216 protein-coding genes, 1 rRNA gene, 2 pseudogenes and 3 riboswitches (1 of these 222 cut by a window edge) are annotated in these 230686 nt (G+C 61.9%); of the genes and pseudogenes, 91 read left to right on the top strand and 128 right to left on the bottom strand.

Features of this window, described 5'->3' with window-relative positions:
* From ACFT1A_RS18945 to ACFT1A_RS18925, 5 genes are all read left to right on the top strand, one after another.
* A protein-coding gene (locus tag ACFT1A_RS18945; protein WP_003945811.1) for a metal ABC transporter permease crosses the window boundary here: on the top strand, positions 1-504 show its 3' portion. It extends 378 nt beyond the left edge of the window; only the last 504 of its 882 coding nucleotides appear in the window; its start codon lies off the left edge, out of view; its stop codon occupies positions 502-504.
* A 34-nt stretch (positions 505-538) separates the two neighbouring features.
* Entirely contained in the window at positions 539-1300 is a 762-nt protein-coding gene (locus ACFT1A_RS18940; protein WP_378448218.1) for a LamB/YcsF family protein, read from the top strand.
* A complete protein-coding gene (pxpB, locus tag ACFT1A_RS18935; RefSeq protein ID WP_378448217.1) occupies positions 1297-1911 on the top strand; it encodes a 5-oxoprolinase subunit PxpB in 615 nt (204 codons plus the stop codon). Before ACFT1A_RS18940 ends, pxpB begins: the two co-directional genes overlap by 4 nt.
* 57 nt (positions 1912-1968) lie before the next feature.
* On the top strand, positions 1969-2841 hold the full coding sequence (locus ACFT1A_RS18930; protein WP_378448216.1) for a biotin-dependent carboxyltransferase family protein: 873 nt from the start codon (positions 1969-1971) through the stop codon (positions 2839-2841).
* 77 nt (positions 2842-2918) lie between these two features.
* Entirely contained in the window at positions 2919-3596 is a 678-nt protein-coding gene (locus tag ACFT1A_RS18925) for an LpqN/LpqT family lipoprotein (RefSeq protein WP_378448215.1), read from the top strand.
* A gap of 88 nt (positions 3597-3684) precedes the next feature.
* Here ACFT1A_RS18925 and ACFT1A_RS18920 read toward each other — a convergent pair whose 3' ends face one another.
* Complete coding sequence (locus tag ACFT1A_RS18920; RefSeq protein WP_378448214.1) at positions 3685-4395, bottom strand: hypothetical protein; 711 nt, start codon at positions 4393-4395, stop codon at positions 3685-3687.
* A 309-nt stretch (positions 4396-4704) separates the two neighbouring features.
* Between ACFT1A_RS18920 and ACFT1A_RS18915 the strand changes: the two genes are divergently transcribed.
* Together ACFT1A_RS18915 and ACFT1A_RS18910 are read left to right on the top strand one after the other, a co-directional pair.
* Positions 4705-5427 carry a hypothetical protein gene (locus ACFT1A_RS18915; protein ID WP_378448213.1) on the top strand — a complete coding sequence of 241 codons (723 nt, stop codon included), beginning with the start codon at positions 4705-4707 and terminating at the stop codon, positions 5425-5427.
* A gap of 172 nt (positions 5428-5599) precedes the next feature.
* On the top strand, positions 5600-6397 hold the full coding sequence (locus ACFT1A_RS18910) for an AraC family transcriptional regulator (protein WP_031332820.1): 798 nt from the start codon (positions 5600-5602) through the stop codon (positions 6395-6397).
* Positions 6398-6434: 37 nt separating this feature from the next.
* Here ACFT1A_RS18910 and ACFT1A_RS18905 read toward each other — a convergent pair whose 3' ends face one another.
* Positions 6435-7424, bottom strand: coding sequence for an iron-siderophore ABC transporter substrate-binding protein (locus ACFT1A_RS18905; protein ID WP_378448212.1), 990 nt, complete (start codon positions 7422-7424; stop codon positions 6435-6437).
* Between the two features lie 199 nt (positions 7425-7623).
* Between ACFT1A_RS18905 and ACFT1A_RS18900 the strand changes: the two genes are divergently transcribed.
* Both ACFT1A_RS18900 and ACFT1A_RS18895 read left to right on the top strand, forming a co-directional pair.
* Positions 7624-9249: an ABC transporter transmembrane domain-containing protein gene (locus tag ACFT1A_RS18900; RefSeq protein WP_378448211.1), complete on the top strand. Its 1626-nt coding sequence runs from the start codon at positions 7624-7626 to the stop codon at positions 9247-9249.
* Positions 9246-11027 carry an ABC transporter ATP-binding protein gene (locus ACFT1A_RS18895; protein ID WP_378448210.1) on the top strand — a complete coding sequence of 594 codons (1782 nt, stop codon included), beginning with the start codon at positions 9246-9248 and terminating at the stop codon, positions 11025-11027. The genes ACFT1A_RS18900 and ACFT1A_RS18895 overlap by 4 nt, the downstream gene beginning before the upstream one ends.
* Before the next feature lie 33 nt (positions 11028-11060).
* On the opposite strand, the gene rlmB is transcribed toward ACFT1A_RS18895, so the two are convergent.
* Genes rlmB through carD form a run of 5 tightly spaced genes read right to left on the bottom strand, consistent with a single transcriptional unit; the run spans position 11061 to position 15133 of the window.
* A complete protein-coding gene (rlmB, locus tag ACFT1A_RS18890) occupies positions 11061-12038 on the bottom strand; it encodes a 23S rRNA (guanosine(2251)-2'-O)-methyltransferase RlmB (RefSeq protein ID WP_230816683.1) in 978 nt (325 codons plus the stop codon).
* Positions 12039-12040: 2 nt separating this feature from the next.
* A complete protein-coding gene (cysS, locus tag ACFT1A_RS18885; RefSeq protein WP_095970890.1) occupies positions 12041-13435 on the bottom strand; it encodes a cysteine--tRNA ligase in 1395 nt (464 codons plus the stop codon).
* Between the two features lie 11 nt (positions 13436-13446).
* A complete protein-coding gene (gene ispF / locus ACFT1A_RS18880; protein ID WP_095970889.1) occupies positions 13447-13923 on the bottom strand; it encodes a 2-C-methyl-D-erythritol 2,4-cyclodiphosphate synthase in 477 nt (158 codons plus the stop codon).
* Entirely contained in the window at positions 13924-14622 is a 699-nt protein-coding gene (gene ispD, locus ACFT1A_RS18875; RefSeq protein ID WP_378448209.1) for a 2-C-methyl-D-erythritol 4-phosphate cytidylyltransferase, read from the bottom strand.
* Positions 14623-14644: 22 nt separating this feature from the next.
* A complete protein-coding gene (gene carD, locus ACFT1A_RS18870; RefSeq protein ID WP_003945666.1) occupies positions 14645-15133 on the bottom strand; it encodes an RNA polymerase-binding transcription factor CarD in 489 nt (162 codons plus the stop codon).
* A gap of 265 nt (positions 15134-15398) precedes the next feature.
* On the opposite strand from carD, the gene ACFT1A_RS18865 reads away from it, so the two are divergent.
* Positions 15399-16034 (top strand): hypothetical protein, encoded by a 636-nt coding sequence (locus ACFT1A_RS18865; protein ID WP_378448208.1) that lies wholly within the window; start codon positions 15399-15401, stop codon positions 16032-16034.
* Positions 16035-16132: 98 nt separating this feature from the next.
* The gene (gene radA / locus ACFT1A_RS18860) at positions 16133-17566 is read left to right on the top strand and encodes a DNA repair protein RadA (RefSeq protein WP_378448207.1); all 1434 of its coding nucleotides are present in this window, start codon (positions 16133-16135) and stop codon (positions 17564-17566) included.
* 23 nt (positions 17567-17589) lie between these two features.
* On the opposite strand, the gene ACFT1A_RS18855 is transcribed toward radA, so the two are convergent.
* Positions 17590-18150 (bottom strand): PaaI family thioesterase, encoded by a 561-nt coding sequence (locus ACFT1A_RS18855; protein WP_378448206.1) that lies wholly within the window; start codon positions 18148-18150, stop codon positions 17590-17592.
* Positions 18151-18246: 96 nt separating this feature from the next.
* On the opposite strand from ACFT1A_RS18855, the gene disA reads away from it, so the two are divergent.
* Positions 18247-19332 carry a DNA integrity scanning diadenylate cyclase DisA gene (gene disA / locus ACFT1A_RS18850; protein ID WP_024487741.1) on the top strand — a complete coding sequence of 362 codons (1086 nt, stop codon included), beginning with the start codon at positions 18247-18249 and terminating at the stop codon, positions 19330-19332.
* A 25-nt stretch (positions 19333-19357) separates the two neighbouring features.
* Here the strand turns inward: disA and ACFT1A_RS18845 are convergent, their stop codons facing one another.
* On the bottom strand, positions 19358-20101 hold the full coding sequence (locus ACFT1A_RS18845) for a DUF4232 domain-containing protein (RefSeq protein WP_378448205.1): 744 nt from the start codon (positions 20099-20101) through the stop codon (positions 19358-19360).
* Positions 20102-20198: 97 nt separating this feature from the next.
* Positions 20199-20828: a carbonic anhydrase gene (locus ACFT1A_RS18840; RefSeq protein WP_317551648.1), complete on the bottom strand. Its 630-nt coding sequence runs from the start codon at positions 20826-20828 to the stop codon at positions 20199-20201.
* Positions 20829-21056: 228 nt separating this feature from the next.
* On the opposite strand from ACFT1A_RS18840, the gene ACFT1A_RS18835 reads away from it, so the two are divergent.
* From ACFT1A_RS18835 to ACFT1A_RS18790, 10 genes are all read left to right on the top strand, one after another.
* Positions 21057-21923, top strand: a complete 867-nt coding sequence (locus ACFT1A_RS18835) for an MlaE family ABC transporter permease (protein ID WP_378448204.1) — start codon at positions 21057-21059, stop codon at positions 21921-21923.
* Positions 21923-22768, top strand: a complete 846-nt coding sequence (locus tag ACFT1A_RS18830; RefSeq protein WP_378448203.1) for an MlaE family ABC transporter permease — start codon at positions 21923-21925, stop codon at positions 22766-22768. Before ACFT1A_RS18835 ends, ACFT1A_RS18830 begins: the two co-directional genes overlap by 1 nt.
* Positions 22765-23949, top strand: a complete 1185-nt coding sequence (locus ACFT1A_RS18825; RefSeq protein ID WP_378448202.1) for an MCE family protein — start codon at positions 22765-22767, stop codon at positions 23947-23949. The genes ACFT1A_RS18830 and ACFT1A_RS18825 overlap by 4 nt, the downstream gene beginning before the upstream one ends.
* Positions 23946-24956: an MCE family protein gene (locus ACFT1A_RS18820; RefSeq protein ID WP_378448201.1), complete on the top strand. Its 1011-nt coding sequence runs from the start codon at positions 23946-23948 to the stop codon at positions 24954-24956. Before ACFT1A_RS18825 ends, ACFT1A_RS18820 begins: the two co-directional genes overlap by 4 nt.
* Positions 24953-25945, top strand: coding sequence for an MCE family protein (locus ACFT1A_RS18815; RefSeq protein WP_378448200.1), 993 nt, complete (start codon positions 24953-24955; stop codon positions 25943-25945). Before ACFT1A_RS18820 ends, ACFT1A_RS18815 begins: the two co-directional genes overlap by 4 nt.
* Entirely contained in the window at positions 25942-27021 is a 1080-nt protein-coding gene (locus tag ACFT1A_RS18810) for an MCE family protein (RefSeq protein ID WP_378448199.1), read from the top strand. The genes ACFT1A_RS18815 and ACFT1A_RS18810 overlap by 4 nt, the downstream gene beginning before the upstream one ends.
* Positions 27021-28094, top strand: coding sequence for an MCE family protein (locus tag ACFT1A_RS18805; RefSeq protein ID WP_378448198.1), 1074 nt, complete (start codon positions 27021-27023; stop codon positions 28092-28094). Before ACFT1A_RS18810 ends, ACFT1A_RS18805 begins: the two co-directional genes overlap by 1 nt.
* Positions 28091-29341, top strand: coding sequence for an MlaD family protein (locus ACFT1A_RS18800; RefSeq protein WP_378448197.1), 1251 nt, complete (start codon positions 28091-28093; stop codon positions 29339-29341). Before ACFT1A_RS18805 ends, ACFT1A_RS18800 begins: the two co-directional genes overlap by 4 nt.
* Complete coding sequence (locus tag ACFT1A_RS18795; RefSeq protein ID WP_378448196.1) at positions 29338-29877, top strand: hypothetical protein; 540 nt, start codon at positions 29338-29340, stop codon at positions 29875-29877. The genes ACFT1A_RS18800 and ACFT1A_RS18795 overlap by 4 nt, the downstream gene beginning before the upstream one ends.
* Positions 29878-30058: 181 nt before the next feature.
* Complete coding sequence (locus tag ACFT1A_RS18790; protein ID WP_378448195.1) at positions 30059-30940, top strand: A/G-specific adenine glycosylase; 882 nt, start codon at positions 30059-30061, stop codon at positions 30938-30940.
* Here ACFT1A_RS18790 and ACFT1A_RS18785 read toward each other — a convergent pair.
* Both ACFT1A_RS18785 and ACFT1A_RS18780 read right to left on the bottom strand, forming a co-directional pair.
* Positions 30937-31953, bottom strand: coding sequence for a hypothetical protein (locus ACFT1A_RS18785; RefSeq protein ID WP_378448194.1), 1017 nt, complete (start codon positions 31951-31953; stop codon positions 30937-30939). The genes ACFT1A_RS18790 and ACFT1A_RS18785 overlap by 4 nt on opposite strands.
* Before the next feature lie 49 nt (positions 31954-32002).
* Complete coding sequence (locus tag ACFT1A_RS18780) at positions 32003-32911, bottom strand: hypothetical protein (protein WP_378448193.1); 909 nt, start codon at positions 32909-32911, stop codon at positions 32003-32005.
* Positions 32912-33135: 224 nt separating this feature from the next.
* On the opposite strand from ACFT1A_RS18780, the gene ACFT1A_RS18775 reads away from it, so the two are divergent.
* Both ACFT1A_RS18775 and ACFT1A_RS18770 read left to right on the top strand, forming a co-directional pair.
* The gene (locus tag ACFT1A_RS18775) at positions 33136-35826 is read left to right on the top strand and encodes a LuxR C-terminal-related transcriptional regulator (protein WP_378448192.1); all 2691 of its coding nucleotides are present in this window, start codon (positions 33136-33138) and stop codon (positions 35824-35826) included.
* A 38-nt stretch (positions 35827-35864) separates the two neighbouring features.
* Positions 35865-36290: an HIT domain-containing protein gene (locus ACFT1A_RS18770; protein WP_317827590.1), complete on the top strand. Its 426-nt coding sequence runs from the start codon at positions 35865-35867 to the stop codon at positions 36288-36290.
* Here ACFT1A_RS18770 and ACFT1A_RS18765 read toward each other — a convergent pair.
* Entirely contained in the window at positions 36275-37012 is a 738-nt protein-coding gene (locus ACFT1A_RS18765; protein ID WP_378448191.1) for an alpha/beta fold hydrolase, read from the bottom strand. The two genes, ACFT1A_RS18770 and ACFT1A_RS18765, sit on opposite strands and share 16 nt — an antisense overlap.
* Positions 37013-37057: 45 nt before the next feature.
* Between ACFT1A_RS18765 and mhuD the strand changes: the two genes are divergently transcribed.
* The 3 genes from mhuD to ACFT1A_RS18750 all read left to right on the top strand — a co-directional run bounded on the left by mhuD (position 37058) and on the right by ACFT1A_RS18750 (position 38580).
* On the top strand, positions 37058-37366 hold the full coding sequence (gene mhuD, locus ACFT1A_RS18760) for a mycobilin-forming heme oxygenase MhuD (RefSeq protein WP_007726927.1): 309 nt from the start codon (positions 37058-37060) through the stop codon (positions 37364-37366).
* Between the two features lie 88 nt (positions 37367-37454).
* Positions 37455-37594, top strand: a riboswitch (cobalamin riboswitch).
* Between the two features lie 24 nt (positions 37595-37618).
* Positions 37619-37813, top strand: coding sequence for a CbtB domain-containing protein (locus tag ACFT1A_RS18755; RefSeq protein ID WP_003945915.1), 195 nt, complete (start codon positions 37619-37621; stop codon positions 37811-37813).
* Entirely contained in the window at positions 37804-38580 is a 777-nt protein-coding gene (locus ACFT1A_RS18750) for a CbtA family protein (RefSeq protein WP_378448190.1), read from the top strand. Before ACFT1A_RS18755 ends, ACFT1A_RS18750 begins: the two co-directional genes overlap by 10 nt.
* Positions 38581-38637: 57 nt before the next feature.
* Here ACFT1A_RS18750 and ACFT1A_RS18745 read toward each other — a convergent pair whose 3' ends face one another.
* Positions 38638-40509 (bottom strand): NAD(P)-binding domain-containing protein, encoded by a 1872-nt coding sequence (locus tag ACFT1A_RS18745; protein WP_378448189.1) that lies wholly within the window; start codon positions 40507-40509, stop codon positions 38638-38640.
* A gap of 140 nt (positions 40510-40649) precedes the next feature.
* A complete protein-coding gene (locus tag ACFT1A_RS18740) occupies positions 40650-41795 on the bottom strand; it encodes a hypothetical protein (protein WP_378448188.1) in 1146 nt (381 codons plus the stop codon).
* A 220-nt stretch (positions 41796-42015) separates the two neighbouring features.
* Here ACFT1A_RS18740 and ACFT1A_RS18735 point away from each other — a divergent pair, with 220 nt between their 5' ends.
* Positions 42016-42795 carry an acetoin reductase gene (locus tag ACFT1A_RS18735; protein ID WP_378448187.1) on the top strand — a complete coding sequence of 260 codons (780 nt, stop codon included), beginning with the start codon at positions 42016-42018 and terminating at the stop codon, positions 42793-42795.
* A gap of 58 nt (positions 42796-42853) precedes the next feature.
* Complete coding sequence (locus ACFT1A_RS18730; RefSeq protein ID WP_378448274.1) at positions 42854-44122, top strand: GAF domain-containing protein; 1269 nt, start codon at positions 42854-42856, stop codon at positions 44120-44122.
* Here the strand turns inward: ACFT1A_RS18730 and ACFT1A_RS18725 are convergent.
* From ACFT1A_RS18725 to ACFT1A_RS18715, 3 genes are read right to left on the bottom strand one after another with little or no spacing between them, the layout of a single operon-like run.
* A complete protein-coding gene (locus tag ACFT1A_RS18725) occupies positions 44101-44745 on the bottom strand; it encodes a DsbA family protein (RefSeq protein ID WP_378448186.1) in 645 nt (214 codons plus the stop codon). The genes ACFT1A_RS18730 and ACFT1A_RS18725 overlap by 22 nt on opposite strands.
* 55 nt (positions 44746-44800) lie before the next feature.
* A complete protein-coding gene (locus ACFT1A_RS18720; RefSeq protein WP_378448185.1) occupies positions 44801-45454 on the bottom strand; it encodes a response regulator in 654 nt (217 codons plus the stop codon).
* A 48-nt stretch (positions 45455-45502) separates the two neighbouring features.
* Positions 45503-46858, bottom strand: coding sequence for a sensor histidine kinase (locus ACFT1A_RS18715; protein ID WP_378448184.1), 1356 nt, complete (start codon positions 46856-46858; stop codon positions 45503-45505).
* Positions 46859-46882: 24 nt separating this feature from the next.
* Here ACFT1A_RS18715 and ACFT1A_RS18710 point away from each other — a divergent pair, with 24 nt between their 5' ends.
* Both ACFT1A_RS18710 and ACFT1A_RS18705 read left to right on the top strand, forming a co-directional pair.
* Entirely contained in the window at positions 46883-47398 is a 516-nt protein-coding gene (locus ACFT1A_RS18710) for a DUF4352 domain-containing protein (protein ID WP_378448183.1), read from the top strand.
* Positions 47395-47877 carry a hypothetical protein gene (locus tag ACFT1A_RS18705; protein ID WP_378448182.1) on the top strand — a complete coding sequence of 161 codons (483 nt, stop codon included), beginning with the start codon at positions 47395-47397 and terminating at the stop codon, positions 47875-47877. Before ACFT1A_RS18710 ends, ACFT1A_RS18705 begins: the two co-directional genes overlap by 4 nt.
* On the opposite strand, the gene ACFT1A_RS18700 is transcribed toward ACFT1A_RS18705, so the two are convergent.
* Together ACFT1A_RS18700 and ACFT1A_RS18695 are read right to left on the bottom strand one after the other, a co-directional pair.
* Positions 47852-48286, bottom strand: a complete 435-nt coding sequence (locus ACFT1A_RS18700; protein WP_003945839.1) for an OsmC family protein — start codon at positions 48284-48286, stop codon at positions 47852-47854. The two genes, ACFT1A_RS18705 and ACFT1A_RS18700, sit on opposite strands and share 26 nt — an antisense overlap.
* Positions 48287-48384: 98 nt before the next feature.
* Positions 48385-49608 (bottom strand): TetR/AcrR family transcriptional regulator, encoded by a 1224-nt coding sequence (locus ACFT1A_RS18695; RefSeq protein ID WP_378448181.1) that lies wholly within the window; start codon positions 49606-49608, stop codon positions 48385-48387.
* Positions 49609-49949: 341 nt separating this feature from the next.
* On the opposite strand from ACFT1A_RS18695, the gene ACFT1A_RS18690 reads away from it, so the two are divergent.
* The 3 genes from ACFT1A_RS18690 to fadD5 all read left to right on the top strand — a co-directional run bounded on the left by ACFT1A_RS18690 (position 49950) and on the right by fadD5 (position 53400).
* Complete coding sequence (locus ACFT1A_RS18690) at positions 49950-50939, top strand: NAD(P)H-dependent flavin oxidoreductase (protein WP_378448180.1); 990 nt, start codon at positions 49950-49952, stop codon at positions 50937-50939.
* On the top strand, positions 50936-51715 hold the full coding sequence (locus ACFT1A_RS18685) for an enoyl-CoA hydratase (RefSeq protein ID WP_378448179.1): 780 nt from the start codon (positions 50936-50938) through the stop codon (positions 51713-51715). The genes ACFT1A_RS18690 and ACFT1A_RS18685 overlap by 4 nt, the downstream gene beginning before the upstream one ends.
* Positions 51716-51810: 95 nt before the next feature.
* A complete protein-coding gene (gene fadD5, locus ACFT1A_RS18680; RefSeq protein ID WP_378448178.1) occupies positions 51811-53400 on the top strand; it encodes a fatty-acid--CoA ligase FadD5 in 1590 nt (529 codons plus the stop codon).
* Between the two features lie 57 nt (positions 53401-53457).
* On the opposite strand, the gene ACFT1A_RS18675 is transcribed toward fadD5, so the two are convergent.
* The 5 genes from ACFT1A_RS18675 to ACFT1A_RS18655 all read right to left on the bottom strand — a co-directional run bounded on the left by ACFT1A_RS18675 (position 53458) and on the right by ACFT1A_RS18655 (position 59137).
* Entirely contained in the window at positions 53458-53937 is a 480-nt protein-coding gene (locus ACFT1A_RS18675) for a nucleoside deaminase (RefSeq protein WP_378448177.1), read from the bottom strand.
* 77 nt (positions 53938-54014) lie between these two features.
* Positions 54015-56558, bottom strand: a complete 2544-nt coding sequence (locus ACFT1A_RS18670) for an ATP-dependent Clp protease ATP-binding subunit (protein ID WP_003945604.1) — start codon at positions 56556-56558, stop codon at positions 54015-54017.
* 297 nt (positions 56559-56855) lie between these two features.
* Positions 56856-57725, bottom strand: a complete 870-nt coding sequence (locus ACFT1A_RS18665) for an esterase/lipase family protein (RefSeq protein ID WP_378448273.1) — start codon at positions 57723-57725, stop codon at positions 56856-56858.
* A 26-nt stretch (positions 57726-57751) separates the two neighbouring features.
* Positions 57752-58648 carry an esterase/lipase family protein gene (locus ACFT1A_RS18660; protein WP_378448272.1) on the bottom strand — a complete coding sequence of 299 codons (897 nt, stop codon included), beginning with the start codon at positions 58646-58648 and terminating at the stop codon, positions 57752-57754.
* 150 nt (positions 58649-58798) lie between these two features.
* Positions 58799-59137 carry an Lsr2 family protein gene (locus ACFT1A_RS18655; RefSeq protein ID WP_378448176.1) on the bottom strand — a complete coding sequence of 113 codons (339 nt, stop codon included), beginning with the start codon at positions 59135-59137 and terminating at the stop codon, positions 58799-58801.
* Between the two features lie 184 nt (positions 59138-59321).
* Between ACFT1A_RS18655 and ACFT1A_RS18650 the strand changes: the two genes are divergently transcribed.
* The 3 genes from ACFT1A_RS18650 to ACFT1A_RS18640 are packed head-to-tail and all read left to right on the top strand — an operon-like array spanning position 59322 to position 61721.
* Entirely contained in the window at positions 59322-60134 is an 813-nt protein-coding gene (locus tag ACFT1A_RS18650; RefSeq protein WP_378448175.1) for a hypothetical protein, read from the top strand.
* Positions 60127-61347, top strand: coding sequence for a hypothetical protein (locus ACFT1A_RS18645; protein ID WP_378448174.1), 1221 nt, complete (start codon positions 60127-60129; stop codon positions 61345-61347). Before ACFT1A_RS18650 ends, ACFT1A_RS18645 begins: the two co-directional genes overlap by 8 nt.
* Positions 61344-61721 (top strand): hypothetical protein, encoded by a 378-nt coding sequence (locus ACFT1A_RS18640; RefSeq protein ID WP_378448173.1) that lies wholly within the window; start codon positions 61344-61346, stop codon positions 61719-61721. Before ACFT1A_RS18645 ends, ACFT1A_RS18640 begins: the two co-directional genes overlap by 4 nt.
* Before the next feature lie 48 nt (positions 61722-61769).
* On the opposite strand, the gene lysS is transcribed toward ACFT1A_RS18640, so the two are convergent.
* The 3 genes from lysS to ACFT1A_RS18625 are packed head-to-tail and all read right to left on the bottom strand — an operon-like array spanning position 61770 to position 64626.
* Positions 61770-63281: a lysine--tRNA ligase gene (lysS, locus tag ACFT1A_RS18635; protein ID WP_003945834.1), complete on the bottom strand. Its 1512-nt coding sequence runs from the start codon at positions 63279-63281 to the stop codon at positions 61770-61772.
* An 11-nt stretch (positions 63282-63292) separates the two neighbouring features.
* Positions 63293-63796, bottom strand: coding sequence for a DUF1772 domain-containing protein (locus tag ACFT1A_RS18630; protein ID WP_378448172.1), 504 nt, complete (start codon positions 63794-63796; stop codon positions 63293-63295).
* Entirely contained in the window at positions 63793-64626 is an 834-nt protein-coding gene (locus ACFT1A_RS18625) for an NAD(P)H-binding protein (protein WP_378448171.1), read from the bottom strand. Before ACFT1A_RS18625 ends, ACFT1A_RS18630 begins: the two co-directional genes overlap by 4 nt.
* A gap of 80 nt (positions 64627-64706) precedes the next feature.
* On the opposite strand from ACFT1A_RS18625, the gene ACFT1A_RS18620 reads away from it, so the two are divergent.
* Entirely contained in the window at positions 64707-65666 is a 960-nt protein-coding gene (locus ACFT1A_RS18620) for an AraC family transcriptional regulator (protein WP_378448170.1), read from the top strand.
* 21 nt (positions 65667-65687) lie between these two features.
* Here ACFT1A_RS18620 and ACFT1A_RS18615 read toward each other — a convergent pair whose 3' ends face one another.
* From ACFT1A_RS18615 to ACFT1A_RS18550, 14 genes are all read right to left on the bottom strand, one after another.
* Positions 65688-66110, bottom strand: a complete 423-nt coding sequence (locus ACFT1A_RS18615) for a rhodanese-like domain-containing protein (protein WP_003945445.1) — start codon at positions 66108-66110, stop codon at positions 65688-65690.
* Complete coding sequence (locus ACFT1A_RS18610; RefSeq protein ID WP_378448271.1) at positions 66107-66667, bottom strand: cysteine dioxygenase; 561 nt, start codon at positions 66665-66667, stop codon at positions 66107-66109. Before ACFT1A_RS18610 ends, ACFT1A_RS18615 begins: the two co-directional genes overlap by 4 nt.
* A gap of 219 nt (positions 66668-66886) precedes the next feature.
* Positions 66887-67702: a type III pantothenate kinase gene (locus ACFT1A_RS18605; protein ID WP_230816726.1), complete on the bottom strand. Its 816-nt coding sequence runs from the start codon at positions 67700-67702 to the stop codon at positions 66887-66889.
* Between the two features lie 3 nt (positions 67703-67705).
* A complete protein-coding gene (panD, locus tag ACFT1A_RS18600) occupies positions 67706-68152 on the bottom strand; it encodes an aspartate 1-decarboxylase (RefSeq protein WP_003945761.1) in 447 nt (148 codons plus the stop codon).
* Between the two features lie 27 nt (positions 68153-68179).
* Positions 68180-69112 carry a pantoate--beta-alanine ligase gene (panC, locus tag ACFT1A_RS18595; protein WP_378448169.1) on the bottom strand — a complete coding sequence of 311 codons (933 nt, stop codon included), beginning with the start codon at positions 69110-69112 and terminating at the stop codon, positions 68180-68182.
* The gene (locus ACFT1A_RS18590; protein WP_378448168.1) at positions 69105-70046 is read right to left on the bottom strand and encodes a Rossmann-like and DUF2520 domain-containing protein; all 942 of its coding nucleotides are present in this window, start codon (positions 70044-70046) and stop codon (positions 69105-69107) included. Before ACFT1A_RS18590 ends, panC begins: the two co-directional genes overlap by 8 nt.
* A 110-nt stretch (positions 70047-70156) precedes the next feature.
* A complete protein-coding gene (locus tag ACFT1A_RS18585) occupies positions 70157-71257 on the bottom strand; it encodes a DUF6779 domain-containing protein (RefSeq protein WP_378448167.1) in 1101 nt (366 codons plus the stop codon).
* Between the two features lie 68 nt (positions 71258-71325).
* On the bottom strand, positions 71326-71793 hold the full coding sequence (locus ACFT1A_RS18580; protein WP_230816814.1) for a DUF3180 domain-containing protein: 468 nt from the start codon (positions 71791-71793) through the stop codon (positions 71326-71328).
* Between the two features lie 17 nt (positions 71794-71810).
* A complete protein-coding gene (gene folK / locus ACFT1A_RS18575; RefSeq protein ID WP_378448166.1) occupies positions 71811-72314 on the bottom strand; it encodes a 2-amino-4-hydroxy-6-hydroxymethyldihydropteridine diphosphokinase in 504 nt (167 codons plus the stop codon).
* On the bottom strand, positions 72311-72676 hold the full coding sequence (folB, locus tag ACFT1A_RS18570; protein ID WP_378448165.1) for a dihydroneopterin aldolase: 366 nt from the start codon (positions 72674-72676) through the stop codon (positions 72311-72313). Before folB ends, folK begins: the two co-directional genes overlap by 4 nt.
* Before the next feature lies 1 nt (position 72677).
* A complete protein-coding gene (folP, locus tag ACFT1A_RS18565) occupies positions 72678-73538 on the bottom strand; it encodes a dihydropteroate synthase (protein ID WP_378448270.1) in 861 nt (286 codons plus the stop codon).
* A 5-nt stretch (positions 73539-73543) separates the two neighbouring features.
* Entirely contained in the window at positions 73544-74161 is a 618-nt protein-coding gene (gene folE, locus ACFT1A_RS18560; RefSeq protein ID WP_019746783.1) for a GTP cyclohydrolase I FolE, read from the bottom strand.
* A gap of 59 nt (positions 74162-74220) precedes the next feature.
* On the bottom strand, positions 74221-76770 hold the full coding sequence (gene ftsH, locus ACFT1A_RS18555) for an ATP-dependent zinc metalloprotease FtsH (protein WP_378448164.1): 2550 nt from the start codon (positions 76768-76770) through the stop codon (positions 74221-74223).
* A 278-nt stretch (positions 76771-77048) separates the two neighbouring features.
* A complete protein-coding gene (locus ACFT1A_RS18550; RefSeq protein ID WP_378448163.1) occupies positions 77049-77696 on the bottom strand; it encodes a FadR/GntR family transcriptional regulator in 648 nt (215 codons plus the stop codon).
* A gap of 99 nt (positions 77697-77795) precedes the next feature.
* Here ACFT1A_RS18550 and ACFT1A_RS18545 point away from each other — a divergent pair, with 99 nt between their 5' ends.
* Together ACFT1A_RS18545 and ACFT1A_RS18540 are read left to right on the top strand one after the other, a co-directional pair.
* On the top strand, positions 77796-79136 hold the full coding sequence (locus ACFT1A_RS18545) for an SLC13 family permease (RefSeq protein ID WP_378448162.1): 1341 nt from the start codon (positions 77796-77798) through the stop codon (positions 79134-79136).
* Between the two features lie 28 nt (positions 79137-79164).
* A complete protein-coding gene (locus tag ACFT1A_RS18540; protein WP_378448161.1) occupies positions 79165-80574 on the top strand; it encodes an acyl-CoA synthetase in 1410 nt (469 codons plus the stop codon).
* 32 nt (positions 80575-80606) lie between these two features.
* Here the strand turns inward: ACFT1A_RS18540 and ACFT1A_RS18535 are convergent, their stop codons facing one another.
* From ACFT1A_RS18535 to dacB, 7 genes are all read right to left on the bottom strand, one after another.
* Positions 80607-83270: an RDD family protein gene (locus tag ACFT1A_RS18535; protein WP_378448160.1), complete on the bottom strand. Its 2664-nt coding sequence runs from the start codon at positions 83268-83270 to the stop codon at positions 80607-80609.
* A gap of 46 nt (positions 83271-83316) precedes the next feature.
* A complete protein-coding gene (locus ACFT1A_RS18530) occupies positions 83317-85626 on the bottom strand; it encodes a PQQ-binding-like beta-propeller repeat protein (protein WP_378448159.1) in 2310 nt (769 codons plus the stop codon).
* A 22-nt stretch (positions 85627-85648) separates the two neighbouring features.
* Entirely contained in the window at positions 85649-86317 is a 669-nt protein-coding gene (locus tag ACFT1A_RS18525; RefSeq protein WP_378448158.1) for a DUF4190 domain-containing protein, read from the bottom strand.
* A 122-nt stretch (positions 86318-86439) separates the two neighbouring features.
* Entirely contained in the window at positions 86440-86994 is a 555-nt protein-coding gene (gene hpt / locus ACFT1A_RS18520; RefSeq protein ID WP_019746778.1) for a hypoxanthine phosphoribosyltransferase, read from the bottom strand.
* A 3-nt stretch (positions 86995-86997) separates the two neighbouring features.
* Positions 86998-87975, bottom strand: coding sequence for a tRNA lysidine(34) synthetase TilS (gene tilS, locus ACFT1A_RS18515; protein WP_378448157.1), 978 nt, complete (start codon positions 87973-87975; stop codon positions 86998-87000).
* The gene (locus tag ACFT1A_RS18510) at positions 87976-89049 is read right to left on the bottom strand and encodes a zinc-dependent metalloprotease (RefSeq protein WP_378448269.1); all 1074 of its coding nucleotides are present in this window, start codon (positions 89047-89049) and stop codon (positions 87976-87978) included.
* Positions 89049-90458, bottom strand: coding sequence for a D-alanyl-D-alanine carboxypeptidase/D-alanyl-D-alanine-endopeptidase (dacB, locus tag ACFT1A_RS18505; protein WP_378448156.1), 1410 nt, complete (start codon positions 90456-90458; stop codon positions 89049-89051). Before dacB ends, ACFT1A_RS18510 begins: the two co-directional genes overlap by 1 nt.
* Before the next feature lie 103 nt (positions 90459-90561).
* On the opposite strand from dacB, the gene ACFT1A_RS18500 reads away from it, so the two are divergent.
* Positions 90562-91053, top strand: a complete 492-nt coding sequence (locus tag ACFT1A_RS18500) for an inorganic diphosphatase (RefSeq protein WP_003941181.1) — start codon at positions 90562-90564, stop codon at positions 91051-91053.
* Between the two features lie 89 nt (positions 91054-91142).
* Here ACFT1A_RS18500 and ACFT1A_RS18495 read toward each other — a convergent pair whose 3' ends face one another.
* The 3 genes from ACFT1A_RS18495 to ACFT1A_RS18485 all read right to left on the bottom strand — a co-directional run bounded on the left by ACFT1A_RS18495 (position 91143) and on the right by ACFT1A_RS18485 (position 93905).
* On the bottom strand, positions 91143-91973 hold the full coding sequence (locus ACFT1A_RS18495) for a crotonase/enoyl-CoA hydratase family protein (protein WP_378448155.1): 831 nt from the start codon (positions 91971-91973) through the stop codon (positions 91143-91145).
* Positions 91974-92035: 62 nt separating this feature from the next.
* Positions 92036-92242 (bottom strand): hypothetical protein, encoded by a 207-nt coding sequence (locus ACFT1A_RS18490; protein ID WP_378448154.1) that lies wholly within the window; start codon positions 92240-92242, stop codon positions 92036-92038.
* Between the two features lie 133 nt (positions 92243-92375).
* Positions 92376-93905 (bottom strand): LCP family protein, encoded by a 1530-nt coding sequence (locus tag ACFT1A_RS18485; RefSeq protein ID WP_378448153.1) that lies wholly within the window; start codon positions 93903-93905, stop codon positions 92376-92378.
* A gap of 188 nt (positions 93906-94093) precedes the next feature.
* Here ACFT1A_RS18485 and ACFT1A_RS18480 point away from each other — a divergent pair, with 188 nt between their 5' ends.
* Both ACFT1A_RS18480 and ACFT1A_RS18475 read left to right on the top strand, forming a co-directional pair.
* Positions 94094-94846 carry a polysaccharide deacetylase family protein gene (locus ACFT1A_RS18480; protein WP_378448268.1) on the top strand — a complete coding sequence of 251 codons (753 nt, stop codon included), beginning with the start codon at positions 94094-94096 and terminating at the stop codon, positions 94844-94846.
* 4 nt (positions 94847-94850) lie between these two features.
* Entirely contained in the window at positions 94851-96830 is a 1980-nt protein-coding gene (locus ACFT1A_RS18475; RefSeq protein ID WP_378448152.1) for an amino acid permease, read from the top strand.
* A 485-nt stretch (positions 96831-97315) separates the two neighbouring features.
* Here ACFT1A_RS18475 and ACFT1A_RS18470 read toward each other — a convergent pair whose 3' ends face one another.
* A complete protein-coding gene (locus ACFT1A_RS18470; RefSeq protein ID WP_378448151.1) occupies positions 97316-98197 on the bottom strand; it encodes an SDR family oxidoreductase in 882 nt (293 codons plus the stop codon).
* 154 nt (positions 98198-98351) lie between these two features.
* Between ACFT1A_RS18470 and ACFT1A_RS18465 the strand changes: the two genes are divergently transcribed.
* Positions 98352-98945 carry a TetR/AcrR family transcriptional regulator gene (locus tag ACFT1A_RS18465; protein ID WP_378448150.1) on the top strand — a complete coding sequence of 198 codons (594 nt, stop codon included), beginning with the start codon at positions 98352-98354 and terminating at the stop codon, positions 98943-98945.
* A gap of 93 nt (positions 98946-99038) precedes the next feature.
* Here the strand turns inward: ACFT1A_RS18465 and ACFT1A_RS18460 are convergent, their stop codons facing one another.
* The 4 genes from ACFT1A_RS18460 to ACFT1A_RS18445 form a co-directional block, all read right to left on the bottom strand.
* Entirely contained in the window at positions 99039-99242 is a 204-nt protein-coding gene (locus tag ACFT1A_RS18460; protein WP_378448149.1) for a hypothetical protein, read from the bottom strand.
* Between the two features lie 145 nt (positions 99243-99387).
* On the bottom strand, positions 99388-99936 hold the full coding sequence (locus ACFT1A_RS18455) for a transposase (protein WP_378448148.1): 549 nt from the start codon (positions 99934-99936) through the stop codon (positions 99388-99390).
* Positions 99937-99978: 42 nt separating this feature from the next.
* Positions 99979-100131 (bottom strand): transposase, encoded by a 153-nt coding sequence (locus ACFT1A_RS18450; protein ID WP_378448147.1) that lies wholly within the window; start codon positions 100129-100131, stop codon positions 99979-99981.
* A 441-nt stretch (positions 100132-100572) separates the two neighbouring features.
* A complete protein-coding gene (locus ACFT1A_RS18445; RefSeq protein ID WP_378448146.1) occupies positions 100573-101526 on the bottom strand; it encodes an aldo/keto reductase in 954 nt (317 codons plus the stop codon).
* Between the two features lie 151 nt (positions 101527-101677).
* Between ACFT1A_RS18445 and ACFT1A_RS18440 the strand changes: the two genes are divergently transcribed.
* From ACFT1A_RS18440 to ACFT1A_RS18430, 3 genes are all read left to right on the top strand, one after another.
* Positions 101678-102265 carry a TetR family transcriptional regulator gene (locus tag ACFT1A_RS18440; protein ID WP_378448145.1) on the top strand — a complete coding sequence of 196 codons (588 nt, stop codon included), beginning with the start codon at positions 101678-101680 and terminating at the stop codon, positions 102263-102265.
* A gap of 204 nt (positions 102266-102469) precedes the next feature.
* On the top strand, positions 102470-103099 hold the full coding sequence (locus ACFT1A_RS18435) for a TerD family protein (RefSeq protein ID WP_378448144.1): 630 nt from the start codon (positions 102470-102472) through the stop codon (positions 103097-103099).
* Between the two features lie 9 nt (positions 103100-103108).
* Positions 103109-104170, top strand: coding sequence for a DUF4236 domain-containing protein (locus ACFT1A_RS18430; RefSeq protein ID WP_378448143.1), 1062 nt, complete (start codon positions 103109-103111; stop codon positions 104168-104170).
* A gap of 1270 nt (positions 104171-105440) precedes the next feature.
* Here the strand turns inward: ACFT1A_RS18430 and ACFT1A_RS18425 are convergent.
* From ACFT1A_RS18425 to ACFT1A_RS18355, 15 genes are all read right to left on the bottom strand, one after another.
* Positions 105441-105884 carry a nuclear transport factor 2 family protein gene (locus ACFT1A_RS18425; RefSeq protein ID WP_378448142.1) on the bottom strand — a complete coding sequence of 148 codons (444 nt, stop codon included), beginning with the start codon at positions 105882-105884 and terminating at the stop codon, positions 105441-105443.
* A gap of 51 nt (positions 105885-105935) precedes the next feature.
* On the bottom strand, positions 105936-106718 hold the full coding sequence (locus tag ACFT1A_RS18420; protein ID WP_378448141.1) for a response regulator transcription factor: 783 nt from the start codon (positions 106716-106718) through the stop codon (positions 105936-105938).
* A gap of 33 nt (positions 106719-106751) precedes the next feature.
* Positions 106752-107204, bottom strand: a complete 453-nt coding sequence (locus ACFT1A_RS18415; protein ID WP_378448140.1) for a nuclear transport factor 2 family protein — start codon at positions 107202-107204, stop codon at positions 106752-106754.
* A gap of 1961 nt (positions 107205-109165) precedes the next feature.
* A complete protein-coding gene (locus ACFT1A_RS18410) occupies positions 109166-110632 on the bottom strand; it encodes a DHA2 family efflux MFS transporter permease subunit (RefSeq protein ID WP_378448139.1) in 1467 nt (488 codons plus the stop codon).
* A gap of 283 nt (positions 110633-110915) precedes the next feature.
* Positions 110916-111782, bottom strand: a complete 867-nt coding sequence (locus ACFT1A_RS18405; RefSeq protein WP_378448267.1) for an alpha/beta hydrolase — start codon at positions 111780-111782, stop codon at positions 110916-110918.
* Between the two features lie 239 nt (positions 111783-112021).
* Entirely contained in the window at positions 112022-113602 is a 1581-nt protein-coding gene (locus tag ACFT1A_RS18400; RefSeq protein ID WP_378448138.1) for an acyl-CoA carboxylase subunit beta, read from the bottom strand.
* Positions 113599-114540, bottom strand: a complete 942-nt coding sequence (locus ACFT1A_RS18395) for an aromatase/cyclase (RefSeq protein ID WP_378448137.1) — start codon at positions 114538-114540, stop codon at positions 113599-113601. Before ACFT1A_RS18395 ends, ACFT1A_RS18400 begins: the two co-directional genes overlap by 4 nt.
* A 35-nt stretch (positions 114541-114575) precedes the next feature.
* Positions 114576-115355, bottom strand: coding sequence for an SDR family NAD(P)-dependent oxidoreductase (locus ACFT1A_RS18390; RefSeq protein WP_378448136.1), 780 nt, complete (start codon positions 115353-115355; stop codon positions 114576-114578).
* Positions 115356-115385: 30 nt separating this feature from the next.
* Entirely contained in the window at positions 115386-115649 is a 264-nt protein-coding gene (locus ACFT1A_RS18385) for an acyl carrier protein (RefSeq protein WP_276117484.1), read from the bottom strand.
* A gap of 75 nt (positions 115650-115724) precedes the next feature.
* Positions 115725-116933 carry a ketosynthase chain-length factor gene (locus ACFT1A_RS18380; protein WP_378448135.1) on the bottom strand — a complete coding sequence of 403 codons (1209 nt, stop codon included), beginning with the start codon at positions 116931-116933 and terminating at the stop codon, positions 115725-115727.
* A 41-nt stretch (positions 116934-116974) separates the two neighbouring features.
* Complete coding sequence (locus ACFT1A_RS18375; RefSeq protein ID WP_378448134.1) at positions 116975-118204, bottom strand: beta-ketoacyl-[acyl-carrier-protein] synthase family protein; 1230 nt, start codon at positions 118202-118204, stop codon at positions 116975-116977.
* Between the two features lie 56 nt (positions 118205-118260).
* Positions 118261-120009, bottom strand: a complete 1749-nt coding sequence (locus ACFT1A_RS18370; protein ID WP_378448133.1) for an acetyl/propionyl/methylcrotonyl-CoA carboxylase subunit alpha — start codon at positions 120007-120009, stop codon at positions 118261-118263.
* 47 nt (positions 120010-120056) lie between these two features.
* Positions 120057-120251, bottom strand: coding sequence for a ferredoxin (locus ACFT1A_RS18365; protein ID WP_378448132.1), 195 nt, complete (start codon positions 120249-120251; stop codon positions 120057-120059).
* A gap of 7 nt (positions 120252-120258) precedes the next feature.
* The gene (locus tag ACFT1A_RS18360; RefSeq protein WP_378448131.1) at positions 120259-121470 is read right to left on the bottom strand and encodes a cytochrome P450; all 1212 of its coding nucleotides are present in this window, start codon (positions 121468-121470) and stop codon (positions 120259-120261) included.
* On the bottom strand, positions 121460-122173 hold the full coding sequence (locus tag ACFT1A_RS18355) for a TcmI family type II polyketide cyclase (protein ID WP_378448130.1): 714 nt from the start codon (positions 122171-122173) through the stop codon (positions 121460-121462). Before ACFT1A_RS18355 ends, ACFT1A_RS18360 begins: the two co-directional genes overlap by 11 nt.
* Positions 122174-122538: 365 nt before the next feature.
* Between ACFT1A_RS18355 and ACFT1A_RS18350 the strand changes: the two genes are divergently transcribed.
* Positions 122539-123138, top strand: coding sequence for a TetR/AcrR family transcriptional regulator (locus tag ACFT1A_RS18350; RefSeq protein ID WP_378448129.1), 600 nt, complete (start codon positions 122539-122541; stop codon positions 123136-123138).
* A 174-nt stretch (positions 123139-123312) separates the two neighbouring features.
* Here ACFT1A_RS18350 and ACFT1A_RS18345 read toward each other — a convergent pair whose 3' ends face one another.
* The 3 genes and pseudogenes from ACFT1A_RS18345 to ACFT1A_RS18335 all read right to left on the bottom strand — a co-directional run.
* Complete coding sequence (locus tag ACFT1A_RS18345) at positions 123313-123486, bottom strand: hypothetical protein (RefSeq protein WP_378448279.1); 174 nt, start codon at positions 123484-123486, stop codon at positions 123313-123315.
* 9 nt (positions 123487-123495) lie between these two features.
* The gene (locus ACFT1A_RS18340; protein WP_378448278.1) at positions 123496-123693 is read right to left on the bottom strand and encodes a hypothetical protein; all 198 of its coding nucleotides are present in this window, start codon (positions 123691-123693) and stop codon (positions 123496-123498) included.
* An 88-nt stretch (positions 123694-123781) separates the two neighbouring features.
* A pseudogene (locus ACFT1A_RS18335) lies at positions 123782-124144 on the bottom strand (sigma factor); the annotation flags it as partial.
* Between the two features lie 125 nt (positions 124145-124269).
* On the opposite strand from ACFT1A_RS18335, the gene ACFT1A_RS18330 reads away from it, so the two are divergent.
* From ACFT1A_RS18330 to ACFT1A_RS18310, 5 genes and pseudogenes are all read left to right on the top strand, one after another.
* Positions 124270-124590 carry a hypothetical protein gene (locus ACFT1A_RS18330; RefSeq protein WP_378448128.1) on the top strand — a complete coding sequence of 107 codons (321 nt, stop codon included), beginning with the start codon at positions 124270-124272 and terminating at the stop codon, positions 124588-124590.
* 26 nt (positions 124591-124616) lie between these two features.
* On the top strand, positions 124617-124811 hold the full coding sequence (locus ACFT1A_RS18325) for a DoxX family protein (RefSeq protein ID WP_378448127.1): 195 nt from the start codon (positions 124617-124619) through the stop codon (positions 124809-124811).
* Between the two features lie 3 nt (positions 124812-124814).
* Positions 124815-125069 carry a hypothetical protein gene (locus ACFT1A_RS18320; RefSeq protein ID WP_378448126.1) on the top strand — a complete coding sequence of 85 codons (255 nt, stop codon included), beginning with the start codon at positions 124815-124817 and terminating at the stop codon, positions 125067-125069.
* 121 nt (positions 125070-125190) lie between these two features.
* Positions 125191-125478 (top strand): annotated as a pseudogene (locus ACFT1A_RS18315) (DUF6301 family protein); the annotation flags it as partial.
* A gap of 10 nt (positions 125479-125488) precedes the next feature.
* Complete coding sequence (locus ACFT1A_RS18310) at positions 125489-125689, top strand: DUF6301 family protein (protein ID WP_378448266.1); 201 nt, start codon at positions 125489-125491, stop codon at positions 125687-125689.
* 500 nt (positions 125690-126189) lie between these two features.
* On the opposite strand, the gene ACFT1A_RS18305 is transcribed toward ACFT1A_RS18310, so the two are convergent.
* The 3 genes from ACFT1A_RS18305 to ACFT1A_RS18295 form a co-directional block, all read right to left on the bottom strand.
* On the bottom strand, positions 126190-127320 hold the full coding sequence (locus ACFT1A_RS18305) for a lipase family protein (protein WP_378448125.1): 1131 nt from the start codon (positions 127318-127320) through the stop codon (positions 126190-126192).
* Between the two features lie 435 nt (positions 127321-127755).
* Positions 127756-128406 (bottom strand): hypothetical protein, encoded by a 651-nt coding sequence (locus ACFT1A_RS18300; RefSeq protein WP_378448124.1) that lies wholly within the window; start codon positions 128404-128406, stop codon positions 127756-127758.
* Between the two features lie 270 nt (positions 128407-128676).
* Positions 128677-129009 carry a hypothetical protein gene (locus ACFT1A_RS18295; RefSeq protein WP_378448123.1) on the bottom strand — a complete coding sequence of 111 codons (333 nt, stop codon included), beginning with the start codon at positions 129007-129009 and terminating at the stop codon, positions 128677-128679.
* Between the two features lie 349 nt (positions 129010-129358).
* Between ACFT1A_RS18295 and ACFT1A_RS18290 the strand changes: the two genes are divergently transcribed.
* Positions 129359-129880: a 2-oxo-4-hydroxy-4-carboxy-5-ureidoimidazoline decarboxylase gene (locus tag ACFT1A_RS18290; RefSeq protein WP_378448122.1), complete on the top strand. Its 522-nt coding sequence runs from the start codon at positions 129359-129361 to the stop codon at positions 129878-129880.
* A 56-nt stretch (positions 129881-129936) separates the two neighbouring features.
* Here the strand turns inward: ACFT1A_RS18290 and ACFT1A_RS18285 are convergent, their stop codons facing one another.
* The 9 genes from ACFT1A_RS18285 to ACFT1A_RS18245 all read right to left on the bottom strand — a co-directional run bounded on the left by ACFT1A_RS18285 (position 129937) and on the right by ACFT1A_RS18245 (position 140190).
* The gene (locus tag ACFT1A_RS18285; RefSeq protein WP_003941110.1) at positions 129937-130392 is read right to left on the bottom strand and encodes a tellurite resistance TerB family protein; all 456 of its coding nucleotides are present in this window, start codon (positions 130390-130392) and stop codon (positions 129937-129939) included.
* A gap of 84 nt (positions 130393-130476) precedes the next feature.
* Positions 130477-132033, bottom strand: coding sequence for a TerD family protein (locus ACFT1A_RS18280; protein WP_378448121.1), 1557 nt, complete (start codon positions 132031-132033; stop codon positions 130477-130479).
* A gap of 40 nt (positions 132034-132073) precedes the next feature.
* Positions 132074-132967, bottom strand: coding sequence for an SGNH/GDSL hydrolase family protein (locus tag ACFT1A_RS18275; protein ID WP_378448120.1), 894 nt, complete (start codon positions 132965-132967; stop codon positions 132074-132076).
* 159 nt (positions 132968-133126) lie between these two features.
* Positions 133127-134521, bottom strand: coding sequence for a TerD family protein (locus ACFT1A_RS18270; RefSeq protein WP_019746739.1), 1395 nt, complete (start codon positions 134519-134521; stop codon positions 133127-133129).
* Positions 134522-134548: 27 nt separating this feature from the next.
* Positions 134549-135406 (bottom strand): HAD family hydrolase, encoded by an 858-nt coding sequence (locus tag ACFT1A_RS18265; RefSeq protein ID WP_378448119.1) that lies wholly within the window; start codon positions 135404-135406, stop codon positions 134549-134551.
* Positions 135403-136512 (bottom strand): cysteine protease StiP family protein, encoded by a 1110-nt coding sequence (locus tag ACFT1A_RS18260; protein WP_378448118.1) that lies wholly within the window; start codon positions 136510-136512, stop codon positions 135403-135405. Before ACFT1A_RS18260 ends, ACFT1A_RS18265 begins: the two co-directional genes overlap by 4 nt.
* The gene (locus tag ACFT1A_RS18255) at positions 136509-137798 is read right to left on the bottom strand and encodes a phosphoribosyltransferase family protein (protein WP_378448117.1); all 1290 of its coding nucleotides are present in this window, start codon (positions 137796-137798) and stop codon (positions 136509-136511) included. Before ACFT1A_RS18255 ends, ACFT1A_RS18260 begins: the two co-directional genes overlap by 4 nt.
* Positions 137795-138952, bottom strand: a complete 1158-nt coding sequence (locus tag ACFT1A_RS18250; protein WP_378448116.1) for an HpcH/HpaI aldolase/citrate lyase family protein — start codon at positions 138950-138952, stop codon at positions 137795-137797. The genes ACFT1A_RS18255 and ACFT1A_RS18250 overlap by 4 nt, the downstream gene beginning before the upstream one ends.
* 92 nt (positions 138953-139044) lie before the next feature.
* Positions 139045-140190 carry a hypothetical protein gene (locus ACFT1A_RS18245; protein ID WP_378448115.1) on the bottom strand — a complete coding sequence of 382 codons (1146 nt, stop codon included), beginning with the start codon at positions 140188-140190 and terminating at the stop codon, positions 139045-139047.
* Between the two features lie 243 nt (positions 140191-140433).
* On the opposite strand from ACFT1A_RS18245, the gene ACFT1A_RS18240 reads away from it, so the two are divergent.
* The 6 genes from ACFT1A_RS18240 (at position 140434) to ACFT1A_RS18215 (ending at position 146932) form a co-directional block, all read left to right on the top strand.
* Positions 140434-141009 carry a TerD family protein gene (locus ACFT1A_RS18240; protein WP_020906049.1) on the top strand — a complete coding sequence of 192 codons (576 nt, stop codon included), beginning with the start codon at positions 140434-140436 and terminating at the stop codon, positions 141007-141009.
* 137 nt (positions 141010-141146) lie between these two features.
* Positions 141147-142274 carry a DUF475 domain-containing protein gene (locus ACFT1A_RS18235; RefSeq protein WP_378448114.1) on the top strand — a complete coding sequence of 376 codons (1128 nt, stop codon included), beginning with the start codon at positions 141147-141149 and terminating at the stop codon, positions 142272-142274.
* 230 nt (positions 142275-142504) lie between these two features.
* Entirely contained in the window at positions 142505-144559 is a 2055-nt protein-coding gene (locus ACFT1A_RS18230) for a TerD family protein (protein WP_378448113.1), read from the top strand.
* A 2-nt stretch (positions 144560-144561) separates the two neighbouring features.
* Complete coding sequence (locus ACFT1A_RS18225) at positions 144562-145038, top strand: GNAT family N-acetyltransferase (protein ID WP_378448112.1); 477 nt, start codon at positions 144562-144564, stop codon at positions 145036-145038.
* A gap of 18 nt (positions 145039-145056) precedes the next feature.
* Positions 145057-145506 carry a GNAT family N-acetyltransferase gene (locus tag ACFT1A_RS18220; RefSeq protein ID WP_378448111.1) on the top strand — a complete coding sequence of 150 codons (450 nt, stop codon included), beginning with the start codon at positions 145057-145059 and terminating at the stop codon, positions 145504-145506.
* A 64-nt stretch (positions 145507-145570) separates the two neighbouring features.
* A complete protein-coding gene (locus tag ACFT1A_RS18215; protein ID WP_378448110.1) occupies positions 145571-146932 on the top strand; it encodes a lipase family protein in 1362 nt (453 codons plus the stop codon).
* A 13-nt stretch (positions 146933-146945) separates the two neighbouring features.
* Here the strand turns inward: ACFT1A_RS18215 and ACFT1A_RS18210 are convergent, their stop codons facing one another.
* The 3 genes from ACFT1A_RS18210 to ACFT1A_RS18200 form a co-directional block, all read right to left on the bottom strand.
* Positions 146946-147650, bottom strand: coding sequence for an MgtC/SapB family protein (locus tag ACFT1A_RS18210; protein WP_003941187.1), 705 nt, complete (start codon positions 147648-147650; stop codon positions 146946-146948).
* Positions 147651-147659: 9 nt separating this feature from the next.
* Complete coding sequence (mgtA, locus tag ACFT1A_RS18205) at positions 147660-150353, bottom strand: magnesium-translocating P-type ATPase (RefSeq protein ID WP_378448109.1); 2694 nt, start codon at positions 150351-150353, stop codon at positions 147660-147662.
* 345 nt (positions 150354-150698) lie between these two features.
* A riboswitch (M-box (ykoK) riboswitch) is annotated at positions 150699-150872 on the bottom strand.
* Positions 150873-150917: 45 nt separating this feature from the next.
* The gene (locus tag ACFT1A_RS18200; protein ID WP_378448108.1) at positions 150918-151559 is read right to left on the bottom strand and encodes a TetR family transcriptional regulator; all 642 of its coding nucleotides are present in this window, start codon (positions 151557-151559) and stop codon (positions 150918-150920) included.
* A 68-nt stretch (positions 151560-151627) separates the two neighbouring features.
* Between ACFT1A_RS18200 and ACFT1A_RS18195 the strand changes: the two genes are divergently transcribed.
* The 3 genes from ACFT1A_RS18195 to dszD all read left to right on the top strand — a co-directional run bounded on the left by ACFT1A_RS18195 (position 151628) and on the right by dszD (position 154007).
* Positions 151628-152731 (top strand): hypothetical protein, encoded by a 1104-nt coding sequence (locus tag ACFT1A_RS18195; protein WP_378448107.1) that lies wholly within the window; start codon positions 151628-151630, stop codon positions 152729-152731.
* Positions 152732-152746: 15 nt separating this feature from the next.
* Complete coding sequence (locus tag ACFT1A_RS18190; protein ID WP_003941167.1) at positions 152747-153220, top strand: YbaK/EbsC family protein; 474 nt, start codon at positions 152747-152749, stop codon at positions 153218-153220.
* Between the two features lie 208 nt (positions 153221-153428).
* Entirely contained in the window at positions 153429-154007 is a 579-nt protein-coding gene (dszD, locus tag ACFT1A_RS18185) for an NADH:FMN oxidoreductase DszD (protein WP_378448106.1), read from the top strand.
* Positions 154008-154059: 52 nt separating this feature from the next.
* Here dszD and ACFT1A_RS18180 read toward each other — a convergent pair whose 3' ends face one another.
* Entirely contained in the window at positions 154060-155505 is a 1446-nt protein-coding gene (locus ACFT1A_RS18180; RefSeq protein WP_378448105.1) for an NAD-dependent succinate-semialdehyde dehydrogenase, read from the bottom strand.
* Between the two features lies 1 nt (position 155506).
* A complete protein-coding gene (gene gabT, locus ACFT1A_RS18175; protein WP_378448104.1) occupies positions 155507-156871 on the bottom strand; it encodes a 4-aminobutyrate--2-oxoglutarate transaminase in 1365 nt (454 codons plus the stop codon).
* Positions 156872-156999: 128 nt separating this feature from the next.
* Here gabT and ACFT1A_RS18170 point away from each other — a divergent pair, with 128 nt between their 5' ends.
* On the top strand, positions 157000-158517 hold the full coding sequence (locus tag ACFT1A_RS18170; protein ID WP_378448103.1) for a PucR family transcriptional regulator: 1518 nt from the start codon (positions 157000-157002) through the stop codon (positions 158515-158517).
* On the opposite strand, the gene ACFT1A_RS18165 is transcribed toward ACFT1A_RS18170, so the two are convergent.
* The 4 genes from ACFT1A_RS18165 to ACFT1A_RS18150 all read right to left on the bottom strand — a co-directional run bounded on the left by ACFT1A_RS18165 (position 158494) and on the right by ACFT1A_RS18150 (position 165112).
* A complete protein-coding gene (locus ACFT1A_RS18165) occupies positions 158494-161685 on the bottom strand; it encodes an NAD-glutamate dehydrogenase domain-containing protein (protein ID WP_378448102.1) in 3192 nt (1063 codons plus the stop codon). The two genes, ACFT1A_RS18170 and ACFT1A_RS18165, sit on opposite strands and share 24 nt — an antisense overlap.
* Before the next feature lie 127 nt (positions 161686-161812).
* Positions 161813-163501, bottom strand: a complete 1689-nt coding sequence (locus ACFT1A_RS18160; RefSeq protein ID WP_378448101.1) for a flavin monoamine oxidase family protein — start codon at positions 163499-163501, stop codon at positions 161813-161815.
* Positions 163498-164343 (bottom strand): carbon-nitrogen hydrolase family protein, encoded by an 846-nt coding sequence (locus ACFT1A_RS18155; RefSeq protein ID WP_378448100.1) that lies wholly within the window; start codon positions 164341-164343, stop codon positions 163498-163500. The genes ACFT1A_RS18160 and ACFT1A_RS18155 overlap by 4 nt, the downstream gene beginning before the upstream one ends.
* A gap of 133 nt (positions 164344-164476) precedes the next feature.
* Positions 164477-165112: a helix-turn-helix domain-containing protein gene (locus ACFT1A_RS18150; protein ID WP_378448099.1), complete on the bottom strand. Its 636-nt coding sequence runs from the start codon at positions 165110-165112 to the stop codon at positions 164477-164479.
* Between the two features lie 146 nt (positions 165113-165258).
* On the opposite strand from ACFT1A_RS18150, the gene speB reads away from it, so the two are divergent.
* Positions 165259-166215 (top strand): agmatinase, encoded by a 957-nt coding sequence (speB, locus tag ACFT1A_RS18145; protein ID WP_003941134.1) that lies wholly within the window; start codon positions 165259-165261, stop codon positions 166213-166215.
* Here speB and ACFT1A_RS18140 read toward each other — a convergent pair.
* On the bottom strand, positions 166179-166853 hold the full coding sequence (locus tag ACFT1A_RS18140) for a class I SAM-dependent methyltransferase (RefSeq protein ID WP_378448098.1): 675 nt from the start codon (positions 166851-166853) through the stop codon (positions 166179-166181). The genes speB and ACFT1A_RS18140 overlap by 37 nt on opposite strands.
* A 322-nt stretch (positions 166854-167175) precedes the next feature.
* Here ACFT1A_RS18140 and ACFT1A_RS18135 point away from each other — a divergent pair, with 322 nt between their 5' ends.
* Positions 167176-168777 carry an ABC transporter substrate-binding protein gene (locus ACFT1A_RS18135; protein ID WP_378448097.1) on the top strand — a complete coding sequence of 534 codons (1602 nt, stop codon included), beginning with the start codon at positions 167176-167178 and terminating at the stop codon, positions 168775-168777.
* Between the two features lie 41 nt (positions 168778-168818).
* On the opposite strand, the gene ACFT1A_RS18130 is transcribed toward ACFT1A_RS18135, so the two are convergent.
* From ACFT1A_RS18130 to ACFT1A_RS18120, 3 genes are all read right to left on the bottom strand, one after another.
* Positions 168819-169199 (bottom strand): 6-carboxytetrahydropterin synthase, encoded by a 381-nt coding sequence (locus tag ACFT1A_RS18130; protein WP_378448096.1) that lies wholly within the window; start codon positions 169197-169199, stop codon positions 168819-168821.
* Positions 169200-169234: 35 nt separating this feature from the next.
* A complete protein-coding gene (locus tag ACFT1A_RS18125; RefSeq protein ID WP_378448095.1) occupies positions 169235-169588 on the bottom strand; it encodes a metal-sensitive transcriptional regulator in 354 nt (117 codons plus the stop codon).
* A gap of 198 nt (positions 169589-169786) precedes the next feature.
* The gene (locus ACFT1A_RS18120; protein ID WP_378448094.1) at positions 169787-170533 is read right to left on the bottom strand and encodes a hypothetical protein; all 747 of its coding nucleotides are present in this window, start codon (positions 170531-170533) and stop codon (positions 169787-169789) included.
* A gap of 311 nt (positions 170534-170844) precedes the next feature.
* Here ACFT1A_RS18120 and ACFT1A_RS18115 point away from each other — a divergent pair, with 311 nt between their 5' ends.
* The 3 genes from ACFT1A_RS18115 to ACFT1A_RS18105 all read left to right on the top strand — a co-directional run bounded on the left by ACFT1A_RS18115 (position 170845) and on the right by ACFT1A_RS18105 (position 174182).
* Positions 170845-172275 (top strand): MFS transporter, encoded by a 1431-nt coding sequence (locus ACFT1A_RS18115; protein WP_378448093.1) that lies wholly within the window; start codon positions 170845-170847, stop codon positions 172273-172275.
* Between the two features lie 73 nt (positions 172276-172348).
* On the top strand, positions 172349-172876 hold the full coding sequence (locus ACFT1A_RS18110) for a carboxymuconolactone decarboxylase family protein (protein ID WP_378448092.1): 528 nt from the start codon (positions 172349-172351) through the stop codon (positions 172874-172876).
* Positions 172860-174182 (top strand): MFS transporter, encoded by a 1323-nt coding sequence (locus ACFT1A_RS18105; RefSeq protein WP_378448091.1) that lies wholly within the window; start codon positions 172860-172862, stop codon positions 174180-174182. Before ACFT1A_RS18110 ends, ACFT1A_RS18105 begins: the two co-directional genes overlap by 17 nt.
* Positions 174183-174399: 217 nt before the next feature.
* Here ACFT1A_RS18105 and ACFT1A_RS18100 read toward each other — a convergent pair whose 3' ends face one another.
* Positions 174400-174552: a hypothetical protein gene (locus tag ACFT1A_RS18100; protein ID WP_378448277.1), complete on the bottom strand. Its 153-nt coding sequence runs from the start codon at positions 174550-174552 to the stop codon at positions 174400-174402.
* Here ACFT1A_RS18100 and ACFT1A_RS18095 point away from each other — a divergent pair.
* Positions 174485-175498, top strand: a complete 1014-nt coding sequence (locus ACFT1A_RS18095) for a site-specific integrase (RefSeq protein WP_378448090.1) — start codon at positions 174485-174487, stop codon at positions 175496-175498. The two genes, ACFT1A_RS18100 and ACFT1A_RS18095, sit on opposite strands and share 68 nt — an antisense overlap.
* A 227-nt stretch (positions 175499-175725) precedes the next feature.
* Here the strand turns inward: ACFT1A_RS18095 and ACFT1A_RS18090 are convergent, their stop codons facing one another.
* The 4 genes from ACFT1A_RS18090 to ACFT1A_RS18075 all read right to left on the bottom strand — a co-directional run bounded on the left by ACFT1A_RS18090 (position 175726) and on the right by ACFT1A_RS18075 (position 181182).
* Positions 175726-176451, bottom strand: coding sequence for a methyltransferase domain-containing protein (locus ACFT1A_RS18090; protein WP_378448265.1), 726 nt, complete (start codon positions 176449-176451; stop codon positions 175726-175728).
* A gap of 479 nt (positions 176452-176930) precedes the next feature.
* Entirely contained in the window at positions 176931-179321 is a 2391-nt protein-coding gene (locus ACFT1A_RS18085) for an FtsX-like permease family protein (protein WP_378448089.1), read from the bottom strand.
* Positions 179318-180100 (bottom strand): ABC transporter ATP-binding protein, encoded by a 783-nt coding sequence (locus tag ACFT1A_RS18080; RefSeq protein WP_378448088.1) that lies wholly within the window; start codon positions 180098-180100, stop codon positions 179318-179320. The genes ACFT1A_RS18085 and ACFT1A_RS18080 overlap by 4 nt, the downstream gene beginning before the upstream one ends.
* A gap of 398 nt (positions 180101-180498) precedes the next feature.
* The gene (locus tag ACFT1A_RS18075; protein WP_378448087.1) at positions 180499-181182 is read right to left on the bottom strand and encodes a DedA family protein; all 684 of its coding nucleotides are present in this window, start codon (positions 181180-181182) and stop codon (positions 180499-180501) included.
* Positions 181183-181355: 173 nt separating this feature from the next.
* On the opposite strand from ACFT1A_RS18075, the gene ACFT1A_RS18070 reads away from it, so the two are divergent.
* The 3 genes from ACFT1A_RS18070 to ACFT1A_RS18060 all read left to right on the top strand — a co-directional run bounded on the left by ACFT1A_RS18070 (position 181356) and on the right by ACFT1A_RS18060 (position 185031).
* Complete coding sequence (locus ACFT1A_RS18070; protein ID WP_378448086.1) at positions 181356-182576, top strand: sensor histidine kinase; 1221 nt, start codon at positions 181356-181358, stop codon at positions 182574-182576.
* Complete coding sequence (locus ACFT1A_RS18065; RefSeq protein ID WP_378448085.1) at positions 182567-183211, top strand: response regulator; 645 nt, start codon at positions 182567-182569, stop codon at positions 183209-183211. The genes ACFT1A_RS18070 and ACFT1A_RS18065 overlap by 10 nt, the downstream gene beginning before the upstream one ends.
* A gap of 884 nt (positions 183212-184095) precedes the next feature.
* Positions 184096-185031 (top strand): DMT family transporter, encoded by a 936-nt coding sequence (locus ACFT1A_RS18060; protein WP_378448084.1) that lies wholly within the window; start codon positions 184096-184098, stop codon positions 185029-185031.
* Between the two features lie 8 nt (positions 185032-185039).
* Here the strand turns inward: ACFT1A_RS18060 and ACFT1A_RS18055 are convergent, their stop codons facing one another.
* The gene (locus ACFT1A_RS18055; protein ID WP_378448083.1) at positions 185040-185714 is read right to left on the bottom strand and encodes a TetR/AcrR family transcriptional regulator; all 675 of its coding nucleotides are present in this window, start codon (positions 185712-185714) and stop codon (positions 185040-185042) included.
* Between the two features lie 157 nt (positions 185715-185871).
* Here ACFT1A_RS18055 and ACFT1A_RS18050 point away from each other — a divergent pair, with 157 nt between their 5' ends.
* Positions 185872-187374 (top strand): MFS transporter, encoded by a 1503-nt coding sequence (locus tag ACFT1A_RS18050; RefSeq protein WP_378448082.1) that lies wholly within the window; start codon positions 185872-185874, stop codon positions 187372-187374.
* 374 nt (positions 187375-187748) lie between these two features.
* Here the strand turns inward: ACFT1A_RS18050 and ACFT1A_RS18045 are convergent, their stop codons facing one another.
* From ACFT1A_RS18045 to ACFT1A_RS18015, 7 genes are all read right to left on the bottom strand, one after another.
* The gene (locus tag ACFT1A_RS18045) at positions 187749-189131 is read right to left on the bottom strand and encodes an L-serine ammonia-lyase (protein WP_378448081.1); all 1383 of its coding nucleotides are present in this window, start codon (positions 189129-189131) and stop codon (positions 187749-187751) included.
* A gap of 274 nt (positions 189132-189405) precedes the next feature.
* The gene (locus ACFT1A_RS18040; protein WP_378448080.1) at positions 189406-190488 is read right to left on the bottom strand and encodes an ABC transporter ATP-binding protein; all 1083 of its coding nucleotides are present in this window, start codon (positions 190486-190488) and stop codon (positions 189406-189408) included.
* 1 nt (position 190489) lies between these two features.
* Positions 190490-191569 (bottom strand): ester cyclase, encoded by a 1080-nt coding sequence (locus ACFT1A_RS18035; protein WP_378448079.1) that lies wholly within the window; start codon positions 191567-191569, stop codon positions 190490-190492.
* The gene (locus ACFT1A_RS18030) at positions 191569-192942 is read right to left on the bottom strand and encodes an ABC transporter substrate-binding protein (RefSeq protein ID WP_378448078.1); all 1374 of its coding nucleotides are present in this window, start codon (positions 192940-192942) and stop codon (positions 191569-191571) included. Before ACFT1A_RS18030 ends, ACFT1A_RS18035 begins: the two co-directional genes overlap by 1 nt.
* Positions 192939-193829, bottom strand: coding sequence for a carbohydrate ABC transporter permease (locus ACFT1A_RS18025; protein WP_378448077.1), 891 nt, complete (start codon positions 193827-193829; stop codon positions 192939-192941). Before ACFT1A_RS18025 ends, ACFT1A_RS18030 begins: the two co-directional genes overlap by 4 nt.
* Complete coding sequence (locus ACFT1A_RS18020) at positions 193826-194758, bottom strand: carbohydrate ABC transporter permease (RefSeq protein WP_378448076.1); 933 nt, start codon at positions 194756-194758, stop codon at positions 193826-193828. The genes ACFT1A_RS18025 and ACFT1A_RS18020 overlap by 4 nt, the downstream gene beginning before the upstream one ends.
* A gap of 370 nt (positions 194759-195128) precedes the next feature.
* A complete protein-coding gene (locus ACFT1A_RS18015; RefSeq protein WP_378448075.1) occupies positions 195129-196130 on the bottom strand; it encodes a LacI family DNA-binding transcriptional regulator in 1002 nt (333 codons plus the stop codon).
* A gap of 318 nt (positions 196131-196448) precedes the next feature.
* On the opposite strand from ACFT1A_RS18015, the gene ACFT1A_RS18010 reads away from it, so the two are divergent.
* From ACFT1A_RS18010 to ACFT1A_RS17990, 5 genes are read left to right on the top strand one after another with little or no spacing between them, the layout of a single operon-like run.
* Positions 196449-197591, top strand: coding sequence for a hypothetical protein (locus ACFT1A_RS18010; RefSeq protein WP_378448074.1), 1143 nt, complete (start codon positions 196449-196451; stop codon positions 197589-197591).
* Between the two features lies 1 nt (position 197592).
* Positions 197593-198303, top strand: coding sequence for an alpha/beta fold hydrolase (locus ACFT1A_RS18005; RefSeq protein ID WP_378448073.1), 711 nt, complete (start codon positions 197593-197595; stop codon positions 198301-198303).
* 2 nt (positions 198304-198305) lie between these two features.
* Positions 198306-199628: a histidinol dehydrogenase gene (hisD, locus tag ACFT1A_RS18000; RefSeq protein WP_378448072.1), complete on the top strand. Its 1323-nt coding sequence runs from the start codon at positions 198306-198308 to the stop codon at positions 199626-199628.
* Positions 199625-200389, top strand: coding sequence for an SDR family NAD(P)-dependent oxidoreductase (locus ACFT1A_RS17995; RefSeq protein ID WP_378448071.1), 765 nt, complete (start codon positions 199625-199627; stop codon positions 200387-200389). The genes hisD and ACFT1A_RS17995 overlap by 4 nt, the downstream gene beginning before the upstream one ends.
* Entirely contained in the window at positions 200386-201135 is a 750-nt protein-coding gene (locus ACFT1A_RS17990; RefSeq protein WP_378448070.1) for an HpcH/HpaI aldolase/citrate lyase family protein, read from the top strand. Before ACFT1A_RS17995 ends, ACFT1A_RS17990 begins: the two co-directional genes overlap by 4 nt.
* 121 nt (positions 201136-201256) lie before the next feature.
* On the opposite strand, the gene ACFT1A_RS17985 is transcribed toward ACFT1A_RS17990, so the two are convergent.
* Together ACFT1A_RS17985 and ACFT1A_RS17980 are read right to left on the bottom strand one after the other, a co-directional pair.
* Positions 201257-202864, bottom strand: a complete 1608-nt coding sequence (locus ACFT1A_RS17985; protein WP_378448069.1) for an ABC transporter substrate-binding protein — start codon at positions 202862-202864, stop codon at positions 201257-201259.
* A gap of 134 nt (positions 202865-202998) precedes the next feature.
* Complete coding sequence (locus ACFT1A_RS17980) at positions 202999-203577, bottom strand: CGNR zinc finger domain-containing protein (protein ID WP_378448068.1); 579 nt, start codon at positions 203575-203577, stop codon at positions 202999-203001.
* 63 nt (positions 203578-203640) lie between these two features.
* On the opposite strand from ACFT1A_RS17980, the gene ACFT1A_RS17975 reads away from it, so the two are divergent.
* Both ACFT1A_RS17975 and ACFT1A_RS17970 read left to right on the top strand, forming a co-directional pair.
* Positions 203641-204018, top strand: a complete 378-nt coding sequence (locus ACFT1A_RS17975) for a hypothetical protein (RefSeq protein WP_378448067.1) — start codon at positions 203641-203643, stop codon at positions 204016-204018.
* 92 nt (positions 204019-204110) lie between these two features.
* Entirely contained in the window at positions 204111-204455 is a 345-nt protein-coding gene (locus ACFT1A_RS17970; RefSeq protein WP_378448066.1) for a hypothetical protein, read from the top strand.
* On the opposite strand, the gene ACFT1A_RS17965 is transcribed toward ACFT1A_RS17970, so the two are convergent.
* Positions 204456-205667 (bottom strand): saccharopine dehydrogenase family protein, encoded by a 1212-nt coding sequence (locus ACFT1A_RS17965; protein WP_378448065.1) that lies wholly within the window; start codon positions 205665-205667, stop codon positions 204456-204458. It abuts the gene before it with no gap.
* Positions 205660-206658 carry an alpha/beta hydrolase family protein gene (locus tag ACFT1A_RS17960; RefSeq protein WP_378448064.1) on the bottom strand — a complete coding sequence of 333 codons (999 nt, stop codon included), beginning with the start codon at positions 206656-206658 and terminating at the stop codon, positions 205660-205662. The genes ACFT1A_RS17965 and ACFT1A_RS17960 overlap by 8 nt, the downstream gene beginning before the upstream one ends.
* A 143-nt stretch (positions 206659-206801) precedes the next feature.
* On the opposite strand from ACFT1A_RS17960, the gene ACFT1A_RS17955 reads away from it, so the two are divergent.
* Positions 206802-207680: a PaaX family transcriptional regulator C-terminal domain-containing protein gene (locus ACFT1A_RS17955; RefSeq protein ID WP_378448063.1), complete on the top strand. Its 879-nt coding sequence runs from the start codon at positions 206802-206804 to the stop codon at positions 207678-207680.
* Here the strand turns inward: ACFT1A_RS17955 and ACFT1A_RS17950 are convergent.
* From ACFT1A_RS17950 to ACFT1A_RS17940, 3 genes are all read right to left on the bottom strand, one after another.
* The gene (locus ACFT1A_RS17950) at positions 207659-208273 is read right to left on the bottom strand and encodes a hypothetical protein (RefSeq protein ID WP_378448062.1); all 615 of its coding nucleotides are present in this window, start codon (positions 208271-208273) and stop codon (positions 207659-207661) included. The two genes, ACFT1A_RS17955 and ACFT1A_RS17950, sit on opposite strands and share 22 nt — an antisense overlap.
* Before the next feature lie 210 nt (positions 208274-208483).
* Complete coding sequence (locus ACFT1A_RS17945) at positions 208484-209809, bottom strand: aminotransferase class V-fold PLP-dependent enzyme (protein WP_378448061.1); 1326 nt, start codon at positions 209807-209809, stop codon at positions 208484-208486.
* A 54-nt stretch (positions 209810-209863) separates the two neighbouring features.
* A riboswitch (SAM riboswitch) is annotated at positions 209864-209978 on the bottom strand.
* Between the two features lie 60 nt (positions 209979-210038).
* Positions 210039-210158: a helix-turn-helix domain-containing protein gene (locus tag ACFT1A_RS17940; protein WP_378448060.1), complete on the bottom strand. Its 120-nt coding sequence runs from the start codon at positions 210156-210158 to the stop codon at positions 210039-210041.
* 347 nt (positions 210159-210505) lie between these two features.
* Between ACFT1A_RS17940 and ACFT1A_RS17935 the strand changes: the two genes are divergently transcribed.
* On the top strand, positions 210506-210646 hold the full coding sequence (locus ACFT1A_RS17935) for a hypothetical protein (protein WP_003941170.1): 141 nt from the start codon (positions 210506-210508) through the stop codon (positions 210644-210646).
* On the opposite strand, the gene ACFT1A_RS17930 is transcribed toward ACFT1A_RS17935, so the two are convergent.
* On the bottom strand, positions 210634-210960 hold the full coding sequence (locus ACFT1A_RS17930) for a hypothetical protein (RefSeq protein ID WP_378448059.1): 327 nt from the start codon (positions 210958-210960) through the stop codon (positions 210634-210636). The two genes, ACFT1A_RS17935 and ACFT1A_RS17930, sit on opposite strands and share 13 nt — an antisense overlap.
* On the opposite strand from ACFT1A_RS17930, the gene ACFT1A_RS17925 reads away from it, so the two are divergent.
* The 6 genes from ACFT1A_RS17925 to ACFT1A_RS17900 all read left to right on the top strand — a co-directional run bounded on the left by ACFT1A_RS17925 (position 210950) and on the right by ACFT1A_RS17900 (position 221307).
* On the top strand, positions 210950-211423 hold the full coding sequence (locus ACFT1A_RS17925) for a hypothetical protein (RefSeq protein WP_378448058.1): 474 nt from the start codon (positions 210950-210952) through the stop codon (positions 211421-211423). The genes ACFT1A_RS17930 and ACFT1A_RS17925 overlap by 11 nt on opposite strands.
* A gap of 428 nt (positions 211424-211851) precedes the next feature.
* Entirely contained in the window at positions 211852-213705 is a 1854-nt protein-coding gene (locus tag ACFT1A_RS17920) for a BCCT family transporter (protein ID WP_378448057.1), read from the top strand.
* A 122-nt stretch (positions 213706-213827) separates the two neighbouring features.
* Entirely contained in the window at positions 213828-217721 is a 3894-nt protein-coding gene (locus ACFT1A_RS17915) for a Pls/PosA family non-ribosomal peptide synthetase (RefSeq protein WP_378448264.1), read from the top strand.
* Positions 217722-217732: 11 nt separating this feature from the next.
* Positions 217733-219034, top strand: a complete 1302-nt coding sequence (locus ACFT1A_RS17910; protein WP_378448263.1) for a M1 family metallopeptidase — start codon at positions 217733-217735, stop codon at positions 219032-219034.
* A 180-nt stretch (positions 219035-219214) separates the two neighbouring features.
* A complete protein-coding gene (locus ACFT1A_RS17905; protein WP_378448056.1) occupies positions 219215-219730 on the top strand; it encodes a hypothetical protein in 516 nt (171 codons plus the stop codon).
* An 11-nt stretch (positions 219731-219741) separates the two neighbouring features.
* The gene (locus ACFT1A_RS17900) at positions 219742-221307 is read left to right on the top strand and encodes an SPFH domain-containing protein (protein ID WP_378448055.1); all 1566 of its coding nucleotides are present in this window, start codon (positions 219742-219744) and stop codon (positions 221305-221307) included.
* A 47-nt stretch (positions 221308-221354) separates the two neighbouring features.
* Here the strand turns inward: ACFT1A_RS17900 and ACFT1A_RS17895 are convergent, their stop codons facing one another.
* Entirely contained in the window at positions 221355-222629 is a 1275-nt protein-coding gene (locus ACFT1A_RS17895) for an MFS transporter (protein WP_378448054.1), read from the bottom strand.
* Positions 222629-223273, bottom strand: a complete 645-nt coding sequence (locus ACFT1A_RS17890; protein ID WP_378448053.1) for a GntR family transcriptional regulator — start codon at positions 223271-223273, stop codon at positions 222629-222631. The genes ACFT1A_RS17895 and ACFT1A_RS17890 overlap by 1 nt, the downstream gene beginning before the upstream one ends.
* 175 nt (positions 223274-223448) lie before the next feature.
* On the opposite strand from ACFT1A_RS17890, the gene ACFT1A_RS17885 reads away from it, so the two are divergent.
* Positions 223449-224570, top strand: a complete 1122-nt coding sequence (locus tag ACFT1A_RS17885) for a GGDEF domain-containing protein (RefSeq protein ID WP_378448052.1) — start codon at positions 223449-223451, stop codon at positions 224568-224570.
* Between the two features lie 14 nt (positions 224571-224584).
* Here ACFT1A_RS17885 and ACFT1A_RS17880 read toward each other — a convergent pair whose 3' ends face one another.
* From ACFT1A_RS17880 to ACFT1A_RS17865, 4 genes are all read right to left on the bottom strand, one after another.
* Entirely contained in the window at positions 224585-225382 is a 798-nt protein-coding gene (locus tag ACFT1A_RS17880) for an SDR family NAD(P)-dependent oxidoreductase (RefSeq protein WP_378448051.1), read from the bottom strand.
* A gap of 78 nt (positions 225383-225460) precedes the next feature.
* On the bottom strand, positions 225461-226150 hold the full coding sequence (locus ACFT1A_RS17875) for a class F sortase (protein ID WP_378448050.1): 690 nt from the start codon (positions 226148-226150) through the stop codon (positions 225461-225463).
* Positions 226151-226279: 129 nt separating this feature from the next.
* On the bottom strand, positions 226280-227728 hold the full coding sequence (locus ACFT1A_RS17870; protein ID WP_378448049.1) for a hypothetical protein: 1449 nt from the start codon (positions 227726-227728) through the stop codon (positions 226280-226282).
* Positions 227729-228351: 623 nt separating this feature from the next.
* Positions 228352-228810: a carboxymuconolactone decarboxylase family protein gene (locus ACFT1A_RS17865; RefSeq protein ID WP_283307527.1), complete on the bottom strand. Its 459-nt coding sequence runs from the start codon at positions 228808-228810 to the stop codon at positions 228352-228354.
* Positions 228811-228859: 49 nt separating this feature from the next.
* Between ACFT1A_RS17865 and ACFT1A_RS17860 the strand changes: the two genes are divergently transcribed.
* Positions 228860-230251, top strand: a complete 1392-nt coding sequence (locus ACFT1A_RS17860; protein ID WP_378448048.1) for a PLP-dependent aminotransferase family protein — start codon at positions 228860-228862, stop codon at positions 230249-230251.
* Positions 230252-230593: 342 nt separating this feature from the next.
* Here ACFT1A_RS17860 and rrf read toward each other — a convergent pair.
* A 5S ribosomal RNA gene (gene rrf, locus ACFT1A_RS17855) occupies positions 230594-230686 on the bottom strand; the annotation flags it as partial.

The following is a 230686-nucleotide window of genomic DNA, read 5'->3' as shown; positions in this document are numbered from 1 at the left end:
GGTCGCACGGGAACCAGCTTCTCGTTGTTGGTCGGACAGATCGTGGCGCCGGGAAACAGCGGTCTCGAACTTCTGCTGCTGTGCGCGGTCATCGTGATCGGCACACTCGGATTCATCTACCGCCCTTTGCTCTTCGCGAGCACCGATCCCGAAGTTGCTGCAGCTCGCGGTGTTCCGGTTCGGGCACTGTCGATAGTGTTCGCGGTGTTGGTCGGAATCACCGCCGCGCTCGGCGTGCAGATCGTCGGCGCCCTGCTGGTGATGTCGCTGCTGATCACTCCCGCAGCGGCCGCCGCGTACGTCACGGCAAGCCCGCTCAAGGCCACGATTCTCTCCGTCGTGTTCGCCGAACTGGCAGCCGTCGGCGGCATCCTTCTCTCGCTGGCCCCCGGCGTTCCCGTCTCGAGTTTCGTCACCTCGGTCTCGTTCGTGATCTACCTGATATGCCGACTCTTCGGATCCGCACGTCGCAAGAATGCCGGACGGATTCCGGCGCACGCCTGAACACCGCGAGCCCATACCTACCTAGAATCGAAGTATGGGCTACAGCGTTGATCTGAACAGCGACCTCGGCGAGGGCTTCGGAGCCTGGACCCTGGGCGACGACGACGCGATGCTCGAACTTGTCACAAGCGCCAACATCGCCTGTGGATTCCACGCCGGCGACCCGACCACACTGTTGGCGACATGCGAATCCGCGGCCACCCGCGGCGTACGGATCGGCGCGCAAGTGGGGTACCGCGACCTCGCCGGTTTCGGCAGACGCTTCATCGACGTCTCTCCGAAGGACCTGACCGCCGACGTCATTTATCAAATAGGGGCACTCGACGGTTTGGCTCGTGTCGCCGGATCGCGGGTCACGTACGTCAAACCCCACGGCGCGCTCTACAACGCGATAGTTCATCACCGCCGGCAAGCGCGGGCTGTGGTCGCCGCTGTCGTCGCCTACGACAGTTCGCTACCAGTTCTCGGACTGCCGGGTTCGGTGTTTCTTGAGGAAGCTCGCGAGGCCGGACTCGACATCGTCGCCGAGGCTTTTGCCGATCGCGCGTACACGGCAGAAGGCACCCTGGTTCCCCGAACCGAACCAGGTGCGGTGCTGCACGACCCGACGCTGGTTGCAGAACGGGTTCGGCGAATGATCGTCGACGGCGAATTCGACGCAGTCGACGGGAGCACCCTCGAGATCACCGCAGCCTCGGTGTGTGTGCACGGTGACAGTCCGGCGGCCGTCGACATGGCCGCGGCGATCCGTGCACTCCTCGAATCCTCCGACGTCGAGATCACGCCGTTCACATGATCACGATCCTGCCCGCCGGTGAATCCGCAGTCCTCGTCGAGTACGACGAACTGCCGAACGTGTTGGGCAACTTCAGGGCCCTCGACGCCAGTCGGATCCCCGGGGTGATCGACTTGATTCCCGCGGCACGAACCATCTTGATCGAGTACGACAACACGATCACCGGTCACAATCTCGTGGAGAAATGGGTACGTGGGGCTGCACCGATCGAACTCACAGCAGACGAGATCGGGTCTGCCGTCGAAATTCCGGTCAGCTACGACGGCGCCGACCTTGCCGAAGTGGGCAAGCTGACCGGACTCGGGGTCGACGGTGTGATCGACGCTCACACGTCCGCGACCTGGACCGTCGCGTTCATCGGTTTCACCCCGGGTTTCGCGTACCTGACCAGCACCGAGACAAGGCTGGAGGTTCCACGTCGATCGGACCCGCGCAGGCAGGTCCCGGCCGGGGCAGTCGGATTGGCCGGCCCGTTCTCGGGCGTCTACCCGCGTAGTTCCCCGGGCGGCTGGCAGTTGATCGGAACCACGGAACTGTCGGTGTGGGATGCCGAACGCCGCCCGCCGGCGTTGCTTCTACCCGGCACCACGGTCACCTTTGTCCGTGCCTGAATTCGATGCCCGCATGATTTCGGTGTCTTCACCGCGTTGTTGCGAGACAATGGATTCATGGCCTGGCTCGAGGTAGTGCGTACCGGCCCGCTCGCCACAGTTCAAGACCGCGGGCGGACAGGCTACGGCGCCCTCGGGGTCGGCAGATCCGGGGCCGTCGACATGATCGCGCACGACAGCGCGAACAGACTTGTAGGCAACACTTTTCGAGCAGCAACCATCGAAGTCACCACTGGCGGTTTCGCTATGCGAGCCGTCGGATCGATGACGGTGGCAGTGACGGGCGCGCGGGTAGCGCTGACCGTCGACGGACAGCCGGTGCCTGACTACTCGAGCATGCACCTCGACGGTGGCAGTATTCTCGAATTAGGTTACAGTACAACTGGTTTGAGAACGTACATCTCCGCACGCGGTGGCATCGACGTCCCGCAGGTACTCGGCAGCAGATCCACCGACACGCTCTCCGGACTCGGGCCGCCGCCGCTCACCGTCGGCGATCACCTCCTCCTCGGGGCCGAGGAAGGGACGTGGCCCACCGAAGAGTTGATTCCACCGCCGGCCCCTCCACTCGGCGCAGTTCCACTCGAGATCACGCTCGGCCCACGAAATTCCTGGTTCACTGCCGCATCCGTTCAGGCACTCCTTCACACCACCTGGAAAGTCACCGAACACACCAACCGCGTCGGTGTCCGGTTACAGGGCCAAGGGCCTCTGCATCGCTCACGCACGGAGGAACTGCCGAGCGAAGGCGTCGTCGCGGGGTCCATCCAGGTGCCACCAGGCGGAGCGCCCGTCGTGTTTCTCGCCGACCATCCCGTGACCGGCGGATACCCCGTCATCGCCGTCGTCTCCGCCGCGGGGATTGCGTCGCTGGCACAGCTGCGGCCCGGCAGCACCATTACCTTCAAGGCCACTACTCGGCCGTCGTAGCGCTGATAGTCTCAGCCGCGCCAGCAACGCTGCCGGCGGCGCTCGGCCGTCGCCAGAACCTGAAGGACTGTCACACTATGAGCCCTAAGAGCAGCACACTTGCTCTCGGAATAGCGTCACTGATCACTGCTGCACTCGTCCTGTCGGGATGCAGCGGTTCGGAAAGCGGAGAGGCCGTCTCCAGCGAAACAACCACTTCCGAAAGTTCTGCATCCTCGCCGTCGGCCGCTGCCGCGACGCCGACCTTGCGGGACGGGACACCGTTCATCGGCGAGCGGACGACCATCGAGACCGGCAACGACCCCGAAGCGCCGAGCATCAGCGTCAGCCTCCCGCCGAGTTGGACCCAAGGCGAGAACATCCCCGCCGGGGTTACGGATGCGTTGTCCAGCAACAGCCGCGAACCTAGTGGCTTCATGCCGAACACCACCGTCACGGTCGAAAACCAAGGCACCGCAACAAAAGACGAGGTTCTTGCCGCCGCGCGTGAAACAATCGCCACTCTCGACGGGTGGACCGAGGTGAAGTACACCGAGATCGACGTCGACGGACAGCAGGGATTCCGCCTCTCCGGAACCTGGACCGCTCCAAACCTGGACGTTCCGCTCTACGCCGTCATGACAGTCGTCGCTTACCAAGCCGACGACAACTCGCCGGTCTACTTGGTCAGCTTCGCAAACCAGTTCACCGATACGACAAACATGCAGACGTCCAACCAGGTGGAGGAAATCAACACTTCCATCGAATTCGGCTGAGCACCTGATGGTTTGAACACCTGATCACCGAACAACAGCGGCGGGCCGAGACTTCGACAGTCTCGGCCCGCCGTTTCGCAACTCTCGACTAGCCGAACAAGCCGCTGAGGGAACCGAGGCCACCACTCAACGAGCCGAGTGATCCGCTTCCGCCACCGGTTCCGGGGTTCGTGCCGGGGTTGGTTCCGGGATCAGTGCCAGGATCAGTACCGGGGCCGGTCGGATCCGTTGACTGCACCACGATGGCGGGCCCCATTTCCGGGAAGCTTGCACTGGTTCCGGCCCCACCACCCATGAGCGTCGCGCCGACAGTCAACCCGCTGCCGTAGGTGCCCGGATCACACGTGACGACGTAGCTGGTCTTCATCGTTATCGGGTTCTTGCTGTTGTTGTACCAACCGTTACTGGTGAAGACCTTCGTGGTTGCGGTCGACTGGGAGACATTCGGGGTTTCCACAGTTTCCTTCATGACACCTCCCAAACCTGGGAGGCCACCCATCAATTTCGAAATCTTTGCCGAGCCCGGCACGAACTCGAGACAGCCGGCATGAATCTCGGTCAGCCGATTGACATACCCTTCGAGCCCGTTCTTGTTCGACACTGTCGTGTAGGTGATCGTGTCGCCGACCTTCGGGGACGCATTGTCCACGGTCCGAGTAAATGTGTAGGCACCAGACGTGGCAGTCTCGGCAGTCGCGACTCCAGCACCAAGGGCACTTGCACCCACAGCCAGAGCGATCGCCCCCAGCCCGACGCCGATAGTGGACAGATTCCGATTCCCGGATCCAACCTTCGTCACGAACAATCTCCGCTCTTCAGAGTTCCAGGACAACCGATTTCGTCGATTACTGAAACTTGTTACAACCCGACTCCCAACGTACGATACAGGCGACCTGGACACCCGCCCAGGTTTTCGACAAAATTGCCGACGATCAGTTATCGGCAGGCAACAGAGACGAGAAAAGGCTTCCCAATTCGGACTTTTCCGTAGATTCTGCCGAACTGACACATAGGCAAGCGTCCGATAGGTTTCAATGGTTACCGCGGCGCAACCTTTGAAGAGTTATCCCATCGCCGTCAGTGTGAACCCCCTCGAACGGAGATTTTCATGTCACGTTTTTCAATGCGTAAAACACTTACAGGAGTAGCAATCGCTGCGCTTGCAACCAGCGGACTTCTCATCAGCACCGGCGCTGCGCACGCAGATGCCGCGCACCCGAAGACCAACACGGTGACTTCGAACCAGGTCACGATCACCAAGAGCGTCGTAGGCGACGGAGAAGTGGCGCCTGGTGGAAAATTGACCGTCCGCACCACGGTTTCGGCCAACGGCCATCCGGACTTCTTCGTCAACAAGTTCGTCGACCGCTTTCCGGCCGGATACACCTACATCAAGGACAGCGCCTCGATCGATTCCTGGCACTTCCTCGGGCTGACCCAGAAAACCGAGAAGGTCTCCCCCACCGTCGACAATGCGGCGCACACCGTCACAATTCCCGATGCGGGTTGGAATGTCTCGATTACCGGCAGCAAGACGGTCACTTTCGAAGTGAGCTACCTGGTTCCGGCCAACGCACAGCCGGGAACTTACATCGAGCTCCCCAGTTCCATCGGCATCTCGCTGTGGGGCAGTGATCAGAACATCAGCGGCGTCTACGCCAAGATCCGCGCCAAGAACCCCGGCGAGGCAGCCGCATCGGGCTCGGCAGATCTGGGCTTCGGCTCTTCTGACGGCGAGGGCGGAACCGGTTCGGCCGGCTCCTCCATCCTGGACAACCCGGCCGGCTTCATCTCCGACATCATCAGCGGTGTCCTGGCCAACGGCAGCTGATCCGTCTGCTCCACCTGTAAACACTCCGTCGGGGAATGTGATCGAGGGTGGCATCGAGTCTCCGGACTCGGTGCCACCCGCGATCTTTTCTTGCAATTGCACTCCGTCGCGCCCTGCATCGGCACACCAAATAGGAAAGCATTACCTAAGTCATTCGCGGTATGATCCACCGATGAGTTCCACAGGATTTCCGTACTGGGCTGTGCCGGCAGGCCGGTACGTTCCGCTCCCTTTCTCCATGACCACGTCCACCATCGGGCGCGATCAGAAGCGTGCGTGGCGTGAGATCCGCCATCCCGAACACGAACTCCTCTGGGGCGCTTCCGGAGAGATGAGCGCCTACATCGACGACGTTCGTTGGCAGATCCCACCGACGGTCGGCATGTGGATTCCGGCCGGAACTCCACGCCGCATCACACTCGGCGCATCCACCGAGGCGCGCTTCACGTACTTCCGGCCCGAGTCGTTCCCCCACCCGTGGACAAAGCCCGCGATCATCGGCATCGACGACGTGGTCAAGACGATGCTCATCCACCTGCACCAGCGAAATATGCCGACCGAGGCTCGCTTGCGCGCCGAATCAGTAGTCTTCGACACGCTCGCGCCCATCGAGGCGGCCGATGTCGCAGTGCCGATGCCCGCTGATCCCCGGGCCCTTGCCGTTGCACGCCGCTTGATCGCCGACCCCGCCGATCAACGCGGGCTTGCCGATTGGGCCTATGTGGTCGGCGGAAGCCCCCGCACCCTGAGCCGTGTGTTCTCTCAGGGCACGGGGATGTCCTTCACCGAGTGGAGAATTCAAGTTCGCGTCCGCGCTGCGATGTCCTATCTCGCTGCGGGCGTTCCTGTTTCGACGGTCAGCCGCCGCGTCGGATACGAAACCCCCAGCGCCTTCACCAGCGTGTTCCGCAAGGTCACCGGGCGGACACCGAAGAACTACTACTCGGACGCGTGCGAATTGTCGGCCTAGCTTTCAGAACCAGCAGCTTGTCAGAATCATCAGCTGGTCAGAACCCGTTCATCTTCGAGACCAGTTCTGCGAAGGCATATTTGACGCTCAGCGACGTGGGTGAGGCCAGTGCCATGACTCGGGCCAGACCGAGCTGCTGAATCAGCCTGCCGTCCTTGACTGCCGGCAGGTCGGCAAACAACTTGTCTCCCATCAATCCGGGGAGCCCCTGACCGCTCGCGTCGTTGAGCACGATAACGTCCGCGTCCAGTTCGTTGTACTGTTCGCGCGATGCGGTGACAGAACCCTGCGTGTCGCCGCACAGCGCTGCGCTTCCGGCCGAATGCTTCAGTCCGAGCTGGGTCATCAGGATGACTCTGCCGTCGTCGGCGCAGTAATTGGTGAGGCCGTCGATGTTTCCCGAGAGGAAGGTCAAGGTCTTCCCCTTCAGATCCGGGGAGCTCGCAGCCAGGTCGGCAATGGATTCGTCGGTTTCCTTGATCAGCTCAGCCGCCCGCTTCGGTTGACCGAGTACTGAACCGATGGTCGACAACTGCTCCTGCCACGTAGTCGCCCATGCGGTCTCCTTGAACGGAATCGTGGGTGCGATCTGAGTCAGACGTGCATAGTCGTCTTCGGTGATTCCGGAGACCACCGCGATGATCACGTCCGGCTCCAATGCCAGGATCTGCTCGAACGGCACACCGGAAGTGCTGTCGAGCAACGTCGGTTCGGCATCGCCCAACAATTCTTCGTCCCACGGCAGGATTCCGCTCTCCAAGCCTGCCCCACTGAACGACTCCATGGCGACGGGCGTCTTACCCAGTGCAAGGACCGAATCCTGGCTGTTCCAACCGATGGTCACGATCCGCTGAGGTTCGGTCTCGATGGTGGTCGAGCCGTACGCGTGGTCGATGGTGGCCGGCAGCGCGCCGGTCTCGGCCAACTGCGTCGTATCCTCCGACGCTGTTGACTCGGTGCTGCTCTGGCAGCCTGCGAGCAGGGCAATCGCGGCCAACGCAGCCACTATTCGGGTAGTGCTTTTCATCTTCTGTCAGCTCTCTTCGCAAACGTACTTGTTTCGACCAGGCAGGTATATCGAGACCTGATCCCGGTAATGGGGTCTCGATGCTCCATCTGTCCGCTGCCGCGTAGCCCTTGGCATCTACGAGCACTTTCCGTACCGCCACCGGCTCTACCGTAGAACTGCACAACGAGTGTTCGGATCTGGGCGAGGAGTTTCACGAGTGTCAGCGCTGCCCGAAACTCGTACCGGTCCGATGGAGATGATCAGAACCGGATCGTTCTCCTCCGGGCGCGGCCCGCGACTGGTTGCAGCCGTCACCGGTCAGGCGTCGTACCAGGTCGCTCAAGCCCTCATTCCGGTGCTGATCGGCACCGTCGTCGATCGGGCAATCGGAAAGTCCGACAGCACAGCGCTTCTCGTGTGGCTGGCGGTACTGTGCGCTCTGTTCGTCGGACTCGCCCAGTCGTGGCGCATCGCAGTTCGCCTGAACACACAGGTCTTCGTCTACGGCGAACACGACCTACGACTGAACGCTGCCAGACGGGTACTCGATGCCAGGGGCATGCAAGCTCAGCGTTCGACGGGTGAAGTTCTCACCATCTCCACTTCGGACGCCTCGCACGTCTCGGGCTTCTCTTGGGTTGTCGCCGAGCAGGGCTCAGCTTTCGCAGGGCTTGCCGCGGCAGTGATTTCGCTTGCATTCGTATCGTGGCCGCTCGCACTGATCGTCGTCCTCATCACGGCTGCGCAGCTCGTATTCATCCACAAGATCAGCGGTCCACTGGACGAGCGTGTGTATGCAGAACAGAAGAAGGCAGCCGAGGCAGGCATGCTCGCAACTGATTTCACGCTCGGACTGCGAGTGCTCAAAGGCTTCGGAGCCGAGCCCACTGCTCTCTCCCGATATGTCCATGCCAGCCGGGAGTCGATGAAAGCAGCGATCCGGACGGTCAGGGCAATGTCCAGTCTGACCGCGCTCAACTCAGGAGTCTCCGCGTTGGTACTGGCGTCAGTCGCATTGGGTGCCGCGTGGATGGCGCATCAAGGCACGATCACCGTGGGTAACTTCGTCACCGTGGTCGGCCTGAGCAGAGTGATTGCCGGCCCGATGGAAACGCTGGGGTTCTTCGGTGCCGAACTCGCCGCCAAGCGGGGCTCCGCGCGCAGACTGTCCGAACTCCTGGCCGAACCGCACCTGATCGATTCGCTGCTCTCCACGGCCTCGGCCAACTCCGACAGAAGTGAAGACGCCCTGCTGATTTCGGCCGACAACGGAACCGTCGTCTCAGCTCGCCGCGGAGAAGTGGTGGGCGTGCGCGCTGACGATTCCGCTGACCGACTGGCACGACAACTCGCCTACCAGACCCCGCTCGTCCCCGACTGCTACTTCGTATTCGGCACCGATGCAACCGAACTCGGTCCGGACGGAGTTCGCGATCAGGTGTTCGTCTCCGCCCATGAAGGAACCGTGTTCACCGGCACCGTCTTCGACAATCTGGCTGCACCGAGCGTCGACTCGTCGGCAATGACGTCATCTGCACTCGACGACGTGTTGACGCATCTGCCCGACGGCCACCTCTCCGAGGTAGGTGAGCAAGGAAAGAAGCTCTCCGGGGGTCAACGCCAACGTCTTCTCCTCGCCCGTGCTCTCCATCAACCCCAGCCGATCCTGGTCCTCCACGAACCCACCACTTCCGTGGATTCTGTTACCGAACATCGAATTGCACACTCACTGAGAAACTTTCCCGACAAGGCCATTGTGGTGATCACCTCGAGTCCGACCTTGCTCCATTCGTGCGACCGCGTCGTGACGATCGACGACGCTCGGGACGGAGACTCGCTGTGACTGCCACCCTTCCGGATGCATCTACTGTTCCGGTTGCATCGGCCCTGCCGATCGCGTCGACCAAGCAGACCGTCCGCGCATTGATCGCACTGCTTCGGCCACGCAAGCGAGCGCTCGCACTCACGACCGTCGTACTTCTCTCCGCTACGGCCTGCGGCCTGTCCACCCCCGCGCTGCTCGGACTCATGGTCGATGCGGTCACGGAGGGCAAACCGTTTGTCTCACTTCTACGTATCACCGCGTTCATGCTCGGCGCAGCGGCCGCAGGAGTTGCGCTGACTTGGTGGAGCACACAGCTTCTCGCGAATGTCGCGCAGAACGTGCTGGCCGATCTTCGTGAGGACGTGTTCGCCGCTACGCTCGCGCAGCCGTCGTCGCTGGTCGAGGATGCCGGAACCGGCGATCTGATTTCCCGGGTCTCGGGTGACGTCGAAGCGGTCAACACCGTCATCGCGCGGGTGCTACCCGCAACGGTATCGGCCCTGTTCATGATTTCGCTGACGCTTGTCGGTGTGGGAGTGATCGACTGGCGCTTCACCCTGGCCATCGTTGCGGTCGCGCCGATCCACTATTTTGCTCTTCGTCATTTCCTCCGACGCTCCGGGCCCGTCTACCGACGCTCCCGCGCTGCGCAGGCCAGGCGGGGACAGCAGCTCATCGAAACTCTCGGCGGCGCAGGCACTGTCACTGCCCTACGGAGAACTGACGAGCACATCGGCCGAATCGCCGCGACCTCCGAGCATGCCATCAGCTTCGACATGCAGGCAGTTCGACTGCGTACCAACTTCTTCGCGCAACTGAACGGCGCCGAACTACTCGGATTGGCCGCCGTCCTGAGCGTCGGCTACTGGCTCGTGACCACGGGATCGGTGTCCATCGGCGCTGCTACCGCCGCCGCACTCTACTTCCACAGTCTGTTCAGCCCAATCGCGGTATTTCTCTCCAACATCGACGAATTGCAGGATGCTGGTGCCAGCCTGGCTCGCCTGATCGGTGTCACCGCGATGCCCGGGCGTCCTTCGACCATTCCTGCCCCGGCTCGGTCCGAACCCATCGGCGTCGAGGTGGACCGGGTTTCTTACTCGTACAACAACTCCACTCCGGTCATCGATTCGATCTCGATCGCCATCGCACCGGGGGAACGAATCGCCGTCGTCGGAAGCAGCGGCGCCGGAAAGACCACGCTCGCCAAACTGATTGCCGGCATCATTCCCGTCGGGGACGGGCAAATCACCGTCGACGGCACACCGATTGACGACCTGAGTGATGCCGAACTTCGGCACAAAGTCGTCCTGGTCAGTCAGGAAGTTCACGTGTTCGTCGGGACGATCGCCGACGATCTCCGGTTGTGCGCACCCGATTCGGACGATGCGAAGATCACCGAAGTCGTCGAAACGATGAAAGCTCAATGGATTCACGAGCTTCCGGAAGGGATCAAGACCCGAGTCGGCGCCGGCGGGTACCAATTGACTGCGGCTCAGGCACAGCACATAGCCCTCGTCCGACTGGCTCTGCTCGATCCTCCCGTCGTCATCCTCGACGAGGCCACTGCCGAAGCCGGAACCACCGCAGCAGGTCTACTCGATCAGGCGGCCGAGCTCGCGGTCAGCGGCAGGACTGCCGTGGTGATCGCGCACCGCCTGAGCCAAGCAGTCCGCGCCGATCGGATACTCGTCATGAGCGGTGGCCGCGTAGTCGAGAGCGGGACACATGACGAACTGATCGGCGCGGACGGTTCCTACGCTGCATTGTGGGAAGCCTGGTCGGTACGGAGCTAGATCCCGCCAGACTCACCTGCACGCTGTTACAACTCAGCTGCTACGACGCCTGCGGGCGATGTCCGCCAGGACAACTCCGGCGGCAACCGACGCGTTGAGCGACTCGACCGGACCGGCCATCGGAATCGAGAGGATCGCGTCGCAGTTCTCGCGGACGAGACGTGAAAGACCCTTGCCCTCGGAACCGACCACGATCACCACGGGACCGCTGCCGTCGAAATCGTCGAGAGTGGTGTCGCCGCCGGCGTCGAGACCGACAACCTGAACACCCTTCGACGCCCAGTCCTTGAGCGTGCGAGTGAGGTTGGTGGCCCGCGCAATCGGCAGACGAGCGGCAGCGCCGGCGCTGGTACGCCAAGCAACGGCACTCACGCTCGCGCTACGACGCTCCGGAATCACGACGCCGTGTCCACCGAAAGCTGCGACCGAGCGCACAACGGCGCCCAGGTTGCGGGGATCGGTGATGTTGTCCAGCGCGACGAGCAGCGGCGGCTCGGCGTGCTTACGTGCCTCGGACAGAAGATCGTCCGGGTGCGCGTAGCGGTACGGCGGAACCTGCAGAGCGATGCCCTGGTGAAGACCGTTGGCGCTGAGGCGATCCAGATCCGAGCGCGGCACCTCGAGGATGGAGATACCGGCGTCGGCAGCCCGCTGAACAGACTCCTTCAACCGGTCGTCGCTCTCGGTACCGACAGCCACCCACAGCGCCGTCGCCGGAACACCCGCGCGCAGGCACTCCACCACCGGGTTGCGACCGAGCACGGTCTCGGGACCGTCGAGAACCTTGCGGCCCGGACCCGGACGGCCACCGCGGCCCTGGTTCTGCTTCTCGTCGGCCCGGGCGGCGCGCGCTGCACGCTTCGCCGCGGGGTGCTTGGTGCGTGCCTCGGCGGGAGGCGTAGCACCGCGGCCGGCGAGACCACGCTTGTGCTGGCCACCGGAACCGGCAACCTGGCCCTTCTTGGTGCCGCCCTTACGGACTGCGCCGCGCCTGCTCGAGTTTCCAGCCATTGTTACTGCCCTGCCTTAAGGGACCATTCGGGTCCGTCGGGAGTATCGGTTACTTCGATACCCGCCTTGATGAGGCGATCGCGGACCTCGTCCGCCACCGCCCAGTTCTTTTCCGTACGTGCCTGCTGCCGACGATCGAGATCGGCCCGCACCAACACGTCCAAAGCTTCCATTGCCGTCTCGGTGTCGCCACCGGACTGCGTCCAATGCTCGTCGAGTGGGTCGACGCCCAGGATCGCGAGCATGGCCCGCACCTGGCCGGCAGCCACCCGAGCCGCGTCGAGATCACCGGCAGCAAGCGCGGAATTACCCTCGCTCGCCTTGCCGTGGATCTCGGCCAACGCGATCGGCACCGACAAGTCGTTGTCGAGAGCCGCCGCGAAACCTTCGGTCCACGTGCCGAGTTCGACCCCACCTGCGCGCTTGTGTGTGCGCAGGACAAACGACTCGAGCCCTTGGTAGGACTTCGCACTTTCGTCCAATGCCTCGTCGGAGTACTCGAGGTTGGAACGGTAGTGCGCACTACCGAGGTAATACCGAAGTTCTTGCGGGCGAACCTTCTTGAGCACGTTCGGCACCGAGAGAACATTGCCCAACGACTTGGACATCTTCTCGCCACTCATCGTGACCCAACCGTTGTGCAGCCAGTACTGAGCGAAATCGTCGCCGGCGCACTTGGCCTGAGCGATTTCGTTCTCGTGGTGAGGGAAGACGAGATCGCGTCCACCGCAATGTATGTCGAATGCCGCGCCGAGGTAGAACTCCGCCATGGCCGAGCACTCGAGGTGCCAGCCCGGACGGCCGGGTCCCCACGGTGTCGGCCACGAGGGCTCACCGGGCTTGACGGCCTTCCAGAGAGTGAAGTCGCGGGGATCGCGCTTTCCCTCGGCCGCACTCTCGCCCTGATGGACGTCGTCGAGTTTGTGACCGGACAGCGCGCCGTACTCGGGGTAGCTCTGTACGTCGAAGTAGACGTCACCGCCCGCCGCGTACGCGTGGCCGTTCTCGATCAGGCGTTCCATCATCTCGACCATCTGCGTCACGTGACCGGTGGCCCGCGGCTCGATGGACGGGGGAAGCACACCCAATTGGTCGTAAGCCCACGTGAACGAACGCTCGAACGTCGTCGCCCACTCCCACCAAGGTCGGCCGGCGTCGGCGGCCTTGTTGAGGATCTTGTCGTCGATGTCCGTCACGTTGCGCACGAAGGCAACGTCGTTGCCGTGCGCCAACAGCCAGCGTCGCAGCACGTCGAAAGCGACGCCGCTGCGAACGTGTCCGATGTGAGGGTCGCCCTGAACTGTCGCCCCACACAGGTACACCGATGCATGTCCGGGGGCCAACGGAACAAAATCCCGAAGGGCCCGCGTACCGGTGTCGTATAGGCGCAGGGTCACGACCAGCGATCTTACCTGTCGTGTTCGGTTGTCATGACCAACGCGGTGGCCATGGCGGCGATCCCCTCGCCGCGACCGGTCAAGCCGAGGCCGTCCGTGGTGGTCGCGGACACCGAAACAGGGGCGCCGAGGATGTCCGAGAGCACCCTCTGCGCCTCGTCGCGTCGCGGCCCGATCTTCGGGCGGTTACCGATGACCTGCACTGCTGCGTTGCCGACGGTGAACTGGTTCTCCTCGAGCAGTCGGCGAACCTCGGCCAACATTCGAGCGCCGCTCACGCCGTCCCATTCGGGCCTGCCGGTGCCGAAAACCGAACCGAGGTCACCGAGGCCCGCCGCGGAGAGCAACGCGTCACAGAGCGCGTGGACGGCGACGTCGCCGTCCGAATGCCCTGAGCACCCGTCTGCTTCCTCGAACAGCAACCCCGCCATCCAGCAAGGTCGGCCCACCTCGATGGGGTGGACATCCGTGCCGAGACCGACGCGCATCTAATTTCCGTTCCGTGAGTCCGCACTCAACTCTGTCTCCGAGATCAGGAGCGCCCGGGCAAGGACGAGGTCGAGTGGAGTGGTGATCTTGAAGGCGAGAGCGTCGCCGGGAATCGTCTGCACCGAAACACCGAGACGCTCGACCAGAGCGGCATCGTCGGTCGCGGCGACATCACCGGCGTCGTACGCACTCCGCAGGACGTCGGTGGAGAAGCCCTGAGGAGTTTGAACCGCACGCAACTCCGAACGAAGAGGCGTACCGGTGACTGCGCCGAGTACGTCGACCGACTTGATCGTGTCGGTAACCGGAAGTACCGGAATGACCGCGGAGCTGCCGGCCTGGAGAGTTTCGACGACACGTGCGATCAGCGCCGGCGGCGTCAATGCCCGCGCGGCGTCGTGCACGAGTACGAAATCCGCGTCTCCGGCAGCACTGAGGCCGGCTCGAACCGAATCGGTTCTTTCGGCGCCACCACCGACGACGTCGACGTCCGCTGCGCGGCCGAGGTCTGCCACGACGGATTCGACCAGCTCAGGCGGCACAATGACAACAACGCGGTCGATCGCTCCGGATTTCCGGAGTCCATCGACCGCGCGTGCAAGCATGGTGCACCCACCGAGTTCGACGAATGCCTTGGGCAATTTCTCGCCCAAACGCACTCCCCGACCTGCAGCAGGTACCAGGGCTACTACTGCCACTGTCAGCTTTGTTGTATTACCGTCAGGACGCGGCCGCGAGGACCTCGTCGAGAATGGTCTCTGCCTTCTCGGTGTCAGTGCCCTCGGCGAGCGCGAGCTCTCCGACAAGAATCTGACGAGCCTTGGCGAGCATGCGCTTCTCACCAGCGGAAAGTCCACGGTCCTGCTCACGACGCCACAGGTCACGAACAACTTCTGCAACCTTGTTCACGTCACCTGAGGCAAGCTTCTCGAGATTTGCCTTGTATCGACGAGACCAGTTGGTGGGCTCTTCGGTGTGCGGTGCTCGCAGAACCTGGAAAACCTTGTCGAGGCCTTCTTGGCCGACCACGTCACGAACTCCGACGTACTCTGCGTTGTCTGCAGGAACCCGAACTGTGAGATCGCCTTGAGCGACCTTCAGAACCAGGTACTCCTTCTGCTCACCCTTGATGGTGCGGGTTTCGATAGCTTCGATCAGCGCCGCACCGTGATGGGGGTATACGACGGTGTCTCCGACCTTGAAAATCATGTGTCCCGTGCCCCTTTCGATTCCACTAGTTTAACACGTGAAAGAACCGACCACTCATCAACTGTGCAGGTCAGGGGCATCCTTGCTCGAGCGTAGGGGTTGACAGGGCTTGTTGTACGTGCATTCAACTGGTCTGGAGCACCCCTGTGTAACCGACTGAAAGCCCACGCAGACAACCGTTGTGGCGACCCGACGGCCAGCCTTCGGGACCTTATCTACTACTCTGCCTAGTGGAGTGCGAACCTGACGCCGTGGAGGACAAATCGTGACTGCTATCCGTAAGCCGACTCGTCGAGTCGCTACCGCCATTGCACTGGCTGCAGGCGCAGCCATCGCGCTGTCCGCTTGCGGTTCCGGACAGGTGAGCCAGACCGCCGTCCAGCAGGCCGCCGTGAACGGCAACAGCGCCAACCTCGGTGAGATCGCACTGCGCAATGTGCACATCGCTTACCCCTCGTCCGAGGAATACAGCATCGAGCCGGGCGGCAACGCCGTGCTCGCCTTCACCATCGTGAACGACAGCGCCGAGACCACGGACAAGCTCGTCAGCATCACCACCGATTACGCAGCACGCGTCATCGCCGGTGAAGAGGTCGGCGGCTTGACGATCAAGCCGCAGACGTCACTGCAGGCCGGTCAGTTGCCCGCCGGCGAGGGCGCCGCAACCGAGGCCGAGACCCAGATCAAGAACAACGAAGAGAACGACGACGCTCCCGCTGCGCTCACTCTCGTCGTTCTGCAGGACATCAAGGCAGGCGTTCGCCCGGGCTTGACCGTCCCGATCACCTTCAAGTTCGAGAAGGCCGGTTCGGTCACCGTCGACGTGCCTGTCGATGCCGGCCCGCAGCTCGAGCGCAACGAGTCGGACAAGTCGCCTGACGTTGCAGAAGCTGGGCACTGAGCCCCGAATCACCAAGGCGCACACTGCGCCTCGCAGAACAATGTCAGCATTGCACTAGAGGCGGGGTCCATGTCGGACCCCGCCTCTAGTCTGTCCCGGTGGCCAAAGTGAAATCGAACTACCGATGCTCCGAATGCCAGTCGGTAGTGCCCAAATGGGTCGGTAGATGTCCGGACTGCGACTCGTGGGGCTCGATGACCGAGGTCGCCGTCGTGGCACCCGTCGCCAGTCGCGCCGGCGCTTCACTCGCGAAAGCGGGGTCAAGCGCCGTACTACCCACGACGCCGGCCACCCCGTTGACACAGATCGACAGCACCTCGACGCAGGCCAAGCCCACCGGAATCGGCGAGCTGGACCGCGTCCTCGGCGGTGGTGTCGTTCCGGGTTCCGTAGTTCTGCTCGCGGGAGAACCCGGTGTCGGGAAATCGACGCTACTTCTCGAGGTCGTCTACCGCTGGGCGATGCGCAGCGCGGATGATCGAGCGTTGTACGTCACGGGCGAGGAGTCTGCCGGTCAGGTTCGACTGCGGGCAGATCGCACCAACTCGGTCCACGAGCGGATGTACCTGGCAGCGGAATCCGATCTCGCGACCATCCTCGGCCACGTCGAGCAGGTCAAGCCAACTCTGGTCATCGTCGACTCTGTGCAGACCATGCTTGCCGCCGACGTCGACGGAGTCGTCGGCGGCGTGACTCAGGTCAAAGCCGTGACCAGCGCCCTGACCTCATTGGCCAAGGCAAGTGGAATCCCGGTGCTTCTGATCGGCCACGTCACCAAGGACGGCGCCGTCGCCGGTCCACGTTCGCTCGAGCATCTCGTGGACGTGGTCCTGCACTTCGAAGGTGACAAGCACTCCACCCTGCGCATGGTCCGTGGCGTCAAGAACAGGTTCGGCGCGGCCGACGAAGTGGGATGCTTCGAACTGAGCGAGCAGGGCATCAACGAGATCAGCGATCCGTCCGGCCTTTTCCTTCACCACCGTGAAGAGGCCGTGGAAGGTACTGCCGTCACCGTGATGATGGACGGTAAGCGTCCGCTGCTCGGTGAAGTTCAAGCACTCGTCGCCACCACACCCCTGCCGACACCTCGCCGTGCCGTCAGCGGACTGGACACCGCCCGTGTGGCTATGGTTCTGGCCGTGTTGGAGCGCCGCGTCGGAGTGTCGATCTCGAAGGCCGACGTCTACGCCGCGACCGTGGGTGGAATGCGGATGACCGAGCCGGGCGCAGATCTGGCTCTCGCCATCGCCGTCGCCTCTGCGGTGAAGGCCAAACCCGTTCCCAAGGGGCTCGTCATCCTCGGCGAGGTCGGACTCGCCGGGGAAGTTCGGCGAGTTGCCGGCGTGAACCGGCGCCTGATCGAAGCTGCCCGCTTGGGATTCACCAGCGCGATCGTGCCGGTCGATTCCGGCCCGAACATTCCCGGCATGCGGGTCAACGAAGTCGCGAATCTGGCCGAGGCGTTGGCTTACGCCGGATTGATGGGCGGCAAACAAGCCCCGTCTCGCCCCAAGCTCACGCCGGTGAAGTGACCGGCCTGCGGACGACTACCGCTTCAGACCGACGAGGTGCCGAACGGGGAAGTCGGTTCGCCGTCCACAAACTCCTTGGTCTTGGCGAAGTGTTCCGAGGTGATGGTCAGGAACAGTCCTCGGGACGTCCCCACTACCGCGTCCGGATCCGCTGTCGGGCCTTCGACGATGACCGCTTCCGCGCTGGTGTAGACCTTGCGACGCAAAACGCCGTCGATGCGAGCCCGAAACTCGAGCACCGATCCCAACGGGATCGGTCGGGCGAAGTCGATCTCGAGGTGCCCGGTCACCACCGGCGAGCCGAGAGCCATGCATGCCATGCCCTGAGCCTCGTCGAAGGCCGTCGACAAAATGCCGCCGTGAATAACTCCCGGACCGCCCTGATACTTCTTGGCGACCTCCAGACGGCCGGTCACTTCCAGCCCGTCACCGGCCCTGAAACTCATCGCCATTCCCGCAGGCTGGTCGTCGCCGCAGCCGAAGCATTTCGACCAGTGCTGAGGCAGCTTCTCGCCGGCGGCCGGAAAGAATTCGGTCGGCTCCGGGAGGGTCAGGTCGTCAGGCAGGGTCCAGGTACTACTCATGGATAGGTAATCTAAACGGGGATCAGTCCGGCACAGGCATCGGACCCGACCGAAGTGACATCGACCTCAGCAGGGAGTTTCTCAATGATCAGTGCGATGGCGGACACACAGTCGTCGTCGGCATTGCGAGAGACCATCGCCAGGTTGGCGCCGGGTACCGCGTTGCGAGACGGGCTCGAGCGCATTCTTCGCGGTCGTACCGGCGCTCTGATCGTCCTCGGATACGACGAAGAGATGGAAGCGCTGTGTGACGGCGGATTCAATCTCGACGTGGAGTTCGCCCCAACCCGATTGCGCGAGCTGTCGAAGATGGACGGCGCGGTTGTCCTCTCGACGGACGGCACACGCATCGTGCGCGCCAACGTCCAACTCGTTCCCGATCACAAGATTCCCACCGTCGAATCCGGCACCAGGCACCGTGCCGCCGAGCGCACGGCGATTCAAACCGGATATCCCGTGGTGTCGGTCAGTCAATCGATGTCGATCGTCAGTGTGTACGTCGGCGGTATCCGGCACGTCATCGACGGCTCGGCCACCATACTTTCGCGCGCCAACCAGGCCGTCGCGACGCTCGAACGATACAAAGCGCGCCTCGACGAAGTGACACGGCAACTGTCGGTCGTCGAAATCGAGGATTTCGTGACCCTGCGCGACGCGTTGACCGTCGTACAGCGACTCGAAATGGTTCGCCGTGTGTCGATCGAGATCGAGCAGGACGTCCTCGAGCTCGGCACCGACGGTCGCCAGCTGGCACTGCAGCTCGAAGAACTGGTCGGCGACAACGACATTGCACGTCAACTGATCGTTCGGGATTACCTTGCCGGCCCCGAACCCATCGGTACCGCGGCGATGGACAACGTCCTCGTCGCGCTCGATCGCGTCACCGACGCCGACCTACTCGATCTCACGACGCTTGCGCGTGTTCTCGGTTATCCGGGCACGATCGAAGCCCTCGACACCCCGATGACCCCTCGCGGATACCGCGTACTGATGCGTGTACCTCGATTGCAGTTCCATCAGATCCACCGGTTGGTCGGATCCTTCGGCACTCTCCAGTCGCTGCTGGCCGCTACGGCTGCCGATCTGCAGTCGGTCGAGGGCATCGGCGGGCTGTGGGCCCGTCACATCCGTGAGGGACTGTCCCGGCTCGCGGAGACGTCGATCACCGGATCGTTCAACTAGCCAACCGTTCGCCGCTCGCTCGCTCTCACGCGATGTTGAACGGCTCCGGGGAGCTTCGCAATGCGCCGAGCTGACCGACAACCGTGTACGCGCCTGCGCCCACCGGATTGCGCTCGGGGTTCTGCGCGGTCGCGCACTCGGGGTTCGACGTCGTGGCCGACCAGGCGACCTTGAACGCGGCTTGCTCACCCGGAGCGAGATTGCGCACGTCGGCAGCGGGCTGCGGGTAGCAGTCGACGTTGGACCACAGACGGGTCTTTCCGTCGATGCTGTAGACGAGCACCTGCTGAAGGCCGCCCGCCAGATCTCGATCACAGGGTGCCGACCCGATATTGGTGATGACGATCGTGAACGACGGCTCTTCGCCGGGAGCGAAGGTCGCCTTGTCTGCGGTTGCCTTGACTGCCAGCGACGAGTCGGCACACTGACCCGCCGGAACCGGGGCGCCGGTGGTCGACGAAGACGACGCCGATGTCGACGATCCCGAAGCTTGCGTGCCCGAACCGCCCGATCCACCGGCGGCGCCCCCACCCGAACCACCGTCACCGGCCGGCGCGTTGGATCCGGAAGGGTTGGGAGTGAACGAGACGTCTGTTGTCAGCGAGGAACTCGCAGCGGCCGAATCGGCCTCCGGGGTATCACTTCCACCGCCGAAGAGGGCGGACGCCGCCCAGATGATCAACGCCAGCGCAATAACGGCAGCACCGATGGCCAGCGCCCGGCGACGCCAGTAGATCTCAGGGGGCAGTGGTCCATTCGGTTCCAACACGGACTCAACGGTAGTTGGCGCAGGGTCGACTAACCGTCAGCTGAGGCGGCGTGTCGGTACCCATTGTCCGGTGCCAGGTGTCACTGCCCCGGAAGATCTATCCCTCGACGCTCTCGCCGATGTCGCCGACAGCGCCCTGAACTCGCATGTGACCGTCGGACAACGTGTACGTGACGCCGACGATCGCGCAGGCACCGTTGTCCACTTTGTCGGCGATGATCCGGGACCTCTGCATGATCAGCGAGCCGGTCTCCACGACGTGACGGCCTTCGAGTTCGTCGACGGTGGACAAGCCTTCGTTGCGGCCCATCAGGATGGACGGGGCAACACGCTCGACCACACTGCGGATGAATCCATCGGGAACTGCGCCCTTGTCCAGGGCGTCGAGCGTTGCCTTCACAGCACCGCAACCGTCGTGCCCGAGGACGACGATGAGCGGCACGTTGAGCACGTGAACGGCGTACTCGATCGAACCGAGAACCGAATCGTCGAGTACATGACCGGCCGTACGCACGACGAACATGTCGCCGAGGCCCTGGTCGAAGATGATCTCGGCGGCTACGCGCGAATCACCGCAACCGAACAGAACCGCTGTGGGGTGCTGCCCGTCGACGAGTTTCGCGCGATCGGCGATTCCCTGGCTGGGATGGATGGATGCGTCGTTGACAAATCGCTCGTTGCCTTCGCGAAGGGACTTCCAAGCGGAAATGGGGCTTGATCGTGGCATTCACTCATTGTGCACCCGCCGCATTTCGGACTCTCGCCGGGAAGGTTGCGTAGACGCAAACGAAAGTTCCGCGTCGACATTCACACCTTGTGATGAAGCATCCGAATTGGAACTTACTTCAGAGTCAGTTTACTGATACCGTCTCCGAACGTGACCTGGAGCACTTCGAGCATCCGAGTGTGACCGAAGAAACCCGACCAGAACGATTCGGCCGGAAAGGGGGATGACGTGAGCACCGAAATTGAAACCACCGGAGACGACCCCGAGGTCGGAACAATCGGGGACGCACCACCTGCCTCCCCTGCCAAGACGAATATGTTCTCGAACCTGCTCTCCGAGATCGGACTGCTGTTCACCTTCACCGTGCGCGTGTGCGTTGCTGCGGTCACGACCCTGCGACGCAGGCGCCTCGCCTGGCGTGAAGCACTCGACCAGATGTGGTTTCTCGCCCATGTCACCTCGGTCGCGTCGGCGTTGGTGATGATTCCCCTCGGTGTGGGAGTAGCACTGCAAATCGGTGCGCTGGCAGATCAAATCGGCGCGGGTGCGTACAGCGGTGCCGTCGTCGCGTTTCTCATCATCGGACAGGCCGGACCGCTGGTGTGCGCCCTGATCATCGCCGGCGTCGGCGGTTCCGCGATCTGCGCAGACCTGGGAGCGCGAACGATCCGCGAAGAAATCGACGCCCTCGAAGTGCTGGGTCTACCCGTGCTCGAACGCCTGGTCGTGCCCCGGATGATCGCGATCGCGATCGTCTGCCTCCTACTGAATTCGATAGTCCTCGTAATCGGTTTGGGCGCAAGCCTCTTCGTTCACGTCCTGATACTCGACGGCAACGCACAGAGCTTCCTCCGCAATCTCGTTCAATTCAGTCAACCCAGCGACTTCGTCGTCTCCGGCATCAAAGCCGTTGCCTTTGCTCTCATCTCGGGAATCGTGGCCTGCTACAAGGGCTTGACCGTCAAGCGTGGAGCCCAAGGCGTCGGCGATGCCGTCAACGAGACCGTGGTGCTCTCGTTTGTCCTCGTGTTCGTCGCCAACCTCGCGATCACCCAGTTCTACCCGCTGTTCGTCTCGGTGAAAGGCGCCTACTGATGCACCTTCCCATCGCAATTCGTGCCAAGCGGGTCAGTTCGCGAACCGTCGACGGGTTGAGTCGACTCGGCGATCAGTTCACCTTCCACGCGCGCGTGATCACCTCGATTCCGGCAACCCTGCAGCGCTACTGGCGTGAAGTGGCCCGTCTGGTCGCGCAGGTGGCATTCGGTTCGGGCACCCTGCTCGCCGGCGGCGGCAGCGTCGTCGTCATCTTCGCGATCTCGTTCTTCGCCGGTTCCCAGATCGGACTCGAGGGCTACCGCGGGCTCAACCTCGTCGGCCTCGCTCCACTGTCGGGGGTGATGTCCGCCATCGCGAACACTCGCGAGGTCGCACCGCTCGTTGCCGCAATCACCTTGGCAGCCAAAGTCGGAACCGGATTCACCGCGCAACTCGGCGCCATGCGGATCTCCGAGGAAATCGACGCACTCGAGGTCATGGCGATTCCCTCACTGCGGTATCTGGTCACCACCCGAATGATCGCGGCACTGATCGCGGTGGTCCCGCTGTACCTCGTCGGCCTGTTTGCCTCGTACATGGCAACGGCGCTTGCGGTGATCCGGGTCAAGGGACAGTCCGAGGGAACGTATGGGTACTACTTCAGTCTTTTCCTCTCCCCCAACGACATCTGGCTGTCACTGATAAAAGTGATGGTGTTCGCAGTCGTGGTGACCCTCGTGCACTGCTACTACGGTTACACCGCCACAGGTGGCCCCGAAGGCGTCGGACGAGCCGCCGGGCGAGCCTTGCGCACCAGCATCGTCTTCCTTGCTTTCACCGACGTCGCGATGACCATTGCGCTGTGGGGACTCAAGCCTCAAGTACCCGGGTTGACCGGATGATCGTCACGAACACCAGCCGAATCACGCTGGCACTGCGGGGTTTACTTGCCGTCGTCTTGCTGATCATCGCCTACGTCTTCCTGTTCAGCAGGGGAACGGACACGTTCGGTTCCACACCTCAGGTCAGCGCTGTCGTCCCCGCCGCCGCCGGTGCGCTGCGCGTCGGATCGTCTGTTCAGTACCGCGGCGTCGTAGTCGGAACGGTAGCCGACATCGAGCCGGGCACCACCGCGTCCACCGTCTCACTCGCAATCGACGAGGGTGCGTTCGAGGACATACCGTCGACGAGTCAGGTGAGGCTGATGCCCCGCAACATCTTCGGCGACTTCTTCGTAGACCTGATTCAACCCGACGGACTCTCCCGTGGCCCTGCTCTCGCGCCGGGTACGGAGTTGGTATCGGATCAGTCCGAGGTCGCGGTCCAGCTCTACCAATCGATCTCGCGGATCTACTCGCTCGTTTCTTCCCTCGACCCCGCCGACATCAACGTCGCGCTCACGGCAGTCTCGGACGCGATGAGCGGCAAGGGAACCCAGATCGGTGAATCTCTCGATTCAGTTCACCACGCCTTGGTCGGTGCGCAGCCCGTCATCGACGGGCTCGGTGACGACCTCGACGACATAGCCACCCTCGCCGACAGTCTCTCGTCGAGTGCGCCGGACATGCTCGCCGCATTCGAGAACTCCATCACCACATCCAAAACCGTCGTCGAGAAATCCGACGGATTGGCGGCGCTTCTGCGAGCCGGTACCAGCACGGGCTCTGCTGCCGCGACTGTGATCGGTGACAATCGTGACCGCATGATCACCGTGATCGACGACGCCGATTCCCTCACCGGCGCAATCACTTCACGACCCGACCACATCACAACCTTCTACACCGGCCTGCGCAATCTCACGATCAAGCTTCCGCCCGCGTTGACACACGGGCCATGGCTGAGCACCGACCTGCGGCTGTCCGTCACAGATCTGTATCCGTACGGCAAAACCGACTGCCCACAATACGACGCGGCCCGCGGCCCCAACTGCCCTGCCGCCGCTGCCGCGTTCGGTGGAACCGTCGGACCGGTCGGCAGTCCCGTCGAACAGTCTCTGATCGCAGCTCTCACCCAAGGCGGTACAGCGTTGGACACTCTGGTGGCCGGACCGGTACTTCGTGGCACGACGGTGGTGGGCGAATGAGCGTGAAGAAGTCTCTGATCAGATTCGGAGTGTTTGCCGCACTGTCGATTCTCGCCACCGTGATCGTGGTGAGCACCCTGATCAACCCCGTCTCCGGGCCGAGTTCGCAGTACCAGGCCGTCTTCGTCAATGCCTCCGGTCTGGTCACGGGCAGTGACGTACAGATCGCCGGGGTCCGAGTCGGGCGCGTCGAGAGCGTCGAGTTGGTGAACAATCAAGCCGTCGTCGGTTTCGAACTCGAATCCACACAACGCATTCCAACCGACGGTCGAGCGGTGGTGAGGTATGCGGATCTGTTGGGGGCACGAACGATTTCGATCGAATCAGACCCACACGAACGAGCAACCGGCAACTACCTCTCCCCCGGGGCCACCATTCCGGTGGAACGGACTCAGCCGGCGATCGACCTCACCGACATCCTCGGTGGCTTCCGTCCACTGTTCGACGCACTCGACCCCGCAGAAGTCAACGAGCTTGCCGGACACGTCGTGCAGGTATTCCAAGGACAAGGTTCCACCATCGAGAGCCTGCTCGAGCGCACCGTTGCCGTCACCGAGAACTTGACGTCCCGCGACGCGATCCTGGACCAGCTACTGACCAACCTCGACCGGGTACTGACCGTCACCACGACGAATCGACCCAACTTCGTCGAGATGATCACCACCCTCGACACACTGGTCGGCGGTTTGGCACAGGACCGCCAACAGATCTCGGCCGCAGTGGATTCCGCAGGCGCCCTGACCTCTTCCCTTCAGGACTTGGTCACGCGGGTCGAGCCTGACTTGGCGGGCACACTGACCTCCATCGATCAGTCGGCCCGCGCCGTCGTCGACAATCGCGACTCGCTCGCGACAGGTATCACCGCCTTCGATCAACTGTTCACTCAGTTGGGAATCGCAATGAGCTACGGCAGTTGGGCGAACATCTACATCTGCAACTTTCGACTCAGTGCGCTGGGTCAATCGGTGGCACTGGGTGGTCCCGAGCGCTCGGCGGTGTGTCGATGAACTGGCTCACCGTCAAGAACCCGGTCCGCAACGGAATCATCTGCATTCTCGTCGGAGTCGGAGTCGTTCTGGCCGCACTTGTTGTCCCTCAACTGATCTTGAAGGTCAAGACCAACGAGTACCACGCCGTATTTGCCAACGCCACCGGGTTGACGCGAGACGATCCGGTCAACGTCGCAGGAGTTCCGAGCGGGGTAGTCACGTCGTTGGCGGTCAGCGGCAACTCCGTTGACGTCACCTTCCGACTCGACGACGGCGTCACTCTCGGCGAAGACTCGCGTGCGGACATCAAGATCTCGACTCTGCTCGGCCGACGCTCGCTCGACATCACCCCGAACGGATCGCGCTCCTTGCCCGCAGGTTCGACCATCCCCATCACGAACACCAGTGTTCCGTTCACTCTCGACGACCTCGGACGCAGCGCACAATCCACGTCGGAAAACCTTGATCTGCAACAACTGCGAAACATGCTGACCGTGGTCTCCGACAACTCACCGAACGATCCCGAACTCATCCGCCGCTCACTCGAGGGAATCGACGCACTCTCCGGGGTCGTCAACGACAATGACAATGCACTGCGCTCCCTTCTCACCGGGGCGCAGCAGACCACGACAACCCTGATCGAGCAGAAGGACACTCTGCAAACCCTTCTGGGAAATGCAGATCTGGTGATGGCCACGATCGCCGACCGGCGAGACGTGTTGAATGCCCTTGTACAAGACCTGAATCAGTTGAGTACCACCATTGCCCAGTTCCTCGGTGACAACCAGGCTTTGGTCGACTCGGTCATGGGAGACATCCACGAGGTGACGGGAGTTCTGTCCGAGAACGAACAATCGCTGACCACGCTGCTCGACAACTTCGCGCCCAGCGTCCGCTACGTCACCAACGCGACCGGCAACGGCAACTGGCTCGATCTCAACTCACCCTCCACGCTCATCCCGGACAACTGGTTGTGCGTCGTAGGGCTTGTTCAGGGGTGCCGATGACCACGACCGTCAAGAAACTTGCTGCTCTGGCCGCAATAGTGATCTGCGCGATCGGCGCGATCCTGTTCGTCACGCGTGACGAGCACCGACTCACTCTCACTGCCGAATTCACTTCCACCGATGCCATCTTCACCGGCAACACGGTGACAATTCTGGGAGTTCCCAGCGGGAGAGTCGAGAGCGTCACACCGGACGGGCCCCGGGTACGGGTGACACTGAGCCTGCCACCGGGAACACGCGTGCCAGCCGACGCGCAGGCCTGGGTCCTCTCTCCTTCGGTCATCAGTGACCGCACGATCGAACTCGGCCCCGGCTACGAAGACGGTGAGTTCCTCACCAACGGCGCGGTGATCCCTCTCGAACGCACTCACTCTCCTCTGACGTGGGACCAGCTCACTGCTTCGGTGAACGAACTGACGGTCGCGCTCGGCCCTGGCGCCGACGGCGGTGGGATTGGTGACCTCATCGGAGAAGGCGCCCACGCGGTGGACGGCAACGGGCAAGCATTTCACGATGCCGTGCAGTCCATCTCACAGGCAAGTTCGGTGCTGGCGGGTGCAAGTCCTGACATCTCCGAGCTGGTGAGGAACCTGAACACCCTCGTGCAGTTGATCGCGGACAACCAGACCCAGGTCGATTCGCTGTCGAACTCGGTGACAGTGACCGCCCGCACGTTCAGCGAACAACGCGAAGACATCAGCGGGGCGCTCGATTCCCTGACCACATTGCTCGGACAGGTCTCGGCGCTACTCGCCGAACACGGCGAGAGGGTCACCGCCGACCTGGGTGCGCTCGCACAGTTGACCGGAGCAGTAGCGACCAAGCAGGACCAACTGCGCGAGATCATCGAAACGGCACCAACGGGATTCGAGAATGTCGCCAACCTCGTCACCGAAGACGGCAGAGCACGCGGCCGCTTGGACATCGCCACCGATCTCTCACAGTTCGACACGACACGAGCACTGTGCGAGAAGATGCCGATTCCACTGTGCACCGGGCCGGGAATCGTCAATCCCATCGAATTCCCTTCCGCAGGCAGTTCCGAGCTGGCACGCATCCTGGGTGGAGGCAACTGATGGCGTCGAACAGGTCCGTGGCGAGCATTGTTGTGGCACTTGCCATCGCAGCGCCCTTGACTGGCTGCAGTCTCAACTTCCAGCATCTCCCCCTCGGTCGCGGACTGCCAGGACAGTCGTACCCGTTGAACATGGAGTTCGACGACGCGTCACTACTTCCCGTCGGCGGCGAGGTACGGATCGGGCAGGCTGTCGTCGGCAAAGTCACCTCGATGAGCGCGGAAACCTTTGCCGCCGTCGTCCATACCGACATCGAGTCCGATATCGAACTACCCATCGGAACCCGCGCCCGAATCGAGCTGTCAACCCCGATCGGCGATGCATTCGTCAACCTCGAAGTTCCGGCCGATGCGACCGGCCCCGTCCTCGAACCAGGTTCCACCATCAAGCGATCGGAGACCGTGCGCGGGCCCGACGTCGCACAACTACTCGGCGCCGTCGGAACTCTGTTGAACGGCAGCGGGTTGGCGCAGGTCAAGAACATCGTCAGCGAGGCTGATCAGATTCTCGACGGCAGGGACGAGACGATCCGCGATCTGCTTGCGCGCCTTGACGCTTTTCTCGGAACACTCGAAAACCGAAAAGAATCGATCAACTCGGCCCTGGACTCACTGAATCGGCTCAGCGCCTTGATCGGTGACGAAAGCGCCACCATCGACGAAGGGTTGCGCGCACTGACCCCTGCCTTGGGTGTTGTCTCCGACCAACGACAACCACTGCTGGACCTTCTCGATGAGACCGACAGGCTCAGTACCGCAACCAATTCCGTCCTCGATCAATCGGCCGACCAGATTTCCGACATCACCGATCGACTCTCACCCATCCTCGACCAGTTCTCGGCGATGGGCCCGACACTGGGTGAGACGATGACCAACCTGGACAACGCGAGAGTGCTCCTCGAACGCGCCAGCCCCGGTGACTACGTGAACATCGACCTCGACGTCGATCTCGAGGGAACAGTGACCGGAGTGCTCAACGAGATCATTCCCGGTGCCGCACCGCCACTGCCGCCTCTGCCGGCCTCCGACCGGGAGCTGCCGATCACGACACCCCTGCAAGGAGGCGCGCGATGAAGAACCGAACCGTCTATTTCGAGATCGTGGCCTTCCTCCTCATCGCGGTGATCAGCACGACGTACGTACTCCGGCAAGTAGGTGCCGGAGATCCGTTCACCGGAACCTACTCGGTCACCGTCGAATTGGAGAACGCGGCCGGAATCGCACCAGGTTCGGAAGTGGCATACCGCGGAGTCACCGTCGGCGACGTCGAGTCGGTGCAGGTGGACTCCGCCCGGGACCTCGTCGTGATGACGTTGAGCATCGCCGCCGACCAACAGATCCCCAACGATTCGCATGCGGCCATCAGCCAGGACACCGCAGTTCCGGTACTGAAAGTTCAGTTGTCCTCGCAGACCGACGGCGGTCCCTACCTCGCCGAAGGTTCGGTGGTTCCGGCTGACCGCACGTCGATCCCGGTCGCGTTGGGAACCGTCATCGCGAATTTCAACGCTGCTGCCGACACCGTCGATCCGGCAGACCTGCGGACCCTCTCGCACGAACTCGGTGAGGGATTGAACGGATCGGGTCCGGATCTACAGGCTCTCGTCGACAACTTCGACGTACTCGCGCGCACTGTCCGAGCCGATCAACCGCAAGTCAACACACTCGTACAGAATTCGCGTTCACTCTTCGCCGCGAACGAAGACAACGTCGATGCTCTTCCCGAAGTTGCACTCACACTTCGCCAATTGACAGATCAGGTACGAAACTCCGATCCGCAACTGCGCACACTCCTCGATCGAAGCCCGAGCGTTCTCGACAATCAGATACTCCCTCTCATCGAGCAGAGCCGTGAACCGTTCAGTCTGCTGTTGGCCAATTCCCTCGTCTCCACCCAGATCGTCACCGCACGGATGCCCGCCGTCGACGCCCTGTTGGTGGTGGTCCCGAAAGGTTTCGAAAAGTTCGGAAGCATCGTCAAAGACGGACGCGCGCAACTTGATCTGATCACAGCACTCGGTCCGGTCTGCCTCTACGACACACCCCGGCGATCGGTACAGGACACCTCACCGACCACAATCGACAAGAACCAACACTGCACGGACCAGTCGGGTCGCATCCAGAACCGAGGTTCGCAGAACATCCCCACCGCAACCGGAGCAAACACTGGAACGATCGACGGGGTCGCGCAATACGATCCTGCCGTCGGCACAGTCGCGACCGGGGACGGAACATCGATTCGCCTGGGCCTCAACGGTGGTCAGAACACCGTTCTCGGTGACAACTCGTTTGCCGCACTACTAGTTCAAGGAACGCAATGACCGAGACAGCTGAACCCCAGACACTCGAGCCCCAAACACCCGCAATCGTCGACAAGCCCAAGCGGTTTCGCAAGCAGACCGTAGTGATCATTGCCGGCGTCCTGGTCCTCGTCGCTGCGCTCGGATGGGGTGCATTCGCGACCTGGCAGAAATCCGTCGACGACGACGCCCGCACCAGCGCACTGGAGAGCGGCCGGCAATTCGCCACCGACCTCGCGACCTACAACTTCGAGAACCTCGATCAGAATCTCTCCGTGGTGCGAGACAACTCCGTCGGAGAGTTCGCCGGCCAGTACGCCCAAGTGGCAGCCAACCTGCAGAACATGATCGTGCAGTACCAAGCGACCTCGTCCGCTCAGATCATCTCAGCCGGGCTGGCGAGCAGTGACCGCGACAACGCCGAAGTACTCGTTTTCCTCGATCAAACGATCACCAACACCAACTCCCCCGATCCGAGGATCGACCGCAACCGCATGCAACTCTCACTGGTGCGCGAAGACGGCGAGTGGAAACTGAGCAACGTGCAGTTGTTGTGATCGGGAGGTCTGCCATCAGCAAGCGGCCGTATCGGCACGCAGCAGTATCGGAACGCGGCCGTATCGGAACGCGGCCGTATCGGAACGCGGCCGTGTCGGCGCCTGCCGATAAAGTGGCCTCCACAAGTCGACGTGTCCTTCGTCGGCCGGGAGCGCAGGTTCGAGGAGTGTGTCGGTAGCGGTGGCAGTGGAATCTTCGGTGCTGCTGAAGTGGTACTCCGATACGGCCCGTGACCTGCCGTGGCGACGTGAAGGCGTCAGTGCCTGGCAGATCCTGATGAGCGAGATCATGCTCCAGCAGACTCCGGTGGTGCGCGTTGCGCCCATCTGGGAAGAGTGGGTGGAGCGCTGGCCGGTTCCGTCGGCGATGGCGGCGTCCAGTCAGGCAGAAGTGCTTCGCGCGTGGGGCAAACTCGGTTACCCACGGCGCGCGTTACGCCTCCACGAATGCGCCGGCGTCCTGGCCGCCGAGCACGGTGACGTGGTGCCGCAAGACGTCGACACCCTGCTCTCGCTGCCGGGAATCGGTTCGTACACCGCCCGCGCCGTGGCGTGCTTCGCGTACGGACAGCGAGTACCGGTAGTGGACACCAACGTACGACGCGTAGTTGCGCGGGCCGTCCATGGCAATGCGGAACCTGGCAATCCATCCAACACGCGCGACCTCGCCGACGTCGCGGCACTACTGCCGAGGACGCGAGAGCGCGCCGCCACCTACAGCGCAGCTCTCATGGAACTCGGCGCACTGATCTGCACGGCGCGCACACCGAACTGCGAGAACTGCCCGTTGCCGAACTGCGCCTGGGTCGCGTCGGGCAAGCCTGCACACACCGGACCGCCCAAGAAAGTGCAGAAGTTCGCCGGCACCGATCGCCAGGTACGTGGAAAATTGATGGCCGTTCTGCGCGAGAGTCACCGTCCGGTCGAACGCGCACAACTGGACATCGTCTGGCCGACCGATCCTGGTCAGCGTGACCGCGCGTTGCATTCCCTGCTGGTCGACGGACTGGTCGAGCAGACCGATGACGGCCTGTTTGCGCTGGCGGGCGAGGGTACGGCTTAACCGACTCGCATCGGGTCGCATGCTGCTGCGGGTTCTGCGGTCTGGGGTGGTGCGACTTCAGGATCCGAACGCCGAAGTGCAGCGGGAACGACGGGTACAACCGGCTCGCAGGGCGGAAGGGTCAGAATCGGTAGTGCAGCGCCTGGCGGTGGCCCGCTGGTCGAGGTCGCACGCTCGGCGCCGACGTTCGGGCTGTCAGTGGACACCGCGTGCGACCCGTCCGGAGAGAGGGCGATCAGCAATCCCGTCAGCATGAGCAGAAGCGGCAGCACTATTGCCGCTGCCCACCGGATCCTGTTGACGGGCTGAACAGCCACGCCAGGCCGAACTTCATTTCCCCTCGCGGCCGCTACCAGCGCAGCGCCGATCGCCAGTTGTGTGCGCTCGCTCAGAAACAGGAAGCCGAGCCCGGCCAGTTCGGCGGCTTCGGCGCAGGGCTGCCTGGCCTCTTCCTTCACCAGCATCGCGACGAGCATCTTCGGAACTGGGTCTTGTTCGGCGACGAGCAGATCCAAAGTCGCAGCAAATGTCGAGCTGTCTGCAAGCAACTCGACGGTGTCGTAGCGGTGAGCCGAGTCCACGACGCCGGTACTCGGATCAATGGCCGCGATCACAGTCTCACTGCCGTCCGGCCAGAATGCGAGGATCGGCGAAACACCGTTCAGTGCGTCCACGGTCCGTAGGTAGGCAAGGCGAGCGTCCAGACCGTTGACCAACTCGACTTTCTCGAAAGTACTGGAAGACAACAAATCCGGGACAAGTTCGCGCACGTCCGTACGCTCGCACATCACCCCGACGACGGTGGGGCACAGGTTCGAGCGCAGGGCTCGGCTGGTGGCGACCTCGGCGGCGGAGGCGAGCGCGCGTGCCGACGCCTGCGCAGAGGGAAGAGTCCCGTCCGCACCCCACGGGTGACGGAACTCGTCGATCGAGCCGAGTAGCGGAGTGTCGGCATCTACGAGAGCGGTTGAAATAGAACTGTTTTCGAATACAACGCCCAGGCTTTCACGCACTGGATCCTCCATTGACTGTTACGGGGGTCGAGATCACTGCGGAGCTGTATCAGAACGTCAGGCCACTGACCGCCATTGCGCCTGGTTCCAGCACGACGTCCACCGGCGCTCGGCCCTCGACCGTGACGCGATACCCACCCGGGAGAAGTCCGACAAACGAGAAGCGACCTTCGAACGGTTTCACCGTCCGCGCTATCGCGTGGCCGCATTGATCGATACCGTCGATCGCCACTGCTTCCGATATTCCGGACGTCACCAGACCTGAGATCTGCCCGTTCGCCGCAACCGTATCCATCTGGACCGTCTGACCCTCGACAGAGTTCCCTTGCGGATCACACACTCCGGAAGTAGTCGACAGCCGCACAGTGACGTCACCTGACCGCACGCGCACCGCACCACGATCTGCAGTGACCACTGCCGCGATTGGTAGTCCGTCGACATCTTCCCGGTTGCCCGCAGACATCGTCACAGTTCGCGTGAAGTATCGATCCGCACCCAGATCCCCCACCAGGCACAATAACCCGACCTCGTCGACGCCCGAGCCGTCTCCGCAATAGTCCGGCACGGACGGCAGAGTGAAGCCTCGGGGTACCGGAAGTTGCACCACCACGTCCGAGAGCGGTTTGTCTCGAACACCGATGTCGAAGACGTACGTCACCGGATCACCTTCTCGGACAATGCCGTTCGACGGTCCGGAATCGAGCCCCGGGCCGTCAGTGGGATCGAAGGGCGGTGCGCCGTCGATCGCCGTCAACTCGACGGTGAAGGGAGCGAACTCTCCTTCGGCTGCCAAACGAACATCCGACTGTGTCGGGAGCACGCCGAGCACAGCAGCACCGACCACCAGAGCTCCGGTCACTACAACTACGCCAATGCCTCGTAGTCCTCGGCGCCACGCCCTCGGCCGGAATCCGACCGTAGCGGCCTTCGGCCACACCTCTGACAGACGAGTTCTCACGACGCTCCTTCGATGTCTGACTCTCGGGCCCCTGGCGGGCACTCTCGGCCGCATTTGGCGAATCCCGAGCTACGTTCCATAGAAGTCGATCGAGGGACTCGAAAGCCAATGGTGAAGGCGTGATTGTGTGGGTGAACTCCTCTCACCCAGGGTGAAGTCCCGGGTGAATTGCCCGGGATGGCACGCTCTGGATTCGCACCAGCTACGCTCCTCCCTGTAGATAGATGGATCGAGACAATCCGCCCAAACTCTCCATTTACCGCGGGGCGCGCAAGGAGAAAGGGGCCGCGTTGATGTTCGGGACGGACGGCCACGACTGGGCAGCTATTCCCGAAAGACGCACGATTGCCGTGTCGATTCCCCGGCAGGCTCTGTTCGCGAAACTCGACCGCCGCGCCGCTCTGACCATCGTCCGTGCACCGAACGGCTACGGAAAATCGTCATTGATCGCGTCGTGGCTACGCGCCAATCTGGCCTCCGAACGAATTCTCGTGTGGGTCTCGGCGCCACCTCCTTCATCGACACTCGCAACCTTCTGGGCACTGGTCCTGGAGCGAATTCACGCCGCCGGGATAGCATTACCCGACGCCGGTGATCTCGCCGATCCTTTCACCGCGATCATCAAATCCTTGAACGATCTGCCCCGCCCCGTGCTGCTCGTTTTGATCAGGCCGGACCTGGTGCCGGAACCGGAATTGGACGATCAATTGATCGAACTCCTCACTCGCTGCCACAATCTTGACCTCGTAGTGACGCTCTCAGGCTTCGGCATGTTCTCCGAGCCGTACCTTCTCGACACAGATCATGAGGTTGTCAGCGCGGGCGAGTTGTTGTTCACGGCAGCCGATACCGCCCACCTACTGGAACAGACAGACGCCCAGACGGCTGCGGGTGATGCAGAGAGAATCACATCTTTGACCGGCGGGCTTCCCGCGCTGGTCCGCGCCGCCGTTGCCGCAGTCGAAGAGGCCCCAGGCGTCGACAACCGCCGGCCGGTAATCGAAAAGAACATCGCGCAGGCGATAGACGACTACGTGACTGGTTCCGTCCTCACCATCGCCGAGCGCGTGAAGCAACACGAGTTCCTGCTCGCGATCACCTTTGCTCGATCGATCACCGTCGACATCGCCGCAGTCCTGTTCAAGTCCCAGCACCACGATGCTGCAGAGACCGTTCGCCGAATTCGGGCGAGACTGGTGACACTGGAGACTGCCGGATTACTCTCGCGTGCAGAAAGCGAGGCCGACGAGACCTGGGAATTGTCGCCCGCGATTCGGCAATCATTAATCGCGCGCCACACCCGCGCTGGAATCGAACCGTCGCAACGTCTTTCATTCCTTGCCCACAATCGACTCGACGGCGGTCATCACGCGTCGGCGCTGGACTACGCGATCGAGGCACAGAATTGGACCCTGGCAGTAGACATCGTCGAACAACATTGGGTGACGATGATCGTGAGCAGCTTGGACACGGTTCGCTCTGCACTTCAACGGATTCCGGTGGAGGCAGCCGACAAACACTCCGCTGTCGAGGCCGGCCGCGCCTTGTTCACCATGCATCCGAGCAAGCGCGCGAGTGTCGTCGACTCGCTGCCCGAATCGCCCGCCGAACTGTGGAAACTCGGTGCCGAGGCAGGGGCGAAAGACGCCCTCAGCATCGGCTGCGTCCAATCGATCAGGCTCAGGATGGCGGGCGAGTACGGACTCGCGGCAGAGACCACCAGGCGCCTGGCTCACCTCAGTCGTAGTGCGCTGGAGAACAACCCGGAATCCGTCAGCGCACAGCTCCCCCTCATGCGACTTCAATGGGCGATCAATTTTCAATTGAGCGGCAGACTCACCGAATCCACGATCAAAGCGCGAATGGCATACCACGGTGCTCTGTCTCAGGGAGTCGACTTCATCGCTCGCAACTCTGCCGGCAGTGCCGCGCTGAATTGGGCGCTGGCAGGTGAGCCGCGACAGGCCACTCATTGGTTCGAGCTCGAGCAGAAGCATCCGGACCCCGGAGGTTGGCTCGAACCTGTGGTCAAGATCGCCGGCTTGACGGCACGGGCTCTCACCGCTCTCGACATGCTCGACTTCGATGACGCGCGTATCGCATTGACCGAACTCGGCGTTCCGTCCGACACCGAGGAGCTGTGGGCGTTCGTCGTCTATGCGCACAGCCAATTCGCCCTGACTCAGGGCACTGCATCTTCCGCTCTGTCGTTGCTCCACAATGCGATTGAAGCGCATCCCATCCAGTACACGGCCACGTCTTTCGCGCTCCCTTTGTTGCAATCCGCCGAGATCGATCTCCTGCTCGCGCTCGGCGAGGGAAACAAGGCAGCAGCACTGGCCAAGGATATTGCCGATCCTGCAGCCAACCCGTGGACGCTCGCGTCCGTGGCACGTTTACGCCAACGGATCGGCCAGAACGAAGCCGCCGTGGCGCTGTGCCACCAGTTCGACTGGTCTGGCGAATCCTATCCACGGGCACAGATGGAATCGCTTCTGGTGCAGGCGGTTGCACACTCCGAATTGGGTGAGCCACGCCTCGCCGCTCAGGAATGGTCCAGAGCGTGCAGTATCGCCGACCAAACCGGACTTCTGCGTTCGTTCGCGACCATCGCATCGACAGACGTCGAGAAACTCGAATCGATGGCGAAGTCGAATTCGCGAGCACTCGCCGAATTCGCGAAAATGCCTCGGGCTGAATTATTTCCGGAATTCGTGCACATCGTGGAGCTGACCGAACGCGAACAGAAGGTCCTCTCACTCCTGGCGATCGGAATGGGGTCGGCCGCGATGGCGGACAAACTGTACGTCTCCGTCAACACCGTCAAGACTCAACTACGCACTCTCTACAAGAAGCTCGACGTACACAATCGAAACGAAGCGATCACGAAGGCACGCCAACTGCGCCTGCTGTAGTCCCGGATCGGATCTGATTCGGACTACATTCTGTAGACATGAGCACCGATACCTGCGTCTTCTGCAAGATCGTCGCACTGACCGAGCCGGCGATTCTCGTTCACGAGAGCGAGACGACTCTCGCATTTCTCGACGCCCGACCGGTGAGTCGCGGACACACTCTCGTGGTCCCCAAACGTCATGCAGAAAATCTCGATGCTCTCGAAAGCCATGAGGGCGCAGAGATGTTCCGCGTCGGGACGCTCATCGCCGGCGCTCTACGGCGCTGCGACATCGCCGCAGACGGCGTCAACTTCCTGGTCAACGACGGTCGCGCCGCGGGCCAGACCGTGTTCCACTCGCACCTGCACGTCGTCCCCCGCCATCGCGGCGACAAGGCGAAGTTCGCTGCCGGACTTCTGGCCAGACGAGCCGTCGAACTGGAGCAGGTGGGCTCGTCGATCCGCAGTCAGCTCACCGTCTGAAGGAACTCCGTCACGACGTCGCGGTAACGCTGCGGTTGATCGTCGTGGACCAGGTGACCGGCGTCGGCAATACGTACGTACCGGGTTTGCGGCCGCTCGGCCATCTCTCGCATCTGTCCTTCTGGGGTGATGGTGAACTCCCCCTCGATCAGCAAGGTCGGTGCCTCGATCGCCTTCCACTGATCCCAGAAGTGCCGCGTGCCCCACTCCTCCGAGATGTCGCGGAAGGTCGACACGTCGCCGTGCAGGTACCACCCGTCGTCGCGCCGGTCGAAGGAATCGAGAAAGTACTGGCCGGCGACGGGGCCGAAGAATTCCTTCATCGCGTCCTCGGAAGCAAACGGTTGCGGCCACGCCGAAATCATCTGCGCCCAATCCGCTGCGGTGCGTCCGCGAAAGTCCGGGGCCATGTCTTCGAGGACCAGGGCGCTCACCTTCTCGGGATGCGCAGCGGCGAAGCACCACGCGTGCAGAGCCCCCATCGAATGACCGATCACGATCATCGGACCGTCGATGGAGGTAACCGCCGATGTCAGGTCCTCGACGAATGCCTCGGTAGTCAGTTCCGCCGGCGCCGGTCTGCCGTGACCGGCAGCGTCGAAGGTGTAGACGTGGCCGAACTCGCGGATCCACGGCACATGGCGACGCCACGTTCGGGAGCTGCCCATGAGGCCGTGCAACAACAGAATCGGTTGTCCCGTTCCACCTTCGTCATGCAACACGAGTGTCACGGTACGCGGTGAAGGTACGCGGGTAATGTCGCTTGCATGGCAGTCGTGAAGATCAATGCAATCGAGGTCCCCGAGGGCGCCGGCCCCGAACTGGAGAAGCGCTTCGCAGCACGCGCTCACGCAGTCGAGAACTCCCCGGGCTTCCTCGGATTCCAGCTCCTCCGCCCCACCGCCGGCGAGAGCCGCTACTTCGTGGTGACGCAGTGGGAGTCCGAGCAGGCGTTCGCCGACTGGCGTGACGGCCCCGCCCGCGAAGCACACTCCGGCGAACGCGCGAAGCCTGTCGCTTCGGGTGCGTCGTTGCTCGAATTCGAAGTTGTCCTGGACGTAGCCGCCAAGAGCTGATCGCGAGCGATTGTGCCCGCACGTGCGGGCACAATCGACGGTCATCTCGGGTTCACGCGTTGACACGGAGCAGGCGGTAGTGCAAAAGTTCGCTTGTAAACGCGATGGTCCGACAGGAATCCGGTGCAAGCCCGGAGCGGTCGCGCCACTGTAATTCGAGGTGAAGTGCCTTTTTCGGTACGACTATTTCGACAGCCAGACACTTCGGCCATCGCATGGACCTAGGGGACGCGAAAATCCCAGGAGGCTTCGATGGCTCTCGCCTATTCTCCCGATACGTCGATCGATTCGACTCGTCTTGCTTTCCTCGCCGCTGCAGTCGTTCTGTTCGCGATGCTGGCTCTCTACCTGGTCGGATTCGACCAGGGCGCGATCTCTCGCACCGGCATGTACATGCATGAATTGATGCACGACGGACGCCACTTGATGGGCCTGCCGTGCCACTAGTCGACAATTTCACGAAGCTTCTCATTCGTGGATTGTTGGCTGGTTTGATCGCGGGCATTCTTGCCGGCGGTGTTGCATTCGTGCTGGGTGAACCGCACGTCAACGCTGCCATTGCGATCGAAGAAGCCAACAGTGCTGCTGGAGAACATGCCGGCGAAACTGCTGGGCATTCGCACGGTGACGAAGAAGAACCACTGGTGAGCCGCGACGGGCAGCGCGCCGGGTTGTTCCTGGCCACAGCGCTCGCCGGACTCGCCCTCGGCGCGATCTTCTCGGTCGTCGCCAATTACGCGCGACGACTCACCGGAATGTCCGGGCCGTTGTTGGCGATCACCATCGCCGTCGGCGGTTGGCTGGCCATCGAGGCTGTGCCGTTCTTCAAGTACCCGGCCAACCCGCCGGCCGTCGGAGATCCGGACACCATCAACCAGCGGACACTGCTGTGGCTGGCCGCCGTGATTCTCGGACTGCTGTCCGTCACTGCGGCGGCCGCGGCGGCAAAGGCAGTTTCCGGACACGAGTTCCTCAGTGTGCGCATCGCTGCTCCGGTGGCTGCGTTCCTGGTGATCGTCGCGATCGGTTACGTCTCGCTTCCCGGCATCAACGAGGTGGGTGAGGATTTCCCGGCAACTCTGCTGTGGGAGTTCCGACTTTCCTCGCTCGCCACGCAGGCGACGCTATGGCTCGTACTCGGATTGGCATTTGCCTTCCTCACCGAGCGCGCGACCAAGAACGCCGACGTGGCAAAGAAGTACGCCCTTCGCTGAAACTGCTGTGCGCCTTTATTAACCTCCCGCGGTTAATAAAGGCGCACAGCAGTTTTTTCAGCTCAGATGATGCACTTCCTGCAGCCCGTACACCGGCGTCGGAATGCCCTCGTAGCGCGCCTTCAACTGCAGCGCGAGGTACAGCGAGTAGTGCCGCGACTGATGCAGATTGCCGCCGTGGAACCAGAGCGCTTCCTGCTGCGTCGGCTTCCACATGTTGCGCTGCTCGCCTTCCCACGGTCCCGGATCCTTGGTCGTGTTCGAGCCGAGGCCCCACACCTTTCCGACCTTGTCCGCGGTGTCCTGCCCGATCAGATCCGCCACCCAGCCGTTCATCGAGCCGTAGCCGGTCGCGTAGACCACCACGTCGGCGGGCAATTCCGTACCGTCTTCGAGGATCACGCTGTTCTCGGTCAGCTCACGAATGTTGCCGTGCGCGAGCTTGATGTCCCCGTTGGCAACCAGTTCGGCCGCACCGACGTCGATGTAGTAACCCGAGCCGCGTCGTAGGTACTTCATGAACAGGCCCGAACCGTCGTCGCCCCAGTCGTGCTCGAAGCCCGCCTTCTCGAGGCGATCGTAGAAGTCCTTGTCGCGCTCACGGATTGCGTCGTACACCGGGATCTGGAACTCGTGCATGATCCGGTACGGCAGCGAACCGAACGTGAGATCGGCCTTGTGCGTCGTCATGCCCGCAGCGAGGGCGCGCTCCGAATACAGATCGCCCAAGCCCAGATCCATCAGCGAATCCGACTTCACGATGTGCGTCGAGCTGCGCTGCACCATGGTGACGTCGATGCCGTTCTCCCACAGAGCGCCGCAGATGTCGTGCGAGGAATTGTTGGCCCCGATCACGACGACCTTCTTGCCCACGTACTGATCCGGTCCGGGGTGCTTGCTCGAGTGGTGCTGATCGCCGAGGAACTTGTCCTGGCCGGGGAACGTCGGAACGTTGGCCTTGCCGGACATACCGGTCGCCATCACCAACTGCTTGGGACGCAACGTCAGCTTCTCGCCGTTGCGGTCGACCTCGACGGTCCATTCCTGCGTCTTCTCGTCGAACGACGCGGAGGTGCAGGTCGTGGAACTCCAGTACGGAACCTCCATGACCTTGGTGTACATCTCGAGCCAGTCACCGATCTTGTCCTTGGGCGCGAACACCGGCCAGTTGTCGGGGAACGGCATGTAGGGCAGATGGTCGTACCAGACCGGATCGTGCAGGCACAGGGACTTGTAGCGTCCACGCCACTGATCGCCGGGTCGCTCGTGGCTGTCGATCACGATGGCCGGAACTCCGAGCTGACGCATCCGGGCGCCGAGCGCGATACCGCCCTGGCCGCCGCCGACGATCACGACGTACGGCTGTGTGGTGTAACCGAGTTCGCGGTCCTCGATCTCCTTCTGCTCAGCCCACGTGACGCGGTTCGGATCTGCACCGTGCTTCGCTCCCCGCGGCCGGCGAGTGCCCTTGCCTTCTTCGTGCCCCTTCAACTCCTGCAGCGACGTCAGCAGGGTCCAAGCGACATATTCCCCGGGTCGCTCCGCTCCTGCCCGCCGATCATCTCCCTTCAAACGAAGGTGCCCGTGCGCACGACCGGTTGCTGTCTCGAATTCGATCCAGGCCGACGTGACGCCGTCGGCTTCGTCGGGAGTCTCGGTGGTCCGAAATCCCGAAGGATCGGTGTCGTCGAGACGTTCGGAGAGCATGTCGGCGATCTGCTCGCGACCTTCGACGGTCTTGATGTTCCAGGTGAACGACACCAAGTCTCGCCAGAAGCTGTCGAGCGCGAACTTGCCTGCAATACGCTCGATGTCGCGAGCGGCGAGTGCCGACTCGAAGTCCGCCAGCCAGGCGTCGACGCGCTCCTGAGGTGTCACCGCCGTCAGCTTCACCTCGGGGGTGACTGCGGAATCGATGGTTTGCGTCATCACTTCTCCTTGTTTGTGAATGTGACACACAGCACATCTCATAAGTGGCCCCGGTCACAAGCGTTGCAGTCTGTTGCAATTCTTGGGCGCGGTACTGCCGCCCGATATCGGTTGCCCGCACCCTCGTGCGGGCAACCGGGTCACCCCTCGGCAGACTTCAGTTTCCCGAGTCCCAGCGACTGAAATCCCACGACGTAGAACAATGTCCACAGCACGGCCCAGTCCACGAAACCCAGTGCATTGCCGTGCAATCCGTCGACGACTGCCGGTTCGTGAAGGATGTGCTCTGCAGCAAAGCGGTAATAGAACAAGAAGGTCACCACCGCCAGCACAAACGTGAGCACTGCGCGGATCGCCAAGTTGACCCCGTCCGCAAAACCCGTCGGTTTGTTACCGAAGGCGTTGGCCCAGAAAATCATCCAGAAGGCCCAGCACACACCGAGCTGAGCCGGAAACTGATGGACCACGCCGCCCAACTCGGCAACGGCGTCGCTGCCCAACAGCGTCTTCACGACCGGCAGTGCCACGAAGTACAAGCCTGTTCCCAAGGCGAAGTTGCCGACAGTGGCTGCGAGTGCCGTCTTTCCGCCGCCGCCGAACAGTCTCCACGGCCAATTGTCGAGCGTCTGACCGGTCAGGATCACGACCACCACGACGCAGTAGAACCACCCGAGTACGGTGTCGACGGTCATCAACGGGTCGGTGGCAGAGAGCGACACGGACGGCAGGCCGAAGACGAAGTACAGCGCCAGCGTCGGAACGGCGACAAACGCGATCTCACACAATCCCACCAGCGGCTGCTTCATCCCCAGGGAAGTCCACGGCCAATGCTGCCAGTTCAGGACCACCATCACCCAGGTCCCGAAGCCGAAGAGCACGAACAACGCACCCGCGAAATAGCCGAGGCCGCCCTCACGATCGGCCGCGAAATCCGGGTACAAGCTCCCCAAGCCTTTTGCCAGGAGCCACGTCACCACGACGGCGAAGACCGCGGTCGCGACCATGATCGCCAGGCCCTTCGCCGGCTGCGGAAGTCGATCGAAGCCGGCGAACTCGCAGTTGAAGCCGATGAACACCACAAAGAGGATCGCCCAGAAAAGCGCCGCATTGAACGGCAAAGGGTAGAAATTCCACGGACTGGTGGTCGGATCGGCCAGAAGGTACCAACTCGCCACGGCCAGCACGAGAACGATCAGGAGGTTGGCGATCCCGAACCCGATCCAGCGGCGTGACGGCTGCCGACTCGGCGTCGCCGGTTCTGTGGGTGTGTCGACTGTAGCGGTCATGTTCCCTCTCCCAGATTGTCTCGCAAGATGATTCGCGAAGTGGTGGCGCAACTATGAAGCTGTTGCGCGGGGCACCGGGAGGGTTGCCGAGGGTTGCAAGCGATGTCCGATTTTCCGGAATTGCAACACAGTGCAACCCTTCCGCATTGTGGTCGCCGTCACATACAAATCACTCATCGGTTCCCAGGCAACCGGTTCACTGCTTACGAGGAGAAACTGCATGAGCATCACGGGCAAGGTAGTACTGGTCACCGGCGCCGGCCAAGGCATCGGACGCGGAATCGCACTCCGCCTCGCCCACGACGGCGCCGACATCGCATTGGTCGACCTCGACCAGACCAAGTTGGATGCGGTTGCCGACGAAATTCGACAGATCGGGCGTCGCACAACCACTTTTGTCGCCGACGTCAGCGATCGAGCGCAGGTCAACGCAGCCGTCGAACACGCACACCAGGAATTGGGCGGATTCGACGTCATCGTCAACAACGCGGGAATCGCTCTCGTCGGCCCGATCTCCGACGCGACGCCGGAAGAGGTCTCCAAGATCTGGAGCGTCAACGTCGACGGCGTCCTGTGGGGAATTCAGGCGGCAGCAGCAAAGTTCCAAGCACTGGGTCAGCGCGGAAAGATCATCAACGCGTCGTCCATCGCCGGCCACGACGGATTCGCCATGCTAGGTGTCTACAGCGCAACAAAATTCGCGGTCCGGGCACTCACACAGGCTGCGGCCAAGGAATACGCATCCGACGGAATCACCGTCAACGCGTACTGCCCCGGCGTTGTGGGAACCGACATGTGGGTGACGATCGACAAGAGATTCGCCGAACTGACCGGTGCGCCCGAGGGTGCCACCTACGAGAAGTTCGTCGGCGGAATTGCTCTGGGGCGCGCTGAAACCCCGGACGACGTAGCCGGTTTCGTCTCGTACCTTGCCGGGCCCGATTCCGACTACATGACCGGACAGGCCGGCTTGATCGACGGCGGCCTCGTCTACCGCTGAAGTGGTGTCTTCGCTGAAAACGGTGACTTCGCCGAAAAAGCGGTTGCCCGAGCCCGCGATGCCACCCGGCGAGGATCCTCGCGACTACGCGAGGACCCTCGCCGCGGTGTACGACGCGACGATGGCCGGAGACCGCGCACCGGCACGCCCCAGAGACGTGGTGCGCCAATCGTGGCAGCGCCTGCGTGAACTCGGTATCGACCCCGAGCACAACCGGGTCGAACCGTCCATGGACGTAGCCGAACTCGATCTCCGCCGCCGTGAGTCCGGACTGTACGACGTGCTCGACGACGTCACGCGTGGACTCGAATCGGTCACCGCAAGCGGCGAGAACATCATGGTCGTCGCGGATCTTCGTGGAACTGTGCTGTGGCGCAGCGGGTCCCATCGCGTACTGGATCAGGCTGCGCGGCTCGGGTTTGTCGAAGGCGCGAACTGGGCCGAGGACAGCGTCGGCACCAATGCCATCGGAACCGCATTGGTGTCACGGCAGGCGGTTCAGATCTTCTCGGCGGAACACTATGCGCGCAGCCATCATCCGTGGACCTGTGCGGGCGCACCCATCCGCGATCCGCGGGACGACCGTGTCATCGGCGTAGTCGACATCAGTGGCCCCGCCAAGACCGTCCACCCCACCACACTCGCTCTCGTCGACGCCGTCGCACGTCTTGCCCAATCACACCTGCGCGACAAGCATCGGGACAATCTCGATCAATTACGTTCTGTTGCAGGGCCGATGCTTGCACGGAGCGGATCACCTGCATTGGTGATCGATACGCATGGCTGGGTAGCGGCGGTCGACGCGCTACCCCATCGCTCGCGCGTGCTGCTCCCCGCAGCTTTGGCTCCCGGCAGGACGTGGTTCCCCGCCCTGGGCCTGTGCGAACTGGATCCGCTTCCCGGCGGGTGGCTGGTTCGGCCGATCACCACCGGCGAGAAGATCAGCGCGCCCACGGTGCATATCGATCTGCGCGATTCCGAGAACATGTCGGTGACCGTCACGTCGGGGTTGGGCGAATGGGCGTACTCCCCGACCCAGCGACATGCGGAGATTCTGTTCCTCCTCGGATCCGAGAGGCGCGGACTGACGGCATCTCGGTTGGCGCAGGATCTGTTCGGAGATCCGGCCCGCACGGTGACCGCGCGGGCCGAGATGTCGCGTCTGCGAAAGAACCTCGCCGGAGTTGTTGCGGCACAGCCGTACCGGTTCGTCGACGCAGCACAGGTCACGCTCTCCTGCCCCGACGACGGCGCACACCTGTTGCCGTTCTCGAACGCGCCGGCTGTTCGTGCCGCTCGCCTTACTCAGGCCGGTTCGGAGGCCTGAGTAAGCAACTGCAAGAACACCTCTTCGGGCTGCGCGCCGGATACCGCGACCGCACGGTTAGCAACGAAGAACGGAACACCGCTGACCTGGAGTTGGCGCGCCATGGACAGATCCTCGCGTACCGCCTCCGCGGCGGCATCGGAGTCGAGTTGCTCGCGCACGACATCGGCGTCGAGGCCAACGCTTACTGCCAGCTCGACCAGCACCTCACGGTCGTCGATCACCTTACCGTCGCTGAAGTGAGCCTTGAACAGCGCTTCGAGGAGTTCGTTCTGCCGCTCGCCCGCGAGATGCAGCAACCTGTGTGCATCAAAGGTGTTGGCGGCGATCACGGTTTCGAAGTCCAAGGTCAACCCGACCTCGGCTGCCGTCGCGCTGACCTGGGCGAACATCTGACGTACCTGATCAGGCGCCATACCCTTCATCTCGACCAGGGCGTCGAGTTCGGTGCGCCCTTCTCCCACCGGAGTCTCCGGAGCGAGCTGGTACGAACGCCAGATGACGTTGACGCGGTCCTTGTTCTCGAAACGATCCAGAGCCGAGAGGAACCTGGTCTTTCCGATGTAGCACCACGGACAAGCAACGTCCGACCACACTTCGATGGTCACGTCTTGGTCAATCACGATTTGATCAGTCACCGAAGGTGCAACAACAAACAGGGGCGGGATTAGTCCCGAGTCACGTGACCAGGCCACACCGGAACGCGATCAACGACGCACTCACCCGGTTGGGCACACCGAGCTTGGCGAACAGCGAAGAGATATGCGTCTTGACGGTGGTCTCACCGAGGTACAGCCGTTCCGCGATGACGCTGTTGGCCACGCCCGTCGCCAGGATTGTCAGCACTTCACGCTCACGCTCGGTGAGCGAAGCGAGCGGAGTCTGATCGGGTGCCTGCCGACGCGGCGACGAGGCCACGATGGCGCGTAGAGAATCGGAGCTGAACAACGAGTGGTCCGACGCCACCACCCGTACTGCCTGCTGGAACGCCTGCGGGGCCGCATCCTTGCTCAGGAAACTGTGCGCGCCCGCCTCGACTGCCTGCACAACCATGTCGTCGACATCGAAGGCAGTCATCGCGATGACCTTCGGCGGATTGCTCGTCGACATCAATTCTCGGGTGGCCGCCAAGCCGCCGACCCGTGCCATTTTCAGATCCATCAGCACCACGTGGGGACGAAAACGCGTGACCTTGGCTGCGACCTGATCGCCGTCCTCGGCCTCGGCAACCACCACGATGTCCGACGCTGCTTCCAGGATGTCCTTCATCCCGCGCCGAACCCAGGCGTCGTTGTCGACGATCAAAACTGTGATTCGCGAGTCAGCGTCCATAGTGCGCTCAGATTACCCAGAGCCCCCGACAGTTGGAGAGTAGGCGGGCTACGACGACCAGGGCACCCAGCAACTGACGAGAAAATCGTCCCCCAGCGCGCCTGCCTCGACCTTGCCGCCGATCTCCCGCGCCTGTTCGGCCAACCCGCGTAGACCTGACCGCGAACCGATGGACGTCATGGGCGCAAGCTCGCTGAGCTTGTTGCGTGCAAGGATACGAATTCCGTCGTGCGGCGACCCGGTCACCGAAATAACGAGTATCTGATCGCTCGCGTATTTCTGGACATTGGTCAGTGACTCCTGCACGACGCGATAACAGACGTGCCCCGCCAACATTCCGACATCACCCGGGAGCAACTCCGATTCGAGACGGCAGTGAATGCCCGCGGCGCGTGCACCGTTGACCAGATCGCCGATCGCGTCGATCCCCTGGTGCCCGCCGTGTTCGCGACGATCACCGCTTCCCCTGAGCACTCCGACGATTCCCTTCAATTCGTCCAAAGCCTCGTGCGCGGTGGTTCTGATCATCGCAGCGGTGTTGACGACCTTCTCTGGATTGTCTGCCGCGCTGACCTGCAACCCACCGGCGAACAACGAAATCCGGCTCAAACTGGCCGCGATCGTGTCGTGCATGTCGCGCGCGATCCGCGTTCGCTCTTCGGTGCGAATCATCTCGTCACGCATCACGTCTGTTTTCTCAGTGGCCAGATCCCGTACGTGCTCGGCCTCGACGAGCTCGGTTCTGGTCCGAATCAGGAGCGAGAGCGCCACGACGATGCCGACCATGACGGCCGCGACGAGCCACGGGATCCAGATGGCGACGTCGTATTGAACGACCGCCGAACCGTCCTTGGGTTTCGCGGTGCCCATCGTGAGAACGGAGTACTCACGATTTCGAAAAGCGTCGTAGGTCAACGAAATTCCGCACACGACGTAAACGGCTACCGCAGCGACCGCAAGCCTAGGCCCACGCGCGATACGGGCAACGGCGAACAACGCGATGAGTGCCGCCGTCGCATCTGTGGGGAAGAACAACGGGCCGACCAGCGTGATCGCCAGAACTACCCAGGGATATTGGTGGCGCCAGACAAGCGATACCCCGCCGGCCACGCCCAGGACGAACCCGATACCGACGAGCACCGGTGGCATGTTTCCCGACGAACCGGCGATGGTCACCGTCATGATCGAGCAGAAGATGCTGAACGCGACGGCGGCGGTAGTCCACACGCGTCGTCGCACAACAGTTCCTTTAGTGGTGATCACCGAGCAAGCGTATCGACCGCCACCGACGCCTCGAATCAGCCGAACGGGTGGACGAACAGTCAAGCTCCGACCGAAAGGATGAGGCGCCCCGATCTTTCGACTGAAGCGGTGAGCGGTCCCCACATCGTTGACTTGTGCCATACCAACTCTCGAAAGGCGCACATCATGCGATCACTCCGCACTCCCCTCGCCCTCCTCGCCGTCGGCGCAGCCCTGTTCGCCACCATCGCCTCGGGCGAGACCGACGAAGCGAAGAAGGTCGACGACAACGGTTCGTCCGCCGCACCTGCGGCTGCGTTCGGAATCGGCGACGTCGTCGAACTGGGCGACTGGCGCGTCCAGGTACACGGCGTTGTCGATCCTTACGTCTCGACCAATCAGTTCATCACCGCGGATCCCGGAAACCGCTACGTCGTCGTCGACACCGAGGTCACCAACAACAGTGACAAGCCGTCGACGGTCTCGTCGATGATGTGCTTCGAAATGCAGGACTCGGCAAACAAGTCGTACAACATCACGTTCACCGACAGCAGCACGTCGAGTGTCGACGGAGAACTTGCGCCGGGCGCTGCCAAGCGAGGCGAATTGGCGTACGAGGTCCCCGAAGCCGCCACCGGTCTGCGCCTTCAGTTCAAGTGCGATCTGTTCTCGTCCGGCTCGGCAACGATCAACCTGTCGTGAACCGTCCGGGCGATCTGCTGCTGAGTCCGTGGGCGCTGGTCTCGGTGGCCGTCATCTTGGTCAATGACCACGTACTCAAAGGAGCCTTCGGGAACACGATGACGGGCAAGCTGTCCGACGTCGCCGGCGTGTTCTTGTTTCCCCTGCTTCTTCTCTCGGTTCTCGAGGTGCTCAGGCGAAGCCTGGTGGGGCGAGCAGCGATCGCCTGGTCCATCACAGTCACGGGAATCGGCTTCGCCGCCGTGAAGGTGGTACCGCCGATCGGCGACGCGTACGAGTGGGTGATCGGGTTTCTCCGCCTGACCGCAGGAGGATTCCGCGGAGATCTCTTGCCGATCGTGGTCTTTCGCGATCCCTCGGATCTGTGGGTACTCCCGATACTGTTCGCGAGCTACCTGGTCGTCACACACCACCGCACTCGGGCGCCGGAGGGGGCGCCCGAGCACGAGATGGTCAGTCCAGGGCCGCGTCCAACGTGATGTCGACGCCGGTGAGTGCCTTGCTGATCGGGCAGGTTTCCTTGGCCGCCTGGGCAACCTTGGCAAAACCGTCGGCGTCGAGGCCGTCGACCTCGGCGCGAACGGTGAGCTTGATTCCGGTGAGCTTGAAGCCGACCGTGTCGGGGCCGAGTGACACGTCCGCGGTGATGTCGAGGCTCTGCGGGGTTCCGCCGGCCTCGGCGATCAGGGCCGACAACTGCATCGCGTAGCAGGACGAGTGTGCCGCGGCGATGAGTTCCTCGGGGCTGGTGGTTCCGCCGGCCTCCTCAGCTGCGCGCTTGGGGAACGACACGTCGAAGGTGGCGACGCCCGAGCTGGTGAGTTCCACCTGTCCCGATCCGGCCTCGAGGGTGCCGTTCCAGGCGGTGCGTGCGGTACGAGTTGGCATTGCTGTCCCTACTTCCGTCTTCACATGATTCGGTGAACGCCTTGCGATCACGAACCTACCCGCGATACGTGAAGTCACACCTACTGTTTCGGACTGCTCTACCCGAGGAGCGTCGCAGACAGCAGCTTCTCGACGCGCGCCTGCGCGGAGTTCTCCGAGGAAAAGTGCACGATTCGGCCGATGTCGAAGACCAGTCCGAGCGCCGCATGGACGAGGAACCGCGCTTGGACGATCGTCAACTCCGGCCGTGCCTCGACGCACAGGTGCGCCCACTCCTCGACATTGAGCCGCTGAATATTGCGCAACTCGGTCCGTGATCGATCCGGCAAGCTGCCGATCTCGGCAAAGTACACGGCCAACAGTTCGCTGGTCCCGAATGAAACCTCGACGTACATCTTCGCCAACGTCTCGACGGCCGCGAGAGGAGTCTCCGACTCCGCCAAGGCCGAACCCAACGTCATCGTCAGACGATCGGACGCCCGGTGGAAGGCCGCAGCAAGTAGGTCGGCCTTGCTCGCGAAGTGCCTGTACACGCTCGATGCGTTGATACCCGCCGCAGCACCGATCTCCTCGATACTCACGTCGTGATAGCCGCGCTGATAGAACAGTAGTACGGCTTCCTGAAGCAGCACTTCACGTTTCGACGTCCGGGCGAGGCCGGGTTTGCGTTCGGGCGCCACTTTCTTCGCGCCGCCAGCCTCACCAACGGGCAATTCGACGCCGATGACAGACCAGCATGCCGCAAGAATCAGCGCTTCGATCTGCTTGGCGGACAACGCCGATCGGTGTCCGGTGATACTGGCGATCACACTGAGCACGGCCGGTGCGATCAGCTCTACATCGGCCGGATCGAGTTCAGGACGCACTGCGGCAAGCGGTTCGGCGATCCGAAGATTGAGCGTGCGCATTCCCACCCTCAATTGCTCACGATCCTCGTCGACCAGGTAGCGCCCCTCCCAACGGTAGAGCCCTCCCCTGCGCCGATTCTCGATCGTTGCGCGGATGACACCCACCATCGTGGAGTTCAACTGCTCGCGTGGATCTTCGTTTCCGTGCACCGCTGGATCGCTGGCATCCAACAACGCCTGCGTCAGGTTGTTCACCGTGTAGACGAACAGCGCGTATTTCGTGGGGAAATGACGGTAGAGGGCGGGCCCGGAGATTCCGACCTTCGCTGCGATCTCGTCGATACCGACCGCGTGATAGCCACGTTCACTGAACGCCTCCGCGGCAGCGGCCGCGATTTGCGCCTTCCGATTCTTCGGACGCGTCCGTGGTGCAGGTTCACTGCCGCGCACGGAGACGCGTGTCTGTCCGGGCACCAAACCCTCCACTTCCGTTGCTTTCCACTTCTACTTCCTTCGTCCGCTGCACCGCTCTTTCACAGGCGCGAGTCCGAACGGATCATGGTAACCGTCACGAAAGTCGCAATTCGCGCCCGGTACAGCTTCACCCGAAACCCTACAACGCAGGTGTTGCGACGGACGGATTCCGCAAAAAGAGTCTTGACACCCGCTCTCACCCCGGTGTTATGTTAGTGACGATTCGCACAAACTTGCACGTAGTCCGCTGGCGGGCTCATTCCATGCTGCGTGGGGTTTTTCCTTGCCCCCAAGAGGGTTCGACGTCGATAGACCGACCGTAAGAAAGTAGTTGTGAGCACATGATTCGCACTCGCTTCACCGAGATGTTCGCCGTAGACCATCCCATCGTGCAGGGCGGCATGATGTGGGTAGGACGCGCAGAACTTGTTGCGGCCACGGCAAATTCCGGCGCCCTCGGATTCCTGACGGGCCTCACCCAGCCCACACCGGAAGACCTCGTCAAGGAAATTGCTCGCACTCGCGATCTCACCGACAAGCCATTCGGCGTCAATCTCACCATTCTGCCGTCGATCACACCGCCGCCGTACGCCGAATACCGCCAGGCGATCATCGAATCCGGGATCAAGATCGTCGAAACGGCCGGTTCCAGTCCGATCGATCACCTTCCGCATTTCAAGGACGCGGGCGTGAAGGTGATCCACAAGTGCACTGCAGTTCGTCACGCCGTCAAGGCCGAGAGACTGGGCGTCGACGCCGTCAGTATCGACGGTTTCGAATGCGCCGGGCACCCTGGCGAAGACGACATACCAGGGCTGATTCTGATTCCGGCTGCCACGCAGCAACTCACGATTCCCGTGATCGCTTCGGGCGGAATCGCAGATTCCCGTGGACTCGTCGCGGCGCTTGCGCTGGGCGCAGACGGCGTCAACATGGGAACTCGATTCATGTGCACCGTGGAATCGCCTGTAGCACAATCGGTTAAAGAACAGATAGTCGCCAATACCGAACGTGACACCAAGCTGATCTTCCGGACGCTTCACAACACCGCGCGCGTGGCCGCGAATGCGATCAGCGCCGAAGTCGTCGACATCGAGGCACGCGGCGGCGCGCAGTTCAGCGACATTCAACATCTGGTCGCCGGAGCACGCGGGCGCAAGGTCTTCGAAGACGGCGATCTCGATGCTGGCATCTGGTCGGCCGGCCAAAGCCAGGGATTGATCAACGACATCCCGACCGTCGCCGACATGATCGACCGCCTGGTCTCGGAGGCCGAACACATCATCACCTCACGGCTTTCCGGATTCGTGACGGCGGTGAGCGCGGCATGACCGCCACCGCCGAGGCGGGCTTCCGCTCCGAAATCACCGACGGTGTACTGCGATTGACTTTCGACCGCCCCAAGCGCATGAACGCGATCGATCTGCCCACAATGAACGCCTTCGCTGCCGCCGTCCAAGACGGCGGCGCAAACCCGGCAGTTCGTACCATCGTCATCACCGGCTCCGGTCGAGCATTCTGTACCGGCGCCGACCTCGCCGCAGCGGCCGTCAACCCCGCAGACCCGAAAGTCGTGATGGATGCGGCAACTTCTCTGATACGCGCCATCACCAGGGCCCCGGTCCCGGTGATCGCTGCGGTCAACGGCCCGGCCGCCGGCGTCGGTGTATCCATCGCTCTAGCCGCGGACCTGACGTACGCAGCATCGAGCGCCTACTTCCTTCTCTCGTTCGTCAACATCGGCCTGATGCCGGACGGCGGCGCCAGCGCGCTGGTACCGGCGGCGATCGGACGCGCCCGCGCGGCCGAGATGGCGTTGCTGGGCGAGCGGGTTTCCGCCGAGGATGCCGAGCGTTTCGGGCTCGTGTCCCGCACCCTCTCCGACGACGCGTTCGACGCACACATCCAGTCGATCGCCGATCGCACGTCGAAGGCTCCCCGACGCGCCCTCGAACTCACGAAGCGCGCACTCAATGCGGCGACACTGGACCGACTCGATGCTGCGCTGGAGCTCGAAAATACCGGTCAGGCAGAACTTCTCACCGGCGAGGACTTCAAAGAAGGCGCGATGGCGATGCTGCAGAAACGCGCACCGCACTTCAAGTAGTCACTGCGAATTTTCGTTAACAAAACCACTGTACGAATCGACGGCTCACTGTAGCCTGAGTCACACAATCCCCCACGCATGAGAGGAACCCATCGATGGCCTCCACCGATGCAGTCTCCGAGGCGCAGCGTTCACGCCGCACCAACTGGAACAATCAGATCGCCAGGCATGCGCAGATGATTCCCGATCGCACCGCGCTGCGATTCTTGGGCGATTCCATCACCTGGAGCACCCTCGAAGCACGCGTCGAGAAGCTGGCAGACGCCCTTGCCCGACGCGGCGTCAGCTTCGGCGACCGCGTGCTCATCTTGATGCTCAACCGTCCCGAATACCTCGAGGTCGTGCTCGCGACCAACGCACTGGGCGCGATCGCTGTCCCGGTGAACTTCCGTCTGACACCACCAGAGGTCGCTTACCTGGTAAACGACTCCGGCTCCAAAGTCATTGTCGCCGAAGGACCGTTGGCTCCGTTGGCCGGCGCCGCGCGCGCCGCGTCCGAGGGTATCGACATCTCCATCACCGTGGGCGCTACCGCCGAGGGCGACAGCCTGAACTACGAGGACCTGATCAGCGAAGAGGGTAAGGAGCACGCGTTCGTCGACATCCCGGACGACACCCCCGCTCTCATCATGTACACCTCGGGAACCACCGGTCGCCCCAAGGGCTCGGTGCTTTCCCACTCGAACCTGTCTTCGCAAGCATTGACCTGTATCAGAGCCTTCCACTTGTTCAGCGCCGATTCCATCGGCTTCTGCGCCTCGCCCATGTTCCACATCGCGGCCATTGGCTCCATCGCACCGAACCTGCAACTCGGCACGACAACGGTGATCCACCCGGTCGGCGCGTTCGACCCGGGCCAGCTACTCGACATTCTCGAAGCCGAGAAGGTCACCAGCTTGTTCCTCGTGCCCGTGCAATGGCAGGCCGTGTGCGCAGTGCAGAAGGCGCAACCTCGAGCACTGTCACTGAAGAACATCTCGTGGGGCGCCGCACCGTCGTCCGACACGATCTTGCGGGCAATGGCCGAAACCTTCCCCGACGCATTCAATGTCGCAGTCTTCGGTCAGACCGAGATGTCGCCCATCACTTGCGTTCTCGACGGCGAGGATGCAATTCGCAAGCTCGGATCCGTCGGTCGGGTCATCCCGACCATCTCGGCCAGGGTCGTCGACGAGAACATGGACGACGTGACACCCGGTGAGATCGGCGAAATCGTCTACCGCGGGCCCACGATGATGAGCGAGTACTGGAACAACCCCACCGCCACTGCTGACGCCTTCCACGGTGGGTGGTTCCACTCGGGCGATCTCGTTCGCGTCGACGACGAAGGCTTTGTCTACGTCGTGGATCGCAAGAAGGACATGATCATCTCCGGCGGAGAGAACATCTACTGCGCCGAGGTCGAAAACGTCCTCTACGAACACGAATTGATCATCGAAGCCGCCGTAGTCGGTCGCCCCGACGCCAAGTGGGGTGAGGTGCCGGTCGCGATCGTCGCGATGGCGCCAGGCTCAGCCGTGGACCTGACCATCGAGGAGCTGAGCATCTTCCTCAATGATCGGCTCGCGCGCTACAAGCACCCGAAGGACATCGTCGTCGTGGAAGCGCTGCCGCGAAATGCAAGCGGCAAGGTCGTCAAGGGTGAACTGCGAGAGAAGGTTCGAGCAGTCGACGCAGTTTCCTGACTCCACACGCAAACGGGCGGTACCTCCAGCGAGGTGCCGCCCGTTTGTGTGTGCCCGTCAAGCGCTCTGCGAATGCAACTTCCGATGCAGTTCTCGCACCTGCGGAACCAACTCCGGTACCGGGCCTTCGACCGGGATGTTCGGCGCAACCTCGTTGACGGACAAAGACTTCACCGGTGCCGGAGCCACACCCCACTCCGCGAGCCAGTCGCCCAGTTGGGCCGAAGAGCAGATGTAGACGATACGTCCCAGTCCCACCCATGCGTGCGCTGCCGAACACATCGCGCAGTGCTCGCCCGAGGTGAACACCGTTGCTGTGGAGCGCTCTTCCGGCGTCAGGTATTGAGCCGCCCACCGCGCCAGCTCGAACTCGGGGTGGCGGGTGTTGTCGCCGCCCGCAATCCGGTTTCGATCCTCCGCCAGAAAGGTCCCGTCGGCCGATACCAGGACGGAACCGAAAGGTTCGTCACCGGCATCCAATGCCTCCGAAGCCAATTCGACGCAACGGCGCAGATGACCCAGTTCGATGTCGTTCATGTGCACATCCTCTCCCGTGATGCACGAAACGGGCGGCACCGGTGAGGTGCCGCCCGTTCGTTACTTACTCTGCTGTACTACTCTGCTGCGCTTTCGCTTTCGCCGGCCTTGGTCAGCTCGATCGGCGGTGCGTCCGGCACGTCGATCGGCTTCTTGGTGGGCGTGAACGTGAACTTCGCGTCCTCGCCCGAGCCTTCGCCGTCCCAGTTCTCGACGTCGACGAGCACGATGTGACCCGGTCCGATCTCTCCGAAGAGGATCTTCTCGGACATCTGGTCCTCGATCTCACGCTGGATGGTACGACGCAGCGGTCGTGCACCCAGTACCGGATCGAATCCGCGCTTGGCCAGAAGCGACTTGGCCTTGTCGGTGACCTCCATGGCCATGTCCTTGTTCTTGAGAGCCGCCTCGACGCGAGCGAGCATCAGGTCGACCATCTGAACGATCTGCTCGTTCGTGAGCTGATGGAAGACGACGATGTCGTCGATACGGTTCAAGAACTCGGGGCGGAAGTGCTTCTTCAGCTCGTCGTGAACCTTGAGCTTCATGCGCTCGTAGTTCGACTCCGTGCCCGTTCCCGAGCTGAAGCCCAGGCCGACTGCCTTGGAGATGTCCGACGTACCGAGGTTGGACGTGAAGATCAGCACCGTGTTCTTGAAGTCGACGGTACGTCCCTGACCGTCGGTGAGACGGCCGTCCTCGAGCACCTGCAGGAGGGTGTTGTAGATCTCCTGGTGTGCCTTCTCGATCTCGTCGAACAGCACAACGCTGAACGGCTTGCGGCGAACCTTCTCGGTGAGCTGGCCGCCCTCTTCGTATCCGACGTACCCGGGAGGGGCACCAAACAGACGCGAAGCGGTGAAGCGGTCGTGGAACTCGCCCATGTCGATCTGGATCAGAGCGTCGTCGTCGCCGAACAGGAAGTTGGCGAGCGACTTCGCGAGCTCGGTCTTACCGACACCGGACGGGCCGGCGAAGATGAACGAGCCCGAGGGACGCTTGGGATCCTTCAGACCTGCACGCGTACGGCGGATCGCCTTCGAGACGGACTTGACTGCCTCTTCCTGGCCGATGATCCGCTTGTGCAGTTCCTCTTCCATGCGGAGCAGACGAGTGGTCTCCTCCTCGGTGAGCTTGAAGACGGGGATGCCGGTCCAGTTGCCCAGAACCTCGGCGATCTGCTCGTCGTCGACCTCGGCGATGACGTCCAGGTCGCCCGCACGCCACTGCTTCTCACGCTCGGCGCGCTGAGCGACGAGGGTCTTCTCCTTGTCACGCAGGTTCGCGGCCTTCTCGAAGTCCTGCGCGTCGATCGCGGACTCCTTCTCGCGACGCGCGTCGGCGATGCGATCGTCGAATTCGCGCAGGTCCGGCGGTGCAGTCATCCGACGGATGCGCATTCGTGCGCCCGCCTCGTCGATGAGGTCGATCGCCTTGTCCGGCAAGAAGCGGTCGTTGATGTAGCGATCGGCCAGCGTCGCCGCTGCCACGAGAGCACCGTCCGTGATGGACACACGGTGGTGAGCCTCGTAGCGGTCACGAAGACCCTTGAGGATCTCGATGGTGTGCTCGACGGTCGGTTCGCCCACCTGAACGGGCTGGAAACGACGCTCGAGAGCGGCATCCTTCTCGATGTACTTGCGGTACTCGTCGAGAGTGGTGGCACCGATGGTCTGCAGCTCACCGCGGGCAAGCTTGGGCTTGAGGATGGAGGCCGCATCGATAGCGCCCTCGGCCGCGCCCGCACCCACGAGAGTGTGCAGCTCGTCGATGAACAGGATGATGTCGCCGCGGGTGTTGATCTCCTTGAGAACCTTCTTCAGGCGCTCTTCGAAGTCACCGCGGTAACGACTGCCGGCCACGAGCGACCCGAGGTCGAGCGTGTACAGCTGCTTGTCCTTGAGGGTCTCGGGGACCTCACCGTTGACGATTGCCTGAGCCAGGCCCTCGACCACAGCGGTCTTACCGACACCGGGTTCACCGATGAGAACCGGGTTGTTCTTGGTACGACGCGAGAGAACCTGCATGACACGCTCGATTTCCTTCGAGCGGCCGATGACCGGGTCCAGCTTGCCTTCGAGGGCAGCTTGCGTCAGGTTGCGACCGAACTGGTCGAGCACGAGCGAGGTGGACGGCGTGCCGGCCTCTCCGCGGGTGCCACCGGTTTCGGTGGGCTCCTTGCCCTGGTAGCCCGACAGCAGCTGGATGACCTGCTGGCGGACGCGGTTGAGATCGGCACCGAGCTTGACCAGAACCTGGGCTGCTACGCCCTCACCCTCGCGGATGAGACCGAGCAGGATGTGCTCCGTACCGATGTAGTTGTGTCCGAGCTGCAGCGCTTCGCGCAGACTCAGCTCGAGGACTTTCTTGGCGCGCGGTGTGAAGGGGATGTGACCGGACGGAGCCTGCTGGCCCTGGCCGATGATCTCCTCGACCTGGCTGCGGACTCCCTCGAGGGAGATACCCAACGACTCCAACGACTTGGCTGCAACACCTTCGCCCTCGTGAATGAGGCCGAGAAGGATGTGCTCCGTGCCGATGTAGTTGTGGTTGAGCATCCTGGCTTCTTCTTGAGCCAGGACAACAACGCGCCGCGCGCGATCGGTGAACCTCTCGAACATCGCTCTCCCTCACACTCTCCGGCGGGCAGGTTCGAGACCGGATGTCTCGTCCCTGGTCGCCGCGTTTCGCTCCGGCACTACAGACTGATCGCCTCGCCGGTCAGCGGACTGACGTCCACGAATCGACAAAGGTTGCACGACCCCACTTATTACTCTAGAGGGCGCGAAGTCCACCTGCTGCTCCTCCACCCGATTGGCGGCGGAAGCCGGACTGCTTACCGTTCACAACGTCGCAGCTGAGGGAATCGTTTCCCGGTTCCTGTACGCCTGAAGCGAACAGCGATTTTCGACGCCTGATCAGCCGAATATCGGGAGTACCCGAGCGCACGGCACCTCACGCGGATTCGACGGATCCAGCGCGTTGAGCGTCAGAGTCGCTGTTCGCTGCGACGCCACCAGCGCGATGTGATCCGACAGGTCCTGCTCGCAACCGTCCTGAACAACTATGTTCGACGCGTTCGACGCGGCGAGTATTCCGCTGCTGTACGGAACGACCACTTGATCGAACCGAGTCACGATGTTGGTGTACTCGACGTCCTCGGAGTAGACGCCGGCGTCGCGCAGTTCGGTCACGAAGGTGGCGTTGTCGAAATCCGGTCCGCCGACGCCTTCCGGCGGGCCGACCTCCGAGCCGTCCCACAACGGAGCGATGGAGACGATCTTGGAAACCTTCTCGTCGCCGCCGAGGAACTTGGCGTAGTACGCACTGACCGTCGTCCCCTGAGAGTGTCCGATCAGGTCGACCGTCGAGGCACCCGTCGACGAGAGGACGTCGTCGACGAATGCCGACAGTTGCCCTGCGCTGTCTCCGAGTGGCGCCAGACCGCCGGCTGCGGAAATCGGCCACGGCTGGTCCGTTCGATTCCCGAATGTGAGCGCAAAAACGCAGTACCCCTCGTTGGCCAGTACGGGTGCGAGTACGCCCCAATTGGTCTGACGGTTGGCCGCCGTCCCGTGCACGAGGACTACCGGATCAGGATGAGCAGCGGAAGGCGTGCACGAGAAATCGTTGGTGCCGGGAGCCGATCCGCCCGGGTTGATCGCTTCGAGAGCGATTCCGCTGAAGAAACCCGACGGAACGGGGAGAGGTTCGTTCGCCGACGCAAGAGGCGCGGCGGTCGCAGCCACGGCCGCCGCCAGGAAGAGAGCGCCCACACATGTTCTGATCCCCACCGAAGGCCTCCACACCTTGCTCAACCCACGACGGGCAATACCGAGTTGCACGGTACCGGCCGCTGATGCGCGGGGTCGAGTGCATTGAGAGCAAAAGTCGCGGCGCGCAGCGATGCCGCGATGGCGAGGTGATCGGAGATGTCTTGCTCACAACCGTCCTGAACGACGATGTTGGTGGCGTTCGGCCCGGACTCGAGACCATTTGTATACGGCAGCACTAGTTCGTCGTAGCGAGTCGTGATGTTCGTGTAGTGAACGCCCGGCGCGTAAACGCCTCCCGCACGGAGATTTTCGATGAACTCCGAACCGGCCCCCATGTTCAGACACGCCTTGCAGATCGGGAATCCGGCCTGCGCTGCCTCGGATACCCCTAGTTCGCGAAGGCTGCGGCCGATACTTGCCTGCTCGTTTCCGAGGGTTCCCTTCCACAGCGATGCCACCGAGACGATGTTGTCCACTTTGTCAGCACCGCCGAGGAACTTCGCGTAGTACCCGTTGATGATCGTGCCTTGCGAATGGCCGATGAGATCCACCGACGTTGCGCCGGTAGCACCGAGAACTTGATCGACAAAATTTGACAATTGCGCTGCGCTGGAAGGAATTTCTTGCATTCCTCCGATGGCTGACAAGGGCCACGGCTGCTCGGGGAAGTTGCCGTACGTCAGCGCGAAGACGCAGTAGCCCTCGTTGGCGAGCAACGGCGCATAGGTGGCCCAGTTGGTCTGCCTGTTTCCACCCGTTCCGTGAACGAGCACAACCGGATTGGGATGTTCAGCAGTCGGTTTACACGAAAAGTCATTGGATCCGGGAGCAGAACCGCCAGGATTTCCCAACTCCTGAGGAACGCCGGCGAGGAAGGCATTGGGCACGGGCAATGGGGCCTGGGCCGATGCCACGGAGGTGAACCCGACGAGCATCAGAGCGCCGAGAACCACGCCCCCGAACAACCTGATTCTGCGCACGACCGACTCCTCTGCGAGAGATACGAACCGTGCAGACGCTAACAAACTAGAACGCGTTATCAATCCGTTTCGGGAAAATGCGTCCCAATCCATTCGCGATCCAATTCAGACGGCCTTTTCGTAGGCCCGGCGCACCTCGGTGGAAATGCGTCCCCGGGCCGAAATCTCGAAGCCCGCTCCCTTGGCCCATTCGCGGATGGCGGCACTCTGATCGCGGTCGGCAACCGGGCGCGATTTGGTCACCGCTCCGTTGACCGATTTGGCTGAATTCGACTTTCTTGCATGGGGAATCCACTTTTTCAACGCATCACGCAGTTCCGCGGCGTTGGCGGCGGTCAGATCGATTTCGTATGCAACTCCGTCGACGGAAAACTCGACAGTTTCGTCAGCGGGCGATTTCTTGTCCAGATCGTCAACCATCGTGACAACAACCTTTTTCACCACGACTATTCCTCCCCAGATCTTTCGATAAGCAGCGACAATAGCACCTGGACAAACGTCCTGTCTCGGCTGATCCGGATGATTGGGACTACTCACCACCGGGTATGCCGGTTGACTTGTCTTGCGACAAGGACAGTGCCGATACACTCTTTGCGACGCATCGGGGGATGCATCCAGAGGGGGAATCATGACAGAAGACGGCTCGAGAAAAGACCTCTACCGAGCGCTACTGCGAATCGGCGGAGCCATCGCCGGGCTCTACGCATTCTTTTCCATCATGGGACACATCAGCAACGCACACACCGACGAACTCCCACCAGCGGAATCACTCGCAACCGCACTCGCCCCACCCGTCAACACCACAAGCACAACGCCGCCCCCACCACTGCCACCGGGATTCCCATCACTGGATCGACCACCACCCAAAATCGAGGTCGAACCCGGCCAACCCCAACCCATAGCCACCAAATTCGGCCTCACATACGACATCCCGGCCGACTGGAAGAACGCCGCAACCTCAGTCGCTGGATGGAATACGAAATGGGGTCCGGTTACATTTGGTGCGCTCGGCCAGTACAGAAGAAACTATTGCTCGGCCGTTGATGGCAGCACCCTCGCCCTGACTGGGGCCACAGGGCGCAACGGCGTCGACATCGACACCGCAGCACAAGAATGGGTCCACAAAGCCGAGGCAATCTTCGCCGCCAAGAACGGCACTCGCGCCAGCATCGCTTACAGCGGACCCACGAATTTCACCATCTCCGGACGCCCTGCGATCCGATACACCGCAATCGCCACCAATATCTCGGCGGACAACGAATGCGATCCGCCCTCAGCACAATTCGATGTCGTCACCACACCCGGTTACTCCACAGCCGAGGTCATGGTCTTCCTTGTCCAGTCAGATCAGGGACTACCTGACACTCTCAACCAGAGCACGATCGACCAAATCATCGCAACAATACGAAAGTCCGAAACTCAGGCGACCGCGCATGGATGAATCCTTTACCGCCGATTCGAGCGAAATCGCCGGGCTGTCGAAACTTGCTACTCAGATCGGCGAGGACGCTGGCGTCGGCTGCCGCTTGGTATTGCACCACACCGCTCCGTTCGGAGATTTTGATGGCGAGTTGATGCGACTACTCTCAACGCCACTCCAGGCGTACACCGATGTCACCTACCGCCGCTATGCCAACTTGGCATCCGGTTGCGCTACTACCGGCATGCATCTCAATCGTGCTGCGTGGATGTACCACGATCAAGAGAAGCGAAACTACGATGCGCTGAACGCGCACAGTGAAATGTCAATTGTGGACATGTCGCCCTACAATTCCGAGAATCCAATACCTGGCCCCGCCGTGCCGTATGACAGTCCAGCAGAGTTCAAGCCGGCAAACGCCGTCGACTTTCCACCACCCCAGTCTGCGACCGACGACATCCGAAAGGTCATCGCAGAATCTGCGGGGTGGGTGGGAGACGTCGACAACGGATTCAAGATTGTGACCGGATGGAGCCCGCTGGAACGACTGATCGCACCGCTGAGCGGTAACTGGAACGAGCTCAAACGGATCGGCGACGCATACAAAACCGGCGGCGACGGCATCGAAAAATGCGGCTTGAATCTCGAAGACGGAACGAAGCGAGTCGGCGAGAGCTGGGACGGCCTGGCCGCCCAGTCGTTCGACGGATACTCACGCAAACTGTCGGAAGCGTTGAAATGGGAAGGCCCACACGGTCGCGTCGTCAAAGAGGTTCTGTACGTTCTCGCGGATCAGATCCGACGCGGTGTCGAATCAGCCCTTCGATTCTTGGAACGAAAACTCGATGATCAGGTTCAAATTACCGACGGGACATCGGCTATGAAATGGGTTCTTCGCCGAGTTCCGTATGCCGGACCATCCATCATCACGGTAGAACTGGTCAGCGCAGCATTCTCGACCGCACAGAAAGTTCAGGAAATTGTCGACGATATCCGAGTCCTGGTCGAATGTTTGAAGGAGTTCCTCGATCTCGTCACCTCACCATCCGGCAAGCTGAGCGAGATGTCCGAACGGTTACTCGCACCGGTCGTCGACACACTCGACGACGCGAATAAGAAGACCGAACTGGGCCTGTCGATCGCCGGTGTCGCGGATGCGGAGGGCGTGTTGAATACGCCGAAGACCGGCTACAACCCGGGGACCGGTCGCGATCCGTGGGCTGATGCCGTATGAAACCCGAGATACCTCCCGAGCTGCGCAGCAGCTACGACAAGATCATGAAAGCAGCGGCCGCGGTGGACGATGCAGCGATCAAGTTGGACCGGGTCACGGACGGGGACTGGGACTCCCGGATCGACGTCACCGACCACTTGCTGAACTTTCTAGCCGACAGACCCGAAGCCTCAGCCGAACTTCGCCACTATGCAGCAAGGGTGGCGGCAGGCGAATGTCGTTGGGAACAAATCGAATCCCAACTTCGAGCGCTCCCCGCTGAACTGGTCGAGCTGAAGAACTCACCCAGATTCATCTGGTTCTCCGCACCGCCGATATCTGACGGGGACGAAGACTACGAACCGTACCGAATCCCTTGGGAGCGTCCCAACTGAAAAAGGTTCGGCCGCAACATGTGCGGCCGAACCTTGATCGAAGTAAAGCTAGCGAGCGGACGGACGGACGATCGGGAAGAGGATCGTCTCGCGAATACCGAGGCCGGTCAAAGCCATCAGCAGTCGATCGATTCCCATGCCGGTGCCCGTTGTTGGCGGCATGCCCTGTTCCATCGCGGCGAGGAACTCCTCGTCCAGCACCATCGCTTCGTCATCGCCGGCCGACGCGAGGCGCGCCTGATCGACAAAGCGCTCACGCTGGATGACCGGGTCGACAAGTTCGGAGTAGCCGGTCGCCAACTCGAATCCGCGGATGTACAGGTCCCACTTCTCGGTGACACCCTTCTTGCTGCGGTGATCACGGGTCAGAGGCGACGTCTCGACCGGGAAGTCACGGACAAACGTCGGCACGTACAGCTGATCGCCGCACTGGTGCTCCCACAGCTCCTCGACGAGCTTGCCGTGGCCGTAACCCTTGTCCTTGGGAACCTCGAGGCCGACCTTCTCCGCCAAGGCGAGAAGCTCGTCGACCGTCGTATCCGGGGTGACCTCGGTACCGATGGCCGCCGACAACGACGGGTACATCTCGAGGACCTGCCACTCGCCACTGACGTCGTACTCGGAACCGTCGGCGAGGGTGAGGACCTGCGTGCCGAATGCTTCCTGCGCAACTTCCTGGACGAGTTCACGAATCATCTTCGCGGAATCGTCGTACGTGCCGTAAGCCTCGTACGTCTCGAGCATTGCGAACTCGGGCGAGTGGGTGGAGTCGACGCCCTCGTTGCGGAAGTTGCGATTGATCTCGAAGACCTTCTCGATACCGCCGACGACGCAACGCTTGAGGAACAGTTCCGGCGCGATACGCAGGTACAGGTCGATGTCGAGAGCGTTCGAATGCGTGACGAACGGACGAGCTGCCGCCCCGCCGTGCAGCGTCTGCAGCATCGGCGTCTCGACCTCGAGGAAGCCGCGGCTCTCGAGCGCATTGCGCAACGCACGGACAACAGCAACACGCTTGCGGGCGTTGTCACGAGCCTCGGGGCGAACGATCAGGTCTGCGTAGCGCTGACGCACCCGGGACTCTTCGCTCATCTCCTTGTGCGCAACCGGCAGGGGGCGAAGCGACTTGGATGCGATCTGCCAGGCGTCGGCCATCACGCTGAGCTCGCCGCGACGGGAGCTGATGACCTCACCGTGAATGAAGACGAAGTCGCCGAGGTCGACGTCGGACTTCCAGGCGGCCAATGCCTCTTCGCCGACGCCGGCGAGGCTGATCATGGCCTGCAGCTGGGTGCCGTCGCCTTCCTGCAGAGTCGCGAAGCACAGCTTGCCGGTGTTGCGCATGAAGATGACGCGGCCGACGACTCCGACCAGCACACCAGTCGCCGTGTCCGGCTCGAGTTCGGGGTACTCCGCGCGGATCTGCGCGAGCGTGTGGGTGCGATCGACCGAAACCGGGTACGCCTCCTGCCCCTGCGCCAGGATCCGTTCACGCTTCTCGCGCCGGATCCGGAGCTGCTCGGGGGTGTCGTCGACTGGCTGGGCTTCTACATCACTCACGGGGTACAAGACTACTGGGCCGTGTCCACCGCGTTTGTTGCTGGTAGCACCGCGGCCACCGCGAGCGCGATTCCCGACAGCACGTACAGCCCGACCCGGACGTGATTCCACATAGTCCAACCAGCCTCGTACGACGCCCATGCGGCTGCGTCGGTAGCGCTGACCGAGGCAAACGCGTCGTTGCGGGGGACGTGGTAGATCGCGGTCACCGCGAAGGACGCGAGCACCCCGACGCATCCGACAACGGCAATGACCCAGCCGTCCGGTCTGGAGATCGATGCCCAGATTCCAGCGGCGATCGCGGTGAGCGCCGATCCGACCAGCGGCAGCATCAACGCACTACGCGGCGCTTCGACGTTGATCGCCTGCATCGACGTGATCGCGGTATGTGCATCCAACGACCGCAGGGCGGGCATCACAAAGGAAGAGAAGGCAAACAACGCACCACCGGCGACGAGCGCGCCGAGTGCAGTCACGCCGACCAGTAGCTCCAGAATGATCTCGGACTTCTTCATGACCAAACCCCCATTCGAGCGGTCTCGGCGGCAAAGGTGGTGAAATCTCGAGCGGGTCGTCCCAGGACCTCTTCGACAACGCCGGTCACGCTTTGATTCCGTCCGTCGAGAACCTCGGCAAACAGGTACGTGAGTAACTCCAGGACGTCACTCGGGACGCCGACTTCCGCCATAGCGTCGGAAAATTGTTGGAGTCCAATTCTTTCGAATGTCACGGGACGGCCCGACGCCGTTGAAATCGCATCCACTGCCGCCGCGAAAGTGAGCAACTCAGGACCTGTCACCTCGAGGACTCGGCCGAGGAGATCGGTTCGAGTCAACGCGGCCACCGCGACATCGGCGAGATCGTCGACGTCGATGAAGGGCTCCCCCACCTCACCGACCGGAAGTGCCAGGTGGCCTTCCTGAATCGGATCGAGTAGATACCCCTCACTGAAGTTCTGGGCAAACCAACTGGCCCGCACCACGGCCCATTCCAGACCGCTGTCGGCCAGAACCTGTTCGGCTTTCTGCGCCGCCGGTTCACCCCGTCCGGACAGGAGCACTATGCGGCGAACCCCTTCGCGATCCGCGAGATTCGCAAACTCCTCGATGTGTGTGCTCGATCCCGGAACAGCCAGATCTGGCGCATACGTCACGTATGCCACTTCGGCGCCGGACACCGCGGGCCGCCACGTCGTCTGATCGTTCCATTCGAAACGCGTCCCGGATGTTCTCGACGCGATTCGGGTACGGATTCCCGCTGTCGTCAGCCTCTGCGCAACGCGCGCACCGGTCTTGCCGGTACCACCGATCACCACTGCCGACTGAATTTCACTTGTTGAGGTCATGTACTCATTCGACCGCGCGACGGGAATACGATCCATAGCTGAAGGTCGCAAAAACATACGCCAGCGTCTACCGTCGAATTATGGATGCATTGTCGATGATGCTGGCCGGGTCGCGGGCGGAAGGTGCATTTCTATTGCGCTCGTTGCTCGATCCACCGTGGTCACTACGTATCGAGGACCACGCACCCGTCACCGTGCTGATTCTGGTTCGCGGCAGCGCAGTCATCGTCTCCGACACCGGACAGACCGAGAATCTCGGAGCCGGCGACGTGGCACTTCTGAGAGGTTCTGATCCCTATACCGTCGCTGATCAACCCGGTACCCCGGTCCACGTACTCATCGACGAAGCGCAGAACTGCGCCGCGGTCGACGGCTCACCACTCGAGGACATGTCAGTGCTCGGGGTTCGCACATGGGGTAACTCTACGAGCGGCGAGACCGTCATGCTCACGGGCACATACCGTTTGGACTCCTACGTCAGCCGCCAGATCCTCGACAGCCTGACACCCGTCGCGGTCGTGCGACGCAGTATCGAAACCGAGCCGATGACAACGCTTCTGGAGCAACAGATCGCCTCCGACGGGCCAGGGCAGGAGGTGTTGTTGGACAGGCTCCTGGACCTGGTCCTGATCTCGGCGGTCCGAACGTGGTTCGCCGAGAACCCGGATCGATCACCGCGGTGGATCAAGGCATACGAAGATCGCGTCGTCGGGCATGCCTTGAGGCTCATACACAATCGGCCGGAACACTCCTGGACGGTCGCGAGTTTGGCTCAGGAAGCCGGCAGTTCGCGAGCAGCCTTTGCTCGCCGGTTCACCAACCTCATGGGAATCGGGCCGGTGGGATACCTGACCGAGTGGCGACTGTCCGTGGCGGCAGATCTACTCGCAGACCCGGCACGAACGGTGTCCTCGATCGCGCGAGAAGTGGGCTACTCGAGCCCCTTTGCCCTCACGACGGCCTTCACCCGCCACCACGGAGTGAGCCCGAAGATGTACCGCCAGACCCGCTGTGCGCCTTTATTAACCGCCCGCGGTTAATAAAGGCGCACAGCAAATACCTCAATGAGCGGAAACAGCCGCCAACTCGCGGGAGCAATGACGCACCCCGCTGAGCGCACCGAGCAGGCCGGCGGCCTTGATCGCCTGGTACCCGCCCACCAGATCGGTGGCCTTGTGCAGGCCGAGCTGCTGCAACGACGCTGCGGCGAGGCTCGAGGTGTAACCCTCCGAGCACACGATCACCCACTCGACGTCGTGGTCGGTGGCCAATGCGAGGTGTGCGCTGCTGGTGGGGTCGAGGCGCCATTCGAGCACGTTCCGCTCGATCGCGAGTGCGCCGGGGAGAGTTCCCTCGATGGCGCGCTGCGCCTGCGGACGAATGTCGACGAAGATTGCTCCGCGGTGAAAGGCCTCGGTGAGCTGGAAGACGTACATGCGATCGATCTGTGCGCGAGCGTCGTCGAGCATTTGGTCGATGGTCATTTGGTGCCCCCCTCGGGCAGGTCGGTCAGCTCGGTACGTGTGCGGCGAAGTGTCCGGTGGTCCGTCACTTCGTAGAAGGACATAGCCGTCAGCGGCGGCGAGTACGCGTGAACACTCAGAGTCGGTGCATCAGAGCTGATTTCGACCGGAGCACCGGGAGCATCCGTCGAACGTACGACATCGTGAACCCATCCGAGCGGGAACGAAGCCTGATCGCCGGCGTCGAGCTGGCGTTCCACCAGGGTGTCACCGGCCCAACGGAATTCGGTGAGCGAACCACTGAGGACGGTCAATGCGCCGAACGAGCCTGCGTGGTCGTGCAATTCGGTATTGCGTTCGGGTACCCAGCTGATGAGCCACACATCGACGTCGTCGTCCGCGTGCAAGCGGGTGGACCAACGGTCGAGCGTCGGGAAGGCGTCGGGGATGAGGTGATCGAAACGGCCGTCGAGCACGCCGTTTGCTCCCTCGTCGGTCAGTCGCAGCAAATCGGCCGGGCGAAGGCGGGTGGGCAACGAGGCTCCAATCGGGCGACGTCCGGAGGGCCCACGATTGATGCCACGACCTGCGGAAACAGCGCGGTCAACAGTAAGGGTTGGGGCCAAAACAGAGAGATCTGCAGAATATGTGGATAGCACGAGCTAGCTCCAAGGAGTGTGAATTGGTCAAGGCAGCGGTCAGCCTCGACAACACTCCTGAGCACCCATGCAGCGATTCACGAGCACCATTGTGGCATAACTTTCGTAATCGCGAAACTGCTGGGCCAAAACCATCGATCAGGCGACCGGTCGTCGACCGGATCCGCGACGCGCCTGATTGCGCTCGAAGACCAACCTCAGCCCTTCGAGGGTGAGGTCGCGTTCGAAGTGATCGATGGTGTCGGATTCGGGGATGATCAGCGGTGCACTGTCCCCGGTTGCGATCACGGAGACGTCGTCACCACCGAACTCGGGCAATTCGTCGCGTACGCGGTTGACCAGTCCGTCCACGAGGCCCGCAAAGCCGAATACCGCGCCGGACTGCATGCATTCGACGGTGTTCTTCCCGACCACCGAACGAGGACGCACCAATTCGACCTTGCGCAACGCAGCAGACTGCGACGCCAAGGCGTCGGTCGAGATCTCGAGCCCGGGCGCGATACAGCCGCCCAGGAACTCACCCTTGGCGGAAACGACGTCGACACAGGTCGACGTGCCGAAGTCCACGACGATGCACGGACCCTCGTAAAGATGGTGCGCGGCAAGGCTGTTGACGATACGGTCGGCTCCGACTTCTTTGGGGTTGTCCACCAGCAGCGGCACCCCGGTGCGCACGCCCGGCTCGACCACGACATGGGGAACATGCCCCCAGTACCGCTCGAGCATGACGCGGATCTCACGCAAGACGGACGGCACCGTCGACAACGCGGCGACACCGGCGATCTGATCGACATGAGTACCCAACAGCCCACGGAAGGTCAACGCCAACTCGTCGGCAGTCATCCGAGGGTCGGTTCGCATTCGCCAGTCCTGCAACAGCTTCGAATGCTCGCCAGTTCCGGAAAACAACCCGAGAACGATGTTGGTGTTCCGCACGTCGACCGTGAGCAGCATGGATTACACCAGACTGGATTCGCGCGAGGCCTCGAGTGTCGACAGCATGCGCGGGGTGATCAGACCCGAACCCTCCGGCGCGTGAGCCGGGTCGGAACCGAGCTCGATCTGCTTGTTGTCGGCATCGACGAACACGACGCGCGGGGAGTACTCCTTGACTTCTTGCTCGTTCATCACGCCGTAGGCGATGAGAATGACCAGGTCGCCGGGCTTGACCAAATGCGCTGCTGCACCGTTGATTCCGATGACACCCGTTCCGCGCTCACCGGCGATGACGTACGTCTCGAGACGCGCGCCGTTGTCGATGTCGACGATGCACACCTGTTCGCCTTCGAGGAGGTCGGCGGCGTCCATCAGATCCTGGTCGACGGTGACGGAGCCAACGTAATGCAGGTCGGCGTGAGTCACGGTGGCGCGGTGGATCTTCGACTTCATCATTGTGCGAAACATATCCAGGTCCTTACTCGTGAAAAGTGCTCAGTGAGACAGCAGGTCGTCGATGGCGTCGGCGGATGGATCGGTGTCACGCTCGAGGAAGCCGGTTCCCACGGCAACTCCGACATTGTCGATCAGACGGGTCGTTCCGAGCTTGGCGGCCACCAACAGTCGGCCGTCACCCCGCTCGGGAGCGGGGCCCAGATCGACGCCCCGAACCTCGAGGTAGTCGACCTCGATTTCCGGAACAGCTGCCAGGACAGCGCGTGCGGTTTCCAGAATTGCTTCCGCTCCCCCGGCCGCCGCGTGTGCACCGGCGATCAGAGCTGCGGACAGCGCGACCGCTGCGGCGCGCTGACTCTCGTCGAGGTAGCGATTGCGAGAGGACAACGCGAGGCCGTCGAACTCGCGGACCGTCGGAACTCCGATGATCTGTACGTCGAAGTTGAGATCCCACACCATCTGACGGATGAGCGTCAGCTGCTGATAGTCCTTCTCGCCGAAGTACGCGTGATTGGGTGCCGCGATCTGCAGCAGCTTCGCCACGACCGTCAGCATTCCCGCGAAGTGAGTGGGGCGTGCGCCGCCTTCGAGTTCGCTACCCAGCGGTCCGGGAACGATGGTGGTGCGCTGACCACGCGGGTACATCGTCTTGGCGCTCGGCGCGAACACCAATTCGACGCCCTCGGCGCGAAGCAGGTCGAGATCGGCATCGAGAGTGCGCGGATACGCGTCCAGATCTTCGCCGGCACCGAACTGCAGCGGGTTCACGAAGATGGAAACGATCACGACGGCGCCGGTGACCTTGGCCTGACGAACCAGTTCGATGTGGCCCGCGTGCAGCGCACCCATCGTCGGAACGAGCGCCACCTGACGCCCGACTCCACGCAGTGCCCGCGAGACGCGCCGAAGCTTGTCCGGATCGTGGTGCACCGTCAGTTCGCCGCGCTTGTATCCGCCCTGCAAATCACTCACGACGGTCACCTCCCGTTTCAGTCAAGATGTCGAACAATTCGGTGGGGGCGCCCACCCGCTGGGCCGATCGCAAGGACATCGCTCGATAGCCGGCAGCGAGCTCCGGATCCAGTTCTGTCAGTACGCGCAAATGTGTGTCGACGGCAGCGGCATCGCCGCGTGCCACCGGGCCGGTCAACGCCGAGGGACCGCGTCGTAGTGCGTTGTCCAGGGCGGCCGACAACAGCGGTTGCAGGACACGCTCGGCCACTCCACCCGGATCGCCGTCGATCAGCTGCTGACCGAGCAGCTCGTCACCCTGCAACGACGCTCGCAGCGCCTCGACAGCGTCGACAACGAGGGTGACCAGGTGATTACTGCCGTGAGCCAGTGCAGCGTGGTAGAGCGCGCGGTTCTCCTCGCGCACTCGGACCGGCTCGCCGCCGATCTCGAGGACGAGAGACTGCGCGATCGCGTATCCGATGTCGTCGCCGGCCGTGATTCCGAAGCACGCCGACGACAGCCGCGCAGTGTCCTCGTCGTGACCGGTGAACGTCATCGCCGGATGGATAGCCAAGGGCAGTGCGCCCAGTTCGGTCAGCGGAGCCAGGATCGCAATGCCGTTGGCGCCCGACGTGTGGGCGACGAGCGTGCCCGGCTTGACGGCTTTCGTGGCCGCGAGCCCCCGAACAAGATCAGCAAGCTGATCGTCCGGAACTGCGAGAATCAGCAGTTCGGAGCGAGCTGCGACGTCGGCAGCCGGAAGGATTTCGGTATCGGGAAGCCGCTTCACAGCGCGGGCGACCGAGGCACTGGAGACTGCGGAGCAAGCGCTGACAACATGACCGGCTCGCTCCAACGCGGCACCGACAGCTGTTCCGACCCGGCCTGCGGAGACAATTCCTACCGTCAATCGCGCAGGTGCAGGTCCATTAGTGATCCCGAAGGAAGTCACCGGATTCCTCTCGTTCGTTCCAGTCCCGCTCGGCGGGTACCAGACGTTCTGCGTCCGAGGATATCCTTCGCCCGAACCGTCATGCCATGGCCGGGCGAGTGATCTGCGACTCAGTCCTCTCGGCGACGGCGTCGACCGGAGCCCTCGGACGGGTTGGTCGAACTCAGATTTGCCATTATTTCGGCGACGGTCAATCCGTTGGAATGAGCACCACTCGCGGCATCCTCCGGGGCAGCGCGACGACGACGGCGCGGCTCTGCGTCGGACTCAGCGGCGGGTTCACGTTCTGTTTCCGCAACAATCTCGGGAACAACCTCGGGCACCTCTTCGACGACGGCGTCTTCGATGACGGCGTGTTCGATGTTCGGGGCCTGGGCGGGAGCCTTGATTTCTGGCTCGACCGGCTCCGAATCCTTCTCCACCGGAACATTTTTCACCGTTCGTGTCGGCGAGGAACTCACAGAGCTCACCGGAGAACTCTTCGGGGCCTGGTTCCGGGTCTGGTCCTGGGGCTTCTGCGTCTCCTGCGGCTTCTGCGTCGGTATGACGCGCGGCGCCACGAAGCTGCTGTCGCGCCACGACGTCTCGGCGAACACCACGGTTGTCTCGGCAGTCACCGGATCGTCGTTGGGCGAAGCCAACCCGCCGACGTTCGGTGCCGGTTGGCTGGGCCCGCTCTGGCCGGCGCCGGGAACGTACAGTCCCGACGGTGCCGGCTGGTACGCACCGTACGAACTACCGCCAAGTTCCGGTACTCGCGTCGAATCGGTCTTGAGCGCGGTCTGTTCGGGCAACAGTCCACCTTCGAAAAGCGCTTCGAGGTTCCGGCGCAGCGCGACCAATTCGGCGCGCAGCCCGGCCAGTTCCTCCGCGTCGGCGGTCACCTCACGGCGCACACGGCCTTCGACGCTCAGTTCGTACTCGCGTCGAGCGGAAATTTCACGTTCGAGCTGCAGTTCGTACACGGTCTGTAGATCGGCAACCTTGGCTTTGTCCAGTGCCGACTCACGCCGATACTTGGTCATGGCGATAGCGCCGAGGGTGGCTGCCCACAGAGCGACGACCAGTCCCACCCGAAGAAGCTGAACGCTGTTGCTGAAAATCAGGAACAGCGAAGCAATGACAGCAAGTGCCAGAAGAGCAGCAATGATCATCTGGCTCGCGCTGCGCTTGCTTCGGCGCGCAGACTTCGATCGACCAGAATTTGTCATGGTTGCCAGGGTACTTGCCGAGACCGGGGTCGCCACGTACCTCGGTGGGTGATTTGCCGACCAGGCTGTCAGTGCGCCGGCTCGTCAGGTGTATCTTCCGGCGTCTTGCAACAATGTTCGAGCCACAGAGCTGCCGCTACCAGCGCAATTGCGGCGCCCAACCCCACCCACGCGCCCGGCGTGTCGGAGGCCGCGGCCTGCAGAACCGAGCGCTGTGGGATGAGATACACCAGCACTCCAACCCAGACACCCACGGTAGCTGAACCGACCAAAGCGGATGCTTTTGCCAATGCCAGCGCGCGGGCCGCAGTGATCGGATGGAGTTGTCTGAGCCCGTCGCCGACCTGACGATTCTTGACGCGCGCACGAATGACAAAAGCGAAGACGGCTTCGGCAACGGCCACGAAGTACAGCGACGCTCCCGCATAAACAGGGATGGGCGGCATCGAACCGTAGAACACGCGAATCAGAATCCAGGTGGCCACGGCCGCAACCGCGGCCAGAACCGCGAGTTCACTGATCCGGGTCGGCTTCAAGCCCTTGTCTTGTTCGGTCACCGCGCAAGCACCACATCGGTAGTGCGAACACCTTCACGTTCGCTGCGATCGAGGCCGCCGAGAATTTCTGCCACCGACAACGTCCGACCATCGACGATCAGCGTCGCATCAGGCTCGACGTCCAGCCACGGAACGAGCACGAAGGCACGAAGATGAGCCCGGGGGTGCGGAAGTGTGAGTTCAGGATCGGAACTGACGACGCCTTCGCAGTCGACCACGTCCACGTCCAGGCTCCGGGGTCCCCAACGCTGTTCGCGCACCCGATCTGCGGCTTCCTCGAGAGCTTGCGAACGGCGAAGCCATTCAACGCTGTCGGCCTCGGGATCGTCGACCACCACCACCGCGTTGTAGAAATCCTGCTGCTCGACGCCACCCCACGGCGCCGTCGAGTAGACCGGTGAGACAGCAACGACGGCGCTGCCCAACCCGTCGACAACGGACTGCAGGTGAGCCACGCTGTCGCCGATGTTGGAACCGATCGACAGAACAGCGCGTGTCATGCCGACCTGGTCCGATGTGCGACGACGGCGACGTCCGCGAAGACCAGCGGAATCGGCGCCGACGGCTTGTGGACCACGACCTCGACGCTCTCGACTCGCGAATCCTTCATGACGCCGTCAGCGATCTCGGCAGCGACGGTCTCGATGAGATCGCGCGAAGGGCCGGCGACGATGGCTGCGGCGGCTTCCGCCAACTCACCGTAGTGCAGGGTCTGGGTCAGATCGTCCGACGCCGCGGCGGGCGCCAGGTCCATCCACACCGTGATGTCGATGAAGAAGTCCTGACCGTCACGCTTCTCGTGGTCGAACACTCCGTGATTGCCGCGAACCTTCAGCCCGCGCAATTCGATTCGGTCCCCCATGTCAGGCCCTTTCTCGTCCACGGTTCCAGGCGTCGACCACGGCAATTGCGTCGAGCGAGGCTTGTGCGTCGTGCACCCGAACTCCCCAGGCACCTTCGCGCGCTGCAAGGGCGGAGACCACGGCCGTCGCAGTCTCACGGCCGGCCGGCGGGCGCGGATTGCCTTCGGGATCGCTGAGCAGAGACCCGAGGAACCGCTTACGGGAAGCGCCGACCAGGACCGGGAATCCGAGTGCGTTGAACTCGGGCAAGGCCCGCAACAGAGCCCAGTTGTGGTCGGCGTTCTTCGCGAACCCGAGGCCGGGGTCGAGGATGATCGACGACGAATCAACGCCCGCCTTCAACGCCAGGTCGACCTGCGAAAGCAGTTCGTCACGGACGTCTCGGACCACGTCGTCGTAGTGATCGGCACTGCCACGATGGACGTAGTCGCGGGCCGAGCGCCAATGCATGAGGATCCAGGGCACTCCGGCGTCGGCAACCACGGACGCCATGTCGGGGTCCGCGCGACCGCCCGAGACGTCGTTGACGATCCCCGCACCCGCTTCGATCGCGGCCGCGGCGACAGAAGCACGCATCGTGTCGACGCTGACGCGGATTCCCGCAGCAACCAGTTCTTCGATCACCGGGGCAATACGATCGGCCTCGAGTTTCGGGTCCACTCGGGTGGCACCGGGACGCGTCGACTCACCGCCGATGTCGACGATGTCGACGCCAATGCGTTGCAGCTCTAGCCCACGAGAGATCGCCGCGTCACGATCGAGGAATTGGCCACCGTCGGAAAACGAATCGGCGGTGACGTTCAAAATCCCCATCACGACCATCCGGGCCGGATCGCTGTCTGCAACGGAAGCCGCGGACATCTCGCTCACTTACGAAGGATGAGGTCCAGCGCTTCGGACCGTGAGGCCGCGCTGGATTGCAGGAGCCCACGAACCGCAGACGTGGTCGTGCTGGCTCCGGGCTTGCGGATACCGCGCATCGCCATGCACAGATGCTCGGCTTCGATGACGACGATGGCTCCACGCGGGTCGAGCTTGCGCATCAAAGCATCTGCGATCTGACTGGTCAGGCGTTCTTGAACCTGCGGACGCTTGGCGTACAGGTCGACAACACGCGCCAGCTTCGACAAACCGGTGACCTTGCCGGACTTTCCCGGGATGTAGCCAACGTGGGCGACGCCGTGGAAGGACACCAGGTGGTGCTCGCACGTCGAGAACATCGGAATGTCTCGCACGAGCACCAATTCCTGGTGACCCTCGTCGAAAGTCGTGTTCAACGCGTCGTCGGGCTCGGAGTACAGACCCGCGAAGATCTCCTTGTACGAGCGCGCCACCCGGGCCGGCGTATCGAGCAGGCCTGGGCGCTCCGGATCTTCGCCGACCGCGATCAACAATTCCCGTACGGCAGCCTCTGCCCGCGCCTGATCGAACGGGCGGCCCGTTCCGAGCGACACCAGTTCACTGGCCACATCATTCACCGACAACCGAACTCTCCTCGAGAATTGTTCACAGGTCCCCCGCCGCAGAGCCTAGTGGCGCAAGGTCAGCGAGATCCGTCCGGTCCGTCCCAGCGAACGGTGCTCGGTCCCTCGTCCTCAGCCGAATGATGCGGCGGAGGAGTTTGCGGCTGTTCCGGTGCGGGGCTCTGCCACTGGTTTTCACCCGACGGGTTTCCCCGGTTCGGATCGGCGAAAGGTCCACTGTCCGGGTACTGCACCGGGTAGTCGGGCTGTGCGGGGTAACGGCGGCCGGGGTGCTGCTGCTCCGGGTACGCCTGCTGTCCCGGATGCGGCTGACCGTACTGCCCCTGATCGGGCTGGGGCTGACCGTGTTGGGGCTGACCGTACTGGCCCTGCTGCTGGTTCGGCGGGTTCGGATTCTGTCCACCGGTGTATCCACCCGACTGCTGTCCGGGGTACGTCGGCGACTGGTTCTCACGCGGAGGCCAACCCGGTGCCGACCATCCGGCGGGCGCTCCGTAGTCGGGTGTTCCCGGTTGCGGAGTCTGCTGCGGCGCACTCGGCTGCGGGTACGAAGGCTGCGCGTAGCCGTTCGAGGGTCCCTGGTTGCCGTTGTTGGGGAGACCACCGTTGTTGGGGGCACCGCTGTTGGGTGCGCCGGCCTTGACGAGAACTGGTGCGGCAGCGGGCTCCGGCCAGGTTTCGCCGCGCTCGATCGCGAGTTCACGCGGAGTTTTCACCGGCGGACGATCCGAAGGCGTGCGACCGCCGAAATCGTTGAAAGCCGTGATGCGCGGACGCTTTTCGACGCCGGCAAGGATCTTCTCGAGGTCCTTGCGAGTCAACGTCTCACGCTCGAGCAGTTCGGTAGCGATGAGGTCGAGCGCATCGCGGTACTCGTTGAGGATTGCCCACGCTTCGGTGTGCGCTGCCTCGATGAGGTTGCGCACCTCCTCGTCGATTTCACGAGCGATCTCGTGTGAGTAGTCGGACTGCACGCCCATCGAACGGCCGAGGAACGGATCCCCGCCCTCCTGGCCGTAGCGAACCGCGCCGAGCTTGGCACTCATGCCGTATTCGGTGACCATCGCGCGGGCGATCTTTGTCGCCATGTCGATATCGGACGACGCTCCCGTGGTGGGCTCGTGGAACACCAGCTCCTCGGCGGCGCGTCCACCCATTGCCATGACGAGACGCGCGATCATCTCGGAACGCGTCATCAAACCCTTGTCGTCCTCGGGCACGGTCATCGCGTGACCGCCGGTGCGACCGCGAGCGAGGATCGTGACCTTGTAGACCGGCTCGATGTCAGGCATTGCCCAAGCAGCGAGCGTGTGACCGCCCTCGTGGTAGGCCGTGATCTTCTTCTCGTGCTCGCTGATGATGCGACTCTTACGCCGCGGTCCACCGACAACACGGTCCACCGATTCCTCGAGCGAGGCTTCGGTGATGACGGTTCCGTTTTCGCGTGCGGTGAGCAGCGCAGCCTCGTTGATGACGTTGGCGAGATCGGCACCCGACATTCCGACGGTCCGCTTGGCGAGACCTTCGAGATCGGCGTTGGGATCGATCGGCTTGCCCTGCGAGTGCACGCGCAGGATCGCGCGGCGGCCGGCGAGGTCGGGGGCGCCGACCGGAATCTGGCGATCGAAGCGTCCCGGACGCAGCAGTGCGGGGTCCAGGATGTCGGGGCGGTTGGTTGCGGCGATCAAGATGATGCCGGTGCGGTCACCGAAGCCGTCCATCTCGACAAGCAACTGGTTGAGCGTCTGCTCGCGTTCGTCGTGTCCACCGCCCAGACCTGCGCCGCGCTGACGACCGACGGCGTCGATCTCGTCGACGAAGATGATGCAGGGGCTGTTCTGCTTGGCCTGCTCGAACATGTCGCGAACACGCGAAGCACCGACACCGACGAACATCTCGACGAAGTCCGAACCGGAGATGGTGAAGAACGGGACGCCGGCTTCGCCTGCGACAGCGCGAGCGAGCAGCGTCTTACCGGTTCCGGGAGGGCCGTACAGCAGGACGCCGCGCGGAATCTTGGCGCCGAGTGCCTGGTAGCGAGCCGGGTTCTGCAGGAAGTCCTTGATCTCGTACAGCTCTTCGACAGCCTCGTCCGCACCGGCGACGTCGGCGAACGTGGTTTTCGGCATGTCCTTGGTGAGCTGCTTGGCCTTCGATTTACCGAATCCCATGACTCCGCCGCGACCGCCGCCGCCCTGCATCCGGTTCATCACGAAGAAGAAGATGCCGAACAGAATGATCATCGGCAGCACGAACAGAAGGATCGACGTCAGCCAACTCTCCTGCGTGACCGAAGTGTTGAACTTGTCCGCACCGGCGCCTTCGACCTTGTCGAAGATCTGCTCGGACGCACTCGCGGGGTACTTCGCCAGGATCTGCGTCTTACCGTCGGTGGCGTCGTTGCCGTTCTTGAGCCACAGGCGAACCTGCTGCTCACGGTCGTCGATCTGCGCCGACGCAACGTTCTTGGCGTCGAGTTGGGAGATCGCGACCGACGTGTCGACGGTCTTGAAGTCGCGGGTGTCGTTGCTGAAGTAACTGAAGGCATAGATCACCAACAGCACGACGGCTACGAGTAGCACGTTACGGAACACAGTCTTACGGTTCATACAGGTCGGCCGATGTGGCCGGTCCTTTCGAGAGTGCGGGTCTGCCAGGTCGCCTTCCGGCTGCCAACCGGACACCTGCAGGTTACCGCGATCGGCCCCATCGATGCCCGCCAGCAGCCGTGCCGCTTGGTCGGAACGGTCGTCACTGTGTTCAACGTGCGTATTGCCGATCAGGTTCCCGGGCTACGCCGCAGCACAGTTTCCCGTGAGCGAACACGCTCATAGCGGTTATCGTGCGCTTTTCCGACGCTTTGTCGAGCTGGTTTGGCCGAGGCGCCTCAGACGGTCTCGGAGAGGATTCCCGCGACAGCGTCGGCGGCGCCCGATTGGTCACCGTCGATGATGCGGTGCGCGAGCTGATCGAGTCGCGCAGACAGCCGAGCCGACGACTCGGGCACGTCCGCCTGCTGGGCGATGGTGTCGTCGAGATCAGCCAACAAGCCACCTCCGGCAAGGTGCCTGACGCAACGCCACGTCTCGGCGAAGTTTCTCGCGGTCCCGTCGTCGGTCAGCATCGCGACCCGCAGCGCAGCGTTGGGATTCGACGCCGCCGCCCGAGCCAGGCCGGCCATGATTGCTTCCCGCGCCGCCGTCAGTTCGTCGACGGTTCGATCCTGCAACCGCACGCCCGAGGCCGTGGAGCGGCCAGCCTCGGGCGTCGGTGCTTCACGAATCACTGCGCCGTTGCCGTGCTGGATTTCGACTCGGCCCCGGATCTCGAGAGCAACGAGCGCCTGAGCCAGCGATGCGCGGCTCACGCCGAGTTCGGCAGCCAGGCTGCGTTCGGGAGGAAGCCGATCGCCGGGCGAAAGACCTTGAGCCTCGATGAAATTCGAAATGTGCTCGGCCAACTGCTCGTACAGACGCGGACGCTTCAATCGTCCGGGCAGGCCCGAGCGCGAGCCGGGCGATGACGTCGAATTCATGCCTCGGAGTGTACTTGACAAATGGAGCAGTGGCAGAGAGGCTAGGCCAATTCCAAGTGATGCAGACCACAAGCTGGTCGCGAACGGATTGAGAGTTCGATGGCAAATGTCATAGCCCTGTCAGTACTTGTCCTGGTGTTCGTCATATCCACCGTGAGGTCGGTGAACATGGGTGCGCTTGCCCTGGTGGCTGCCTTTGTCGTCGGAACACTGGTCTTCACCGTCGATACCAGCGAGATCCTCGACGGCTTCCCGGCCAGTCTCTTCGTCATCCTGGTCGGCGTCACCTATCTGTTCGCGCTGGCCAGAAACAACGGCACGGTCGACTGGATCATTCACGCGGCAGTTCGGGCGGTCAGAGGACGAGTGGCCCTCGTGCCGTGGGCGATGTTCGCGGTGTGCGCGGCCGTCACCGCCATGGGCGCGGTCAGTCCCGCTGCCGTCGCCATCATCGCGCCCGTGGCGATGGGCTTCGCCACCCGCTACCGAATCCACCCCATGCTGATGGGCTTCATGGTCGTCCAGGGCGCAACGGCGGGCAGCTTCTCCCCCATCGGAATCTTCGGCGTCATCACCAACGACGTCATGCGCCAGAACGGCCTCCCGTCGAGCCCGGCCTTGCTGTTCGTCTCGACCTTCGCGGCCGCGGCCGTTGTTGCTGCCATCGCGTACGCCTCGTTCGGCGGTCGCGCCTTGATTGCGCGCGGCGCCTCCGAGCGCGTGCTCGTCAACGCAGTCGGCAACGCGACTGGCGGCGGCGACACCATCACCGGTTCGGGTTCCGGTGACAGCTCGAAGGGTGGCGGCAAGTCCTCCGGTGGGACCGCTCCGCACGAGGGAGCACTCAATCTCGAGCGCCGACTCACCCTGCTCGGACTGGCGTCACTTGCTCTCGGCGCCTTGGTCTTCGACCTCGACGTCGGATTCACCGCACTGACCGTCGCGGTACTTCTCACCCTGATCTTCCCTGCCTCCGCCCGCGGCGCCGTCGACAAGATCAGCTGGGGCACCGTGCTCCTCATCGGCGGAATTGTCACGTACGTCGCTCTTCTGCAGAACCAGAACACCGTCCAGTGGCTCGGGGATTCGGTTGCACACGTCGGCATTCCACTGCTCGCGGCCTTCTTGATCTGCCTGATCGGCGCGATCGTATCGGCGTTTGCATCCACCACCGGAATCCTCGGAGCACTTATCCCCTTGGCTATTCCCTTCCTCATGACCGGTCAGGTCAATGCAACCGGCCTGGTCATCGCGCTGGCAATCTCCTCGTCTCTGGTCGATTGCAGTCCGTTCTCGACCAATGGCGCACTGGTGGTGGCGAACGCCGCTCCGGAAGAACGCGACGTGGTGTTCGGGCTGACGATGCGGTGGGGCATGACCATCATGGTGGTGACGCCGATTCTCGCCTGGTTGCTGTTCGTTGTTCCCTGGTCCGTCTGAATCTTCGCTCAAAGAAAGGGAACTCGCGATGAACAGCGAATCCACACTTCTGCGCTCCCTCGACCCTCGCACATTCGACGACCACGAGGCGGCGGTCAGTTTCGGCGAAGGCGCGACCCTCTCTCGCGCCGACCTGTTGGCCGCCGCCACCGCGGTCGCCGATCAAATACATGGTGCACAGCGAGTGGCAGTACAAGCCGCCGCCGGCCTCGAGACGGTGGTCGCCGTCACCGGCGCACTGATCGCCGGTGTGGCCGTGGTCCCGATCCCACCGGACTCCGGCCCGCTCGAGCGTCAGCACATCATCGCCGATTCCAAGGCCGAACTTGCACTCGGAGAGGGACCGTCGGATTCAAGCATCCCGTTGATTCCCATCGATATTCACGCGCGATCCGCGACGTCTTATCCCGAACCGAACGCGGCTGCTACCGCACTGATCATGTACACCTCGGGAACAACCGGAGCACCGAAAGGCGTCGTCCTCTCGCGAGCGGCGATCGCAGCAGATCTCGACGCACTTGCCCACGTGTGGGATTGGACTCCGGAGGACATACTCGTCCACGGGCTGCCCCTCTTCCACGTCCACGGACTGATCCTCGGGGTGCTGGGCGCGTTGCGCGTGGGCTCGCCGCTGATTCATACCGTCAGACCGACCCCGGATTCGTATGCGGCCGCGGGTGGCTCGTTGTACTTCGGTGTTCCGACCGTCTGGTCACGCGTGTGCGGTGATCCCTCGGCGGCGGCAGCATTGCGATCTGCGCGCTTGCTCGTGTCCGGCAGTGCACCACTTCCGGTTCCGTTGTTCGAGCGGATGAAATCGCTGACCGGGTTGGCTCCCGTCGAGCGCTACGGAATGAGTGAAACTCTCATCACCGTCAGCACAACGCACGACGGTGAACGCCGCCCGGGTTGGGTCGGGCACGCCGTTCCGGGAGTCAGGACGAGGTTGCGCGGTGAGAACGGTGAATTGTCGGCGCACGACGGTGTGCAGCTAGGTCAACTGGAAGTCGCGGGAGCCGTGCTCTTCGACGAGTACCTCGGGAACCCCTCGAAGACAGCGGAATCCATGACCGAGGACGGTTGGTTCCGCACCGGCGACATCGCGGTGATCGACGACAGCGGATTCCACCGCATCGTAGGTCGCGAGTCGGTCGACATGATCAAGTCCGGTGGATACCGCATCGGTGCCGGCGAGGTGGAACAGGCCCTTCTCGCATACCCGGGTGTTCGCGAGGCCGCCGTCGTCGGTGTGCCGGACGACGACCTCGGACAGCGCATAGTCGCCTTCATCGTCGGCGACGTATCGGACTGTGCAGTGGTTTCGGACTTCGTCGCCGAATCACTGTCGATCCACAAACGCCCTCGCCAGGTGTGTCTGGTCGACAGCTTGCCGCGCAACGCCATGGGCAAGGTGCAGAAGAAACTGCTGACGCCCTGAAGGCATGCGTGTTTCCCTCGAAGCGCGCTCACTCACTGTCTGGTGACCACGACGACGGCGTCAGCCATCCGATCGTGAAAACCGCGTACATCCGGTGCAGAGCTGATCGAGACGATGATCGCGATCGAAATACCCACTGTTACAACAGTACCCAGGATATTAGCGATACTGCCCAACGACATCGTGTTCAGCATGCCGACGAGCTCGTCACCACTACCGAGCATGGCCAACGCCGATACAGCCGATCCGAGGTACATGGGGATCACGAATGCATTCCGTTTGAAGGATTGCGCCAGGGTCGGGCGCGCACCTCCTACCGAGCGAACGCCTGTTCCGAGGGCGAGTTTGCCCAGGGTGACCCCGAATGCTGACTCTCCCCACACGAAGTACACGATCGAACCCATCCCGATCAGGAGGCCGATCAGACCCGAACTTGTCCGGTAGGCATCGAAGTCGAAACCGTTTCCGAGCGTCGCGGTGGAGATCATGCCGCCGACGACCGACACCACTGCGAGAATGGCAAAATCGATGAACCGCGCGGCAACTCGTATCCCGGCTCCGGCCGGCCGAAGACCACCAGGCCGGAGTGGAACGCCGGTCGGCGCATACCCCAGGTTCGGTTGCGGCACGGCCAGCGGCGGTGCAGCCAGTTGCACGGGGTCGCTACCGGAGCGGGATTCCGGTGTGTTCGAGGTGAAGGTCTCGGTCGCAGGTTCGGGTTCGGGTTCGGGTTCGGGTAGACCGAATTGCCCAGCAGCCCTTCGATCCAACGCCTCATCCACAGCAGGATCGCCCAGCGCTCCGAGCCACGTCACAAGATCGTCGTACGTCGACGGATTCGCGGCAATCACCGGCCGCAACTCCGGCGAACTCGACGCGATCTCGAACAGCACCGCCGCCGGGGTCCGCGGATCTCCAGCCTCGAGAGCACGCCCCGAAGGCTTCACCGTCGCAGGCACCGACACGGGCACGGGCACGGGTACGGGTTCAGGCTCGGGCTCAGGCTCAGGCTCAGGCTCAGGTAGACCGAATCGCCCAGCAGCCCTTCGATCCAACGCCTCATCCACAGCAGGATCACCCAGCGCTTCGAGCCACGTCACAAGATCGTCGTATGTCGACGGATTCGCGGCAATCGCCGGCCGCAACTCCGGCGAACTCGACGCGATCTCGAACAGCACCGCCGGCGGGGTCCGCGGATCCGCAGCCTCGAGAGCACGCCTCGAAGACTGAACGGGCTGTCCGACATTCGGTGCCGCGCCTGGAACGGTGGTAGCCGAAGCGAACAGTTGCACCCCCGCATACAGATTCCGAACCGCTGGTGAGACTGTGACAGCGAGAGCGACCACAACCACAAGCACCGCCATAGCGAAGTCGAATATCCATGCACTGTAATATATTTCGCCGTACATGGATGACTGCACCACCAGACGAGCAATCATCAGAACGAGCAGCGCGAGACAGACTCCGAGACCGACCTCGCGCGACGGGCGAGGATCGGACGAAGAATAACGAAGCGACAGCGCTCTGACTCCGACGACGGCAAGAATCCCGACGAGTATTGCGAGAACTGCGAGCACTAACGCATCTCCCCACAGCACGATACCGAATTGTGTTACTGCCATCGTTATTTGGTAGAAACCGACGCCGAAGCTCCACACCGCAATCAAAAGCATCCCGTTTCGCGCCGCTCCGAGCCAGATGTATCCGGGGTGCGTCCCGTCTCCGACGGACGCGACTTCGCACGGAATGAACGCAATTGCAGCTGCGGCAGTCAAAAAGGTAATGCCGTAGTACGGACTGGCTGTCACGGTGTGGAAGAGTTCGACACTTTCACCCTCGCTGATCGAGAGGAGTAGCCCCGCTGCCAGGAGCGCGATGCCGAGCGCGGCCACCGTTAGACGCCAGGACGCAAACCGTCTGGCGAGACCGACTGCCGCAACGCCCACCACGACGATCGGAACGGCGGACGACACGAAGAGAACGAACAGGCTCTCGAAAGTCTGTGGCCCGTCGTAATATCGGTAGCGACTGGCGAAGACCAAGATGTAGATCAGCGCGAGTAGCGCCGAGGCCACTGACGACCCCCAGGCCACAAACACAAGCGGCTTCACTAGCGCCAACCATCGCGGCGCGGTTCGAGGGTCGATGCGAATTTCGGCCGCTCGCGGTTGAGCTGCGAGCAAGGCACCGGCAAGACCGAACCACGCTCCAGCGCCGACCCCGTTGCCGGTGAAAATATTCGAACTCTCACTGAATCGGAACATTCCACGAATGACGTCGTAAGCGACAAGACCTACGACAGTGGCAATGAGGGGTCCGTTGGCCACCAGACGCAGCACCCGTATCTGCCCCACATTCCAATTCGGCCCGAGCATTCCGAGGCGCGCCACGTACGGTAGTGACAGCGACGCCAGCGACAGCAGTGACGGCAGAACCAGAAGCACGACAAGACCACTCGAACCGACGCGGGTTATCCCGACGGTGACACTCCACGGTAGGAAGAACGACACGAACAGCAGTACCGCGGCTGTGCCGTCGCGGGTGTAGTCCCCGATCCGAATATCCTCGAACGCAGATCGCGTCGGTGAATAGCTCTGGGGCGGTGGATAGCCCTGCGCCGACGGATAGATGCCCTGCGGCTGGGGCACACCGTTTGTCGACGGTTCACTGTGTTGACGCGAGTTGTCTGCGGTCATTCGTCAAGCTCCTCAGATGTGGGAAGTGCGCCGAACGGCTCAGGCCCTACCGCCGATATTTGGTGGTAACAGACGAGTCTCGGTCGTTGCTGACGATCTTGGCGAAGCATTGATCGTTGGCAATCCGCTTCGAATCGCACCACCCGTTGGCCGCATCTGCATCCGCAAACGTCAAGCCTGCGACAGTGATCCACCAACCACGGAGATCGAAGGTCCGCCATTCGTCACTCCACAGCAGTCGCACCTCCGGATACATGAGACGAAGTTCGAGATGCTGGCGCAGGATCTGGGCAGCAGTCCAATGCACCTGAGCGCCATTGATATCCGCTGCATCGAGTCCCACCCGCTTGGAGGAGATCTGAGCCACCCACCTGTTCGAGAGGTCACCGGCGACAAACGGACGATCGGCGTCGGCCTGAGCCCGGAGGGCGTCGAGGCTCGCAGATTCGACGTCGCCCGTTGTCGGCTGTGCGCTGCGTGTGGGTCGGATCGGCGTATTGGTGTCACTTCGCGATGCCGGCCCGGATGTCAGGTTGGTATCACTCGTCCCTTCGTCCTCACACTCGACGAGTTGAGCACCTGACGCTCTCGAATTGGTCAGACTCGAAGACTCACCGAGAGTGTTCGGCAGCCTCCAGAAACTGCCGAGGTCGTACAGGAACTCGCGTTGGATCGAGTTCGTCGTGTTCGTCCCATCCGTTCGGGGAAGATAGATCGGCGCATCGGAGAAGTCGAACACCGCCGATGCAACGCTCTGGCCGGTGTCGGTGATCGACACACGAAGCGCGTCGGTGGAGACGATGTCTCCGCCGGGACATGATGCTTTCATCTCCATTCGAACGACGAGACCCTCTGCCTGCGTGCGGTATTCAACCGGCTTCAGGGTCGGCGTCCGTCCGCATTTCGTGACGTACTCGTCGCTTCCGTCGACTTCAGGGACAGCGGGCAGTTTGCCTGGCGCTCCCGACGGTCCGCCGGTCGGTGGGTAGTAGACGAATTCGTCATTGGAGATCGAGGCGAGTCCGTTGTGTGCCTTCGACCATGACCAGTGGTTGGCGTGGGAATCGAGTGACCAACTGATGGAGCCGTCGTCGAGTTCGACGGCAACAACCCTGCCGTCGTTGGGATGGAGGAGAATTCGCTCACCGTCCGAGACCGAGTAAGCGAAGTAGTCACCGATCTTGGTCGACCACAACTGCTCCCCGGTGTCGATTCGGAAGGCCGAAAGTGTGTCCGAGTCGTTGCCCAGCACGATGTCGCCGACGATTCTGTGTAGCGAGAAGCGATCACCGCCGGTGACCGACCACAACTCGGTGCCGTCACTGATGTTGTACGCGCCATGCGAACCGATGTACGGACGAGAGTTCGATGCCGAGACAAGCCACGGTGATGCCGGTGCATCTTCGCCCACTCGAAATCTCTCGGCCCCGTCACGGTCGGACACGATGCTGGAATAACCGTCCGACGGAAATGGCATCTCGCAGAGGACGCCGGCAAATCCCTGACCTGGAAGAGCCTCGTAGCCACCGAGATTCGGATTCGAAAGCAGCGCGCCATCGACCGCGTTCAGCGCCGTCGATCCGATGCTCGAGTAATAGACGATGCCGTCCACGATCTCGAACGAATGCGAATCCCCGGATCCGACGCAGTCGGTTTCCTGTGGAGTTGTCGTTGTCCACGCCGCGTCGAGGTCGTTGGGGGTTCCGCGCGAAATCACTTGCCCGGACTGGTTGCCGCCCACGGTGAAGAGTGCCCCGTCGGAAACCTCGACCAGGGTGGCTGTATCTGTGTCGACACTCGAACGAATCGTCCCCGAGTCGAGTGAGAAGGAAACAACTCGAGCGGCTCCACCAAGGTTCCTGACGACACAAGGTAGAGCTGCATCGATCGCAGCGGTCGCACACGACACCGTGCCGGCGACCGGTGTTTGCCATCGAATGGATCCGCTTTCGGCGTCGACAGCAACGAGTTGGGATTGCTGACCCTGTTGTGGTCCGACCGTAGTGATCAGAGTCTGTCCCAACTCGATGAATCTTGCCGTTCCATAGCTCGCACCGAGCGAATCCGGCCACAGAAATCTTCCGCCAGGCAGAACTTCGTCAACGTCCAACGACCACCCTGGCGTCGGCCGAGTGGGGTAGGTGTTGACCAGCTGGCCTGCCACCGGTCCGTCGGTGTGTCCCGACCGGAGAATCGTGACAACGGTGACGGTGCCCGCGGCGAGGGCTGCGACGGCGGTAAGAGCCGCAACGGCAACAATCCATCCCCGGCCACGAGATCGAGTGGCCGGCGGATGCCCGGCAACCGGAGCCTGCATTGGCGGGGGCGGCGGGGGCGGCGGGGGCGGCAACGTCATCGGCTGTGACTCCCTCTGTCGATCATTCGTCCGCCAGGCAAAGCACTACGACCGGACTCTCTTTACGAACCCAATCGGCGGTGCACGCAGATGTGGACGAACCGCGGCTGACTACTCGGTGTGTGGCGCTGCTCGAGTTGCACGAGATCGGACTGACATACGTCTCGCTTGTCCCGTCGCCCTTGTCCGCCCCGAGCCTTCGGACGATGCAGTCACCCACCGAGGCATTGGCGATTACCGTCGCCGTGTCGCTTCCGCTGTACGTCGGCGCTACCGTCCTGGATGTGGTGGTCGGATACGTCGCACTCGACGATTCAGATGTGTAGTAGAGAGAAGAGGCGCTGTCGTAGTCGTCGAACGCACGGGTGAAGGCGTTGGCAATGAGAAACATCCACACGATCGACAGCACCAGAAGTGCGGTGAAGATGTAGCCGATCACCAGACCGGCGATTGCGAGTCCTCGCCCCTGCTCACCGTTTCGCTTGATCTGCGCCAGCGAAATGTGGCCGAGCACGATTCCGACCGGCGCCAGCACGAGCGCCCCAACCAGGGCTGCAATTGCGAAACCGTTGGTGGTCGGCGGTTGGTAAAGAACGCCTTGCGGTTGCGCATTCCAGTACTGCTGCTCGCTCTCGGGCGGCAGTGGTGGAGGAGGGGGCGGTGGCGGTGGCGGAGGGGGCGGAAGGGTCACCGAGAAGGCCGTCGATAGCGCATTCCGTGAATCTAGCGAGGCCTCACAGGCCTGTCTGTCGTCCGTTCGGAGGACTGATGCAGAGGGGCTGAAGTGTGAAGAGTGTTAACCGGCGAGCAGGCTCAGCCGCCGTAAACCTCGGGGTCCAGGGTGCCGATGTACGGCAGATCGCGGTACCGCTCGGCGTAGTCGAGGCCGTAACCGACGACGAACTCATTGGGGATGTCGAAGCCCACGTCGCGGACATCGACGTCGATCTTGACCGCGTCGGGCTTGCGGAGCAATGTGACGACCTCGAGCGAAGCGGGGTTACGCGTCTTGAGGTTGCGCATCAACCACGACAGCGTCAGACCGGAGTCGATGATGTCCTCGACGATCAGCACGTGGCGACCGGCAATGTCCTTGTCGAGGTCCTTGAGGATGCGGACGACGCCCGAAGACGAGGTCGAGGATCCGTAGGAGCTGACGGCCATGAATTCCATCTGCGACGGGATCGGCAGGGCGCGGGCGAAGTCGGTCATGAAGAAGACCGCTCCCTTGAGGACGCCGATCAGCAGGAGATCCCCTTCGGGGGCGCCTGCCGGGTAACGCTTGGCGATTTCCTCAGCCAGTTCCGCCGTTCGTGCACGGATCTGTTCTTCGGAGATCAGTACCGATGCGATGTCGCCCTCGTACACGCGTCAAACCCTTCGTCGGTCTTCGAATCCGAGGATCAGCCTGCCACGTCGCCGGGCCGCCACCAACCTCGCCTCCGGTGTTCCGCCGCCGATCGCGACGCCGCCTTGCCCCCGCCAGTCGGTCACCAGGGCGTCGACTGAGCGTAACTGTTTGTCCGTCAATGCTTTTGCGCCGCCCTGCAGCAGCCAGGCGCGCAGAGCGCGTCGACGGATTGCGGTGGGCGCTTCGGCAAGTGTGTCCACTTCCACTTCCCCGTCGACGACAACCCGTAGGAGTAGGGCCTCGGCGTACTCGTCGAGCGCCTCACCGTCCTCACGCAACTGCGTCGCGGTTCGGGCCAACGCTTCCGGAACTCCCCCGCCGAGAATTTCTTCGAGCAGCGGCAACGCCTCGTGCCGCAGACGTACGCGAGTGAACTCGGGATTGTTGTTGTGAGGGTCTTCCCACGGCGTGATTCCCAGGTCGACGCAGGCCGCCCTGGTCACCGATCGACGGATGCCGAGTAGCGGCCGTCCCCAGGGAGCGTCGAATGCCGTCATACCTTGAATCGATCGCCCACCGGACCCGCGGGAGAGTCCGAGCAGTACGGTCTCGGCCTGATCGTCGAGCGTGTGTCCGAGTAGAACCGGGAGGTCAGTTCTGGCGCCGCGCAGGGCGTTGTACCGAGCCTCACGCGCGGCGGCTTCGAGACTCCCACCATCGGCTACGTCGACGGTCAGGACCGTCGCGGTCCGGCAACCCAGCGCCAGCGCCTGGTCTGCGGCCGAGCGTGCGACGGCATCGGAACCGACTTGCAGGCGATGGTCCACGATCAATGCGTCGACCGATTCGGTTTCCGCCACGGCTGCTGCGGTGAGCGCCAGCGAATCGGCTCCCCCGGACAGGGCGACGACCACGCGGCGTCGTGGCTCATACGAAACCATCCAGGCCCGCACGGCCTGTCGCAGCGCGAGTAGAGCAGGAGTCTCAGGCAGCAGCATCTAGCCGAGAACGCGCTTCACCCACGCGTCGGGGTTGTCGATCTCGTCGAGCAACGGCAGGGTTTCCGGCCCGGTCCAGATGGTGTTGAACTGCTCCATGCCGACCTTGAGGACCACCGCGTCGACGAAGGCCTTGCCGCGTACGTACTGCGCCATCTTGGCGTCCATGCCGAGCAGCATCTTGATGATCCGCTGCACGGGGTTGGACTTGCGCTGCCGACGCTTGTCGAAGGCCGCGCGGATAGTTGACACCGACGGCACCACAGCGGGACCGACGGCGTCCATCACGTGGTCTGCATGCCCTTCGAGGAGGGTGCCGAGTACGAGCATCCGGTCCAGCGCGTCACGCTGGGGTTCTGCCTGCGAGGCACGCAGCAGTCCGATGATGCCGCCCGCCGTCGCACCGTCACTGGAGTCGGGTTCCTTCCGCGAGCGCAGCTCTGCAGCAAGGCGACCGACAACGTCGGTCATCGACTCGTCCACCGTCGCACCGAGCGTTTCGACGGATTCCTTCATGTAATCCGCGAGCCAGGGCGAGGACGAGAACTGGACCCGGTGCGTGACCTCGTGCAGGCAGACCCACAACCGGAAGTCGCTCGGGTTCAGCCGAAGGGACCGTTCGACGGAGACGATGTTCGGTGTGACCAGAAGCAGCGTGCCGTGCTCACCGGTGAACGGGTCGTACTGGCCGAGGATCGCCGAAGACAGGTACGCCAGCATTGCGCCGGCCTGCAGGCCCGCCGGCTTTCCGACGATGAGATTGCCACTGCCGTCGGGGTCGGCGCCCGTGAGATGCGCCATCGACCGCGAGGCTGCCGTGATCCACCCGGCCCGGTCCAACACGTCAGCGGCTGGGACCGGAAGACCGTCGGCCAAACCGGTCACTTCACGAACCGGCAGTTCTGCGCGCTTGGATGCTTCGGCGAGTTCTGCCGTCGCAGTCTCGGCCGTGTAGCGCGACATCGCGGGGCCGCCACGCGCCAGCTTTATCCCGGCTTTGGCGGCCAGACTCCAGTCGACGGCACCACCGAGCGGAGCCGAGGCTTCATCATCTTGTGGAGTCTTTTCGGCCACTATTGGCACCCGCAATTCCTCAATGCTCCGGCAATCGCGTCCAGGGCAGGACGGCTCACTTCTGGCGGCCGGTCATTGGACATCAGTGCGAAGGTGAGCACTCGCCCGTTCTGATCGACCACGAACCCTGACAACGCACTGGCCGTCGAGAGAGTTCCCGTCTTGGCCCGTACCCAACCCGCACCGGTTCGGTTTCCGGACGCGTAGCGGTCGGACAAACTTCCTGTTCCGCCGGCCACCGGAAGGTAGTCCAGCAGCGGACGCAGTTTCGGATCACCGTCACCGGCCGCAGCCGTCATGACCCGATCGAGTACCTGAGCAGGAATGAGATCGTCGACGGACAGCCCGCTGGAATCGTGCAACGAAACTCCGGTGTAGTCGAACCCGGCCGCCTGCAGGGTCTTGCCGGTCGCGTCGACTGCTCCGGTGAACGAGGCTTCGATTCCGGAGGCAATCGCGACCTCACGCCCGATGGTCTCGGCGAGCACGTTGTCGGAATGTTCCATCATCTGCAGCAACCGGTCGCTCAGCGGTGCCGACTGCACGGTCGCGATCGGCTTGGCACCGGCAGGCGCGGCGCCGAGACTCACGTTGGCGGGATCGACACCGAGCGCCTGAGCGAGAACCTTGCCCGCGTCCAACGCGGGAGTTTCCGAACGCGGTGACTCGTCTTGAGTGCCGTCGTACCGACCGCCTTCGATCATCACCGATTCGATCGGGGTGATGTAGCCCGCCGCGATGTCAGCAGGGAACCAGCCGGTGGCCATGTTGTCGCCCTTGAACAAGCTCGAGTCCACCACGACGCTGGTCACCGGCGTACCGGCAGCCTTGATCTGGTCGACGAGATCCGCGATGTGAGCGGCATTGGCGTAATACCCGCTCTGCCCCTTCGGCGTCGCGGTCAGCGTCGGGTCACCACCGCCGACCAGAACGACCTGCCCGGGGCTCGTTCCGGGAACCACCGTCGTGGACAGCCGGTGGTCGAGCGGCAACTTCAGTAGTGCCGCCGATGCGGTGAGCACCTTCGTCGTGGACGCGGGCGTCATCGGCGTCGACGGGTCTGCGCTCCACAGAATGTTTCCGGTGAGCGCATCGGCGACAACTCCAGTGAACTTCCCCAGATCCGGGTTTGCGACAGCCGCGCCGATCGCCGCTGCGATTCCCGACGCGCTCGGAATCGGTGCGTCCGTAGGGACGGGCACCACCTGGGGTGACGGTGTCACGAGCGCAGGCTGCGGCGACGTAGTCACGGTCGCACTGCCGGCAGTGTCGTTCGACGTACCGAGTTTCACGACGACAACTCCGGCGACGGCCAGTACAACCACTGCACCGACCGCCAGAAGGATGCGGAAGTTACGCCGTCGACTCTCTTCCAACGAGCCGATCTTCTTCTTTCCTTGGCCCGCCAACGCCCCTCCGTCTGTGCTCTGCCTACTGGGTGGTCAGGCAACCTTATCCTTGACCCGATATCCTTCCGACGAATCATTACCGACACGACAGCGAGGAATCGGCGTGGAGTTCGACGTCACCATCGAGATCCCCAAGGGTCAGCGCAACAAGTACGAGGTCGACCACGTAACCGGTCGCGTCAAACTCGATCGCTACCTCTACACAGCTTTCGGCTACCCGGCCGACTACGGCTTCATCGAAAACACCCTGGGTGAGGACGGCGATCCGCTCGACGCCATGGTCCTGCTCCCCGAGTCGGTCTTCCCCGGCGTCATCGTCGAGGCTCGCGCAGTCGCGATGTTCAAGATGGTCGACGAGGCCGGCGGAGACGACAAGGTCCTCTGCGTTCCGGCCGGTGACCCCCGCTGGGATCACATCCAGGATCTGGGTGACATCTCGCAGTTCGAGCTCGACGCGATCAAGCACTTCTTCGTCCACTACAAGGACTTGGAGCCGAACAAGCACGTCGAGGCAGCCAACTGGGTCGGCCGCGCCGAGGCAGAGGCCGAGATCGAGGCTTCGATCAAGCGTCTCGCCGCCAACGGCGGTCACTGAGCTCAAGTTCTCAGGCCTTACGAAAATCCCCGCACATCGGAAGATGCGCGGGGATTTTTTGTGCTGTTTTTTACTCGCCCTGGAAGTTCCTACTCACCCTGGAAGACCGGCGGGCGCTTTTGGAAGACGGCGGTGATGGCCTCGGTCAGATCCTGCGAAGGCAGGAACGCCGCGTTCCAGGCTGCGACGTAGCGAAGGCTGTCGTTCACGCTCGCGCTGCGGGTGTGATCGAGCACGTCCTTGATGCCGTGGACGACGAGCGGCGGGTTGAGGGCAATCTCCTTCGCAGTTTCGCGCGCCGCGGCCAGCACTGCGTCGGCATCTTCGAAAACGTCATTGACGAGACCGATCTTCTCGGCGCGCGCTGCGTCGATGTCCTTGCCGGTCAGAGCCAACTCACGCAGGTGTCCGTCGCCGATGATCGCGGGCAGACGCGCGAGGCTGCCCATGTCTGCGACGATCGCGACCTTGACCTCACGGATGCTGAACTTGGCGTCGGCGCTCGCGTAGCGGATGTCCGCTGCAGTGATGAGGTCGACGCCGCCGCCGATACACCAGCCCTGAACGGCTGCGACGACGGGCTTGCGGCAATCTGCGACGGCATTGATGCCCGACTGCATGCGCTTGATCATGTCGTGGAACTTGGTGCGCGGGCCTGCCTGAGCCTTGTCCGCGAGGACGGCACCAAATTCACCGCTCATCGCCGGCAGGTCCAGGCCGAACGAGAAGTGCTTGCCGGATCCGGCGATGACGATTGCGCGTACCTCGGGGTCGGCGTCGAGGTCGGCGAAGATTTCGGGGAGTTCACTCCAGAAATCCGGCCCCATCGCGTTGCCCTTGCTCGGCCCGATCAGCGTCACCTGGGCGATGTTGTCTTCGCGCTCGACGGTGAACGCATTCCAGCTCTTCTGTTCAGTCATTACTCAAGAGTAACTAAAGCTCGGGCTCAGCCGAAGACCCTGCCCTACCGAAGACGCTGCCTTCAGCTGAAGATTCCGGCCTCGTCAAGTACGAGCACTACGAGGGTGACGGCCATCAGGGCAAACATGATCAGCATCGCCATCCTCGCCGCCCGCTCACTGGTCGGCGGGAAAACGCGCTGGGCGGGATGCTCAGCCACGTACTCGGACAAGGACATGGTCCTGGCACGTGAGCGTGTCGGATTCTGTACCGCTGCTGTTGTAGCCATGTCGGTGATCCTTTCAACTACGCAATCTCAGTCAGGTACCCCAAAGGTGAAGTACCCGACTGAGTTCGACTTCTCCAATGTAGACCCGCAGACCAAAGAAGTCAGCGTGAGTTCGGTGCGAATTACCTGAGAGTTAGTCCACACAGGGGATACCGCCATTCGCGTCGGCTCGGATGGGTGATCCCTGCGCTCCCGTATCGGGAACGGTGCCGGCCGATACCGACGGACCGGGTTGCACCGGAGCGGCCGAGAACGCGGTCTGCGCATTGTCCTCACCGATCAGTACAGACACTGATTCGGCCGCTGCCTGCTCGTTCGACACCGCGACCACACCCAACTGCTCGGCCAGCGCCTCTGCGACGGCTTTGGCGCCGACCCCATAGCTGACCACCGACTTTGCCGTCGGAGCTGCGGTGCTCACCTCCCCGACCTCGACTCCCGACGCTTTCATCGCCGACGCCAACGCGGCACCCAACCCGTCCGTCGCGGTTCCGTTGCGGATGCCCACAACTTCGTTCCCGGTCGAGATCGCGGTGTCCATCGCAGGTGCAGATGCCGAGTCACCTCCCGCGAAGATCCTCGACACTTCACTACGCAGACGTGCCGGATCGACAGTGTTGACGTCCTGGCCGTCGACGGTCTCGTATCCCTCGATGGGCAGGGTGTAGAAGTCGATGTTCCCACCCGCGAGAGCGCTTGCCTGAGAAGCGAATCGGACGGGATCCATGGCGGAATCGATCACCACGTCCTTCTTCACCACGTCGGCCAGTGCCGTCATCTTCGGAATGTTGCCTATGACGCCGGAGCCCTTCAGATTGGCAATCACCGCACTGATGAATGCCTGCTGCCGGTGCGTGCGATCCAAGTCCCCGTTGTCCAGACCGTGGCGTTGACGGACAAACGAAAGCGCCTGTGACGCATCGAGAGTCTGGACCCCGGCCGGGAAGCTGGCGCCCGAGAAGGCATCCTGCACCGGATTGTTGAGGCACACCTGAACGGGGCCGATGGCCGAGACGACGTCGTAGAAGCCCATCAGGTTCACCTCGGCAAAGTGATCGATCGGAACCTTGAGCAGATTCTGCACGGTGGTCAGCGTCGAGCGCCTTCCGACTTCGCGTGCTTGTTGTTCTCGTGCAGCAGGATCCGTCACACCGTCTGCTACGAGTTTGGCGTCCGCATCAGCCTTCGCCATTCCGTAGGCTTCCTTGATCTTGGCCATTCCGTAGCCGGGTACCGCGACGTAATCGTCGCGTGGGATCGCCACCGCACTGGCCTTGCCACCGTCACCCGGAACATGGAGCAGGATAAGCGTGTTGGTGTTGTACCCACCCACATCGCTGTCCCCCGCGTGCAACTTGTCGGTGACGAACTCAGCCGGCAGATCGCTGCCGTCCATCGCCTTGCGACTGTCGAGCCCGATCAACAGGATGTTGGTATCCCCGTCGAGTGAACTACCGGCGTCGTCACCGAGGGCGGAGAGCGCGTCCGATCGATACAGCCCCGACGTCAGATCCGACTGCACGTACCAACCGATTCCGACGCCGACCAGAATCGTCGTCGACAGGGACGCGGCTGCCAGCCTGCGCCCCACCGAGAGCGTCGACCGCTGCGGTGGACGCCTACGTCTGTGCCTGGTTGCCGAGTGTCGAGGTCGCGGTTCCACGGCCGACACGCTATCCAGCGTTCCTGAGGAGAACCTGTCGATACCGGACAGGGCTGGTCATTGGCTGAAAAAACGCTGAGAATGAAGTCCGAATTGGGCGAATCTGCTCTAGGCTCCGCCCTGTGGACCGCCGACGCTTCCTCAGTGCCCTCGCAGCAGCAACTCTGACCGGAACCGCCGCGGTGACCATGGGAACCGCTTGTTCGTCACGTTCGGTCGGCACGGCTATCGCCGCAGCCGACGAACCAGCAGATGCCGTGCCCGGCGCGGAACTCCCGCCTGCGTTGTTGCCGCCTCCACCGCCGTCCGCGCGGGTGGCGCTGCCCGCCGGCGGATCTTTGACGGCGTTACCGGGCGGCGGGGATCTGTTCGCGCTGACGGTTGACGACGGGGCCAGTTCCGAAGTCGTCCGCCTCTACACACAGTTCGCAAAAGACACCGGCATCCGTTTGACGTACTTCGTCAACGGGCAATACAACTCGTGGACCGAAAACGCCGGACTCCTGAGGCCGCTGGTCGAGAGCGGGCAGATTCAGCTCGGCAATCACACCTTCTCGCACCCGGATCTGACGTCCGTGTCGAAGCAGCAGATCGCCGAGGAGCTGACGAAGAACGGGACTTTCCTGCGCAACACCTACAGCGTGGACGCGGCACCGTATTTTCGGCCGCCGTACGGAAGGCACAACGCGACAGTCGATTCCGTGGCCGCGAGTGTCGGATACACCATGCCCACCCTCTGGTACGGATCACTGTCGGATTCTTCGTTGATCACCGAGGAGTACATCCTGCAGATGGCGAACCAGTACTTCAATCCGGGGGCGATAGTGATCGGGCACCTCAATTACCTGCCCGTGACCCACGTGTATCCGCAACTGGTGGACATCATCCGGAGCCGGAACTTGCGAACGGTCACGCTCGACGATGTGTACCTGAAGCCGTGACGACGTGGTGACCGCCGCCGAAAACGGGGTCCCGGCCGAAAACACGGCTCCGTCTGTGAAACAACGCACCGAGGCCTGGCTGCTCGCGGACATCACCGAGGAACCCGCCGGACATCTGGGGCCACACCGGATGGCGCCGAAGAAGGAGAAGCGCCACCCGTGGTGGAAGGTGATGTGCCTGACGGGTGTCGATTACTTCTCCACTCTCGGTTACCAACCCGGTATCGCGGCACTGGCGGCCGGCACGTTGGCTCCGATCGCGACAGTCGTATTGATCCTGCTGACGCTGTTCGGTGCGCTGCCGGTCTACCGGCGTGTGGCTCGCGAGAGTCCGCACGGCGAGGGTTCGATCGCCATGCTCGAGAAGCTGCTACCCAAGTGGCGCGGCAAGATCTTCGTTCTCGTGCTTCTCGGCTTCGCGGCCACCGATTTCCTCATCACCATGACGCTCTCGGCCGCCGATGCGACGGCGCACCTCGTCGAGAATCCTTTTGCACCAACATTTCTCTCCGGACACACAGTCGCCGTCACCCTGGTTCTGCTCGCGCTACTCGCCGCGGTATTCCTCCGCGGATTCACCGAAGCAATCGGTATCGCGGTCGGATTGGTCGCCGTCTACCTCACATTGAACGTGGTGGTCATCTCCGTAGGTTTATGGCACATCGCGACCGCGCCGTCGTTGGTCACCGACTGGACGCGCGCCATGACCACCGAACACGGAAATCCCGCGATGATGATCCTGATCGCGCTGATCGTCTTCCCGAAGTTGGCGCTCGGCCTGTCCGGCTTCGAAACCGGGGTCGCGGTCATGCCGCAGATCAAGGGCGATCCGCACGACACCGAACAGAATCCACGTGGCCGCATCAAAGGTGCACGGAGCCTGCTCACCACAGCGGCGCTGATCATGAGCGGATTCCTGCTGACGTCGAGCCTGGTCACCACCATTCTGATCCCGGAGAACGAGTTCCAACCCGGAGGCGCTGCCAACGGTCGCGCGCTTGCATTCCTCGCACACGACTATCTGGGTGAGATCTTCGGAACCGTCTACGATCTCAGCACGATCCTGATCCTCTGGTTTGCCGGTGCGTCGGCGATGGCAGGGTTGCTCAACCTCGTCCCCAGGTATCTCCCCCGCTACGGCATGGCGCCGTCGTGGGCCCGCGCCGTGCGTCCGCTGGTCCTCGTGTTCAGCGTCATCGCCATCACCGTCACCATCTACTTCGATGCCGGTGTCGACGCTCAGAGTTCCGCGTACGCAACCGGCGTCCTCGTACTCATCTCGTCGGCGACCGTCGCCGTTGCCCTGTCTGCTCGCAAACACGGACAGCGAAAACTGTTCGTGGGGTTCAGTTTTGTCGCGGTGCTATTCGTATACACGACGATCGCGAACATCTTCGAACGCCCGGACGGTGTGAAAGTGGCGTCGTTCTTCATCGCCGCGATCATGGTGGTGTCCTTCCTTTCCCGGATCTCGCGAGCCTTCGAACTTCGCGCCACCTCTGTCGAATTCGACGAGACTGCGCTGCGATTCATCACCGAGGCAGCCGAGAAGGGCTATCTCGCTGTCGTGGCGCACGACGTCGACCGCCTCGACGAGGACGAGTATCGGCAGAAGGAATCGCAGCAGCGCGCCGAAAGCAACATCCCCGATGGCGAGTCGATCATCTTCATCGAGGTCAACGTCACGGACTCCTCCGAATTCAGCACCGACCTCCTCGTCCACGGGCGACAGCGCGGTGAGCACCGGATTCTGTGGGTCGACAGTCCTGCCGTCCCGAACACCATTGCGGCGGTTCTCCTGCGGACGAGGGACATCACCGGCGTGATTCCCGACGTCTACTTCGAGTGGACCGAGGGAAACCCGATCATGTACCTGCTCCGCTTCCTGTTCATCGGTGAGGGCGAAACCGCTCCGGTGACCCGTGAGGTCCTTCGCCGCGCCGAACCCGACCAGTCCCGCCGGCCACACGTCCACGTCGGTTGACGCGGCAAACGCGAGTAGAGGGTTGGTCCAGGCCATGCCCCAGGAAGATCGCACAGAAAGAAGTGCTGCGTGCCTATATTCAGGCGAAACTCGCGGATATCACATCTTGCGTGCGAGGCTCGCCCTGAAATCCATTGCGATGGTGCGGATCTATAGGACGATCGGCCCCCGCTGCACCCACACGTCGAAGCGACTGGCTAGCGCAGGTTCGATTCGTCTGTCACCAAGCGATAAAGGACGTATCCAGAAAACACTATTATGGAGACGACGCAGAGTACGAGCATGATGTCGAAGAAGATAGTCACGTTTCCCCTCATGGGTTCGACCGGGATCGATTCGTTTATCCCCGCGGAGTTTTCTCCGCGAAAATGTCCTGTCCCGCAGCTCCAATCGTGTGAAGGCGATAGCGCCTCACCACCCGAGGCACGGCTCAGCTCTACTCAGAGTGAGGGCTTGACAGTGTCATGCGCTGCGCGAAGGGTCACTTACGATTCCTGATCCGCTGACACGAGGTCGCGGAAGTAGTCGGAGAGACGGTGAGTGCCAGTCCGCTCGCCCACCGACTCACGTTGGAGCCCTTCGAGAAAGAATCGAGCCAGCGACGACGGGCGCGGCCCTAGGCGATCCGCGGTCCAGATGACAGGCCGGACGAATCCGGCAGGGACCGAGACCATTCGGGGTCGCTTGTCCACCGCAGCGAACGCCAAGTCCACGATGTCGCGATACCTGTAGATGTCCGGGCCACCGACATTCCACTCACCGGACTCGTCCCCGAGTCGGTCGACACAGAAGGCTGCGAGGTCGGCGCCGTGGATCGGGTTCAGTCGCGCAGTTCCGGCGCCGAGACCGAACGCAAGGCCGCGATGGGCCATGTCGAGGAACTCGGAAGCGTCCGAGAAGTATCCCGAGGGATTGACGATCTGCGAAGCCGCCTCGCTCCGCCGCAGCGCCTCCACGAATGCCGCCTTCGACCGCATCACCATCGAGGTGCCCTCGTGGACATGCATGACGTTGACAAACAGAAACGACGACACCGAGTCTTGCTCCGCCAACTGCAGCAGACGCAAGTTTGCTTGAAAATCGATGTCCCAGGGGTCAGCGTGTTGCCTCGTCACACCCAACGCTGAAACCACCCGGTGCACACCGTGACACAGACCTGGAATCGTACTGCGATCGCCGATATCTCCGATCACCCACTCGTCTACCAGGCCGCTTAGAGATGGAGCTCCGAACGCCCCCGAGCCCTCTGCCCGATCGCGTGAACGCACCAGCGCCCTCACCCGATAGCCGCGTTGATGGAGCTCACGCACCAGATACCTACCCATATACCCCGTCGCCCCGGCAACTAGTACGGTCTGCGCTTCCATGTGCACCCTTCCATTCATGTACTACGCGGTCCAAGAATACAGTACTGCGATGCGATGACTTCGACACGTCAGGGGAAGTCCTGTCGGCCCACCTGGACAATGGGAACGTCGGGTCACCTCGGATAGCCGGCGACAATGAGATGGAGGAAACGTGATGGCGCGTCCCGCACGACCGTTGGACCCTGCGCGCTCTCGCGCGCTACTCGATGCCGCCGGGGTCGCATTCGCAACACACGGTTTCGAGCGGGCCTCGCTCAACTCGATCCTGGCCGAGGCACGATTCCCGAAGAGCTCCTTCTACCACTACTTCGGGGACAAGACGACACTGTTCGAGCGCGCCGTGGAAGCCGGAATGGACGCGCTGCGCGCAGCGGTGATCCCACCGAACATCGACTCACTCGATCAGCACAGCTTCTGGCCGCAGATACGTGAACTCGGTGATCAACTCCAGATCGCCGCCACCTCGGACCCACGCACCCAGATTGTCGGACGCCTGCTTCACGCCGCCGACGTCCCGCCCTCACCCACGCTCGACGCTCTTCGCCACTCGATAACGAACTGGCTCACACACGCACTCGAAAGAGGCCGCGACCTCGGCCAGATTGACCTCGACACCCCCCTGGAGCTTCAAATACACCTGCTGATTGCCGTCCTCACGGAAGTCGACCGATGGGTGCTCGCCCACAACGCGAACACCGACTCCACGTCCGCGGCACTCCGCGTACTCGAACGCTTGCTCGTCGCGTGATCATGACTCCCGCACCGCCGCCGATGTGTTGCAACGACCAATGGAATCTTCCAACGGACTTGGGGGCCAAACCTTTTACCTACGGACTAGGGCTTATCCGAGATATTTGAGGTTGAACACCGAATCCAAAATGCCGAGAACCTCCTTTCTCCCGGCGGCGTCGTAGAAGATGTCGAACTTGTCCAGAATCGTCAACTCAGCCGTACCGTGGCGGGAAATGAACATCAGCGAAGTCAGGCCGTCGTGATTCGCGCAGCGATACTTGAGCCCGTTGGCCGTCGCGGTGTTGGCGAGCACCTTAGTTCCAGCTTCCCTGGTCCGGTTGTAGTCTCGCCGAGCAACAGGCCCGCATTGATGTTGAGTCGAGAAGTATTCGCCCCATAGAGAGATGCCACCACCACCACGTCTTCCTCGAGCCTCAGAACGTGTGTTTGAGAACCGGTCACGTTCGGGCGAGTCGGCGGGCCATGCGGACGATCACGGCGATGCGGACCATCGCTTCGTGGTGGTCGGGTCTGGTTTCGTAGTCGCGGACGCCGCGGCGGTGCTTGCTGATCCACGCGAAAGGTCCGCTCGACCACCCAGACGTGGGGGCGGACGTGGAATCCGGTACTGCCTGGTTTGCGATTGATCTGAATTCGCAGGGCGAGAACATGTTCCGCCCCAGGCGAGCAGCCGACCTGGGTAGCCACCGTCGGCCCCGACCAGCCGTATGGTGGAGAAACGCGACGCGCAGTGCGGCGAGTAGCCGGTGCGCGGCGTCGCGGTCCTGGATGGACGCGGCGGTGACCACGACACCGAGCGGCAGGCCGTTGGCATCCACGGCGATGTGTCGTTTGCGGCCGTTTGTTCTTTTCGCGCCGCCCCACCAGCGACTGGATCGGGGCGCCGTGTCGGCTGCGGGCACGGTCTGCGAGTCGATGACCGCAGCGGTCGGGCACCGGTCCGGCCCTTCTTGGGTGCGTGCCCGGTCTCGCAGCGTGTCATGCATGCGTTGCCACGCGCCTCCGCGCACCCAGCGAGCGAAGACCGCTTATACGGTCATCGGCGGCGGGTACTCCGCCGGTAGCTGCCGCCATGCGATACCACCCCGAAAAAGGCAAAAGATGGCATCCAGAATCATTCGGCGGCAATGCTTCTCGGGCCTTCCGTCGCGACCTGCCGAGTTGCCCGGCGGCGGCAGCAACGGTTCCAGGATCGCCCCACTGGGCGTCGGTCAGCGACGACGACGGATACACCGCGCAGCAATGTCCGCGCGACGGATGGGGCATGTCATGGATAGGTCGCCAGATCTCCCCGGGCGGCTCGGCGGAGGCGATCAGGAACTGCGCGGCCGCGCGGGCCCGGACCCGGTTTCGCTGAACGATGTGCGCGTCCGCCACCCGGATACGGTTGCCATCCCTGACGACTGCGAACCGGGCAGGCACGAACTCTGTTCCTGGACTGCAGGTCTCCAGCCCATGCGCCAACAGTCCACAGACGACGGTGCCGGACAACTGGGTGGCGCTCCAGGCGCTCAAGGACTTGCGGCCTGGGATGTACCGCCCGTTCTCGCACGTGAAGAACGCGGCCATGACGTCTCCTCCGTCTGCGACGGGGGTGTCGACGTGCCCGGGCCGGCTGTTTTCTACAGCCATGGCGAGGGGGTGCCGCGGCCGCCCTGTCCGCCGTTGGGGGCGATCGCGGCGATGCGCTCGAGGTCCTCGTCGGTCAGCGCAATGTCACCGGCGGCGATGTTCTGCGCGACGCGGTCGGGGTTGCGCGAGCCCGGAATCGGGACGATGTAGTCGCGTTGGGCAAGAGTCCAGGCCAGTGCCAGCTGCGAGACCGTCATGGCTTGGGCGTCGGCGAGTTCGGTGAGCTGGCCGACGATGCGTGCGTTGGCGTCGTAGTTGTCGGCATTCCACCAGGGCATGAGGGTGCGGAAGTCGGTTGGGTCGTAGTCGCGAGCTGGTTTCGCTGTGCCGGTGAGGAATCCACGTGCCAGGGGGGAATAGGCGACGAATCCGATGCCGAGCTCTTCCAGCAGAGGGAACAGGGGTTCGGCATCCTGAGCGAAGATCGAGTACTCGGTTTGCAGAGCCGAGATCGGGTGTACCGCATGAGCTTTGCGGATGTCTTCGGGCGGCGCTTCGGACAGGCCGAGGTATCTCACCTTGCCGGCGTCGACGAACTCGGCCATGGTGGCGACGACGTCCTCGATCGGTACCGTGGGGTCGACTCGGTGCTGATAGAGCAGATCGACACTGTCCACTCCCAGGTTGCGCAGGCTTGTCTCGACCACCTCGCGGATGTGCTCGGGGCGTGAGTCAGTCCCGAAGCGGGGGGTGAACCCGAACTTGGTGGCGATCACCACCTCGTCACGAAAAGGCGCCACCGCGCGGCCGAGGAGTTTCTCCCCCTCTCCCCAGTCGTACATCTCGGCGGTATCGAAGAATGTCACACCGAAATCGTGCGCACGGCGGATCGCTGCGACCGATTCGGTGTCGTCGCTGGCTCCGTACCCGACTACCGTGCCCATCGATCCGTAACCTACCGCCGAGACGGTCAGTCCTTGCGTTCCCAATGCCCTGTCCTGCATGTATTGCCCTCCACCGTCGCCAAACCAAACCGTTTGGTGTGATGCTAACTCCGAACCTCGAAAACGGCAAACCAACCGTTTGGTGTGATGCGAGGAAGGCGCTTCAGCATCTTGGCCAAACCAAATAGGGCGACTTGGTATGGTTTTCCGAGTGTCGTCCTCGTCTCGCATCGATTCGTCTCGTGACCGCATTGTCGAAGCGGCCACGGCCGAATTCGCGCGGTACGGGATCGCCGGTGCGCGCATCGATCGGATCGCGAAATCTGCCAAGACCAGCAAGGAACGGGTCTACGCCTACTTTCGCAGCAAAGAAGAGCTGTATCGCTTCGTCGCCGCCCGTGAGCTCGACGCGGTAGCCGAAGCGACGCAGTTGGATCCGGCCGATCTGCCCGGCTACGCAGGACGCGTTCACGATTATTTCGTCGCCAACCCCGACAACCGGCGCATAATGCGTTGGGGAGAGCTCGAATTCGTCGGTACCGACGACGCCGCCCGGGAGACGGCCCGGATCAAGACGGCGAAGCTCCGCCGCGCACAGCAGGACGGGCTGCTCGATCCCTCGTGGGACCCGCTCGACGTCCTCGTTTTCGTCAGCCAGCTCGCGTCGGCCTGGGCCGACCAGCCCGGTGTGCCTACTATCAAGAGTGTGCGCGATGAGTTCCTGGCGGACCGCCGCGCAGCCATCGTCGCCGCGGTCGAGCGGCTGTTCCCCGCCACGACGATCGCGGACCAACCGTGACAGTGGACTGACGACCTCCCTCGACGCCACACTTGGCCCAAATACCCTTGTCATCTCAACTGGCAATTGCTACCGGCACACCGTCGAGTCCACGGTCGCGATTCGCCCGCCCGCGCCAACTCGAAGCTTTCGCCGAACCGCACAACCGGCCAGAGATCCCGTCCTGATTTGATGTAGCTCAGCCGGTACAAGGGAGTGCAGCACGTGCAGTTGAGCAAAGGGCAGAACGCCCAACTCGATCAGGCCGAGGTCGTTGTGCGCTGCACATGGCACAAACGCCCCGCGATCGACGCCGACTTATCGGCGCTCCTGCTCACCCCCGACGGGAAGGTGCGCGGCGACTTCGATTTCGTGTTTTACAACCAGGCCGAGTCCAGAGACGATTCCACTCACCACGGAGGCAAACGTAGTGCCGGAACATCGGTGGAGGACCGCATCACAGTGGACCTGTACCGCCTCGATCAGGAGATCGAGCGCATCGTAATCGTCCTCAGTCTCGATGCGCCTACCCCGGCAACTCTCGCGGACCTGGGACAGGCAGACATCGCCGTCCATGGAGCAAGCGGTAGCGCACTCGCTACGTTCATTATCGACGACTGGAGCAGCGAAACTGCGGCCGTCACCGTCGAAATCTATCGCCGCGACCACCGCTGGAAGATCCGTGCCGTCGGTCAGGGCTACCACGACGGACTCGCCGGTCTGGCCCGCGATTTCGGTGTCACCGTCGACGACGCCGACGCCCCGACCTCCGAACCCGCTGCCCCACCCGTAGTCCACGGACCACCGCCCATCGACTGGTCCAACCCGCCCGTCCCCGCCGGATACGAACTGTAGGAGCCGATCATGGGTTTCAGATTCCGTAAAAGCATCCAGATCGTCCCCGGGGTTCGCGTCAACGTAAGCCGCAGCGGCATCGGGTACTCCGCAGGCGTCAAGGGCGCCCGGATCACCAAACACGCCAACGGCCGCGTCAGCCGAACCTTGTCGGTGCCCGGTACCGGGCTCTCGCATCAAACGTCGATCGGGGGCAACCGATCCCGATCGACGAGCACGTCCGTTCCTCGCCGCCGGACTCCCGCTGCCGAAGCGAGGCCTGTACGTCAACTCCTACCTCCACCGCCGGCGCCGGTGATGCCGCCTCCGCATGCGCCGGCCTGGGAGCGTGAACTGTTCCAGATCCTGCACTCACGGACGCCAGCCGACTACGTCGGCGTCGCTCAACGGCACGGGCACTTCGCCCCGAACGTGCGGATCCTCGCCGCAGCGTTGGAAGGCTTGCTGCACTTCGAATTTGCCGACACCAACCCTGACGCCGCCCACCGAGCACGTTCACTCCTCGGATGGGTCGTCGCCCAACACGTCAACCTGTCCGCTGATCCCTTCGTGCAGAGATATCTCCCTGAACGCAGGTGGCCGGTAGAAATAGTCCACGGCGTCACAGCTGCCCTGCGCATCAGCGACGACGTCCTCATCCTCGCCGCCGCCGAATTGCACCAAGGCGCCGGCGACCTCCCCGCCGCGATCTGGACAGTCGAATACGCGACCCCGACAGCTCACGCAGCACTCTCGCTGGCGGATCTCTACAGTTCCGCCGACCGGCACCAGGACGTTGTCGATCTGACCAACGGCATCACCAACGAGGACGACGCCACTGCGCTGCTGCTCGCACTGCGTGGGCGAGCATTCGCTCAGCTCGGATACAAGGAAGCTGCGCGCGAGAGCTTCAAAGAAGCATTGCGAGTCCGCTCCCGCGCCTCCGAAGTGCGCCACCGCGCTCTCCTCGAACGCGCCCAGGTCGATCTCTCCCAGAACCGGAAAGCAGCTGCGCGCAAGAGTATCGAAAAGGTCCTCGCCGAAGACCCCACCTACCCAGGGCTCCATGAAGCACTCGCAGCCCTGCCCTGACTACGTCCGTTGAGGCAGATGTCGTCGACGTTTTCGTTCCCCAACGCCGCGACTGTCTTCTTCATCGTGAATCCCCACCTCGACTGCGTTGGCCATTGCCCTCACAACGCAGAACGCGGGTTGAATAGATTCAACACAACCGATCAACAACACATCACAAACAGTTCGGTCGTCTTCACGTCCCACTGCACCCGGCCCAGCAAGGGAGACTCTGTGATGAAAACGTCCCAAGACCGGCCTGGCGCTGATCTGTGCCCTACAGGTCAGCGCCGATGCGAGTTGGGTAACGCCGAATTCGGTCTTTTCGATCTGGCGCTTGCACATTTCACCGGCGGATACCCGCGCGACCCCGACATCGACTCACGACCGGCACCCGGTCGCGGTGCGTCTCATATCCCCTCAACTACTGGTGGTGCACTACTACCGCTGTCGGTCCAACAAATCTCCACGTCTCTCGGGGCTGATTCATCGATCGTGACGAGATCATCGAGGACCATCATTCGAGCGCGGTCGAGATCTCGTTCCGTATGTCGTTGTGCACCTGCAATCTTCAATGTGGAGCTCGATCCCATTCTATCGGCGCCATCCACGCCACCATTGCCCTCGGCGATCACCGTCACGTGTATCGCTGCCACGGATGCCAGTCTGTCAGGTTCAACACAGGAGTCGGACGACGAAGCCGTCACCGCAGACGCACTAAGGCCGCCGACATTTGTCAGCGGGGCCTCGACGCATACCCTATCTGCGGTCAAACGGCTATCCCGCCAGACTCACCCCGACTGTCTCGATGGAACTGGTGACCTCACCCAACGATTTCTCTCAAGCACTGTGCGTCACCCACGTGTGGATTTAACCTTGCGAGGGTGTCGTGAAGCATTGGGTCGTCGACTGTTTCGAGTATCCGCCATGTTCGTACGCTCACCATCTTTAGCTCGATCGGAGGCGAAGTGGGACAGCGGCGCCTCCGGAAGTTTGGACAGGCCACACTCAGGGACGAATAAACCTGTCCGAGAGAGCGATCCGAGGAATCTTATGTTGGACGATATCGGTCCAACCTATGACAGCACTTCACCACTGAAATCCAGATTCGTTGCAGCGCAGTATATGTGGACTCCAGCACGACACAATAACTGGTATCGGCAAGACCTATTTGCGTTATGTCTGTGAGCTTGGGCCGACCGGACTACACCGCCGTCGCCGTCATACACTGCGCCGCCACAGCCGGCGAACCTTCACTGGCGTTCACTTCGTGTCACTTTCGCAATTTGTCCTATTCAAACATCTGTTGGTCATTCCCCGACTCCCATAACTTTGTAATAACGATGCGGGACAGCCACCAGGATCCATCATCTGCACGCTCGGCTTCAAATTTATAGCGGGCGCCGAAGTCATAATGCTCGGATGGTTTGCCTTTCTGTACATGGATCGCAACTAGGTTCGCGAGAATGGTTGCCCTGTTCCCCGTCACATCAGGTACTACATCTGTGTATAGATGCTGGGTAGCTCCCCATACGGGTTCGTCCCCCATCCTGACCAACTTCTCAACGCCGCGAATTACCATGCGCTCATCAATTTCCATGACCACTTCCTCGGAAAGCAAGGAATACAATCCGGTGTAGTCCCCACTGTCAACGGTGAACCCGAACCTGGAAATCAGCTCTCTTAGCGCATCCTTGTCGACAAGCGCCTCATGGTGTGCTGAACTACTGGTCATAATAGAAGCCCTTCGAGCGAGTTGACTTTCGCGGACACCGCAATCATGAATTTATAACGCTAATTTGAACCCGACTCCCCGGATCGTAACTATCGTGTCGGAACTTCCCAGCTTACTGCGGAGGCTACTAATATGTGTATCGACCGTGCGTCCCGACCACGATTCTTTCCACACTTCTTGCATGATATATTCGCGCGTCACCACCCCACCGAAAGAGCGGGCTAGGATCAACAGGAGATCAAACTCTTTTCTGGTAACGGAAATTACTCGTCCGTCCATGACCACATCGCGGGAGTACCGGTCAATATGAAGCGGTCCGCAGTCCACAACGCTATCGGAAGGTCGCGCCAGATCAGGGGTAACTCTACGCATTACCGCTTCAAGTCGCGCGATGAGCTCACGGCGGCCGTAGGGTTTCGTAATGTAGTCGTCGGCGCCGGCCTGTAGCGCCAACACGCAATCCAGTTCTGTGTCGCGCGATGTGACAACGACAATAGGGGTGTCACAAGAAGATCGAATTAGCCGACAGACCTCTAGACCGTCGAGGTCAGGAAGGTCCAGATCCAGAACTATAAGGTCCGCATCGTGATGAATGTCGACCCCGTCCGCACCCGATGTACTGGACCGAACGCTGTGGCCACTTCTGGTGAGCGCCTCAGCCATACACGTGCTGTGCTGTCTGTCGCCGTCAATGATAAGGACACTCCAGCGCCCAATAAGAATTTCACCGCGCCCTGAATCGCCGATACCCCCCGACCCTTCTCCGGCATCACGGCACTTCGCAACGGATAATACACACTCGGAAGTCACGACACGCCCCCCCCTTCCTGTCATGCACTCAAGGATTGCCTTACGATTTCTTGAACGCTAGTCTCGGGTCGGTATAACGATATCTGGTTTATTCGATTGCCATACCTGATCAAAAGTGAGGTGCGTCAAGCGCCACCCGTCGCGAGTGCGTGCAGCATTTCCGGTCATGTACGTACCAGAATAGTGGTTAGGACTTTTCAATATTTTGTCCACAGCCTTCGGTATATGCACTGATAGCAGATTAGCTCTGATGGACGCGCGCTCTGCCACGACTTCGACTATTGGATTCGTGACGATGTGATGAGTCGCCGCCCAGAGCCCTAAGGAAGACGTCTGAAACTTAACTAGTCCATCTAGCCCGCGATGACGACTGACCGGATAGACAATCTCGACGTCGACACTGAAAAGTGACCTAGCCCACTCCTCCGTGATTTCATCGTAATCTATTCCAAGCATGTACCGCTCGATAAGTTGCTGAACCTCGAAGACTGCCTCCTGGGCTACACTCATATCTTATATCTAGTGTAGGAAACTATCATTCGCAACCGAAATTCGGACAAAGTGACTAAGCTCACACGGTGTTGTAATCCCTTGAAGCGCAACACTTTTCGGGAATAGGAAACCAATAAATGCGCATGGCTGAGTGGACATTCTTTAAGAAAAGAATGCCTTAATTTGCGCTTCAGCGCGCTTTACTTTCGGGCCGTTCGAACAAAAACAGAATTCGGAGCAGGGTCGCGACCTTCTGCCGGCTACTCAAACTCGCCAGCGGCGACGGTGCACTAGACAGCACTACAGTAGGCGATGCCACCACAAGTATGCAAGTCGACCAAAAATCGACTCACTCCACAATTGCACTCACACCGGATTGGCGGGGCCATCGAGGCGATACTCAGGATGCCGACATAGCTCAGTCACTACACCATGGGTCACCGCGTAGAACATCTTCTGCCCCAGCCTGTTTAGCCGCACGATTTCCGGAGGCAGGGCCTCGGATTGAGGGGACTTCACATGACGTGTGGCCGGTGCAACGTCAGCAAAACTAGTGCCATCGTGCGCGCACAGGAAGTGGTGGACATCCAGATTCAGCGCTAGCGCGATCCCCACGACGTTACGAAAGCTGGGGTTACGTATACGTCCACACCGTATGTGTGAGACTGCGGCCGTACTGAGTGGATACCCAAGAAGAGTCGCACGACAGGCGATCGCCTTGTTCGTATACGTTCGCCCTTCGCGAGCCTCGACTCCCGCAATCAGCTCGTTCAGCCGATCGGCAAGTATCGGATCGCAAGCCGTGCGGGCGACAGGCGGTGTTTCCTGCTGCGAGTGATCCACAATCCCACTCCATTCCGGGCACTCACCCTGCCTCAGCAACATCAGTACCTAAAGTCGTATTGACTACAATTATATAGTAACTACACGTTTAGGCGTGCGCAAAGATCCGGAGAGGTAGCCTGCCGGTCATCGCCCCAAGATCTACGACTCTCTCAGGGGCACGCGATGCGTTCGAGGGGTTATTCGCCCCTTGCTGCCCGCTTGGGTCAGTGACGATTGCGCCTTCTTGGACTCTCGGTAGGCCCTGCGCGAGCGTCACTTGCCAGGTGGATACGGGAGTAGGCGTTGTGCCAGTTGAAGGTGCGGGTTGAATCGTTCGACTTTCCGTTGGTCCACGACCTGTACCGCCGACTCGTTTTTGCCTGACGCTGATGCCTAGGGTTGCGGCGAAGAGCACTGGGCGGCAACAGAGGCACTCAGCTGTCTGCGAGCACTTGTTTGACGACGAGCTAGGGAGAGCGAAGAGGACGTTGGCGCAGATCGAGGAACCGTGCGACGGTCTCTTGAGTTCGCCGCAGAGAATCTCCGTATACGCCAACTGGCTGTGATGATCCCGCCCGTGGTGCGCTAACGCCACGGGCCTTCTTTGTCTGCGGGCTACCTATCGTGTACTCGAGCATTCGACGTCCCACTACTGACGGGGCTACGGCCGAGATTCTTCATGGTGCCGTGGACCGGATCACCTGGCTCAGGGTGTTCGTAGCGGTGAGGTGCGACCGCCCAACCCATCTCCTGATCTACATGTCGCCACTGGGGCATCAAAGATCGTTCAGGACGGTATCGGGGGTCAGTCGTGGGTCGGCAGGGCCCGGCTACCCATCGGCGGGAAGCACAGGATGATGGTGTGACGCTCGAGCGGGCGTGATCGCCCCCGCGCCGCCCGCCCAGTGGTATCAACCATTTCTTCGCTGTCGTGCCGAACACTGGGATCGTTTGGCAGCGTGTCGGCGCGTCAGCCCTGATCCACGATCGCGCCGAAGCAAGATTCAATCGTGGGCTGCCAGTGTTGTTTCTCGGATGAATGTGATCAGTCGATGAACTAGTTCTGCGCGAGGCGGCAGTCTTGCACGAGGCCTGACCCGGGTCGGGCGCTGAGTGCACAGGATGTCGGCGCTGTATATCTAGCCGCCGCAACGCTATTTCACGGCGCCGGCTGGTTGTTTTGTTGTAGCGGGGCTCGACGTCTTCGCGCGCGGCAGCAGCATGGCCAAGACAACCGGCAGCACAGTGAATGCGATAGTCCACCAGAATGCTGTTCCGAATGCCTGTGCAGTGCCGAGATCAGTGCGCGGCGCGCTCGCCGTGGCGCGAGCAAGGATCACTGCTATGACTGTAGTTCCGAAAGGGGCGCCAATACGCTGAACAATATTGAATGCCGTGGTACCCCGGGCAAGTTGATCCTTTGGAAGGCCCATCATGGCAACAGCATTGAGGGAGGGCGTACTAGCTCCGATACCGACGCCGCGGACGAAGAGAGCGACAATCAATAGCCATGTCATATCGCGCAACTCGGGGAACGCGAAGGGCAGGGTTCCGATCGCCATCAGTATGAAGCCCGCGATGACTTTCGTACGGGCGGATATGTTCTTGGTCAGCTTTTTGCCCCCGACGATTAGTGCTGCCGCGCCGAGACCTTGGGGAACTAGGAACAAGCCTGCCTCGACGATCGAGGAACCATGGACGGCCTGAAAGTACAAGGGCAGCAGAAGCATACCGGCGAACATCGTGAACCCGGATAAGACGCTGAGTCCGTTGGCCACGCTGAAACCACGGTCCGAGTAGAGGCGGACGTCAATGAGGGCTCTGGTGCCGTCGTGTAGCGACCAGCCGATAAATCCGAGGATTCCGATGACACCGAACGCAAGCGGTACCCAAACATTGGCAGGCGCGAGGCCGTGGTCGGCGGTGATGTTGCTCAGTGCGTATACCAGGGCGGCCAGTGACGGCGCGAGTAGCACGAGTCCGACCACGTCGAGTGACCTTTTCTGTGTTGCCCGGTCCCGGGGCGGGAGTATGAGTTGAGCCAAAATTAGCCCCACTACACAGAAGGGGATATTTACGAGGAAAAGCCATCTCCAGTTGGCGCCTTGCACCAGCACGCCGCCGATCACAGGCCCTAGGATGGGCCCGACCTGCACGAGCAGTGAAAAGCTTCCCATCGCTGTCATTAGCCTGGCTGGGCCGGCGACCTGCGTCATGAGTGTCATCAGCACGGGGATGATCAGACCGGCGCCGAGGCCCTGGACAATTCGGAACACAATGAGAGAGTTAAGGTTCCACGCCAGCCCGCAGGCAATTGAACCGGCAAGGAAGGTCGAAAGAGCGATCATCCAGGTGGTGCGACCGCCGAGTCGATCGATCATCCACCCCGACAGCGGAACGATTGCGGCCATCGCCAGCAGAAAACCTGTGATCACCCATTGGGTGTGAGTAAGGCTTGCCCCGAACACCTGCGACAGGTGGTCCACAGCGACGTTGACGATCGTCGAGTCGAGGATGCTGGCGATTGCACCAATTCCTAGGGCCAGGATTGTCAGATTGAGGCTTCGACTACTTGCTTCTTGCGGTGCACTGGGTGCGGCTGTCTGAACGGTCGGGCCCATCAGTGGCCTCCTTCATTCTTGAGTGCGGCATCGCCCACAATCTTCATTCTTGAGTGCGGCATCACAGACAATATCCGTAGTGACTACAATAATGCAATAACTACAGAATTTTTCGCGAGATGCGTATCTCGATGGATTCCGCTCTTGGCATCGGGCTGACAAGGGTGCGACCGGCGAGGTCGTGCGCAGATTTTGACCCGCTGCCAGACAGGCAGGCCCGGCCTCAGAATGGTCGGATGGCCGCTCCTGAAGCGCGGGCCTGATAGTGGGTTTGGGGGTTTGGTCAGGCTGTAGCGCATTCATCAGCGAAGGCGAGCGCCTTGAGGTGATAAGCACGGGCGGACCACCCTAGGCTGATGTTGTGGCCGGCATGGCGATGGTGCTCGATTTCAACACGAGGAGAAGCAACGAGCAACTCACGTATCTCGCCGATTGCTCTCTCGTCATGCTGCCACCATCCCTCATGCTCGGCGAAGGTCATACGAACTGGAACACTAAGCCGCGCAGCGATATCGGGTAGCCTCATCGCCCAGCTCGCGGTCTCGTTCAGTTCTCGTGCAGGCGCGAGAGTGACGATTTCCTTGGACGTCGTGAAGGTGTGGGGTGGGTATAGGCGAAGCGGCCCCCAGTTGCGTTGCGGCGAGATAGCGGAGTATCCAGAATCGGCGAACCGGTATCCGCACCCCGATATCTCGATTCCCAACAGGTTCGGCACCAGCTGACGTGCACCCATCACCATCGCGATTTTGCCGCCGAAGGAGTGCGCGACGAGCACTATCCCCCGGCCTTTCGACCGGGACGACAAAAAGTGTTGTACGCCATCCGATATGACATCGGCCTGTTCGTCGATAAGTAGTCCGTCGCTGAATTGGATGGCCGACGCTCCATAGCCTGGGCGGTCGACGCAGAGGACGTTGTAACCCAACTGGGCGGCGAGTGCCATTAACGACTGCCCTGGCAACAAGAGTCCGTGGAAGTATCGCGCGGTCATCCCCGCCCCGTGAAGCGCGACGATAGTTGCGCGGGGCGGACCGGTCGGAGCAACGAACAAAGCGGAAAGTACGCCGGCACTGGTCTGCAGGTGTACACGCTCAACCTCCGCCTCAGATGATGAAACAACAATCCTCTCAGAGCCCGGGGATAGCGGCATGCCAGTGGCTGGGTCGGTAATTGTCATCGCGGATCGCCCACTTGGCGCCAAGTGACCGGCCGACTCACTTCTCCCGAACGCCAGCGGATTTGGCCGACTTCGGCGTACGGACTGCCGTCCGTCGCGGTGCGTACGCTGCGCCGGCGCGATATGACTGCAAACAGGGCAGCCGAGTCCTCAGGTGAGAGCTCGGCACCGATCTGTGAATATGGGCAAGCTGGCATCTCTTGAGGTCCCTTCTACTGCGGCGGGTTTCCGTGTTTACGGGCTGGGAGATCTGTATGTTTGGTACGCAACATGTTCAGGGCGCGGATCACCAGCGGCCGAGTCTCGCCAGGCTCAATGACATCGTCGACCAGCCCCCGTTCGGCGGAGTAGTACGGATGCATAAGGTCGGCGTGATATTGATCGACCAGGCGTTGGCGTTCGGCGGTTGAGTCCTTCGCCGCTGCAATCTGTTTGCGAAACACCACGTTCGCAGCGCCCTCCGCCCCCATCACGGCTATCTCGTTGGACGGCCATGCCAGGGCGACATCGGCGCCCACACTTCGAGAGTCCATCACGATGTAAGCGCCGCCATACGCCTTTCGTAGCACTACTGAAACCCTTGGCACCGTGGCATTGCAGTAGGCGTACAGCAACTTCGCGCCACGACGAATGATGCCGCCGTGCTCCTGGTCGACACCTGGAAGGAAACCAGGGACATCGACCAGAGTCACCAGCGGGATGTTGAAGGCATCGCACATCTGGACGAATCGGGCGGCCTTCTCGCTAGCGTCGATATTCAGTGCGCCGGCCAGCACCTGCGGTTGGTTGGCGACGAAGCCGACCACGTGTCCGTCCATACGGCCCAGAGCGACGACGATATTTGCCGCCCACTGTTCATGGATTTCCATGAACTCGCCGTTATCAACGATCTCGGAGAGCACAGCGCGTATGTCGTACGGAACAGACCCACTGTCCGGCACGAGCTCGGCGAGTCGTTCGCTGGTACGGTGCGGCGAATCGCCACTAGGAACGCGCGGTGACCGTTCACGATTGTTTTGGGGCAGCATCGCCAGCAGGAAGCGCACATCATCAAGTGCCGTCTGCTCATCTTCGTAGTCAAAGTGAGATACACCAGACTTGGTTGCGTGAATCGCGGCACCGCCCAACTCTTCGGCGGTTACGCTTTGGCCCGTCACAGCAGCAACTACATCGGGTCCGGTAATGAACATTTGCGAAGTATCCCGGACCATGAAGACGAAGTCAGTGAGCGCGGGGGAATACGCTGCGCCACCTGCACAGGGCCCCAGCATTACGCTGATCTGCGGTATCACTCCGGACGCCTTGGTGTTCCGGACGAAAATCCCGCCGTATCCGGCAAGGGCGGTGACGCCCTCTTGGATGCGGGCGCCGGCCCCGTCATTGAGAGAGACCAGAGGTGCGCCAGCAGAGATGGCCAGGTCCATAACCTTGTGAATTTTGGCGGCATGCGCCTCACCTAGTGCACCGCCAAAGATGCGGAAGTCATGGGCATAGACGAAGACAGTCCTGCCGTGCACAGTGCCCCAGCCTGCTACGACGCCGTCGGTATGTGGTCGCCGGGTCTCTAGTCCAAAACCCTGCGCTCTGTGACGGCGTAAACCCTCTAGTTCCGTAAATGATTCGGGATCTAAGAGCAAATCTATCCGCTCACGGGCGGTGAGCTTGCCCTTGCCGTGCTGGCGCTCAGTTGCTTCGGCATCACCATCTCGCACTACCTCCTTGAGTAGACGCAACTTCTCAAGCCTGCTGACGCCAGTGTCCGCTACCCCAGCCGGGGTGTTGGCAATAGTCATCGGTCCCCCTCCGCGTGAGCCTTGGCGTGGGCAAGCGTCGCAAGGCTGTTGGTACTCAAGGCGTGGTGGACATACTGCTTTGCGGTCTCGATGTCGGTGCCGACACCGAGCACATCTTCGATGGCTTGAGCCCTGATGACGGCAGTGTGCTGTGACGACGCGACGACCTCGTCTGCCTCTTGTTCAAATAGCCATACACCGGTATGCAGCTCCATCAGGGCAGGCAAAGTGCTTTGCTTGTAGGCAATCTTGCTGCGCGGCACAACGACCCGAAGCGACTTGGTCGTGTGAGTCGATCCGTCAGGACTACGCGTGTCCATTTCGAGTGACTGCACCCCCGGAGTCGGCTCACCAAGGCGCACGGTGACTACGTGGGGGAGCCGGTCGGGCCACAGATGTGCGTCGTTCACGAAGTCGAACACGTCGTCAACAGAGCCGCGAATCCGAACGGTGTCGACGAAAGTTATGGTCCGTGATGCGGCGAGCACGTCCCGCTCGATATTGAATTTGAGCGAAGCGAGTTCCGCGCGCGAGTTCGTGTCGACGGCCTCATCGATCCAGGCCAATGCACTCGTGTCGTCCGCAGTGTAGTCGTGAAGTAAGCGCACCCGCGACGAGCCGTTAGGCAGCGACTCAATGATCCAGCTCCCACCCATGGAGGCAATCGGACTCTGGCTGCGTTCTTGCCGGAAGTCAATCCGCGTATTGGCCGCGTCCAACACGCGCCGCGAGGTCCAGTTTTTGACATCGTCAACAGCCGTCGCCCAGATTTCGATCAGCTCCTCGTGATCTGACTTGGAGATGCGTTCTACGTGCAGGGTTGGTGGAAAAATCCTGGGCCAGTTGGTGACATCGGCGATGAGGGTGTAGATCTGTGCGGCTGGGGCGTCTATGTCGATCGCGTGCTCCGCGTGACGGCGCGTTAATTCTGCGGTCATGGCAGTCCTCTCGAAAATGGGATCAAAACTCAGGCTCAGAAGTTGCCCAGGCCTCCACAGACATTGAGGGCCTGCGATGTTATCGACGCAGCCGCGTCGGTCGCTAGGTAACCGACCAGGCCGGCGACCTCGTCGGCGGTGCTGTATCGACCGAGGGGTATTTTCGCTTCGAACTTCTCCAACACCTCGTTTTCGGTAATTTCGTAGAGGTTGGCGTAGTTTCTCCGAACCTGCTGTGCCATTGGCGTTTCCACGTAGCCGGGGCAGACCGCATTGACGGTAATTCCGGTGGGGGCAAGTTCGTTGCCGAGTGCCTTCGTGAAGCCGACGACACCGTGCTTCGACGCCGAATAGGGGGCGCCAAGGACGACGCCCTGTTTGCCTGCCGTTGACGCGATGTTGATGATGCGTCCCCACGACTTGTCCCGCATGCCACCAACATTGAGGACGGCATGGGTCAACCGGAATACGCCGTTGAGGTTGGTATCGATGACGTTGTCCCACACATCTTGGGAGAGGTCGGCAGTGACGCCTCCCCCGCTGATGCCGGCACTGTTCAGCAGAACGTCGACGGGGCCGAACGTAGCGACGGCGCTTGCAACGAAGTTGCGAACTGAATCCCCGTCACGGACGTCAACCTCATATCCGGCGACAGAATATCCTTTCTCGCACAGGTCCTTCACTGCCGAGGACACGTTCTCGGCAGTGCGCGCGCCAATATAGATTTTGGCACCTTGGGTGCCGAATAGTTCTGCGGCCGCTAGTCCAATACCACTAGTGCCACCGGCAATCAACACGACTTTCTCGTCGGTCATGGTTCCTCCGTGCTCGTCGATGGTTTCAGGTCAGGCGGCGGTGGTGTCCAAAGAGCGGACGAGATCGATGAACATTCTCGGCGTCAGGGCGTCGAGAAGCGCTGATTCATCGAGCGATACGCTGTACTCGCGCTCCACTCGTCCAGCAGTTTCCAGGATTGCCAGAGAGTCGTAGCCGAGCGCCTCGAACTCGGTGTCGAGAATGTCGTCGTTAAGGTCGACTGCGTCGTCGACGCCCGAGCCCTCGGTGAGAATGCGGCGAAGATCGTGAATTCCGAACTCGCTTGCGTTCATGGTTTTACCTCTTCATTCGTTGTGGGTGCCGGGACTGGCGCAAATAGGATGAATCGGGCTGTCGCCCAAAAACTCTCAGCGCGGCGCGGTAAGAACGACAGCAGAATTGAATCCCCGATAGCCTCGCGCTATGACGAGGGCGTTGTGCAACCGCGCTGCGCGTGGTTGGCACACGAGGTCAAGGCCGTAGGTATGGTCCGGCTCGACGTTGATCGTTGGCGGGATCGTGCTGTCACCGATCGCTAATAGTGCCGTTGCCACATCAAGTGGTCCGCCACCGGCGCAAAGGCGACCGTACGCTGCTTTGGGTGCAGTGACAGGTACGCGTCTTTTTCCGAAGATGTCAATGATGGCGTCGGCTTCCGCGCGGTCAAGTTCGGGGATGCCGGCCGCGTCGGCGAAGATGACGTCGATGTCGTCCGCCGCGACGTCAGCGTCGGTCAACGCGTTCGAGATCGCCCTGCGCAATCCATCCTTCCGTGGTGGGCCATCGCCCGGATCGAATGTCGCGCCGTAGCCGGAGACAACGCCATATACTTCACGACCGCGCTGGCGAGCGGAGTCTACTGATTCGAGGACGAACATCGATCCGCCTTCGCCCGGCACGTGTCCAGAGGCGTCTCGGTCGAAGGGAAGGTAGGCCCGGTCGGGATCGCCGCAGGTACTGAGCAGTCCGCTGGATTGGATACCGACCAGTCCCCAGGCGCAGAGCGTCGAGTCAACTGCACCGGTAAGCGCGGTCGTCGTCCCCTTTCGGATCTGCCTACGGGCTTGAGCTATGGCGTCGAGGCCTCCCGCCGCATCCGAGACGACTACGCCGCTGGGGCCTTTTAGGCCGTTGCGGATCGAAATCTGTCCGGTGTTAACCGCGTAGAACCACGCAAACGACTGGTAAGCGCTGACATACTGCCCGCCTTTACTCCATAACGCTTGGAGTTCACGCTCCGCAAATCCGAAACCGCCCGCGGAGCTGGCCGTAGAGACTCCGATGGTAAACGGATCGAGGGTGGACAGATCGAGATCAGCATCCTGCAAGGCCCAATCTGCTGCCACGAGCGATAGGCGAGTGACTCGATCGGTCTGCGGCTTGAGGCGGCCCGGCAGCAACTGCTCCGGGGCGAAGTCGCGAATTTCGCCGGCGAGGTGGTTCGGATACCGAGTGGTGTCGAAGGTTGTGATCGGGCCGATGCCGCTCTTCCCGATACGGGTCGATGCCCAGTAGTCATGTTTGCCGACCCCGGTGGGAGCCAACACCCCCAGACCAGTCACTCCCACCGCAGTCATCGTGTAACCGCCTTGTCAGGCGCGGCCAGAACCATTGCGCTTTAAAAGCCGCCGAAACCGCTACCCACCGTAAGCGCCACATCGACAACATGATCTCGTGCGGTTACGGGAACATAGTCCAGGTCACATAGTGGATCTGCAGTGTGCAGATTTGCGGTCGGCGGTACGACATTGTGTTTGATTGCCAAAGCGGTGGCGGCTATCTCGATCGACCCGATGGCCCCGAGCGAGTGTCCGACCATTGATTTTATTGAACTGATCGGGGTGCTGTATGCATGTTCGCCTAGGCTGCGTTTGAATGCAGCCGTCTCGTGGCGGTCATTTTGCTTGGTGCCAGACCCATGCGCATTGATGTAGTCAATGACGGTGCCGTCGAGTCTGGCTTCATCGAGAGCACCTGTAATGGCTTCGGCCATCTCCAGTCCGTCCGCACGCAGACCCGTCATATGGTAGGCGTTACTGCGAGTGGCATAGCCGGCAATCTCGGCATAAATTTGTGCTCCTCGGGCCTTCGCTGCCTCGTAGTCTTCGAGGACGAACATGGCCGATCCTTCGCCGAGAACGAAGCCGTTGCGGGTGTCGTCGAACGGCCGTGAGGCGGTCTCCGGCTCCTCGGTTTGTGGGGTGGTTGCCTTGATGGCGTCGAAGCAAGCCATCGTGATTGGAGAGATTGGAGCATCGGCCGCGCCCGCGATCATGACGTCAGCGGTACCTTCACGGATGAGGTCGACGGCGTAACCCACTGAGTCGAGGCCTGATGTGCAGCCAGCTGAGACAACGGTTGAGGGTCCTCGCGCGCCTGCAGAATCCGCTACCTCGGCGGCGAATGAACTGGGTACGAAGTAGTCGTAGAAGAACTGGTCGGCGTAGCGATGGTCGGCACAGTCGAGGGAACCGGAGTCGGTCTGAATGCGGTACTCCTGATCAAGCCGCGTGGTGGCGCCGACTGCACTGCCGACGGCAACCCCAATACGGAACGGGTCGATGGTGTCGACGTCGAGTCCGCTGTCGCGTAGGGCTCCACGTGCGGTTAACAGCGCGAATTGCGCTGCCCGATCCATCCGCCGCTCTTCTCGGGCGGATATGCCATATTCGGTGACTGATATGTCGATCTCAGCCGCGACCTGAGACCGAAACGGCGTGGGGTCGAAGAAGGAGATCCGACGCGTGGCAGTTCGTCCGGCCGTCAGTAACGACCAGAATTCGGCGGAACCAACACCGCCGGGTGCGAGCACCTCAAGTCCAGTAATGACTACACGTCGTCTGCTCATTATGTTCCTTCCCGTATTTGTCAGGCAAAACCAGGTAAAGGTGGAGATTCAGCGCATTAATCGCTGGGATCGATTCGGCAGAGCACGCTGCCTCCGCTAATCGTGCTGCCGGGGCGCACGTCCATTCCGGCAATCACGCCGGGGCGGTGAGCTTTTAGGGGTTGCTCCATTTTCATCGCCTCGATGACCGCAACGAGGTCACCTTCAGCGACTGTGTCACCATTTACGACAGCGACTTTGACGACTGTCCCGAGCATCGGTGCGATCAGCGCATCAGCCGATACTGCGCGCATTGTTGTTGATGATGACCGCGGACGACGTGCAGGCGCGCGTCGGTCGACCGAAGGACCCACGGGAATAGTGACCTCGACGCGTCTCCCGTTGACCTCGACGACCAGGGTTTCACTGTCGGGAGCGCTTCCGAGCGCCGTGGACAGTTGTTGGGGCGCAATTGTTTCGGTGAATTCGTCCTCGATCCACCGAGTGTGTACACGCATTGGTGCATTCACGAAGTCTGGTTCAGTGACGATGGCGCGGTGAAATGGGAGCACGGTCGGCACGCCGTCGACGGCGAACTCATGAAGCGCACGCCGCGCACGCCGTAGCGCAGTCGCTCGGTCTGGTCCAGAGACGATCAGCTTTGCCAGCAGCGAGTCCCAAGCAGCTCCCAGTTCGTCTCCGACGACGACGCCAGAGTCAATACGTACGCCAGGACCCGACGGTATGTCGAATCTCGTGATGCGCCCTGGTCCTGGCAGGAAACTGCGGCCAGGATCCTCAGCATTGATTCGGAACTCAAACGCATGTCCGTGCGGAGGGGGGTCGGTGTATCCAAGAGGTTCACCCTCCGCGATGCGTAGCTGCTCGTCGACTAGGTCGATGCCGGTGACCTCTTCGGTGACAGGATGTTCAACCTGTAGTCGAGTATTGACTTCCAGGAAGGACAGCGAGCCATCAGATCCGACAAGAAACTCGCAAGTGCCGGCCCCGACGTAACCAGCACGTCGAAGGATGGCTTTGGACGCTGTAGTGATGCGTTCGTTCTGCTCCGCGGTCAGGAACGGCGCCGGCGCCTCCTCAACAAGCTTCTGATGCCGACGTTGCAGCGAACAATCACGTGTGGAGACGACCACTACGTTGGAGTGTTCATCTGCTAAGCACTGAGTTTCGACATGGCGTGGCTTGTCGAGGTAGCGCTCTACGAAGCATTCGCCCCGTCCAAAGGCGGCAACCGCCTCGCGGCGAGCAGAGTCGAATAGCTCCGGGATGTCTCCAATTTCCCACGCCACCTTCAGCCCACGTCCTCCCCCGCCGAACGCTGCCTTAATCGCGACTGGAAGGCCGTGTGCATTCGCGAACGCCACAACGTCGTCGGCACACTCGACTGGATCGGCAGTACCAGGTACAAGTGGGGCACCCACTTCGGCAGCAATCTTGCGTGCGGCGACCTTGTCACCCAGCGCCCGGATTGCATTGGGCGATGGGCCGATCCACACAAGCCCCGCGTCGAGAACTGCCTGGGCAAAATCTGCGTTCTCCGAGAGGAAACCATAGCCTGGGTGGACTGAATCTGCCCCTGATGCGGCCGCGGCCTCAATGATCTTGTCGACAGCAAGATAGCTGTCGGACGGCGTAGAGCCGCCAAGTGAATATGCTTCATCGGCAAGCGTGACGTGGCGAGATGCACTGTCCGGCTTCGCGTAGATCGCGACCGATCGGATTCCGCGATCGCGGCACGTACGAATGATGCGTACTGCAATTTCTCCACGGTTCGCTATAAGAAGTTTCGTAATCTTGGACGACACTTGACGGCTCCATGAGAATGTTTAGCGCGAACGAACGGAATGTTCCCTTACTCGTATGCAAGCTTTAATGCCTGAGCCGGACATACGTAGGAGGCGCGTTCAGCAGAGTTCAATTTCCCTTCTCCAAGATTGGCATGGAGGATTTTTACGAGCCCATTTTCGTCCTGATCAAATAGGCTTGGGTCGGTGCGCACACATTGCCCCGCACCGATGCATACTCCGTGATCTGCGATGATCCTCATAGTCCCTTTACCACCTGACCGGGAGTTCGTAGAGTCCATATACCAGCGCATCGCTTTTGAATGAGAGCTGCGATTCGTCTACAGCCAACTCCAGGGAAGGGATTCTTCTGAATATAGTCTCGAAAACAATTTGAAGCTCCAACCGCCCAAGATTTTGACCAAGACATTGATGAGGCCCGTAGCCGAAGGCCACGTGATGCCTTGTGTCCCGGTTGATATTTATGTTCTCAGGATTCTCGAATGCTGCGGGGTCACGATTTGCAGAAAATGTTGATGCAATTACAGCTTCACCCTTCTTAACGAGAACGTCTCCGACCTGAACATCTGCGGTGGCTAAACGGTGCGCACCGAAGTCAGGAATCGTGTAAAACCGCAGCATCTCGTCGACAAAGGACGCGATCTTTTTGGGGCTCGATTTGATCTCACTAAGCATAGCGGGGTTAGACAGAGCGGTGTAGACGCCAAGGTTGATCATGTTCGCCGTCGTCTCGTGGCCGGCGAGCAATACGAGTAGCGCCAGGCTGGCGAGTTGAGGTCGGTCGATTTCACCGTCGTCGCGAAGTTGCAACTCGATCTGGCGGCTCAGCAAATCATCACCTGGGTTATCGAGCTTCTCTTCGATGAGCTTGTCCATGTAGTTTCTCAGTTTGACCGAGATGGCGATACGTCCCTGTTCATCGGTGGTCCGGCGCAGTAGTACGTCCGCCAGCTCCATGAAGTACTCATGACCCTCGTAGGGCATGCCCAGGATCTCTGACACGACCAAAGACGGAACCGGCAGCGAGAACGCCTGGTTGAGGTCAACGGGCTGTGGCAGGAGAAGCATGTCGTCGATAAATCCGTCGACGATTTCCTGTATGCGAGGTTTCATCGCGGCAACGCGTCGGACCGAGAATTCGCTGATCACTGGTCGCCGAGCAGCTGTGTGCTCGGCACCGTCCAGAATGATCATGAACGGTGCGTGCTTGGCGAGAGCAGCATTCTGCCCTGCGACAACAACGGGGAAGTCCTTATTCCGACGGTCGGAACTTAGGTTGGGGTTGGACATGACGGCTCGGACATCGTCGTAGCGAGTGACCAACCATGCCTTCCTTCCATCTGGCAGCACGACTGGGCTTACAGGTTCTTCGTCTCGCAACCGGGTGTATACCGGGGGGATGGCGTACGGGCATTCACGTTGAATCGGAAAACGAACCTCGTCGTGCGTGTCAGATGTCATTGAGAAGCTCCGTTTCCGTTATGGAAGGTTTCGTTGCTGCCCAGCGATAGAAGCGGGTCGCCATGGCGTCTGACGGCGAGCGCCATGTGTCCGGGTCGAAGACCTTGATATAGGGATTTAGGTCTTGACTTATCCGCACGAAGCGTGGGTCAGACTTCGCATCCTCGATACGCGACCCGCCGCGATGGTCATCGAAGTCTTGGATATGAAAATACAGCCCATCGAGCGAAAACAGCTGACGCCGACGCGTTCCCATAAGCTCGGGCAATTCTGTCGTTCGATCAAATTCTGAGAAAAGTCTCTCTACCGTCGAAATATCTTCGGCAGCGAGCCTGGCGACGATGATCGTGCTGTGCATCGCCGCCGGCAAGGCACCGGGTCTTCCCAGCCACTTATAGAACACTGATGCCGATGAATCCGCTGGAGAATTCCATGTTTCAGCATTCAGCGGGGTTACATATGGCGCCAGATCTGCTGCGAGTTGGCCCATCCTAGGATCCAACTTTACTGTCGCCAATGCCGATTCATCCGCGTCGTCTTCAAAGTCGTAGACGTGTACTTGAATATCGTTATAGATAAACAGTTGTCGACGGACCAATCCGATCGCGGCGGGAATTTCTGTTCCGTCGAATCCGGCGAAAATTTCTGCCACACGATTCACAGAGTCGGGTTTCATCCTGGATGCGGTCACCATCGTGCCCATATAAAGCGATCCTCTCGAAGCGTGAGCGGGTTATGACATAGAGCCGATATTGCTTACGCGTGCTCGTACACAGGAAAAGAGTCACATAGCGGCATCACAAGTATCTACACATGATGCGAAAATCTTTCAGGACGTGAAGCTAACCATGGCTGGTTCGCCTCACAACAGTGCAAAGTTCATGTCAAGATTTCCTGACGGAATGCTGTAAGTCCGATACGCGGGGCCTTCCGTTGCGGGGTCACGGCAGGTGTATGCGATTCTTTTGGCGCCAAATCGGAATAGTTACAAAAAAAGAGTCACTGTTTTAATGATCGTGTTGTATACTTGCAGTCGACTATCGTGTGGCGACTGGAGGAGTGTGCGTAATGACGGGGCTGCGCGAGAAGAAGAAGGCTCAGACCCGCAAACGCCTGGCCGACGCGGCGCTCTCACTGTTCTGCGAGCGAGGGTTCGACAACGTCACGGTCGCAGAGGTCGCGAGCTCAGTGGACGCTGCTGTCAGCACACTTTTCTCTTATTTTCCCAGCAAGGAGTCTCTGGTCTTCGACGAGGACGACAGCTACGAGCAGGCGCTGGTTACGGTCGTTCGCGAACGTGACCAAAACGCGTCAATTCTGGACGCGCTCGAGGGGTTCTTCCTCGCGGTACCCCACCGCGGCAGCGACGAGACCGCCGCGGCTTTTGTCGGTCTAGTGAATTCCACTCCAGCACTCCTGGACTACGCATCGAGGATGCAACGGCGGTGGGAAGCGTCTCTCGCCGCAGCCCTTGCCGACGCTGCCGGACTGCCACAGGGCGATATTTTGGCAACAGTCTTGGCACGGTACGTGCTAGACGCTGACTTCGTTGTCACCTACGGATCAGAACCGCGATCGACGTTAAGGACGATATTCGCCCGACTGCGAGAAGGTTGGTCGGATTTCGGAACGCCCGCCGAAGCATCAGCCATCCGCGTCGCTACTTAGCGCGATTCCTGGGGCACCTATTTTCGCATCCGCCGTACCCTTCGGTGCGGATGTTGCGACAAAGCTTGCAGGAGCGGCGGTTTCGCTCATCTGGCTGCCTCCCTGAGAGTCGGTGGAGTCGCTCTCCTGCCACCAGGTTCGAGTGCTTCTATCTTTCCGCAACCTCGAACAGGTCTATTCGCCACCCGCTGTTAGCAATGTGAGCGTCACGGCATCGATGTAGGAACGATCGGCCGTGATGTCGATCCGGTGAATCTGCCCGTTGAGGTCGAATGAAATGTTCATCAGAGCAAGTAGACGCCCGAACGGGGCGATAGCGACGCCAGGTTCGCCGTCGATGAGCACCACTGCTGCCTTCTACGCGCGCGTGGTGAACTGCCAAGTCTCGTCTGCAACCTCGGCGGCCCCACGGATGACTGTCGACGCTCCGGGCGCAACGAGAATTGGATCTACTGTTCGGATCACGTCCGGTGCAAGAAGTTCGAGCAACGCAGGGATATCGCTTCCGCGTGAGGCGGCGAGGAACACCTTCACGATCTTCGTGTGTTCCGCCACCTGTGAGGACGCAGGGGGCGGGTGCGGCGTGAATTTTGGTGCGGGCCCGGCTCGCCAGCTTCTTACTTGTCGCCGCAGTGCGATCCAAGATGTTCCCGATTTCGTCGAAGGGCATGGCGAACACGTCGTGCATCACGAATGCGACCCGCTCGGCCGGGGAGAGACGTACGAGGACGACCAGGAGTGCGCGACTGACAGACTCAGCGAGAGGCGCTTCCGCGTCCGGGCCGCTTGTTTCGCCTTCGGGAGGAAGAGCGTCGCCGACGAAGCTTTCTCGGCGCCGGTGACGCGCTTTGAGCGTATCGAGTGCTGTTCGCGTCGTGATTGTAGTAAGCCAGCCGGAGAGATTTGCGATCGCACTCGTATCCGATGAAGCAACCTTCAACCACGCGGCCTGGATTACGTCTTCCGCGTCGGGCATGGAGCCGACGACCTGGAAAGCCACGGACATCAGGTGCGGGCGGAGTGCGTCGAATCGTCGGGCGAGGGTCTCACTGTCCATGAGTCACCTTTCGGGAGCGGCAGTCGTCAAAGGGATGACTAAGTCCTTTGTCTACCGAAAGCGCATATCCCGATATGCGCACACTACAGATCGTCCGCTTCACTACCCACGACGAATACACAGCTTTCGCCGAGACGGAAATCCGCCGCGTATGCCATGCCGTCACCGCAGCCGCGCCAGAAGGCTTGCAGTACCTTGCAGTTCGGTCGGGCCGCGAATTCCTTCTGATGCTCAACCTTGCCTACCCGGCAGCAAATCCACTACTCGGCATCGAAACAGCAGCACACTTCCGCCGAGCACTCCCGAACTGGACATCCGACGGCGCAGCCCCGCAACCTTTCACAGTCATCGGGAACTACAACATGCTCGCACCAGCACAGGAAACCTCGAAATGACCGCACTTGCCACAGGGATCGTCCTCATGACTGCGCTCCTGAATGCAGGCTTCGGCATCGCCGACTACGCCCACGCGAAGTTCGTACTCGCCAACTGCGAGCAAGTCCGCGTACCACCGTCGTGGCTCCCGATGCTGGGCACAGCCAAGCTCGCAGGTGGTCTCGGGCTGACAATCGGCCTATTAGGCTGCCGACCGGTGGGGGTGCTCGCAGCGATCTGACTCGTGGCAGCAGGCGCGGAAAACGCGAACGAGATGGGCCCTTGGCAAGCGCTCACTCCGGATGAGCTTCTCGGGCGCGTGAATGCCGCCCGGCGTTCCGTCAACCGCACCATGGCCGCCCTCGGTGCCGTGACAGCAGGCCTGTTGGTCGGCGCGATCGGCGAACGCCCCACCCTGATCGGCGTCACCATCGTGTTCGCAATCGCGGCAGGCACACTGGCGTTCTCGCCGCTGCGACACTCGGCGCGGGATCTCTGACCTTGGCGTTCAGCGAAGCAGGTCTACCTCCGCGGCGGCCGAGTTCTTTGACAGCGTGCAATTCCTAGGCGCGTCCGTTCCAGGTGCAGGTCATATTGACACTCGCAGATAGCATCCACGCATGCACGTCGACATCGAGGGCGCCACCCGGATCGTCCGCCTCGCCGCAGAATTCGACTGGACCTGGGCCGTCGATGACCTGGAACCCTTCTGCGCACAGGCTGGATGGGAGGTCGTTGAATTGGATCAAACCGGCGCCTCGATTCGGACCGGCCTCCGTGTCGGTCGGCCCGAATCGATAATGTTCGGGCGTAACCGTTCGGTGCGCTACATCTCAATCTTCGTCTCGGACGTGGCAGATGACGCTACGCCCATGACAGTGGTGCGCCCGTTGCTGGTCGAAGGATTCACGAACCTCGATACGGCACTTACCGCACTGCTGGGGACAGCCACGAAGCGCCAAACCCGCACCAAAGGCAGCTCTCAGATGGGACCTTCCGAAAGCGGTCATTTCACTGAACCTAAGTGTCAGTGCAATCTACCTCGATTTGAAGAGTCCGGGATATCAGGCATGGATGGATGAGCCCGAGCCCGAGCCGGAGTACGAGGACGAGGACTAGCGATCGAGGCCATCTCCTGACCAGGTTCAGTCGAATTCTGTTGCCAGGAAGAATATTTCAGCTGTGACTGGATGGATCGATGCTGTCGACGGCCTCCGACCAGTCGAATTCTTCCTGAAGACCGGCGAGGTGGGGCGGTGCACACGTATGCGCGGATAGGGTGGCTGTAGCGATATTTCCGTGCTACACCTCCAGTCCGCTGAACCACACCCTGGCAGCCCGCTGGATTCAGCTTCCTGTGTACCCAAGCGATCCGTAACGTCGAAGTCAATCGCCTGGACGCTGTACGTGTCTAGATCCGCGGTCCCCCAGGACATGCGATATTGAGGTCAATGGTTATTGACTGTTCGGTGACGGTCCAACCTGCGGCGGGGGCAAGAGCCTCGACGCCACAGCTGCAACGCTCGGCTTCGGCAGATCCTCGGTCAGCCGCGCACTCCTGACGGTGCTGAGAAGATAAAAAGTGGGTCGGACAAGCTCTCACGAAACGCATGATTCACCTACGACTGGAAGAGATTCCGGACGAAGGAGAGGCTTTCGGGGAGCGCTGCCCGCATCGTCTCGATATGACCGGTCGGATATGTGCGGAATGTAACTGGTTGGCGGTTGGCGGCGAGTTCGGCCGCGAGTTTCAAAGCCAGCGGTGCCGGCACCATCTCGTCCGTCAGCCCCTGCCCGAGGAACACTGGCCGGTCGTACCCGGTCGTCGGGATCTCCAGCATGCCGCGAGCAGCAGCCAGCACCGCGGGATCGTCGAGGGGCCGGTTCACCAGATCGCCGATCGTGACGTCGCCGAGGTCCGATGCCATGTCCTGGTAGCAGTTGGTTTCGGCTCGGGCCAGGGCATCCGTGCCGCGTGATGTCAGGTAGCGATCGATGTCGAGATCGGGTCGCGCCGCCCGGAGTCCGGCCAAGAGGTACGAGACGAACACGGTGCTGCCGGTCAGCGGCAAGCGGGGAAAGTCCGGCCCCACGAGTGGTGCAAGGTTCTCCAGATTGGACGGCGCCCCGGTCGCGACCGCGCCACGGTAGTCCAATTCGGGTGCGTACCTTGTGGCGATCGCTGCCGTGACCATCGCGGCCTGCCCGCCCTGAGACTGTCCGAGTGCCGACCACCGCGGTGAGAGCGACGGTTCGACCGCACGCGCGGCACGCACCATGTCGATCACGCTGTGCGCCGCCGACGGTCCGTCCAGGTACGCGTGGATTCCCGGCGTGCCGAGCCCCACGTAGTCGGTCGCGACGATCGCGTAGCCCTGCGAGAGCCAGTTCGTGAGGTACGGACTGCCGACGGTCCCGGTCACGGTGGGAGCGCACTGGTCGGAAATACCTACAGTGCCGTGAGCCCACGAGATGACCGGCCAGCCGCCTTCGGGTGGATCGCCGGGGGGCAGGAAGAGCGCGCCTGTACTCAACGCGGGCTGGTTCAGCGGTCCCGTGGACCAGTACGTGAGCTTTGATGCGTTGGCGGCGCCGGGAATCCAGAAGGAGTGTGGCAGGGGAGTTGCCGCGGTCACTGCGCCCGGCGTCGTGATTGGCGACGGTTCCTGCGCGTGGACGGGCGCGGTCGAAACGGCCGCGGAGGCGAGCGCGATCACCATCAATGCTTGGCCGAGCCGTCGTCGGATCATCGCATCGCTCCCGGGGTTCGTCCGCGTGTACGCCGACTTCCATTCTGCGCGAACCGGCGGCGCCGGCGTACTGGTTCGACCATCTTCGGTTGCCGCTCCTGCAGTCGAGGGGCCAGCGGACCGTGCACGACGAAGAACTTACAGCCGAGGTCAGCCGTGCATACCGAGAACTATTCGGTCTACGGCGCGCACAAGGTGTGGCTGGAAATGCGTGGTGAGGGCAATGATGTGGCACGGTGCACGATTGATGGTTGTCTTCGGGCTCGAATGCGCACGAAGAGGCATGCCCAAGGGCTACCTCGAGCATGATCGGTCCGTCGACGTTGAGCCAGTGAGGTGGGGCTTTGATGTGAGGGTGCTCGAGGCTGCGGTTGGCGAGCGCTTCGCGGCGTTCGTGGCAGGGCAGGTGGTCGTCGACGTGCCGTCGATGTCGAGCTACCTACCGATTCGTTCGACGCGCCACGGGGGGACATCCCGCCGCGGCCTGACCTTGATCGCACGAAATTTGTATCCGTCCTGGTCGATGACCGGCTCCCATTCGAAGTCGACCTGCTCTCCGACTACGAGACCGCTGATCCCTCCGCCGATGCTGAAACTGTCGCCCGGCCGAGCGTTGATGACTTCGTCGGGGTGTAGGGCGCTGTAGAAGGTCCAACAACCGCCCGGAGTGTCCGCGGAGTCGATGACTCCCCAGCCTTCCTCACCATTCCACGTGGTGACGACGCCGATCGCTGGGGTGCCGATCGGGGGCGCGCTCGTATCGTCGAGGTCGGCGATGTCTAGGTCGGTGACCTCGTGAACGGTGCCGTCGGGATCGATATCCCAAGCCCTGAAACCGGGCGGTCCCGGCGGCGTGCGGTCCTCGCCGACTGGCCACGCCTGCACGGTGTGAAAGTCGTAACCGTCTGCCGGCTCGTCGAGTTGATTCCACTCGAACTCGACTTCCTGACCTTCGACCAAACCCGGGAACCCGTGGACCACTACAGATGTCCATGAAGTCCAGCTACCGCCCGGAGTGTCTGCGGAGTCGATCACGCCCTGCATACCCCCCACGTCCCAACTACGGACCACTCCTCGGCTCGTCATGACCTCAGTATGTCCAAGACCACGGTGGCTAATGAGCGGAACCCGAAAGCCTGTCCAGAACGGGCGGAACTGGGATAACGAATCGGTGGGGCACTTGATCACCTATGCGACCCGAGCCCGAAATTGTTTTCCCGCAACACTTCTGCACTTCTTGACGCGGTTCTTTTCGGGAAGTTCGAGGGGCGATCACGCTGGGTATAAGCATTTTTTCGATGCACGCGATCATCGAAAAATCCGAACGCGTGGACGACCAGGAAGACGAATAGACATTCACCAACAAAGGCCCGAGGCAGTGGCGAGCATGTTGACCACGACCAGTGTCGACGATACGACCGACAGTGTCGCGAGCACGGCCGCAGTCACGGTGCGGAGACGAAGCGCGCACACGACGAATGCCCCAGACCATACGGACAATGTCGCGATCACCAGCCATCCGCCACCAGCCATGTCCCGTTCCGCAGGTCCGTCACAGCTCGTGTCGATCGATCCCCACAGAACGAACAACACCAAGGCCGCCGCCACGAGCGTCCAGACCAATGCAAGGAACAACACGCCGATCTTCCGCCAGATGGTCACATCCTGAGCCTGCACGCGCAGCGACACCCGCGAATCCGTACAACTACTCAACGTCGACCGAAACAAAGTACGAAGGCGCCGGTGGCGATCGCGAGCGATCAGAGCGCCTTGGCTGGATGCGGGCCCGCCGGAGAATAGGTCAGTGATGATCCGGGTCTTTTCCGTCAAGGGGCTCCCGGTCTGGAGTCTCGCCGGTTGCCGCTCGTGGGTTCCTGCGTTGTGTGGGTCAGCTCGTTACGCCGCGTTAAGAACCTGAAAACTCGGTGAGCAAACCTTCCTTTCCCAGGTGAAGCGGCGGATTATCGAAGTGGCCGCGCATGTGGTTACCGTGCGGCATGTCGAGCGCGCCTGAAGGCACAACGGGCCGGGAGGTCACATGCTGCTACATCAATCGATCGGGTTGGAGCGCTTCAACGAACTACCGCGGCAGAAGGCGGTTCACGCACTGTTCGAGTGCTGCTGCTCGCTGACGTGGGCCGGATGGGTCAGCGACGGACGCCCGTTCGCCGACCATGCGGAGATCCTCTCGCGAGCCGAGGACGCGATTCTCAACCTCTCGGACGTCGACGTCGAACGCGCCCTGCAGTGCCATCCACCCGTCGGCGTGCGCAAGAACAGCGTGCCGTCCCACCTCGAGCAATGCTCGATCTGGGTTCCGGACGACGCCGTCATGGCTACCATCTATCGCGCCGGCGAGGAGTACGAGCGAAACTTCGGCTTCCGGTATCTGTGGTGTTCGCACGGCCATGACACCGACGACCTGCTCGAGAACATCGGCCAGCGCATGTCCAACGAACGGTCCGTCGAGCGCAAGGTCTGCGTCGACGAGCTCGCCAAGATCACGCGGACGAGGATCGAGCGCATGCTCGGGCCCGAGGACGGTTATCCCGAGTACTGAAAAGAAAAGCGGGTGCAGCGCTTTCGCGCCGCACCCGCTTTCATACCCTGAATCGATCAGAGATCGAATTCTGCCGGAGAGATTCCGACGGCAAAACACATGTCGCGTACGACGCCGCGCTCGTGCTCGTCGAAGTTGCCGTCCGCGCCGCCGATGATGATGCCGATCTGGATGACCGCGCGAGCCTGATCCTGCTTCGACTTGAGCTTGGCGATGGTCGCGGTTGCCTCGACCTTGCCGAACTCGTAGTCCGAGGACAGCTTGCTGCAGTACCAGTCGAACTGCTCACGAAGCTCGTCCGGCGGGAAGACCGCGAGCGATTCGTTGCTCATGATCAGCGCGGCGGTCTTCTGACGCTCCGACGGATCGATCGAACCGTCTGCGGCGGCGATCAACGCGCACATTGCCATGCTCGCGTTCTTGAATTCCTTGTTCTGGAACTGGCTGGTCTTTGTCTTGAGCTGGCCGTTCATCTCCTGAGCCTTAGCCTTCAACTGATCCCAGAATGCCATGAGTCTCCTCGAGTATTGCCGCCACACACCGCGCGTGGTCGTACCACCACTCTGCCTGTGCGCTCGGCAATCCGCCATCGGCCACTAGGTGCGGTCGAACACTGCCAGAATTCGTGACTCGGAGATCGGGTCGAGCACGTCCGGGGTGAAGTGCCATTGCGTGCGGGTCCACGGATCGTGAACCTCGGTCTGCCCTGCGGCCGAAAGATGTTGGCACCCCTCGGACAGTGCGGCGACGGATTCTTCCGCGAAGTTCGACTCATCCTCTCCGACAATCAGTATCGACAATCCGATTGCCGGTCCGCGTTCAGCGAGGAACATGATGGTCTGTGCGTCTTCGGCGGAGTATCCGTGCGGGAAATCGCTGAGAATCAACAGTCGCAGGGAACTCGGGCCATCTGCGACGCCACTCATTCGCGCGAGTTCGCCCATGTCGACGGCCTCGGCCAGTGCCCGCAAGCGCGCCGAGATCTCGGTGTGAGCGGTGATGACCGGGCCCGCGAGCATCGGTGCCAGTCGGTCGGTCAATGGTGTGAGCGAGCCGGTCAGATCGACGACGTCGAGTAGCGGCATCGGGCCTGCGGCCATGACTCGCACGGTGACGGCACTGATCAGACCGAGCGCTGCTTTGCTCGACGTACTGTCCACCCAGATCGGCCGACGCAGTGGCAGCGGGACACAGTAGGGAACGGTGAGCGTGCCGCGGTCCGGAGCCGAAAGCTCGCCAAGACGCATTCCGTCGCTGACGGCCGTGATCTGGGCCGGATCAGTTGTACCCGCCCACGACACCGACTTCCACGACGCCATCGACCGAGGGAGCACGCCGTCGATCACGCCGAGTTCGTGTGCAAGCTGGGAGCTGTCACGGGCGTGGTTGTCCCGCGCGAGTGAGACGAGGTCGTCGTGACGCTTCTGTGCGGCGTCGCGCGCCGCCACTCCCGCCGCCGAGTTCCGCAGCGACGGATCTGCGACGGCTGCGGTCAGATCCTCGTCCAACCGAGCCAGCGCGTACTCACTGCTGGAGACGAAGGAAGCGGCCGATCGCGAAGCGTCCTCGAAGATCATCCACGCACGCTCGAGGCCCCGGCCCACCTCCAACGGCTCCACCGCGGAATCCCACGCGGGCGCAGCTGTCGGGGCTTGTTGTGCCGGCTCGTCGTCCACCTCGACGCCGTGCACCGAGATCAGTTCCGCCAAACCACCCGCATAGCCCTGCCCGACGGCCCGGATCTTCCACGCACCGGACTTTCGATACAGCTCCCAGCAGATGACCGCTGTTTCGGTACCTGCGGTGGGGATCGCGAATTCGGCCAGGACCGAACCGGATTGATCGCTCAGGGTGGCGGAGAGCCCCGCCGTGCGAAAAACGCCCGCGGCCGTCGCTGCCGGATCCACGCTCACGATGCACAACACCGCTGCCGCATCGGGGTGAAGTCGATCGAGCTCCACCCGGATGCCACTCTCGTCGAGTTGCACTCCAGCGGTGGACGGTTGGTTGTAGAAAACGAAGTCAGCGGACGTCAATGCCCGCAGGTTCGCGTCCGCTACCAGCGCCGACACGTCGAACGGTGTCTGGCTCTCGGCTCGAAACGTCACCACGGGCGCCGGCAGCGGCGCGTTCTGTCCGGGAACAAAAGTCATACCCACAGCAGCGAACTATGCCATGACCCGGCTCTCTCGGTCAGCCTTGCAGGTCCGCCACCACTAGATCGGCCACCGCGGTCATCCCAGCGTCCGTGAAGTGCAAGCGCTGCGCCGACGACTCCGAGAACAGGCCTTCGAACCAACGTTGATCTGCACTCGCACACGCGTCGTGCCCGCCGGCGATGCTCGCCGCCGCAATGTCGACGGTACGAACACCGTGGGCGTGGGCGACCTCGTCGAACTTCGTGTTGTAGCGCGCGAAGTAGTCCATGAACCAGGCTGCGTCGGCGTCGGAGAACGGGATGTTCGGCCAGCATCCGCGAGAGGAAATCATGCCGCCCTCGCCGATCAGGTAGATGCGAGCGTTCGGCGCGCGCTGCGTGACCGCGGTCAGGATGCGATCCAATTCTCCGGCAGCCCGGTCGATTCCGGATTGGGCGACGGAATTCGCGAGCGGGTCGTATCGACATCCACGATCGGTTCCTGGTCCCGGAGCGACGCACAGGGGGCCGAGGAAGATGCTGTTGGAGTCGTTGCCGCCGATCGAGATGGTGATCAGGTCGGTGTCCGGGTGGACGGCGTCGAGTTGGACCGGCCAGTAGTTCGGAATCAGTTGCGGGGTGTCGATGATGTTCTCGGCGCGGGCCGCACTGCAGGAGACGTCGGCGAACTCGGCGACCTCGAGTGCCCGCGAGATCTTGCCCGCGAAGTTCTCGTACGAACGCGAACAGGCGTCGGGGTACATCGGTTCCAGCCTTGGGCCGGAGGCGCGGGAGTCACCGAGGGCGACGTACTTGATCCCGGTGCCGGATACACCTGACAGCGTTTCCGACTGCGGCACCGAAGCCTGCGCGATCCCGGTGCTCACGAGCGCCAGCACAACGCCTGCGACAGCCGCCGCCCGACCGAGACGTTTCCCTCGAATGATCATCTACTGTGCCAAGTCCTCTCGCGCACGGCCGCTCGACTGACGGCTCGACATGCCGCATGAGGTTAACGCACAGAAGGGACAACGATGTCCGGTTCGGCGGACGGCGATCGAAACCACCTACCGCCGAACCGGATTCGTCAGAACTTATGCAGTCTCGACTCAAGCAGTGAGGAAGCGACCCAGCTGCGGCGCAGCTTCTCCCGCGTGCTTGGCCTGGATACCTTCACCGATGGCCTGCAGCTTCCATTCACCGTTCGCGCGGTACACCTTGGCCATCACCATTCCGGTGAACGCCATGCCGCCCTGGAGCGTGTATCGGGCGAGCTCGGAGTTGGTGGTGCTGTCCACGAGACGGCAGAAAGCATTGGAGACCTGCTCGAACGTGTGTCCGCGGTACGAGGTCACGGTGAAGATCACCGTGGTCACGTGAGCCGGGACCCGCTGCAGGTCGACGAGCATGACCTCGTCGTCACCGTCTCCGTCGCCGGTCAGGTTGTCACCCATGTGACGGACGGAGCCGTCCTTGGACGTCAGCTGACCGTAGTAACAGACGTCGACGAGATTGCCGTCGGCGTAGAGGAGAGCAGAAGCGTCGAGGTCGACGTCGGCAGTACGGCTTCCGAACAGGCCGCTCTTCTTGATCGGATCCCAACCCAGACCCATCTGGATCATGGTGAGCGCGACGCCGCCCTCCTTGCGGAGCGTGACCTTCTGACCCTTGGTCAGGCTGACGGGGCGTCCCTTGACCAGGCTCACCTCGGGCTGCTGCGCCGGCGGCTGGTTCTGCACGGGAGGCGCCGGGGGTGCCTGGTTGTAAGTCGGCTGCTGGTTGTACGCAGGCTGCTGCGCCGGCGGGTAGGCCGGCGGCGTCGGTCCCTGGTTGTAGGCAGGCGGCTGGTTGTACGCGGGCGGGGCCGGCGGAACCGGCGGCGCGTTGTACGAAGGCTGCTGCTGCGGCGGCTGGTTGTATGCCGGCGGAGTAGGAGCGACGGACGAGGGCGGCGTGATCGGAGCCGGAGCCGCGACGGGAGTGGGCGGCGGCGGCGCGGGCGCATCGTCGACGGACACACCATGATCGGTGACCAGCGCGGCAAATCCACCCGCGTAACCCTGGCCGACAGCGCGCACCTTCCACGCGCCCTGGCGGCGGTACACCTCGAGTGCGATGACAATGGACTCGGTGGTGAGACCGTCGATCACGTACTCGTACAACACGTTCCCGGCCGCGTCGGAAACCCGAGCGGTCGGTGCAGCGCTGCGCCCGAAGTTCGACGAGGCGTCGTCGAGCGTGATGACGGCGCGAACCTGCTCGATATCGGCGGGTACGCCGGCGAGTGAGACTCGGAGTGAGGCAATGCCACCCGGGTTGGGCACCAACTGCACACCGGGTCCGGTGGGCTGGTTGAAGAAGACGAAGTCGGCGTCGGAACGAACTTTTCCGTTGCTCGTCACGAGGAGTGCAGACAGGTCAGCGGCTGCAGCCAACTGAACCGACACAACTACATCCGAGACGTCCAGCGGGCCGTTCTGCCCTTTGGCAAGCGATACAGACAACTAAATCCCCTTCATAGAGAGCGTGTATTACCCGAGCGCGGAAGAGAACCACCGCAAGATCTCCGCGCTCGCTGCGATACCGGACCTTTCTGTCACAGTAACGGTCGGCCGTTGCCAATTCAGTTCTTCCAGCTCACCGTGCCTCGGCCGGATCGCGAAATCGGAGTATTCGAGCATGTCCGCGTCCAACGCACCGTCACCAGCCGAGATCACGACGGCTGACTGATCCAGATCGCCCGACTCGACCAGCCTGCGGCGCACCTCTGCCAGCGCGCGTGACTTCGAGACCGCGTCGGGCATCGTGTAGATCTTGCGGCCTTGACGAGAGACGTTCCAGCCTCGTGCCACGCACCAGTGATTCCATTCGGTTTCGAAATCACTCGGCATCACGGCCAGATCGACGACCAGGTACGGAAACAGATCGTCGGCAACACGAATGGAGCTGACCCAGCTCGAGTCGATCCGCGATTCCAGTTCTGCATGAACCTGCGGCAACTCGGCGCCGGCTTTGCGAGTCGAACGGTCGATCTCGTTTCGCCATTCGAGATCGGCTTCGCCGTCTACGAGGATGTTTCCGCCGTTGCTCGTGATCGCGTACTTCCACGGTCCGCCGGGAAGGTCGATCCGCTGGAACTGTGCAATGGTCCTGGTGGTTGTCGGAATCACCGGAACCCGCGAGCTGAGCGCAGTCAGCAATTCGATCGATTCGACGCTCATGTGCGAGAGCGGACCGCCGTTGTAGTACTCGACGCACAGCGGGCTCGGTGCCGAATCCAGATCGGAGCCACTGGGATCACCGCCGATCGCGGCCTGTGAATAGATCATCGTGCGGTCCAGATCGGTGGCGATCAAGACCTGGGACGCCGCGGTGTCCACACGGCTCACGTGATGTCCTTGATCAGGCCGACACACGAGTAGGCGAGATCCGGGACGACCTCGACCGGGACCCCACGGGCCTGTGCCAACAACCGGATGTGTGCGTGCTCCGGGGCTTCGAGTTCGCGCACCAGAACCTTCCAGGGGAGCCGGCGCAGCAGCACCCTTGTTGTTTCTCCGACACCGGGTTTGACGAAGTTGACCGTCGAGATCCCGTATTCGGCCTGCACCTTCTCCACCGACTCCCAGCCGGCCCAGGTCGGCGTCCGATCGGAATCGAGCACTGCGGCCAGAGAATCCGCGACATCGGCACGGACGGAGTCGAACTCGGCCGAGACCACGTCGAGCAATCTGTTGGAGACGTCGACGTCGGCGAGGTCTGCGTAGAACTTGGCGCCGTGGAAATCGCCAGGCCCGATGAGGGTGTCGTTGAGGACAGTTCGTGAGACCAGCCCGGACACCGTCGAATTGAGGCACGCGGACGCGATCAGGAAGTCGTCGCGGGTTCCGTACGTTCGCACGCAGTGGCCGGGGTCTGCGAGAACAGCCAGATCGGAATCGAACTTCGCTCCGCCCGCCTCGTGGTACTCCGTCAACGCTGCGTCGAGTTCGCGGGCGATAGCGCCCTTACCGGTCCAGCCGTCGACGAAGACGACGTTCTCCGAGTCGTGATGGTGCGCAAGGTAATCAAGCGCGACGGAATCGATGCCCTTGCCGCGGACGATGGACACCGCGTAGTGCGGCAGCGTCAATCCGCGAGTCTGCTGCGCCCAGCGCCGCATCAGAATCCCGATCGGGGTCCCGGCCCGGGCAAGTGAGACCAACGTGATGTCACTCCCCCGCTCGGCCAGCACCAGGTCCATCACGGTCCCGACAGCGCGCGCCAGGCGAGGAGCGCTCTCGGCGAGCACCGTCTCGAACAGATCCCGGTATGCCTGATCGGGTTGGTACTCGATGGGAAGAGACTCGGCATAGTGAGCCTCACCCGACTGAATGCGCTTCTCGCGCACGGAAACATCTGCTTCGAGATCTACGTGCGAGAGATCCTTGAGCAGCCACTTCACTTCACCCGGCGCGTACGAACCGAAATCGGGTCCGACCAATGGTTCGTTCATGTCGACTCTCCTGCTCTGAAATCTCGCAGCGCCGACGGATCGGCCCCGCGAACGGTGGCGACCAGGACGTCGGTGCCGGAGTTTCGCAGCACTTCGACCACTCCGTCCATCGCCGTCAACCGATCGGTGTCGGCGGGCTCGTCGATGACCAGCAGCGCAAGGGCGTCGACCGCCGCGTCAGGCCACTGCGCGTTGTAGACGTATCGAGGCTCGTTCTCCCCCTGTTCCGGTGCCGGAAAGGTGAACCCGCGCCGCAGCGGGTATCCCGGCACGTCGACGACGTAGGCGGGTGAGCGAGTTGTGGTCTGGTACCGAACTGCTCGCCCAGCGCTTTCCAAGCCCGCTGCGATCCGCAATGGCAGGTACATCAACTCTTCGTGACCGATCACGATCACAGCACGCGACGGGTCGATCGATGACCCGAGGATGGACACCGCCGCCTCGACGGCGGACTCGAATGCCTCGGTGTCGCCGTCGAGAAAACCGTGCCGGCCACCGTCGGGGACATGTGCCGGCCACGGCAGATCCAGGCGGGACAGCGTGCCGCGTCGGTCACCGATCGGATTGAGGTCCGGAGCATCCAGAGCCGTGACACGCTCGGTCAGGCCGTCGGGCAGGACCGTCGAACCCGAAGCGAGAGAGACGTAATCGATCCGCACGCCCAACTCCGCGGCTGCCGCCTCACTGACGGCGCGGTGCTCCTCGGTTCTCATGTCCACCAACGAGGCCACGACGTAGCGGCTTCGTGGGCATTGACCATGCAGCGCCCGGATGGCGTCGATCGCGGTGGCGCCGGTGGAGATCTCGTCGTCGACGAGGACCAGCGGCAGGTCGTTCTCGAACAACTCGGCGGACGTGGGCTGCATCAAATGACTCGTGGCGTGCGAGTGCCCCTCCTCGAACCCGGCGAGCGTCGTAGCACCGGGTACGTCTCTGCGCGTGGAGTGCAGGTAGCAGTGAGCGTGCAGGCGAGCCGCGACGCAGTGACCCAAACCTGTTGCAGTTTCGGCAAACCCGAGGACGACGACGTCCACACCGTCACCGAGGGTGGTTCGCACCAAGTCCCCGAGGTCGTCGGCAGCACCGATGACCACGGACGGCTCGGTGGGCACGTGCTTACCCAGCACGGTGGACACCAGCAGGTGCGCGCGGCGCGGATTCCGTCGAAGACCCGGGATCACCAGATCGGGCACCGAATGCCCGAGTGACGAATCACCGTGAACGAGGTCCAAGCCGAATTCTGCTGTAGCCCAGGGAACATCCTTGGACTGGACAAGCTCTGTCATCGATCGACCAACGCCGTCAGCAACTCGACAAACGTGATCCCCTTGTTGGTCACACCGAACACGTGAGCGCGGAGCGCGGTCTGCCGCGCCCAATTGCGATGCGGCTTCATCTCGTTCATCTTGTTCCGGTAGCCGGAGGCCTGAACTCCACCGGCGTCGGCACCGAGAATGTCGAGGGCATCGTGGTATTCCTCGTGCGTGACCGCGGACAGTGCATTGACCGCGGCGACGTGCGACGGGTGGATGACCGTCTTGCCCTGGATTCCGTTGGCTCGGTCCAGCGCGATCTCACGGAGCAGACCGTCGAGGTCGCGGCTGACGAGATGCTGACGGAACCGGACGGCGTCGTGTTCCTCGAACGGGGTGGCGCGCAGCATCGGCCGGAACATGCGTTCGTGATCGGCGAAGTACTCCCACACCGGCCCGGTGATGACAAAACCCGAACCGTCGGCGCGGCCGAGATAGTTGACGATGTCGGCGATGACGTCGACCACCACGCGCACGTCGTAAATGGTCAGATCGCGGTCACGACGAATGCCGAAGGTGCTGCACATGTCGGTGGCGCCGATGCGGACGGCAAGGATTCGATCGCGGTGCTGCGCGAGAATCCCACTGATGGTGCGCAATTCGAGATCGCGCGTATCGCGGTGAACCAGCGCGGGTGATTCGAGCACCGGCATCGCGTAGAGATGCTTACCCAGCAGCTCGGATGCGTCCGCGACGGCGTCGAGGAACACGGGGCCGGACTCGCTGCCGAACTTCGGGATGACGAACCCGGTGAGGGCTGCACGACCCTCGGTCAACGATGCAGCGACCTTGTGGATGTCCGCGACTTCGCGGACCCGAACGAACAGCAGCATTCCGACGGCGTCGGTGGACGCGATCTTGTCGAGAGCTTCGACCGCGTTTGCTCGCGCCGATTCAACCTCGTGATCGGCGACAGCGTCCTCGAGATCGAGCACCATCGAGCTGACGCCCTCGGACGCACGCTTGGACACGACGTCGGCCAACCCGGCCCGAGTGGCGGGAACGTAGAGAGTTGCACCCAGCGCAATCGCAAGCAGATCCCTCTCGTCGGAATCCGCGAACGATCGAGGCGCATGCAGGAACAGTTGCTCCCGCACGTCGTCCTCGAGATGTTGAAAGTGCTGCATTTCTCTTCTCTCTGTAACCGCAATCAAGTCCATGAAACGACCCCCTGTGACAGCGCGTCGAGCAACTCCGATCCCCCGATCGGCCCGACCATTCAGTTTTTGCCGGCTCGCGCCCGCATCTTCTCGACAACTTCGGTGATGAACGTCGATACCGAGTCCAGCTGTAATACATACGACCAGTAGTCCGGATGAGTTCCCGACAGTGACGCACTCGCTCGCTCGATCCTTGCTAGTTGAGCATCGAGTACGGAGCCCCACTCCGCCACCAACCCTTGGTTAACAGCGAACATCTGGGCGTCTTTCAGTCGGAAACGAACCTCACGTTCCTTTTCGCTCGGATCTGCCCGAACTGCACGCAGCGTAGCGAGACGGTCCGTCACGGCATCGGCACACGCTTCGGCGTCGGCCAAGTGCACTCGGGCCTCAGCCATCAGAGCCAGTGCATGTTCGGGGTTACCCGCAGCCAGCGACTGCTTCGCTTCCTTGAGATCGATGTCGGCCTGATCGATATGCGCTCGGCTGCGACTGCTGTTGTCGACGAGGTCAGCGGAACTCGCGGCGTTGAACTCTCGGAGCAACGCCGAGTACGCCGGGTCGAGTCGGTCCACTCGCGTCCGCACTGCCGACAACCTGGTGGAGACGGAGGAAATCGTCATCTCCGCGCGGTGCTGCGTCGACGGGGCGTCTGCCAGTGCTTCCTCGAGCGCGGACACTGCTTCGCGAACACGCTCGGCCCGTGTGCGGACCGCGTCGGCGCGACCGGAGGAGCGCGCATTCTCGAGCGCCGTCATCGCGTCGTCGAGTTGCTCGGAGGCCGTCACCACCGACGGGTACTCGCGATAGCGCTGCTCGGTGGCGGCAAGTTTCTCGCGGGCTGCTTGGGCCTGAGTTCGCGCCTGCTGGCCGAGGACGGGGATGGCGGACATCGTGACCGTCGCCTGCTCGAGATGCGCGCGATTCCCGTTGTAGAAGGCGTCGACGCCCTGTGCCGCTTCGACGAGTTCGGCTACCGACTTCTCGAATGCGGCCCGAGCGCCGTTCGGGTTCTGGTGGAGTACCTGATCGTTGCCGTATCGCTCGGATGTGTCGAGGTAGTCCGACGCTGCCTGGTAGCACCGGTCACGAACGGGTTCCCACTCCGCGCGCAGCCCTCGTTCGGGAAAAAGCTCAGCGGAGGCGTCGACTGCTGCCGACGCAATGGTCTGCCGCTTGTCCATGTCGAGGAACGCCGAAACCATGGCCGTCTGCGCCTCCCGCGCACGACTGACCGACTCCCCCACTCTTGCCCCCCGATTGAAGCGTTCCGACCATCTTCCCACCACGATTGAATCCTACGGGTCCAGCACTTCGCTTCTCGGTTCGTAATTCTGCTGTTACGGCGAACACACCGGAACTGCGGTTAGGGTGGTGGAGGTAAACACACTCCCAAGACGACTTCGCGTCGTAGTGGGCCTTGTCTCTCCTCTTGAAAGGACCCCTGAATGGGCGTCAGCTTGACCAAAGGCGGCAATGTCTCTCTCACGAAGGAGGCCCCGAACCTGACTGCAGTGGTCGTCGGCCTGGGCTGGGACGCGCGTTCCACCACCGGAGCTGCTTTCGACCTCGACGCCAGCGCAATCGGCGCAGGCTCGAACAAGAAGGTCCTCTCCGACCAGCACTTCATCTTCTTCAACAACCTGCGTTCGCCCGACGGCTCGATCGAGCACAAGGGTGACAACACGGATGGCGAAGGCGAAGGCGACGACGAGCAGATCGACGTGAACCTCGCAGCGGTTCCCGCCGAGATCGAAAGCGTTGTCTTCCCCGTCTCGATCTACGACGCAGAGGCTCGCTCGCAGTCTTTCGGTCAGGTCCGCAACGCGTACATCCGCGTCGTCGACAAGGCGAACGGCAACGAGCTCGCTCGCTACGACCTCTCCGAGGACGCTTCCACCGAAACCGCCATGGTCTTCGGTGAGCTGTACCGCAACGGTGCAGAGTGGAAGTTCCGCGCAATCGGCCAGGGTTACGCATCCGGCCTGTCCGGCATCGCGCGCGATTACGGCGTCAACGTCTGATCTTCGCTCTCGACGAGCTGACTCGGGGAAGGTTCCGCAGTAGTCTGTGGAACCCTCCCCGTTTTCACGTTCGGATGCGGTGAGAGACCGCTTGCAGTAACCACTCTGCATTGACCAACTAGAAAGGGCCACGCTCCGTGGTACTGCGAATATTCGGTTTGTCCATCGCGATCTCCATCATCGCGATGATCGTCGCGTTCATCTACGGCGGACCAGAGGCACTGTTCCTCGTCATCATCCTGTCGATTCTGGAGATCTCGCTTTCCTTCGACAACGCCGTCATCAATGCGACCGTTCTGCGAAGAATGAGTGACTTCTGGCAGAAGATCTTCCTCACCATCGGCATCGTCATCGCCGTCTTCGGTATGCGTCTGGTGTTCCCGCTCGTGATCGTCTGGGCTGCTTCCGGGCTCGGACCCGTAGCTGCGCTCGACCTCGCGCTCAACCCGCCTGCCGACGACGCCGCGTACTTCGCCAACGGCGAGCCGAGCTACGAAACCATCCTCACCGACGCTCATCCGCAGATCGCCGCATTCGGTGGCATGTTCCTGCTGATGCTCTTCCTCGGCTTCATCTTCGAAGAGCGTGAGATCACCTGGCTGTCCTGGCTCGAGAAGCCCCTCGCTCGCATCGGCAAGCTCGATCAGCTCTCCGTCGTCGTGGCCGGCATCGTCCTGGTACTCAGTGGTTCCTTCCTCGCCGCTGACGACAAGGTTTCGACCGTCATGATCTCGGGCGTTCTGGGCATGATCACCTACATCGCGGTCAACGGATTGGGTGAACTGTTCAACTTGCCGGAAGAAGGCGAAGAAGGCGAAGAGGTGACCACCAAGTCCGGTGGTCCCACCGAATTCGCGAAGGCCACCGGCAAGGCCGGCTTCTTCCTGTTCCTCTACCTCGAGGTCCTCGACGCGTCCTTCTCCTTCGACGGCGTCATCGGCGCATTCGCCATCACGGCGGACCCGATCATCATCGCCCTCGGCCTTGGCTTCGTCGGCGCGATGTTCGTCCGTTCCATCACGGTCTTCCTGGTCCGCAAGGGCACGCTCTCCGATTACGTCTACCTCGAGCACGGTGCCCACTGGGCCATCGGCGCTCTGGCCGTCATCTTGATGGTGTCCATCGGCGTTCACATCAACGAGATCATCACCGGCCTCGTCGGTGTCTTCTTGATCGGCGCTGCTTTCATCAGCAGCCTCATTCGCAACAAGCGAATCGCGAAGGAAGATCCGAAGTTGGACGAGAACACTCCGGCAACTGTCTGACGTTCTTTCTCGAAACGCCCGCGACCCTTTTCGGTCGCGGGCGTTTTGTTTGCTATGCCTCAATTGAAACTTTCGGCATTCACAGCCGCGCGGCTAATGTTCAGCCGCGCGCCACATTCAGCCTGCGGCTGAACAATTGCCCTGCGGGTGCGAAACCGCACAAATTTTGAGCTACCCCTGCACAATCAGGAGGCGAAATCCGACTGTGCACAGCGATGAGGGGGAAATTCGTGGAAGATCAGTTTCTGTCCAAAGGCCAGAACATCGAGCTCCCCGACGAACTCGAACAGATCGACATCGTGATCACCTGGGACAACCCCGAATTCGGTGTCGACGCCTCGGCATTGCTTCTGGGTGCCGACGGAAAAGTCAGGTCCGACGCGGACTTCGTCTTTTACAACCAACAGGAATCTGCTGACGGCTCGGTTCGATACCTCGGCCGCCGCGAAGCCGAATCCGGCTCGCACGAGCGCCTCCTCGTACACCTCGCTACCGTGCCCGATCAGGTCGACGCGATCGCGTTGGTAGGCAGCGTCGACTCCGGTTCCTTCGGCGACCTCGGCAAACTTGCGCTCCAACTAGTTGATTCCGGCGGCTCTCCTATCGCCGAATACGTCACCGCCGACGCGTCCACCGAAACCGCATTCGTCTTCGGTCAGGTCTATCGGCGCAACGGGAAGTGGAAACTTCGTGCCATCGGCCAAGGTTGGGCTTCAGGACTCGCCGGGCTCGCCGAAGACTTCGGAGTCGACGTAAGCGAGGACGCCCCCAGCGAGGAGCCGGAGTCACCTGAGCTGGAGACGCCCCACCCGATATCGGAGCCAGAACCATCAGGCACCGGATCGTCAGGCACGGCACCGTCAGACATCGCACCGTCAGGCATAGCACCGTCAGACATCGAACTTACGACGCCGCCAAAGCCCGTACGACAACGAGGCGTTCGTACGGCGAAGCCCGTACCCAAGAAAGCCCCTCTACCCGAATTCAAGCACGCAGAGTCCGAGGCCTGGCAACGTGCACGACTCTTCTCGGTGATCGGCGTCGGAACCGGTGAGGAACAAGAACGACGCACCACGTCGGCGCTGGTCTCCACGATGCAGGCCGTTCCGCTGTTCGCCCGGGCGGTCTCGTCGCGCGTGGGTGCGCCGGCCGGCTCGTTCGAGGGATACGTCGAAGTTCCCTACGTCAAAGGTGAATCTCGGGTGATCCCGGATGCGGTGTGGCGCATCGCCCGCGGAAGCCGACTCTGGACCGGCTTGCTGGAGGCAAAGACTGGAGCAGGCACCCATACCCGAGAGCAGCTCGAAAACTATCTCGACGTCGCCAAGAAGAACAAGTACGACGTCGTGATCAGCCTGTCCAACGACTTGCCTGCCGGCGCCGGCGAACTACCGGTCGAGGTGGACAAGCGAAAGCTCACCAAAGTCGCGCTGCGGCATCTCTCCTGGGCAGAAGTCATCCACGAGGCGCGGATGGTGCTCTCGCACGGCGGAATCGACAACCCACTGCAGGGTTGGATTCTCAGCGAGTTTCTCCGGTATATCGAACATCCCAAGTCCGGGGCCGAGGAGTTCGTCGACATGGGTCGCCATTGGGTATCGATACGCGATTCCGTCAGCGCCGGGACTCTACGTTCTGGAGATCCGAAGGCAGCGGCCGTCGCTCAGTCGTGGATCGCGCTTGCACGGAATCTTGCGCTGCGGTTCACCGCTGATCTCGGTGTCGTCGTCAAACATGTGTTGCCCCGCCGGGTAGTCAACGACGCTGAAGCGCGTACCGCGCTGACAGTCAACGAATTGGCGAACGACGGCACCTTCAGCGCCACCCTCCGAATCCCCGACGCTGCCGGAGAATTACGGGTTACTGCTGATTTGAGAACCAACAAAGTGAGCTGCAGTACAACGGTTTCCGCTCCTGACGAAGGTACCGCGGGAAAACGGGTAACTTGGGCTTTGCGTCAATTGAAAAACGCACCCGAGGACTTGTTGGTCGAAGCGTTGTTCACCGGTCCTGCCTCGTCCACATGCGAGACTCTTACATCGGCTCGTGCAACACCTCGCCTACTGACGGACGGACAAGGCGGTCAACTCAGTTCGTTCGTACTGACGCAATCCTTCGCCCTTGGCAGCAAGCGTTCGGGCACTGCTGCGAGTTTCATCAGCAGCGTCACCAGTTCGGCTGAGATGTTCTACTCCGAAGTCGTTCAACCGCTGCGTGAATGGGTCCCCGCCGCCCCCAAGGCCTCCGACTTCCCCCGAGAAGAACAAGCCGACGACGAAGACTAGCCATGGACGAAATAGTCATAGACCGCGCAACCGATGAGGACGCCGCGGAAATCCTTGTTCTACAACGCTGTTGCTGGGTTTCGGAAGCAATCTCCAACAACAGCATGGACATTCCCCCACTCCACGAGGACCTTCCCACGGTCCGGGCCTGGGTTGAGGAGTCGACTGTCTGGACCGCACGACGCAGCGGCAGGCTCGTCGGGGCCGTTCGAGGCACAGCGGACGGAACTGCTTGGCAGATAGGCCGTCTCATGGTGGCACCGGACTTGGCGGGTAACGGCCTCGGCCGGCGCCTCCTGCAGCACGTGGAACAGAATGCTCCGGCGCACATCACCAGTTTCGGATTGTTCACCGGAAGTAAGAGCGTCCGGAACATTCGCTTGTACTCCCTGGCGGGTTACGTGCAGTTGCCGCCGGACCCCAACCACATCCCCGGAGTTGTCTACTTGTCGAAGCCGAACGTCGCGGTCTCCGACTGAACGGCGATACTGATTTGTGTGGTGAACATTCGCGTCGCAGCACAGACGGACTTGCCGTTCTTACGTGAGCATGACTCGCACGTCGCAGCCGAGGAACTCACGTCCGTGGTCCAACGCGGTCGGGTGCTCCTCGCTGAGCACAATGGCGAAGCGGTCGGGTGGCTGCGCTGGGGCTTGTTCTGGGACGAAATTCCGTTCATGAACATGCTGACCGTCCTGTCTTCTCACCGCAGCCAGGGCACCGGACGCGCCTTGGTCACATATTGGGAAAAACAGATGAACCATGCGGGATATTCGAGAGTTCTCACCTCCACCCTCTCCGACGAGTCAGCCCAGAACTTCTATCGCGCAATGGGATACATCGACGCCGGAGTCTTGTTACTCCCGGACGAATCCTCCGAGATCTTCCTGCGGCGAGACCTCGAGACTGTGCCCGATCTGCCCGATCCCCACATTACCCGCGAGTAATATATGGTGGTCGTCACACCGCGATCTCAGGGTGGGGCGTGGCACACCAACGTGGAGGACGAGTATGTCGTCAAGGGTCTTATCTCGCGCAGTTGTCGGAGTACTCGCGCTCGCACTGACAGGCGTCGGCGCACCGGTAGCGCTCGCGCAGCCAGCCCTTGCCAAGTCCCCCGATGACGGTTTCTACAGCTACGACGGCGCGGCACCCCTCTCGTCGTACGCCCCGGGTGCGGTCCTCGAGACTCGCACCGTGCCGTACACCGTGCTCAACGTCCCGACCCCGATACAGGCAGTGCAGGTTCTCTATCGCTCGACCGACGCCCTCGGTCAGCCGTCCGCCAACGTCACCTCGATCTTGCGCCCGGCCAACGCCCAACCGAACAAAGTTGTTTCGTACCAGTCCTTTTACGATTCGCTGAACCCCGACGACAGTCCGTCGCGGGCCATCGCGGGTAACACCCCGATCGGTGACTGGACTCCCAGCGGACGCAACTTCAACATCGGCGGAACCTTCACGAGCATCGAAGCGGCTCTGTTCGGGCCGCTCTTCGCACTGGGCTACACGATCGTCGTCCCGGACACCGAGGGCCCGGATGCGAACTTCGCTGCCGGACCCGAATACGGGATGATGACGCTCGACGCTCTGCGTGCCGCTCGCGATGTCCCGGAAACCGGAATAACCGACGACGCCGAGATCGCGCTGATGGGGTACTCCGGCGGAGCGATCGCCACCAACTGGGCTTCGATCCTCGCTCCCGCGTACGCACCGGAGATCAACGACAACTTGATCGGTGCCGCGCAGGGCGGCGTGCTGGTCAATCCGGCCAACAACCTTCGCTACGCGAGCGGAAGCATCGGGTGGGGCGGCGTTGTCGGCATGGCAGTTGTCGGCGTTGCGCGTTCGTACGACATCGATTTCGGGAAGTATCTCAGCGACCGTGGACGCGACGTCATGGCTCGACTCGAAGACGCGTCCATCGGCAATGTGCTGGCGCAATACCCCGGACTGACCTGGCAGGATCTGGTCAAACCCGAGTACGCCGATCCCAATACGGTTCCCGAGTACGTCGATGTCGTGAACAAGATCAACATGGGCACCGCGGCGACACCGACCATTCCGATGTTCATCGCGCAGGCAGCCAACGGCACCATCGAGGGCACCCAACCCGGCGGCCCCGGTGTCGGAGCAGGAGACGGCGTCATGATCACGGGCGATGTCCGCACCCTCGCACGCAAGTACTGCGACGCCGGCCTGGCGATTCAGTACGACCAGTACGACACCATCAGCCACTTCCTCGGCGCCATGCTCTGGCTCCCCGGTGCGCTCGCTTGGGTCGACGACCGATTGAACGGCAAGCCTGCACCGTCCAACTGCGCGAACATCGCACCGGGGAACTCTCTTGCGCCGCAGGAACATGCGCGCTAACTGACCGAGACATTTACTTCGATGGTTCCACCTCCCACCGAACGTGAGTCACCAACGGTTCCAGGCTCAAGCGGCTGACGGCGGATTCCAGGAGTCCGTCGTCACGCTCCGCGGCAGCCAGTTCGGCCACCACCCGCACGCGGTCGCTGTCCGGGATATCGAAGGACTGCACTGACCGCAGTTGAAACTCCGGCCTCGAAATGGACTGCACGGTAAGCCCTCTGATGTGAGCTTCGGCGTCACCGTGGCAAGTCACCTCGAAGGTGTAGTCCGCAGGCGGTTCCTCGCGTCCGGTGCGCGCAGGCTGGTGATCCATCATCCGGCCCAACGGCCTCAACAGCGTGTTCGCCAACATGATTGCACCGGCACCGAACACTGCGACCCAGTACATTCCGCCGCCGGCCAGTGCCCCGACGGCGGCCGTGGCCCACAGAGTTGCGGCGGTGTTCAGGCCGGTGACCGAGGCCCCCTGCTTCATGATCACTCCGGCGCCGAGAAAACCGATCCCGGAGACGATCTGCGCCGCGACGCGCGTCGGATCAGCGTCCGGCCCCTGAAACCCGTACGCGCCCATGATGACGAAGAGCGTCGCACCCAAGCTCACCAACGCGTTGGTTCGCAGACCCGCCATCCTTGCGCGCCATTGCCTTTCGATCCCGACGGCAGCGCCGAGGACGAGCCCGAGCGCAATCCGCACAAGGATGACGTGAATTTCCACGGTGAACTCCTAGAGCCAGGTCGCGAATCGACGGATGAACATTCCCTTGGCCACCTGCGTGACGATGCAGTATGCCGCGAGAGTGAGGACCAGCCACGGGAAGTAGTTCCACGGCAGTGAAACCAACCCGAGGGAATGACCCCAGGACGTGAACGGAAACACCAGCGCGAAGACGCAGGCGGCGCCCGTGCTGAGCAGTACCGGCAGCGATGCACGCGACTGGATGAACGGGATCTTGCGGGTGCGGATCATGTGAACGATCAGCGTCTGCGAAATCAATGACTCGATGAACCAACCAGATTGGAACAGAGCTGCATGCTCGGGAGAGTTGGCAGCGAACACGAACCACATCAGCGCAAACGTCGAGATGTCGAAGATCGAACTGATCGGGCCTATGAACACCATGAACCGGCGCAGGCTCTTGGTCTCCCACTTCCGCGGCTTCGCGAGGAAGTCGTCGTCGACGCGGTCCCACGGGATCGTGAGCATCGAGAGATCGTAGATCAGGTTCTGCAACAACAGAACTACGGGAATCATGGGGATGAACGGCAGCAAGGCGCTGGCGACGAGCACCGAGAAGACGTTCCCGAAATTCGACGACGCAGTCATCTTGATGTACTTCTGGATGTTTCCGAAGGTACGACGCCCTTCGATGACTCCTTGTTCGAGTACACCGAGGTCCTTCTCCAGCAAGATGATGTCCGCGGATTCGCGGGCGATATCCGCTGCGGTGTCGACGGAGATGCCGACGTCCGCCGCGCGCAGTGCGGGTGCGTCGTTGACACCGTCGCCGAGGAAGCCGACCGTGTGGCCGACTCGGCGCAGCGATTCGACAATGCGTGCCTTCTGCATCGGATCCGTCTTTGCGAAGACAGTTGTCCGTTGCACCAAATCGTCGAGGGCCTCGTCGCTCAACGCTTCGATCTCGGCGCCGGATACAACAGTTCCCACGTCGATACCGACTTTGCCGCAGACGGTTTCGGCCACCAGTTCGTTGTCACCCGTCACTACCTTGACGGCGACGCCATGGCTCGCGAGCGCTTCGATCGCCCCAGCCGCAGATTCCTTCGGCGGGTCGAGGAAGGCAAGCAACCCGACCAGGGTCATGCCTTCTTCGTCGGCAGTGGAGTATTCCCGTCGCTGCTCGTCGACAACGACCTTGGTCGCCACCGCAAGCACTCGCTTTCCCTGACCGTTCAGTTCCGCGACCAGTCGATCGACTCGGGCCAGCCAGCCTGGTGTCAGCTGGTGAGCTACTCCATCCAGCTCCACCGATTCACAGACCGAAAGGAGCTCTTCCACTGCGCCTTTCGTGACGATCAGATCACCGTCGCCGTGATCGACCACCACGGACAGGCGACGACGCTTGAAGTCGAAGGGAATCTCGTCCACCAACCCGTGCCGACGCGAGATCTCCTCGAGTACTTCAGGACCGGCAGCCTCGATAACTGCGTCGTCGAGAAGACTGCGCAGTCCGGTCTGATTCACGGAATTGATCGCTGCGAGCCGCAACACGTCCTCGGATTTACGTCCGGCAGTGTCCAGATGCTCACCGAGAACGATACGGTCCTCGGTCAGAGTTCCGGTCTTGTCCGTGCACAGAACGTCCATGGCGCCGAAGTTCTGAATCGCGTTGATCTGCTTGACGATCACCTTCTTGCGCGACATGTGCAGCGCGCCCTTGGCCAGATTCGCAGTCACGATGAGCGGCAACATTTCCGGTGTCAACCCCACCGCGGTTGCGACACCGAAGAGTAGTGCTTGGCTCCAGTCCTTGGTCAGTCCGTTGATGATGAACACCGCGGGGACCATGATCAGCATGAACTTGATCAGCAGGTAGCTGACGCTGCGCACTCCGACGTCGAAGCTGGTTTCGGGTCGCTTGGACGCCAATTGTGCTGTCATGGCACCGAAGTAGGTGCGCCTGCCGGTGTGAACCGCGACAGCGGTCCCGCTGCCCGACACGACGGAAGTACCCATGAATCCGATGTTCTCGGCTTCGAGCAGTCGATCGACGTCGATCCCCGAGGATGGTTCTGCAGACTTCTCGGCCGGCATCGATTCACCGCTGAGCATGGACTGATTGATCTGTAGATCCTTGGCCCGGATGATGCGGACATCGGCCGGGATCATGTCGCCGGCGGCAAGCTGGACTACATCACCTGGCAGTAGTTGCTCGATCGGAATCTCCGCCGTGACCACGGTGTTGTTGATCTTGCGGGTGGCCGCGACTGTTGTCGTCACCATTGCCTTGAGCGCCTCGGCGGCGCGGCTCGAGCGGTATTCCTGCCAGAACCTCAGGGACACACTGACAAAGATCATCAACCCGAGGGTGATGATGCCCTCGTAGGAAGGTCCGTCTTCCGGGTCCGCCCACACCACGTCGGTCGCGACCATGATCAGGGCGAGGAACACCAGGATCAGGATGAACGGGTTCTTGAACGCCCCCGCGAACTGCACGATTGCCGGGGTCGGGCGGTCGTGGCGGACGTCGTTGCGCCCGTATTGCCGGCGAAGATCGTCGATCTGATCGTCACGAAGCCCGTTGGTCGTCGTGGTCAGATCTGCGAGAACGGTGCGCGTGTCCGAGGTCGAGTAGTCGACCAATTCCTGTGCGCTTTCCTTTGCCAGGACTGTTGAATGTGTTTGTTGTGCACTGTTTCTCGTGGGCCGCGGCCGCAATGCGAGAACGGAAAATGACATGACGAATCTCCTCGGCTGCCCGAACGCATCAGACCATGTCAGTGCATCAGGGCAGCAGAATGCGCTGAACGACAATGGAAGTCGTCAGCGGACGCGGCAAAGCCGCGCAGATGAAACCGAGGGTGCAAAAAGGTCAGAGGCTGAGCGAAAGACCGGGGCGAGCACCGTCGGTAAGTACAGAAGGATGGGTCGGATATCGACTCGGCGGGTCGTCCACGATGGTCACCTCCTGAAAGTTCGGGGCGTCCGTTGACGCCACACGATTGCATGCGCACAGCACACGCCAGGAGAACCGAATATCGACGTACTCTCGCCTTCGCCGGAAGAAACCGGCATCAAGCTGCGAAAACACCTCCACGTCCGAGTTTTGGCACTGCACGACGTGTCCCGATCCAAACCGGGAAGCCACTTTGGATCACCCCTTAAGCCGGGGAGATCTGTCCTAACCTTGGGCGTCTCTCGACGTCGTGAGATCAGTGGCCTGTGTTCGTGCAGAAGCCTCACCTAACGAGGTACTGCACCCAGAGGGTAGTTCTCAAATCTGTTGCCTGTCAACCGAGCAACTCAGACGGCGGGCAATCCCGCCCGTGCGACGGCACCGGCGAAGAGTGCCGTCACAGCGGCGCCCATCACGCTCTGGTCAACTTCTTCCGGATCCACGGAGTGCTCGAGAACGAGCCCGGATATCAAGGCCATCAACGAGATTGCGGTGGTCCGCACATCGAAGGACTCGTCCACTCCCCACTCCCGGGCACGTTCGCCGATCAACTCCACGAGCTGACTGCGTAAGTGGCGACGCTCACGAAAGTACGCCTGAGCGATCTGCGGATCACGTCCGGCGAGGACTCCGAATTCGAGGACGAGCAGTGACCACCCCGGATCGTCGACCATCCACGTTGCAATGGCCTCACCACCTTTGCCCGCCGCATCCGCCGGGTTCATGCCGGCAATCTCGGCGAGTACGCGGCCGGCCAGTTCGAGAGACCGTTGCGCAAACAGTTCAGCGAACAGACCTTGTTTCGACTCGAAGTTGGAGTAGACAGCGCCCTTGGTGAAGCCCGCGCGGCGAGCAACTTCAGTGAGACGTGCAGCACTGAATCCGCGCTCGGCAAACTCTTCCGCTGCAGCGTCGAGCAGTCTTTGCCGCACCACGTCACGTCCGGGGCGGGTTACCGGAGTCCAGTCCGGTTGACGAGATTCAGTCACGATACCTAGAGTATTCAATACCTCGGGTATTGACAAGCTCTTTACTTTCGACAAGATCAGGACTCTTCGTGACCACTACGCATCCGGCACACGCCGCACCAGACAACAGCTCCACCCACGACGAACACCACCATGACAATCTGCTGGTGAAATACGGCGCACCCAAGGTGATGGCCGCGCTGTTCGTCGGTGTGCTTCTGCTGCAGATGGGCTTCATCCTCAGCTACGTCGCTGCCTTCCATCAGCCGACTCCGCGAGACATCGAAATCGCGGTCATCGCCGATCAGGGCACGCCCGACGGCATGGATCAGCAGATCGCCGACAAACTCAACGCCATCGACGGCAGCCCGCTCGACGCTCAGGTGGTCGACAGCACGGCGACCGCTCGCCGCATGATCAACGACCGCGAGATCCAGGGCGCCTTTGTCATCAACCCGGCCGGACCGGACACCCTGATCACCGCGAGCGCGGGCGGCAGTTCCATCGCGACGTCACTCGAAGCGGTGTTCACGAAGGTCGAGGCAACGCAGGACCGACAGTTCGTCGTCCGCGACGAGATCCCCGTCGGAGCGCACGACAACCGCGGCCTCTCCGGCTTCTACCTCTCGGTCGGCTGGGTCGTCGGCGGTTATCTCCTTGCGGCAGCCATCGGACTGTTCATCGGTGCGCCGAAGACGCTCCGACAGGCAAGCGCACACACGGGCGTGATCGCGATCTACTCGGTCATCTCGGGAGCCCTCGGCGCCCTCATCACCTCGCACGTACTCGGAACCTTCGCCGGCCACTGGTTCCCGCTCTGGATCCTGGGAACAGCCGTGGTGTTCGGCACCGCCATGTTCACACTCGGATTGCGCGCGGCCATCGGCGTTCTGGCAGTCCCGCTGGCTATCGCCGTCTTCGTGATCCTCGGCAATCCCAGTGCGGGAGGCGCATTCGGCTCCAACGTGATTCCCTCGTTCTACGCCGCAATCGGCCGATGGATCACACCCGGCGCCGGCACCGAGGGCGTCCGGAGCATCGTCTACTTCAACAACGTCGGCGTCGGTCAGCCTGCCCTGACGCTCTTCCTGTACGCGCTGATCGGTGCGGTCATGCTGTTCGGCTTCACGATCCGTCGTAACCGAAAGTCCACCGACACGACGCCGACTCCAGCTGTGGCGAACGCCGACTAGTCCTAGTCTGAACTCATGACGAGCCTCCTCCACCCCAACGCCTCGCACGTCGCCGAAACACTGATCTCGCGGGGTCACCACGGCGTCATCGTCACGCAGCCCGACGCCACGCACACCGCGGCCGAGGCAGCGGCGGCAGTTGGGGTGGAGGTAGGCGCGATCACCAAGTCACTGGTGTTCCTTCTCGACGACGATCCGGTCCTGCTGCTGGTCTCCGGCGCACATCAGGTCAACCTGAAGGCCACCGGCGAACGCCTCGAAGGCAAGCTCACGCGGGCGCCGCTGGAAATGGCGAAGTCCGCGACGGGCCAGCCGATCGGTGGGGTCGCTCCGCTCGGGCATCCCACCAATCTGCCCACGTACATCGATACCGCCCTCGAGCAGTACCCCGAATTGTGGGCAGCCGCCGGGCACCCCAACACGGTCTTTCGCACGACGTACTCCGAACTCCTCCGAATCACCGCCGGCCTCGCCGTCGACATGGACTGAAGCACTTCAGCCAACCCGGTCCGAAACCACTCAGACGTGCGTCCACCTATAGTTGGACGCACCATGTGCACTGCAACAAGGACCCCGGCCGGCAACCACTGGCGACGACGGCACGTAGATCTGTGCCGCACCGACGCATGTCTGTGTATGCCGAGCGCAGTCACCTCGACCACACCGCACACCTCGAGTTCCAGCCGGAGAGTTCCCGTTGTCTGACAAGCCGAATGCCGTTTCCAGCCACACCACCCCCGACGTCCCCGAAGTAGCGTCGACGCCCGAGTTGTCCACCGGTATCTGCGCCGGCGACTACCGCGCAGCGCTTCGCCGCCACCCCGCCGGTGTCACCGTCGTGACCCTCGATTCGGGTACCGGCCCGGTGGGTTTCACCGCCACCTCGTTCTCGTCCGTCTCCCTCGAGCCGCCGCTCGTCTCGTTCAACATCGCGGAGACGTCGTCGAGCATCAACGCACTCAAGGCAGCCGAGTCCTTGGTGATCCACCTTCTCGGCGAACATCAGCAACATCTGGCCCAGCGCTTTGCGCGTAGTGCCGATCAGCGTTTTGCAGACGAGTCGCTGTGGGCGGTACTCGACACCGGGGAACCGGTTCTGCACGGCACCCCCAGTTGGATGCGCGTCAAGGTCGACCAGCTGATCCCCGTCGGCGATCACACGCTGGTCATCGGACTTGTCACCCGAGTTCATGCCGAAGAGGACGACGAATCCGCTGCCGCACCCCTGCTCTACCACGAGGGCAAGTACTACCGCCCGACTCCGTTAGGTCAGTAGACAACTGTGCGCCTTTATTAACCGCCCGCGGTTAATAAAGGCGCACAGCAAGTTAGAGCGCTACGTACTTGGTATCGAGGTACTCGTCGATACCCTCGGTTCCGCCTTCACGACCGAAGCCCGATTCCTTGACGCCACCGAACGGTGCCGCAGCATCGGAGATCGCGCCGCGGTTGACGCCCACCATGCCGGTATCCAGCTTGGCCGAGACACGCATCGCACGGTCGATGTCGCGGGTGTAGAAGTACGCCACGAGACCGTATTCGGTGTTGTTCGCAGCCGCGATCGCCTCGTCTTCGGTGTCGAAACCGACCACTGCCGCAACGGGTCCGAAGATCTCTTCCTTCAGCAGGCGCGCATCGGCGGGCACCTGATCGAGGACCGTCGGGGTGAAGAAGAAGCCGGGGCCTTCGGGTGCCGATCCACCGGTGCGAACGCGAGCGCCCTTGGACACGGCGTCGTCGACGAGTCCGGTGACGGTTGCGAGTTGCTTGGTGTTGATCAGCGGGCCGATGTTGGTGCCCTCGGCGTCACCGGCGCCTACCTTCAGGGCCGCAACCTTGGCGGTGAACTTGTCGGTGAACTCCTCGCGCACCGAGTTGGCGACGTAGATGCGGTTGGCCGCGGTGCAGGCCTCGCCGCCGTTGCGCATCTTCGCGAGCATTGCGCCGTCGACAGCCGCGTCGATGTCGGCGTCGTCGAAGACGATGAACGGTGCATTGCCACCGAGTTCCATCGACGTGCGGAGCAGCTTGTCAGCAGCATTGCGCACCAACAGCTTTCCGACGCCCGTGGAGCCGGTGAACGTGACCTTGCGCAGACGCGCATCTTCCATCAACGGTCCGCTGATGGAAGCCGCGTCGGAGGTCGGGAGAATCGAGAGCACACCGTCGGGCAGACCCGCGTCGGCAAACACCTGGCCGAGAAGCTGCATGGTCAGCGGCGTGTCCTCGGCGGGCTTGACGATGATCGTGCAACCGGCAGCGAGCGCCGGTCCGATCTTGCGCGTGCCCATGGCGAGCGGGAAGTTCCACGGGGTGATCGCGAGGACCGGTCCAACGGCTTCCTTGGTGACCAGGATGCGGCCGTTGCCGGCCGGAGCCTGCGTGAAACGGCCACCGATGCGGACCGCTTCCTCGCTGAACCAGCGCAGGAATTCGCCGCCGTAGTTGACCTCACCGCGGCTCTCTGCCAACGACTTACCCATTTCCAAGGTCATCATCAGCGCGAAGTCCTCGGCGCGGGCGTGCAGCAATTCGAAGGCGGTGCGCAGGATCTCGCCGCGTACACGTGCCGGGGTAGCCGCCCAGTCTTCCTGCGCCGCAGCGGCGAGGTCGAGCGCGCGGATACCGTCGGCAGCGGTGGCGTCGGCTACCTGGGCGAGTTCCTCACCCGTTGCCGGGTTGTAGACCGCGAAGGTCTTCTCGGCCGGGACGAGCTTGCCGCCGAGCCAGAGACCCTGGGGTACCGAGTCGAGAAGATCCGAGACGTTGGACATGTCAGTTCCCCTGTGCTGCAGAGCGGATGGCGGTCTCGAGAACGGTCAACGCGTCGTCGAGCAGCTCCTCGGAGATGACCAGCGGCGGGAGCAGACGGATGACGTTGCCGTAGGTACCGCAGGTGAGGATCACGACGCCGGCAGCGAGGCACTCGGCGGCGATCTTCTTGGTGATGTCGGCGTCCGGCTCCTGCCCACCGGGCTTGACCAGCTCGATGGCGAGCATGGCGCCGCGACCGCGAACGTCACCGATGACGTCGAGTTCCTTTGCCAGTGCGTTCATTCGGCCGACGACGGTCGATTCGATGGTGCGCGCACGGCCGCAGAGGTCGAGCTCACGCATCTGATCGATGGATGCCAGTGCAGCGGCGCAGGCGACGGGGTTCCCGCCGTAGGTGCCACCGAGGCCGCCGGGGTGGACGGCGTCGATGAGCTCGGCGCGACCCGTGACAGCGGCGAGCGGCATGCCGCCGGCGATGCCCTTGGCGAGCGTGACCAGGTCGGGGACGATGCCCTCGTGATCGCTGGCGAACCAGGCGCCGGTACGAGCGAAGCCTGCCTGAACCTCGTCGGCGATGAAGACGACGCCGTTCTCCTTGGCCCACGCGACGAGCGTCGGGAGGAATCCTTCTGCGGGAACGATGAATCCGCCCTCGCCCTGAATGGGCTCGATGAGGATCGCGGCCGTGTTGGCGGCGCCGACCTGCTTCTCGATCATCGTGATGGCGCGCTGTGCGGCCTGCTCACCGGTGATCTTGGAGCCGTCGACATTGAGGCCCTCGCGGTACGGGTAGGACATCGGGACGCGGTAGACCTCGGGGGCGAACGGACCGAAGCCGCTCTTGTACGGCATGGACTTCGAGGTCAGCGCCATCGTGAGGTTGGTGCGGCCGTGGTACGCGTGGTCGAAGACGACGACTGCGTCGCGACCGGTCGCGTGACGGGCAATCTTGACGGCGTTCTCGACGGCTTCTGCGCCGGAGTTGAACAGCACGGAACGCTTCTCGTGGTCACCGGGGGTGAGTTCGGCGAGACGCTCGGCGACCTCGATGTAGCCCTCGTACGGAGCGACCATGAAACAGGTGTGGGTGAAGTGCGCGACCTGATCCTGAACTGCGGACACGACGGCCGGGTTGGAGGCGCCGACGCTGGTCACGGCAATACCGGCACCGAGGTCGATCAGCGAGTTGCCGTCGACGTCGACGATGACTCCACCGTCTGCGTCGGCGACGTAGACCGGGAGGGTGGATGCGACGCCTGCGCCGACGACCTTCTTACGACGTTCGGCGAGCGCAGCCGAGCGCGGGCCCGGGAACTCCGTGACGATGCGACGCTCCTGCGGAAGCCGGTATTCGATTGCACTCATGTGACCACCCTCTCGGTTGTGTATTGCATTCGAGTATGCGACGCGCGAAGCACCGCAAGCACTGCCGAAATGGATACCTGAAGCTGCAGGGCTACTCCATATCGGCAACGACAGCTAGCCTTGATCAGGTGACGGTTCCGATCTCGTGGCTCTTGCGCCAGAAACACCTCTCGCTGGCCCTGCTCACCGACCGAGCAGCCGCCACCCATCCCGTCACGTTTGCGCAGGCCACAGAGCTGACGGACCCCACACCGTGGCTCTCCGGCGGTGAGTTGGTGCTCACCACCGGGCTGGCACTGGTGGGCGCCGACGCCACCGACTACAGCGAGTACATCGACCGTCTGGCCGCCGCAGAAGTGTCGGCTCTGGGTTTCGGGACCGGCCTTTCCCATGAGAGTGTGCCCGCAGACCTGATTGCCGCCGCCCGCAGTCGCGGGCTCCCCCTGCTGGAAGTGCCGTTCACGACCCCCTTCGCGGCCGTCACGCGAGCGGTGATGACTCGCCTGAGCCAGCAGGAATACGAATCGGTATTGCGCGCGGCAGAAGTACAGACACGCATCACCCGAGTTGCACTGCGCGGTGGCGTGTCGGCGATCGTGCGTGAACTGGCTACCGCCACAAAAACTTCGGTGGCGTTTGTCGGAGATCGAATCACCGCGGTGCACCCGGCAAACCAGAAGTCGTTGATCACCGAGGTTCGCGCGGTCGCGGCCACCACCCGCGATCCCAACGCTCCGGCGTCGATCTCGCAGAGCACACCCGAACGGACGTTGACACTGTCCCCCGTCGGAGTCACCGACAGTTGGCACGGATACCTCGCCATGGCAGGCGCCGGGCCCCTGAGCAACATCGACAGAGTGCTGCTCGGGCACGCCGTCTCGTTGCTCACCCTCGAACTCGAGAAGCCGGTTCGGCTGCGGGCCGAGCGAACCCGACTCAATGCCATGGCTTTCGGGCTTCTGCTCGACGGCCGAATTCCCGAGGACGGCGTGCCGTCGTACCTGGACGAAGCAAGCGACACTCACGGCAACATTCGTGTCGTCCACGTTCGCGGATCCGGACTCGGACCCGTTCTCCGCGAACTCGACAACGCTCTCGCCCGGGCAGGCCGCCCGCTGTTCGCCCAATCCGAAGACGGCGCGCTGACCGTACTCCTTCGTGGAACCGACACCATCGACACAGCCAAAACGCTACTGGCGCAACTCTCCCCCACCGAGGCGAAAGCTGTGCGTGCCGGAATCAGCACCCCTCACCGCCTTCTCGATGCACCGCGCGCACTCGTTCAGGCCCGCGCCGCAGCCAACCTCACGACGGCCACGGCGCGAATTCTCGAGTTCGACGCTCTGAGCGGGTCGACAATTCTGGCGTCCGAGCCTGCCCGGGAGGCACTGATCGCCATGGCTGCGGACACCATCCCGGTGCTGACCGAACACGACCAGGCACACGGAACCGCACTGGCCGCGTCACTGCGCGCCTATCTCGAGGCGAACGGCCAATGGGAGTCGGCCGCAGCCGAACTCGGTGTTCACCGGCATACCCTCCGAGGTCGCATCGCACGCATCGAGGAACTGCTGCAATGCGACCTCGGGCAGGCCAGGGTCAGAGCTGAACTACTGCTCTCGCTACTCGCCTGGGAGGGCCGCTGAAGGCTCCGCAGCACACACCGAAGCGAAGCTGGACGCACCGCGAACGAGTAGTTCGAGTTCGGCGTCGACCGTGCAGAGCCGTGCTGTGTCCAGCGCTCCGCTGCGGCTCACACTCGACATCAAAGCCGTGAACCGGCGCACCGCTTGTGGATTGGCGGCGGTCCACAACTCGACTACGTCGGGAACACCTTCACCGAGCGCTCCGGACACGAGGTCCGCGAAACGCGCCGTCAACCTGGCATGGACGGCGGCGCTGCCCATGACCTCCCAATGCGAGGCACCGACTGCGACATCGACGCCACCGAGAACATCGCCCAGATCGAGAGCGCCGGCGAGTTCCCGGTAGATCGCCTCCGCGGCCGCGGCCGTCGTATTCTCCTGCAGTGCAATGTCCGCCAGGGCGAGCGCTCCGAAGGACGCCTCGATACGGTCGCTTGCCGACAAACCTTCGGTGAGCGCCCGCACCGGAGCGGCCCATCGATCGATGTCGGCGCGCGGGTTCACGGTGAACCGGCCTGCGGCACCCGGGCGGCGCAACACCCAGCTCATCTCGGATTCCAACAACTGCTGCAAGCGATCGAGAGCCTTCAACTGTCCGGTGGCACTGAGATCGGAGTTCAGGATTTCGCGGCGAAGGTCCTCTGTGCCAAGCACTTCGCTGACCACAGCGTAGGCCAGAGCCGCTTCCGGACTGTGGACTCCGAGGTGTTCCTCTAGCCGGAACAGAACGCCGGGTCCGACGCGGTTGACCAGTTCGTCGACCACCGAGGTGATGATGATGTCGCGGCCCAACCGGTGTGCGCTGACTGCGTCCGGTGCTGCCTCGACGACGGAGAGCGGAAAGTACTGAGGAAGGCGATCGGCGAAGATCTGATTCTCCGGGACGGTCGACGCCCCCAATTCCGCTGCCAATACGTTCTTCGACTGCGCCACCAGCACAGCAAGTTCCGGCCGAAGCAGACCCTGACCGGCACGCGCCCTGACCGCCAGAGCCTTGGCGTCCGGCAGTGATTCTTCGAGCCGCTTCATCGCGCCCGCCGAGACCAGGTTCTCGATCAACCGCTCGTGCTGATCGAGCAGAGCGGGAGCGCGGTGCTCGGCCAGGCTGATCGCGAGGGTCTGATCTTCACTGGCCTCGAGCACCGACGCGGCCACTTCGTCCTGAGCGGCCGCGAGCAGTTCATTGCGCGAGGTCGCATCCAACGCTGCGAGTGCGATCTTGATGTTGACCTCGCGGTCCGAGGTAGCCACGCCGGCCGCGTTGTCGATGAAGTCGGCGTTGATCCGGCCACCGCCGGCGGCATATTCGATGCGAGCGCGTTGGGTGAAACCGAGGTTGCCGCCCTCACCCACCACCGTCGCACGCAACTCGTCACCACTGACGCGAACTGCGTCGTTGGACGGATCGGCTGCGTCGACATTGCTTTCGGTCGACGCTTTCACGTAGGTACCGACGCCGCCGTTCCACAACAGGTCCACCGGAGCGCACAGGATCGCTCGGATCAGTTCCTGAGGGGTCAGCTTCTCCTCGTTGATGCCGAGGGCCTGACGCGCCTCGAGCGGAAGGCGGATCGACTTCGCGCTGCGCGGCCAGACGCCACCGCCAGGCGACATCACGGTGCGATCGAAGTCGTCCCAGGACGAGCGCGGCACGCTGAAGAGCCGAGCGCGCTCGGCGAACGTCGTCTCGGTGTCGGGGTTCGGGTCGATGAAGATGTGGCGGTGATCGAATGCCGCGACCAGACGGATCTTGTGCGAGAGCAACATTCCGTTGCCGAACACGTCGCCCGACATGTCACCGATGCCCGCGACGGTGAACGGATCGGTGTCGACGTCGAGGTCGCGCTCGGCGAAGTGGCGTCGTACCGCTACCCAGGCGCCGCGAGCGGTGATGCCCATCGCCTTGTGGTCGTACCCTGCCGAACCGCCGGAAGCAAAGGCGTCGCCGAGCCAGAAACCACGCTCGACGGCGATGCCGTTCGCGACGTCCGAGAACCGTGCGGTCCCCTTGTCTGCTGCCACGACGAGGTAGGAGTCTTCACCGTCGTACTCGATTACTTCGGCCGGATGTACTGCAGCGCCGTCGACGATGTTGTCCACCACGTCCAGCAAGCCGCGAATGAAGGTGCTGTACGACTCCTGTACCTGCGCCGGGGTCGGTGACGACGTGCCACGAACCACGAACGCGCCTTTGGCTCCCGAAGGAACGATCGGGGAATTCTTCACGCTCTGGGTCTTCATGAGGCTCAGGGCCTCGGTGCGGTAGTCCTCGTATCGATCCGACCAACGCAGGCCGCCACGGGCGACGGAGGAACTACGCAGATGAACGCCTTCGACATTGGGTGCGCTGACGTAGATCTCGCGGAAGGGAACGGTCTTCTGTGGGGTGGAGAGCAACTGCGAGTCGATCTTGAACGACGCGTACGGCAGCGGGTCGCCGGACTCACCACGCAGGTACCAGTTGGTGCGCAGAGTCGCCTGCAGGAACGAACGCACGCCGCGCAAGACGCGGTCCTCGTCGAGAGTGTCTGCACCGTCGACTGATTCGTCGATGGCCGATGCCGCGGTAGCCACGGCTGTCTCACGCGATCCTGCAACGGCGGGATCGAAACGCGCGGTGAAGAGTTCGATCGCCTGTCGCACGAAGAGTGGCTTCGCTGCCAACACTCCGACGATGTAGCTCTCGGACAACCCGATACGAGCCTGAGCGAGGAAACGGCACGCAGCGCGCAGCAACTCTGCGTCGCGCCACGTGATGTCTGCTCGTCCGATCAGACTGGAGAAGGCGTCCATTCGGGTCTGGCCGGCGATGACGGCTTCGAAGGCGTCCGCCATCTTCTCCAGCGCACCTCCGTCGAAAGTGCTCGGCTCGAAGGTGAAGTAGTGCGCCGAACCCAGAACGGTCGGAAGGGGGCGGTGCGTCGAAACTCGGAGTCCGAGGGATTCGAAGTTCTCGCACAGATCGGAGAGGGAGGGCTCTCCGGACGGCCACAGCACCACGCAGGTCAGGTCACCACTGCTCAGGTCGTCACTCTGCCGGAAGACGAGTCGCTGGCCCGCTGCTGCCAGTTCGGCGACCAGTTCGAGCGCCGGGTCACCGGGTCGATCACCGCCTGCCGGTCTCGATTCTGCAGCTGCGGTCTTGGTCGCCGATGATGTGCTCGCCATTGAACACCCTCCTGGAAATTATTGGATCCGAACACTTTCCAGTGTTGCGTGGATCACCGGAAAGAGGTCGTGCCCGATAGGAGTACCAACCCTCATCGGGCACGACATTTCGGCAGTTGCGGTGAGCTCAGTCGCCCAACCTGATCGGAGCGAGCTCCTCGAACACGTCGCCGGGTCCGGGATTCTCGGTAGGCGCAGCGCCGCCGAGATGGTTGACGACGCCCCACACCGCGTTGATCGCGGTCTGGATCGCGCCCTCGGCCCAGCCGGCAGTCCACGACACGTCGTCACCGGCGAGGAAGATGCCGCGATGACGCGGTTCGAGATCATTCTGCACGAAGTGAGAGAACAGGCGCTCCTGGTAGCGGTAGTGCCCCGGAAGGTTCGCCTTGAATGCACCCATGAAGTCGCGCTCGGTTTCCCATGAGAGCGTCACCGGACTCGAGATGATGTGGCTGCGGAAGTCCACGCCGGGGTAGATCTCTTCGAGAGAGCGCAGCATGATGTTCATGCGCTCGGTGGCGTCGAGCGCCAGAAGCTTCAGCGAATCGTCCGACCAGGTGTACGACAAACAGATCAGGCCAGGCTTGCCCTCGCCTTGATCGAGCAGGTACGTGCCGCGACTCATACGGTCCGTCAGTGTCATCGACACCGAATCACGGCCGGTCACGGGATCCTTGTCCTTCCAGAACGGGCGGTCGACGAGTACGAACACCTTGGTCGAACCCATGTAGTGAGTGCGCTCGATCGCAGTCCAGTGGTCGATCGGGAACAGATCGTCGTCACACCTGATGTTGTTGAGCAGCATCCAACTCTGCACTGTTACAACGGCACTCGCGTAGGTGCGAATGAATCCGTCGGAGTCCGTGACGGTGATGTTGCCGGGCTCGGTACGCCGGAGTTCGGTGACGCGGGGACGTGTCTTGCCGTCGTTGAGCGAAGCGACCGTCGTACCGGCAGGCCAATGCGCCATCTGCGCCGGGGCGCGGTTCCACAACCGCATCGGCAGCTGCTGCGATCCACCCACGATGCCGCGGTGGTCGTCGTCGGCGGCCGTGATGACCACACGAAGGATTTCGAGGATCGAGTTGGGGTAGTCGGTATCCCAACCACCCGTACCGAATCCGACCTGCCCGAATACTTCCCGCATGTGGAAGGACTTGAAATGCTTCGACGCGGCGAGGAATCCGTAGAAGGTCTGGTCGTCGTAGCGCACCACGAGGTCGTTCCAGATCCGCTTGATTTCTGCGGTGTCGCGGTCACGGATGGCCTGCTGCAACGGAATCAGATCCGCATGCTCTTCGAGAGTGCGCTGCCAGGCCTTTGCCACCTCGGTGTAGATCGGCGGCAGATCCTCGATAGCGTGCGCGTAGTGGCTCTCGCCCTTGAGGTCGATGACCGTGCTGGGCGTGACCTCGGCAAGAGGATTGGGGAACTCCTCGGTCTGCAGACCCAGTTCGTTCAGGTAGTGGAACAACGTCGTCGACGACGGTGGGAAACGCATTGCGCCCATCTCGGCGACTACTCCGGGGTGCCCGTCGAACTCGACCGACCGCATCCGGCCACCGATCTGATCGGCTTCGTAGACAATCGGTTTGAGGCCGATTTTGAGCAACTCGTAGGCCGCGATCATGCCGGAGAGGCCGCCACCGATCACGGCAACTTCGGTACCCAATGCCAGATCGGGCACCGAGCCGAGCCCCGCCGGGCTGGAGACGTAATCGTCGTACGGGAACGGGAAATCCGGCCCGAACATCGTGAGCGGCGGCTGCTTGCCGGGTTCCGAGGAACTGTCCGGAGCTACTGGGATGGTCATCTACGGTTCTCCTTGGAGACAGTTGTGACAGAACGGTCTGGATACAGATCGAGGCGTCGATCGTCGAGATGCGTATTGAGAGTGCGCGATTGCGCGACGGTGGCGGCAGCAAGATCCGCGAAGAGCAACTCCTGACCACCCCCGGCTCTCGCCAACTCGGCACCGTCGGGTGCGATGGCGCACGAGAGCCCGCAGTAGGTCAGGTCGGTTTCGGCACCGCAGCGATTGACGTAGGTGAGAAACATCTGACTTTCGTATGCGCGGGCCGGAACCACCTGCTGCGCAATGTGTTCGTACGGAGTCATCAAACCCGTCGGCACGATCAGCCATTCGGTTCCGGCGTCGGCGTGTGCCCGAACTGCTTCGGGAAATTCCACGTCGTAGCAGATCAACAATCCGCAGCGGATGCCCTCGAAATCGAACCCGACCACCAAGGTCTCACCTGGCCGGAAGTGCTCGCGATCGAGCGTGCCGAACAGGTGCGTCTTGCGGTAGTGCGCAAGCGAAGTGCCGTCGCTGCCCACCACCTGCACGCTGTTGTAGACATCTCCCCCGTCGAGTTCGGGGTAGCCGTAGACGACTGCGATGCCCGCGCTGCGAGCAATCGCGGCGACGGAATCGAAGATCGGGCCGTCGGCCGACTCCGCGCGCAGCGACACCAGTTCGCCGATGTCGTAGCCGGTTGCGGACATCTCCGGCGTCAGGAGGATCTTCGCACCGGACGCAGCAGCCTCACGGGCTGCCGTATCGATCGCAGCGAGGTTGAACTCCACCGACGCAAAGGTGTCCGGTGTGGTGAGCGGACCTTGAAACAGGCCAACTCGGACAGAATCGACATGCATGGTTCGCTCCTTCAGGAGTTCCGTGACGCCAATTTTCGACGGTGCGTGTGACGGGGACAACTACCAGCGTGACTGGTACCGCCAATCATGTCAACTCTTGTTTCCTAAGAATCAACATTCACACAATCGAGTCTCACGAAGACGGGGCGCGGGGCCCTTCCGGCAACGCCGGGTTCAGGACCCACAGAACCTTCGCCATAACCGCGCCTTCGGCCTGAAAGCTGTGATTGTGCGTAGGCGTGAACGTGAAGGAATCGCCCGCCTCGAGCACAACGTCCTCGGCGTCGACGGCCTCACCGTTCGGATCCGTCCGACCGCCCTCGAACGAGACCCGCAGTCCACCCTCGAGCACGTGTACGAAGTTCACGTCGATCGGCAGGCTGTAGAACTCCTGACCGCTTCCGCCGCCTGGCTCCAGTTCGCCGAGCAGCACCTGGATTCGACGCTCGTTGGTAGGCGTGAGCAGGTACTCCGTCATCTTTTCGCCACCGAAGCCGATTTGCGGCATGGCGTCGGCGCGGACTACTTCACCGGCGGACGCATTCTCGAACAGAGATCCGACGGGGATCTCGAGCACCGCGCACACCTTGATCAGGGTCGCCACCGACGCGTTGACGTGATCGCGCTCGAGTTTCGAGAGGTACCCCTTGGTCACACCGCATGCCTCGGCCAGGTCGTCGAGGGTCAATCGCTTCGACTGACGTGCCGCCTTGAGCCTCGCCCCGATGCGCGGACCGACCGGCTCCACCGCTTCCTTCGCCTTGGCCACTGAACCCACTCCTTCACGACCGCCGTGTCCCTTTCAGGAAACAGGGGTTGACAACCGAGCCTCTTGGGGAAACCATACTTGCTCAGAGAGCTACATCACTGAAGGGCGCCCGGTGTGCGCCGAATCGAGAGCAGGGACCTCTGCACATGGCTACCAACAACCCCGGATCGTTCATCGGACCCGTCGACGCCACGCGCGTCCCCCGCTACGCCGAGCCGACCACTTTTGCGCGTCTGCCGCGCCTGGACGAGGTCTCGCGCGCCGACGTGACGATTCTCGGCATTCCTTTCGATTCGGGTGTCAGTTACCGCCCCGGCGCTCGTTTCGGCCCGGGCCACATCCGCGCTGCATCGAAGCTGCTGCGTCCGTACAACCCGGCGCTCAAGGTCTCCCCGTTCGCCAACCAGCAGGTTGCCGATTTCGGCGACATCGGCGTCAACCCCTTCGACATCCAGGAAGCTCTCACGACGGTTCAATCCGCCGTCACCGACCTGCGTGCCGACGGTTCATCTGTGCTCACGCTCGGCGGCGACCACACCATCGCACTGCCGATCCTGCGCTCACTGGCCCGCGATCACGGCCCGATCGCCGTCCTGCACTTCGACGCTCACCTCGACACCTGGGACACCTACTTCGGTCAGCCCTTCACCCACGGCACCCCCTTCCGCCGCGCCAGCGAAGAGGGCCTGATCGACATGGAGCGCTCGCAGCACATCGGCATCCGCGGACCGCTCTACAGCGAGAAGGACCTCGAAGACGACCGCGTCCTCGGCTTCCAGGTGATCCGCAGTGACGACTACGAGGTCGACGGCGTCGCCAGCATCGTCGAGCGCATGCGCAAGCGCCTCGACGGTGGGCCGGTGTACGTCTCCGTCGACATCGACGTACTCGATCCCGCCCACGCTCCGGGTACCGGAACACCCGAAGCGGGCGGCATGACCTCACGCGAATTGTTGAACACACTGCGGGGGTTGGTGGGACTCAACGTGGTCGGCGCCGACATCGTCGAGGTAGCGCCGGCGTACGACCACGCCGAGATCACCGGTATCGCAGCGGCTCACGTCGCTTACGAGTTGCTGTCGGTACTCGCACTCAATCGCTGAAGCAGCACAACGGTATCCGTGGTGTGATGCATCTCGGGGTTCGCGGGAAGATCTCGTTCCCGCGACTCCGAGACCAGCACCTTCCACCCATCGGTGAACAGCGACTCCACATATTCAGGCGTATGGAGCATGGCCCGATGATGCTCGGTGGGCGACTCGTGGGGCGAGTGGCCCACGATCAGAAGATGCCCATCCGGCGCGACCAGATCACCGAGCGCCCGGAACAATTCCCCGCGTGCGGGTTCGAGCATGTGGAAGAACTGCGCAGACACCAGATCGAACGAACGACCCTGCGGATCCCACTTCGTCAGATCGGCTTCCAGCCATTCGATGTCGACGCCCTCGCCCTCGACGTGAGCCTGCGCGCGGCCGAGCGCAACCGACGAGATGTCGGTGCCGGTGACCTTCCACCCGCGACGCGCCAACCACAAAGCGTCGGCGCCTTCACCGCAACCGACGTCCAGTGCGGTGCCCGGTTCGAGGTCGGAGGCCTCGGCAATCAACTGCGGGTTGGGGTTTCCGCTCCAACGTGCTGGGCGTTCTTCGTACAGCGAGTTCCAGAATTGTGCGTCCGCCTTGGCGTACGGATTCTCGGTGGTATCGGAGTTTTCGTGGTGATTGTGGTGTTCGTGGCTCATTCATCCAGGATGAACATCTCCCGCAATCCACGCAACCATCTTTGCTGAAACAGCAATTTCTCTATCTAGACGCTCTGCCAACCTTCTCGCTTCGCGGCCGGTGGATTTCGATACTTCGCGAGGCATCCTTCGAAGCGCCCTCGACTCGCCGTGAGCCAAACTGGTTCATCACCCCGGTTCTCGTGAAATCGGACAAAAATCCACCCCTTTTTCGTGAAGATCGACCGAGATGCCCGTCACGTCCTACGCCAAGATTTAGCGGTCACACTCGACCGCGCCCTCTCGAACTTCGCTCGGGCCCTGGCTCCTTCACGGAGGCACAATGAAACACCGCTCTTATCCGGCACTTGCAACGGCCGCGGGGCTCGCACTCGTGTTGTCGGCTTGCAGCTCGGGAGGCACGTCCTCGGGCTCCGACGGCGGTGAACCTCTGACTGACGGAACCTTCCGTTATGCGCTGCAAGCCGATCCGGGTGCACTCAACCCGATCATGTCCGGCTCCGCGGCAACCGCGGACATCTCGAGGCTGGCCTACGACTCCTTGGTCTACCAGGATCCGGACACCAGTGAATTCAAACCGTGGTTGGCCGAGAAATGGGAAGAGACGCCGACCTCCGCGTCCTTCACCATTCGTGAAGGCGTGACCTGTACCGACGGGTCGACGCTGACCGCACAGACCGTCGCGAACAACATCAACTTCGTGGCCGATCCGGCCAATGGTTCACAACAACGCGGCACTACTGTCCCTGTAGGCGCTTCGGCGTCTGCCGATCCCTCCACCCGCACCATCACGGTCACCACACCGGCGCCGAGCCCGTTCCTCCTCCTCACCGTCAGTCGCCTCCCGATCATGTGCGACGCCGGACTCGCAGACCCGACCGCCTCGAACAAGAAGTCTCTCGGTTCCGGGATGTTCGAAGTCACCGAAGTCGCTGCCAACGACCACTACACGTTCGAGCGTCGTGACGGATACAACTGGGGCCCCGACGACACCACCTCCGACACACCGGGCGTCCCCAAGACAGTCGTCGCTGTCATGGCACCTAATGTCAGCACCGCCGCAAACCAGCTTCTCTCCGGCGAACTCAACGCATCTCCGATCGCCGGTCCGGACAAGGACCGGATCGAAGCCGCCAATTTCGCCTCGATCAATCGCCCAATGCCGTCCGGTCAGATGTATTTCAACCAGATCGCGAACAATCCCACCAGCGATCCCGCTGTTCGCAAAGCACTCATCCAGGGAGTCAATCTCGACGATCTGGCAGAAGTCATTACTGCCGGCCAGGGCACCCGCGCAACAAGCCTTGTCGGCGTAGAGCCCCGCGCCTGCGTGTACGACTCCGTCACCGGCAACATTCCTGACTACGACGTCAGCGCAGCGAAGGCAACCTTGGACGCGGCCGGCTGGACCGCCGGGTCGGACGGAAAACGAAGCAAAGACGGAAACCCGTTGACACTCCGCCTCTTCTACGCAGGAGGCGAAGAAGCTCGCAGCGCAGCAGCCGAACTCGCTCAATCTGCATGGTCGGATCTCGGCGCAAACGTCGAGGTAACGGGAGCCGACCAGACCAAAGTTGTCGACGTCATGCTCAGCGGCAAAGACAACAACCAGTGGGACATCGCATGGATCCAGATCAACAACTCGATTCCCAGCGGGTTCACCCCATTCTTCACCGGGCCGGCTCCGGCAGCAGGAAAGAACTTCTCTTCGATCAACAACCCCGCCTACGAAGCAGCCGTTGCCAAGGCCTCCGGCTTGACCGGCGACGCGGCTTGCGCAGAGTGGGCAGACGCCGAGTCGCAGATCACCAAGACGGTGTCCGCGGTGCCGTTTGCGAATACGAACATGAGCTTCTACTTCAACAAGGCTGGGCTCGCATTCGGTAAGTCCTTCATCGGTTCTGCACTGCGTCTCTACCAGTAGTCCGGTCGACGGAACGCTGTGCGGCAACGAGATACGTCAGATCACTGCGATCTGGCGTATCTTGTTGCCACGCCTATTGTCTCGTTGTCGAGTTCGACGTAGGTCAGCTGAGGAATGCTGGGCGCCAGTTCACCGAAAGCCCACTTCGCAACATTCTCGAATGACGGACGGAAATCGAAAATCTCCGGCCAGACACCGCTCGCCAATTGCTCGGCACACCGGTCGATCGCTTCGTCCAGAGCGTCCGTGTCGACAAACCATCCACGATCTCCGAGTTGGTCGTCCTCGAACGAGAACCCCGCTCGCATCGTCACCCGAAATCCCTCGGCAGGCATCAGCGGCGGCAACTTCTTTGCGTCCCGCACCGGTGCCGGAAGCCCTTGCCTCACAGCGAATGTACGACGGATCTCGACACTGAACATGCCCACCAAGGTATCAATGTTCGTCGAGCACAGTTCTACGAGCGGACCAATCGCGCAATCGCGTCGTTCGCTTCTTTGATCTTCGCGTCCGCCTCGGGACCACCGGCAACAGCGGCTTTGACGACGCAGTGGCCGATGTGGTCCTCGAGCAGGCCCATGGCCACCGCCTGGAGAGCCTTGGTCATCGCCGAGACCTGAGTGAGAATGTCGATGCAGTACTTGTCCTCGTCGACCATCCGTTGCAGGCCACGAGATTGACCTTCTATGCGACGCAGTCGCGCCAGGTAGTCGTTCTTGGCGGAGATGTAGCCGTGCGAATCGCTCGTGCAGCATGCATCACCAGTCGAATCACTGCCTGGAGCACTGCCAACTTCTGTCGCTTCCAACATTCGATATCCTCCTTTTCGTCAACGCGTGATGTCGCAACAGTTCTCGTTACCGGGGCGATGTGCGGATACTCTTCGACTTCCGTTGTCCTGCAGAGCAATCACTGCGCACATCGCCAGGCACTTCGCTACTGCACGAACAGATGGGTGCATGGCGATTGCCGATGCCCGTTTTCCCGTTGCTGCGAAACGCATTCGATCTCAGTGCCCGTGATGTGCGTGGTTCGCATGTTCGGACACAGGTGGGGTCGCATTGTCGGCCGTCAGCGTGAATTCCGCCGTACGCACCACTTCACCGTGTTTGAAGTCCAAGAACAACCGGTAGTCCTCAGCGCTCGGCATGTTGGCGTAGAAGGTGATTGCCGGACCAGCTGGCGTGACACCGTCACCGGGATGACCGTCCGGATGCACATGGAGATATGCGAGGTCGGAGGCACGCAACGCGACCAGATGCCCGTACGCGGCAAGGTAGGGCTGCAAGTCTGTGACCGGGATTCCGTCACGACTGACCGAGAGCGTGAGCTTCGATGTCTGGCCGGCATGGGCCGCGCCTTCGAGAGAGACTGTGTATCCGTCGACCGTCGTGGCGGCAGCAGCGGCAGGCAACGGCCGAGGTTCGTAGGGGCCGGCGACGCTGACGTCCGCACTCAGCGTGATTCCGTCACCGCCGGCCGGGGTGAAGTCGGCGAAGACTCGATAGTCTCCCGAATGAGCGAAATCGACTGACACATGCCAGTTTCCGTTCTCGTCCAATTCGGGATGCACGTGCTGGAACTCGGTCAGGTCCAGACCGACCACGATCAGATGCAACTGCTTGTCGTGGGTGTCCGTGTACTGAGTCAACGGAGTTCCCGCTGAATCCAGAATCCGGAATTGCAGAGGTACATTGCTGCCGACAGCCGCCTCCGACGTTGCCAATTCCAGTGTGTAGCCGTTGTCGCTGAACATCTTGCCCTCCCGAGCTTAGGTCGGCGGCACTTCCGTTGCCGTCTGCGTTGGGTTCTGCACTCTTCGAAATCGAACCTGTTGCAATTTGTACCATACCCCCCTAGGGTATGCAACGAACGACCGAAGGACTTTGAATTCACTCGAAGGAGATCCGATGCGCACCTACGTCGAGCGCCGGTCGAATGAGTTCCGAGAGCATCAATTCCCCACACATTCCATCGTCGCACTGCACCGATGTCGCAGCGGCTCGCTTACGACGTCCTCGGAACAAGCAAGCATCACCTATACCCCGTACAGGTAAGGAATTTAGAATGTCCACACAACCGCAATCCACACGTAAGTGGTGGGCGTTGGCGTTGATCGCCGCCGCTCAGTTCATGGTCATCATGGACACCTCGATCATCGGTGTCGCTCTCCCCCAGATGCAGAGCGATCTCGGCTTCTCCCAGGAAGGTCTCACCTGGGTCTTCAATGCATACGTCATCGCATTCGGCGGGCTACTCCTCCTCGGTGGGCGCCTGTCCGACCTGTTCGGCGCCCGCAGAGTGTTCACCGCTGGTTGGCTGATCCTGCTGATCGGTTCCGTTGTCGCCGGCGCCGCCGGTAACGTCGCCGTCGAACTTGCGGGCCGCGCAGTTCAGGGTGCCGGTGCCGCACTCATCGCACCGTCGGCGCTCACCTTGCTGATGATGCTGTTCGGCAGCACGCAGAAAGAGATGACCAAGGCGCTGTCCATCTACGGCGCTGCCGCCCCGGCAGGTGGTACGGCCGGCGTGTTCCTCGGCGGCGTCATCACCGAATACACCAGCTGGCCTTGGGTGTTCTACCTCAACATTCCCATCGCCGTCATCGCGCTGATCGCTACTCCCCTCCTGATGCCCAACGCACCGGCACGTACCGGGTCGATCGACTTCCTCGGCGCACTCGCTGTCACCGCAGGTCTTGCTGTCGGAGTCTTCGGCATCGTCAGAGCACCTGACGTCGGTTGGGGATCCGGGCAGACGTGGCTGGCGCTCGCCGTGTCGGCCGCTCTGTTGGGTGCATTCGTATTGATCCAGTCCAAGCGTCGGGAGCCTCTCGTGCGTCTGGGAATCTTCAAGGCGCCCAACCTCGGTGCCGCGAACATCGCTCAGCTCGTGCTCGGCGCCGCCTGGATACCGATGTGGTTCTTCCTGAACCTGTATCTGCAGCAAGTGCTTGGATACAGCGCCTTCCCCGCCGGTGCGGCTCTGCTGCCGATGACGATCTTCGTCATGCTCGGCATGGTCGTCGTGGCACCACGGGCCATGGCGCGCTTCGGCGCAAAAGCGATGATCGTCGCCGGATTGCTGGTCCTGGGAATAGGTTTGGGTTGGATGTCGTTGATCCGGCCCACCGGCAACTTCTGGGTAGACGTCCTGCCGGCCTCGCTGGTAGCTGCGGCCGGTATGACGCTGGCGTTCATTCCTTCACTGGGTACGGCGATTTCGGCCGCACGCCCAGAGGAGGGCGGATTGGCTTCCGGCATCGTCAACGTCAGTTACCAAGTCGGCTCGGCTGTCGGTCTCGCGGTGATGACCGCGATCGCAGCAGTGTTCGGCGCTGATCAACTCGGTGACCTGACCGAGCTGACGAACGGGTTCTCCGCAGTGTTCATCGGTGCAGCCGTCATCGCAGTGGTGGGCGCGGGAATCACCGCGGTAGTGATGCGCTCACCCAAAATCGAAGAGCCTCGAACCGTTAAGTCCACCGTCAATTCTTGACCAACTCCGGTAGTGGGTTCGGCGGGCGATCGTCCGCCGAACCCACCACCGTCGGAACCACTTAGGACTCCTCATGTCACGTCTTGCGCCTCTCACACCGGCCACCGCTGTCGGCACATCCAAAGACCTGCTCGCCGAGCTCGTCAACCGTCACGGACAGGTCGGCGACATGGTTGCGGCGATGGCTCATTCCCCCGCCGTGCTGGGTGGCTATCTGCAACTCAGCCGGGCAATGAAGCGAGCGAAGTTGAACCGCAAGATCAGCGAACGAATCTCGATCGCTGTACAGGTCCAGCAAGGTTGCGCTGTTTGCCTCGAAGCCCACGTCTCCGCCGCGTACGCCAACGGCGTCGAGGCGGACGAGATCGAGCGTGCCCGCGCGGGCACGTCGGCCGATCCCGCCATCGCGGCAATAATCGACCTCGGACTTCGCGTCTATCGGGAACCTGCCTCGATTTCCGACGAACACATCTCGGACCTTCGAGCGTACGGCTACGGTGATCGCGAGATCGCAGACGTAGTCGGAATCGTCGCCCTCAATGTCCTGACCGGAGCTTTCAATCTTGTCGCGGGAGTGAAACCAGATGAACCGGACCGCTAGGACCGCGCCAGAACGGAACAGCATGCGTCTGTTCTTGATTCGCGACTATCGCCTGCTCTTCAGCGCCCAGATCATCGCGCTGTTCGGCACTGGGTTGGCGACGGTTGCGTTGGGTCTACTCGCATACGAACTCGCCGGACCGAGCGCCGGGGCCGTGCTGGCCACCGCGCTGACTATCAAGATGTCCCTGTACGTCGTGATCGCTCCACTCGCAGCGGCGTACGTAGACCGGTTGCCGAGACGAGCTTTCCTCGTCGCGCTCGACGTCATTCGCGCAGCGGTAGTGATCGCCTTGCCCTTCGTCAGCGAGATCTGGCACATCTACGTGCTGGTAGGCGTTCTCCAGGCTGCGTCGGCAGCGTTCACTCCCACGTTCCAGGCGGTCATCCCGGACATCGTGACCGACGAGGCCGATTTCACCCGCGCGCTGTCGGCATCGCAGGTCGCTTACACGATGGAAAGTCTGCTCAGCCCTGTTCTTGCCGCAGTCGCGTTGTCCTTCATGACGTTCAACCTGTTGTTCGTCGCCACCTCCGTGGGCTTTGCCGTCTCGGCGCTGCTCGTGCTGGCCACCCGAATCCCCAACGCTCGTCCCAGTACTCACCGCAAGGCGTGGGATCGGATCGCGTCCGGAGTGCGGATCTTCGTGACCACACCGCGACTGCGCGGCATCATGGCCCTCAACCTCGTGGTGGCAGCAGCCGGCTCGATCGTGGTGGTCAATACCGTCAACTACGTTCGCGACGAGCTCGGTGGAACCCAATCCGACGTGGCCTGGATGCTTGCCGCATCGGGCACCGGCACGCTGGTGACCGCTCTGCTTCTTCCACGCATTCTCGACAGAACCGCTGAACGCATCGTGATGACAGCAGGTTCCGTCGTTCTGGTCTTCAGCGCCGGCGCGGCAGCATCCCTCGCCGTGGTCGGCGTATTCACGTGGATGCTCACTGCCGCAGTGTGGGCACTCATCGGCGCCGGGATGGCCATGATCGTCACACCGACCGGAAAGGTGCTTCGGCGCTCCGTCGACCCCGCAGGTATACCGGAGGTGTTCGCGGCCCAGTTCTCGCTGTCGCATCTCGCCTGGCTTGTCACCTATCCGATCGCCGGATGGGTCGGCACGAGCGCGGGATTTGCGGTCACCTGGAGCATCCTCGCAGCTCTTGCCGCAGCGGGAGCCGTTGCAGGATTTGTACTTTGGCCTCGGGAGACCGGTGCTGAATTGCCCGCACCCCCGACATACGAAACGACGCAAGGCGAATGCACCTTGGCAGCTACCCAGTGCGCTTGTGCTCGCACTGTCTGATGTCGAACCTTCACTAGGCGCTCTTCTTTTGCACGCAAGCGAACACCCCCGGCGGTCATTCACATCCGTGCAACGGTCAGTACATCTACGCGAACATCGATCAACTGGTCGAGGAAACGGCAATCCACGACGGCGAAATTTCCTTCGCGCTTACCGATCCGGCGATCTGGTACTGAAACATCTCCATCCTCCAGGAGTGGTGGCCTAGGTCGGTCGTTTACGCGTAAGGGCTAGTGAGCGCATCGTTCACCGGCCCTTCGCGCGTTTGACAGTTGCCTGGTTCAGGTGGCCGCACTTGGGTGATGGCGTCGGCGGTCACCAGCATGTCGATCTCGACGAGATTGGTTTCGGCGGCATCGGTGACGCGCACGGTCACTCCGGCCATTGAGCATCGTGCATTTTGTGCAAAGCTGTTGTTTTGCAGCGAGTTATCCGGACATGTAGAGCGCAGACGTTTTCACCCGATACTCACATGGTCGATCCGTGATGCTCCCCCACGCCTGAGCCGGAGCGCCCGGCCGATATCTGCTTTCACTGCTCTCGGCGGGTCGAACGTCCTGATCGTTGACGTTGCGCTACTGCGCGGAGAGGGCGATTTCGCCGGTCGACGACGGGATCTGTCATGGGGTTGTCGATGCAGATTTCGTTTTCAATTTGAGGCTTGCGCCTATCTGGCGTACCTCCGCGATACTGGACGGTCGCCGAACATCGCGCGCGCGTACGCGGAACGAATAGCTCAGTTCCTCACCCAGTGCGCCGCCAATCTCATGGATTGGAGAACGGTTGCAATCAAAGATCTTTCACGATTCTTGCGACCTTTGGTATCAGAGCCACTACCCGCCCGGAGCGTGAACTCGACTCGAGGACCGCGCTTTCGGCCCAGTCGCCCGGCGAACGCAACCATGACGTCGGTGAGCGAATTCCTGCGGTTCGCCGCGACTCGCGGGTGGATGGACGCGTCGGTGACGGATTGTTTGAGCAGGCCGCGGTTCCTCCGATATCGCGCACAGGGCCAGAGTTGGGGCGAAGACGAGCAATTCCGAACAGTGAATTCCCGGACACTAAGCTTGCCTGAGTCCGAAAGCCCCGTGCAACCGTTGAGCAGCAAGAAGATTACCAGTTTGCTGAAAAGTACAGTGCATCAACGAGATATGTTTCCGAATGCGGTACTCGATGAGACAGGTATGTGCAGCGGCGAAATGCTAGCGCTTCGCCGCGAAGAAATGCATCTTCCGTCCTCGAGCACACGGTTGGGTGTTCGGTGCAGGGCCCACATCCGCATGTCCGGCAACGCGTCACCGCGAACGGCGCGCTAGCGAAAAGCGGGTTCCCGAGGTCTATTCCGTCACGACCGGTTTGGTCGAGTTGCATGCCTCAAACCTGCATGAGCGCTCAGGGTTTCCGGATGCCGAGCGGTGCGATTTCGTGTCGGGGCTGGGTTCCCAACGTATTCGTCGTTTGTTCGCGGTCGGATGGGCTGCCCCCATCCGACCGCGAACAATCGGAAACGCTCACGTAGGGAAACTTGCTCACCGTTATGCGGTTACGACGTGGCAGTAGACAGGCCACGGCGGCACACCAACATGTGATCGGCGCCTCGCTGGAATGCGTAGTCGACCTTGACGGTGTGACCAACGATATTGCGAGTACGTAGGTCGGCGAGCAACTCAACGAGTCGGGGATAAGCCTCCGATGAGCCCACTTCCACCAGCGGAAAGATACGCACCTCTCCGGAGGTGACGCGCATCAGCTCGGTAATCGCGTCGACATGGAAAGTGTGGTCGAGGCGCTCGGCGTAACTGAACAGCAGGTGGGAGCTGAGTACCAGATCAAAGCTGGCATCAGCGAACGGCAACGACGGCAATCGGCCTGGGACATAGTGGTCAGGGTGTCGGCGAATATGAGCCGCGAACCGCTGGGCAGCGTGTTGCCTGACGCGCCGATGTTCGTCGGGATCGGCGAAGAACGTCCACTCGTACTGTTCCGCGTGTGCACGGACATAGTGATTCCCTCGATCCGCCTCGGATGTCGCAATGGCGGCAAGCTTCTTCGCACTGTTCTCGAAATAGGCTATATCGCAAGCAATTACATCACCGCCGAGGTTGCTTACTTCACTGGTGAACCCAGCGCCGCCGCCGGGGCAATCCAGGATCCGAAGAGATAGATCGTTGTCGGTCAGGGCGAACATCGCCCGGTACTCGCTGAGCGAGCGGGAACTGATCAGCAACTCGCCGATTCCGTTCACATGAGGGTCGTGGTCAAAGGTCATGGAATGGTCCTCTCGGTATGAGGCCACCTCACTGCGTGAACCGGGATGACTGCCGCAGAGGCGAGGATCGTCGGCCGCGCAATAGGCGGCCGAAAAGTGCACAGTTCAGGGCCGCTGGTTGAGCGGCCACCAGAGCTGCGCGTAGGTCATCACCGGCCAATTAGAGCACACGCCCCGCCAGTGCGTCTCGGACGCCCTAGGGCACGGCTGAACAACTTGCCTTACATACCTAAACACCCCTCAGCCACTCGACATCTCACTACACGCAGGTCAGGCGTGCGTCGAAATAGACGAAGAGCACGTCCGGGGCTGACCATTGAAAACCGGTGCCAGCGAGAACAACTCGAATTCACCGCAGAGGTCACCTCCATCAGCGACCACCGACCGGCAAACTAAGCCAACCGCGCTAGGGCGAAACCAGGCCATCGCAGCGCCGTTACAGCTTGCGGCCCTGTGGTGCAACGCATCACAGATGAGCGTCACTGGTTGCTCGCTGGCCGGCGCCGGGAGCTCACTACCGAAGCAGTCACTCCCATCATGCACACCATTCCCAGCGGCACCATCGAGGCCTGTACCCAGTCGAGGTGAACCCCCACTGGGCTTCCAGTGGTGTTCGACAGACCGGCTGCCATCTCATGCAGCGGCAAGAGCGTACAGAGTGCACCCAGCAGTACACCGCACGTGCCTGAGATGACGGCTTCGATGACGACCACACCGCTGATCTGGCGTTTGCTGGCACCGGAGCGTGCTAGCGTGCGCATCTGGGTCCGTCGATGCCGCATCGACATCGCGATGGTGATGGTGGCGGCGAGCACGGCGTAGCCGACAGCGACTGCGATGAAGGTCTTGACGTAGCGATTGAGCAGTGTCAGGTCCTTGTCGAAGCGGGTCGAGGACCAGGTAATCGCATCCGTAACACGGGTACCCGCGGGGGGTTCGGCGGTCGTCTGGGTAGGGGATGACCGCACGAACACCTCGTCCGCCACGGCAGAGGGGTCGTGCGAACGAAGGATGCCTTCAGAAAGGGTCACACCGGGACGTTCACCCCTAGGTTCGTCCACGATTGTCGTGATAGCCGGGTTAAGGGTCCTTCCGTCCGCCATCACCAAAGTGACGGTGTCGCCAGTGCGCCAGCCGTTCTCCTCGGCTAGATAGCGGGGCACCTCGAATCCAGTAGGGTCGGCCGCCCTCGGGAGTGCCGTGACTGGGAGCGCGACGGTTGATCCGAAAACAACGAGCCGGGCACGGCTAGATATCCCGACCTTGATGACATCGTATTTGTCGTATATCTGGGACACCTGATCCGCCGTTAGGTAATCCGCCTCGGAAACCAGCACTGATTGGCCCTGCATTTGGCCTGCGGTCTCTGCCGGATACGCGATTCGCATCGCGGGAATGAACCCACTGGTGAGGATGGCGAGAGCCGCCGCGATGATGGCCGGCGCAGCGATTGAGGCCGACCGGCGCGGGTTTGTGGTGACCTCGGCGCCGCCAACCATAAGCGGGGCGGACGGGCGCATTCGCCAGGGAAGCCACAGCAAGATTCGAGCGAGTCGAGGCACTATTACCGGTGCGAGACACGCGGCAGCGACGGCGGTCGTGAGAGCGATGACGATCGCCATCAACACCGAGTCCAGGCCCGGCACCGTGCGGCCGGCGACCACTTCGACTACGACGAGCGCGGCCAATGCGATTCCGCTGACAATTCGTAGCCACCCGGTAGTCTTGCGCGGCCGGGTCGACTCAGGTCGCATCGCGGCCAGCGGGCTCGCCCGCGAAGCGCTCACCGCCGAGATGGCGGCGCCGATCACGGCTACGGCGATACCTCCTAGGACCATTGTCAGGGCACCGAAGTAGTCGACCGTCATGACGAGCTGGGCGGGCAGGATCCCCCACGATCGCAACATCGCTGCCAGCGGCGCCGTCGCCAGCACCCCGGCCACCGTTCCTGCGACCGATCCCAACGTCCCCAGCAGCAAGGCTTCCAGCAGCACCACGCGGCGCAACTGCTTTGGCAGCGCTCCGGTTGCGCGGAGGAGACCGAATTCTTGCGTGCGCTCGTCGACCGCAAACTTCGAGGTGACCGCGACGACGAAGAGGCTCACCACCAACGATGCGAGGGCCAGCACCGTCAAAAACTGACTGCTCAGATAACGACTTTTCGCAACCGAGTCATCCTGCAGCGCACTACGATCGGTCACCACCTCACCACCGAACTCCGCCGCGACCGCCTTCACCGAGGCGGCTGCCGACGGCCCGTCGGCAACTTGCATACCGACAAGGTTGGCAGCAGGTGCCAACTGCTCGGCGGTAAGGTCGTCGAAGTAGACGCCGGGACCGTCGGTGGTGCCGACGACTTTCACCTCGGCATCGCGGTGTGCAGTCCGAAGACTGACCGTGTCGCCCACCGCGGCACCGAATTCCGGCCCAAGCACGACCTCCGACGCCTGCCGCGGTTCCGCACCGGAAGTCAGTCGGTAAGGAGCCAGCGACGCGCTCGACCACCCGTGGCCCGCGACCATCGGGTCCTCTCGCGGCAGTGCTCCGGTCGGCGTGACGATCTGCGCGAGGAAGCTGCGGTCTGCCACGACATCGGAGATGCCCGGTACCGAGCGGATTCGCTGCGTCAGCTGGGCGAGTTGGTCTCCGCCCCACGCGCTGCGGTCACCCGCTTGCCCCAGCACGTTCGTCGCTCGCTCACCGGCGACCACTAACGACGTCCCCTGTAGCCGTTCCGGCGGCTGTGGCCTTGCGGCAGTCATGACTTGCGTTGTGGCAGTGGTGATCAGAACGCCAACGAACACCGCTAGCAGTACGCCCAGCGCAGCCGTGATCCGGATCCGGAGGGATGCCATTGCCCATGTGATCATGCTGTGACCTCGGCCATCCGAGCAGCGATCTGGGCGGCGGTCCGGGTGTCGCCTGGGGCGCCCCGGCGATGCTGTAGGTCGTCGACCACCTTCCCGTCACGAAGAAACAGCACCCGATCGGCGAACGAGGCCGCGATCGGGTCGTGGGTCACCATCACCACGGTCTGCCCCTCACGATCGACGGCGCTGCGCAGTAGCTCCAAGACTGACAGTGAGCCGGCGGTATCCAGGGCGCCCGTGGGCTCGTCCGCGAACACCACCTCTGGTTCGGACACCAGGGCTCGAGCGACGGCGACTCGCTGCTGCTGGCCACCGGACAGCTGAGACGGCCGATGATGCATCCGATCCCCTAAACCGACCCTCGCCAGTCCTGCGGTGATGCGGGGACGGTCCGGCTCGAGACCGGCCAGCCGCAGAGGTAGCTCGAGATTCTGGATTGCCGTCAGCGAGTCGATAAGGTTGTAGGACTGAAAGACGAAGCCCACCTTGGACCGACGCAGGAGGGTCCGTGCCTGTTCGCTGAGCGAGCCGACCTCGACGTTGCCGATGAAGGTCTCCCCGCCGTCCAATCGGTCGAGCCCCGCGGCACACTGCAACAGCGTTGATTTGCCCGAGCCCGACGGGCCCATCACCGCGGTGAAGCTTCTGCGGTAGAAGTCGACACTGAGGTCGTTCAGTGCGTTGACGGTCTCGTCGCCCAGGTTGTACCGGCGGCGTGCGGCGCGCACGCGGACCGCAGGCTGCTCACGGGTGGTGGTCTGATTGATGCTGTTGTCCATGATCTCTAGCGAAGCGGACCGGTCGAGCCTCCGGTACGAGGAAAGTCGCACACCTCCATGGCGGTAAACCGCAGGGGTTGAACTGCAGTCGCGCCGTCCCTGATGCGCTGTCGAGATAATTCAACGACGGCCACGACCCGCGGCCCAGCCCAGTCTGGGCGACACCCAAGCTTGTGGAGGGATCACGGTGATGTACTTCTTCGGGACCTTGGCGAGATGGGTAGGCAAAATCCGCACTTGCAGTGCGCGATGACGGTCGAAGCGTCATCTCCCCGGCTACGTGCGCTCTGTCCCTGGCCGATCCCGATTGACGAATCTAGCTGAGCCGGCCGCCCCGTCGGCCGGCTCAGCCGGGGGGCGAGGGCTCGGTGCCGCGTTGGGTCACCACTCTGGCGTTGTCATAGTGCTCGGTGTCCGGAACGATCGGTTCTCCCGGCCTGGCGGCGGGCCCACAACCGCATGCCCACGAATACGACGAAAGCAATCACGACCGAAACAATGACGATCTTCTGCACGATTCCGGCATACCCCTCTACGCGGTGCCAGTTCTCGCCGAGCTGATATCCCGCGGTGACGAACACGGTGTTCCAGATCAGACTGCCGATTGTTGTAAGTACAAGAAATTTCGCCATCCCCATTCGCTCTATTCCCGCCGGCAAGGATATGAAGCTACGAAACAGCGGGACCATGCGGCCAAGGAACACTGCCTTTGAGCCGTGCCTGGCGAACCACGCCTCCGACCGGTCAAAATCGCTGGCCGTGAGCAGCGGGATCCGCACCACCAGTGCCCGCGTGCACTCCCGCCCGATGAGTGCGCCGACCGCATAGACGATGACCGCGCCCAGGACCGAGCCGAGCGTCGTCCAGAACAGTGCGGCACCGTAGGAGAACACTCCCTGGCTGGCCGAGAACCCGGCCAGCGGCAGAACGAGTTCGCTCGGGATTGGCGGAAATAGGTTGTCGGCACCGACGACGAGGGCCGCGCCGGGGCCGCCGAGCGCGTCCATGATGTCGACCGCCCAACCGGCCAGTCCATCGAGTGGCTCGGCCTCTGCAGCCGCAGCGAACAATAAATCGGACATGCCAATCTCCTATTAGTTGGTGACGTCTCTCGTCAGGAAGGTTGCTGAGAACGTTAGGAGCTTCCCGAATGGGCGACATCGAGGAAAGCCGTCGACCTTTACAGACCTTCCTCGTGAAAGCCTTGTGGTTTACCGCAATACCCGTGGCCACAAGCTCGGCATATGCTGCTTGCGTGCTGAGGAACCATGTCGTGTACCCACCCGACCTGGCGGATCGGATTGCTGTCAGCTCACTACTTCGGAGATGGCTAATCGCCCTCGCTGGGGTTCTACTCGGTAGCGTCACCGCGATCTCTGCCCTCTTGTACATCGTGGTGGCCCTACTCGCCCTCGCGTTGGCGCGCGTCCTCGGCCGGCGGGGAGAACTACTGCGAACCGCAGTCGATGAAAGCGCCCAAGCGTTGACCGCGATCGAGATCCGGCGGATCACCCGCTTCCACGGTCAACTTCAGACGGACGTGCTGACCCCTCGCCACTGCCGCTGGTTTCTCGGAGTGCGGTGGACGATTGGACTACTCGGAATCGGCGTGGTCCTCCTTCTGACGCTCTGTCTCGTCGTAGCTGGATCGATGGTCTCGGCATGGGTCCTAGATGGCGGCTGGGGCCTGATCGAGAACTCCGACCGGGTCGACGGTCGGCTCGTTGCGGGAGCCGCGCTGCCCGGAATCCTCTTGATCTTCGTAGCGGTTGTCGGGGTGGGAGGGGTTGGATCGCTCGATCGCTGGTTCGTCATCCGAGCACTCGGAAGGCAGTCCGACCGGTTGCTGCACCAGCGGGTGGCTGAACTAACGAGTAGCCGAGATCACGTCGTCGATGCCATCAACGACGAACGCCGCCGGATCGAGCGCGACCTGCACGACGGAGTACAGCAGCAATTGGTTGCTTTAGGGATGCTCATCGGCCGGGCCCGCCGCGCCGAGAAGCCCGACAAGCTGCAAGAACTCCTTGCCCAAGCCCATGTCACATCCCAGGAGGCGATCAGCGAGCTGCGCGAGGTGGCCAACCGGGTGTACCCGATTGCGCTCGATCACGACGGTCTACACGCGGCGGTCGAGACGATGGCCCAGCGGGCGAGCGTTCCAGTCCGGATCACATACGAACTGACAGAGAGGTTGCGACCCGCCGTGGAGACGGTGGTCTATTTCGTCATCTCGGAGGCAGTGACCAACGCAGCCAAGCACGCCTTCCCTCGACTCGTCGAGGTCACCGTCACCAACCAGAGGTTCGACCGCGCGCTCGCAACCATCACCGACGACGGACCTGGTGGGGCCGATCCGGGTGGCACCGGATTATCCGGACTGGCCCGCCGCGTCGCGGCCGTGGACGGCACCCTGACCGTGCACAGCCCGGTCGGCGGCCCGACAGTCGTGACGGCGAGTGTCCCATGCGGGTGATGGTCGCCGAGGACTCGACGCTGCTGCGCGAGGGTCTGGTCCGCATGCTCATCGACGAAGGCCACGAAGTAATCGCATCCGTGGGAGACGCCGACGCGCTCCTCGGGGCCGTGGAACACGATCGTCCGGACATTGTCGTCACCGACGTCCGAATGCCTCCGGATCACAGCGACGAGGGGATGCGGGCGGCGCTGACCATTCGTGGTCGATGGCCGGAGGTAGCGGTACTCGTACTCTCCCAGCACGTCGAAAACCGGTACGCAGCTGAGCTGATTAGCGGATCCGAAGGGAAGGTCGGCTATCTGTTGAAGGACCGCGTCGCCCAGGTCGACGAGTTCTTGGACGCCTTGAACAGGGTTGCCAACGGCGGAACCGCCTTCGACCCAGAGGTTGTGCGACAGCTGTTGTCACGCACGACCCGATCGAATCCCCTCGACCGACTCACTCCGCGCGAGCACGATGTTCTCGAGCTAATGGCCCAGGGGCTCACAAACGCGCGAATATCAGCCGATCTGCACATTTCTGTGAGCTCCGCGGAGAAGCATATAAACGCAATTTTCGATAAGCTCGGTTTAGCGAACTCCTCCGGTCTGAGCAGACGCGTGGTGGCGGTGGTGACCTACCTGCGCACCTGACCGCGGCCTATTCTCGCTTTTCTGGTCCGAAGACGTCTCGGCACGAGACCGGTTGCGGGACGGGGACTGGAAGTGCGCAGAATGTGCCGAGTCATTGATCTTCGCGGCCAGTCCCCCGACACTGGGTTCACCAAGACGATCGAACTCAATCCTATTGCGCTGCAACTGCGGCGGTTCAGCACCCGGACACCGGATCGCTGGAGATTACCGGATCGCCAACGTCGCTGGCTCACCGAGCCGATGTGACTCGACCTTGCCCGAATCCCGACAGTGCTCACCACAGGCGGAAACAGTGGTGGTCGCAGACATCGCCTGCACCACCACTTTTCGCTCAGCTCACATCGGCGTACTTCCTAGGATTTGCGTCGAATCGAGGACCACACCCCTTGCAGCAGAACCAGTACCGATTGCCTTCGAAGTCACGGAAGAGGCCTTCCGCTTCTGCACGCGCCTTCTCGATCACACTGCCGGGCATGACCCGACATTCGACGAGTTCACTACTCCCAGAGTTGAGTAGGTCTTTCCCGCCGGTCGGCATCGCCGTACCGACAGTGCCTGCAGCGCCATTGGCGTCAGTCTTCGGGGTATTGCCACAGCCACAGCTGCTCATTGGGATTCCTGTTCTCTTGGGGGACGGAGGCTAGCCGGGAAGCCAGCCTCACACGTTCATCAATATACCCCCTATAGGTATATTAGATTGAGCACGAAGGTGCGTGCGGCCAGCACCTCGCCACATAAACCATTGCAGGAAAGCAAATTAGCCGTCAAATAGTCTCCGATCACCTGCATCAACAGGACACAACAACCAGAGTACCTACTAGGGGTATAGGGTAGGTCGAGGCATTGACCATCCAGGTCCGCAAGGTCTTTGACGAAGAGGCTCGATGAAGAATCGGAAAGCAATCGGCAGTAGCCGATTCGCCGTAGTTGGAGCTTTGCTGTTGGTCGGCACGCTCTGGGGGAGCTCGTTTCCCCTGGTTGCCGTGGCTGCTCCAACCTTCGGCGCCGTCGGCACGACGCATGCCCGCTTCATAGTCGCAGCGCTGGTTCTCGCACTGATAACGGCCTCCAGCAGATCGACCTGGCGCGCAGTCGGTCACCGGTTTCCCCCATTCCTACTGTTGGCAGCCCTCAACGTCGCTGGACCCCTGACGCTTGTCGCAACTGCGATCGTCGGACTCAACTCGTCGACGGCGTCGATCCTGAATGCCACGACACCGATGTTCACGGTCTTCGTCGCAGCCTTCTGGCTTCGGCAAAAGATCACGTGGCGAAAAATCTCGGGTGTTGCGATCGGCATTGCCGGTGTCTCGGTGCTCGTCGGCGGGATTCCGTCAGCGCTCGACAGTCGCGCAATGCTGGCCGTCGGCGCGTCGTTGACTGCGGCGCTGCTGTACGCCGTCGGAGGTGTCTACGCACGAAAGTCGTTCCAGGACACTCCACCAATGACACTGGCCCTCGGCCAACAACTTGCCGCGGTTGCCCTCTTGGTGCCCGTGTCCGCCGTCGCTCCCCCACCGGGGCCCATAACCGTCGGTCCACTCATCGCCGTGGCAGCCTTGGGACTGGGGGCTACCGCCGGTGGCTACCTGGTCTACTTCTGGATCATTCGTCAGGCGGGCCCAGTCGCGGCATCGGCCGTCACTCTTTTGGTGCCGATTTCGGCATCAGCGATCGGAGTGCTGTGGTTGAACGAGCCTGTCACGTTCACGCTCGTCAGCGGGCTCGTCATCATTCTTGCGGGAGTCGGCCTGCTCCTGGATCTTCCACCGGCACAAGATCCATTGGGTTCCGCCGGAACGGGTGGACAGCGCGGATGAGCGGCCAGTCAGCGGCTGATCGGGGCAGTCCAAAGACCCACCAATGCGTCGACGAGGTCGGTCGTGAAGTCCTCCCACGATGTGACCTCGTCCTGCCCCTCTTCGGCAAGCGCGCGCTCACGTTCGGCGAACATGTGCACGATCGCATTGCGTCCGATGTCCGCGCGAGCGCGTCGAACACTCATCGGCATGTCAGTGAGACAGGCTGATAGTCCGCGAAGCGTCTCCTGCAGGGTGGGCGAGGCCAGAACCTCGTCGTAGACGATTTTCCGCAGGACTGGATCGGTGAGAATCTGCGCACTGAACCGCGCGTACCAGGTCGGGCCACCCATTTCGGCATAGTAATCGGTCGACGCCCGCACCAGACACGAAATCCAGTCTCGAACGTCCTTCGACCCTTCAACCTCCCGTAGCAGTTCGCCGCGCTTCTTCTCGATCTGTCGGGAGTGCTTGTTCACGATCGCGCGGACCAGATCGGTCTTGGTGCCGAAGTGATATCCGACGGCCGCATTGTTGCCCTGACCTGCCGCTTCGCTCACCTGACGGTTCGAGACCGCAAAGACTCCGTGTTCGGCATACAGCTGCTCGGCGACGGCGAGAATGCGGTCTCGGGTTGCAGCAGAGCGCGCGGAATTTGCCGCGACGCCGGCTTCGGTCGACACATCCTCAGTCCTCGTAGTCATGGACACCATCATCCTCGACTGTCGGAAGCTGCTCGGCACCGGAGATGTTCGTCACGATCGGAGGCGCACCCTTCCGTTAAGTCAGTCACTTGATTTAAGTTTAGTTCAATCAACTGACTTAAACCACTATTCGTCTTCCTCCGATGGAGTTACAGCAATGTCGTCAAACACTTCTCCGCCACCGACAACGCCGCCACAGACAACGAAGTCGCCAGCCACCACCGCAGTGGTGGCTGTTCTGGCGTTTTCCGGCATCGTCGTCTCGCTCATGCAGACGCTGGTCATCCCGATCATCCCGCACCTGCCGGAGTACTTGAACGCTCCCGCGTCCGATACCGCGTGGGCGGTGACCGCCACCCTGCTCGCCGCTGCCGTCGCCGTCCCCACCATGGGCCGCTTGGGCGACATGTTCGGCAAACGCCGACTACTCCTGATCAGCATGGCGCTGTTGGTGACCGGTTCGGTGGTCGGAGCACTCAGCTCGAGTGTGATCCCCCTCGTTGCCGGCCGAATCCTCCAGGGTCTTGCGGCCGGCGTCATCCCGCTGGGTATCAGCGTGATGCGCGACGTACTTCCGCCCAAGAAGCTCGCCGGCGCCGTTGCGATGATGAGCGCTTCGCTGGGAGTCGGTGGCGCGCTGGGGCTTCCGATCGCGGCCCTGATCGCGGAATACGCGGACTGGCACGTTCTGTTCTGGGCGTCTGCAGTCCTCGGTGCACTTGCGGCCGGACTTGTTGTCGTCCTGGTCCCCGAATCGACGGTTCGCACGGGTGGCACGTTCGACTTCGGCGGAGCAATCTCGCTATCAGCTGCCCTCATCGCTCTACTACTTGCCATTTCCAAGGGTGGCGACTGGGGATGGACAAGCACGCTCACGCTTTCGCTGTTCGCTGCCTCGATCGTCATATTCGGATTCTGGGCATGGTGGGAACTACGCACCCCCAAGCCACTGGTGGATCTACGCGTATCCATCCGCCGCCAGGTGCTCTTCACCAACCTCGCATCCATCGTGTTCGGATTCGCGATGTTCGCCGCCAGCATGGTCTTTCCCCAAGTAGTCCAGTTGCCTGAGGTAACCGGTTACGGCCTCGGCGGTTCGATGCTCACCGCAGGTCTGGTCATGGCTCCCTCCGGCATCGTCATGATGCTCATCTCTCCTCTGTCCTCACGCATCACCAATTCGCACGGCCCCAAGGTGACGCTCATGCTCGGCGCCGTTGTGGTCGCAATCGGTTACGGCATCGGCATTTTCGCCATGCACTCCATCTGGGAACTGATCGTGATCGCAGTGATCATCGGTGCAGGTACCGGTATGGCCTACGGTGCGATGCCCGCCCTCATCATGGGGGCGGTTCCTCCGTCCGAGACCGGTGCAGCCAACAGCTTCAACACCCTGATGCGCTCCCTCGGTACATCATTCGCCAGCGCTATCGCCGGTGTCGTCATCGCCCAGATGACCATGTCCATCGGTGGGGCAACGCTGCCGTCGGAGAACGCTTTCCGCGTAGTCATGGCTCTCGCTGCCGGATCCGCCGTCATCGCACTTGTCCTGGCAGGCTTCCTCCCTCGGTTCAACAGCACCAACTCCCGCAAGGAGATTGGTAGCCCGCACACCGATACGTCCCTTACTTCCTCGAAGGAATCCGTCCCGACACGCTGAACCAGCGCCCAATACACACAGCGCAATACCCACAGCCCGGCCCCGGCGGAGTCCAACTCCGTCGGGGCCGACGCGTTTCACACATTTTGCTGTTGATACACCTGCGGACGACAGTTTCGTGACATGCTCCGTTGAGATGGGTGCTCGTTCGATACTCGGGGAAAGGATGCCGCGATCGCCGCTCCTCGTGCTGACGTCGCCCTTGCCGTCGCCGCTGCTGCCGTCCTGGGCATAGGCGTCGGTGTCCTTCTTGCCGATGTCGTCGCCGGTCTGGCTGCAGGTGCGGGTGCCGCAGTGGTATTTCGGTTTGCACTTCGGATGATCAATACCCGAAAGTGAGCCGAATTTCGATCGACATACCGAGTGTTTAGAGGTCAACACTCGACAATGTTCACCGGCACGTTGACAGCAAGGCCACCCATCGACGTTTCCTTGTATTTCGAGTTCATGTCGACACCTGTCGTCCGCATCGTCTCGATCACCTGGTCCAGGCTTACGCGGTGTGTCCCATTTCCGCGCAATGCCATTCGAGCCGCACTGATCGCTCTTCCTGCCGAGATTGCGTTGCGTTCGATGCACGGTATCTGCACCAAACCCCCTATCGGGTCACACGTCAGCCCTAGGCTGTGTTCCATCGCGATCTCTGCCGCGTTCTCCACATGTTTCGGACTGCCGCCGAGTATTTCGGCCAGACCGGCGGCAGCCATCGATGCCGCGGAGCCCACCTCACCTTGGCAACCGACTTCTGCACCGGAAATCGAGGCTCGTTCTTTGTAGAGCGAACCGATGGCGCCTGCCACTAGTAGAAATCGGATAGTCGCATTGTCCTGGTCCGCTTGACCTGCTCGGGTGTAATGCAAGGCGTAGTGCAGGACGGCTGGGATGATCCCTGCGGCACCATTGGTGGGAGCCGTCACGATTCTGCCTCCGGAGGCGTTCTCCTCGTTGACTGCCAGAGCAACCAGATTGACCCAGTCCTCAGCGAATGCGGGGTCACGCTCGCGGTCTTCCACAAGAAGGCGGTGGTACCAGTCACGAGCGCGGCGGCGCACGCCGAGATCGCCCGGGAGGTAGCCGTCTCGGCCGATTCCACGGTGCCAGCATTCGACCATGACGTCGCGTATGTGCAAAAGCCGCTCTCGAACCTCCATATCCGAGCGCAGTGTTCGTTCGTGCCCGAGCATCACGTCGCTGATCGAGAGTGAATAGCGTTCGGTGAGCTCGAGAAGCTCTTGCGCGGAACCAAACGACAAGGAATGTTGATCACGACGCGTAGACGACTCCGAATCATTCTCTGCGACAACGAAACCACCACCGACCGAGTAATAGGTCCGACTGTGGACCTCTTGGCCGCGTGCGGCGACTGCTGTGAATGTCAACGCATTGGGATGAACATCCAGAATAGTCAAGGGGCGAAGCACCATATCGTCTTCCGAGAGCGATATGTCTATCGTTCCCCCGAGGCGGATTCTGCCAGTGGAGCGTGCTTGGGTGAGCCGTGCTTCCATCTCCTTGGGCTCAATACTCTCGGGGCGACATCCCTCGAGTCCGAGGAGAATGGCAGACAGCGTTCCGTGCCCGGCGCCCGTAGCCGCAAGCGATCCATACAGATCTACCTGTATTTCAGCGACATCATCGAGAACGGCGACTGCGTCCAGGTCGTCGACAAACATACTTGCCGCTCGCATAGGTCCGACGGTATGCGAACTCGACGGCCCGATGCCGATCGAAAAGAGCTCGAACACACTGATAGTCATTCGCCTGTGAACCTGTACAAGGCAAAGATATGCCTGGCTTCGTCGCTCGTGGTCTGACTTCGACGTCTCCGCGAACTGCGCCCAACCATGGGCTGTGATATTCGGCCGGCACGGGAAGTCAGGTCATACATGGCAGTTGTCATACGTCCTCATCTCGCGTGTATCGACTCTCAGGTGAAACCCGGTCCCGACAGCTGATCCAAACCGGTTGGGTCTTCGAAAGGATTGTCCGACGCCCCTCATAGCGTCGGACAATCCTCCATCGGCAATCGGTTCAGGCGGCCAATCGCGCACCACTGCTCGGATGGAACAGGTGTACCTCGGCGTTGTTTCGCACGCCTACCCGCACTGTTTGCCCCAGTTTCGGCGGAGTGCGCCCGTCCACTCGCACGTTCACCCGTTGTGTCCCAGTCGAACCGGAAACGGTGCCGTAGACGTATGCGTCCGCACCCAATTCCTCAACTAGCTCGACTGTGAGTTCGAACCCCTCGTCGGCAACGCCAACGAGGTGCAGTGTTTCCGGACGAATTCCGAATGTCACTTCGCTGAGCCCAGACGACGCTGACCGTGCGATCGGCACGACAAGATCACCGAGCTGAACGCCACCCCCGGCTACGGCCAGGGTCGCGAGATTCATGCCGGGCGAGCCTATGAATGCGGCAACGAAGGCATTGGACGGACGTTCGTAGAGCTCTCGCGGGCTGGCAACCTGTTGCAGGATACCGTCTTTGAGTACCGCGACCCGATGTCCCATGGTCATTGCCTCGACCTGATCGTGAGTGACGTAGACAGTGGTGGTGCCGAGTCGCTGTTGCAGCGCAGCGATGTTGGCGCGGGTTTCGACGCGAAGTTTCGCATCGAGGTTGGACAGTGGTTCGTCCATCAAGAACACAGAAGGATCTCGAACGATAGCTCGCCCCATGGCAACTCGTTGACGTTGACCACCTGAAAGGGCTTTCGGCTTGCGATCGAGGTACGGGCTGAGATCGAGCAGGCGTGCAGCTTCGGCAACCTTTTCCTTCACCACGTCCTTGGGCTCGCCGCGCAATTTGAGCGCGAATCCCATGTTGTCAGCGACCGTCATGTGTGGGTACAGCGCGTACGACTGGAACACCATGGCGATGTCACGGTCCTTCGGTGCAACCATTGTCACATCACGATCCCCGATGGAGATTCCGCCTTCGTCGATGTCCTCCAGGCCCGCCAACATTCGCAGGGCCGTGGTCTTGCCCGACCCGGACGGGCCTACCAGCACCAGAAATTCGCCGTCCGTGATCTCGAGGTTCAGCTGATCTACTGCGGCGATCTCGGTACCCGGGTATCGACGAGTAGCGCTGTCGTAGCTCACTGTGGCCATGTCATGCCCTTCCTGAAATGACGACCGGCTCGTCGCCGCGCGCGTGGACGATCTGGGTGAGAGTTGAGAGTTCGTCGTAGATACGCCATTCCGTCGTAATCTTGCCGTCGCGGAAGAGGAACTGTGACGATCCAAGTACCTGCACTGGCGAGCCTGTCGGCCGTCCGTACGCAGGCACCCCTGTGTACGTTCCCGTGAGCCACCACACAACCGCAACGCGGAGACCACCGTGGTGCTCGGAGTAGTTCGCGGCGATGTCCCGGACGTGGATACGTGCATCCGGGAACGGAGCGAGCATGTCGATGATCGACGACTGGAAATTGGCCTGCCTGCTGAGTGTGCGGTTGCGGGTGGTGTGGCACAGCACATCTCGCGGGACGTATTGCCCGATCCGATCGAAGTTGCGCTGATTCCATACCTCCTCGATCATTTCGAGGACGAAATCGCATTCGCCCCGGAACAGATCCGGGCGTGGGCCGGAGTCTCCGCCGGTGAGGACGTCCACCGAGCCGGAAAGCGTCGCCGACCCGGTGAATTCACTGAACGCGAGGTCCCGAGCTACCGCCGCCGGATCGAGACCCAGATCGCTAATCACTGCGAATTCGTCGCGCACCACCCATTCTTCTTCCATCACTCCGCGCCGGTACAGGCAGTTCGCGATCGTTTTGGCAGAGTATCGCCGTCCTGAGGGCGGACCATAGGTGGACAGCGAGGTATCGGTGCCACTGCTGAAGATCCGATGAGAACTCAAAAACGCGTCGTCACCGCGTGCTTCCCAGACGACGTCTTCTGCCTGCCCGACGCGATCGGGGAAGCCGCTGATCTTGGTCAGCGTGCTCCGAACGACAGGTTCGACGCCGATCCCGGTGCCGTAGGCGCCGTGCACTATCGAATCGGGTGCGTAGTTTTCTCGAATCAGGCCGACTCCGCGCTCCACCCAAATTCGGTCCGTCCACTCGACGATGAACTCTTCCGGGTCTGCGTATGGTTTGTAGGCAATTTCGTTCAGCACTGCTTTGGCCTGTTCGGTCTGATCAGGGTTCATCAATTCGCTTCCTTGGTAGTGTTTTTCGCTGGCCATCAGTCGAGCTTCTTGATTTCGTCTGCAGCTGATTCGAGAGTGCTCTGCACGTCCGCACCGTTCGCCATTTCATTGACGGCGACTGCCAGAATGTCCATGATTCGGGGCCAATCCAGATTCATCGGGATCGCGCGAGCGGACTGAAGTACTTCGTACTGGATCTCCGGCAAATCCTTGTTGGCCGCGTTGACTTCCGGATCGAGCATGTTCGAATTGTGAACGGTGATTCCGGTAGTAGTGGCGGGGTCATCTTTATCCAGGGCCACAGCGCGCTCGGTAGATGCGCTGGTCATCCACTTGACGTATTCCCAAGCAGCTCCCTGATTCTTCGACGTGTTGAGCACTCCCGTCAACCAGGTGTAGGCGTAACTCGACGGAGTCTTGCCAGCGAAAGCCGGCAGCGCCGCTACGCCTACATTGCCCTCGAGTTCCGGTGCAGCCTTGCTTGTGTTCGTGAAGTCATCGAGATGCCACGACCAGGACATGACGGTGGCAGCATTTCCTTTGAGGAAGGCCGTTGTCGCATCGGTTTCACCCCAGTTCGTGGACGCCGGTGGCGTATATCCCTGGCGGACCGATTCGATGTACTTCTCCGTGGTGGACACGGCTTGCGACGAAGTGAAGGTCGGATTGCCGTCCCCGTCGAACAGTTCCGCCCCGTTGCTCCACAGCATCGTCAACCACGTGTACAGATTCTGTCCACTGTTACGGCTGAACTGCCCGGCCAACGGATACTTGTCGGTCTTGCTCTTGATGAGCGCGAGCTGCTGGTAATACTCGTCCCAGGTTTTCGGCGCTTCGAGACCAAGCTGATCGTAGATATCTTTGCGGTAGAACAAGTTATACGAGAAACCACGCAGGGGAAGGCCCATCGTCTGCCCATCGGTTCCTGCAGCGGCGGCTTCCCTGAAGGGACCTGAGAAGTCGTCGAGTGTGATTCCGTCCTTCGCCATTACCTCGTCCAGCGGCTGCACACCTACCTTCAGGGACGGACCCCAGGCATCCGGCCAGATCAGCATGTCGTACGTGCCCCCGCCGATTGCGCTTTCGGCGACAATCTTCTGCAGGAAGGTTGCGTAAGGAACATTCGACGATTCGACCGTGATTCCAGTGAGTTCGGTGAATTCGGCGGTGCGTGCCTTCAGCGAGGCGAACTGAGGGGAAGAAGCACAACATGTCAGGAATCGAATGGTGGTGCCGTCGTAAGGTTTTCCCTCCAAGAGTCCGAACTCATCGACCGAGCCATCTTTTACCTGCGACATGAAATCCTCGGTGGTCGGCCCGGAGCCACAGGCAGAGACGATCACCGCGAGTGTCAGGGCGATAGCGGCCGGAATCAGTCTTCGACCACGGCGACTGAACATTGATCTCATTTCACTGCTCCTAGCGTCATACCCTGCGCAAAGTGCTTCCGAACCAAAGTTGCGAGAACAATCATCGGGACCATGACAAGCAAGCCGGCAGCGGCCATCGGGCCCCACTGGATCCCTTCTGGTCGTTCGAGCGAGATCAATGACACCGGCAGAGTGATCGCGTCGGTGCGCGCCAAGAACGTAGGAAAGAGAAATTCGTTCCAGGACAACAGAAAAGCGAAGACGACACCAACGAATATTCCCGGTGCAGCGAGCGGTGTGATCACTCGCCACAAGAGTCTGAGCTGACCGCAACCATCCAAACGAGCTGCCTCCTCCACCTCAATGGGAAGCCCATCGACGAAACCCTTCAACAACCAGGTGTTGTAAGGAACGACAATGGCGAGGTTGGCGACGATCAGAGCCAGTTTCGTATCGAGCAACCCCAAGTCACGGAACATAGTCAGGAAGGGAAGCGCGATCGCGACACCGGGAATGAATTGGGTGATGACGATGGCCAACAGAATCGGCTTGTTACCAGGGAAACGATAGCGGGAGAACCCGTATGCGGCCAACAAGGCAAGCGGAACCGAGAGCACCGTCGTCACGACTGCAATGACAATGCTGTTGTACATCGGGTGGACGAGATTGTTTGCCCCGAAAAGAATCTCGCGGAAACTGGCAAGAGAGGGGCGGAAGATGATCGAGGTGCTGAAGACCTCGCGTTCCGGCTTGAACGCGGTCAAGGCCAGCCAGAGAATAGGGAACATCACGAAAAAGAGAATTGCCAACGTCGTCAATGTTCGCAGGACGTCGAAAACACGTTGAGTCGTGCTCTTCGGCCGACGACGTCGCTTGGTCGTGGACGATCGAGAGAGCGTGTTCGCGCGTTCAAGAATGTCAGTCATTTCGAATCCTGCCTTCCCATGAGCATCAGGTACACAGCGGCAAGTGCACCGAGAACGACGACGAGAATCCAGGACACTGCCGATGCGTAGCCGATGTCCAGAAAGGTGAAACCTTGTGAATAGGCGAAGAAATTGAGCGTCTCGGTAGCTCGACCTGGACCGCCGCCTGTGGTGGTAACCACCTGATCGAACATCTTGACCGAGAACACCGCCTTGAGAAACACCACGATCAAAATCAGAGGCCGCAGCAGTGGGAAACTGATCTTCCAGAACTCTTGCCAGGCATTGGTTCCGTCAACTCGCGCGGCATCGCGAATCTCGGGTGAAATCGAACCCAGCCCACCGAGGAACATCAGGGCAATCAGCGGCGCCCATCCCCAGATCTCACTGCCCGCGATCACCATCAGCGCCCAGAACGGATCACCTAACCAGTTGATCGAATCCGTGAACGGTGCAACGGCTTTGATCATCTTGTCGTATACGCCGTAGTCGGGGTTGAACATGAAGCGCCACGAGTATCCCTTCAAAGCCGGTGCAACGGCGAACGGAAGGATGAGCAGTGCCTTGGTCATCCCCGACAGCCATGTCGTGCGGTTGAGCACCAGCGCGATGGCAAGACCCAAACCTACCGAGGCGACCACCGATACGATCGTGAATATCAGCGTCACCCATACGGAATTGTGAAAATTACTGTCAGACAGCGCCTTCGCGTACTGATCCAGTCCGACGAACTGTTGCGGTTCACGGGTCTCGTTGACCCGCCAGTGCCGAAAGCTGTTGATCAGCGCTACCGCAAGAGGATAGAACGTCGTCAGGGCCACTGCGATCAAGGCCGGAGCGAGGTGCGCGTACGGGACGCCGAGTCGACGCCATGCCGAGTGGCGATTCACCGGCCTTCCCGTTTTGCGGTCGATCGTCACGGTGCTCATTTCTGCGCTCGAATTCCGAGGGGACAGGATCGGTCACTGTCCCCTGATTCGGAGTGGGCCGGGGGGACTCGGGTGGTCACTCGGAACTCCTTCTTAGAAGGTGTGGGCTGGGACGAGAGGCGATCACCGAATGTAACGCAGCTCTCAATGAGTTCAGAGTGTATGCGTATGTATAGCTTCAGAACAAGGGCCGAAGCAATGAAATTTCGCTCAGCGACACAGCCCTGACCCACTCAGGACGGAACCAACTTGCTCGACTTACTGGGGATAGAGGCAATTATCGAGCGTTGCGCGGTCGAAACTTCAGCTACGACTAGGTGATGTGACCCAACCAACGAACAGCACTGGGATATACGTATGCACGTACGCTTCAGAAAGTCGGCGCTCCGAGAGTCGAACGCTCGATCAAATGCGGCTCCAGCACGACCCTCCGCGGCGAGCTGTCGACCCCACCACGAAGCCGCTCAACTAACAACTGAGCGGCGGCAGCTGCCATCTTGTCGAGGTCGTGGCCGATAGTCGTAAGCCGAAATACTTCCCAGGCCGCCATGGGAATGTCATCGAAACCGATCAGGCTTACTTCGTCGGGAATCCGAACACCCTTGGCCAGTGCGGCGTTGACAGCTCCAATGGCCACCACATCGTTTCCGCAGAACACGGCCGTGGGCGGCTCCGGTAGAGCCAAGAGTTCTGTCATCGCTTGATAGCCCGTTTTGAATTCGAAAGGACCATGCCGCGTGAGATCGGGGACAAGCCCGATACCAGCATCCGCCAGCGCCAACCGAAAGCCCATTTCACGATCACGACCAGTGCTGGTTTCGAGAGGACCGAAGATGCCGGCTATCCGCCGGTGCCCTAGGGCAGTGAGCTTGGTTGCCGCTATGCGCCCGCCCAACTGATTGTCAACCACAGCAGCATCGCCCAACCCCTGGCCGCTCTCCCGATTGAGGAACACGAATGGAATCCGACGACGATTGAGTTCGGTAGGCAGTTCGGAGCCCACATTACTGGTCAGCAACACCAGTCCGTCCACCGAACCATCCACTAGCTGCTCGATGGAAATCTGGCTGTCCGAGCGCTCGGTGAAGACCATCATCCGATAGCCATGCTTCTCGAGGGTGTCATGCAATGGTCCGATCAAATGCGGATAGAACGGATTTGTCAGATCACTGACCACGATCCCCACACGCTTGGTTGTACGCGTCACGAGACTGCGTCCCGCCTCGCTTGGTACGTAGCCGAGCGCTGCGACCGCACTTTCCACCCGCATCCGGGTTTCTGTTGCAACCCGTGGGTCTCCACGAAGAGCTCGGGAGACCGTCGGCTGCGACACCCCGGCCAGTCGTGCAACATCGCGACTGGTGATCGCCATTGCTTCCTCATTCCTCAACCACTCGGCAGAGCCGAGAATCCGCACTATGTATACGGATCATAGGCGGTCAACTGACACACACGGACCCGATGTCGGGCTGCATGCGTTTCAATCGAAAAGAAGTTCTCCGAACAGGGACGATGTCGAGAAATTGCCGTAATTTCCCAGAAAAGCGACCCAGGGCATTGACACAACAACCCATCGTCGGCCTACTATGCATACGTATAAATGCGTAGCTTCCAATCGCGCCGAATCATCAGCACGACGGTCGGAAGCCTCCTATCCACGACAGTCCCACGAAGCCAATTGAGAGGTCCCATGTCGTCCGACGTAACTGTCACCACCGAGGAACTGGCCCGGCGCACCATCCGCCAGAATGACTTCGTCTCCTGTAACCAAGCGTTCATCGATTGCCGCACTCCCGGTTCGGACCAGAAGAAGAACTACTCCATGATCGGCCGAGGGGTCACCCAGAGTTCCGGCCAGGTTGTGAATCTCCGTGAACCTCATGGCTTTCAAATCGGTGGCGCGGCCATGCCCAACGGCGTGACCAACAATCTGCACCTGCATTTCACCGCCGAGGTGTTTCTCTGCTTCCGCGGAGAGTATTTACTCCGATGGGGCGCCGACGGCACAGAGGGCGAAACACTGCTTCGCGAAGGCGACATTGCATCGATCCCGACCTGGATATTCCGCGGATTCACCAATGTCGGACCCGACGACGGAATCCTCTTCACGGCCCTCGGCATGGACAACACCGGCGGTATCATCTGGGGCCCAACTGTTCTCGAAGAGGCAAAGGGACACGGACTGTATCTCAGTGCCGAAAATACGTTGATCGACACCATCGCCGGTGACGAGCTCCGCGAGGACACACCATTGATGGAGCCGATCAGCGCCGAACAGATTGCCGGCCTGCGCAGCTTCAGTGTCGAGAAAATGGCTTCCCGGATCGCGACCGCAGAAAACATAGAGTGGTCCGATCGAGCACTGTTGGACTCTCGGATCGCCGGCGGCGGTGCGGAACTCGGTCTTGTCATCGGCTTCGGAATGACCGAGGATCTTGATCAGGAACCTCGAATCTACAACCCACACGGCCACAACATCGCTTGGCTGAGAGCACGACCGCAACAAGGTATTTCACTGCATCGCCACAATGAGAACCAGGTGCTGATGGTGAAAGACGGTCGATGGGAAGTGACCGTCAATCGTGGCCCGGACTCCCGCACCGTGACCCTCGAATCCTGGGACATACTCTCCATCCCCCGTGGCGCGTTCCGATCCATCCGTAACGTCGGAGAATCGACGGGGTTGATGTTAGTGGTCAACAGCGGCGACGGTCGAGTACGTCTGGAATGGGACGAGGAAGTGGTCAAGGCCGCAGCAGATGCCGGGGACGCCCTGGACCACAATGGCTACGTGGCACCATACGCATTGGTCCCACGCAAACTTGGAACCTGAATTGAAAACTCTGCCAGTCGTTCTCGTCCCGGGAATGCTCTGCGACGCTGACCTCTGGACAGAGATCAGGTCTGGACTGGATGCGCACACCGTCATCCCGTCGATCGATGCCACGACAATCGGCGCAATGGCTGAGCAGGTCCTCGCCTCCGCCGAAGGACCGTTTGTCCTCACTGGGTTGAGCCTCGGAGCGATCGTCGGGTTCGAGGTACTCCGAATTGCACCCGAGCGGGTGACAGGGTTCTGCGCCTTGTCGACCAATGCCGGAGCACCGACAATCATTCAGCATCGGACCTGGAACCGCATGGCAGCTCAATGCACCAGCGGCGACTTCGAGCAAATCGTGCGCGACATCCTGCCGACGATGTTCGCCGACGAAACACCCCTACCGAGCTTGGCCGACAGATTCACCGCCATGGCTGCACGGGTCGGCCCGGTCGTTCTACAGCGGCAACTTGCCGCTCAATGCACGCGTGTTGACGCATTACCCGAATTGCGAAATGTCACTTGCCCCACTCTGGTTGTCTCAGCAACGCGGGACCACCTGTGTCCCGACTATTTTCACCGAGACATTGCCGACGCTGTCCCCCGCTCACGCCTCGAACACCTACACGGAGCCGGCCATCTCAGCCCCTGGGAGCAGCCGGCAGAAATCGCTCGAATGATCAATAGCTGGCTTCCCGCCACCTCTGAATCCATCACCCAGGAGTAGACATGCCCCAAGTTCTGAAGAACCCCGTCCCCGCCGAGTCCGTACGACGCGATCGAACAGAAGTAAGCGAGCGAGTGTCCTCGATCCTCGACGACATCCGGACCAACGGCGATGCAGCCGTGCGCAAATGGTCCACGGAGTTCGACAAGTGGAGCCCAGAGTCTTTCCGCCTGTCGGCAGCGCGCATCGAAGAGATCATCGCGGGTGTTCCTGACCAGGTCATCGAGGACATCAAGTTCGTTCAGCACCAAGTGCGTACATTTGCACAGCATCAGCGAGACTCACTGACTGATTTCGAGATCGAGACTCTTCCCGGAGTTCATCTCGGCCAGAGGCACATTCCGATCAACCGCATCGGCGCATATGTCCCGGGTGGACGCTACCCACTGACTGCTTCCGCACATATGACCATTGTGACGGCGAAGGTCGCGGGCGTACCCAGCGTCGCCGCCTGCACACCACCTATCCGCGGCGAGATACCCGCCGCTACTGTCGCAGCGATGCATCTCGCCGGAGCCGACGAAATCTATCTACTCGGTGGTGTCCAGGCGATCGGCGCGCTTGCCTGTGGAACCGAAACAGTCAACCGCGTCGATCTTCTGGCAGGTCCAGGCAATGCCTATGTAGCTGAAGCCAAACGTCAACTCTTCGGCGAGGTCGGGATCGACCTCTTTGCAGGGCCCACCGAGATCCTGATCATTGCGGACGAATACGCCGATCCGTTCGTCGTTGCGGTCGACCTGCTCTCACAAGCCGAGCACGGTCCGGACTCCCCCGCAGTCTTGATCACCACCTCGGAAGAACTGGGGCGCAAAGTCATGAAGCACATCGACGACATTCTTCCGGACATGCCTACCAAAGACTTCGCCGAACCTGCATGGCGCAACCACGGTGAAGTAATCGTCGTTGATTCACTTGTCGACGCTTACGCACTCGCGGATTCCTACGCGAGCGAACACGTAGAGGTCCTCACCGAGAATCCTCGCGAAGCCTTGGCGACGATGAGCAACTACGGTGGTCTCTTCCTCGGCGAAGGTACTTGCGTCTCTTACGGCGACAAGGTGATCGGCACGAACCATGTTCTCCCTACTCGTGGTTCAGCGCGATACACAGGTGGCCTCTGGGTTGGCAAGTACCTCAAGACGGTGACGTACTCCGAAGTGACCGACAAGGCGTCCAGCGCACAGTTAGGTGAGGTTTGCGGGCGCGCATCGCGCGTAGAACTGTTCGAGGGTCACGCTCGCTCAGGTGACGTTCGCGCCGCCAAATACGGGTCTGCGGAACTGGGCTGGAGCAACCACCGCACGGCCGGCAGTTCCCGGTGAACCAGTACGTCAGTGGCCGTACGGCGCTGGTCACTGGAGGCGGTAGTGGCCTCGGGGCGGCCATTACGGCCGAACTGGTGAAGAACGGTGCACGAGTGATCGTCGTAGGCCGCAGCCGCCACAAACTCGACTTGGTCGCCGCGGCCAACGGAGAAGCCGTTCGGGTCGAGACATGCGATGTTGCACAAGCGTTTTCTGCCGATGAACTCGCGGAAAAGCTCGCCGATGAGGACGTATCGATCCTGATCAACAACGCCGGCGTACCGGGTCCAGTCGCTCCGTTGACTGGAATTGCCACCTACGATTGGGACGACGTATTCGCTGTCAACGTGCGCGGCGTATTTCTCATGTGCCGCGCCTTCCTGCCTGGAATGATCGAAGCCGGGCGAGGGGACATCATCAACATCGCCTCCGTCTCGGGGAAACGTCCACTCACAGGCAGAACCCCGTACTGCGCGTCGAAAATGGCAGTAATCGGTTTGACCACCACCCTCGCAACCGAAGTCGGCCCTTTGGGCGTAAACGTCAACTCACTCTCTCCGGGGCCGGTGGACAGTGCGAGGATGCACCGCAACTTCACCCTTGAAGCCGCCCGGACAGGCGGAACCTACGAGGAAGCAGAACGGGCGTTCGTATCTCGGTCAGCTCTCGGCCGAATGGTCAGCGAGGAGGAGGTAGCGACAGCCGTCACTGCGATGCTCTCAATGCCGGGCCTATGCGCAGCCGATATAGATCTCTCCGCCGGAATGGTGGCCCGATGAGGGCGAAATTGCGCTCTGGCGAGCAGCTTCTCGGTGTCCTGGTCCGGATGCCCTCGGAGGAGCTGGTCGAAATGGCCGGGGTCGCCGGTATGGATTACGTGTTCATCGACTGTGAACACGGCCCCGCGGATCTAATTGCCTTGAGACAGCACGTCACTGCAGCAGAACTGCACGGCATGGATGTTCTGGTGCGCGTCGGGCAAAACGAGCCGGCGCTGATCCAGCGGGTTCTCGACCACGGCGCAACGGGAATTGTCGTACCGCACGTCGACAGCGCGGAACAGGCTCGCGCGGTGGTTCAGCAAGCCCGGTACGCCCCGGTCGGCGACCGAGGCTTCGCCACGTATGGGCGGGCCGGACGTTTCGGTCAGGTATCAGCTCGCGAACACTTGCAGGCAGATGCCGACCGAACCGTGGTAGTCGTGATGATCGAGTCCCACACCGGCTGCGCCAACGCCGAAGAGATAATGGCAGTTCCTGGGATCGACGGCGTTATGGGTGGCCCCGCCGATCTCGCGTTGTCGTTCGGTGTCGACGGTCCGTCCGATATCCGCGTATTACAAGCACTGTCCACCTTGCACAATCAAGCCGCGACCGCAGACCAGAAGCGAATGGAGATCGTTTCAAGTGCGGAACAGGCACGGCACTCATTCGCAGCGGGGGCACATCTCGTTGTCGTCAACCTGACTCATGTGCTGATGAAGACTTTCGACGAGCTGGTCAGTGTTGGCAGAAGCTCGCCTTAACTCCGCGCCGATCCGCGCAGCAACCGAAGAATTCTCCTCCTCCGCATTGGCGATCCCGTTCGGACTGCGGATATGGGCACCAACTGGCGAGATCAGTCGGTGCCCATATATCAGTTACGGTCTACTGCAGGACCCGTATCGCCGAACCCGGGAGGATTCCGCTCGACGGCGGGTAGATCGACGTTGCGCCGTTGAAGAACATGTGAGCGGGAGTCGTAGACACCGGAAGCAGGTCGATGTCGTTGAACAATGCCCGCTCACTTTCCTCCCAGACCTTGCAGGACTCGTCACCGGGCAGAAGCGAAGCCTGAGTAGACAATTCGATGTACTTCTTGTTGTCGAGCGAAGCGAAGTTCACTCCTTCGGGCTTCGGCGGGCCAGTGAAATACTTGGCAAAGATACTCGGTGTGTCACTGCCCAGCGTCAAACCGATGGAGACATCCCACGACGACAGGTCAGTGGTGCTGAACGTGTTGGCAATGACGAAGCTGTAATCGCCGCCGGTCAGTTTAACCTTGGCGCCCAGCCCTTCCCATTGTGTCGCTACGTATTCCGCGGCGGCAGAGTTCGTATCGCGTGCATTGTTGAAAATCACGTTGAGGGTAAGCGGTCGCCCGTCCTTTGTCAGGACACCGTCGGGACCCGCCTTCCAACCTGCGTCGGACAGCGTTTTCGTTGCTGCATCGACGTCGAAATCGGGGATCGTCCCTTCGACACTGTTGTAGTCGCAGGCAAGGGGTTCCGAAACCGCGAGGGCGCGTGCGCGGGTTCCTTTACCGCCGGTGGTGATCTCGGTGTAGTCGTCCAGGTCTACTGCCTGCACGAGGGCCTGCCGTACAGCACGGTCTGCCGTGGGTAGGGCCGCGAAATGATTGAAGATGAACTCGCCGGACAACGTGGTGTAGGTCTTCGAATCCAGACCCGCGGCCAAGACTCGTTCCTCGTCCGAACCGGTGACCGCTGCGGCATTCACTCCGCCGGTGAGAACAAGATTCGCCGTCGTACTGGGATCGGTGACAATCTTGATCGTCACGGTCTTCGGCACCCCGAGAGTGTCGGACGTGGTCTCGCCGTTCGGACTCCAGGTGTAACCGTCGCGGCGTTCCATCGTGATGTGATCGTTGGGAACAACCTCGGTGACCTTGAACAGGCCCGTTCCGTTACTACTCGAACGGATGCTGGCCGGGTCTTCGAGCGTCGCAGCACACGGAAGCCGCAACGCGCCGATTCGAGAGAGCAGGAAGGGCGCTGGCTCGGCGGTAGTCACCGTTAGTTCGTCACCGTCCGCTGAGGCCGAAGTTGACATCGGCACAGTGGATCCGCGTAGCGGTGAGGCGTTTTCAGGATCCATGACCCAGTTGATGTCATCGGCCGCGGTCTGTGCGGTAAAGGATGTGCCGTCGGCACAAGTGATGCCCTTCTTGAGCACGAACTTCAGCGTGTTCCCTTCTTCACTCCAGCTCTCCGCCAGATAGGGACGCACAGTGCGTGTTTGCGCGTCGATGTCGATCAACGAATCGTACGAGTACGCGTTCACGATCTGAGTCGACGTAAGGTTGGTGATCAGAGGGTGCAGATTTCCGGGATCGGCGTTGATGACAGTCGTGAAACTGCCGTCCTTTGCATACTCACCGACTGAACCTTCGGGACTGGATGCGCTGCCACACCCGGCCAGGGTGAAAACGCCAACGCTGATAACTGCTGTCGCGGAGACAGAACGGGCTTTCATACGAGCCGCCATCTACTAGGAGTTGCCATGGCGACAATCGTGCGGGACTGACGTGGTCTGTATCTCGTTGAAGTTCCCCATACAGTCGGCCGTACTCTGTTCGATTGTCACTATCGGCCGGGCGAGCGCAGAGGCTAGGTGCGACGCTGCCGTTGACGGTGATTCGCGACGTTGATTCGGTTGCCGCACAACGCCGGCATGCAGTATCGGCGTCGCCCTCCCCTGCTCGTATCGACAAAAACCCCGTTGCACGTCGGCGATGCGCACGGGCGGAATCGTTCGTACCCCAATGTGCGCAGAGTCCCCAGCAACGAGTAGCCGATCAACAACGTGAGTTCGCCCGCGAGATCGATTGTGTTGTCCAGTACTGCATTCCACCGATAGTCGTTCTGGGAATCCAGCGTGAGTCGAACGTGATGCGGGACGGCCTGCAGGAGTTGATGAGTGCGATCGACTAGTTCGCCGGCAGTCGGAGCATCGAGAACCGAACGAATTTCCTCTCTGAGCCCCTGAACGTCCGCAAGTTCACCGCTGGTCGGCCGGCGCCCGTTGCGGAGTGCGTCCGGCGAGAGTCCGTGTTCACTCAGTAGATCCTGAAGCGTCTGGGAGTCCGGCAACGCGTCACCGGCCTCCACCCACACTCGGGGTGAGGTGTTGACCAGGTCCGTCGCAAACGACGCACCGGATACGTAATCGTCTAAAACTACTTGCATCCCTTACCTCCCTGCCTTACCGTAATTGAATAACCTAACTTTACACCTTACGGAGGCGGCGGGATGAAACACTGCGCAGACCACGGACTGTCCGAGATACTCCTCGACACCCACAACCGATTGCGCCGCGCCGGCACCGTAGCGTCGGGGACACCCGTCGTTGCAGCCGATCTCTACTGGTCGATCGGAGCGCTCGCCCAATGCCTGATCGCGATGGACGAGGTCATTTCACAACTGGGAATCAACGCCCGAAAGCAGTTGCGGGCCGGAAAGTTCGATGTCGAGAGCGGACCGTTCGAAGGACAACCCGACGCTGCCCTGCTCACCGCAGTTCTTGCGCTCGCCCGAGCATCGAGCAGTTGTGAACCAGTTCAGACGGCAATCGGCAATGCCCAGATCGCGGTGAGCGATCTCGTCGTCTCAAGGCCCACCAGCGCTTGACGCCCGCGCTCGCAGCCTGCCCCAATAGAGACTGTATGGTTGGTTTTCAGAAGCCATCGAGAGCATCGACCAGCAGGAACCGGGTTATCACTGTGAGTGCAGGAACATCGACAATCTACGAGGACCGAACCGTCCGGATCGACGAAAAGGGCGTAACGATCCGCCACTACTACTTCCCGTTTGTCAGTAAGTTCGTCCCGTACTCGCAGATCGAATCCGTCGACCTCGGGGTCATGTCGTGGCTGAGCGGACGCCTACGAATCTGGGGAACAACAGATTTCAGCTCGTGGTACAGCCTGGATCTTTCACGTCCGTGGAAGGAGACTGCGGTGGTACTCACCCTCACCGGCCGTGGAGCACCCTCGTTCAGTCCCAAAGACGCAGACCGAGTCGACGCCGAAATCCGCAGTCGCATCGGATCGCACGCCGCGAACTGACTAGCGGAACTCGGATTCGACGGTAACGATCTCCCTCCAATCGGTTCGATCGAACAATCGCGCCAGCGCTGTGAACAGAACTTCCGGATCGATGACACTCTCAGGTGAGTGCACACCGACCCGATCCGAAATCGTTCCGTCGGCCAGCCGGGATACAACCTGAGCAAGGCCCAGCGCCAAAGGGATTCCAGTCGCACGGGCCATGTCCGACAGCAACTCCGACACCGGTGAATCATCTGCAATCCGGGCCACGACTCGCATCGCTCTTCCGTCGAATGTTCCTGTCGCCGAGGCGAAGAACAACGGCAGGGATCCGTGGCCGGCACGCGTGAGCATTCGAGGTGTAGCGCGGATCATCCGCCGGAGCGAGGGCTTGCCCAATTCTTCAGCGGCCGCGTCGAGATCGATTATCCCCTTGTCGATATCCGCACGGAGGACGTCGAGAAACGCCACAGTTTCCGGTGTGATCACCATGAGATCAGCCGAATGGCCTGAGGGACTGAAGGTCCGATGAAACATCACCGGCTCCGGATGCCCGACCACGTAGGCGTTTCCGCGGCGTCCGCCGGGCAGTTCCAGTGCGATGGAACGCAGCGGTGCTTCTGTGACGATCCGTCCCTCACGAACCACCGGAACCTTGCCGCTGATCTGCTGCATCCAATGAACGGCAGCGGCACTGACGGCATTTACCGACTCGTCCTCGCCCTCGACATCAACCGGCCAGGCTGTGTACAGGTCGTCAATCACGTCCAATCGCGAGACTGCCATCGCGGCCAGGAGGTTACTCATCCCGGGACTTGCGCCCATGCCGACTACCGCACAGATTCCGGCTTCCCTGGCGGCACAGTCCAATTCCAGCATGTCGACGGCCGGCTCCCAGTCGTCGCAGATGTCGAGATAGTGAGTCCCGGTCTCGATCGCTGCCTGGAGAATACCGACGCCGAAACGGAAGAACGGGCCGACCGTATTGACGACCACGTCTGCGCCGTCAAGCAATTCGCGTAGCGAGCGACTGTCCGTGACGTCGATACTGCGGGAGTCGACTTCCGCTGATGCCTGAGCCAGTTCAACTGAAAGTCGCTCCGCAGCGTCTACATCGCGATCGGCAACTACGACTGTGCCGATTCCCGGCAATGCTGCAGCCAGACGAACTGCGACCGACCCCATGGCGCCGGCACCACCCAGAGCAACGACTGTGATTCCGTCAGCCATGAATTCCCTCCAAAAATGCACTCTGATCTGCTAGATACCCGGGGGCGAAGATAGAACGGGGAGCAAGGACGGCCACCAGAGCGGACCTCACTTCCGAGTCTTCGAGATCCTTGTCCACGATCGAATGCGTAGCGTCGGGGTATTTCTCGACCACCAATTGCCCTGGTGTGTCGAGTAATTCGCGATACACCCTTTCGGTGTCTGCCACGTCGACGTTGACGTCTTGTCCGCCGACAATCAAGAGCACCGGAACCTTCACGGTTTCGAGATCGGCTCGCGCATCCGAGAGGTAGTTCTTTCGGATGAAGTTCCACCGGTCCTCGGTGAGACCGTCGGCCTCGCCGGAGGCCACCAGATCATCAAACGATGCATCACGTGCCAACTGATCCAAGTTCTTCGCGCGGTCGACCCGCGCTTTCTCGAACTCTTCGGCCGACGCATTCCTCTCGGAAAGCTCTGCACGGGTATTGAATTCACCTTGTTGGAGCCAGTTGATCGCCGGGCCCACGGCAATGACGAATGCGACGTCCGGGTCGAGGTTCACCACCTTGGGCATCACCCACCCTGCCTGGCTGGCACCCCACAGACCGATCCGAGAGCGATCGATATCCGAACGCCCCCGCGCCCACTCGATTGCCGCTTCCGTCTCCGCCGCCCGGTCGTCCATGCTCTGATCGAGCCAATTGCCCGGCGCCCCGTTGACCCCCGGCTTGTCCCAGGAGAGTGACGCGTACCCAGCCTGTGCAAACGCCTCCCAGACCGGCCGGTAGAACGTCTCGTGTGTTGCATCGACGGGTCCGTCTCCGTGGACGAAAACTACGAGCCCGAAGGGACCGTCACCGTGCTCGGGCAGTGCAAGGACGCCCTGGAGTGGCACCGATCCCCCGGTGATCGTCACTTTTTCCTCACGGATGTCATAGGTGTTCTGGTACAGCGTCCAGCCCACAAGTCCAACGATCAGGACAACGACCACCGCCAGGGAAGTAGCCACCCACCTGCGCAAACGAGGGTTACTCTTCCCTTCGCTCATCGATTTCACTGCCATCTTCCCGCCTTAACGTACGAATGTGAAACGATCGTATCGACTTCGATAGTACAGTTGTGAGCGAAGATGTCGAGTAGCGAGGAAAGGACATGGCAATGACCGACAGGGACGTCGATGTACCCACGAGAATTTTGATCGAGGGACTACTGCGCACAGACGGAACTGTCGACGGGCACACCCTCTATGCCACCGCCGACGCCCTCGGCAAAACAGATCAACAGGTCAGGCTGTGCATCAAGCGTTTGGTCGCCGAGGGAAAGTTCACTCAGGAGGGACGCGGGCGGCAGGCCACGCTACGAGCAACGCCGAAAGCCATGCGGGAGATGGAGCCCGACGTCGAATTCGTCCGGCTGGCCTATCAACAAGATCGCACCACTGCGACACCGTGGGACGGATATTGGCATCTGGTCGGATTCGCAATTCCGGAGTCGTCACGGAAAGCACGAGATGCGCTGCGCACCAGGGTCGTTTACCTCGGCGGCGCGCTCGTCCAAGGCGGTCTGTACGTCTCGCCGCACGCCTGGGAACCGTACGTTCTCGATGCGGCCGCCGAACTCGACGTCGAGCAGCACCTGTCCTCGCTCACCACTCGTGATCTGAAAGTGGGCACGCTCGAAGAACCGGTGAAGATTGCCGCGCAGTTGTGGCCACTGGACGAGATCGCAGCCGGATACGAACGGCTGCTCGACGTAGCGAACGCACGCCTGCACTTACTGCAGAACATCCCAGACGCCGATGCCGTCACGATGACCATCGAGCTCGCGGCGGAGTTCACGCGAGCCATGGAACCGGATCCGCTGCTGCCACCGGAACTACTGCCCACCAACTGGATCGGCAAGCGGGCGCGCTCCGTCACGGCACAGTGCTGGACGCTGCTGGCACAGGTGGACGGCGCCGACAAATTACCGTCGCTGTTCCACCTGTACGCAGATGCAATCGGCGGCGATCAGGACGCGAGCGTACGCTGACGGGGCGGCAGTCCGAAACGGCCGAGAACCTCGTCGACTGCGGTGGACGGTGTCACCAAGCCGCGATCATGGAGCCACGGAATGGTGCTGTCCACCAGGTGCTCGAGAGTGCGGGGCAATGCGAGAGGCAGCAACGTCACACCGTCGGCAACTTCGGCAGCTCGGATATCGGCGATCAAACTACCGAGACCGGAAGGTGTTCCGACGTAGTGAAGCGAAACGGGAACCCGCGGCGCAGTCAACGCGCTGTCCAACTGTGCAAGCTCTTTACGAGCGGAGCGAGCTTCCGGCGCGATCAGAATCTCGAGATCGACCAGTACGGCGACGCTGTCGGGATCGCGTCCTTCTTCGGCGACAGCCGCACGGATCCGTGCGCGTTCGAGCTGCGCCTCACGCAGGTCTGCAGCCCGAATCCGAACCACATTGGTAGGGAATGAAGCCAAATCGAGAACCCTGTCGCTCTCGGTGAGGTCCACCCAGTAGTCGCCGCCGATGATCGGCAGGTTTCCGGGTGCGCCCTCAGCGGCCGGATGGTGACCGGATCCGGTCAACTCGACCGCTACGTGCAGAGAATGCGAAGCGAGTGAAGACATGTGTGACCTCCGAAAATCAGAAAAGTGTGATGTGAGCGAGACGAATCGTCAGCTCGAACACATTCCTGACGAGGTGCGGCACAGATCTACATGGCGACGGCACCACTGACCGAGAGTGATGCTCACTCTCGAAGGGGTGGCGGGAAAATCCGCTGGTGCCATGGCTGCCATGCTAGTTGTCCGTTCGAGTTTTCGGGGACCGAGCTCAGCTCAGACGCACTCGGCTGCGCCGGCATTGTCGTCTGCGGCTCCGAGGAAGGGGCGGGTCTCGGGCACGGGGTTCCACGCACCGGCAGTCTTCGCGTACTTCCAATCACGCTGATTCGAAACCAGGATGTTCACGGCGTCGACCAACCGGGTCACGTCGTCCGAGCTGCTACCGAGGCCGAGGCTGGCACGAACCGCGCCGCCGGAGAGGCCGAGGCGTGCGAGCACCGGATGTGCGCAGAAGCGCCCGTCGCGAACTCCGATGCCGTGTTCTGCAGACAGGAATGCGGCGATCTCGCCCGCTTCGAATCCGTCGACGGTGAAAGTCACGATTCCGACGGCGTCGGGTGCGTCGTTCCACAGCCGCACCAACGAGACTCCCTCGATGGCAGACAGGCCGTCGGTGAGCTGGGCGGTGAGTGCCTTCTCGTGCTCGGCGATGACGTCGAAGTCCAGGGCGTGCAGGGTTTCGCAGGCGGTCGCGATGGCTGCCGCACCGAGCACGTTGGGGGAACCCGCCTCGTGGCGTGCGGGCGCGCAAGCCCACTCGGTGGATTCGATGGTCACCTCACGCACGGCGCCGCCGCCGGCGAGGTACGGCTGAGCCTCGTCGAGCCAGTCACGGCGGCCGACGAGAACGCCGGCGCCGAAGGGTGCGTAGAGCTTGTGGCCCGAGAACGCTACGTAGTCGACGCCGCATTCCTGCAGGTCGATGCGACGGTGGGGAGCCAACTGAGCAGCGTCGACGAGGATGCGCGCGCCGCAACGGTGAGCGATGTCAGCCAAGCGTGCAATCGGCAGGATCTCGCCGGTCACGTTGGAGGCGCCGGTGATTGCGAGCAGTGCGGCAGGCTTGGTGCACAGTTCACCGATCAGACGCTCGATGGTCTCTTCGATGGTGTCCGCGGCGGTGACGATACGAGCGTCGTTCCACGGCAACAGGTTTGCGTGATGCTCGGCGTCGAGGACAACGGTGCTACCGGGGACGCACTGGGCAAGCAGGTTCAGCGAATCAGTGGTGTTTCGGGTGAAGACGACAACCTGATCGTCGGCACAGTTCACGAAACGAGCAACGGATTCACGAGCGTTCTCGTAGGTGAGGGTGGAGATACGGGACGCGTAGCCGGCACCGCGGTGGACGCTGGCGTACGTGGGCAACAACTCGGCGATACGGTCGGTGACCTGGGCCAATGCCGGCGCACTCGCGGCGTAGTCGAAGTTGGCGTAAGAGCATTCGCCGCCCTGAACCAGCGGAACCTGCAGGTCAGCACCCGAAACCTTGGCGATCGGAGCGGTGCGGCAGGTGTCGGCACTCAATACAGCAGTCATCGAAGACAATCCTCACGTTCAAGGACTCATTCGTTCGGGTGATGGCCCCGGAAGAGTCCGCGCTTGCCGCATTCGTTTTCGAACGCAGCCGGGTCGTCACCCGGAGCACCCCACCGCGGAGGAGGGTTGCCGACCAGCAAGCCGGGGCTGAACACTGGTACTCGTGACCTGGCAACGAGGATGGCAGGAACTTCCCGTGCTTGTCAAGACGAAGCTGCGAAGGCCGTCTTCACGGCGCGATCGTTCGGCAGGCGAGGTGAAGTGCAAGCCTGGTTTCCGGATCGGCCAGATCCACCGAGAGAAGGCGCTGAGTTCGATCGATCCGACTCGATATGGTGTTGCGGTGCAAGCCTATTCGGTTTTTCGGGGTAAGTCAGAGACGATTCTTCGCCGAAGTACGTCAAGAGGGCCTCGAGCAACTCTCCATTCGCATCGCGTAGCGGCGCGAGCAGCGGGCCGCGGCAGCGGGCTGAAACGTGTCGGTTCGCGTCCACGCCAGCAGTAACTGCGCCTACCCGAGGCGGTCCACGTGCAGGAAACCGTTGTCATCCGCCGCCCCCGGAGATCTCAGTTGACTGACGTTTGCTGCATCGAAACTGCCATCACATCTGCTCCTCCTTCGAGTTCGCTTGTAACAAAACAACTCCCGCGACCGAAAATGTCGGTGAACCACAACAGCGAAGGGAAGTAACGACTATGGGATCAGCAGACGTAATGGCCTGGCTCGCCGAGGGTTACCTCGCCGGCGATCCGATTCGCTATCCGCTCTACGTCGGATCGATGTTCCTGGCAATGCCGTTCCAGTTGATCGGCGTAATTCTGGGTCACCCCTTCTGAATCGTGACATCGGGCCAGGGCGGTCGACGTAGAACGGCCAATGTTGCGATCACCGCGGCCGCCAACCCGATGAACTCCCCCATCAACGCTGCTCTGGTGTGATCGACAGCCGGTGACCACGACGGCTCACCCTCGTGGATCGAGAACACTCCGACCGGCACCGGTATCGGGTCGCCGCGCCAACGCCGATGCAGACGAGAAACCGTGATGATTGTCGTTCCGTCGCTGGTCTGGTGCGGTTCACCGAAGATCGTCGAGGTCCCTGATTCCGCTCGTGCTCGCTCCGCCGCATCACGAATCTCCATGGTCCCCATCGTCGCACCGAAACAGCAGCGTCGCACCGAAACAGCAGCACTGTGCGAGTATCGATCGATGGCCGAATGGTGGAATCCGAGCAGGCGCGTCGAGCGATGGTGGCAGACGATCGTGCTGGCCTGGCTTCTCGTCTTCTTCGGCCCTAGCACCGTCGACAAGGTCATCACAGAACCCACAGCTTGGAATTGGACATTGCTCGCGATCTGGCTTTTCGCAACGGTCGGGTCTGCTTACTACGCCGTCCAAGCCTGGCGAAACAGGAACAAACCTCAGTCGGTGTGGTGGGAAGGGACAACTGCGCCCTCCGAGATACCCGCCGACGACGTCCGTAGCGCACTCGCGTCGACAGACGACCGCATTCCGGCAATCAAGGCACTACGCGAACTACATCCGGGCTTGGGCCTGAAGGATGCGATGGATCTGATCGACGCCCAGCGGGGAGAACGTGGCCCGCAACACTGATAGTTGCGACCATCACAATCACAGTTAGGTATCGAGACCTCACCTCCACGATCGAGCGCGCACGCCAGGAGTTAACCACCTGACAGACAGGCTGTTTCGCCGAGTTTGACAAATACGATCAATCGGTGAGCGTCGACCCGACCGGTTCAACTCACCGTACCAATCGTATTCGTCGTTCAGCATTCCACTGTTTACCCAATGACACTATTGCCCAACGATTTACAACAGGTGCAACGGCATTCAGTGGGAATTTTCGCGACAGTGCAGCATCTTTCGTCCAGTTGAGTTGACCGAAACTTGACGTTACGTTGAATTTCAAAGCAATAGCCCGGTCTTGACCTGCGATGGTGTGAGCGCAACGCCCACCTACGCGTGACACGTGGCTGCCCGTATGGGCGCTGTGAATGCCTGAACGTTCGAGGAGTGGAATGACTGCGGTCAAAACTGCGTGGCGTGAACTACGGAAACCCGTGTTCATCCCCGCGTCGATAGTGATCTTTGCCCTGATCGCCTTTGCCGTGATCTATGCGGGAACCGCTGCGGATGCTTTCGAAACTCTCAACAACGTGATCAGCGACGGCGTCGGCTGGTGGTACATCCTCTCGGCCACCGGTTTCGTCATTTTTGCGCTGTACTGCGGAATCAGCCGCATCGGCAACATTCGGTTGGGCCGCGACGACGAGCAACCCGAGTTCGGCATGCTCTCGTGGTTCGCGATGCTCTTCAGCGCCGGCATGGGCATCGGTCTCGTGTTCTACGGAGTGGCAGAACCCCTTTCGCACTACGTGACCCCTCCCGTCGCCGGGCAGATCGCGGGATCCACTGATGCCGCAGCCAATCAAGCGATGGAACTGACACTGTTCCACTGGGGCCTGCATGCATGGGCGATCTACGTCGTCGTCGGCCTGGGTCTGGCGTACATGACTTATCGCAAGGGTCGCCCGCTCTCGATCCGTTGGCTGCTCGAGCCACTGCTCGGACGCGCTCGCATCGAGGGAAAGATCGGCCATGCCATCGACGTCGTCGCCATCGTCGGCACGTTGTTCGGCGTCGCGACATCACTGGGCTTCGGTGTCCAGCAGATCTCAGCCGGCCTCGACTACCTCGGCTGGGTGGAGACCGACAACTGGTTGGTCATCACCATCATCGTCATCGTGACGGGTATGGCCACCTTCTCGGTCGTCTCCGGCGTCACCAAGGGCCTCAAGTGGCTCTCCAACATCAACATGATGCTCGCTGCAGCACTGGCCCTGTTCGTCCTGATTCTGGGACCGACGCTGTTCCTGATGCAGTCGTGGGTGCAGAACCTCGGCGGATACGTCCAGGCCTTGCCCGAACTGATGCTGCGCACGTCCCCGTTCGCCGAAGACGGCTGGCAGGGCGCCTGGACCATCTTCTACTGGGGCTGGTGGATGAGCTGGGCACCGTTCGTCGGCATGTTCATCGCGCGCATCTCACGTGGCCGCACCATCCGCGAATTCGTCTTCGGTGTGCTGCTGGCCCCGACGCTGGTCGGGTCGCTGTGGTTCACGATCTTCGGTAACTCCGGCATTCTGCGTCAGCGCAACGAGGGCACGATGCTCGACGCATCCGGCGCAGTCGACACCAACACGTCACTGTTCACGCTTCTGGACGGACTTCCGCTCGGAACGATTTCGAGTGTCCTCGCGATCGTCGTGATCGTGTTCTTCTTCGTCACGTCCGCCGATTCCGGCTCGATCGTCATCGACATCCTCGCGACGGGTGGCAGCCTGGAAACTTCCAAGATCACCCGCGTCTACTGGACGTTCCTCTCCGGTGCTGCCGCCGCGGTTCTCCTCATCGTGGGTGGCAGCGGATCGCTCACGGCGCTGCAGACCGTTGCCATCGCCACTGCCGTGCCGTTCTCGGTCATCATGGTGCTGGCATGCTTGTCGATGCTGAAGGCGTTCCGGTACGAGGTCGCTTCGGCACCGCGCTACCTGCGGGTTTCGACAAATACGTCGGCGTCGACCGACGTTCCGCAACCCACCGAGAAACGGCTCCGCGATCTGAAGATCTCGTCCACCTTCGCCGGGCTCACCGCGTCGCAAAGCGGGATCACGACGGAACCCTCCGACGCCCACATGCTCGTCGCGGTGCACGAAGTTCCCGCCCATGCGGTCAACATCGACCCGGATACCGGCGCTGTCGACTTCTCCGAGGATTCGAAGGTCGTCGATCCGTTGGGCGGAGAGGTGTTCGACACACCCGAGTTCGCCGACTCGGCAGAAGGCCACGCCCAAGCTGCCAGTACGGACTGACCGGCACGTTCGGCATGTTGCATTAGGCATATCTGTTCACCAACTCGCAAACTTGTCATGAGACTTTCAACTCGACAGTTCGCAGGACTCTAAGTTTCGTGAGTAGAACAGGACCAACGGGTTTGCCACTCCAGTCGCAGTCGGAGACGGAACAATCTTTCGGGATACCGTCCGTATTCCTACGGTCGGCGCATGCACCTGCGCCGCGCACGCTCATCGACATCGTGCGGGCCTCAGCCGAGGCCAACCCGGAAGCACCTGCCATCGACGACGGCGACACCACACTGTCGTACTCGGAGTTGCTCGACGAGATCGAGCTCGGTGCGCGCTGGCTCGGTGATGCCGGCGTCGGCGCAGGTGACCGCGTCGGAATCAGGATGCCGTCTGGTTCACGTTCGCTGTACGTCGCGATCCTGTCGATCCTCGCGGCGGGCGCCGCCTACGTGCCCGTCGACGCCGACGATCCGGAAGAGCGCGCCGAATTGGTCTTCGGCGAGGCGCAGGTAGCGGCGATCATCACCGGCGACGGTATCCAGCCAGGGACGGCGCCGAAGCGACTCGAACATCCACCGGTTCGCGAGCCCGAACCCGACGACGACGCCTGGATCATCTTCACCTCCGGATCCACCGGCACCCCCAAGGGCGTCGCGGTCACCCATCTCAACGCCGCGGCGTTCGTCGACGCCGAGGCGCGCATGTTCCTCCAGGACGAGCCCATCGGGCCGGGCGACCGCGTCCTCGCGGGACTCTCCGTGGCATTCGACGCGTCCTGCGAGGAGATGTGGCTTGCATGGCGTCACGGCGCCTGCCTCGTCCCGGCACCTCGTTCGCTGGTCCGCAGCGGTATGGACCTCGGCCCGTGGCTGGTCTCGCGAGACGTCAGCATCGTCTCCACGGTGCCGACGCTTGCGTCTCTGTGGCCGGCCGAAGCTCTCGAAGCCGTTCGACTCCTGATCTTCGGCGGCGAAGCCTGCCCACCCGAACTGGCCGAGCGCCTCGCCGTCGAGGGCCGTGAGGTCTGGAACACCTACGGCCCCACCGAGGCGACCGTCGTGGCCTGCGGCGCGCTGATGGACGGCAAGAGCCCCGTCAGTATCGGCCTCCCCCTCGACGGCTGGGACCTTGCCGTCGTCGACGCCCAGAGCAATCCCGTCGCGGTCGGTGAGGTCGGCGAGCTGGTGATCGGCGGAGTCGGCCTGGCCCGCTACCTCGATCCCGCGAAGGACGCCGAGAAGTACGCGTCGATGCCCTCGCTCGGGTGGGAACGCGCGTACCGCAGCGGCGACCTGGTCCGGCTCGAAACCACCGGTCTGATGTTCCAGGGCCGCGCGGACGATCAGGTCAAGCTCGGCGGCAGGCGCATCGAACTCGGTGAAGTCGACAACGCTTTGCAGAACCTGCCGGGCGTCAGCGGCGCTGCCGCAGCCGTGAAGAAAACGGCGGCCGGCAATCAAATCCTCGTCGGATACATCGCGAGCACGGATCCCGACTTCGATCTCAAAGCCGCTCACGCTTTGCTCAGCGAACAGCTGCCGGCAGCCCTCGTGCCGCGTCTGGCATTGATGGACGAACTTCCGACGCGCACGTCAGGCAAGGTCGACCGCAATGCCCTGCCGTGGCCGTTGCCCGGAGCCGGCGAGGACGCCGGGGCCGCATTGGGACTCGACGGCACCGCTGCCTGGGTTGCCGGCCTGTGGGGATCGATCCTGGGCGCCCAGATCACCGGACTCGACGACGACTTCTTCGAAGTGGGCGGTGGGTCCCTCTCCGCTGCTCAGCTGGTAACCGCCCTGCGCGAGCGGTTCCCCGAAGTGACCGTCGCACAGCTCTACGATCATCCACGGTTGGGATCCCTCGCCGAATATCTCGACGAATTGGCACCCACCGAAACTGTGGAGCCGCGCATCGTCACTCCGACGCCGTTGAAAACGCAGCTGGCGCAGATCGCCGTCACCGTTCCGCTCACGACGCTCACCGGACTGCAATGGGTGACGTGGCTGGCGATCGCGAACAACGTCCTCGGCTGGTTCGTCGACGTGAGCTGGGCCCCCACTGTCTCGTGGTGGTGGATCCTGTTGGCGTTCATCGTGTTCATCACGCCGATCGGGCGCATGACCATCGCTGTCGTCGGAACGCGACTGCTCCTCCGCAAGCTGGAACCAGGCACATACCCGCGAGGAGGTAGTGAGCATCTGCGCCTGTGGATAGCGCTGCGACTCACCGAAGCCAGTGGCGCAGCCAATCTTTCGGGTGCACCGTGGATGCTGTACTACGCACGCGCCCTCGGTGCCGACATCGGCAGCGGCGTCGATCTCCACACACTTCCCCCCATCACCGGCATGCTCGAACTCGGTGACGGCTGCTCCGTCGAACCCGAAGTCGACCTCTCCGGTCATTGGATCGACGGCGACGTCATTCACATCGGCGAGATCAAGATCGGTGACGGCGCCTCCGTCGGTTCACGCTCGACGCTTCTGCCCGGCGCACGTATCGGTCGCGACGCCGTCGTCGAACCCGGATCGGCGGTGTTCGGCCGCGTCAAAGCGAACCAGCAGTGGGCCGGATCCCCGGCGGTCAAGATCGGCAAAGCAAATCACCCATGGCCGTCCGAACATCCCAAGCGCGCGCCTGGCTGGGTTCCGGTCTACGGCGTCACCTCGATCTTCCTGGCCGGCATGCCTATCTTTGCGTTGATGGCCGGAATCGCTCTGATCGGCTGGTGGGTTCGAGACACCGAGACTCTCGGGAACGCAGTACTTCAGTCGATGGTCATTCTCCCATTGGCGACTGTCTTGTCCCTGCTCGTCTTTGCTCTCGTCACGCTGGTTGCCGTTCGTCTTCTCTCGATCGGGATGACCCCCGGCTACCACCCGGTCCGCAGCCGCGTCGGCTGGCAGGTGTGGGCGACCGAACGACTGCTCGACTCCGCCAGGACCTTCCTCTTCCCCCTCTACGCCAGCCTGCTGACGCCGGGGTGGCTCCGTCTCCTGGGTGCCAAGATCGGCAAGAACGTCGAAGCATCCACGGTGCTCCTGCTCCCCAAGTTCACGACGGTCGCCGACGGTGCATTCCTCGCCGACGACACCATGGTCGCGAGCTACGGCCTCGGCGGCGGCTGGATGCACATCGAACAGGCAAAGATCGGCAAGCGCGCGTTCCTCGGAAACTCCGGTATGACCGCACCCGGTCGACGCGTCCCGAAGAACGGTCTGGTGGCCGTCCTGTCCGCTACACCGTCCAAGGCGAAGTCCGGATCATCCTGGCTCGGCAGTCCACCGGTACGTCTGCGGCGGGCTGCCGGGGACACCGACGCTGCCCGGACGTTCAATCCGCCGATGCGCCTCAAGATCGCCCGCGGAGTGGTCGAAACCTGCCGTCTGATCCCGGTCATGGTGACGTTCGGTATCGGCCTCGGCGTTCTGTTCGCACTCGAAGCGATGGTCGTCGCAGTCGGATACTGGTTCGCGGCGCTGTTGAGCGGCGTAGTCCTGCTCGTCGCCGGCGCGGTTGCAGGCGCGATCACCATCGCGGCAAAGTGGATCGTCGTGGGACGCATCACCAAGGTCGAGCATCCGCTGTGGAGTTCGTTCGTCTGGCGCAATGAAGTGGCCGACGCGTTTGTCGAGACCGTCGCCGCACCGTGGTTCGCCCGCGCGGCGACTGGTACTGCCGTACTGAACATCTTCCTGCGTGGTCTCGGGGCGAAAATCGGCAAGGGCGTTTGGTGTGAGTCGTACTGGCTACCCGAGGCAGATCTTGTGACTTTGGGCGACGGGGCGACGGTGGAACGGGGGTGCGTCGTGCAAACTCATCTCTTCCATGATCGGATCATGTCCATGGATACCGTCACTCTGGGAGCAGGAGCAACACTGGGACCGCATTGTGTCGCGCTACCCGCAGCCGGCATCGGCGCGGGAGCGACAGTCGGGCCTGCATCTCTGGTGATGCGAGGTGACACCGTTCCGCCTTCCACACGCTGGCAGGGCAACCCGATTGCACCGTGGGCGGCCTCGTGAAGCCGAACCGCATGCTCGAGGAGCCGCTCGATCCGTACCTGCCGCACAACGGCAACCGCGGTTACCGCGTGTCTCGGTACGAACTGGAACTGACGTACAAGGTCTTCAGTAACCGTCTCGCGGGCAAAGCCGTCATCACCGCAGTCACCACCGAGAGCCGATCCAAGTTCAGCTTCGACCTCGCGCAGAACTTGCAGGTGTCCAAGGTGTCCGTGAACGGTGCGCGCGGCACCAAGTACGCGCACCAGAACAACAAGCTGGTCGTCACACCGTCCACCAAGATTCCCGCTGGCGGTGCGCTGTCGGTCACCATCGCGTACAACGGCAATCCCGAGCCGATCAAGAGCCTGTGGGGCGAGGTCGGCTGGGAGGAACTCGACGAAGGAATACTGGTCGCAAGTCAGCCCAACGGCGCTGCATCCTGGTTCCCCTGCGACGACCATCCGATTTCCAAAGCGTCGTACCGCATTTCGATCACCACCGATTCACCGTTCTACGCCCTCGCCAACGGCAAGCTGATCCGCAAGCAGACCCGCGCGAGTCAGACCACGTGGGTCTACGAGCAGACCGAACCGATGGCAACCTATCTGGCCACCATTCAGATCGGCCAGTACGAGCACCGGCAGGTGAGCGCCGGTCCGGTGCCGGTCTTCGCCGTTCACCCCCCGCGGCTGCGCGCAGCGTTCGACATCGATTTCGGTCGTCAGCCGCAGATGTTGGAAGTCTTCGGAAAACTGTTCGGGCCGTACCCTTTTGCCGACTACACGGCTGTGGTCACCGACGACGAACTCGAAATCCCCATCGAAGCGCAGGGTCTCTCGATCTTCGGAGCCAACCACTGCACGGGCAGGCGCGGTTCCGAACGTCTTGTCGCGCACGAGCTTGCCCACCAGTGGTTCGGCAACAGCCTCACTCTCGGACAATGGTGCGACATCTGGCTGCACGAAGGCTTTGCCTGTTATGCGGAGTGGATCTGGTCCGAGAATTCCGGCGGCCCGTCCTCCGATCAACTGGCCGCCAACGCCTACCAGGGACTCCGGCGCAAACCTCAGTTCTTGATCATCGGCAATCCTGGGCCTGCCCACATGTTCGACGATCGAATCTACAAGCGGGGTGCGTTGACTCTGCACGCCCTGCGCGGCGTCCTCGGAGACGAGAAGTTCTTCGAACTGATCCGTCAGTGGACCACGAAGCATCGGCACAGCACGGTCAGCACCGAGCAATTCACCGATCTCGCTTCACGTTTCACCGACACTCCGCTGCGCCCTCTCTGGGATGCATGGCTCAATCAACGCTCGTTGCCTCATCTCTGACGCTTTCCTACTGCCCCACCACCACACAGCCGTACCCCCACACAGCAGTGTCACCACGCCGAAACATTCCGAATGCGCCGATTAGCTTTGTCTTACCTTTACTATAGAGGTGGGCCGAGGGACGACCCCGACAACACAAATTTCAGGGCGCGCTTCCTCGACAGGTAGATCGGGGGATCGATGTTCGTTGTATTCACAATATGTTTCGTGATCGGAGTTGTCGCTCTGATCGGAGCCTTTGCCGTCGGCGAGGTTGCGGATCTGGGCGGCGGCCACGCAGACGGGCTGCCATTTCTGAGCCTGACAACTTTGGCCACAGCACTTTTCGGCTTCGGCGCCGGCGGCGTAGCTGCCACTCTTGCGGACGCTCCGACGCTGGTATCGGTGATTGCGGCAGTCGCACTCGCGGCGGTTCTCGTTGTCGTCACACGAGGCCTTCTCCTCCCTTATCTCCTTAAGCAACAAGATAATTCGCACATCGGACGAGATTCATACCCTGGATTGCTGGGTACGGTCACCCTCACGATCGCCGCCGAGGGTTGGGGAGAAATCTCGTTCGTCGATGCCGAAGGCAATCGCGTGCAGGCGAAGGCAATCAGTTCACAGCCGATGGCACTCACCACCGGCACCACCGTCTACATCGCCGATGTGGACGATCAATACCTTCACGTCGTCACGGTTGACGACGCGATCTAAGGACTCGATACATGCTGGCAATCATCATCATTGCAGTTGTAGTCGCGGTAATCATCTTCATCGTTCTACCCGCGATCTACGTGAAGAACTACGTCAAGGTCCCACCGAACGAAGTCGCAGTCTTCACCGGTCGAGGCAAGCCGAAAGTGGTACGCGGCGGTGCCCGATTCAAGATTCCCGGCATCGAACGTGTCGACATCATGTCTCTCGAGCCGTTCAACGTCAGCATCAACCTCAAGAACGCACTCTCCAACGACGGCGTTCCGGTCAATGTCGAGGCAGTCGGACTGGTGCGGATCGGTTCCGCCGACGAAGCGGTTCAGACAGCGGTGCAACGCTTCCTGACCTCCGATCTCGACGAGCTGCAGCAGCAGATCAACGAAATCCTCGCGGGCAGTCTGCGCGGAATCACCGCAACCATGACCGTCGAGGACTTGAACTCCAACCGCGACTCCCTCGCCCGCAGTGTGGTCGAGGAGGCAGGCGGCGACCTCGCCCGCATCGGCATGGAAGTCGATGTCATCAAGATCGCGGGAATCTCCGACTTCAACGGTTATCTCGAATCGCTGGGTCAGCGCCGTATCGCCGAGGTCAAGCGCGATGCTGCGATCGGAACTGCTGAAGCAGAGCGTGATTCGCAGATCCAGTCGGCAAAAGCACGCCAGGCAGGATCCGTCGCACAGGCAGAAGCCGACACCGCGATCGCCAGTGCGAATCAGAAGCGCGACGTCGAACTCGCTCGCCTGCGAGCTCAGACCGAAGCCGAGAACGCCGAAGCCGACCAGGCCGGCCCTCTCGCGCAGGCAACGGCCGAGAAGGCCGTCGGCATCGCACGTGAGCAGGCCGAGGCGGCCCGCGTCGAGGCGCGCACAGAGGTCGAGCGTCGTCGCGCCCAGCAATCGGAAGCGGCGTTGCAGGCCGATGTCATTGCACCGGCCGAGGCCGAACGCCAAGCCTCCATCGCACGCGCCGAGGGTGAGCGGCAGGCCGCGATCCTCCGGGCGCAGGCACAGGCCGAGTCAGCAAGGCAGGCCGGTGGCGCTCAGGCCGACGCACGAAAGCTCGTCGCCGACGCAGTTCGCGCTGAGCAGCAGGCTGACGCCGACGGCCTGCGAGCACGTCTGGAAGCCGAAGCTGACGGACGCAAGGTAGCGGCCGACGCCGTTCGCGCCGAGCAGCAAGCCGAGGCAGATGGTTTGCGCGCCAAGCTCGAAGCGGAGGCTGCCGGTAAGCGTCAGATCGCCGAGGCGCTCAATTCCTACACCCCGCAGGCGGCACAGTTGCTCACTCTGCCAGACGTTCTGGCGGCACTGGTGGACGCCACCGCAGCGGCAGCGAAGCCGGTGGGCGACATCGATCGCATCTCGATCGTCGGAGGCAGCGACGGGGCGCAGGGCTCGATCGGTTCGATACTGGGCATCAGTCCCCAGGTGATTGCCGGCGTCATCGAAACTCTCGAGAGCTCAGGCATCGATATCACCGGCTTGCTCAACGGCCTGAACAAGGCGGCACCGGCGCCTTCAGTACACAGTTCGGTTCACAGTTCCGAGAACGGGTCCGCAACTGTAGATGCATGATTCACCCGCTCCGCCGACTCTCGCGGGAGTCGGCGGACCCGGCGGCGTCATGCAGTCGGAAGATGTGAACGCGACTTGAAAAGGATCAGCACCAGGCAAGCAGCTGCGGCAACTGATCCGAACAGAAGAGTCACCGTATAACTCAGCGCCGGAATGCTTTCCGAGAGCATTGCCAGCAGCGCCGGCACGGCAAACCCGATGTAGGTGATCGAGTAGAACACTGCCGTCAGCCCTGCCAGATCGTCCGGCCCCGCGATTCGCTGGATCTCCAGCAATCCGGACACCAATGCCATGCCGTACCCACAGCCGAGAATCGCTGCAGCGACGATCGCGACCGCCACGGTCAGCGACGACGCAACCAGAGCGGCGGCCGCCATACCGACCACCAGAAACACCAGCGCCACCACAGCGCCACGCGCACTACGGTCGGTATCGATCTTGCGCCCCAACGACTGAATCGCGAACCCGCATGTCAGCGCAACCATGCACAGCAAAGCCGAAAAGGCCACGGGCGCATCGCCACTGTGCCCGGTCATCAGCGACGGAATGACTGCATACGCGACACTGGCAGCACCGAACACCCACGGAGCCAGGGGAACAACGACGTAGAGGAATCTGCGATGGCCCGCCGAAGGGATCTTGAGGTCGTCGATCAACCTGCGTCGATCGGATTTCTCCTGTGCCGGTCGGGTTTCAGGCGCACGCCACAGCGCCACGCCCGCAATTACGGTGATCACGATGTGCAGCACGTACGCCAACGCGCTCGGCATGGGCGCCCACTGCGCCAAGATTCCCGCAGCACCTGCCCCCAAGGCGAAGCCGGCGGTCAGACTCATCGCTGCTCGCCGGGCTCCCGCACCTTCCGACGCCGCCGAATCCCAAGGCTGCGTGGACAACTCCTTTACCCACGAACCGCCGACGGCCATGCCGATCCCCAAGGCGATGCCGCAGAGGATTCTTCCCACGATCAGGACAGCGGCGGAGTCGGCACCGAAAGCGAGCAGTGTCGAACCGGCGATCGCGATGATCGGCGCCGGAAGCATGATCGGGCGTCGGCCCAATCGATCGGACAGCGGTCCGCCGAGCAGAAGGGCCGGCACGATCCCGACCACGTAGGCGAAGAGGAAGAAGTCGACCATCACGGGCGAATAGCCGTGGTCGAGTCGGTACATCACCAGCAGCGGAGTGAATTCGTTACCGCCCCAGGCCGCGGCGAACATACTGGCAGCGACGGTCAGCCACAGCCAGTTCCCCCCGTTGGCGCGTTCACTGCCTGGACGACGATCGACCGCGGTCCCTGCGCCCATCGTTTGGGTGCTCATCACAGAGTTCCTTCGAAGCCGAGGCCGTGCACCTGGCGCATGTGTGTGAGGACGGCGGTGTTGTATCCGTCAGCATCGCCAGATTCGACGAGATCGGTCAGCGCGGTGTGGTCCGCCAGTATGCGAGGTAGTTGGCCGGGGTCGCGCGAGATCGAGCGTGCTGTCATCCGACGTTGCCGGTCGCGCAGGCTCGAGTAGAACGAGTCGAGCAGTGGATTCCCACCCGCCGCGACGATCATCTTGTGAAAGTCGGCGTCGATTGCACTGAATGCGGCCACATCCCCACGCTGAGCAACCTCACGTTGCTCGATCAGATTTGCACGCAAAGCTGCGACGAGTGCTTCGCGCGCGTGCGGCCGGACCGACACCACTCGAACGCTCTGAGTCTCGACGAGTTGCCTGGCGCTGACCACGTGTTCCGCTTCCCCGTCCGCGACCGGGACGATCAACGCCCCCTTCTTCGGATAGAGGCGCATCCAGCCCTCCGCCTCAAGACGCAGAAACGCCTCACGCACCGGCGTTCGGCTCACGCTGGTGCGTGAGGCGATGTCACCCTCACTGATCAACTCCCCTCCGGCGAGTTCGCCGGAAAGGATCAGTTCCTTGACTTCGCGGAAGACGGTTTCGGATGCGGAATACAACATAGACACAAGATGTATTTATACGCCATGCTGGCGCAACCCAGTCTTTCGGGTCACCGATCCGAACATCTCAGTCCGATGCGGCATCGATCCAGTTAGCATTGCAAGGTGCGGGACAGAAGAGGAGTCGGTTCACGATGAGCGGTGCACACCCCCGCCATCGCGCACTGAAGCACCCATGACGTCGCAGATGAAGTCCATGAGGACGCTGACCCGCGAGTGGTTGGTTCTTCCCGATCAATACGACCGTTTCACTCGCTATCTTCGCGATAACGGCCTCACTACTGCCACCCGGCTACTACTTGGCATCATTGTCATCGGGCTGGGAGTGTGCGCGCTACTCAACAGGTTCAGCCCTGCCGGTCCGACAAGCACGATAGCGCTGTTCTTCAACACTGTCGTCGTGATCGCGTGCTTCATAGTCGGAGTCTCATGGTGGGTCTTCGGCCCCACAAAGCGTCGCTCGTTCGGTTTCGTGGTCTTCTGCGACATCGCTGTCACGATCTCCGTCGTTGGAGATTCCTCCCAGCTGGCGCGATTGCTCACCTGCGTCATTTTTGCCCTGATCGGCATTTACATCGCCTACTTCCACAACCCGAAGTTGCAGATCGCACACTTAGCTTTTTCGCTCCTTGTGATCGCGGTGGCCGCGCAGCCAATTCTGTTCGGGCCGAATCGAGACCCAGCCCTTGGTGTTTCGAAAGTACTGGTTGTCATCACCGCGTTGGTGGTCTGCGCATTCATCTCGCAGATCGTGCTGACGATGCTCAGCGTGGATGCTTCCAGTTCCGACCTCGATCCTCTCACCGGCCTCTTGAACCGTCGTGGCCTCGACCGCCACGTCGAGAAGGTACTCGAGGGGTTCCAGCGTCAAGAATCTGCGGCACTACTCGTGATCGCGATCGACATCGACCGGTTCAAGACGATCAACGACGTCCACGGTCACGACGTCGGCGATCGCGTCATTCTTCGAGTGGCACAGCGCTTGTCGTCTTGGGCACACGCAAATGCTGTCGTCGCGCGAGTCGGTGGCGACGAATTCGTCCTCGTACAACGACTTCCGGTCCCGGCAATCGGCCCGATGCTCGACTCGATCGGGCCGGCAATGCACTCGAATGCCGACGAGATCCAGTCGACGTCAAGCATCGGAATCGCCGTACGTACCCACAAATTCGCCGCCGGCGAAGACCGTGCGAGGGTATTCACGTACATGCAGAAAGTCGCTGATTCGGCGATGTACGAAAGCAAGAGACTCGGCGGCGGACGCGTTCACACGATCGTCACCACCGCGACCAGGTAGCCGCACGCGAGGTATCAGTAGAAGACCGGCCCCGGCACTCCCCCACCGACAGCCACTGCGTCGCCGGTGATTGCGATGCTCCGCGGCGATGCCAGGAAAGTCACGACGTCCGCTACTTCTTCGGCGTCGATGATCCGGCGAATCGAGTTCGTCGCGATACCCTCTTCCACCTGCGCCGGCGACCGGCCGGATTCTTCCGACTCGCGCGCGATCCGTGCGGTCAACCTTTCGGTTCGCGTAACCCCCGGATGGACGACGGTGACGTTGATTCCCTTGGGGCCCAGCTCGTCCGCGAGATTCTTGGTCAGCGCCGACACACTGACATTGCGGATCGTATGGGCGATCGAGGTGGCCTGTCTGGCCCCCAAACCGCTGATGTTGATGATCCGGCCCCAGCCCTGATCGATCAGATATGGCGCTACTGCGCGCGCAGTGCGCAGGTACCCCAGCACTTTGACGTCGATCTCACCACGAACGACATCATCGGAGGTCGCCTCCAAATCGAACGATCGACCCGCGCTGAACGGCGTCGCGGCCGAGTTGACCAGAATGTCGACGCCGCCGAACTCCTCGACCACCCGCCGCACCGACACCTGGACTGCGTCGTCGTCACGCGTGTCGGTCGCGATGCCGACAGCTCGAACTCCGAACTCCGAAGCCAAATCTCGGGCAACGTCCACGACAGTCGGTTCCGTGCGCGCGAGTATCGCGACATCAACCCCTTCAGCTGCGAGACCTCTGGCAATGGCCAGGCCGATCCCCTTGCTCCCGCCGGCGACAATGGCGCGTTTCCCAGAAAGGTGAAGATCCATGCCTGCGACACTATCCAACAGACAGTCCCCGATCTCTACGATGAGAGACCGGGGACCGTCGACGCAATTTCCAGTCGGTCAGACCATCAGGTCCGCGTACAGGTAGACGTTGTCGGCGTAGTTCCCCACACCGCCCTCGAATTGGAGTTCACCGCCGCAGGTGACAACTGCCAACTTGCGGGCGCCCTCCGGGCCGGCCAACACGCTTTCCTCCACGCCGTCGGCCTTCGGACGCGTTTTGACGGCAGTCACCTTCCACGACGTGCTCTTGCCGGTCGCGTCGGATGTACGGATCACTTCGCCCGGTTCGATCGTGCCCAGGTCGAACAGCGCGCCGTTACCCTGGCCGGTCAAATTGACGTGTCCGGCAATCAAAGTCGTGCCGGTGACCGAGTCGAGGGCGGCACCGTCGAGCCAGATTCCGACGTTCTTGACGTTCTCCGGCGGAGTGAGGACGCCGTCAGGGACTGTGGCGTCCACAATCGGCGCCTGAACACCCACCGGATCGAGCGAAAGGGTGTTGGGAGTCATCAACGCATCCGCCGGCGCTGCCGGATTCGCGGAGTGCGACATGACAACTCCCGGACTCGGCGGAATCGCAGCATTGTCATCGGAGGATCGTAGGCCGACGAAGGCCATGGAAGCACCAGCGACAAGCACCGCGATGACGGCCAGGATGAACGCGACACGACGCCCCTTAGCGGGACTCGCGGGCTGGTTGTGGTTGGGATCGTCGTATGGATTGGGATCCGACTCGTACATTGTCATCGAACTGTCTCCTGCGGGATGAGGCACCCCCGGCACCTCTTGCGAATTGACGCCCCCTGCGTCTGATCAGTGTCGGCACCGATCACAGAGCCTGTGATCGGTGCCGACGTCTACTACGTGTGCCTGGCGTCAGGAACGCTTGCGGCGGAGAGCAACTGCTCCGGCAGCAGCCATTCCGACCAGGCCGAGGCCTGTCACTGCGACGGCGACGTTACGGCCTGAATTCTGTTCAGCCGCACCACCGTCGATGGCAACCGGGCGAGGTCCGGTAGCCGGCTTCGGAGTCGACGGTGCCGGAGTCGAAGGCGTGGCGACCGGCTGAGAAGGAGCAGGAACACCGGGAACTACGGGTACGACCGGCACAATCGGAACGATGGGCACGATCGGAACAATCGGCACGATGGGCACGATCGGAACGACGGGAGTTGCAGGCGTCGTCGTCGAGGGTGTCGTTGTTGCCGGTGTTGTTGTTGCCGGTGTTGTCGTGGGCTGTGCGTCGTACCCGACGCTGGCGGACGCATTCATCGAAGCGGGCCGAACGGTGTCGAACGACGCGAAGATCTGGCATTCCGCCCCTGCCGTGTTCCAATGCAGGTTCTCGACCGAATCCGGAATGACGCTTGCGGTCACGGAGTAGTCCCCGCTGTTCGCAGCGGTGAGGCAAAGATCAACGGCAGTCGGCGCATCTCCGCGACCGTCAACCGTCAATTGATTTCCACTCAACGTCGCCTTGCTGTTCTCGCCGCAGACAGTGAGTTCGGTTCCCGCCGAGGACTGAACACTGATCGGCTTCCGGTACATATTCGTATTCAGGGTGAAGACGGCAGTCTCTCCGGATTTCAGAGAGCCCGTCGCCGGCGTCTTGCGAGCCAGGTCGAGTGTTTGCGTGACGTTCATGATCTCGACGATGCGAGCGCGCTCGTCGGCACCGAGATTCCTGTCGCACAGGCTCTTGAAGTCGGCCATCAGCGGGTTGTCGTAATCCGAGACACACCACACCAATGTCTGGCGTGACGAACGCGCATCTTCACTGCCGTTGCCCGAGACGCTGCCGTCGAGCTTGGCAGGATTCTGCAGCAACCAACTGATGACAGCGAGATCGTCGGCCGACAGATCGGGATTACCCGAAGACGGCACCGTCGCCCCCATCTCGTCGTTGTGCTTGTCGACCGGCAAACCGTTTTCGTCGACGCCGGCGCATGGATCGAGATCGAAGTCCGTGCAGTACATCCATTCCGACTTCGCAATTCCGTCGACGTCACGGACACCGCAGACCGGCGCGTCCACTGCGGCCGAGGTACCCCGATCGGTGGTGCCGTACATAGGCACGATGTTGCCGTCGTTGTAGTGATCGAGTCGAACGCCTGAGATATCGAGCATCTGCTCCGAGGGTGCGTATTCGGTGCCTTCGCACAACCCGGCAGTGAATGCCGGAGCGGCCGCGGCTCGCACCGGAAGCGGTGCAGAGACAGCAGGCGAAGCAAAAGCAACGCTACTGCCGGCTACCGTCACGGCAATAGCTGCAGTTAGCGAGAGTCGGAGAGCAAGCGGCCTCCGCCGTGAACCAGACACAGTCATCAAAGCTTCCCTTTCAAGACATTTCGGTAGCGGGGAGGTTGCCTGGATTCCCAAGACCACGCTATCCAGCACTCACTTCCGAGAGGATCGACCAGTTACTTATGGCAACCAGCCAGTTACTAGAAGGCAATGTAGTGCATGTTTCAAGAAAGTACACACGCTCATTCGGCCTTGGAGCGCAGCGAGGCCCCACGGGCGACGAGTTAGCCAAGTCAGTGACTGAGACCTTGTCCAACCGCACAACCGTCACGATCAACCCAAAAATGGCTCACTCAACCCCGACGATCCCGGCATTTCTCGACCGCTAGCCAGTAGATAACTCATGGATTCCGAGGAAACCCACAGGAAGGGACGCTTTCGGTCCGCGCGCAAAATGAAGGGGCCCGCGTGGCGGGCCCCTTCATTGGAGATTTCAACCGAGACTGCTTTGTCGGAATTCGGACAACCTGTCCGCACTCGGCATGCTCATCCAACCCTTCGTAATGTGATTTACATCACATTCAAAGATTCGGTTGGTTTTGTTCACACTCGTAATCAATCCTTTGGTCGCCTTTGCGTTGATTACCTAAATCTTCGGCTGAGACAAAGGCCCCCGGATCGAACGCAGAGGGTGCGACTCGGGGTCAGCTTCGGACCGGAGGCGCCTTCCTCGTGGTCACCGCGATGCGATTCCACGCATTGATCGTCAAGATGACGCTGATGAGCTGGGCCAGTTCCTCGTCCGAGAATTCGCCGGCCGCCTCGCTGTACACCTCGTCCGGAACGAAACCGTCGGTAAGGACTGTGACGGCCTCGGTCAAGGCAAGAGCGGCGCGTTCGCGATCGGAGTACATCCCTCGCGCTTCTTCCCACGCGTTCAGTAAATAGAGCTTCTGCTCCGTCACACCGACCTTTCGAGCATCACGTGTGTGCATGTCCAAGCACCATGCGCAGTGATTCAGCTGCGACGCGCGGGTGAGGACCAATTCGACAAGCGTCGGCTCCAACCCCTGACGCGCAGCGGCATCCAACGCAATCATCGCCTTGTAGACCTCGGGCGCCAGCTTCGCAATGTCGATTCGTTGGCCTGTTGTTGTAGTCATACCTAAACCGTAAGCCCGAAAAGACCCCGAAACATGGTTCAATCCGGTGATGAATTCATGGGCCAATCTTGGGTTCGATCTGCATGTCGAACTACCGCACGGAATTGGGGTTCGAGCCGCGTTGCTACAGACGCTTCGCGACGCGATCGACAGTGGGCTGTTGAAACCTGGCACCAGGCTTCCACCCTCCCGCACCCTGGCACTCGACCTCGGCGTCGCACGAAACACCGTTGCGGACTGCTATGCCGAGCTTGCTGCAGCTGGATGGCTCGTCACACGGCAGGGTTCGGGGACCGTAGTCGCTTCGCTCGCCGACGCACACATTCGCGGGACCGATCCGTCGCCGACAAGACCGCGCTTCACCTACAGCCTTCTCCCCGGATCGCCGGACGCGTCGGCGTTTCCCCGCGCTGCATGGATTTCCTCCGCCAGGCGGGCGTTAACTGCCGCACCGAACGACGCATTCGCCGCCGCGGACCCCAGAGGCCGAGTCGAACTCCGAAACGCCCTCACTACCTATCTGAGCCGAGCCAGAGGAGTTCGCGTCGACCCGAACCGCATAGTGATCAGTGCCAGCTCGGGCCACGGGATCTCCCTCCTCGCCCGTGCACTCGGCGGAGCGATCGCAGTCGATTCTTTCTGCCTTCACCTTCACCGGCAGCTACTTGTCGACGAAGGATTACGGACAGTTCCCATCTCGGTAGATGAATCCGGAACTTGCACAGAAGAATTGGCGTCAACATCAACCCGTAGCGCGCTTCTCACTCCGACGCATCAGTTCCCTCTCGGTGGACCACTGACGCCTGCCAGGCGTGCAACCGCTGTCGAATGGGCCTCGAGCACGGGTGGCGTCATCATCGAGGACGACTACGACGGCGAATTCCGTTATGACAGAAAGCCTGTCGGAGCACTCCAAGGCATCGCGCCGCAGCAGGTTGCTTATCTGGGCACTGTCAGCAAGACACTGTCGCCGGCGATTCGAATTGGATGGATGGTGTTGCCGGACAGGTTGATCGAGCCCGTCCTCGCAACAAAGGGACCCTACGAACGCTGGGTCAGTTCAACGGATCAATTGACCTTGGCAGACTTCATCGAGTCCGGAAGATTCGACAGCCATATTCGGAAGATGCGCGCCACTTACCGACGACGACGCGATCAACTGGTTGCGACGCTCGCTCAGCAAGTGCCCCAGGTCCGGATCGAGGGGATCTCCGCGGGACTTCACGCTGTGATCCGACTGCCTTCCGGCAGCGAACAAGCCGTGCTTGCTGCTGCTCAGACACACGATCTCGGCCTCGAAGGGCTCTCCACCTTCCGGCACCCCGACGTATCGTCAGTCGGCGGTGACGGCATCGTCGTCGGCTACAGCACGCCGACGCAATCCCAGTATCCGAGGACGCTGGATGTGCTCTGCGAGGTACTACATGCGGCGCTGCGCTAGGAGCCCACGAGTTTTGCCGGGGTTTGTCGGTTCTCCCTGCCCCACTCTGCCGGCCTTTGTGCCCTGCCCTTCCCTGCCCTGCCCTGCCCTGCCCCAGCGAACGTACCGTTCATCTCGTTAGAAGCGACGAAAGTGCCGTTCGCTCGATCCGGGGGGGGTGGTGAGCCGGCCGGCGGCCGGGGTGCCGTGTACGGGTGAACGGTACGTTCATCTCGCTGGAGGCGACGGAAGTGCCGTTCGCTCGAAGACGGGGGCGGGTTTGGGGTGGTGGTTGGTGGGGGTGTTTTGGGTACGAGAAAGCCCCCCAACCACGAATGGTTGGGGGGCTTGTCGTTAAATTGTGTTCGGCGGTGTCCTACTCTCCCACACCCTGTCGAGTGCAGTACCATCGGCGCTGAAGGGCTTAGCTTCCGGGTTCGGAATGGGACCGGGCGT

The sequence above is a fragment of the Rhodococcus sp. NPDC057135 genome (genome assembly GCF_042670865.1).
Lineage (GTDB): Bacteria > Actinomycetota > Actinomycetes > Mycobacteriales > Mycobacteriaceae > Rhodococcus_F.
Note: the sequence above shows the minus strand (reverse complement) of the source record. Positions and strands in the feature narration are given on the sequence as shown.

What these genes read in the sequence shown, in the direction of transcription:
- pxpB (WP_378448217.1), top strand. Translation starts at nt 1,297, where the DNA reads ATGATCACGATCCTGCCCGCCGGTGAATCCGCAGTCCTCGTCGAGTAC.
- ACFT1A_RS18385 (WP_276117484.1), bottom strand. Translation starts at nt 115,649, where the DNA reads ATGAACGCAAGCGAGTTCGGAATTCACGATCTTCGCCGCATTCTCACC.
- ACFT1A_RS18430 (WP_378448143.1), top strand. Translation starts at nt 103,109, where the DNA reads ATGGGTTTCAGATTCCGTAAAAGCATCCAGATCGTCCCCGGGGTTCGC.
- ACFT1A_RS18550 (WP_378448163.1), bottom strand. Translation starts at nt 77,696, where the DNA reads ATGAATTCGACGTCATCGCCCGGCTCGCGCTCGGGCCTGCCCGGACGA.
- ACFT1A_RS18165 (WP_378448102.1), bottom strand. Translation starts at nt 161,685, where the DNA reads ATGGCGAGCACATCATCGGCGACCAAGACCGCAGCTGCAGAATCGAGA.
- ACFT1A_RS18480 (WP_378448268.1), top strand. Translation starts at nt 94,094, where the DNA reads ATGGGAACCGCTTGTTCGTCACGTTCGGTCGGCACGGCTATCGCCGCA.
- ACFT1A_RS18120 (WP_378448094.1), bottom strand. Translation starts at nt 170,533, where the DNA reads ATGTTCAGCGACAACGGCTACACACTGGAATTGGCAACGTCGGAGGCG.
- ACFT1A_RS18730 (WP_378448274.1), top strand. Translation starts at nt 42,854, where the DNA reads ATGCCACCCGGCGAGGATCCTCGCGACTACGCGAGGACCCTCGCCGCG.
- ACFT1A_RS18445 (WP_378448146.1), bottom strand. Translation starts at nt 101,526, where the DNA reads ATGCAGGACAGGGCATTGGGAACGCAAGGACTGACCGTCTCGGCGGTA.
- ACFT1A_RS18390 (WP_378448136.1), bottom strand. Translation starts at nt 115,355, where the DNA reads ATGACCGACGAGAAAGTCGTGTTGATTGCCGGTGGCACTAGTGGTATT.
- ACFT1A_RS18410 (WP_378448139.1), bottom strand. Translation starts at nt 110,632, where the DNA reads ATGGGCCCGACCGTTCAGACAGCCGCACCCAGTGCACCGCAAGAAGCA.
- ACFT1A_RS17945 (WP_378448061.1), bottom strand. Translation starts at nt 209,809, where the DNA reads ATGACTGCTGTATTGAGTGCCGACACCTGCCGCACCGCTCCGATCGCC.
- ACFT1A_RS17950 (WP_378448062.1), bottom strand. Translation starts at nt 208,273, where the DNA reads ATGTCTTCACTCGCTTCGCATTCTCTGCACGTAGCGGTCGAGTTGACC.
- ACFT1A_RS18815 (WP_378448200.1), top strand. Translation starts at nt 24,953, where the DNA reads ATGAACTGGCTCACCGTCAAGAACCCGGTCCGCAACGGAATCATCTGC.
- ispF (WP_095970889.1), bottom strand. Translation starts at nt 13,923, where the DNA reads ATGCGCGTCGGTCTCGGCACGGATGTCCACCCCATCGAGGTGGGCCGA.
- ACFT1A_RS17955 (WP_378448063.1), top strand. Translation starts at nt 206,802, where the DNA reads ATGGCAATGACCGACAGGGACGTCGATGTACCCACGAGAATTTTGATC.
- ACFT1A_RS17965 (WP_378448065.1), bottom strand. Translation starts at nt 205,667, where the DNA reads ATGGCTGACGGAATCACAGTCGTTGCTCTGGGTGGTGCCGGCGCCATG.
- ACFT1A_RS18545 (WP_378448162.1), top strand. Translation starts at nt 77,796, where the DNA reads ATGGCAAATGTCATAGCCCTGTCAGTACTTGTCCTGGTGTTCGTCATA.
- ACFT1A_RS18675 (WP_378448177.1), bottom strand. Translation starts at nt 53,937, where the DNA reads ATGAACGACATCGAACTGGGTCATCTGCGCCGTTGCGTCGAATTGGCT.
- ACFT1A_RS18260 (WP_378448118.1), bottom strand. Translation starts at nt 136,512, where the DNA reads ATGAACGAACCATTGGTCGGACCCGATTTCGGTTCGTACGCGCCGGGT.
- ACFT1A_RS18605 (WP_230816726.1), bottom strand. Translation starts at nt 67,702, where the DNA reads ATGCTGCTCACGGTCGACGTGCGGAACACCAACATCGTTCTCGGGTTG.
- ACFT1A_RS18825 (WP_378448202.1), top strand. Translation starts at nt 22,765, where the DNA reads ATGATCGTCACGAACACCAGCCGAATCACGCTGGCACTGCGGGGTTTA.
- ACFT1A_RS18300 (WP_378448124.1), bottom strand. Translation starts at nt 128,406, where the DNA reads ATGACGAGCCGAGGAGTGGTCCGTAGTTGGGACGTGGGGGGTATGCAG.
- ACFT1A_RS18615 (WP_003945445.1), bottom strand. Translation starts at nt 66,110, where the DNA reads ATGACCATCGACCAAATGCTCGACGACGCTCGCGCACAGATCGATCGC.
- ACFT1A_RS18910 (WP_031332820.1), top strand. Translation starts at nt 5,600, where the DNA reads ATGAGTTCCACAGGATTTCCGTACTGGGCTGTGCCGGCAGGCCGGTAC.
- ACFT1A_RS18125 (WP_378448095.1), bottom strand. Translation starts at nt 169,588, where the DNA reads ATGTTGGAAGCGACAGAAGTTGGCAGTGCTCCAGGCAGTGATTCGACT.
- ACFT1A_RS18400 (WP_378448138.1), bottom strand. Translation starts at nt 113,602, where the DNA reads ATGACTATTGCCAACACCCCGGCTGGGGTAGCGGACACTGGCGTCAGC.
- ACFT1A_RS18135 (WP_378448097.1), top strand. Translation starts at nt 167,176, where the DNA reads ATGAAACACCGCTCTTATCCGGCACTTGCAACGGCCGCGGGGCTCGCA.
- ACFT1A_RS18625 (WP_378448171.1), bottom strand. Translation starts at nt 64,626, where the DNA reads ATGACCTCAACAAGTGAAATTCAGTCGGCAGTGGTGATCGGTGGTACC.
- ACFT1A_RS18535 (WP_378448160.1), bottom strand. Translation starts at nt 83,270, where the DNA reads ATGACCGCAGACAACTCGCGTCAACACAGTGAACCGTCGACAAACGGT.
- folK (WP_378448166.1), bottom strand. Translation starts at nt 72,314, where the DNA reads ATGACACGCGCTGTTCTGTCGATCGGTTCCAACATCGGCGACAGCGTG.
- mgtA (WP_378448109.1), bottom strand. Translation starts at nt 150,353, where the DNA reads ATGTCATTTTCCGTTCTCGCATTGCGGCCGCGGCCCACGAGAAACAGT.
- ACFT1A_RS18360 (WP_378448131.1), bottom strand. Translation starts at nt 121,470, where the DNA reads ATGACATCTGACACGCACGACGAGGTTCGTTTTCCGATTCAACGTGAA.
- disA (WP_024487741.1), top strand. Translation starts at nt 18,247, where the DNA reads ATGGCGGACACACAGTCGTCGTCGGCATTGCGAGAGACCATCGCCAGG.
- ACFT1A_RS18740 (WP_378448188.1), bottom strand. Translation starts at nt 41,795, where the DNA reads ATGACCGCTACAGTCGACACACCCACAGAACCGGCGACGCCGAGTCGG.
- ACFT1A_RS18325 (WP_378448127.1), top strand. Translation starts at nt 124,617, where the DNA reads ATGACTGCGCTCCTGAATGCAGGCTTCGGCATCGCCGACTACGCCCAC.
- ACFT1A_RS18130 (WP_378448096.1), bottom strand. Translation starts at nt 169,199, where the DNA reads ATGTTCAGTGTCGAGATCCGTCGTACATTCGCTGTGAGGCAAGGGCTT.
- ACFT1A_RS18025 (WP_378448077.1), bottom strand. Translation starts at nt 193,829, where the DNA reads ATGACTGACATTCTTGAACGCGCGAACACGCTCTCTCGATCGTCCACG.
- ACFT1A_RS18810 (WP_378448199.1), top strand. Translation starts at nt 25,942, where the DNA reads ATGACCACGACCGTCAAGAAACTTGCTGCTCTGGCCGCAATAGTGATC.
- ACFT1A_RS17935 (WP_003941170.1), top strand. Translation starts at nt 210,506, where the DNA reads ATGGGATCAGCAGACGTAATGGCCTGGCTCGCCGAGGGTTACCTCGCC.
- ACFT1A_RS18645 (WP_378448174.1), top strand. Translation starts at nt 60,127, where the DNA reads ATGGATGAATCCTTTACCGCCGATTCGAGCGAAATCGCCGGGCTGTCG.
- ACFT1A_RS18630 (WP_378448172.1), bottom strand. Translation starts at nt 63,796, where the DNA reads ATGAAGAAGTCCGAGATCATTCTGGAGCTACTGGTCGGCGTGACTGCA.
- ACFT1A_RS18495 (WP_378448155.1), bottom strand. Translation starts at nt 91,973, where the DNA reads ATGACTGAACAGAAGAGCTGGAATGCGTTCACCGTCGAGCGCGAAGAC.
- ACFT1A_RS17980 (WP_378448068.1), bottom strand. Translation starts at nt 203,577, where the DNA reads ATGCAAGTAGTTTTAGACGATTACGTATCCGGTGCGTCGTTTGCGACG.
- ACFT1A_RS18585 (WP_378448167.1), bottom strand. Translation starts at nt 71,257, where the DNA reads ATGACAAATTCTGGTCGATCGAAGTCTGCGCGCCGAAGCAAGCGCAGC.
- ACFT1A_RS18115 (WP_378448093.1), top strand. Translation starts at nt 170,845, where the DNA reads ATGTCCACACAACCGCAATCCACACGTAAGTGGTGGGCGTTGGCGTTG.
- ACFT1A_RS18160 (WP_378448101.1), bottom strand. Translation starts at nt 163,501, where the DNA reads ATGACCATCCCAGTAGCTCCGGACAGTTCCTCGGAACCCGGCAAGCAG.
- ACFT1A_RS18015 (WP_378448075.1), bottom strand. Translation starts at nt 196,130, where the DNA reads ATGGCGATCACCAGTCGCGATGTTGCACGACTGGCCGGGGTGTCGCAG.
- ACFT1A_RS18080 (WP_378448088.1), bottom strand. Translation starts at nt 180,100, where the DNA reads ATGGACAACAGCATCAATCAGACCACCACCCGTGAGCAGCCTGCGGTC.
- ACFT1A_RS17895 (WP_378448054.1), bottom strand. Translation starts at nt 222,629, where the DNA reads ATGAGCACCCAAACGATGGGCGCAGGGACCGCGGTCGATCGTCGTCCA.
- ACFT1A_RS18305 (WP_378448125.1), bottom strand. Translation starts at nt 127,320, where the DNA reads ATGATCCGACGACGGCTCGGCCAAGCATTGATGGTGATCGCGCTCGCC.
- ACFT1A_RS18215 (WP_378448110.1), top strand. Translation starts at nt 145,571, where the DNA reads ATGTCGTCAAGGGTCTTATCTCGCGCAGTTGTCGGAGTACTCGCGCTC.
- ACFT1A_RS18685 (WP_378448179.1), top strand. Translation starts at nt 50,936, where the DNA reads ATGACCGCCACCGCCGAGGCGGGCTTCCGCTCCGAAATCACCGACGGT.
- ACFT1A_RS18065 (WP_378448085.1), top strand. Translation starts at nt 182,567, where the DNA reads ATGCGGGTGATGGTCGCCGAGGACTCGACGCTGCTGCGCGAGGGTCTG.
- mhuD (WP_007726927.1), top strand. Translation starts at nt 37,058, where the DNA reads ATGGCAGTCGTGAAGATCAATGCAATCGAGGTCCCCGAGGGCGCCGGC.
- ACFT1A_RS18060 (WP_378448084.1), top strand. Translation starts at nt 184,096, where the DNA reads ATGAAGAATCGGAAAGCAATCGGCAGTAGCCGATTCGCCGTAGTTGGA.
- ACFT1A_RS18040 (WP_378448080.1), bottom strand. Translation starts at nt 190,488, where the DNA reads ATGGCCACAGTGAGCTACGACAGCGCTACTCGTCGATACCCGGGTACC.
- ACFT1A_RS18620 (WP_378448170.1), top strand. Translation starts at nt 64,707, where the DNA reads ATGGATGCATTGTCGATGATGCTGGCCGGGTCGCGGGCGGAAGGTGCA.
- ACFT1A_RS18915 (WP_378448213.1), top strand. Translation starts at nt 4,705, where the DNA reads ATGTCACGTTTTTCAATGCGTAAAACACTTACAGGAGTAGCAATCGCT.
- carD (WP_003945666.1), bottom strand. Translation starts at nt 15,133, where the DNA reads ATGATTTTCAAGGTCGGAGACACCGTCGTATACCCCCATCACGGTGCG.
- ACFT1A_RS18245 (WP_378448115.1), bottom strand. Translation starts at nt 140,190, where the DNA reads ATGGTTTCGGCGTTCCTCGACATGGACAAGCGGCAGACCATTGCGTCG.
- ACFT1A_RS18735 (WP_378448187.1), top strand. Translation starts at nt 42,016, where the DNA reads ATGAGCATCACGGGCAAGGTAGTACTGGTCACCGGCGCCGGCCAAGGC.
- ACFT1A_RS18050 (WP_378448082.1), top strand. Translation starts at nt 185,872, where the DNA reads ATGTCGTCAAACACTTCTCCGCCACCGACAACGCCGCCACAGACAACG.
- ACFT1A_RS18650 (WP_378448175.1), top strand. Translation starts at nt 59,322, where the DNA reads ATGACAGAAGACGGCTCGAGAAAAGACCTCTACCGAGCGCTACTGCGA.
- ACFT1A_RS18275 (WP_378448120.1), bottom strand. Translation starts at nt 132,967, where the DNA reads ATGATCATTCGAGGGAAACGTCTCGGTCGGGCGGCGGCTGTCGCAGGC.
- ACFT1A_RS18240 (WP_020906049.1), top strand. Translation starts at nt 140,434, where the DNA reads ATGGGCGTCAGCTTGACCAAAGGCGGCAATGTCTCTCTCACGAAGGAG.
- ACFT1A_RS18470 (WP_378448151.1), bottom strand. Translation starts at nt 98,197, where the DNA reads ATGGAAGCGCAGACCGTACTAGTTGCCGGGGCGACGGGGTATATGGGT.
- ACFT1A_RS18225 (WP_378448112.1), top strand. Translation starts at nt 144,562, where the DNA reads ATGGACGAAATAGTCATAGACCGCGCAACCGATGAGGACGCCGCGGAA.
- ACFT1A_RS17900 (WP_378448055.1), top strand. Translation starts at nt 219,742, where the DNA reads ATGCTGGCAATCATCATCATTGCAGTTGTAGTCGCGGTAATCATCTTC.
- ACFT1A_RS17885 (WP_378448052.1), top strand. Translation starts at nt 223,449, where the DNA reads ATGACGTCGCAGATGAAGTCCATGAGGACGCTGACCCGCGAGTGGTTG.
- ACFT1A_RS18745 (WP_378448189.1), bottom strand. Translation starts at nt 40,509, where the DNA reads ATGACGCAAACCATCGATTCCGCAGTCACCCCCGAGGTGAAGCTGACG.
- ACFT1A_RS18030 (WP_378448078.1), bottom strand. Translation starts at nt 192,942, where the DNA reads ATGAGATCAATGTTCAGTCGCCGTGGTCGAAGACTGATTCCGGCCGCT.
- ACFT1A_RS18250 (WP_378448116.1), bottom strand. Translation starts at nt 138,952, where the DNA reads ATGCAGCACTTTCAACATCTCGAGGACGACGTGCGGGAGCAACTGTTC.
- gabT (WP_378448104.1), bottom strand. Translation starts at nt 156,871, where the DNA reads ATGAGTGCAATCGAATACCGGCTTCCGCAGGAGCGTCGCATCGTCACG.
- ACFT1A_RS18085 (WP_378448089.1), bottom strand. Translation starts at nt 179,321, where the DNA reads ATGATCACATGGGCAATGGCATCCCTCCGGATCCGGATCACGGCTGCG.
- ACFT1A_RS17910 (WP_378448263.1), top strand. Translation starts at nt 217,733, where the DNA reads ATGCTCGAGGAGCCGCTCGATCCGTACCTGCCGCACAACGGCAACCGC.
- ACFT1A_RS17975 (WP_378448067.1), top strand. Translation starts at nt 203,641, where the DNA reads ATGAAACACTGCGCAGACCACGGACTGTCCGAGATACTCCTCGACACC.
- ACFT1A_RS17880 (WP_378448051.1), bottom strand. Translation starts at nt 225,382, where the DNA reads ATGGATCTTCACCTTTCTGGGAAACGCGCCATTGTCGCCGGCGGGAGC.
- ACFT1A_RS18350 (WP_378448129.1), top strand. Translation starts at nt 122,539, where the DNA reads ATGACGGGGCTGCGCGAGAAGAAGAAGGCTCAGACCCGCAAACGCCTG.
- ACFT1A_RS17875 (WP_378448050.1), bottom strand. Translation starts at nt 226,150, where the DNA reads ATGACAATGTACGAGTCGGATCCCAATCCATACGACGATCCCAACCAC.
- ACFT1A_RS18925 (WP_378448215.1), top strand. Translation starts at nt 2,919, where the DNA reads ATGAGCCCTAAGAGCAGCACACTTGCTCTCGGAATAGCGTCACTGATC.
- ACFT1A_RS18720 (WP_378448185.1), bottom strand. Translation starts at nt 45,454, where the DNA reads ATGGACGCTGACTCGCGAATCACAGTTTTGATCGTCGACAACGACGCC.
- tilS (WP_378448157.1), bottom strand. Translation starts at nt 87,975, where the DNA reads ATGCTGCTGCCTGAGACTCCTGCTCTACTCGCGCTGCGACAGGCCGTG.
- ACFT1A_RS18905 (WP_378448212.1), bottom strand. Translation starts at nt 7,424, where the DNA reads ATGAAAAGCACTACCCGAATAGTGGCTGCGTTGGCCGCGATTGCCCTG.
- ACFT1A_RS17905 (WP_378448056.1), top strand. Translation starts at nt 219,215, where the DNA reads ATGTTCGTTGTATTCACAATATGTTTCGTGATCGGAGTTGTCGCTCTG.
- ACFT1A_RS18075 (WP_378448087.1), bottom strand. Translation starts at nt 181,182, where the DNA reads ATGTCCGATTTATTGTTCGCTGCGGCTGCAGAGGCCGAGCCACTCGAT.
- ACFT1A_RS17865 (WP_283307527.1), bottom strand. Translation starts at nt 228,810, where the DNA reads ATGACTACAACAACAGGCCAACGAATCGACATTGCGAAGCTGGCGCCC.
- ACFT1A_RS18190 (WP_003941167.1), top strand. Translation starts at nt 152,747, where the DNA reads ATGACGAGCCTCCTCCACCCCAACGCCTCGCACGTCGCCGAAACACTG.
- ACFT1A_RS18425 (WP_378448142.1), bottom strand. Translation starts at nt 105,884, where the DNA reads ATGACCAGTAGTTCAGCACACCATGAGGCGCTTGTCGACAAGGATGCG.
- ACFT1A_RS18800 (WP_378448197.1), top strand. Translation starts at nt 28,091, where the DNA reads ATGAAGAACCGAACCGTCTATTTCGAGATCGTGGCCTTCCTCCTCATC.
- ACFT1A_RS18795 (WP_378448196.1), top strand. Translation starts at nt 29,338, where the DNA reads ATGACCGAGACAGCTGAACCCCAGACACTCGAGCCCCAAACACCCGCA.
- ftsH (WP_378448164.1), bottom strand. Translation starts at nt 76,770, where the DNA reads ATGAACCGTAAGACTGTGTTCCGTAACGTGCTACTCGTAGCCGTCGTG.
- ACFT1A_RS18690 (WP_378448180.1), top strand. Translation starts at nt 49,950, where the DNA reads ATGATTCGCACTCGCTTCACCGAGATGTTCGCCGTAGACCATCCCATC.
- folB (WP_378448165.1), bottom strand. Translation starts at nt 72,676, where the DNA reads ATGGGGGACCGAATCGAATTGCGCGGGCTGAAGGTTCGCGGCAATCAC.
- ACFT1A_RS18405 (WP_378448267.1), bottom strand. Translation starts at nt 111,782, where the DNA reads ATGCCGCTATCCCCGGGCTCTGAGAGGATTGTTGTTTCATCATCTGAG.
- ACFT1A_RS18660 (WP_378448272.1), bottom strand. Translation starts at nt 58,648, where the DNA reads ATGCTCGTCGGGTTCACCTCCGTGGCATCGGCCCAGGCCCCATTGCCC.
- hisD (WP_378448072.1), top strand. Translation starts at nt 198,306, where the DNA reads ATGCCCCAAGTTCTGAAGAACCCCGTCCCCGCCGAGTCCGTACGACGC.
- ACFT1A_RS18710 (WP_378448183.1), top strand. Translation starts at nt 46,883, where the DNA reads ATGCGATCACTCCGCACTCCCCTCGCCCTCCTCGCCGTCGGCGCAGCC.
- ACFT1A_RS18455 (WP_378448148.1), bottom strand. Translation starts at nt 99,936, where the DNA reads ATGCATGACACGCTGCGAGACCGGGCACGCACCCAAGAAGGGCCGGAC.
- ACFT1A_RS18280 (WP_378448121.1), bottom strand. Translation starts at nt 132,033, where the DNA reads ATGACTTTTGTTCCCGGACAGAACGCGCCGCTGCCGGCGCCCGTGGTG.
- speB (WP_003941134.1), top strand. Translation starts at nt 165,259, where the DNA reads ATGGCTACCAACAACCCCGGATCGTTCATCGGACCCGTCGACGCCACG.
- ACFT1A_RS18010 (WP_378448074.1), top strand. Translation starts at nt 196,449, where the DNA reads ATGTCGTCCGACGTAACTGTCACCACCGAGGAACTGGCCCGGCGCACC.
- ACFT1A_RS18285 (WP_003941110.1), bottom strand. Translation starts at nt 130,392, where the DNA reads ATGGCATTCTGGGATCAGTTGAAGGCTAAGGCTCAGGAGATGAACGGC.
- ACFT1A_RS18755 (WP_003945915.1), top strand. Translation starts at nt 37,619, where the DNA reads ATGGCTCTCGCCTATTCTCCCGATACGTCGATCGATTCGACTCGTCTT.
- ACFT1A_RS18035 (WP_378448079.1), bottom strand. Translation starts at nt 191,569, where the DNA reads ATGGCCAGCGAAAAACACTACCAAGGAAGCGAATTGATGAACCCTGAT.
- ACFT1A_RS18415 (WP_378448140.1), bottom strand. Translation starts at nt 107,204, where the DNA reads ATGAGTGTAGCCCAGGAGGCAGTCTTCGAGGTTCAGCAACTTATCGAG.
- ACFT1A_RS18055 (WP_378448083.1), bottom strand. Translation starts at nt 185,714, where the DNA reads ATGACTACGAGGACTGAGGATGTGTCGACCGAAGCCGGCGTCGCGGCA.
- ACFT1A_RS18105 (WP_378448091.1), top strand. Translation starts at nt 172,860, where the DNA reads ATGAACCGGACCGCTAGGACCGCGCCAGAACGGAACAGCATGCGTCTG.
- ACFT1A_RS18020 (WP_378448076.1), bottom strand. Translation starts at nt 194,758, where the DNA reads ATGAGCACCGTGACGATCGACCGCAAAACGGGAAGGCCGGTGAATCGC.
- ACFT1A_RS17860 (WP_378448048.1), top strand. Translation starts at nt 228,860, where the DNA reads ATGAATTCATGGGCCAATCTTGGGTTCGATCTGCATGTCGAACTACCG.
- ACFT1A_RS18355 (WP_378448130.1), bottom strand. Translation starts at nt 122,173, where the DNA reads ATGGGCACGATGGTGACCGCATCCAGGATGAAACCCGACTCTGTGAAT.
- ACFT1A_RS18420 (WP_378448141.1), bottom strand. Translation starts at nt 106,718, where the DNA reads ATGACAGGAAGGGGGGGGCGTGTCGTGACTTCCGAGTGTGTATTATCC.
- ACFT1A_RS18805 (WP_378448198.1), top strand. Translation starts at nt 27,021, where the DNA reads ATGGCGTCGAACAGGTCCGTGGCGAGCATTGTTGTGGCACTTGCCATC.
- ACFT1A_RS17890 (WP_378448053.1), bottom strand. Translation starts at nt 223,273, where the DNA reads ATGTTGTATTCCGCATCCGAAACCGTCTTCCGCGAAGTCAAGGAACTG.
- ACFT1A_RS18090 (WP_378448265.1), bottom strand. Translation starts at nt 176,451, where the DNA reads ATGACCTTTGACCACGACCCTCATGTGAACGGAATCGGCGAGTTGCTG.
- ACFT1A_RS17920 (WP_378448057.1), top strand. Translation starts at nt 211,852, where the DNA reads ATGACTGCGGTCAAAACTGCGTGGCGTGAACTACGGAAACCCGTGTTC.
- rlmB (WP_230816683.1), bottom strand. Translation starts at nt 12,038, where the DNA reads ATGGCTGGAAACTCGAGCAGGCGCGGCGCAGTCCGTAAGGGCGGCACC.
- ACFT1A_RS18255 (WP_378448117.1), bottom strand. Translation starts at nt 137,798, where the DNA reads ATGACAGAGCTTGTCCAGTCCAAGGATGTTCCCTGGGCTACAGCAGAA.
- ACFT1A_RS18380 (WP_378448135.1), bottom strand. Translation starts at nt 116,933, where the DNA reads ATGACTGCGGTGGGAGTGACTGGTCTGGGGGTGTTGGCTCCCACCGGG.
- ACFT1A_RS18940 (WP_378448218.1), top strand. Translation starts at nt 539, where the DNA reads ATGGGCTACAGCGTTGATCTGAACAGCGACCTCGGCGAGGGCTTCGGA.
- ACFT1A_RS18375 (WP_378448134.1), bottom strand. Translation starts at nt 118,204, where the DNA reads ATGAGCAGACGACGTGTAGTCATTACTGGACTTGAGGTGCTCGCACCC.
- ACFT1A_RS18700 (WP_003945839.1), bottom strand. Translation starts at nt 48,286, where the DNA reads ATGCCAACTCGTACCGCACGCACCGCCTGGAACGGCACCCTCGAGGCC.
- ACFT1A_RS18855 (WP_378448206.1), bottom strand. Translation starts at nt 18,150, where the DNA reads ATGAGTAGTACCTGGACCCTGCCTGACGACCTGACCCTCCCGGAGCCG.
- folP (WP_378448270.1), bottom strand. Translation starts at nt 73,538, where the DNA reads ATGTCCGCGGCTTCCGTTGCAGACAGCGATCCGGCCCGGATGGTCGTG.
- ACFT1A_RS18395 (WP_378448137.1), bottom strand. Translation starts at nt 114,540, where the DNA reads ATGACCGCAGAATTAACGCGCCGTCACGCGGAGCACGCGATCGACATA.
- ACFT1A_RS17870 (WP_378448049.1), bottom strand. Translation starts at nt 227,728, where the DNA reads ATGACTGTGTCTGGTTCACGGCGGAGGCCGCTTGCTCTCCGACTCTCG.
- ACFT1A_RS17925 (WP_378448058.1), top strand. Translation starts at nt 210,950, where the DNA reads ATGGTCCCCATCGTCGCACCGAAACAGCAGCGTCGCACCGAAACAGCA.
- ACFT1A_RS18770 (WP_317827590.1), top strand. Translation starts at nt 35,865, where the DNA reads ATGAGCACCGATACCTGCGTCTTCTGCAAGATCGTCGCACTGACCGAG.
- ACFT1A_RS18290 (WP_378448122.1), top strand. Translation starts at nt 129,359, where the DNA reads ATGCTGCTACATCAATCGATCGGGTTGGAGCGCTTCAACGAACTACCG.
- ACFT1A_RS18045 (WP_378448081.1), bottom strand. Translation starts at nt 189,131, where the DNA reads ATGACTATCAGTGTGTTCGAGCTCTTTTCGATCGGCATCGGGCCGTCG.
- ACFT1A_RS18155 (WP_378448100.1), bottom strand. Translation starts at nt 164,343, where the DNA reads ATGCATGTCGATTCTGTCCGAGTTGGCCTGTTTCAAGGTCCGCTCACC.
- ACFT1A_RS17985 (WP_378448069.1), bottom strand. Translation starts at nt 202,864, where the DNA reads ATGAAAGCCCGTTCTGTCTCCGCGACAGCAGTTATCAGCGTTGGCGTT.
- ACFT1A_RS18930 (WP_378448216.1), top strand. Translation starts at nt 1,969, where the DNA reads ATGGCCTGGCTCGAGGTAGTGCGTACCGGCCCGCTCGCCACAGTTCAA.
- ACFT1A_RS18110 (WP_378448092.1), top strand. Translation starts at nt 172,349, where the DNA reads ATGTCACGTCTTGCGCCTCTCACACCGGCCACCGCTGTCGGCACATCC.
- ACFT1A_RS18530 (WP_378448159.1), bottom strand. Translation starts at nt 85,626, where the DNA reads ATGACGTTGCCGCCCCCGCCGCCCCCGCCGCCCCCGCCAATGCAGGCT.
- ACFT1A_RS18715 (WP_378448184.1), bottom strand. Translation starts at nt 46,858, where the DNA reads ATGGCACAAGTCAACGATGTGGGGACCGCTCACCGCTTCAGTCGAAAG.
- ACFT1A_RS18775 (WP_378448192.1), top strand. Translation starts at nt 33,136, where the DNA reads ATGGATCGAGACAATCCGCCCAAACTCTCCATTTACCGCGGGGCGCGC.
- ACFT1A_RS18640 (WP_378448173.1), top strand. Translation starts at nt 61,344, where the DNA reads ATGAAACCCGAGATACCTCCCGAGCTGCGCAGCAGCTACGACAAGATC.
- ACFT1A_RS18180 (WP_378448105.1), bottom strand. Translation starts at nt 155,505, where the DNA reads ATGTCCAACGTCTCGGATCTTCTCGACTCGGTACCCCAGGGTCTCTGG.
- ACFT1A_RS18840 (WP_317551648.1), bottom strand. Translation starts at nt 20,828, where the DNA reads ATGCCACGATCAAGCCCCATTTCCGCTTGGAAGTCCCTTCGCGAAGGC.
- panD (WP_003945761.1), bottom strand. Translation starts at nt 68,152, where the DNA reads ATGTTTCGCACAATGATGAAGTCGAAGATCCACCGCGCCACCGTGACT.
- ACFT1A_RS18830 (WP_378448203.1), top strand. Translation starts at nt 21,923, where the DNA reads ATGCACCTTCCCATCGCAATTCGTGCCAAGCGGGTCAGTTCGCGAACC.
- ACFT1A_RS18490 (WP_378448154.1), bottom strand. Translation starts at nt 92,242, where the DNA reads ATGGCTACAACAGCAGCGGTACAGAATCCGACACGCTCACGTGCCAGG.
- ACFT1A_RS18095 (WP_378448090.1), top strand. Translation starts at nt 174,485, where the DNA reads ATGGCGTCGGCGGTCACCAGCATGTCGATCTCGACGAGATTGGTTTCG.
- ACFT1A_RS18465 (WP_378448150.1), top strand. Translation starts at nt 98,352, where the DNA reads ATGGCGCGTCCCGCACGACCGTTGGACCCTGCGCGCTCTCGCGCGCTA.
- ACFT1A_RS18365 (WP_378448132.1), bottom strand. Translation starts at nt 120,251, where the DNA reads ATGAGGATCATCGCAGATCACGGAGTATGCATCGGTGCGGGGCAATGT.
- ACFT1A_RS18670 (WP_003945604.1), bottom strand. Translation starts at nt 56,558, where the DNA reads ATGTTCGAGAGGTTCACCGATCGCGCGCGGCGCGTTGTTGTCCTGGCT.
- ACFT1A_RS17990 (WP_378448070.1), top strand. Translation starts at nt 200,386, where the DNA reads ATGAGGGCGAAATTGCGCTCTGGCGAGCAGCTTCTCGGTGTCCTGGTC.
- ACFT1A_RS18820 (WP_378448201.1), top strand. Translation starts at nt 23,946, where the DNA reads ATGAGCGTGAAGAAGTCTCTGATCAGATTCGGAGTGTTTGCCGCACTG.
- ACFT1A_RS17930 (WP_378448059.1), bottom strand. Translation starts at nt 210,960, where the DNA reads ATGGGGACCATGGAGATTCGTGATGCGGCGGAGCGAGCACGAGCGGAA.
- fadD5 (WP_378448178.1), top strand. Translation starts at nt 51,811, where the DNA reads ATGGCCTCCACCGATGCAGTCTCCGAGGCGCAGCGTTCACGCCGCACC.
- ACFT1A_RS18140 (WP_378448098.1), bottom strand. Translation starts at nt 166,853, where the DNA reads ATGAGCCACGAACACCACAATCACCACGAAAACTCCGATACCACCGAG.
- ACFT1A_RS18330 (WP_378448128.1), top strand. Translation starts at nt 124,270, where the DNA reads ATGCGCACACTACAGATCGTCCGCTTCACTACCCACGACGAATACACA.
- ACFT1A_RS18540 (WP_378448161.1), top strand. Translation starts at nt 79,165, where the DNA reads ATGAACAGCGAATCCACACTTCTGCGCTCCCTCGACCCTCGCACATTC.